Origin of the sequence: Streptomyces sp. NPDC088725 (assembly GCF_044751305.1) — a bacterium.
Classification (GTDB): domain Bacteria; phylum Actinomycetota; class Actinomycetes; order Streptomycetales; family Streptomycetaceae; genus Streptomyces.
On record NZ_JBIVLO010000004.1, the window covers coordinates 251,193 to 463,669 of the forward strand.

General features: G+C 69.3%; 183 protein-coding genes, 4 tRNA genes, 3 pseudogenes and 1 riboswitch (1 of these 191 only partly in view). Of the genes and pseudogenes, 85 read left to right on the top strand and 105 right to left on the bottom strand.

Going from position 1 to position 212,477, the window contains the following annotated elements:
• The 6 genes from ACIP6N_RS11330 to pdhA form a co-directional block, all read right to left on the bottom strand.
• Nucleotides 1-387, bottom strand: the 5' end (the start) of a protein-coding gene (locus ACIP6N_RS11330) for a potassium channel family protein (RefSeq protein WP_401814708.1). Its footprint begins 687 nt before the window's first position; 387 of the gene's 1,074 nt are visible here — the first part of the coding sequence; it begins with the start codon at nt 385-387; its stop codon lies beyond the left edge, outside the window.
• Nucleotides 384-1,916: a molybdopterin molybdotransferase MoeA gene (locus ACIP6N_RS11335; protein ID WP_401814709.1), complete on the bottom strand. Its 1,533-nt coding sequence runs from the start codon at nt 1,914-1,916 to the stop codon at nt 384-386. Before ACIP6N_RS11335 ends, ACIP6N_RS11330 begins: the two co-directional genes overlap by 4 nt.
• Nucleotides 1,913-2,755 carry an NTP transferase domain-containing protein gene (locus ACIP6N_RS11340; RefSeq protein WP_401814710.1) on the bottom strand — a complete coding sequence of 281 codons (843 nt, stop codon included), beginning with the start codon at nt 2,753-2,755 and terminating at the stop codon, nt 1,913-1,915. The genes ACIP6N_RS11335 and ACIP6N_RS11340 overlap by 4 nt, the downstream gene beginning before the upstream one ends.
• Nucleotides 2,756-2,899: 144 nt before the next feature.
• Nucleotides 2,900-4,342 carry a dihydrolipoamide acetyltransferase family protein gene (locus tag ACIP6N_RS11345; RefSeq protein ID WP_401814711.1) on the bottom strand — a complete coding sequence of 481 codons (1,443 nt, stop codon included), beginning with the start codon at nt 4,340-4,342 and terminating at the stop codon, nt 2,900-2,902.
• Nucleotides 4,342-5,346, bottom strand: a complete 1,005-nt coding sequence (locus ACIP6N_RS11350) for an alpha-ketoacid dehydrogenase subunit beta (RefSeq protein ID WP_401814712.1) — start codon at nt 5,344-5,346, stop codon at nt 4,342-4,344. The genes ACIP6N_RS11345 and ACIP6N_RS11350 overlap by 1 nt, the downstream gene beginning before the upstream one ends.
• Nucleotides 5,343-6,587 carry a pyruvate dehydrogenase (acetyl-transferring) E1 component subunit alpha gene (gene pdhA, locus ACIP6N_RS11355; RefSeq protein ID WP_401814713.1) on the bottom strand — a complete coding sequence of 415 codons (1,245 nt, stop codon included), beginning with the start codon at nt 6,585-6,587 and terminating at the stop codon, nt 5,343-5,345. The genes ACIP6N_RS11350 and pdhA overlap by 4 nt, the downstream gene beginning before the upstream one ends.
• A 178-nt stretch (nt 6,588-6,765) precedes the next feature.
• On the opposite strand from pdhA, the gene ACIP6N_RS11360 reads away from it, so the two are divergent.
• Nucleotides 6,766-7,338 carry an Lrp/AsnC family transcriptional regulator gene (locus ACIP6N_RS11360; RefSeq protein ID WP_401814715.1) on the top strand — a complete coding sequence of 191 codons (573 nt, stop codon included), beginning with the start codon at nt 6,766-6,768 and terminating at the stop codon, nt 7,336-7,338.
• A 52-nt stretch (nt 7,339-7,390) separates the two neighbouring features.
• Here ACIP6N_RS11360 and ACIP6N_RS11365 read toward each other — a convergent pair whose 3' ends face one another.
• Both ACIP6N_RS11365 and ACIP6N_RS11370 read right to left on the bottom strand, forming a co-directional pair.
• Nucleotides 7,391-8,026, bottom strand: coding sequence for a TetR/AcrR family transcriptional regulator (locus ACIP6N_RS11365; RefSeq protein WP_401814716.1), 636 nt, complete (start codon nt 8,024-8,026; stop codon nt 7,391-7,393).
• On the bottom strand, nt 8,023-9,546 hold the full coding sequence (locus tag ACIP6N_RS11370) for a 3-hydroxyacyl-CoA dehydrogenase (RefSeq protein ID WP_401814717.1): 1,524 nt from the start codon (nt 9,544-9,546) through the stop codon (nt 8,023-8,025). Before ACIP6N_RS11370 ends, ACIP6N_RS11365 begins: the two co-directional genes overlap by 4 nt.
• A 273-nt stretch (nt 9,547-9,819) precedes the next feature.
• Between ACIP6N_RS11370 and paaN the strand changes: the two genes are divergently transcribed.
• Entirely contained in the window at nt 9,820-11,562 is a 1,743-nt protein-coding gene (paaN, locus tag ACIP6N_RS11375; RefSeq protein ID WP_401815230.1) for a phenylacetic acid degradation protein PaaN, read from the top strand.
• Nucleotides 11,563-11,589: 27 nt separating this feature from the next.
• On the opposite strand, the gene ACIP6N_RS11380 is transcribed toward paaN, so the two are convergent.
• From ACIP6N_RS11380 to ACIP6N_RS11390, 3 genes are read right to left on the bottom strand one after another with little or no spacing between them, the layout of a single operon-like run.
• Nucleotides 11,590-12,333 carry a TrmH family RNA methyltransferase gene (locus tag ACIP6N_RS11380; protein ID WP_401814718.1) on the bottom strand — a complete coding sequence of 248 codons (744 nt, stop codon included), beginning with the start codon at nt 12,331-12,333 and terminating at the stop codon, nt 11,590-11,592.
• Entirely contained in the window at nt 12,330-13,571 is a 1,242-nt protein-coding gene (locus ACIP6N_RS11385; RefSeq protein WP_401814719.1) for an HTTM domain-containing protein, read from the bottom strand. The genes ACIP6N_RS11380 and ACIP6N_RS11385 overlap by 4 nt, the downstream gene beginning before the upstream one ends.
• Nucleotides 13,568-14,344 carry a DUF5819 family protein gene (locus ACIP6N_RS11390; protein WP_401814720.1) on the bottom strand — a complete coding sequence of 259 codons (777 nt, stop codon included), beginning with the start codon at nt 14,342-14,344 and terminating at the stop codon, nt 13,568-13,570. Before ACIP6N_RS11390 ends, ACIP6N_RS11385 begins: the two co-directional genes overlap by 4 nt.
• A 46-nt stretch (nt 14,345-14,390) precedes the next feature.
• On the opposite strand from ACIP6N_RS11390, the gene paaA reads away from it, so the two are divergent.
• The 5 genes from paaA to ACIP6N_RS11415 are packed head-to-tail and all read left to right on the top strand — an operon-like array spanning nt 14,391 to nt 17,939.
• On the top strand, nt 14,391-15,371 hold the full coding sequence (gene paaA / locus ACIP6N_RS11395; RefSeq protein WP_401814722.1) for a 1,2-phenylacetyl-CoA epoxidase subunit PaaA: 981 nt from the start codon (nt 14,391-14,393) through the stop codon (nt 15,369-15,371).
• Complete coding sequence (paaB, locus tag ACIP6N_RS11400; RefSeq protein ID WP_401814723.1) at nt 15,368-15,664, top strand: 1,2-phenylacetyl-CoA epoxidase subunit PaaB; 297 nt, start codon at nt 15,368-15,370, stop codon at nt 15,662-15,664. The genes paaA and paaB overlap by 4 nt, the downstream gene beginning before the upstream one ends.
• Entirely contained in the window at nt 15,661-16,362 is a 702-nt protein-coding gene (paaC, locus tag ACIP6N_RS11405) for a 1,2-phenylacetyl-CoA epoxidase subunit PaaC (RefSeq protein ID WP_401814724.1), read from the top strand. The genes paaB and paaC overlap by 4 nt, the downstream gene beginning before the upstream one ends.
• Entirely contained in the window at nt 16,356-16,868 is a 513-nt protein-coding gene (gene paaD, locus ACIP6N_RS11410) for a 1,2-phenylacetyl-CoA epoxidase subunit PaaD (protein ID WP_401814725.1), read from the top strand. The genes paaC and paaD overlap by 7 nt, the downstream gene beginning before the upstream one ends.
• A complete protein-coding gene (locus ACIP6N_RS11415; RefSeq protein ID WP_401814727.1) occupies nt 16,869-17,939 on the top strand; it encodes a 2Fe-2S iron-sulfur cluster-binding protein in 1,071 nt (356 codons plus the stop codon). It abuts the gene before it with no gap.
• A gap of 104 nt (nt 17,940-18,043) precedes the next feature.
• Here ACIP6N_RS11415 and ACIP6N_RS11420 read toward each other — a convergent pair whose 3' ends face one another.
• The 4 genes from ACIP6N_RS11420 to ACIP6N_RS11435 all read right to left on the bottom strand — a co-directional run bounded on the left by ACIP6N_RS11420 (nt 18,044) and on the right by ACIP6N_RS11435 (nt 21,847).
• On the bottom strand, nt 18,044-18,382 hold the full coding sequence (locus ACIP6N_RS11420; protein WP_401814728.1) for a rhodanese-like domain-containing protein: 339 nt from the start codon (nt 18,380-18,382) through the stop codon (nt 18,044-18,046).
• A 62-nt stretch (nt 18,383-18,444) separates the two neighbouring features.
• Nucleotides 18,445-19,518, bottom strand: coding sequence for a hypothetical protein (locus tag ACIP6N_RS11425; RefSeq protein ID WP_401814730.1), 1,074 nt, complete (start codon nt 19,516-19,518; stop codon nt 18,445-18,447).
• 49 nt (nt 19,519-19,567) lie between these two features.
• Nucleotides 19,568-21,061 carry a DUF2252 domain-containing protein gene (locus ACIP6N_RS11430; protein ID WP_401814731.1) on the bottom strand — a complete coding sequence of 498 codons (1,494 nt, stop codon included), beginning with the start codon at nt 21,059-21,061 and terminating at the stop codon, nt 19,568-19,570.
• 435 nt (nt 21,062-21,496) lie between these two features.
• Nucleotides 21,497-21,847, bottom strand: coding sequence for a winged helix-turn-helix transcriptional regulator (locus tag ACIP6N_RS11435; RefSeq protein ID WP_401814733.1), 351 nt, complete (start codon nt 21,845-21,847; stop codon nt 21,497-21,499).
• Between the two features lie 144 nt (nt 21,848-21,991).
• Between ACIP6N_RS11435 and ACIP6N_RS11440 the strand changes: the two genes are divergently transcribed.
• A complete protein-coding gene (locus tag ACIP6N_RS11440; RefSeq protein WP_401814734.1) occupies nt 21,992-22,612 on the top strand; it encodes an FMN-dependent NADH-azoreductase in 621 nt (206 codons plus the stop codon).
• Nucleotides 22,613-22,788: 176 nt separating this feature from the next.
• Here ACIP6N_RS11440 and ACIP6N_RS11445 read toward each other — a convergent pair.
• Nucleotides 22,789-22,875: transfer RNA gene (locus ACIP6N_RS11445), tRNA-Leu, on the bottom strand.
• Between the two features lie 336 nt (nt 22,876-23,211).
• Here ACIP6N_RS11445 and ACIP6N_RS11450 point away from each other — a divergent pair.
• The 6 genes from ACIP6N_RS11450 (at nt 23,212) to pknB (ending at nt 31,365) form a co-directional block, all read left to right on the top strand.
• Nucleotides 23,212-24,048, top strand: a complete 837-nt coding sequence (locus ACIP6N_RS11450) for an FhaA domain-containing protein (RefSeq protein ID WP_401814736.1) — start codon at nt 23,212-23,214, stop codon at nt 24,046-24,048.
• Nucleotides 24,049-24,058: 10 nt separating this feature from the next.
• Entirely contained in the window at nt 24,059-24,574 is a 516-nt protein-coding gene (locus ACIP6N_RS11455; protein WP_401814737.1) for an FHA domain-containing protein, read from the top strand.
• 126 nt (nt 24,575-24,700) lie between these two features.
• Nucleotides 24,701-26,278 carry a PP2C family protein-serine/threonine phosphatase gene (locus ACIP6N_RS11460; RefSeq protein ID WP_401814739.1) on the top strand — a complete coding sequence of 526 codons (1,578 nt, stop codon included), beginning with the start codon at nt 24,701-24,703 and terminating at the stop codon, nt 26,276-26,278.
• 36 nt (nt 26,279-26,314) lie between these two features.
• Nucleotides 26,315-27,727 (top strand): FtsW/RodA/SpoVE family cell cycle protein, encoded by a 1,413-nt coding sequence (locus ACIP6N_RS11465; protein ID WP_401814740.1) that lies wholly within the window; start codon nt 26,315-26,317, stop codon nt 27,725-27,727.
• Nucleotides 27,724-29,190, top strand: a complete 1,467-nt coding sequence (locus ACIP6N_RS11470) for a peptidoglycan D,D-transpeptidase FtsI family protein (protein WP_401814742.1) — start codon at nt 27,724-27,726, stop codon at nt 29,188-29,190. The genes ACIP6N_RS11465 and ACIP6N_RS11470 overlap by 4 nt, the downstream gene beginning before the upstream one ends.
• A gap of 168 nt (nt 29,191-29,358) precedes the next feature.
• Nucleotides 29,359-31,365: a Stk1 family PASTA domain-containing Ser/Thr kinase gene (pknB, locus tag ACIP6N_RS11475; protein ID WP_401814743.1), complete on the top strand. Its 2,007-nt coding sequence runs from the start codon at nt 29,359-29,361 to the stop codon at nt 31,363-31,365.
• Nucleotides 31,366-31,484: 119 nt separating this feature from the next.
• Here pknB and ACIP6N_RS11480 read toward each other — a convergent pair whose 3' ends face one another.
• The 5 genes from ACIP6N_RS11480 to ACIP6N_RS11500 all read right to left on the bottom strand — a co-directional run bounded on the left by ACIP6N_RS11480 (nt 31,485) and on the right by ACIP6N_RS11500 (nt 35,617).
• Nucleotides 31,485-32,252 (bottom strand): class E sortase, encoded by a 768-nt coding sequence (locus ACIP6N_RS11480; protein WP_401814745.1) that lies wholly within the window; start codon nt 32,250-32,252, stop codon nt 31,485-31,487.
• A 32-nt stretch (nt 32,253-32,284) separates the two neighbouring features.
• Nucleotides 32,285-33,772, bottom strand: coding sequence for a class E sortase (locus ACIP6N_RS11485; RefSeq protein WP_401814746.1), 1,488 nt, complete (start codon nt 33,770-33,772; stop codon nt 32,285-32,287).
• On the bottom strand, nt 33,769-34,407 hold the full coding sequence (locus ACIP6N_RS11490; protein ID WP_401814748.1) for an aminodeoxychorismate/anthranilate synthase component II: 639 nt from the start codon (nt 34,405-34,407) through the stop codon (nt 33,769-33,771). The genes ACIP6N_RS11485 and ACIP6N_RS11490 overlap by 4 nt, the downstream gene beginning before the upstream one ends.
• Nucleotides 34,404-34,586 (bottom strand): hypothetical protein, encoded by a 183-nt coding sequence (locus ACIP6N_RS11495; RefSeq protein WP_401814750.1) that lies wholly within the window; start codon nt 34,584-34,586, stop codon nt 34,404-34,406. The genes ACIP6N_RS11490 and ACIP6N_RS11495 overlap by 4 nt, the downstream gene beginning before the upstream one ends.
• Before the next feature lie 191 nt (nt 34,587-34,777).
• On the bottom strand, nt 34,778-35,617 hold the full coding sequence (locus ACIP6N_RS11500; protein WP_401814752.1) for a DUF881 domain-containing protein: 840 nt from the start codon (nt 35,615-35,617) through the stop codon (nt 34,778-34,780).
• A 141-nt stretch (nt 35,618-35,758) separates the two neighbouring features.
• Here ACIP6N_RS11500 and crgA point away from each other — a divergent pair, with 141 nt between their 5' ends.
• Complete coding sequence (gene crgA, locus ACIP6N_RS11505) at nt 35,759-36,016, top strand: cell division protein CrgA (protein ID WP_401814754.1); 258 nt, start codon at nt 35,759-35,761, stop codon at nt 36,014-36,016.
• A 436-nt stretch (nt 36,017-36,452) separates the two neighbouring features.
• Here the strand turns inward: crgA and ACIP6N_RS11510 are convergent, their stop codons facing one another.
• Nucleotides 36,453-37,358, bottom strand: a complete 906-nt coding sequence (locus ACIP6N_RS11510; RefSeq protein ID WP_401814755.1) for a rhomboid family intramembrane serine protease — start codon at nt 37,356-37,358, stop codon at nt 36,453-36,455.
• Between the two features lie 179 nt (nt 37,359-37,537).
• Nucleotides 37,538-38,065, bottom strand: a complete 528-nt coding sequence (locus ACIP6N_RS11515; protein WP_401814757.1) for a peptidylprolyl isomerase — start codon at nt 38,063-38,065, stop codon at nt 37,538-37,540.
• 361 nt (nt 38,066-38,426) lie between these two features.
• Between ACIP6N_RS11515 and ACIP6N_RS11520 the strand changes: the two genes are divergently transcribed.
• Nucleotides 38,427-39,107 (top strand): DUF5324 family protein, encoded by a 681-nt coding sequence (locus tag ACIP6N_RS11520; RefSeq protein WP_401815231.1) that lies wholly within the window; start codon nt 38,427-38,429, stop codon nt 39,105-39,107.
• Between the two features lie 49 nt (nt 39,108-39,156).
• Here ACIP6N_RS11520 and ACIP6N_RS11525 read toward each other — a convergent pair whose 3' ends face one another.
• On the bottom strand, nt 39,157-39,624 hold the full coding sequence (locus ACIP6N_RS11525) for a DUF6344 domain-containing protein (RefSeq protein WP_401814758.1): 468 nt from the start codon (nt 39,622-39,624) through the stop codon (nt 39,157-39,159).
• A gap of 257 nt (nt 39,625-39,881) precedes the next feature.
• Here ACIP6N_RS11525 and ACIP6N_RS11530 point away from each other — a divergent pair, with 257 nt between their 5' ends.
• The 3 genes from ACIP6N_RS11530 (at nt 39,882) to ACIP6N_RS11540 (ending at nt 42,692) form a co-directional block, all read left to right on the top strand.
• Nucleotides 39,882-40,337, top strand: a complete 456-nt coding sequence (locus tag ACIP6N_RS11530; protein ID WP_401814760.1) for a MerR family transcriptional regulator — start codon at nt 39,882-39,884, stop codon at nt 40,335-40,337.
• Nucleotides 40,338-40,351: 14 nt separating this feature from the next.
• Nucleotides 40,352-41,431, top strand: coding sequence for an NAD-dependent epimerase/dehydratase family protein (locus tag ACIP6N_RS11535; protein ID WP_401814762.1), 1,080 nt, complete (start codon nt 40,352-40,354; stop codon nt 41,429-41,431).
• Nucleotides 41,432-41,771: 340 nt separating this feature from the next.
• A complete protein-coding gene (locus ACIP6N_RS11540) occupies nt 41,772-42,692 on the top strand; it encodes a RimK family alpha-L-glutamate ligase (RefSeq protein ID WP_401814764.1) in 921 nt (306 codons plus the stop codon).
• Between the two features lie 738 nt (nt 42,693-43,430).
• On the opposite strand, the gene ACIP6N_RS11545 is transcribed toward ACIP6N_RS11540, so the two are convergent.
• Together ACIP6N_RS11545 and ACIP6N_RS11550 are read right to left on the bottom strand one after the other, a co-directional pair.
• On the bottom strand, nt 43,431-44,222 hold the full coding sequence (locus ACIP6N_RS11545; protein ID WP_401814766.1) for a hypothetical protein: 792 nt from the start codon (nt 44,220-44,222) through the stop codon (nt 43,431-43,433).
• 1,678 nt (nt 44,223-45,900) lie between these two features.
• The gene (locus tag ACIP6N_RS11550) at nt 45,901-46,380 is read right to left on the bottom strand and encodes a hypothetical protein (RefSeq protein ID WP_401814768.1); all 480 of its coding nucleotides are present in this window, start codon (nt 46,378-46,380) and stop codon (nt 45,901-45,903) included.
• Nucleotides 46,381-46,411: 31 nt separating this feature from the next.
• On the opposite strand from ACIP6N_RS11550, the gene ACIP6N_RS11555 reads away from it, so the two are divergent.
• Together ACIP6N_RS11555 and ACIP6N_RS11560 are read left to right on the top strand one after the other, a co-directional pair.
• Entirely contained in the window at nt 46,412-46,909 is a 498-nt protein-coding gene (locus tag ACIP6N_RS11555; RefSeq protein WP_401814770.1) for an RICIN domain-containing protein, read from the top strand.
• A 2,392-nt stretch (nt 46,910-49,301) separates the two neighbouring features.
• On the top strand, nt 49,302-50,036 hold the full coding sequence (locus ACIP6N_RS11560; RefSeq protein WP_401814771.1) for a hypothetical protein: 735 nt from the start codon (nt 49,302-49,304) through the stop codon (nt 50,034-50,036).
• Between the two features lie 223 nt (nt 50,037-50,259).
• Here the strand turns inward: ACIP6N_RS11560 and ACIP6N_RS11565 are convergent, their stop codons facing one another.
• From ACIP6N_RS11565 to ACIP6N_RS11580, 4 genes are all read right to left on the bottom strand, one after another.
• Nucleotides 50,260-53,271 carry an NHLP bacteriocin export ABC transporter permease/ATPase subunit gene (locus ACIP6N_RS11565; RefSeq protein ID WP_401814772.1) on the bottom strand — a complete coding sequence of 1,004 codons (3,012 nt, stop codon included), beginning with the start codon at nt 53,269-53,271 and terminating at the stop codon, nt 50,260-50,262.
• A 1-nt stretch (nt 53,272) separates the two neighbouring features.
• Nucleotides 53,273-55,393, bottom strand: a complete 2,121-nt coding sequence (locus tag ACIP6N_RS11570) for an NHLP family bacteriocin export ABC transporter peptidase/permease/ATPase subunit (protein ID WP_401814774.1) — start codon at nt 55,391-55,393, stop codon at nt 53,273-53,275.
• A gap of 206 nt (nt 55,394-55,599) precedes the next feature.
• Nucleotides 55,600-56,406 (bottom strand): HlyD family efflux transporter periplasmic adaptor subunit, encoded by an 807-nt coding sequence (locus ACIP6N_RS11575; RefSeq protein WP_401814776.1) that lies wholly within the window; start codon nt 56,404-56,406, stop codon nt 55,600-55,602.
• Between the two features lie 401 nt (nt 56,407-56,807).
• A tRNA-Ala gene (locus ACIP6N_RS11580) sits at nt 56,808-56,880 on the bottom strand.
• Between the two features lie 183 nt (nt 56,881-57,063).
• Between ACIP6N_RS11580 and ACIP6N_RS11585 the strand changes: the two genes are divergently transcribed.
• A complete protein-coding gene (locus ACIP6N_RS11585) occupies nt 57,064-57,615 on the top strand; it encodes a helix-turn-helix domain-containing protein (protein ID WP_401814778.1) in 552 nt (183 codons plus the stop codon).
• 30 nt (nt 57,616-57,645) lie between these two features.
• The gene (locus tag ACIP6N_RS11590) at nt 57,646-59,031 is read left to right on the top strand and encodes a serine/threonine-protein kinase (RefSeq protein ID WP_401814780.1); all 1,386 of its coding nucleotides are present in this window, start codon (nt 57,646-57,648) and stop codon (nt 59,029-59,031) included.
• A gap of 1 nt (nt 59,032) precedes the next feature.
• On the opposite strand, the gene ACIP6N_RS11595 is transcribed toward ACIP6N_RS11590, so the two are convergent.
• The 11 genes from ACIP6N_RS11595 to dnaA form a co-directional block, all read right to left on the bottom strand.
• Nucleotides 59,033-60,469, bottom strand: a complete 1,437-nt coding sequence (locus tag ACIP6N_RS11595; protein WP_401815233.1) for a hypothetical protein — start codon at nt 60,467-60,469, stop codon at nt 59,033-59,035.
• 967 nt (nt 60,470-61,436) lie between these two features.
• On the bottom strand, nt 61,437-61,571 hold the full coding sequence (locus tag ACIP6N_RS11600; RefSeq protein WP_401814782.1) for a DLW-39 family protein: 135 nt from the start codon (nt 61,569-61,571) through the stop codon (nt 61,437-61,439).
• A 190-nt stretch (nt 61,572-61,761) separates the two neighbouring features.
• Nucleotides 61,762-61,835: transfer RNA gene (locus tag ACIP6N_RS11605), tRNA-Ile, on the bottom strand.
• A gap of 57 nt (nt 61,836-61,892) precedes the next feature.
• On the bottom strand, nt 61,893-62,462 hold the full coding sequence (locus ACIP6N_RS11610) for a DUF3566 domain-containing protein (protein ID WP_401814783.1): 570 nt from the start codon (nt 62,460-62,462) through the stop codon (nt 61,893-61,895).
• Between the two features lie 87 nt (nt 62,463-62,549).
• Nucleotides 62,550-65,252, bottom strand: a complete 2,703-nt coding sequence (gene gyrA / locus ACIP6N_RS11615) for a DNA gyrase subunit A (protein ID WP_401814785.1) — start codon at nt 65,250-65,252, stop codon at nt 62,550-62,552.
• 51 nt (nt 65,253-65,303) lie between these two features.
• Complete coding sequence (gyrB, locus tag ACIP6N_RS11620; protein ID WP_401814786.1) at nt 65,304-67,382, bottom strand: DNA topoisomerase (ATP-hydrolyzing) subunit B; 2,079 nt, start codon at nt 67,380-67,382, stop codon at nt 65,304-65,306.
• Nucleotides 67,383-67,756: 374 nt separating this feature from the next.
• On the bottom strand, nt 67,757-68,365 hold the full coding sequence (locus tag ACIP6N_RS11625; RefSeq protein ID WP_401814788.1) for a DUF721 domain-containing protein: 609 nt from the start codon (nt 68,363-68,365) through the stop codon (nt 67,757-67,759).
• Entirely contained in the window at nt 68,362-69,543 is a 1,182-nt protein-coding gene (recF, locus tag ACIP6N_RS11630; protein WP_401814790.1) for a DNA replication/repair protein RecF, read from the bottom strand. The genes ACIP6N_RS11625 and recF overlap by 4 nt, the downstream gene beginning before the upstream one ends.
• Before the next feature lie 29 nt (nt 69,544-69,572).
• Nucleotides 69,573-70,469, bottom strand: a complete 897-nt coding sequence (gnd, locus tag ACIP6N_RS11635; protein ID WP_401814791.1) for a phosphogluconate dehydrogenase (NAD(+)-dependent, decarboxylating) — start codon at nt 70,467-70,469, stop codon at nt 69,573-69,575.
• Between the two features lie 78 nt (nt 70,470-70,547).
• Entirely contained in the window at nt 70,548-71,678 is a 1,131-nt protein-coding gene (gene dnaN, locus ACIP6N_RS11640) for a DNA polymerase III subunit beta (RefSeq protein ID WP_401814793.1), read from the bottom strand.
• An 840-nt stretch (nt 71,679-72,518) separates the two neighbouring features.
• Entirely contained in the window at nt 72,519-74,288 is a 1,770-nt protein-coding gene (dnaA, locus tag ACIP6N_RS11645; protein WP_401814795.1) for a chromosomal replication initiator protein DnaA, read from the bottom strand.
• A 362-nt stretch (nt 74,289-74,650) separates the two neighbouring features.
• Between dnaA and rpmH the strand changes: the two genes are divergently transcribed.
• The 9 genes from rpmH to ACIP6N_RS11690 all read left to right on the top strand — a co-directional run bounded on the left by rpmH (nt 74,651) and on the right by ACIP6N_RS11690 (nt 81,349).
• Nucleotides 74,651-74,788 (top strand): 50S ribosomal protein L34, encoded by a 138-nt coding sequence (gene rpmH, locus ACIP6N_RS11650; RefSeq protein WP_030354375.1) that lies wholly within the window; start codon nt 74,651-74,653, stop codon nt 74,786-74,788.
• Nucleotides 74,789-74,806: 18 nt separating this feature from the next.
• On the top strand, nt 74,807-75,178 hold the full coding sequence (gene rnpA, locus ACIP6N_RS11655; protein ID WP_401814796.1) for a ribonuclease P protein component: 372 nt from the start codon (nt 74,807-74,809) through the stop codon (nt 75,176-75,178).
• A complete protein-coding gene (yidD, locus tag ACIP6N_RS11660) occupies nt 75,175-75,534 on the top strand; it encodes a membrane protein insertion efficiency factor YidD (RefSeq protein ID WP_401814797.1) in 360 nt (119 codons plus the stop codon). Before rnpA ends, yidD begins: the two co-directional genes overlap by 4 nt.
• Before the next feature lie 3 nt (nt 75,535-75,537).
• Complete coding sequence (gene yidC / locus ACIP6N_RS11665) at nt 75,538-76,827, top strand: membrane protein insertase YidC (RefSeq protein ID WP_401814799.1); 1,290 nt, start codon at nt 75,538-75,540, stop codon at nt 76,825-76,827.
• A 14-nt stretch (nt 76,828-76,841) separates the two neighbouring features.
• Entirely contained in the window at nt 76,842-77,354 is a 513-nt protein-coding gene (locus ACIP6N_RS11670; protein ID WP_401814801.1) for a protein jag, read from the top strand.
• A gap of 105 nt (nt 77,355-77,459) precedes the next feature.
• Nucleotides 77,460-78,176, top strand: a complete 717-nt coding sequence (gene rsmG, locus ACIP6N_RS11675; protein ID WP_401814802.1) for a 16S rRNA (guanine(527)-N(7))-methyltransferase RsmG — start codon at nt 77,460-77,462, stop codon at nt 78,174-78,176.
• Between the two features lie 265 nt (nt 78,177-78,441).
• A complete protein-coding gene (locus ACIP6N_RS11680; protein ID WP_401814804.1) occupies nt 78,442-79,518 on the top strand; it encodes a ParA family protein in 1,077 nt (358 codons plus the stop codon).
• On the top strand, nt 79,515-80,609 hold the full coding sequence (locus tag ACIP6N_RS11685; RefSeq protein ID WP_401814805.1) for a ParB/RepB/Spo0J family partition protein: 1,095 nt from the start codon (nt 79,515-79,517) through the stop codon (nt 80,607-80,609). The genes ACIP6N_RS11680 and ACIP6N_RS11685 overlap by 4 nt, the downstream gene beginning before the upstream one ends.
• Before the next feature lie 122 nt (nt 80,610-80,731).
• Nucleotides 80,732-81,349 (top strand): GNAT family N-acetyltransferase, encoded by a 618-nt coding sequence (locus ACIP6N_RS11690; protein ID WP_401814807.1) that lies wholly within the window; start codon nt 80,732-80,734, stop codon nt 81,347-81,349.
• Between the two features lie 67 nt (nt 81,350-81,416).
• On the opposite strand, the gene trxA is transcribed toward ACIP6N_RS11690, so the two are convergent.
• From trxA to ACIP6N_RS11725, 7 genes are all read right to left on the bottom strand, one after another.
• Nucleotides 81,417-81,764, bottom strand: coding sequence for a thioredoxin (gene trxA / locus ACIP6N_RS11695; protein ID WP_401814809.1), 348 nt, complete (start codon nt 81,762-81,764; stop codon nt 81,417-81,419).
• A 43-nt stretch (nt 81,765-81,807) separates the two neighbouring features.
• Nucleotides 81,808-82,782, bottom strand: a complete 975-nt coding sequence (gene trxB / locus ACIP6N_RS11700) for a thioredoxin-disulfide reductase (protein ID WP_401814811.1) — start codon at nt 82,780-82,782, stop codon at nt 81,808-81,810.
• Between the two features lie 126 nt (nt 82,783-82,908).
• Entirely contained in the window at nt 82,909-83,859 is a 951-nt protein-coding gene (locus tag ACIP6N_RS11705) for an anti-sigma factor family protein (protein WP_401814812.1), read from the bottom strand.
• A complete protein-coding gene (sigM, locus tag ACIP6N_RS11710) occupies nt 83,856-84,560 on the bottom strand; it encodes an RNA polymerase sigma factor SigM (RefSeq protein WP_401814814.1) in 705 nt (234 codons plus the stop codon). Before sigM ends, ACIP6N_RS11705 begins: the two co-directional genes overlap by 4 nt.
• A 25-nt stretch (nt 84,561-84,585) precedes the next feature.
• On the bottom strand, nt 84,586-86,283 hold the full coding sequence (locus ACIP6N_RS11715; RefSeq protein ID WP_401814816.1) for a protein kinase family protein: 1,698 nt from the start codon (nt 86,281-86,283) through the stop codon (nt 84,586-84,588).
• 120 nt (nt 86,284-86,403) lie between these two features.
• Complete coding sequence (murJ, locus tag ACIP6N_RS11720) at nt 86,404-88,542, bottom strand: murein biosynthesis integral membrane protein MurJ (RefSeq protein ID WP_401814818.1); 2,139 nt, start codon at nt 88,540-88,542, stop codon at nt 86,404-86,406.
• Between the two features lie 45 nt (nt 88,543-88,587).
• Nucleotides 88,588-90,927 carry a DUF6049 family protein gene (locus ACIP6N_RS11725; RefSeq protein WP_401815234.1) on the bottom strand — a complete coding sequence of 780 codons (2,340 nt, stop codon included), beginning with the start codon at nt 90,925-90,927 and terminating at the stop codon, nt 88,588-88,590.
• Between the two features lie 210 nt (nt 90,928-91,137).
• On the opposite strand from ACIP6N_RS11725, the gene ACIP6N_RS11730 reads away from it, so the two are divergent.
• On the top strand, nt 91,138-92,580 hold the full coding sequence (locus tag ACIP6N_RS11730) for a CCA tRNA nucleotidyltransferase (protein WP_401814819.1): 1,443 nt from the start codon (nt 91,138-91,140) through the stop codon (nt 92,578-92,580).
• A 194-nt stretch (nt 92,581-92,774) separates the two neighbouring features.
• On the opposite strand, the gene ACIP6N_RS11735 is transcribed toward ACIP6N_RS11730, so the two are convergent.
• The 3 genes from ACIP6N_RS11735 to ACIP6N_RS11745 all read right to left on the bottom strand — a co-directional run bounded on the left by ACIP6N_RS11735 (nt 92,775) and on the right by ACIP6N_RS11745 (nt 95,982).
• On the bottom strand, nt 92,775-94,034 hold the full coding sequence (locus tag ACIP6N_RS11735) for an MFS transporter (RefSeq protein ID WP_401814821.1): 1,260 nt from the start codon (nt 94,032-94,034) through the stop codon (nt 92,775-92,777).
• Between the two features lie 95 nt (nt 94,035-94,129).
• Nucleotides 94,130-95,212 carry an inositol-3-phosphate synthase gene (locus ACIP6N_RS11740; RefSeq protein ID WP_401814822.1) on the bottom strand — a complete coding sequence of 361 codons (1,083 nt, stop codon included), beginning with the start codon at nt 95,210-95,212 and terminating at the stop codon, nt 94,130-94,132.
• Nucleotides 95,213-95,265: 53 nt separating this feature from the next.
• Entirely contained in the window at nt 95,266-95,982 is a 717-nt protein-coding gene (locus ACIP6N_RS11745) for a helix-turn-helix transcriptional regulator (protein ID WP_401814823.1), read from the bottom strand.
• 369 nt (nt 95,983-96,351) lie between these two features.
• Here ACIP6N_RS11745 and ACIP6N_RS11750 point away from each other — a divergent pair, with 369 nt between their 5' ends.
• Both ACIP6N_RS11750 and ACIP6N_RS11755 read left to right on the top strand, forming a co-directional pair.
• Nucleotides 96,352-99,033, top strand: a complete 2,682-nt coding sequence (locus ACIP6N_RS11750; protein WP_401814825.1) for a transglycosylase domain-containing protein — start codon at nt 96,352-96,354, stop codon at nt 99,031-99,033.
• A gap of 109 nt (nt 99,034-99,142) precedes the next feature.
• On the top strand, nt 99,143-100,651 hold the full coding sequence (locus ACIP6N_RS11755; RefSeq protein ID WP_401814827.1) for a glycosyltransferase family 87 protein: 1,509 nt from the start codon (nt 99,143-99,145) through the stop codon (nt 100,649-100,651).
• 123 nt (nt 100,652-100,774) lie between these two features.
• Here ACIP6N_RS11755 and ACIP6N_RS11760 read toward each other — a convergent pair whose 3' ends face one another.
• The 3 genes from ACIP6N_RS11760 to ACIP6N_RS11770 form a co-directional block, all read right to left on the bottom strand.
• Nucleotides 100,775-101,806, bottom strand: coding sequence for an alanine racemase (locus tag ACIP6N_RS11760; protein ID WP_401814829.1), 1,032 nt, complete (start codon nt 101,804-101,806; stop codon nt 100,775-100,777).
• 93 nt (nt 101,807-101,899) lie between these two features.
• A complete protein-coding gene (locus ACIP6N_RS11765; protein WP_401814831.1) occupies nt 101,900-103,018 on the bottom strand; it encodes a lipid II:glycine glycyltransferase FemX in 1,119 nt (372 codons plus the stop codon).
• Between the two features lie 111 nt (nt 103,019-103,129).
• A complete protein-coding gene (locus tag ACIP6N_RS11770) occupies nt 103,130-103,444 on the bottom strand; it encodes a hypothetical protein (RefSeq protein ID WP_401814832.1) in 315 nt (104 codons plus the stop codon).
• Nucleotides 103,445-103,728: 284 nt separating this feature from the next.
• Between ACIP6N_RS11770 and rpsF the strand changes: the two genes are divergently transcribed.
• From rpsF to rplI, 4 genes are all read left to right on the top strand, one after another.
• A complete protein-coding gene (gene rpsF, locus ACIP6N_RS11775) occupies nt 103,729-104,019 on the top strand; it encodes a 30S ribosomal protein S6 (RefSeq protein WP_401814834.1) in 291 nt (96 codons plus the stop codon).
• Nucleotides 104,020-104,093: 74 nt separating this feature from the next.
• Nucleotides 104,094-104,702 carry a single-stranded DNA-binding protein gene (locus ACIP6N_RS11780; protein WP_401814836.1) on the top strand — a complete coding sequence of 203 codons (609 nt, stop codon included), beginning with the start codon at nt 104,094-104,096 and terminating at the stop codon, nt 104,700-104,702.
• A gap of 43 nt (nt 104,703-104,745) precedes the next feature.
• A complete protein-coding gene (rpsR, locus tag ACIP6N_RS11785) occupies nt 104,746-104,982 on the top strand; it encodes a 30S ribosomal protein S18 (RefSeq protein ID WP_003967857.1) in 237 nt (78 codons plus the stop codon).
• Nucleotides 104,983-105,000: 18 nt separating this feature from the next.
• Entirely contained in the window at nt 105,001-105,447 is a 447-nt protein-coding gene (gene rplI, locus ACIP6N_RS11790) for a 50S ribosomal protein L9 (RefSeq protein ID WP_401814837.1), read from the top strand.
• A 158-nt stretch (nt 105,448-105,605) separates the two neighbouring features.
• Here the strand turns inward: rplI and ACIP6N_RS11795 are convergent, their stop codons facing one another.
• The gene (locus ACIP6N_RS11795) at nt 105,606-106,943 is read right to left on the bottom strand and encodes an MATE family efflux transporter (RefSeq protein WP_401814838.1); all 1,338 of its coding nucleotides are present in this window, start codon (nt 106,941-106,943) and stop codon (nt 105,606-105,608) included.
• Between the two features lie 442 nt (nt 106,944-107,385).
• Between ACIP6N_RS11795 and dnaB the strand changes: the two genes are divergently transcribed.
• Nucleotides 107,386-108,849: a replicative DNA helicase gene (gene dnaB, locus ACIP6N_RS11800; protein ID WP_401815235.1), complete on the top strand. Its 1,464-nt coding sequence runs from the start codon at nt 107,386-107,388 to the stop codon at nt 108,847-108,849.
• 318 nt (nt 108,850-109,167) lie between these two features.
• Nucleotides 109,168-109,368 (top strand): DUF1918 domain-containing protein, encoded by a 201-nt coding sequence (locus ACIP6N_RS11805; protein ID WP_401814839.1) that lies wholly within the window; start codon nt 109,168-109,170, stop codon nt 109,366-109,368.
• Nucleotides 109,369-109,815: 447 nt separating this feature from the next.
• On the opposite strand, the gene ACIP6N_RS11810 is transcribed toward ACIP6N_RS11805, so the two are convergent.
• On the bottom strand, nt 109,816-110,082 hold the full coding sequence (locus ACIP6N_RS11810; RefSeq protein WP_401814840.1) for a hypothetical protein: 267 nt from the start codon (nt 110,080-110,082) through the stop codon (nt 109,816-109,818).
• Between the two features lie 993 nt (nt 110,083-111,075).
• Here ACIP6N_RS11810 and ACIP6N_RS11815 point away from each other — a divergent pair.
• The 3 genes from ACIP6N_RS11815 to ACIP6N_RS11825 all read left to right on the top strand — a co-directional run bounded on the left by ACIP6N_RS11815 (nt 111,076) and on the right by ACIP6N_RS11825 (nt 113,131).
• Nucleotides 111,076-111,810: an alpha/beta hydrolase gene (locus ACIP6N_RS11815; protein ID WP_401814842.1), complete on the top strand. Its 735-nt coding sequence runs from the start codon at nt 111,076-111,078 to the stop codon at nt 111,808-111,810.
• Nucleotides 111,811-112,100: 290 nt separating this feature from the next.
• Nucleotides 112,101-112,397, top strand: coding sequence for a hypothetical protein (locus ACIP6N_RS11820; RefSeq protein WP_401814843.1), 297 nt, complete (start codon nt 112,101-112,103; stop codon nt 112,395-112,397).
• A gap of 77 nt (nt 112,398-112,474) precedes the next feature.
• Nucleotides 112,475-113,131 carry a M15 family metallopeptidase gene (locus ACIP6N_RS11825; protein WP_401814845.1) on the top strand — a complete coding sequence of 219 codons (657 nt, stop codon included), beginning with the start codon at nt 112,475-112,477 and terminating at the stop codon, nt 113,129-113,131.
• Here ACIP6N_RS11825 and def read toward each other — a convergent pair.
• Nucleotides 113,107-113,787 carry a peptide deformylase gene (gene def / locus ACIP6N_RS11830; protein ID WP_401814846.1) on the bottom strand — a complete coding sequence of 227 codons (681 nt, stop codon included), beginning with the start codon at nt 113,785-113,787 and terminating at the stop codon, nt 113,107-113,109. The two genes, ACIP6N_RS11825 and def, sit on opposite strands and share 25 nt — an antisense overlap.
• 119 nt (nt 113,788-113,906) lie before the next feature.
• Here def and ACIP6N_RS11835 point away from each other — a divergent pair, with 119 nt between their 5' ends.
• The gene (locus ACIP6N_RS11835; protein ID WP_401814848.1) at nt 113,907-114,485 is read left to right on the top strand and encodes a winged helix-turn-helix domain-containing protein; all 579 of its coding nucleotides are present in this window, start codon (nt 113,907-113,909) and stop codon (nt 114,483-114,485) included.
• Between the two features lie 84 nt (nt 114,486-114,569).
• Here the strand turns inward: ACIP6N_RS11835 and ACIP6N_RS11840 are convergent, their stop codons facing one another.
• Nucleotides 114,570-115,073 carry an FBP domain-containing protein gene (locus tag ACIP6N_RS11840; RefSeq protein ID WP_401814849.1) on the bottom strand — a complete coding sequence of 168 codons (504 nt, stop codon included), beginning with the start codon at nt 115,071-115,073 and terminating at the stop codon, nt 114,570-114,572.
• Nucleotides 115,074-115,160: 87 nt separating this feature from the next.
• Nucleotides 115,161-116,183 carry an aminoglycoside phosphotransferase family protein gene (locus ACIP6N_RS11845; protein WP_401814851.1) on the bottom strand — a complete coding sequence of 341 codons (1,023 nt, stop codon included), beginning with the start codon at nt 116,181-116,183 and terminating at the stop codon, nt 115,161-115,163.
• Nucleotides 116,184-116,351: 168 nt separating this feature from the next.
• On the opposite strand from ACIP6N_RS11845, the gene ACIP6N_RS11850 reads away from it, so the two are divergent.
• Nucleotides 116,352-117,734 (top strand): serine hydrolase domain-containing protein, encoded by a 1,383-nt coding sequence (locus ACIP6N_RS11850; RefSeq protein ID WP_401814853.1) that lies wholly within the window; start codon nt 116,352-116,354, stop codon nt 117,732-117,734.
• Nucleotides 117,735-117,819: 85 nt separating this feature from the next.
• Here ACIP6N_RS11850 and ACIP6N_RS11855 read toward each other — a convergent pair whose 3' ends face one another.
• The 3 genes from ACIP6N_RS11855 to ACIP6N_RS11865 all read right to left on the bottom strand — a co-directional run bounded on the left by ACIP6N_RS11855 (nt 117,820) and on the right by ACIP6N_RS11865 (nt 120,467).
• Nucleotides 117,820-119,019: a winged helix DNA-binding domain-containing protein gene (locus tag ACIP6N_RS11855; RefSeq protein ID WP_401814855.1), complete on the bottom strand. Its 1,200-nt coding sequence runs from the start codon at nt 119,017-119,019 to the stop codon at nt 117,820-117,822.
• Between the two features lie 13 nt (nt 119,020-119,032).
• Nucleotides 119,033-119,485 (bottom strand): GNAT family N-acetyltransferase, encoded by a 453-nt coding sequence (locus tag ACIP6N_RS11860; protein WP_401814857.1) that lies wholly within the window; start codon nt 119,483-119,485, stop codon nt 119,033-119,035.
• 127 nt (nt 119,486-119,612) lie between these two features.
• Nucleotides 119,613-120,467 (bottom strand): GNAT family N-acetyltransferase, encoded by an 855-nt coding sequence (locus ACIP6N_RS11865; protein WP_401814858.1) that lies wholly within the window; start codon nt 120,465-120,467, stop codon nt 119,613-119,615.
• A 161-nt stretch (nt 120,468-120,628) separates the two neighbouring features.
• Between ACIP6N_RS11865 and ACIP6N_RS11870 the strand changes: the two genes are divergently transcribed.
• Both ACIP6N_RS11870 and ACIP6N_RS11875 read left to right on the top strand, forming a co-directional pair.
• Nucleotides 120,629-121,264, top strand: a complete 636-nt coding sequence (locus ACIP6N_RS11870; protein WP_401814859.1) for an HAD family hydrolase — start codon at nt 120,629-120,631, stop codon at nt 121,262-121,264.
• A gap of 678 nt (nt 121,265-121,942) precedes the next feature.
• Nucleotides 121,943-123,634, top strand: a complete 1,692-nt coding sequence (locus tag ACIP6N_RS11875) for a globin domain-containing protein (RefSeq protein WP_401814860.1) — start codon at nt 121,943-121,945, stop codon at nt 123,632-123,634.
• A 45-nt stretch (nt 123,635-123,679) separates the two neighbouring features.
• Here ACIP6N_RS11875 and ACIP6N_RS11880 read toward each other — a convergent pair whose 3' ends face one another.
• From ACIP6N_RS11880 to ACIP6N_RS11895, 4 genes are all read right to left on the bottom strand, one after another.
• Complete coding sequence (locus tag ACIP6N_RS11880) at nt 123,680-124,159, bottom strand: NUDIX domain-containing protein (protein ID WP_401814862.1); 480 nt, start codon at nt 124,157-124,159, stop codon at nt 123,680-123,682.
• 69 nt (nt 124,160-124,228) lie between these two features.
• On the bottom strand, nt 124,229-125,122 hold the full coding sequence (locus ACIP6N_RS11885) for a LysR family transcriptional regulator (RefSeq protein ID WP_401814864.1): 894 nt from the start codon (nt 125,120-125,122) through the stop codon (nt 124,229-124,231).
• Between the two features lie 275 nt (nt 125,123-125,397).
• Nucleotides 125,398-126,516 (bottom strand): cystathionine gamma-lyase, encoded by a 1,119-nt coding sequence (locus tag ACIP6N_RS11890; protein ID WP_401814866.1) that lies wholly within the window; start codon nt 126,514-126,516, stop codon nt 125,398-125,400.
• Nucleotides 126,517-126,530: 14 nt separating this feature from the next.
• Nucleotides 126,531-126,914, bottom strand: a complete 384-nt coding sequence (locus ACIP6N_RS11895; protein WP_401814868.1) for a phage holin family protein — start codon at nt 126,912-126,914, stop codon at nt 126,531-126,533.
• Between the two features lie 15 nt (nt 126,915-126,929).
• Between ACIP6N_RS11895 and ACIP6N_RS11900 the strand changes: the two genes are divergently transcribed.
• From ACIP6N_RS11900 to ACIP6N_RS11915, 4 genes and pseudogenes are all read left to right on the top strand, one after another.
• Nucleotides 126,930-127,247: a cupin domain-containing protein gene (locus ACIP6N_RS11900; RefSeq protein WP_401814870.1), complete on the top strand. Its 318-nt coding sequence runs from the start codon at nt 126,930-126,932 to the stop codon at nt 127,245-127,247.
• A gap of 134 nt (nt 127,248-127,381) precedes the next feature.
• A complete protein-coding gene (locus ACIP6N_RS11905) occupies nt 127,382-127,591 on the top strand; it encodes a DUF5326 family protein (RefSeq protein WP_401814872.1) in 210 nt (69 codons plus the stop codon).
• Nucleotides 127,592-127,827: 236 nt separating this feature from the next.
• A pseudogene (locus ACIP6N_RS11910) lies at nt 127,828-128,046 on the top strand (helix-turn-helix domain-containing protein); the annotation flags it as partial.
• A 266-nt stretch (nt 128,047-128,312) separates the two neighbouring features.
• Nucleotides 128,313-128,747, top strand: a complete 435-nt coding sequence (locus ACIP6N_RS11915; protein WP_401814874.1) for an SsgA family sporulation/cell division regulator — start codon at nt 128,313-128,315, stop codon at nt 128,745-128,747.
• 156 nt (nt 128,748-128,903) lie between these two features.
• Here ACIP6N_RS11915 and ACIP6N_RS11920 read toward each other — a convergent pair whose 3' ends face one another.
• The gene (locus tag ACIP6N_RS11920) at nt 128,904-130,289 is read right to left on the bottom strand and encodes a YibE/F family protein (protein WP_401814876.1); all 1,386 of its coding nucleotides are present in this window, start codon (nt 130,287-130,289) and stop codon (nt 128,904-128,906) included.
• Nucleotides 130,290-130,360: 71 nt separating this feature from the next.
• Nucleotides 130,361-130,501, top strand: a riboswitch (TPP riboswitch).
• Between ACIP6N_RS11920 and thiC the strand changes: the two genes are divergently transcribed.
• A complete protein-coding gene (gene thiC / locus ACIP6N_RS11925; protein WP_401814877.1) occupies nt 130,494-132,296 on the top strand; it encodes a phosphomethylpyrimidine synthase ThiC in 1,803 nt (600 codons plus the stop codon). (Overlaps the previous riboswitch by 8 nt.)
• Here thiC and ACIP6N_RS11930 read toward each other — a convergent pair.
• The 4 genes from ACIP6N_RS11930 to ACIP6N_RS11945 form a co-directional block, all read right to left on the bottom strand.
• The gene (locus ACIP6N_RS11930; RefSeq protein WP_401814878.1) at nt 132,231-132,827 is read right to left on the bottom strand and encodes a hypothetical protein; all 597 of its coding nucleotides are present in this window, start codon (nt 132,825-132,827) and stop codon (nt 132,231-132,233) included. The two genes, thiC and ACIP6N_RS11930, sit on opposite strands and share 66 nt — an antisense overlap.
• 157 nt (nt 132,828-132,984) lie before the next feature.
• Nucleotides 132,985-133,164: a hypothetical protein gene (locus ACIP6N_RS11935; protein ID WP_401814880.1), complete on the bottom strand. Its 180-nt coding sequence runs from the start codon at nt 133,162-133,164 to the stop codon at nt 132,985-132,987.
• Nucleotides 133,165-133,316: 152 nt separating this feature from the next.
• Entirely contained in the window at nt 133,317-134,420 is a 1,104-nt protein-coding gene (locus ACIP6N_RS11940; protein WP_401814882.1) for a metallophosphoesterase, read from the bottom strand.
• Between the two features lie 245 nt (nt 134,421-134,665).
• Nucleotides 134,666-135,778: a LacI family DNA-binding transcriptional regulator gene (locus tag ACIP6N_RS11945; RefSeq protein ID WP_401814884.1), complete on the bottom strand. Its 1,113-nt coding sequence runs from the start codon at nt 135,776-135,778 to the stop codon at nt 134,666-134,668.
• Nucleotides 135,779-136,156: 378 nt separating this feature from the next.
• Between ACIP6N_RS11945 and hisC the strand changes: the two genes are divergently transcribed.
• The 5 genes from hisC (at nt 136,157) to ACIP6N_RS11970 (ending at nt 145,626) form a co-directional block, all read left to right on the top strand.
• Nucleotides 136,157-137,236 carry a histidinol-phosphate transaminase gene (gene hisC / locus ACIP6N_RS11950; protein WP_401814886.1) on the top strand — a complete coding sequence of 360 codons (1,080 nt, stop codon included), beginning with the start codon at nt 136,157-136,159 and terminating at the stop codon, nt 137,234-137,236.
• Between the two features lie 270 nt (nt 137,237-137,506).
• Nucleotides 137,507-139,015: a cytochrome ubiquinol oxidase subunit I gene (locus ACIP6N_RS11955; RefSeq protein ID WP_401814887.1), complete on the top strand. Its 1,509-nt coding sequence runs from the start codon at nt 137,507-137,509 to the stop codon at nt 139,013-139,015.
• A 51-nt stretch (nt 139,016-139,066) separates the two neighbouring features.
• Nucleotides 139,067-140,068 (top strand): cytochrome d ubiquinol oxidase subunit II, encoded by a 1,002-nt coding sequence (gene cydB, locus ACIP6N_RS11960; RefSeq protein WP_401814889.1) that lies wholly within the window; start codon nt 139,067-139,069, stop codon nt 140,066-140,068.
• 103 nt (nt 140,069-140,171) lie between these two features.
• Complete coding sequence (gene cydD / locus ACIP6N_RS11965) at nt 140,172-143,684, top strand: thiol reductant ABC exporter subunit CydD (protein ID WP_401814891.1); 3,513 nt, start codon at nt 140,172-140,174, stop codon at nt 143,682-143,684.
• Nucleotides 143,685-143,874: 190 nt separating this feature from the next.
• Nucleotides 143,875-145,626: a GAF domain-containing sensor histidine kinase gene (locus ACIP6N_RS11970; protein WP_401815237.1), complete on the top strand. Its 1,752-nt coding sequence runs from the start codon at nt 143,875-143,877 to the stop codon at nt 145,624-145,626.
• A gap of 97 nt (nt 145,627-145,723) precedes the next feature.
• On the opposite strand, the gene ACIP6N_RS11975 is transcribed toward ACIP6N_RS11970, so the two are convergent.
• The 5 genes from ACIP6N_RS11975 to ACIP6N_RS11995 all read right to left on the bottom strand — a co-directional run bounded on the left by ACIP6N_RS11975 (nt 145,724) and on the right by ACIP6N_RS11995 (nt 151,498).
• Complete coding sequence (locus ACIP6N_RS11975; protein ID WP_401814892.1) at nt 145,724-146,605, bottom strand: Cof-type HAD-IIB family hydrolase; 882 nt, start codon at nt 146,603-146,605, stop codon at nt 145,724-145,726.
• A gap of 86 nt (nt 146,606-146,691) precedes the next feature.
• Nucleotides 146,692-147,594, bottom strand: a complete 903-nt coding sequence (locus tag ACIP6N_RS11980; protein WP_401814894.1) for an LLM class flavin-dependent oxidoreductase — start codon at nt 147,592-147,594, stop codon at nt 146,692-146,694.
• A 336-nt stretch (nt 147,595-147,930) separates the two neighbouring features.
• Complete coding sequence (locus tag ACIP6N_RS11985) at nt 147,931-148,824, bottom strand: metal-dependent hydrolase (RefSeq protein ID WP_401814895.1); 894 nt, start codon at nt 148,822-148,824, stop codon at nt 147,931-147,933.
• Nucleotides 148,821-150,554: an SDR family oxidoreductase gene (locus ACIP6N_RS11990; protein ID WP_401815238.1), complete on the bottom strand. Its 1,734-nt coding sequence runs from the start codon at nt 150,552-150,554 to the stop codon at nt 148,821-148,823. Before ACIP6N_RS11990 ends, ACIP6N_RS11985 begins: the two co-directional genes overlap by 4 nt.
• A 101-nt stretch (nt 150,555-150,655) precedes the next feature.
• Complete coding sequence (locus tag ACIP6N_RS11995) at nt 150,656-151,498, bottom strand: M24 family metallopeptidase (protein ID WP_401814897.1); 843 nt, start codon at nt 151,496-151,498, stop codon at nt 150,656-150,658.
• A 224-nt stretch (nt 151,499-151,722) separates the two neighbouring features.
• Between ACIP6N_RS11995 and ACIP6N_RS12000 the strand changes: the two genes are divergently transcribed.
• The 5 genes from ACIP6N_RS12000 (at nt 151,723) to ACIP6N_RS12020 (ending at nt 156,335) form a co-directional block, all read left to right on the top strand.
• Complete coding sequence (locus ACIP6N_RS12000) at nt 151,723-152,787, top strand: ABC transporter ATP-binding protein (protein ID WP_401815239.1); 1,065 nt, start codon at nt 151,723-151,725, stop codon at nt 152,785-152,787.
• The gene (locus tag ACIP6N_RS12005) at nt 152,777-153,676 is read left to right on the top strand and encodes an ABC transporter permease (protein ID WP_401814898.1); all 900 of its coding nucleotides are present in this window, start codon (nt 152,777-152,779) and stop codon (nt 153,674-153,676) included. The genes ACIP6N_RS12000 and ACIP6N_RS12005 overlap by 11 nt, the downstream gene beginning before the upstream one ends.
• Nucleotides 153,673-154,584 (top strand): ABC transporter ATP-binding protein, encoded by a 912-nt coding sequence (locus ACIP6N_RS12010; protein ID WP_401814900.1) that lies wholly within the window; start codon nt 153,673-153,675, stop codon nt 154,582-154,584. The genes ACIP6N_RS12005 and ACIP6N_RS12010 overlap by 4 nt, the downstream gene beginning before the upstream one ends.
• Nucleotides 154,585-154,609: 25 nt before the next feature.
• On the top strand, nt 154,610-155,329 hold the full coding sequence (locus ACIP6N_RS12015; RefSeq protein WP_401814901.1) for an ABC transporter permease: 720 nt from the start codon (nt 154,610-154,612) through the stop codon (nt 155,327-155,329).
• A gap of 310 nt (nt 155,330-155,639) precedes the next feature.
• A complete protein-coding gene (locus ACIP6N_RS12020; RefSeq protein WP_401814903.1) occupies nt 155,640-156,335 on the top strand; it encodes a hypothetical protein in 696 nt (231 codons plus the stop codon).
• Between the two features lie 426 nt (nt 156,336-156,761).
• On the opposite strand, the gene ACIP6N_RS12025 is transcribed toward ACIP6N_RS12020, so the two are convergent.
• The 9 genes from ACIP6N_RS12025 to ACIP6N_RS12065 form a co-directional block, all read right to left on the bottom strand.
• A complete protein-coding gene (locus ACIP6N_RS12025) occupies nt 156,762-157,607 on the bottom strand; it encodes an HAD family hydrolase (protein ID WP_401814904.1) in 846 nt (281 codons plus the stop codon).
• Complete coding sequence (gene serS, locus ACIP6N_RS12030) at nt 157,604-158,881, bottom strand: serine--tRNA ligase (RefSeq protein ID WP_401814905.1); 1,278 nt, start codon at nt 158,879-158,881, stop codon at nt 157,604-157,606. Before serS (ACIP6N_RS12030) ends, ACIP6N_RS12025 begins: the two co-directional genes overlap by 4 nt.
• Nucleotides 158,882-159,435: 554 nt before the next feature.
• Nucleotides 159,436-160,371, bottom strand: a complete 936-nt coding sequence (gene pheA, locus ACIP6N_RS12035; protein WP_401814906.1) for a prephenate dehydratase — start codon at nt 160,369-160,371, stop codon at nt 159,436-159,438.
• 107 nt (nt 160,372-160,478) lie between these two features.
• Nucleotides 160,479-161,822 (bottom strand): iron uptake transporter deferrochelatase/peroxidase subunit, encoded by a 1,344-nt coding sequence (gene efeB, locus ACIP6N_RS12040; RefSeq protein WP_401814908.1) that lies wholly within the window; start codon nt 161,820-161,822, stop codon nt 160,479-160,481.
• Between the two features lie 6 nt (nt 161,823-161,828).
• Nucleotides 161,829-163,949 carry a copper resistance CopC/CopD family protein gene (locus ACIP6N_RS12045; RefSeq protein ID WP_401814909.1) on the bottom strand — a complete coding sequence of 707 codons (2,121 nt, stop codon included), beginning with the start codon at nt 163,947-163,949 and terminating at the stop codon, nt 161,829-161,831.
• A 14-nt stretch (nt 163,950-163,963) separates the two neighbouring features.
• Complete coding sequence (locus ACIP6N_RS12050; protein WP_401814910.1) at nt 163,964-164,458, bottom strand: copper chaperone PCu(A)C; 495 nt, start codon at nt 164,456-164,458, stop codon at nt 163,964-163,966.
• A complete protein-coding gene (locus ACIP6N_RS12055; RefSeq protein WP_401814911.1) occupies nt 164,455-165,114 on the bottom strand; it encodes an SCO family protein in 660 nt (219 codons plus the stop codon). Before ACIP6N_RS12055 ends, ACIP6N_RS12050 begins: the two co-directional genes overlap by 4 nt.
• A gap of 88 nt (nt 165,115-165,202) precedes the next feature.
• Entirely contained in the window at nt 165,203-165,961 is a 759-nt protein-coding gene (locus ACIP6N_RS12060) for a YcnI family protein (RefSeq protein ID WP_401815240.1), read from the bottom strand.
• Between the two features lie 216 nt (nt 165,962-166,177).
• Nucleotides 166,178-166,870: a hypothetical protein gene (locus ACIP6N_RS12065; protein ID WP_401814912.1), complete on the bottom strand. Its 693-nt coding sequence runs from the start codon at nt 166,868-166,870 to the stop codon at nt 166,178-166,180.
• A 192-nt stretch (nt 166,871-167,062) separates the two neighbouring features.
• On the opposite strand from ACIP6N_RS12065, the gene ACIP6N_RS12070 reads away from it, so the two are divergent.
• Complete coding sequence (locus tag ACIP6N_RS12070; RefSeq protein ID WP_401814914.1) at nt 167,063-167,653, top strand: ATP-binding protein; 591 nt, start codon at nt 167,063-167,065, stop codon at nt 167,651-167,653.
• A gap of 68 nt (nt 167,654-167,721) precedes the next feature.
• Here ACIP6N_RS12070 and ACIP6N_RS12075 read toward each other — a convergent pair whose 3' ends face one another.
• The gene (locus tag ACIP6N_RS12075) at nt 167,722-169,179 is read right to left on the bottom strand and encodes an aminopeptidase P family protein (protein WP_401814916.1); all 1,458 of its coding nucleotides are present in this window, start codon (nt 169,177-169,179) and stop codon (nt 167,722-167,724) included.
• A 97-nt stretch (nt 169,180-169,276) separates the two neighbouring features.
• Nucleotides 169,277-170,923, bottom strand: coding sequence for a PP2C family protein-serine/threonine phosphatase (locus ACIP6N_RS12080; protein WP_401814918.1), 1,647 nt, complete (start codon nt 170,921-170,923; stop codon nt 169,277-169,279).
• Nucleotides 170,924-171,457: 534 nt separating this feature from the next.
• Here ACIP6N_RS12080 and ACIP6N_RS12085 point away from each other — a divergent pair.
• Entirely contained in the window at nt 171,458-172,147 is a 690-nt protein-coding gene (locus ACIP6N_RS12085; RefSeq protein WP_401814920.1) for a bifunctional DNA primase/polymerase, read from the top strand.
• 257 nt (nt 172,148-172,404) lie between these two features.
• On the top strand, nt 172,405-173,004 hold the full coding sequence (locus tag ACIP6N_RS12090; RefSeq protein ID WP_401814921.1) for a hypothetical protein: 600 nt from the start codon (nt 172,405-172,407) through the stop codon (nt 173,002-173,004).
• Between the two features lie 487 nt (nt 173,005-173,491).
• On the opposite strand, the gene ACIP6N_RS12095 is transcribed toward ACIP6N_RS12090, so the two are convergent.
• The 3 genes from ACIP6N_RS12095 to ACIP6N_RS12105 all read right to left on the bottom strand — a co-directional run bounded on the left by ACIP6N_RS12095 (nt 173,492) and on the right by ACIP6N_RS12105 (nt 176,238).
• On the bottom strand, nt 173,492-174,457 hold the full coding sequence (locus ACIP6N_RS12095; RefSeq protein ID WP_401814923.1) for a DUF5926 family protein: 966 nt from the start codon (nt 174,455-174,457) through the stop codon (nt 173,492-173,494).
• 335 nt (nt 174,458-174,792) lie between these two features.
• Nucleotides 174,793-175,404 carry an ATP-binding protein gene (locus ACIP6N_RS12100; RefSeq protein ID WP_401814925.1) on the bottom strand — a complete coding sequence of 204 codons (612 nt, stop codon included), beginning with the start codon at nt 175,402-175,404 and terminating at the stop codon, nt 174,793-174,795.
• 102 nt (nt 175,405-175,506) lie between these two features.
• A complete protein-coding gene (locus ACIP6N_RS12105) occupies nt 175,507-176,238 on the bottom strand; it encodes a glycerophosphodiester phosphodiesterase family protein (RefSeq protein ID WP_401815241.1) in 732 nt (243 codons plus the stop codon).
• Between the two features lie 291 nt (nt 176,239-176,529).
• On the opposite strand from ACIP6N_RS12105, the gene ACIP6N_RS12110 reads away from it, so the two are divergent.
• Nucleotides 176,530-178,083: a S1C family serine protease gene (locus ACIP6N_RS12110; RefSeq protein ID WP_401814926.1), complete on the top strand. Its 1,554-nt coding sequence runs from the start codon at nt 176,530-176,532 to the stop codon at nt 178,081-178,083.
• A 662-nt stretch (nt 178,084-178,745) separates the two neighbouring features.
• Here ACIP6N_RS12110 and ACIP6N_RS12115 read toward each other — a convergent pair.
• Nucleotides 178,746-179,255 carry a hypothetical protein gene (locus tag ACIP6N_RS12115; RefSeq protein WP_401814928.1) on the bottom strand — a complete coding sequence of 170 codons (510 nt, stop codon included), beginning with the start codon at nt 179,253-179,255 and terminating at the stop codon, nt 178,746-178,748.
• Nucleotides 179,256-179,588: 333 nt separating this feature from the next.
• On the opposite strand from ACIP6N_RS12115, the gene ACIP6N_RS12120 reads away from it, so the two are divergent.
• The 4 genes from ACIP6N_RS12120 to ACIP6N_RS12135 all read left to right on the top strand — a co-directional run bounded on the left by ACIP6N_RS12120 (nt 179,589) and on the right by ACIP6N_RS12135 (nt 183,769).
• A tRNA-Ser gene (locus ACIP6N_RS12120) sits at nt 179,589-179,675 on the top strand.
• A gap of 493 nt (nt 179,676-180,168) precedes the next feature.
• Nucleotides 180,169-181,137 (top strand): MBL fold metallo-hydrolase, encoded by a 969-nt coding sequence (locus ACIP6N_RS12125; protein WP_401814930.1) that lies wholly within the window; start codon nt 180,169-180,171, stop codon nt 181,135-181,137.
• Between the two features lie 638 nt (nt 181,138-181,775).
• On the top strand, nt 181,776-182,144 hold the full coding sequence (locus ACIP6N_RS12130) for a nuclear transport factor 2 family protein (protein ID WP_401814932.1): 369 nt from the start codon (nt 181,776-181,778) through the stop codon (nt 182,142-182,144).
• Between the two features lie 110 nt (nt 182,145-182,254).
• The gene (locus ACIP6N_RS12135; RefSeq protein WP_401814934.1) at nt 182,255-183,769 is read left to right on the top strand and encodes an MmgE/PrpD family protein; all 1,515 of its coding nucleotides are present in this window, start codon (nt 182,255-182,257) and stop codon (nt 183,767-183,769) included.
• A 64-nt stretch (nt 183,770-183,833) separates the two neighbouring features.
• On the opposite strand, the gene ACIP6N_RS12140 is transcribed toward ACIP6N_RS12135, so the two are convergent.
• Nucleotides 183,834-184,583, bottom strand: a complete 750-nt coding sequence (locus ACIP6N_RS12140) for an HAD family hydrolase (protein ID WP_401814936.1) — start codon at nt 184,581-184,583, stop codon at nt 183,834-183,836.
• Nucleotides 184,570-186,000, bottom strand: a complete 1,431-nt coding sequence (locus ACIP6N_RS12145; RefSeq protein WP_401814938.1) for an acyl-CoA dehydrogenase family protein — start codon at nt 185,998-186,000, stop codon at nt 184,570-184,572. The genes ACIP6N_RS12140 and ACIP6N_RS12145 overlap by 14 nt, the downstream gene beginning before the upstream one ends.
• Nucleotides 186,001-186,021: 21 nt before the next feature.
• On the opposite strand from ACIP6N_RS12145, the gene ACIP6N_RS12150 reads away from it, so the two are divergent.
• Nucleotides 186,022-186,525 (top strand): TetR family transcriptional regulator, encoded by a 504-nt coding sequence (locus ACIP6N_RS12150; RefSeq protein WP_401814940.1) that lies wholly within the window; start codon nt 186,022-186,024, stop codon nt 186,523-186,525.
• On the opposite strand, the gene ACIP6N_RS12155 is transcribed toward ACIP6N_RS12150, so the two are convergent.
• Nucleotides 186,511-187,599, bottom strand: a complete 1,089-nt coding sequence (locus ACIP6N_RS12155) for a ScbA/BarX family gamma-butyrolactone biosynthesis protein (protein WP_401814941.1) — start codon at nt 187,597-187,599, stop codon at nt 186,511-186,513. The genes ACIP6N_RS12150 and ACIP6N_RS12155 overlap by 15 nt on opposite strands.
• Before the next feature lie 384 nt (nt 187,600-187,983).
• Here ACIP6N_RS12155 and ACIP6N_RS12160 point away from each other — a divergent pair, with 384 nt between their 5' ends.
• A complete protein-coding gene (locus ACIP6N_RS12160; protein WP_401814943.1) occupies nt 187,984-188,619 on the top strand; it encodes a ScbR family autoregulator-binding transcription factor in 636 nt (211 codons plus the stop codon).
• 58 nt (nt 188,620-188,677) lie between these two features.
• Here ACIP6N_RS12160 and ACIP6N_RS12165 read toward each other — a convergent pair whose 3' ends face one another.
• From ACIP6N_RS12165 to ACIP6N_RS12180, 4 genes are all read right to left on the bottom strand, one after another.
• Complete coding sequence (locus ACIP6N_RS12165) at nt 188,678-189,625, bottom strand: diacylglycerol/lipid kinase family protein (protein ID WP_401814944.1); 948 nt, start codon at nt 189,623-189,625, stop codon at nt 188,678-188,680.
• 347 nt (nt 189,626-189,972) lie between these two features.
• Nucleotides 189,973-190,977 (bottom strand): LLM class flavin-dependent oxidoreductase, encoded by a 1,005-nt coding sequence (locus ACIP6N_RS12170; protein WP_401814946.1) that lies wholly within the window; start codon nt 190,975-190,977, stop codon nt 189,973-189,975.
• A 76-nt stretch (nt 190,978-191,053) separates the two neighbouring features.
• Nucleotides 191,054-192,625 carry a fatty acid--CoA ligase gene (locus ACIP6N_RS12175; RefSeq protein WP_401814948.1) on the bottom strand — a complete coding sequence of 524 codons (1,572 nt, stop codon included), beginning with the start codon at nt 192,623-192,625 and terminating at the stop codon, nt 191,054-191,056.
• Nucleotides 192,626-192,781: 156 nt separating this feature from the next.
• Complete coding sequence (locus ACIP6N_RS12180; protein WP_401814949.1) at nt 192,782-193,102, bottom strand: acyl carrier protein; 321 nt, start codon at nt 193,100-193,102, stop codon at nt 192,782-192,784.
• 353 nt (nt 193,103-193,455) lie between these two features.
• On the opposite strand from ACIP6N_RS12180, the gene ACIP6N_RS12185 reads away from it, so the two are divergent.
• The 12 genes from ACIP6N_RS12185 to serS (ACIP6N_RS12240) all read left to right on the top strand — a co-directional run bounded on the left by ACIP6N_RS12185 (nt 193,456) and on the right by serS (ACIP6N_RS12240) (nt 205,791).
• Complete coding sequence (locus ACIP6N_RS12185) at nt 193,456-195,096, top strand: aldehyde dehydrogenase family protein (protein WP_401814951.1); 1,641 nt, start codon at nt 193,456-193,458, stop codon at nt 195,094-195,096.
• A 52-nt stretch (nt 195,097-195,148) separates the two neighbouring features.
• Nucleotides 195,149-196,285: an acyl-CoA dehydrogenase family protein gene (locus ACIP6N_RS12190; protein WP_401814952.1), complete on the top strand. Its 1,137-nt coding sequence runs from the start codon at nt 195,149-195,151 to the stop codon at nt 196,283-196,285.
• 54 nt (nt 196,286-196,339) lie between these two features.
• Nucleotides 196,340-197,608, top strand: coding sequence for an aspartate aminotransferase family protein (locus ACIP6N_RS12195; protein WP_401814954.1), 1,269 nt, complete (start codon nt 196,340-196,342; stop codon nt 197,606-197,608).
• Between the two features lies 1 nt (nt 197,609).
• Nucleotides 197,610-198,110 (top strand): type II toxin-antitoxin system RatA family toxin, encoded by a 501-nt coding sequence (locus tag ACIP6N_RS12200; RefSeq protein WP_401814956.1) that lies wholly within the window; start codon nt 197,610-197,612, stop codon nt 198,108-198,110.
• A gap of 2 nt (nt 198,111-198,112) precedes the next feature.
• Nucleotides 198,113-198,670: a hypothetical protein gene (locus ACIP6N_RS12205; protein ID WP_401814958.1), complete on the top strand. Its 558-nt coding sequence runs from the start codon at nt 198,113-198,115 to the stop codon at nt 198,668-198,670.
• Nucleotides 198,667-199,263, top strand: coding sequence for a flavin reductase family protein (locus ACIP6N_RS12210; protein WP_401814959.1), 597 nt, complete (start codon nt 198,667-198,669; stop codon nt 199,261-199,263). Before ACIP6N_RS12205 ends, ACIP6N_RS12210 begins: the two co-directional genes overlap by 4 nt.
• On the top strand, nt 199,260-200,273 hold the full coding sequence (locus ACIP6N_RS12215; RefSeq protein WP_401814961.1) for a VlmB-like protein: 1,014 nt from the start codon (nt 199,260-199,262) through the stop codon (nt 200,271-200,273). Before ACIP6N_RS12210 ends, ACIP6N_RS12215 begins: the two co-directional genes overlap by 4 nt.
• Nucleotides 200,270-201,283 (top strand): beta-ketoacyl-ACP synthase III, encoded by a 1,014-nt coding sequence (locus ACIP6N_RS12220; RefSeq protein WP_401814962.1) that lies wholly within the window; start codon nt 200,270-200,272, stop codon nt 201,281-201,283. Before ACIP6N_RS12215 ends, ACIP6N_RS12220 begins: the two co-directional genes overlap by 4 nt.
• Before the next feature lie 80 nt (nt 201,284-201,363).
• A complete protein-coding gene (locus ACIP6N_RS12225; RefSeq protein WP_401814964.1) occupies nt 201,364-201,594 on the top strand; it encodes an acyl carrier protein in 231 nt (76 codons plus the stop codon).
• Nucleotides 201,594-202,814, top strand: coding sequence for a beta-ketoacyl-[acyl-carrier-protein] synthase family protein (locus ACIP6N_RS12230; protein WP_401814966.1), 1,221 nt, complete (start codon nt 201,594-201,596; stop codon nt 202,812-202,814). The genes ACIP6N_RS12225 and ACIP6N_RS12230 overlap by 1 nt, the downstream gene beginning before the upstream one ends.
• 114 nt (nt 202,815-202,928) lie before the next feature.
• Complete coding sequence (locus ACIP6N_RS12235) at nt 202,929-204,515, top strand: APC family permease (RefSeq protein WP_401814968.1); 1,587 nt, start codon at nt 202,929-202,931, stop codon at nt 204,513-204,515.
• On the top strand, nt 204,499-205,791 hold the full coding sequence (gene serS / locus ACIP6N_RS12240) for a serine--tRNA ligase (RefSeq protein WP_401814969.1): 1,293 nt from the start codon (nt 204,499-204,501) through the stop codon (nt 205,789-205,791). Before ACIP6N_RS12235 ends, serS (ACIP6N_RS12240) begins: the two co-directional genes overlap by 17 nt.
• Nucleotides 205,792-205,878: 87 nt before the next feature.
• Here the strand turns inward: serS (ACIP6N_RS12240) and ACIP6N_RS12245 are convergent, their stop codons facing one another.
• From ACIP6N_RS12245 to ACIP6N_RS12275, 7 genes and pseudogenes are all read right to left on the bottom strand, one after another.
• On the bottom strand, nt 205,879-206,775 hold the full coding sequence (locus ACIP6N_RS12245; RefSeq protein WP_401814971.1) for a DUF1963 domain-containing protein: 897 nt from the start codon (nt 206,773-206,775) through the stop codon (nt 205,879-205,881).
• A gap of 120 nt (nt 206,776-206,895) precedes the next feature.
• Complete coding sequence (locus tag ACIP6N_RS12250) at nt 206,896-208,368, bottom strand: MFS transporter (protein ID WP_401814973.1); 1,473 nt, start codon at nt 208,366-208,368, stop codon at nt 206,896-206,898.
• Between the two features lie 210 nt (nt 208,369-208,578).
• A complete protein-coding gene (locus ACIP6N_RS12255) occupies nt 208,579-208,773 on the bottom strand; it encodes an acyl-CoA carboxylase subunit epsilon (RefSeq protein ID WP_401814975.1) in 195 nt (64 codons plus the stop codon).
• Complete coding sequence (locus tag ACIP6N_RS12260; RefSeq protein WP_401814977.1) at nt 208,770-210,314, bottom strand: acyl-CoA carboxylase subunit beta; 1,545 nt, start codon at nt 210,312-210,314, stop codon at nt 208,770-208,772. The genes ACIP6N_RS12255 and ACIP6N_RS12260 overlap by 4 nt, the downstream gene beginning before the upstream one ends.
• A 406-nt stretch (nt 210,315-210,720) precedes the next feature.
• Entirely contained in the window at nt 210,721-211,488 is a 768-nt protein-coding gene (locus ACIP6N_RS12265; protein WP_401814978.1) for a BTAD domain-containing putative transcriptional regulator, read from the bottom strand.
• Between the two features lie 729 nt (nt 211,489-212,217).
• Nucleotides 212,218-212,306: pseudogene (locus tag ACIP6N_RS12270) on the bottom strand.
• Nucleotides 212,307-212,335: 29 nt separating this feature from the next.
• Nucleotides 212,336-212,424 (bottom strand): annotated as a pseudogene (locus ACIP6N_RS12275).
• Between the last annotated feature and the right edge of the window lie 53 nt (nt 212,425-212,477).

Consider the following 212,477-nt stretch of genomic DNA (forward strand, 5'->3'; position numbering starts at 1 on the left):
GCGCGTGCGCTCCGTGAGCACTTCGAGCGTGGTACCGACCAGGATGATGAGGAAGAGCACCCGGAGCGGGGTCACCAGCAGGACGTTGACGAGCCGGGCGCCGTCGCTGTACGGGACGATGTCGCCGTAACCCGTGGTGGAGAGGGTGACCGTCGCGTAGTAGACGGAGTCGAGGAAGTCGACGGTGTTGTCGGAGTTGTCGTGGTACCCGCCCCGGTCGACCCAGACGATCAGCACCGTCAGGAACAGAACCATCAGCGCCATCACGAGACGCCTGGTGACCTGGATGAGCGGCCCGTTGACCTTGCGGCGCGGGAGCGTCACCCGGGCGGTGATCAGATGCTCGTCCGCGTTCCTGGCCATCGCGTCGTGGCCGGAAAGTTTCACGTGAAACACCCGCCGTCGACCGAGGCCGCCGCCCAGGGCAGCTCAAGAACTTCCAGCTCGGCACCGCGCCGCGCACCGCCGGGCGGCACGACCGCGAGCCCGTCGGCGGCGGCGATACCGCGGAGCATGGCGGGACCGCTGAAGTGCAGCGGTACGAGTCCGTCGTCCCGGTGGACGAAGGGCACGAGGCGGGTGTCGTACGGATGCCCGCCCACGTCCTCGCGTACGGACACGGGATACGGGCCCTCACCCGCCCGGCCCGCGAGCACGCGCAGCAAGGGCTCGGCGAGGGTCAGCAGGCCGGAGACCGCGGCGAGCGGATTGCCCGGCAACCCGACCAGATGGCGTCCCGAGGGCAGCCGGGCCAGCAGCATGGGATGACCGGGGCGTACGGCGACTCCGTCGACCAGCAGCTCGGCGCCCGCCTTGCTGAGCACCGGATGGACATGGTCGACGGGTCCACCGGCGGTACCGCCGGTGGTGATGACGAGTTCGGCCCTGGACTTGGTGACCGCGCGGTACAGGGCCTTCGCATCGTCGCCGATCCTGCGAGTGGCGATCACCTCGGCGCCGAGAGCGCGCAGCCACGGGGAGATCATCGGACCGAGAGCGTCGCGGATGAGCCCGTCGCGCGGGAGCCCCGACGTCAGCAGTTCGTCGCCGAGGACAAGGACCTCGACGCGCGGGCGCTCCACCGTGCACAGCTCGTCGTATCCGGCCGCGGCGGCGAGACCGAGGACCGCCGGGGTCACGAGCGCCCCGGCGGGCAGCAACTGCTCGCCCGAGCGGCACTCCTGACCGCGCGGCCTGATGTCCTGCCCCGGGATCAGCTCACGTCCTGCGTGCAGTTGGCCGCCGTCCACGCGCGCGTGCTCGCTGCGGATCACGGCGGTGGTGTCGGCCGGAACGCGGGCGCCGGTGGCGATCCGTACGGCCACACCGTCGAGCAGCGACTCGGCGTCGCCGTCCCCGGCGAGGATGCCGTCGCCGTCGTCCTGCCGGACGCTCCAGGGGCCAGGACCCGAGACCGCCCAGCCGTCCATGGCCGAGGTGTCGAAGGACGGGAGATCGGTCAGCGCGGACAGCGGCTCCGCGAGCGCCCGGCCCAGCGCCTGGTCGAGGGGCACCCGGTGGGCGCGCGCGGTGGTGACGGATCTGCCGGAGCGCACCGCGAGCGCGCGGGCCTCGGTCCAGGGCACGCCGGGGCGGTTGCCGGCGGGACGACCGGCGGCGGTACCGCTCGAGGACGGGCGGTTTCCGGCGGGGCTGCTCGCGGAGTGGCTCTGCGCGGGCTGCCCGGGCGCGGTCTGCCGGTTTCCAGAGGACCGGCGGCTTTCCGAGGACCGGCGGCTTTCCGAGGGCCGGTCTCCCGAGGGCCGGCTGCTTCCCGGGGAGTGCCGGCTTCCCGAGGGGTGCCCGCCGACCAGGGCGAGCGCGTCCTCGATCCCCTCGACCTCACGGACCTCCTCGGCCTCGCCGATCTCTCCGACGCCGCTGATCCCGTCGATCTCGTCATCCCAGCCCGTCATCCGGCGTCGGCCTCTTCGGCCCAGCGGAGGGCCAGTGCCTCGGCCTTGCGCGCGGCCTCGGCCACGGCCCGCGGACCGTCACCGCCGGCCTTGGCCGCCGCGTACCCGACCAGAAAGGTCGTCAGCGGCGCGGCCGGCCTGGCGACGCCGTGCGCGGCATCGCGGGCCAGATCGAGCAGAACGTCGGTGTCGACATCCAGCTCGATGCCGAGTTCGTCCTTGACTGCGGTGATCCATTCGTCCAGCACGGTTCCATGCTCTCTGATGCGGGCTCGGGCCATGGAGATGTCTTCCCAGGTGTCACAGTCGAAGGACGCGAGGGGATCGGCATCGACCCGGGCAAGGTCAAGTTCCTCTGACAGCAGGCGAAGTGGCAGCCCGGCGAGGCTGCCGTACTCGGTGGCGAGCAGCGCGATCTCGCGGCGCAGCGGCTCGGCGCGGTAGGCGGCGACCAGGGGCTGATCCCGTCCGTCCGCGTCGGTGAGCAGCGCGGCCTCCTTGCCGCCGGCGTCCAGCACCTCGACGAGCCGGCGCACTGTCGCCGGCCCCAGGAAGGGCAGATCGGCGGAGAGTACGACGACGGTGTCGGCGTCGACGCACCGTACGCCCGCGTCGAGCGCGGCCAGCGGCCCGCCGCCCGGCGGTTCCTCGCGCGTCCACCGCACGGGCCGTACGGTGGCCCGTCTGCCGCCCACGACGACGGTGCGGGCGGCCTCTTCGCAGGCCCCGAGGACTCGGTCGAGCAGGGCCCGGCCGCCGATCCGCAGCCCGGGCTTGTCGGCGCCGCCGAGCCGCTTGGCGGCGCCTCCGGCGAGCACGATGGCGTCATACGCGGTCATGGGTGAAGTATGGTCCGCCCGCTCCGGTTCACAGCAGGCGGTAGGCCCCTGTGTGACACCTGTGCCGCGTATGCCGGCACAGGTGCCGCGTAGGCCGCACCGCGCCGTCGGCCGGGACCGCCGGGCCCGGCGCCGGAGAGACGGTCACAGCGAGCGCAGCAGCACCGCCGGCTGTTCGACGCAGTCCGCCACATACCGCAGGAAGCCGCCCGCCGTACCGCCGTCGCAGACGCGGTGGTCGAAGGTGAGGGACAACTGGACGACCTGTCGCACGGCCAGCTCACCGCCGTGCACCCACGGCTTGGGGACGATCCTGCCGACCCCGAGCATCGCGGCTTCCGGGTGGTTGATGATCGGCGTGGAGCCGTCGACGCCGAACACGCCGTAGTTGTTGAGCGTGAACGTGCCTCCGGACAGGTCACCCGGCGTCAGCGTCCCGGACCTGCCCGCCTCCGTCAGCCGCGCGAACTCGGCGCTCAGCGATTCCGCCGAGCGCGCGTGCGCGTCCCGTACGACGGGGACGACGAGACCGCGTTCGGTCTGCGCCGCGAAGCCCAGATGGACGTCCGGGAGACGCACGATCTCCCTGGCCGCCGCGTCGACCGTGGAGTTCAGCTCCGGATGGCGGGCGAGCGCGGCCGTACAGATCCGCGCGAACAGGGCGAGGACCGAGATCTTCGGGCCCCCTGCCGCGTTCATCGCCGTACGGGCCGCCATCAGTTCCGTCGCGTCCGCGTCCACCCAGCAGGTGGCGTCCGGGATCTCGTGACGGCTGCGGGACAGCTTGTCGGCCACCGCGCCCCGCACGCCCTTCAGCGGCACCCGCACCGCCCCTGCCTGGACGGCCGTAGCTACGGAGGCCGGAGTCACGGGGGCCGCAGGCGGCGCGGGACACGGGGGAACGGCCACGGCCGGTGCCTTCTCCGCGCCTGGAGCGTTCCCTGCGCCTGGTGCCTTCTGCGCGCCCCGCCGGATCGCCAGCTCCACGTCCGAGCGCAGGATCAGGCCGTCGGGCCCCGAGCCGCACAGCGCCCGCAGATCGACGTCGTTCTCCCGGGCCAGCCGCCGTACCAGCGGCGAGACGACAGGAACCGGGCCCGCGGCGGCTGTGCCGTTCACCGCTCCGACAGCCGGCACCGAACGCGCCTGCGCGACGCGCACCGGCACGGGCCTGACCCGGCGCCTGCGCGCCACCGGCGCGCCCGTGCCGTACCCGACGAGCACATTGCCCGAACCGCTGCCGGAGGATCCCGCCGGACCGGCCGCGTCCTTCGACGGGACCGGGGCGGGAGCCGGGGCGTCCGCCTCCGGCGGTGAGTCCACCGGGGCCGTCGCGGCCGCCTCTCCCACCGCCACCGTGATCAGCGGCGCGCCGACCGGCAGCTCCGAGCCCTCGTCCCCGAACCGCGCCGTCACCACACCGCCGTAGGGACAGGGCACTTCGACCATCGCCTTGGCGGTCTCGACCTCGACCACGGGCTGATCGACGGCGACGACGTCGCCCACCGCCACCAGCCAGCGGACGATCTCCGCCTCGGTCAGCCCCTCGCCCAGATCGGGCAGCTTGAATTCGAGCACTTGGGCCATCAGCTCTCCGCCTCCCACTGGAGCCGCGCGACGGCGTCCAGCACCCGGTCCACTCCCGGCAGATGGTGCCTCTCCAGCATTGGAGGCGCATACGGAATATCGTATCCGGCGACTCTCAGCACCGGGGCTTCCAGATGGTGGAAGCATCGCTCGGTGATCCGGGCGGCGATCTCCCCGCCGGGACCGCCGAAACCGGAGGACTCGTGCACGACGAGCGCGCGCCCCGTACGCCGTACGGACGCGGCGACCGTCTCGTCGTCGAACGGCACCAGCGAGCGCAGATCCACGACCTCCAGATCCCAGCCCTCGGCCCGCGCCGCCTCCGCCGCCTCCAGACAGACCGGCACGGAGGGCCCGTACGTGATCAGCGTGGCGCTGCTGCCCCCGCGTCTGACGACGGCCCGGCCGATGGGCTCCACCGCCGCGGGCTCGTCCTGCGACCAGGGCGCCTTCGACCAGTAGAGCCGCTTCGGCTCCAGGAAGACCACCGGATCGTCGGAGGCGATCGAGGCCCGCAGCAGTCCGTAGGCATCCTCGACCGTCGAAGGCGTGACGACATGAAGCCCCGGCGTCGCCATGTAGTACGCCTCCGAGGAGTCGCTGTGGTGCTCGACTCCGCCGATGCCCCCTCCGTACGGCACACGCACGGTGATCGGCAGGGACACCGCGCCCCGGGTGCGGTTGCGCATCTTCGCCACATGGCTGATCAGCTGCTCGAACGACGGATAGGCGAAGGCGTCGAACTGCATCTCCACCACGGGCCGCAGCCCGTACATCGCCATGCCGACGGCCGCCCCGAGGATGCCCGCCTCCGCGAGCGGGGTGTCCGTACAGCGGTCGTCCCCGAACTCGGCCGCGAGTCCGTCGGTGATCCGGAAGACCCCGCCCAGGGTGCCCACGTCCTCGCCGAGGACATGCACCGAGGGGTCCTCGGCCATCGCGTCGTGCAGCGCGCGCTGCAGCGCCAGCGCCATTGTGGCGGGTTTCACCGCGACCGTGGTCATCGCGCCTCACCCGCGCCCTGATCAGTCGTCCTGTCCTGCCCGGGAGCCGTGTGCTGCGCGGATCTCTCGCCCTGCCCGGCTCCCGCGCCCTGCTCCGCCGCCGCGTCCAGCTCGGCCCGCAGCTGGGCCGCCTGCTCGTCGAGCTGAGTGGTCCGCTCCGCGTAGACATGCGCGAACAGTTCCATCGGATCGAGCACCGGATCCGCGTTCATCCGCTCGCGCAGCCGCGCGGCCATCGCCTCCGCGGCCTCCGCCGTCTTGCCGATGCCGTCCTCGTCGAGGAGGCCGCGCCCTGTCAGCTCGCGTTCGAGCAGCAGGACCGGGTCGTGCGCGCGCCACGCCTCGACCTCGGCGGAGTCGCGGTAACGCGTCGCGTCATCGGCGTTCGTGTGAGCCTCCATGCGGTACGTGACCGCCTCCACGAGAGTCGGGCCGCCGCCGCTCCTGGCCAGGGCCATGGCGTCGGCGAGGACCGCGTGCACCGCCGCCGCGTCGTTCCCGTCGACCAGCCGGCCCGGCATGCCGTAGCCGACGGCCTTGTGGGCCAGCGACGGCGCCGCGCTCTGCTTGGCGAGCGGTACGGAGATCGCGAAGCCGTTGTTCTGCACGAGGAAGACCACCGGGGCCTGCCACACGGCCGCGAAATTCAGCGCCTCGTGGAAATCGCCCTCGCTCGTGCCCCCGTCACCCACCAGGGCGAGCGCAACCACGTCGTCGCCCTTGAGCCGCGCCGCGTGCGCCAGCCCGACGGCGTGCGGCAGCTGGGTGGCGAGCGGCGTGGAGAGCGGGGCGACGCGATACTCGTACGGGTCGTAGCCGGTGTGCCAGTCACCGCGCAGCAGCGTCAGCACCTCGACGGGATCGAGTCCGCGCGCCACGGCCGCCAGCGAGTCGCGGTAGCTGGGAAAGAGCCAGTCCTGCTCCCGCAGGACCAGCGCGGCGGCCACCTCGCAGGCTTCCTGTCCCGTGCTCGACGGATATACCGCGAGCCTGCCCTGCCTGGTCAGGGCCGTCGCCTGAGTGTTGAACCTGCGTCCACTGACCAGCCCGGCGTAGAGCCTGAGCAGCAGCGCGGGGTCCGCGCCCGCCGCCGCGTCCGTACCGAGCACGCGGTACGGCCGGGCGTCGGGGAGCAGCGGCGCCGGATCGGTACGCGGCTGTGAGCCGGGGGGCCGGGCCGGGCCGTCCCCGCCTGTGGCGGCACCGGGCGGTTCCTGGACCGGCGTACTGATGTGCTGCACGCGTGCACCTCCTCGTGGGAGCGGGCAAGAGGAGAGTGCCGGGGGATGTGGCACGTCTCACCTACCGATTGTTCGGTCGAGGAGGCATTTTGGCTACACGCGCCCTCAGCCTGTGGACAAACGGTTCTCCACAGCCAAGGACAGACGCAGGTCGTCCATGCTAGAGAGGTGGGGAGACATGGGAGCTGAACAAATGGCCGAAGGAACTGATCACGCGGGCGGCCCGGGAGGCGAGCCGGCCGCTCCGGCATCCGTCCAGCCCGCCCGTGAGGCCACGGTCCCCCCGGCCAGGCCGCTGGACACCATCGACCGCGCCATCCTGCGCATGCTCCAGAAGGACGGCCGGGCCTCGATACGTTCCGTGGCCGAGCGCGTCCATGTCTCGCGGGCCAACGCGTACGCGCGGATCAACCGGCTGATCGACGACGGGGTGATACGCGGCTTCAGCGCGCGCGTGAACCACGAACGCGCGGGTCACGGCGCATCCGCCTACATCACTCTCAAGATCGTGCAGAACTCCTGGCGCACCGTGCGCGAGCAGTTGGAAGAGTTGCCGGGCGCCGCGCACATCGCGCTGGTCAGCGGTGACTTCGACGTGCTGCTGCTGGTGCACACGCCGGACAACAGAACCCTGCGCGAACTGGTCCTGACGAGGCTCCAGGCCATCCCCGAGGTGCTGTCCACCCAGACCCTGCTCGTGTTCGAGGAGACGGACCTGGATCCCGGCCCCGCCGCCCCGGAAGCCCGCTAGGGCGTGCTGGGAAAGTCCCGCCTGGCTCGCCCCGCCCTCCGGGCGGACGGCGCTACTTCCGCAACACGTCCTGGATCTCCGGTCCGGCGCCGGTGCGCAACCCGTCGAACGCTATCCGTACGACGGCGTCGGCGACCTGCTCCTGGTCGTAGCCGCCCGCCGCCTGCGGCCGGTACCACTCCACCAGCGAGTTGATCATGCCGAACAGCAGCCGCGTCGCCAGCCGTATGTCCACATCCGTCCGCAGGTCCCCGTCCGCGGCGGCCGCCTTGAGCAGATCGGCCACCCGCTGGTCGAACTCCCTGCGGCGCTCCATGGCCCAGCGCTCGGTCTGCGTATTGCCCCGTACGCGCAGCAGCAGCGTCACGTAGGGCAGCTCGGTCATCAGCACCTCGACGGTGCGGCGCGTCACGTACTCGACCCGCGCGACGGGACGGCCGTGTGTGGCGCCATCCTCTTCGAGGATGGCGAAGAGTCCGTCGAGCGCCCGGCTGACCGCGCGGCGCAGCAGTTCCTCCTTGCCCACCACATGGTGGTAGATCGAGGACTTGGAGATGCCGGCCGCCTTGGAAAGATGCTCCATGGACGTGCCGTCGTAGCCGCGCTCGTTGAAGACCTCCACGGCGACGCCGAGCAGCGTCTCCGGCGTATAGGTGTCGCGCTTGGGGCCTGCGTTGGAGGTGGTCATGAGCGGCCCTGCTTCGCTTCGAGGTCGGCGCGGCGCACCAGCGCCTGGGAGGGGGCGTAACGTCCGCCCGGGTACGCACCATCCAGTGTCGCAAGGAAGTCGGCCGCCCATCGCGCGCCCAGCAGATCGCACCACTCGCCGGGCCCGCCCGGGTAGTTCACACCGAGTTTCATGGCGGTGTCGGTGTCCTCCGCGCTCGCGACGCCACGGCTCACGGCGTCGAGGGCGAAGTCGATCAGCATGGCGACGGTACGGCCGACGATCATGCCCGGGATGTCCCCGATGACGCTGACCTGCTTGCCGAGCCTCTGGAAGAGGCCGATGGCCGCCCGAACGTCCGCCGGGTCGGCGTCCGCGCCCGGGGCGAGCGCGACGCGGGTGCAGGCGCGGTAGTCCAGGGAGAGGTCGAAGCGGATGTACGCCCCTGAGGGGTCGCCCGTGGCGGTCGTCCCGTCGGTGAGGCTGAGGCCGGTGCCGCCCGGCAGGCCGATGAAGCCGCCGGAGACGTACGGGGTGCGGTCGCGGATGACCTTGATGCCCGCCTCCTCGATCATCTCGCGCAGGACGGCCGCCGCACCGAGTCCGGCGTGCAGCCCCACGGCGTCCGGCGCGTCGCACGGCTCCGCGGTGTGCGGCTCGGGCGCCGCGGCTCCTTCGCCGTACGGAAACCATCCCCGGCCCGTTTTACGGCCGAGCCGGCCCGACTCCACCAGCCTGCGCTGCGCGAGCGAGGGCGTGAACTTCGGGTCCTGGAAGAAGGACTCCCGGACGGACCGCGTCACGGCCTCGTTGACGTCCTGGCCGATCAGATCGGTCAGCTCGAAGGGGCCCATCCGAAAGCCGCCGCACTCGCGCAGCACGGCGTCGATGGTGGCGGGCTCCGCGGCCCGCTCCTCGTACACCCGGAACGCCTCTGCGTAGAAGGGCCTGGCGACGCGGTTGACGACGAAGCCCGGCGTGTCCGCGCAGCGCACCGGGGTCTTGCCCCAGGCCAGCGCCGTGCCGTACGCGCGCTCCGCGGCCTCCTCGTCCGTGGCGAAACCGCTGACGACCTCCACGAGGGGCAGCAGCGGCGCCGGATTGAAGAAGTGCAGACCGACGAGCCGGCCGGGACGGCGCAACTCTCCGGCGACGGCTGTGACGGAGAGGGAGGAGGTGTTGGTGGCGAGCAGGCAGTCATCGGCGACGACATCCTCCAGCGCCGCGAACAGTTCGCGCTTCACGCTCAGCCGCTCGACGACGGCTTCGATCACGAGTGCCGCGTCGGCAAGTTCTGTGAGCTCTTCCGCCGTGTGCAGCCCGGCCAGCGCGGCCTCGCGCGTGGCTTTGTCGAGCCTGCCCTTCCCGACCAGCCGGTCCAGGCGTCCGGCGAGGGACGCGGCGGCCTCCTCGGCGCGGCCCGGCACGGCGTCGTAGAGGCGTACGGGATGCCCGGCGACCAGCGCCACCTGGGCGATGCCCTGGCCCATCGTGCCGGCGCCGACGACCGCGACGACGCGGGCGGGGTCGATTGCTGTCATGAACGCGATCCTCCCGTACGGCGTACGGCCGGGAGCGCAGGGGGCAGGTCCCGTACGAACGACAGGGGCGGCGAGTTCCCACGTGTCGAGTTGTCGCCGATCCCGTTCCGACCCCTTGTCCCGACCGATCGTTCGGTTACTCTAACTCTTGTCCGCCCGCTCATGGTCCCTGTTCCCGTCCCGCCCGGCTCGACGTTCCCGTACGCCGTACCCGCCCAGCTCGACCGGTTCCTCTTCCCGTACCTGCCCAGCTCGACAAGGAGTTGGTCCTTGATGGCCGCCCAGCTCAGCCCCCAGCAGCTCTCCGAGAAGCACAGGCCCACGCTCGACCAGGCTCTCGACGCGATCCGCACGCGCGCTTACTGGTCGCCGCATCCCGAGCATCCGAAGGCGTACGGCGATACCGCGCCCGCCGACGGGCTCGCCGCCTTCCAGGCCCTGCGCGGGACGCGCCTCGAGCTGGACCAGCCCGGCCTGGACGGCTGGACGGGCGGCGAGGTCTCGCCGTACGGCCCCGCGCTGGAGGTCGAGTACCCGCACACGGACATGGACGTCCTGCTGCCCGCCATGCGCGCGGGCATGGGCGCATGGCGGGCGGCCGGACCCGAGGCGCGCGCCCTGGTCTGTCTGGAGATCCTGTCGCGGATCAGTGCCCGCACCCACGAGTTCGCGCACGCGGTGATGCACACCAGCGGGCAGGCCTTCATGATGGCGTTCCAGGCGGGCGGTCCGCATGCCCAGGACCGCGGCCTCGAAGCCGTGGCGTACGCGTACGCGGAGCAGAGCCGTACGCCCTCGGCGGCCGACTGGTCCAAGCCGCAGGGCAAGCGGGACCCCCTTGAGCTGCGGAAGTCCTTCACGGCGGCGCCGCGCGGCATCTCGCTGCTGATCGGCTGCAACACCTTCCCGACGTGGAACGGATACCCGGGCCTGTTCGCGTCCCTGGCCACCGGCAACCCGGTCCTGGTCAAGCCGCATCCGCGCGCCGTACTGCCGCTGGCGCTGACGGTGCGGGTGGCTCGTGACGTACTCGCCGAGGCCGGCTTCGACCCGAATCTGGTCGCGCTGGCCGTGGAGCGGCCCGGTGAGGGCATCGCCAAGACCCTGGCCGTGCGGCCCGAGATCCGGATCATCGACTACACCGGGTCCACCGCCTTCGGCGACTGGCTGGAGACCCACGCGCACCAGGCGCAGGTCTACACGGAGAAGGCGGGGGTGAACACGGTCCTGGTCGACTCCACCGACGACTACAAGGGCATGCTGGCCAACCTCGCGTTCTCCCTGTCGCTGTACAGCGGCCAGATGTGCACCACCCCGCAGAATCTGCTCATCCCCCGGGACGGCATCGCCACGGACGCGGGAGAGAAGTCGTACGACGAGGTGGTCGCGGATCTCGCGGCCGCGGTGAGCGGCCTGCTCGGCGACGACACCCGGGCCAACGGACTGCTGGGCGCGCTGGTCAATCCCGATGTGAAGGCCCGGCTGGAAGCGGCGGCCGCGCTCGGGGACGTCGCGCTCGCCTCCCGCGAGATCGCCCACCCGGACTTCCCGGACGCCGTGGTCCGTACGCCGCTGATGGTGAAGGCGGACGGCTCCCGCAAGACCTGGGAGCGCGCGACCGAGGGCGGCACGAAGACCGGGGCGACGGGCGCGGCCGACGGCTCGGGCGGGGTGCCGTACCTCGCCGAGTGCTTCGGCCCGGTGTCCTTCGCGGTCGCGGTGGACTCCACGTCCGACGCGCTGGAGCTGCTGCGGCGCACCGTGCGCGACAAGGGCGCGATGACCGTCGGCGCGTACACGACGTCGAAGGAGACGGAGCGCGCGATCGAGGACGTCTGCCTCGAGGAGTCCGCGCCGCTCTCGCTGAATCTCACCGGCGGGGTGTACGTGAACCAGACGGCGGCCTTCTCGGACTTCCACGGCTCGGGAGGCAACCCGGCGGCGAACGCGGCCCTGTGCGATGCCGCGTTCGTGGCCAACCGGTTCAGGACCGTGGAGGTACGCCGCCCGGCGTGAGCGCTCAGGCGCCGCCGGCCGGGGTGATCAGGCGGCGGGCGGCGCCGGGATGTCCGCGTACCGCTGGATCCACGCGTGCATGGCGATCGCCGCGGCCGCTCCCGCGTTGATCGAGCGGGTCGAGCCGAACTGGGCGATCGAGCACACCATCGCGGCGTGCTCCCTGGCCTCCTCGGTCAGGCCCGGGCCCTCCTGCCCGAAGAGCAGCACGCAGCGGCGCGGCAGCTCGGTGCGCTCCAGCGGTACGGCGCCCGGGAGGTTGTCGATCCCGATGATCGGCAGTCCCTCGGCCGCGGCCCAGGCCGTCAGCTCCGCGGTATCGGGGTGGTGGCGCACATGCTGGTACCGGTCGGTGACCATCGCACCGCGCCGGTTCCAGCGCCGCCGCCCGACGATATGGATCTCCTTGGCGAGGAAGGCGTTGGCGGTTCTGACCACGGAGCCGATGTTGAAGTCGTGGCCCCAGTTCTCCACCGCCACGTGGAAGTCGTGACGCCGGGTGTCCAGGTCGGCGACGATCGCCTCACGCGTCCAGTACCGGTAACCGTCGACAACATTGCGCCGGTCGCCTGCGGCCAGCAGCTCGGGGTCGTACCGCTCGCCCTCGGGCCAGGGCCCGGGATGGGGACCTACGCCGATCTCGCCGCCGAAGCCGTCGTCGTACTGGCTCGGTTCCGATGCCGGTTCCCGCACCGGATCCTGGGCAGGTGCGCCGGTCCCGGCCTCGGTCGCCGCCCCGGTCCCGGTCCCGGCGGATGTCTCGCTGTTCACCCGATGAGCGTACGGGGCTCGTCGGCCCCGGCGGACCGCTGCTCCGGCAGCGCCCCGGCCCTGCCTGGGAGAAGCCGGTCGCGGCCCTTCCCGATCCAGCCGCCGAGCCGGCGCAGGAAGCTCGTCGGCAGGAACACGGCATCGGCGGCGATCATCGCCATCGAGAAGAACGGCAGGCCCAGTAGCACGGCGATCCCCAGGTGCTCCAGGATCATGGCGACCAGCAGGATGTTCTTGACTCGCCGGTTGAACAGTGTGAAGGGGAAGGCGACCTGCACGATGACCGTGCCGTAGGTCACCAGCATCACGATGACGCCGTTGGCCGCCAGGATGTCGGAGAGCGCGGGCCAGGGTGCGAAGTAGTCGAGCTTGAGCGGGTAGTACAGCGCGGTGCCGTCCGCCCAGCGCGAGCCCTGGATCTTGTACCAGCCCGCGGTGGCGTAGACGAAACAGACCTCGGCCATGATCACGGCGAGGCCGGCGTTGTGGACGAGGTTGGCGAGGATGTCCAGCAGGGCGCGCGGTTCGCCGCGCGGCGCGAAGCGGTTCGCCGTCCACCACAGCGCCTGACAGACCCACATCCCCCAGAACAGGATCAGCAGCCAGGCCGCGATCTGGACCCGGTCCGTCATCGACCCGATGAACAGCAGCGCGCCGAGAACGCCCCACAGGACGGGTCCGACGACATCCGTCCTGTCCACCTCTGCGGCTTCCCCAGACCCGGTCCCGGACGCTTCCGCGCCCGTCGTACGGTCCTTTGCGGCTACGCGCGCCGCCCGCCTGGCGTCCAGCGACCAGACCTGGCCGCAGCGCGTGAGGACCAGGTAGACCGCCATCAGATGGATGATGTTGTCGCCGCCGTCGCCCACGAAGATGCTGCGGTTCTGCAGCGACAGCACGCCGAACATGAAGACCACGGACATGGTGCGGGTGCGCCAGCCGAGCGCCAGCAGCGCGCTGGACAGGATGGCGACGGCGTACACGGTCTCGAACCACAGCGCGCTGTCGGACCACATCAGCCCGCTGAACGCGCCGTTGCCCGCGATCAGCTGCCGGGCCAGATCCCAGCTCCACGGCCCTTCGGGACCGTACAGCTCATGGCGGTTCGGCAGTTCCCGCACCAGGAAGAACAGCCAGGTGACGGCGAACCCGATCCGCACGACCGCGCTCTGGTACGGGCCGAGGACCGTGGAGCTGACGCGCCGGACGGCCCGTGCGGCCCGCCTGTCGAGGGTCACTGGCCCGCCTCCGTACGGCCGTTCCTGATGTCACCGGGAAGATCCCCGGCACTCACGGTCCACCACGGCAGCACCCGGTAGAAGGGCCGGGTGCTGACCTTCTCGTCGCTCCACGGAGGAGCCGGGACCGCGCTGGTGGATGACCTGACCTGGACGCGTTCCACCGGGCCGCCCAGCTCGTGGTCCGCCAGGCGCAGCATCACGACCCGGCGCATGTAGGCCTCGGAAAGCTGCCCGCGCAGGCCGACGGCGCGGCCCTTGCTGTCGTGGGAGCCGGTGAAGAAATCCCAGCCGCGGCGCAGTTCGTTCTGGTCGACGTGGCTGGGCAGCACGTTGCCCCGGACCGCTTCGCCGTCCTCGGCCGAGAGGTCGATCCAGTCGGTCGTCCGCCGCTTCCCGCCGGGGCCCGCGACCTCGGCCCTCACCTGCACGGCGATGTTCTGCTGAAGGGGATTGGGGGCGAACAGCTTCCAGTTCTGCTCGAACTCGGGAAGGACCCACTCGTTCACGGCCGCGCCGTGCTGCTTGGTGAGCGTGTTGGACGGGGCGACATGCAGGAACACCATGCCCAGGTGGACACAGGCCAGCAGCCCGACGACGGCCAGTCCGAGAGCGGCCACCACCTGGTACGGCAGGGAGAGACCGGCTATCCCGGCGCCGGGACGCGGGCCGGCCTCCGGGCCCTTGTCGTCGTACGGATCCATCCCGCCCCGATCAGTGCTCGTACCCCACAGAGTTATCCACAGGGTTGACACCCTACGGGCCCCGGCCACACCATTGAAGCCAACGAACCGAACGATCGGTCGGTAGGGGGCCAGGATGACGGCAGTGCCCGCGGGGACGGCTGTGGAGGCGGCGATGGAGACGGCAGAGGCGTATCAAACGGCTTTCGACACCGCCGTGGCCGCCGACGAGCGCATCGAGCCGCGCGACTGGATGCCGGAGGCCTACCGCGCCTCGCTGGTCCGCCAGATGGCCCAGCATGCCCACTCCGAGATCATCGGCATGCAGCCGGAGGCCAACTGGATCACGCGCGCGCCGTCGCTGCGGCGCAAGGCGATTCTGATGGCCAAGGTGCAGGACGAGGCGGGACACGGCCTGTATCTCTACAGCGCGGCCGAGACCCTGGGCACGGGCCGCGACGAACTGCTGGAGAAGCTGCACTCCGGCCGCCAGAAATACTCGTCGATCTTCAACTATCCGACGCTGACCTGGGCGGACGTCGGCGCGATCGGCTGGCTCGTGGACGGCGCCGCGATCACGAACCAAGTCCCGCTCTGCCGCTGCTCGTACGGGCCCTACGCGCGCGCGATGATCCGGATCTGCAAAGAGGAGTCCTTCCACCAGCGCCAGGGATACGAGCTGCTGCTCGCCCTGAGCAGGGGCACCCCGGCCCAGCACGAGATGGCGCAGGACGCGGTGAACCGCTGGTGGTGGCCGTCCCTGATGATGTTCGGCCCGCCGGACGACGAGTCGGCACATTCCGCGCAGTCCATGGTCTGGAAGATCAAGCGCCATTCCAACGACGACCTGCGGCAGCGCTTCGTCGACATATGCGTCCCGCAGGCCGAGGCGCTGGGCCTCGCTCTGCCCGATCCGGACCTCCGGTGGAACGAGGAGCGGGGGCGGCACGACTTCGGCGCGATCGACTGGGCGGAGTTCCGGGACGTGCTGAAGGGCAACGGCCCCTGCAACGAACAGCGGATCACCCAGCGCCGCCAGGCGCACGAAGAAGGCTCCTGGGTACGGGAAGCCGCCGCCGCCTACGCGGCGAAGCACTCCGGAAAGGCCGCGGCATGACCGACTCCGACTCCACCGACTGGCCGCTCTGGGAGGTGTTCGTGCGCTCCCGCCGCGGGCTCTCCCACACCCACGCGGGCAGCCTGCACGCCCCGGACGCGGAGATGGCCCTGCGCAATGCCCGCGATCTCTACACGCGGCGGAGCGAGGGCGTCTCGATCTGGGTGGTGCCCTCGTCCGGGATCACGGCCTCCTCGCCCGACGAGAAGGACCCGTTCTTCGCCCCGGCGGGCGACAAGCCGTACCGCCACCCGACGTTCTACGAGATCCCGGACGGGGTGAAGCACCTGTGAGCGCCGCACTCGCCCTGGGCGACGACGCGCTGGTGCTCTCCCACCGGCTGGGGGAGTGGGCGGGCCACGCCCCGGTGCTCGAAGAAGAGGTCGCCCTCGCCAACATCGCACTCGACCTGCTGGGACAGGCGCGCATCCTGTTCTCCCTCGTCGGGGACGAGGACGAGCTGGCCTATCTGCGCGAGGAGCGGGCTTTCCGCAATCTCCAGCTGGTGGAGCAGCCCAACGGCGACTTCGCGCACACCATCGCCCGCCAGCTCTACTTCTCGACTTACCAGCTGTTCCTGTACGAGCAACTCGCGGCCGGGAAAAGCGCGTTCGCCCCGCTGGCGGCCAAGGCCGTCAAGGAGGTCGCCTACCACCAGGACCACGCGGAGCACTGGACGCTGCGCCTCGGTGACGGCACGGCCGAGAGCCGTGCGCGGATGCGGCAGGGCTGCGCGGCCCTGTGGAAGTTCACCGGAGAGATGTTCCAGCCCGTCGAGGGCCTGGACGTCGACCACCAGGCGCTGGAAGCCCGCTGGCGGGACGCGATCGGGGAAGTGCTGGAGCGGGCCACTCTGACGGTGCCGGAGGGCCCGAGGTCCGGTGCCTGGGCGGCGGGCGCGGGCCGGCAGGGGCTGCATACGGAGCCGTTCGGCCGGATGCTCGCCGAGATGCAGCACCTGCACCGCAGCCACCCGGGGGCGACATGGTGAACCACGCGAGCGGCGCGCCCCCGACGGCGCTGGAGGGCGAGCTGCGGCGGCTCGCCGGCTCGGTACCCGATCCGGAGCTGCCGGTGGTGACGCTGGAGGAGCTGGGCGTGCTGCGTGCGGTCCAGTTGTCCGGCCCGGGAAAGGTCCGGGTGGAGCTGACCCCCACCTACACCGGCTGCCCGGCGATCGAGGCGATGGCCTCGGACATCGAGCACGTGCTGCACGACCACGGCATACCCGAGGTCTCGGTCGTCACGGTGCTGTCCCCCGCCTGGTCGACGGACGACATCAGCGCGGAAGGCCGGCGCAAGCTCGCGGAGTCCGGCATAGCCCCGCCCCGCCCGCACGGCACAGGGGGTCCGGTGCCGCTCTCGCTCTCCATCCGCTGCCCCCACTGCGGCTCGACCGACACCGAGCTGCTGAGCAGGTTCTCCTCCACCGCCTGCAAAGCGCTGCGCCGCTGCACAGCCTGCGGTGAACCGTTCGACCACTTCAAGGAGTTGTAGATGTTCCATCCGCTCCGGGTCAGCGAGGTCGAGCGGCTGACGGACGACGCGGTGGCCGTCACGTTCGCGGTGCCGCCCGAACTGCGCGAGACCTTCCGGCACATCCCGGGCCAGCATGTCGCCCTGCGCCGCAGCGTCGGCGGCCAGGAGATCCGGCGCACGTACTCGATCTGCGCGCCCGCTGTCCCCGACGGCGCGGATCCGGTACTGCGCGTGGGTATCCGGCTGGTCGAGGGAGGCGAGTTCTCGACGTACGCCTTCAAGGAACTGGCCGTGGGGGACACGGTCGAGGTCATGGAGCCGACCGGCCGCTTCGTGCTGAAGCCGCGCGCCGGGCGCTTCGCGGCGGTCGTCGGCGGCAGCGGGATCACGCCGGTGCTCTCGATCGCGGCCAGCCTGCTGGCGTACGAGCCGGACGCCCGGTTCTGTCTCGTCCGCAGTGACCGCACGGTGGCCTCGACGATGTTCCTGGAGGAGGTCGCCGACCTCAAAAACCGCTACCCCGACCGCTTCCAACTGGTCACCGTGGTCTCCAGGGAGGAACAGCAGTCAGGGCTGCCGTCCGGACGGCTCGACCAGGAGCGGCTGACCGGGCTGCTGCCCGCGCTCCTGCCGGTGACCGGGATCGACGGCTGGTTCCTGTGCGGGCCCCTGGGGCTGGTGACGGGCGCCGAGCGCGCGCTGCGCGGTCTCGGAGTGGCGCGTGCCCGGATCCACCAGGAGATCTTCCACGTGGACGACGTACCGGCAGGGGTCCTCTCGGCGGCGGCTACGGCGAAAGAGCGGGCGCCCTCCCGCAGCACGCTCACCGCGACTCTGGACGGCCGCTCGGGCAACTGGCCGGTCCAGGAAGGCGATTCGCTGCTGGAGACCGTGCTGCGCAGCCGTGCGGACGCGCCGTATGCCTGCAAGGGCGGGGTCTGTGGGACCTGCCGGGCCTTCCTGGTCTCGGGCGAGGTCCGGATGGACCGCAACTTCGCCCTCGAACCGGAAGAGACGGAAGCCGGATACGTCCTCGCCTGTCAGTCCCACCCCGCCACCGCCGAAGTGGAGCTGGACTTCGACCGCTGAGACGCCGCGAAACCGGCGGAGACCGCCGGCCAGGGTCCCCTCGGCCACTCAGCCGCCGCCCCTCAGCGGCCCAGCCTCAGCAGCGGGGCTTCAGCGGAGGAGTCTCAGAGGACGAACGCCGGGCTGTCGGTGTCCGTGACCATCGGACGCCCGGCGGCGTCCCAGGCGAGCATGCCGCCGTCGATGTTCACCGCTTCGACGCCCTGCCGCACGAGGAACTGGGTGACCTGCGCAGAGCGGCCACCGACCCGGCACATCACATACGCCGTCCGCCCGTCGGCCGCGTCCGTGACCTCCTCGAGGCGAGTGGTGAATTCACTCATCGGCACATGCAGCGCACCCTCGACATGACCGGCCGCCCACTCGTCGGACTCCCGGACATCCAGCACGAAACCATCGGCGGGAACCGCCGAGACGGCCACCGAGGGCAGAGCGAAACTCATGGGTGTTGCCTTCTCTCGTCGCAGAGCGATACGTCCGCAAATAAACCTACGTCCGCGAAAACCTACTGCACCAGCTTGGCCAATTCCGCCTCGCGCCCGGAGACCTCCGCGAGCAGCTGCTCGGCGATCTCCTCCAGCAGCCGGTCCGGGTCATCGGGCGCCATCTTCAGCATCGCGCCGATCGCGCTGTCCTCCAGCTCCCTGGCGACCAGCGTCAGCATCTCCTTGCGCTGCGACAGCCACTCCAGGCGGGCGTACAACTCCTCGCTCTCGCTCGCCCGGGACGCCACCGGGGCGGGCCCCGCCGCCCACTCCTCGGCCAGCTCCACCAGGAGCGGCACATCCCCGCGCCCGTACGCCGCGTTCACCCGCGTGATGAACTCCTCACGCCGCGCACGCTCCGGGTCGTCCTGCGCCAGATCCGGATGCGCCTTGCGCACCAGCTCGCGGTAGATCTTGCGCGCCTCGTCACTGGGCCGCACGCGCTTGGGCGGGCGCACGGGCTGACCGGTCAGCATCGCCGCCGCCTCGGCCGACAGCCCATCGGAATCGAGCCATTCGCTGAACAGCTCCTCGATGCCCGGCATCGGCTGCACCATGGCGCGGGCTTCCCTGGCCTTGCGCACGTCCTCGGGATCACCGGTGCGGGACGCCTTGGCCTCCGCGATCATCGCGTCCAGCTCGTCGAGACGTGAGTACATCGGGCCGAGCCGCTGGTGGTGCAGCCGGGAGAAGTTCTCCACCTCGACCCGGAATGTCTCCACCGCGATCTCGAACTCGATCAGCGCCTGCTCGGCCGCGCGCACGGCCTTCTCCAGCCGCGCCTCGGGACGCTGCGCCTCAGCCGAACCCGCGTTCACACCCGACCCCTCAGCCCCAGCCGATCCATCACCCTCGGCCGTCCCCTCACTCTCGGCCGCGCTCTCGCCTTCGGCGGTCACAGCGGTCTCCGGAGTCACAGAGGCTTCCGGAGTCACAGAGGCTTCCGAAGGCGCCTCGGTCCCCGCGGCCGTGGCACCTTCCGCCGGTTCTGCGGGGTCCGTGAGGCCTGTGGGGTGCGTCGCATCCGGCACGTCTGGCACGTCCTGCTCGTCGTCGTTACGGATCGTCGGCTCCCCGGGGGCGTCCTGCGTCACCCGCCCAGCGTACGGGCGATCACCGTCCCCCATCGAGTCACCCCGGGGCTCATACACCTGACTCGGCCGCTATCCGCCCGCTCCTGACCGCCGCCACCAGGTCCGCGTGGTCCGCTTCCGTACGGTCCGCGTACGCCACGGCGAAGGACGCGATCGCCACGTCCAGCTCCTCGTTCTTGCCGCAGTACCCGGCGATCAGCCGCGGGTCCACGCTGTGCGCGTGCGCCCTGGCCAGCAGCGCGCCCGTCATCCGGCCGTAGTCGTCCATCTGGTCGGCGGGCAGCGCCGAAGCGTCCACGCTCCCCTTCCGGTTCCTGAACTGCCGTACCTGATAGGGCCTTCCCCGCACCGTCGTCCAGCCGAGCAGGTTGTCGCTCAAAACCTGCATGCGCTTCTGGCCGAGCACCACCCTGCGGCCTTCGTGCACCGCCTCCGGCGCCTCGAACCCTACGGCGGCCAGATGGGGCAGCAGGACCGAGGGCCGCGCCTCCTTCACCTGAAGCACCAGCGGCTCACCCCGGTGGTCCAGCAGCAGCACCACATACGACCGTGTCCCCACACTGCCGGTGCCGACCACCCGGAACGCCACGTCATGGATCGCGTACCGCCCGAGCAGCGGCAGCCGGTCCTCGGAGAGGGTGCTCAGGTACTCCTCCAGGGAAGCCGCCACCGCGGCGGCCTCGTCGTCGGGCACCCGCCGCAGAACGGGCGGCGCGTCCACGAACCGCCGCTCGGCGTGCTTCCCGCCCGATCCGCCGGATCCGCCGTCGTGGGACATCACTTCCGTCGCCTTGGCCGCGAACCGCGCGCTCGTGTTCTTGCGCGCCTTCTCCGAGACCCGCTCCAGCGTGCCCATCAGATCCCGCGCGTCCGCGTGCGACACCAGCTCCTCGTCCGCGATCGCGTTCCACGCGTCCAGCGCGGGCAGCTTCGCCAGCAGTCGCATCGTGCGCCGGTACGCGCCCACCGCGTCACACGCGCCGCGCCGGCAGGTGTCCTCGTCCGCCCCCGCCTCCCGGCCCGCGAGCACCAGCGAGGTGGCCAGCCGCTTGACGTCCCACTCCCAGGGGCCGACAACGGTCTCGTCGAAGTCGTTCAGATCAATGACCAGCCGACCGCGCGCGTCTCCGTACAGGCCGAAATTCGCCGCATGCGCGTCCCCACATATCTGCGCGCCCACGCCGGAGACCGGGGTGCCTGTCAGGTCATGGGCCATCAGGCCGGCCGAGCCGCGCAGGAAGGCGAAGGGGCTCGCGGCCATCCGCCCCACCCGGATCGGCGCCAGCTCGGGCACCCGCCCGCGGCTCGACTCCTCGACGGCACGCACCGCATCCGGCCGCCCCGCCGCGAACACCACCCCGTCGTGCGAGGACCGCGGCACCTTCGCCCGCAGCGCCTTGCCCCGCGCCTTGGGCGGCCGCGCGCCGTCCGAGGCTCCGGGCACGCCCGAGACTCTGCGCGGGGCGAAACCCGGAACCTCCGGAATACGCCCGGATCCGGAAACCGTCCGCTCTCCCCGTACCACCGACTCGGCATCGCTCATGGCACGCCACCTCCCCCGCGCTCGACCGCTCGTCCGTATGTCCAACATCAACTACGCACGACGGTACCGCCGGTCCAGGACAGTCGCCTGCTCCTGTGGATAACTCCATGAGCAGGCACGAGACCTGTGCGAACCCTGTACCGGATCCGCCAGACCCGCCAGACCAAGCACCAGATCAAGCCAGATTCCGCGGGCCGTGCCGGACCCGCCAGATCGCGCCACACGCATCAGATCCAGCCAGATCCCGAGATCCGGCCAGATGCCGCCAGATCCCGCCAGCCCCACCGGAGAGCCGACAGCCCCAGGAGCCCGCGGATCCCGGCCCACAGCAGACCTTGACCCCCGACAGCCCCGGCTCCGACAGCCCCGGTTCCGACAGCCCCGGATCCAATACCCCCTGGGCTCAACAGCCCCGGCCCCGGAGAGCCCCCGACCTCAAGGACATTCCCCCGGCGCCACGCCCAGATAGGACTCCGCCCACATCGACAGCTCCTTCAGCGCGGGCTCCATCGCCGCTCCGGCCTCCGTCAGCCGATAGGAGACCCGCAGCGGCGGGCCCACATCGACCTCCCGCACGACCAGCCCCGCCGCCCCCAGCTCGGTCAGCCGGTCCGAGAGCATGCGCTCGCTGATGCCCGGAATCGCCCGTCGCAGCTCGGCGAAATGGACCGCGCGCTCCATGAGAACGGACACGATCAGCCCGGTCCAGCGCTTGCCGAGCAGCTCGAAGACGCGCGTGATCCCCACGTCTACCTGCTTGCACGCTTCCTCGCTGTGGTCCGCCATCTTCACAGCGTACTGGCTTCCCGGTCCGGGATGAAAAAAAGTAAGTGACTGTGTTATCTATAGGCACGAACGGAAGTTCCACTCGCTTCCTCCGCGCGAATCCCTTATGTGACTCCCCTCTTCGCCTTCCCCACTGGAGAACCCATGGCCACGCTGCTGCACATCGACTCCGCCCTCGTCCCGGACGAATCCGCCTCCGCCTCCCGCGCCGTCACGGCCGCGTTCGCGAAGTCCTGGCTGGAACAGCACCCCGAGGGCAAGATCGTCTACCGCGACCTCGCCGCCTCCCCGGTGCCGCACATCAACATCGCCGCCGTCGGCGCCGGCGCCGACGACCCGCTGCGCGCAGAGCTCGCCGCCGAGCTGGCCGAGGCGGACGCGGTGCTGATCGGCGCCCCCATGTACAACTTCACGATTGCCTCCACCCTCAAGGCGTGGCTCGACCAGGTGATCATCAACGGCTTCAACTCGGGTCCGGACAGCAAGGTGACCGACACCCCGTTCACGATCGTCGCCAGCCGCGGCGGCTCGTACGCGCCCGGCACCCCGCGCGAGAGCTTCGAGTTCGTCCAGAACTACCTGGAGAAGGTCCTCACGGGCATGCTGGGCATCACCGACATCGACTTCATCGTCCCTGAGCTGACCCTCGCCCACAGCGTGGAGACCATGAGCGAGCTGATCCCGCTCGCCGAGGCCTCCCGCGAGAAGGCCCACACGGACGCCGCCGAGAAGGCCAAGGCGCTCGCTGCCCGTTTCGTGGCGTGACGTCATAACGGCGCCCGGGTCGTCCCGGGCGCCGTTGCGCGCTCCCCCCGAAAGCCCCCTGAGAGACACCTCACACCCGGGGTGTCCGTCCCACCACAGCACCCCAACTCCGCCCTGTCGGCGGGCACAGCAAAACGGTCGCCATCGTGATTACGATGACGACCGTTTCGTCTTACTGGTGCGCGAGGGGGGAGTTGAACCCCCACGCCCTTTCGGGCACTGGAACCTGAATCCAGCGCGTCTGCCTATTCCGCCACCCGCGCATTGGGTGTGCCGTTCGGTGCTTCACCGGCTGATCCTCAACCTCTGACCTGCTGGTGTGCGCTCCTGGCGACATCGAGAACATTAGCACGCAGCTGGGGGTGCGTTCACCTCGCTTTGTTTGCCCGACCGGGCGGCGGAACAGGGAACGGACAGCGGTGGCCCCCACTCCTCCTTCTTGCACCCGGGGTGCGGGACACTGGCGGAAGGGCGCCTCTACCATCCGTGTGAGGGGGGACACTCATCTGCGGGGCAGACAAGGGGAACCACGGGTTTTCCCGGCGCGTGGATACGATCAGTAAGCAGTACCAGGACGGCAACGACGGAGGAGGTGCCTCATGGGAGTCCTGAAGAAGTTCGAGCAACGCCTCGAAGGTCTGGTCAACGGCACCTTCGCGAAGGTGTTCAAGTCCGAGGTCCAGCCGGTCGAGATCGCCGGCGCGCTCCAGAGGGAGTGCGACAACAACGCGACGATCTGGAACCGCGAGCGGACCGTCGTACCCAACGACTTCATCGTCGAGCTGAGTACGCCCGACTTCGAGCGGCTCAGTCCGTACTCCGGCCAGCTCGGCGACGAACTGTCCGGGCTTGTGCGCGACTACGCGAAGCAGCAGCGCTACACCTTCATGGGTCCCATCAAGGTGCACCTGGAGAAGGCCGACGACCTCGACACCGGTCTGTACCGGGTGCGCAGCCGCACCCTGGCGTCGAGTACGTCACAGCCGCAGGCGCCCGACCGCGCCCCCGGCCCTCCCCACCAGGGCGCCCCCGGCGGATACGGCTACCCGCCCGCCTCCGCGCCCCCCATGCCGGCCTCCCCGCCGCCCGGCAGCCCGCACCAGGGCTCCTCGGCCGGCAGGCCGCCGACCGGGTCCGGTGCGTCACAGCACGGCCAGGTACGGCGCTGGATCGAGATCAACGGCACCCGCCACCAGATCTCCCGCGCCACTCTCGTACTGGGCCGCAGCACCGACGCGGATGTCCGGATCGACGATCCGGGAGTATCGCGCCGACACTGCGAGATCCGGGCCGGAATGCCCTCGACGATCCAGGATCTCGGGTCCACCAACGGCATCGTGGTAGACGGACAGCACACCACCCGCGCTACGCTCCGCGACGGCTCGCGGATCGTCGTGGGCAACTCCACCATCATTTTCAGGCAAGCCGAAGGGTGAAGCGGGGGCAATGTCAGAGCTGACCCTGACGGTCATGCGGCTAGGTTTCCTAGCTGTTCTGTGGCTGTTCGTGATCGTGGCCGTCCAGGTCATCCGCAGCGATCTGTTCGGAACGCGCGTCACGCAGCGCGGTTCGCGCCGCAGCGGTGACTCCCGGCCGCCACAGGCACGCCAGGCCGCCGCGCCGCCGGCACAGCGGCAGCAGCAGGGGGGCGGCCGGCAGCGCCGCGGCGCCCCCACCAAGCTGGTCGTCTCCGAGGGCATCCTCACCGGCACCACGGTGGCGCTCCAGGGACAGACCATCACGCTCGGCCGGGCACACGATTCAACGATCGTGCTGGACGACGACTACGCGTCCAGCAGGCATGCCAGGATCTACCCGGACCGTGACGGCCAGTGGATCGTCGAGGATCTCGGGTCCACCAACGGCACATATCTGGACCGGACCCGACTCACCACCCCGACACCGATTCCGCTGGGCGCTCCGATCCGCATCGGCAAGACCGTCATCGAGCTGCGGAAGTAGTACGACAATGAGCGAGCGGAGCGAGCGCGCGACGGTCCCGACGGCGGACCCGAGCCAGCTCCCGACCGGAGGGTGGGCAGTGTGGCTCGAGACCGGCTGTACCCCGAGCCGACGGGTGAGGTGCGCATGAGTCTGTCTCTGCGCTTCGCCGCCGGATCGCACAAGGGCATGATCCGGGAGGGGAACGAGGACTCCGGTTACGCCGGACCCCGGCTGCTCGCGATCGCCGACGGCATGGGCGGCCAGGCAGCCGGTGAGGTCGCCTCCTCCGAGGTGATCTCCACCCTCGTCCAGCTCGACGACGACGTACCGGGCTCGGACATCCTCACCTCGCTCGGTACGGCCGTGCAGCGCGCCAACGACCAACTGCGCCTGATGGTCGAGGAGGACCCGCAGCTGGAGGGCATGGGCACCACGCTCACCGCCCTCCTGTGGACCGGTCAGCGCCTCGGTCTCGTCCATGTCGGCGACTCCCGCGCCTACCTGCTGCGCGACGGCGTACTGACGCAGATCACCCAGGACCACACCTGGGTGCAGCGCCTGGTCGACGAGGGCAGGATCACCGAGGAAGAGGCCACCACCCATCCGCAGCGCTCGCTGCTGATGCGTGCGCTCGGCAGCGGCGACCACGTGGAGCCCGATCTCTCCATCCGCGAAGTCCGCGCCGGCGACCGCTACTTGATCTGCTCGGACGGCCTCTCGGGCGTTGTCTCGCACCAGACGATGGAAGAGACCCTGGCGAGCTACCAGGGCCCTCAGGAGACCATCCAGGACCTCATTCAGCTCGCTCTGCGCGGCGGCGGCCCGGACAACATCACCTGCATCGTGGCCGACGTCCTCGACGCCGATGTCAACGACACCCTGTCCGGGCAGCTCAACGACACCCCGGTCGTCGTCGGAGCCGTCGCCGAGAACCAGCTGAACGCGGCCGAGAACGACCCCTCGATGCAGACGCCCGCGGGCCGCGCGGCCGGCCTCGGCCGCCCCGTGCCGCAGCAGGGGCCCGGCGGCTTCGGCCCGCCCGGCAGCGGCGACCACGAGGACTACGGCTCCCCGCAGGCCGAGACCGGTCTCGGGGAGTACACCGACGAGGACTTCATCAAGCCGCGGTCGGGGCACAAGTGGCTGAAGACGTCCTTCTACCTGGTGCTGGCGATGGCCGTCGTCGGCGGCGGCCTGTACGGCGGCTACCGCTGGACGCAGACCCAGTACTACGTCGGCTCCAGCGACCAGCACGTCGCGCTCTACCGGGGCATCAGCCAGGACCTGGGCTGGCTCTCGCTCTCGAAGGTCGAGAAGGACCACCCCGAGATCGAACTCAAGTACCTCCCCCCGTACCAGCGCAAGCAGGTGGAAGAGACCATCGCCGAGGGCAACCTCGGCAGCGCGCGCGTCAAGATCACCGAACTCGCCACCCAGGCCTCGGCCTGCCACAAGGACGAGCAGCGCCGCGAGGCCGACCGTGAGGCCGATGTGGCCGCCGGCGGCCAGACGGACAGCACGGCGAACACCACCACGGGCACCACCACGGGAGCCACCGCGGGCACCACCGGCGGTACGGCGAACGGCGCGACGGCCGGCAGCACCGGTACCGATCCCGCCGGCCCGATCACGACCACCAAGCCGAAAGCGTCGACTCCCACTCCGGGCCCCAGCCTGTCGGAGGAAGAGCAGAAGCTGGCCTCGAACTGCGTAAGGCAGTAGAAGCAGTAGCCGGCCGTAGGGGGCCTTTTCACCACCATGAGCGTTGTCACCAACACGACCACCATCGGCGCGATCGAAGCGCCGAGCCGGCGCAACACCGAGCTGGTCATGCTCGCCTTCGCCGTCGCCATCCCGGTGTTCGCCTACCTGAACGTGGGCCTCGCCCTCGACGGCACGGTGCCCACCGGCATGCTCGGCTACGGCCTCGGCATCGGCCTGCTCGCCGGCGTCGCCCACCTCGTGGTGCGCAAGTTCGCCCCGTACGCCGACCCGCTGCTGCTGCCGCTCGCCACGCTGCTCAACGGCCTCGGCCTCGTCATCATCTGGCGGCTCGACCAGTCACCCCGGCTGATGCAGCGCGCCAAGATGGCGTTCGGCGGCTTCAGCCCCGACGCGCCGAAGCAGCTGATGTACTCCGCGATCGGCATCGCGCTGTTCGTCGCCGTACTGCTGCTGCTGAAGGATCACCGGATCCTCCAGCGCTACACGTACATCTCCATGGCGGTGGCCCTGATCCTGCTGGTCCTCCCGATGTTCTTCCCCGCCGTCAACGGCGCGAAGATCTGGATCAGCCTCGGCCCGTTCACCATCCAGCCCGGTGAGTTCGCCAAGATCATCATCGCGATCTTCTTCTCCGGCTATCTGATGGTCAAACGAGACGCGCTGGCCCTGGCCAGCCGCCGCTTCATGGGCCTGTACCTGCCCCGCGGCCGTGACCTCGGCCCGATCCTCGTGGTCTGGGGCGTCTCGATCCTCATCCTGGTCTTCGAGACCGACCTCGGCACCTCGCTGCTGTTCTTCGGCGTCTTCATCGTGATGCTGTACGTCGCCACCGAACGCACCAGCTGGATCGTCTTCGGACTGCTCATGTCGGCGGGCGGAGCCGTCGGCGTCGCCACCTTCGAACCGCACGTCCAGGACCGCGTCACCGCCTGGATCGACCCCTTCGACTGCTACCAGACCGACGGTGCCTGCCAGCAGATCGGCGACGCCCTGCTGTCCTTCGGCTCGGGCGGCACCCTCGGCACCGGCCTCGGCCAGGGCAACTCCGACCTGATCGGCTTCGCCGCCAACTCCGACTTCGTCCTGTCCACCGTGGGCGAGGAGTTCGGCCTCGCCGGCACGATGGCGTTCCTGCTCCTGTACGGGCTGATCGTGGAGCGCGGCGTACGGACCGCCCTCGCCGCCCGCGACCCCTTCGGCAAGCTGCTCGCCATCGGCCTCTCCGGCGGTTTCGCCATCCAGGTCTTCGTGGTCGCGGGCGGTGTCATGGGCCTCATCCCGCTGACCGGTATGACGCTTCCCTTCGTCGCGTACGGCGGTTCCTCCGTGCTCGCCAACTGGGCCCTGATCGGCGTTCTGATCCGGATCAGCGACACCGCGCGCAGGCCCGCGCCCGCGCCAGCCCCGTCACCCGACGCCGAAATGACCCAGGTGGTCCGACCGTGAACAAGCCACTGCGCCGCATCGCGATCTTCTGCGGGCTGCTCGTCCTCGCCCTGCTGGTCCGGGACAACTGGCTCCAGTACGTACGCGCCGACGAGCTGAACACGCACAAGTTCAACCGCCGTGTCGAGATCGAGCGGTACAGCCACAAGCGCGGCAACATCATCGTCGACGGCAAGCCGATAACCGGCTCGGTGAAGACGGACGGCAGCGACTTCGTCTACAAGCGCACCTACACCGACGGCCCCATGTGGGCGCCCGTCACCGGGTTCGCCTCGCAGGCGTTCGGTGCCAACCAGATCGAGAGCATCGAGGACGGCATCCTCACCGGCAGCGACGACCGGCTCTTCTTCGACCGCACCATGTCGATGTTCACCGGCAAGGAGAAGCGGGGCGGTGACGTCGTCACCACTCTCAACGGTGCAGCCCAGAAGGCCGCCTTCGAAGGCCTCGGCAACAAGAAGGGCGCCGTGGCGGCCCTCGACCCGGCGACCGGCAAGATCCTCGCGCTCGCCTCCACGCCCAGCTACGACCCCACGTCGTTCGCGGGCAACAGCAACAAGGACACCAAGGCCTGGGTCGGCCTCGACAAGAAGAACGACAAAGACGACCCGATGCTCAACCGCGCGCTGCGCCAGACCTACCCGCCGGGCTCCACCTTCAAGGTGGTCACCTCGGCCGCCGCCCTGGAGCACGGCAAGGTCGCGAATCCCGACGAGAAGACCGACTCGCCGCTGCCGTACATCATGCCCGGCACGACGACCGAGCTGAAGAACGAGGGCAACCTCCCCTGCAAGGACGCCACGCTCCGCGAGGCGCTGCGTGTCTCCTGCAACAGCGTCTTCGGCAAGCTCGGCGCCGACCTCGGCAAGGACCAGATGCTGGAGACGGCGAAGAAGTTCGGCTTCAACGAGGAGCAGTTCGTTCCGGTGCGCGCCGAAGCGTCCCAGTTCCCCACCGAGGTCAACACCTCGCAGGTGGCGCTCTCCTCGATCGGTCAGTTCGACACCCGCGCGACCCCGCTCCAGATGGCCATGGTCGCCTCCGCCGTCGCCAATGACGGCAAGCTGATGAAGCCGTACATGGTCGACCAGCTGCGCGCGCCCAACCTGGACGTGCTCAACGAGACCGAGCCGGAGGAGCTGAGCCGGCCGCTGACCCCTGAGCACGCCCAGATGCTCCAGAGCATGATGGAGACGGTCGTCAAGGAAGGCACCGGAACCAGCGCGCAGATTCCCGGCGTCACCGTCGGCGGCAAGACGGGTACCGCCCAGCACGGCGAGAACAACGACCAGAACCCCTACGCGTGGTTCCTCTCGTACGCCAAGACGGACAACGGCTCCCCGGTCGCCGTCGCGGTCGTGGTCGAGGACAGCGACGCGCGCCGTGACGACATCTCCGGAGGCGGTCTCGCCGCCCCGATCGCCAAGGCCGTCATGAAGGCGGTCATCGACAGCAAGAAGTGACGCCGGTCACGGCTCACGTCCATATCTGCACATTGCGATACCGGTCGGATATCAGCTCGCCCGCTCGGGCCCGACGGATACGGCGCGCCCGGTAGCGTAGGCGCGAGCAGCACACCGCCGGACCACACACCGGTGCGGTCGGGACTGACGGAGAGGGCTGGAACAGTTATGGAAGAGCCGCGTCGCCTCGGCGGCCGGTACGAGCTGGGCTCGGTGCTCGGCCGTGGTGGCATGGCGGAGGTTTTCATCGCCCATGACACCCGGCTCGGCCGCACCGTCGCTGTGAAGACACTGCGGGCCGATCTCGCCCGCGACCCGTCCTTCCAGGCCCGGTTCCGCCGTGAGGCCCAGTCGGCCGCCTCGCTCAACCACCCGGCGATCGTCGCTGTCTACGACACCGGCGAGGACTACGTGGACGGGGTGTCCATCCCGTACATCGTGATGGAGTACGTCGACGGCTCGACGCTCAGAGAACTGCTGCACTCCGGGCGCAGACTGCTCCCCGAGCGCACGCTGGAGATGACCGTCGGCATCCTCCAGGCGCTGGAGTACTCGCACCGCGCCCAGATCGTCCACCGCGACATCAAGCCGGCCAACGTCATGCTGACGCGCACCGGCCAGGTCAAGGTCATGGACTTCGGCATCGCCCGCGCCATGGGCGACTCCGGGATGACGATGACGCAGACCTCCGCCGTCATAGGAACCGCCCAGTACCTCTCCCCGGAGCAGGCCAAGGGCGAACAGGTCGACGCGCGGTCCGACCTGTACTCCACCGGCTGTCTGCTCTACGAACTGCTCACCGTCCGTCCGCCCTTCGTCGGGGACTCCCCGGTCGCGGTCGCCTACCAGCACGTACGGGAAGAGCCGCAGCCGCCGAGCGTCTACGACCCCGAGATCACGCCCGAGATGGACGCGATCGTGCTGAAGGCCCTCGTCAAGGACCCGGACTACCGCTACCAGTCCGCGGACGAGATGCGCGCCGACATCGAGGCCTGTCTCGACGGCCAGCCCGTCGCGGCGGCCACCGCCGCCATGGGCTCGGTCGGCTACGGCGGCGGGTACGGCGGCCAGAACGACCAGTCGGCCGCCGCACACGGCCAGTCGGGCCCGGGCGCCCAGACGACGATGCTCCCGCCGATGAACGGGGACAACGGCGGTTACGGCGGGTACGACGACCGCCCCGACCGGCGCCGCGGCAAGAAGACCAGCAAGTCCAACACCTCGACCATCTTCCTGGTGGCCGGAGGTGTCGTGGTGCTGATCGGCGCGATACTGATCGGCAAATGGTTCACCAGCGGCGACGACGTCCAGCAGGTCCCGGTGCCGGCGCTCGTCGGCAAGACGCTGAAGGAAGCCGAGACCTCCGCGACCAACGCGGACATCAAGGTCGAACAGTCGGGGGCCGAGCGCTGTGATGTGCCCAAGGGCTCGATCTGCAGCCAGGACCCCGCGAGCGGCAGCATGAACGTGGGCGAGACCATCCGGGTCGTCGTGTCCGAGGGCGCTCCGACGGTCAAGATCCCGGACGTCACGGAGAAGGACGTGGAGCGGGCCGAGACCCTCCTCACCGACGAGGGTTTCCGCGTCAAGAAGGAAGACGTCGAGTCCGACGAGGACCCTGGGCGGGTCATCAGCCAGAAGCCCGAAGGCGGCTCGCAGGCCGAGAAGGGCTCGACCATCACGCTGCAGGTGGCGAAGACCAAGCAGATCCCGGTCCCGGACTTCACCAACGGCTCGACGACGATCGATGCCGCCAAGGCCCAGCTGGAACAGCTCGGCTTCAAGGTCACCCGCAACGACGTGGACTCCGACCAGCCCGCGAACATCGTCGTCAAGCAGAATCCGCCGGGCGGACAGCGGGCCGACAAGGGCAGCGAGATCACCCTTGACGTCTCCAAGGGCCCGCAGGAGCCGGAACAGGTCCAGGTCCCCGGTGGCATCAACGGCAAGCGGGTCGGCGAGGTCAGGGGCGCCATCGAGGGCGCGGGACTGACCGTAGCGTTCGCTCCGAACTCTCCGCAGGACGACAACGCGCTCATCATGAACGTCGCACCGGGCGAGGGCTCACAGGTCCCCAAGGGGTCCGCGGTCACCCTGATGACCGTGCCGGCCCCCGGCGGCGACAACGGCGGAGGCTTCTTCGGCGGCCCGAACGGCGGCCGCTCGCGCGGCTAGGACCTGTCTGACAGAGGCGGATGAAGCGACAGCCCCCGGGCCCTGAGAAGGGCACCGGGGGCTGTTCGTCTGCCGCGTCGTACGTCACGTGGCCTGTCGCGTCGTGTGCCGCGTACGGCTCAGCGGAGTTCCGGCGGGGGCGTGCGGTCCTTGTCGACCTTCTCCGTGCGGACGAGCTGCGCCCAGACCACGTAGCGGTAGTCCGACGTGTAGATCGGCGTGCACGTCGTGAGTGTCAGGTAGCGGCCCGGCTTGGTCCTGCCCGACTCCTCGGGGACCTGCTCCAGCACGTTCACGTTGTACTTCGACGTGCTCGGAAGCTCCTTGTAGACCTTGTAGACGTACCAGGTGTCCTTCGTCTCGAAGACGACCGGATCGCCCACCTTGACCTGGTGGATGTTGTGGAACTTCGCGCCATGGCCGTCGCGGTGCGCGGCCAGCGTGAAGTTGCCCTCCTTGTCCCAGGGCAGGGCCGACTTGACCGGCTTGGTGTAGTACCCGGCAACGCCCTCGTTGAGGATCTCGGCGGTGGTGCCCTTCTTGACCAGCACCTCGCCGTTCTTCATCGACGGGACGTGCAGGAAGCCGATGCCGTCCTTCGGGTCGTAGCGGGGAGGGCTGCTGGGCTTCGTGCCGCCGCCCGTACCGCCCGCCGCCCACTGGCGCCGTACGTCGTCGCCCTGCCTGGACGCCGAGCGGTCGGCGAGCACGTTCGTCCACCACAGCGAGTAGACGACGAAGAGGCCGAGCACCAGGCCCACGGTGATGAGCAGTTCACCGAAGACGCCGACCACCGCGGCGACCGGGCCGCGCCGGCCGCGTGCCGGTACCGGCCGCGACGGGGACGGTGTGCCGGTCTGTTCATCGTGCTCGGTCCTCGCTGACACCGCGCCCGTCCCCTGTCGCTGTGGTGATCCGCTCAGCCGACGAGAGCGTCGGGCATGCCCTTGCTGCGCGGCCGTTCGTCCACCATCTTGCCCCACACGATCAATCGATAGGTACTGGTGAATTCGGGGGTACACGTCGTAAGGGTGATGTAGCGGCCGGGCTTGGTGAATCCGGATTGCGGGGGCACCGGCTCGATCACGCTCACGTTCGAGGGGGGCGTCTGCGCCAGCGTGCTTGTCATGTCGTACGTGTAGTACGCGTCCTGCGTCTCGACGACGACCTCATCGCCCGGCTTCAGCTGGTTTATGTAGCGGAAAGGCTCGCCATGGGTGTTGCGGTGGCCGGCCACCGCGAAGTTGCCCTCCTTGTCGGAGGGCATCGCCGTCTTGAGGTTGCCCTCGGAGTAGTGACCGACCATGCCGTGGTCGAGGACCTTCCCCTTGCTGATGCCCTCGGCGATCGGGACGACCACGTCGAGCTTGGGGATGTGCATGATGGCGAAGCCCTGGCCCGGCTCGAAAGCGCCGGCCTGCTGGCCCTTCTCGTCCGATCCCTTGGACCAGTTGTCCTGGATCTTGTTCGTCTCCTTGTCGGCGTAGACGCCGGCGCTGACGTTCGTCCACCACAGCTGATAGGTGACGAACAGCAGCATCAGCACACCGAAGGTGATGAACAATTCGCCGACCGCGCGGCTGACGATGACTCCGGGACTGTCCTTGAGCGCGCGAGCGGCTGCCCGCGCCTCGACGCGGGAGAGCGGCTTCGCGGGCTCGGAGGCCTCCGCCGGGCCCTCCGCCCTGCCATCGGGTCCCCTGCGGGCCCGGCTGCCGCCCCTGGCGGCCGCTTTACGGCGCTCCGCGCGGCCTCCCGGGGTCGGAGCCTGGACGGGCGGCTCGGCGGCGGGCAGACCGGCCGTACGGAGCGCGATGGTCTCCTCGTACGGCACCGGCTCCGGAGCCCGGACCGGAACGGGCTCGGACACCGGCTCGGACACCGGCTCGGGCTGCGGCACGGGGACCGGCGCGGGCTCGCGCTCGGCCGACGGCTGCGGGTGATCGTGGTGCGCGTACGCGGCCGGATCGTACTGCGGGTACGGAACTGGACCGGGCTGCGGGTACGGAGCCGGATCGGGCTGCGGGTACGGAGCCGGCTGCGGCTGCGGGGGGACGTGCGGGAGCTGCTGATCCGGCGGGAACGGCCGCGGCGCGGTGGCCTGAGGCAGCGGAGGCTGCGGCTGCGGAGGCTGCGGCTGCGGAGGCACCTGGGGCAGCGGCGCCTGTGGTTCGACCGCGTACTGGTTGTAGTAGCCGTCCGACCACTCGGCGGCCGGGTCCTCGGTCTCCCACGCCGGCTGGACCGCCGGGGACGGCGCCGCGTATCCCGGGGCGGGCACGTCCGACCGCTGCCCCGGCAGCGGATCGTTCAGCGGGTCCGCGAGCCCGTCCGCGGTCGTCCCGAACGCGTGGGGGTCCTCGTACCCGCCGTACCCGGCTCCGTGTTCGGGACGGCGTTCCGTCACGCGACGGCCTTGCCCACCACCGGCGCGAGACCCGCCGCCCGGTCCACCGCGCCCGGATCACCGCACTGCGCGAGCCAGTTGGCCAGCATCAGGTGTCCGTACTCCGTGAGCACCGACTCCGGATGGAACTGCACGCCCTCGACGGCCAGTTCACGGTGGCGTACGCCCATGATGATGCCGTCCGCCGTCCGCGCCGTGACCTCGAGATCGGCGGGCAGGGCCGCGGGGTCGGCGGCGAGCGAGTGGTAGCGGGTCGCGGTGAAGGGGGAGGGCAGACCGGCGAAGACGCCCTTGCCCTCGTGCGTGACGGGCGACGTCTTGCCGTGCAGCAGCTCGGGGGCGCGGCCCACGACGCCTCCGTACGCCACCGCCATGGACTGCATGCCGAGGCAGACGCCGAAGACGGGGACGCCGGTCGCGGCGCAGTGCCGCACCATGTCGACGCAGATCCCTGCCTGTTCCGGCGTACCGGGCCCGGGAGAGAGCAGGACGCCGTCGAAGCCGTCCTGGGCGTGGGACGTCGCCACCTCGTCGTTGCGCAGCACCTCGCACTCGGCGCCGAGCTGGTAGAGGTACTGGACGAGGTTGAAGACGAAGCTGTCGTAGTTGTCCACGACAAGAATGCGCGCGCTCATCCGGCGGCCCCCGCTCCCGATTCGCCGTCGACGGTCACGTCGTTGAAGGGCAGCAACGGCTCCGCCCACGGGAAGACGTACTGGAACAGCACGTAGACGACCGCGAGCGCCAGGACGAGCGAAATGGCCGCCCGTACCCAGACGTTGCCCGGCAGATGCCGCCAGAACCAGCCGTACATGCTGTCCCTTTCCGTTCCCGTTCGCGGTACCGCGCCGGGGCGGCGGTACGGGACCAGACTAAAGGGCCGCAGGGACACATGGGCGGCTCATGGACAGGCTGCCTGACCGTTCGGGTTTGCTGTTCGTCACAGCGGGACCGCGGCCGGCCCCCGGCAGGAGGACCCCCGGCCGCGAGGGCCGCTCCGGACCGCTACGTGACCGGCGCCGCGTAGTGGAGATCCACCGTGCCCGTGTAGCCGGGAAGCGTCGTCTTCCCGTTCTCCTCGATCTTCCAGCCCAGCCCGTACGCCTTCACGTACAGCAGGTAGTTCTGGATCGAGGAGGAGGCGTCCAGAGCCTTGCGCAGCCTGCCCAGGTCACCGACAGCGGTGATCTTGTACGGCGGTGAGTAGACGCGGCCCTGGAGGATCAGGGTGTTGCCCACGCACCGTACGGCGCTGGTGGAGATCAGCCGCTGGTCCATGACCTTGATGCCCTGGGCACCGCCCTGCCACAGGGCGTTGACGACGGCCTGCAGATCCTGCTGGTGGATGACGAGGTCATTGGGCTGCGGCTCGGGGTATCCCGGATTGGCCGTCGCGTTCTGCGGGGCGTCGTTGAGGGTGACGGTCAGGGCCCGGCCCGTGAGCTTCTCGGTGCCCGCGGTCTTCTCCAGGGCGTGGAGCCTGGCGTCCTCGGCCCCGGTGGAACCCGCGTCCCGCCGGGCGAGGGTGTCGACGTCCTCGCGTACCGCCGCGGTGGATTCGTCCAGCTCGGCGTTCTTGCGGCTGCGTTCCTGGATCAGGTCGGAAAGCTTCAACAGGGAGCCGTCCGTACGCAGGTTGGTCCCCTTGGCCGTGTTGAAACTCGTGACGAAGATCAGCCCCGCGAGCGCGAAGACAGCGGCCGTGAGCAGCCGGACGGGCCGCCAGGACGGCCGGCGCACCGGAGCCTCGGCGGCTGCCTCTGCGAGTCCCTCTGCGGCGGCTTCCGGCGGGGCCTCCGAGGGCACCCGCGAAGCCCCTTGGGGAGAGTCGGCGAAATTGCTCAACGTACCCTTATCTCCTTAGGAGCCGCGGAAGCACTACGCTAACGGACGCCCGGGGGGTGGCAGCGTTCCCCCTGCTCCCCGCCCCCGCACCCCGTTCAGTTCCCTGCGCGGTAACGCAGCGCATCGACAGGAGAGTCCCTCGTGCCGAAGTCACGTATCCGCAAGAAGGCCGACTTCACGCCGCCTCCGGTGGCGAAGCAAGCGACCGCCATAAGGCTGGCCAACCGGAGCTGGGTGGCTCCCGTCATGCTCGCCATGTTCCTGATCGGCCTGGCCTGGATCGTGGTCTTCTACGTGACCGAGGGCGATCTTCCGCTGGATTCCTTCGGCAACTGGAACATCGTGGTCGGATTCGGCTTCATCGCCGCGGGCTTCGGCGTCTCCACTCAGTGGAAGTAGCCGGTCCGCCCCTCCGGCGTCAAGCTCTGCCCTGAGTTATCCACACCGTTGTCCACAAGCAGGGGAAAAGGTCAGACGATCTGTGGATAACCCCACGGGATGTTGACACCGGTGTGACTGCATCATCCGTTCCGACGGCACGGTCGCCCCTTGTCACTGCTGGTCAAACCCACATTGGCGACAAGGGGCACTGATGTTCCCCACATCGTGCACAAGATCCGGCACCCTCTGTGGAAAACGCGGCCCTGCCCGGTCGTTCTGTCGGATCACCGGCCATCGGATGATCAGACCATCGGGCCATCCGGATCAGATGCTCACCTCACCGCACACCTGCCGAACGTGCGCCGGACACGCCTCGGACGAGCGCCGGAACACGTGTCGGACAGGCACCGGACCGGACAGGAGCAGACACCGGACAGAGCACCCCTCAGGGCGCTCACCCGACGAGCGTCGATGTCCTGATCACGATCATCACCACGGTCAGCAGCAGCACCAGCCCGCCGGATCCGTACTGCACCAGGGCCCGGCGCTCGCGCGGCGCGTACACCATGCCGATACCGACGAGCGTGCCGGCGATCAGCCCGCCGACGTGCGCCTGCCAGGCGATGTTTCCCATGGTGAACGTGAAGATCAGGTTGATCACGAGCAGCGCGAGGACGGGGCGCATGTCGTAGTTGAGCTTGCGCACCACGACCGCGGTCGCGCCGAACAGCCCGAAGATCGCGCCGGAAGCGCCCAGCGTTGCCTGGAACTGGCTCGCGAGGAGATATGTGAGCGCGCCGCCCGCGAGACCCGAGATCAGATACAGCGCCAGATAGCGCGCCCGGCCGAGCGCCGCCTCCAGCGGCCCGCCGAGCATCCACAGGCTCAGCATGTTGAAGCCGATGTGCCACACCTGCTGGTGCAGGAACATGGACGTGACCAGCCGGTACCACTGGCCGTCCGCGACACCCAGGATGCCGCCGCGCCCGTCACCGGCGTACCCGATGAGGGCGAGGTCCTCGATCAGGCGGTCGCCCACCGCGCTGACGGCGATGAAGACGGCGATATTCAGGCCGATCAGGATCTTCGTGAGCAGCCGCGGGTCCGACGCGACCGCGCCGCCCGCGAGAGTGCGGGGCCGGCTCGCGGCAGGGGCGTGCCCCGTACCCGACCCCTGCCGTACGCACTCGGGGCAGTGGAAACCGACCGAGGCGTCGACCATGCAGTTGGGGCATATCGGCCGCTCGCAGCGGGTGCAGCGGATGCCCGTCTCGCGGTCGGGGTGCCGGTAGCAGCCGGGCAGCCCCTCGGCGACGACGGGCGGTTCCTGGCCTCCATGGCCTCCGGGCGGCTGGTCCATCGGTCCTCATCCATCGGTACGGGCGGTTCGGGCGGTTCGGTCCTGCTGTGCGCCGTGACGGCGGGGAGGCGCCACAGCGCGCACCGCCCCGCCCGTCCGGTATGTAACCACTACGGACGGGCGGGGCGGGATGGTTCCCGGGCGGGGATCCGGACCGGGATCCGGACCTTACGGAGCGGTCAGCGGGTTTCGACGACGACCGACTCGATCACGACGTCCCGCACCGGACGGTCGGTGCGCGGGTTGGTCTCGGCGCCGATGATCGCGTCCACGACCTTCTTTCCGGCCTCGTCGCTGACCTCACCGAAGATGGTGTGCTTGCGGGTCAGCCAGGAGGTCGGCGAGACGGTGATGAAGAACTGCGAGCCGTTGGTACCCGGTCCCGCGTTCGCCATGGCCAGCAGATAAGGCCTGTCGAAGGCGAGGTCGGGGTGGAACTCGTCCTCGAACTCGTACCCCGGGCCACCGGTGCCGTTGCCCAGCGGGTCGCCGCCCTGGATCATGAACCCGCTGATGACACGGTGGAAGACGGTGCCGTCGTACAGCTTTTCCGTGGTCTTCTTCCCGGTCGCGGGGTGGGTCCACTCGCGCTCCCCCTGGGCGAGTTCCACGAAGTTCTTGACCGTCTTCGGCGTGTGGTTCGGCAGGAGCCGGATCTCGATGTCGCCTTGGTTGGTCTTCAGGGTGGCGTAAAGCTGCTCGGCCACGATGCGCCTTCCGTAAGTCGTCTCTGACTCGCACGATCCTCGCACGGGCGGCGGCCCCCCTGTCCGGGGTGTGACCCGCAAAGACCGTTTCCGGCCGCCTTGCTCCGTTTTAGGGACAACTGATGCACGCATGTGTCAAAGCCGCTCGCGGTGGACACACGCAGAGGGCAAGAGACAGCGCGGCGAAGAGAGCACGGCGACGGGGAAAGTACGGCGGACAGCGGACCAGGACCGCCAACTCGCCGTTCGTGACCCGGATGCCCGTAACGCGTGCCGAGCCCGAACCGGGCAGGCATGATTTCAAAAAGGGTGGATAGGCGAAATACGGAACGCCACCGAGGAGGATGATCCTGTGACCCGCATGGAAAGCGTGCGCGCCGCTACCGGTTCGGCGAGGGAGAGCGTGCAGCACGCCGCGGAAGCGGTGGCACCTTACGCCGGAACGGCCAAGGAGCAGGCCGCTCAGTATGCCCACGAGGCGCGCGTGAGGCTCGCCCCGACGATGACAAGGGCCGCTCAGCAGGCCCGTGTTCAGTATGGCGCGTATGTAGCGCCCCATGTGCCCCCGAAAATCGACGAGGCAGCGCACCGCGCCGCCGTCCAGACGCGCAAGGCGGCCCGTCAGGCGACGGGCTACACGGTGCCGCGGGTCGAGCACGCGGTCGCTGTCGCACAGCCGGTGGCCGAGGAGGCAGCGGTGCGTTCCGCCGCCGCTCTGGCCGCCCTGCGCGGCGGGATCACGTCGAAGGACATCCAGGCACTGGTGCGCAAGCACGAGCGGCGGGCCAGGGCCGGCCGGGTCGCGAAGGGCCTCGCGCTCGCCGGTCTGCTGGCCGGTGGGGCTTTCGCCGCGTGGAAGTGGTGGGACAAGCAGGCGAATCCGGACTGGCTGGTGGAGCCGCCCGCCGCTACCGAGGTGTCCGAGGGAGGAGCGACACTGGCGTCCGTCGACGGCAGTCCGGACGCTCTCGATCCGCTCGATCCGGATGTGCGGGCGAAGCAGTCCGACGCGGACGCCTCGGACCGGGACGACCGCCCCTGACAGCAGGCCGTGGCATGAGGCGCCGGGACACCGCGGGGTTCCCGGCGCTTCATGCTGTGACAACTGCCGCCGTACCGGCCCTGTCCGCCGTACTTGCCGTACCGGCCCTGTCCGCCGCACCCGACTTCGCACCGGCGCCGGTCAGGGATTCGGCGAGCGCGTCAGCCGATACGTCGAGGGGTGAGTCGGCCGGAAGATGACGGACCGAGGGCGAGGAGCCGTGCGCCTCCGCGCGGATGCGTTGCTTGATCGTGGGCGGCAGTGACCGGCCGCGCGGAAGCTGCCGCGGTACGGCCAGCACGGGCGCGGCCTCCGCGACCCGCCTTCGCCCTGCGGGCTCCGCGCTCCCGTGATAGGCGGCGGGAGCCGGCGCGGGCTGATCGGCCGGCTGGTCCACCGGCTGCGGCACGGCGCTGCCGGCGGCCGCGGCGGGAGTGGTGAGCCCCAGGGAGGCGAGCACCGCGAAGAACGCGGTGATGAAGACGGTCCACAGTTTCTTGACCTTGATGGCGGCCATGACCCCTCGCTTTCGGGTTGAGCGATCTACATACCTTTCTCATGATGTGTACGCATCTCGAGAATCAACGGAACGACGCTGCCCGTACGCAGTTCTTCGGATGAACACCACTCTTACGGTCCAACCGGGCACCCCCGTGCCCCCTGACCGGCGGAACCGGGCGGACAAATCGAGGCCACGCAACAGCCTCGCGGTGCGGCACATCGCCCGATACGGAAGCTTGACCTCAAGCGCTTCAAGTATCGGAGGCTTCCCCCATGGCAGCAGTGACCGGAGAGCACGCAGCGGGTCTGACCGTTCAGGAGATGGCACGACGGTCGGGTTTCAGTGAGCCCACGCTGCGCTACTACGAGAAGATCGGGCTGCTGGGAGTGGTCGCCCGGGACGAGTCCAGTGGTCATCGACGGTACGGGCCGGCGACGGTGGCCCGCGTCGAGGCGCTGTCATGTCTGCGTTCGGCGGGGATGACGGTCAGCGGGATGCGCCGCTACCTGGACCTGCTTGCCCAGGGGAACTCCGCGGCGGCCGAGCAGCGGGATCTGTTCGCCGCCCAGGCGGAAAAGCTGGCCGCCGACGTCGAGCAGCTTCAGCTGCGCCTGACCTATCTGCGGCGAAAAGCAGACATGTGGGACGCCCGTGTCCGTGGGGACACCGCTGCCGAGAACCGCGCGGCCGTAGCGGTCACGCGCGTAATGGAAAAATTCTCCCACTGAAGGACTGAAGCAAGATGAGCACAGAAGATCTCGCCGTCTCGGCCTCCGAAAACGTGACGGTGCTGGTCACGGGTGGCACCGGCTTCGTCGGCGGCCACACCGTCGCCCGACTGCTGCGCGAGGGGTACCGGGCACGTGTGACGGTTCGGAAGCCCGGGCAGGAGGCCGATGTGCTCGCGGCGCTCCGCCAGGCCGGAGTCGATCCGGCGGACCGGCTCGAATTCGCCGTCGCCGACCTCAGCACCGACGGCGGCTGGGCGGACGCCATGGCCGGAATCAGCCACGTACTGCACCTCGCGTCACCCTTCCCGTTCACTCCGCCCGAGACGGAGGACGAGCTCATCCGGCCCGCCCGCGACGGGGCGCTGCGGGTCGTCTCCGCGGCCCGGAACGCCGGGGTTCCGCGGGTCGTGATGACGTCCTCCTATGCCGCGGTCGGGTACACGGTGAAACCCGGCAACAACTACTCCGAGGCGGACTGGACCGACCCGGACACCGAGGGCCTGCCCGCCTACCACAAGTCGAAGGTCCTCGCCGAGCGCGCGGCCTGGGACTACGTCCGCCACCACGGGGACATCGAGTTGGTGGTCATCAACCCCACGGGCATCTTCGGTCCCCCACTCAGCAACCGGCCCTCCGGTTCGGTCGGACTGGTCAGCGGCATGCTGACCGGCCAGATGCCTGTGGTGCCGATCATGCACTTCGGCGTCGTCGACGTACGTGACGTCGTGGACCTGCATCTGCGGGCCATGCTGCACCCGAAGGCGGCGGGCGAGCGGTTCATCGCTGTCAGCGGACCGTCGATCAGCCTGTTCGGCATGGCACGGATCCTGCGCGAGCACTTCCCCGCCGCGGCCGGCCTGCTTCCCTCCGCCGAAATGACCATCGACCAGGTGCGCGAGGCCGCGAAGACCGAGCCGGCCCTGCGGGACGCCGCGAGCCTGCACGGCCGGATTCCCGTCATCAGCAATAAGAAGGCGCGGTCGCTGCTGGGCTGGGAGCCTCGCGACGCCGGCGAGACGATCGTGGCGACCGCCGAGGGCCAGATCCGGCTGGGGCTGACTCTGCCCGAGAACGACAGTCTTCAGTCGTAACCGTCAAGGAGAAGTCGGCTTTCCGCGCGATGAGCCGAGGTTCCCGAGAGATCGATCCGGGGTTCGATTTTCATCGGATGCGTGGATTCCGGCGCGGTGCAGGAGCGATTCTCTGGATTCCGTGATTGACGTGATCGAAAAATACAGAGCGCCATATCCTTACGACGGAGCGTCGCGTGTTTCCCTGCCAACGCTTCACCGACGGATGCCCACGACACGTCCGCGGTGACGATCCGTAATGCTGCTGACAGACAGTGTCTGACCGGCCCCCGCGCTCAGCGGGAAACAATCGCAAGAAAGGTCACATATGGCGCATGAGGCGTTACGGTCACCTGCCGACGTGTGGTTACTCGTACGGGAGCGCCCGGTTCCGCTGCAAGGCGCCACCCGTGAACTGGCCCAGGCGCTCGCAACGCTTCACGGGCCGCGATTCGCCGTCTGTCACACCGACGAGTTCGTCCTCGGCGTCCGCGAGGGGCAGTTGATCCTGCGGACCCTGGGCGGCATGGACGTTCCCGCTCCGAAGGTCGTGTGTGTACGTCAGGTGCCCGGCTCGATGCGCCACGACCGCGAGGTGACCCTGCTGCGGCACCTGGAGCGCATGGGCTCGACGCTCATCAACCCGCTCGACGCGCAGCTCGTGTGCCGGAACAAGATCTGGCAGTCGCAGGAACTGGCCCTGGCCGGCCTGCCGGTGCCCGACACACTCTCGTACGCGACCGCGCCCCTGGAAGGCGTCGTACGCGCCCCCGGCCTCGACACACCGTGCGTGGTCAAATCGGTCAGCGGGCACAAGGGCAAGCAGGTGTTTCTCGCGCCCGACTCACATCTTCTGCGGGGTGTGGCGGGCGCCCTGGCACAGGAGACCCCGCATCTCTTCCAGGAATACGTGTCCCACTCGCACGGCCGGGACCTGCGCCTGATCGTGGTCGACGGCGAACCCGTGGCCGCCGCGGTGCGTACCTCCCGCAACGGCGGCCTCGTGTCGAACATCGGACAGGGAGGCGCCGCCACCCTGTGCCTGGGCCGGTATCCGGAGGCGGAGGAACTGGCCGTCCGGGCCGCCCGCGCCGTGGGACTCGCCATCGCCGGTGTGGATTTCCTTTTCGCCTCCGAGGACACGTTCACCATCTGTGAGGTCAATGCCGTCCCCGGCTGGCGCCCACAGATGACAACTGTGACTCCCGCGATCACCGACTGCGTCGGCCGCCACCTCAAAGCGTGGACGCGTGGGCCGAATCGGCCGGCCGAAGGAGCGTGAGCCCTGCCCCGGTCCGGTCGCGGCCGACCTTGTCGGAGTCCCACCCGCTCCCTGCGCGCCTCCAAGTACTCCCGATCGGAAGCCATGTCGAGGCCGCCGCGCCGTGAAGGAAACCGGCAGGTGTTCCGCAGGTGCGCCTAGGCCTCGGGACCTGGGGCGGCCGGGCGCTCCTGACTCGCCATCAGACCAACGAGTACGCGCTGCTCTGACCGAGGACAAGCAGGGCCCGTCCCGCAGTGGCCCCTTTACCGACCGCACGCGGTTGTCCCCGGCCGGGCCAGGAGCGCGGGGATGACCACGTCGACGGATGCCGTGGCGCCGATAGATGTCGACGGTCCTGGCCGGCTCGTCGGACGATGACGGGTACGACCTGGGAGCGGCTGGTTGCCCAGCTGATGACGATGGGCCTGTTGGCGCCGGCGGTGCCGGGAAGCGTGAACGACGTCAGAACGAGACCTGCGCGGGAGACCGATCGCTCAGCCTGCGCGTCACGTTTCAGCGGCAAGGCCGGTGCTCCGAATCCGACAGACGGTCGCAAAAGTTTCCTTTTCAGGGAAATGACCCACTCCTCCCAACAACTCCTTTGCCCCGCCGGTAAGTTGCCAGTCGATCATGCTTGCCAGTGGGAAGTGCCGGTGTTCTAATTTTGTAAGCAGCGAGGCGGACGCGTCTTCATTTGACGACCTTTGAGTGCAGCAGAGGTCGAGTCACACGAGTGAACTTTTACTTTCTTTTGGGCTACGATTCAAAGGACTCTTCGTGGAAAAGCCGAATCCGCTGGAGACACGGGAACTCACCGACGATGAGCTGAACTTGTTGTCCGCAGCCGGAGATCCCACGGCGCCGGACGAGTTCTTCGCCGCGCAGGAAGCCTTCCCGGAGGACGCTCCCGCCGCCGAATCGTACGTAGAGGCCCCCGCGTTCGAAACCTACGTCGAGCCCGACCCCGCGCCGGAGGAGTCCGCGCCGCCGGCCGAGGAAGCACCGGCCGAAGAACCGTCCACCGAAGAACCCCCGGCCGAGGGACCGCCCGCCGGCGAAGAACCCCCTGCCGAGGAAACACCGGCCGAAGAACCGTCCACCGAAGAACCCCCGGCCGAGGGACCGCCCGCCGGCGAAGAACCCCCTGCCGAGGAAACACCGGCCGAAGAACCCTCCGCCCAAGAACCCCCGGCCGAGGGACCGCCCGCCGGCGAAGAACCCCCTGCCGAGGAAACACCCGCCGAAGAACCCTCCGCCCAAGAACCCCCGGCCGAGGGACCGCCCGCCGGCGAAGAACCCCCTGCCGAGGAAACACCCGCCGAAGAACCGTCCACCGAAGAACCCCCGGCCGAGGGACCGCCCGCCGGCGAAGAACCCCCTGCCGAGGAAACACCCGCCGAAGAACCCTCCACCCAAGAACCCCCGGCCGAGGGACCGCCCGCCGGCGAAGAACCCCCTGCCGAAGAAACACCGGCCGAAGAACCCTCCACCCAAGAACCCCCGGCCGAAGAAGCACCCGCCGGCGAAGAACCCCCTGCCCAAGAACAACCAGCCGAAGAAACACCGGCCGACGAACCCATGCCGAGCGACTCTGACGACGCTGGACAGGGTGCAACGGAGCCCGGTGGTGACGAGTCGATGGCTGAGGGATCGGATTCGGGCGGGGAGTGATACCTGCCCTCCGAGGCCCGAGCCTGAGTCCTGGCTCGGGGCGAGCCGGGGCAGTAGCGGCCGGAGCGCTCATGTTTCCGTGAGAAGCGGGCCTGTGATTTCAGCAGACCCGCTTCCGGGAAGCCCTTGACGGGACCCTTTTCATCAAACGAGTCAAGTCGCGAGCCGGCTGGATCATGCTTCTGCCAAGCACCACCGGCTCGGTCATAAGAAGTTATGGGCGACAAGGACCCCTGGAGGTTTCCACTGGTGGCGAGCGTCTGTAGCGGGTGAGGGAAACGGCGTGGCCGAGGAGGGCAAGGCAGCAAGAACCTTTCTCTCGTATCGCACGGTAAGACGGCAATAGCCGAACAGCCGGGCGATCGACCGCTCGATCTCGCAGCGGCGCCTCCCGAGCTGCTCACCATGTTCGATTCCCGCGCGTTGGCGATCCGCGGGATCAAACACCGCCACGGAGCAGGGTGAGGCAGTCGGCGGAAAAGTACGCCTTGTCCGCGCGAGCCCTGGCCTGTCTCCGCCGGTTCGGTCCGCGCCTGGAGCGGACACTGGGTTTCGCCGGGATGAGCGGTTTGAACGCCTGTCAGGCAGCTCCGACCCGGACGCGCCAACGGCAAGCTGGAGGCCCTGAACGTCGGACAGGACCTGGGGTCGGCTGCTTTTCCTGCCGCGGTCAACCGGTTTCGGCCCGGTCAGCGCGTCCTCCCTTTCGCGCGGACAGAAGCCGCGTCAATGATCGCTGAGGTCCAGGCGGCGTCACTCCTCACCCCTGGCAACGAGTTCGGCCGGCACCGCACGGTGCAGTCGCCGCACAAGCCCGCTCGTCCACCACGGGCAGTGACCGTCCATGCTGTGTCTCTTGTCTGCGCCAGAACCGCCGGTCGGCGGCGATCCCGTCGATGATGAGCAGGACAGGACCGTCGAGCAGGGCAGCCGCCTTCCTCGATGCCTCACGGCTTCGCTCGCGGACGGGCTGTTCGAGCGTGGGCCCCGGGGCGGCCAGGCAGTCGGGGACTTCGATGATGCGCCGGTAAGCCGTGGTCGTGCCGGTGCCGAACCCGGCTGGCTGCGAGCTGGGCACGGGAATCCCGTTGCACAGGTGAGCAAGGGCGTGCGGGGGCGGCACGAAATACGACATCACCGAGCTTATTGCCGGGTCTTTCGTATTCCGGCAGAGTGACGCGTGCATGGGGCCTCCGACCTCAATCGCCTGGGCGCGTGACGAGCGCTCGGCATCGACTCCGGACGGGAAAGCGACATCCGTCGCCCGATAGAATTCCGGCGAAAGGGCGGGCTATATGCGTCGAGGATGCGGAAGCACCCTGACGGGTCCCTTTACCGACGTATTGCACATTCCAAAAATACCCAAAGCTTCACCATTTATATATTCCAGCCAAAAATGACCACAACGGGCAAAAAGCCTGATTGCCAAAGAACAGGAGGCCGACCATATGGGCACTTCGAGTGAAAACCCCTCGAAGCATCCGAAGGGAACCCCAACGGAAGGGGCGTCGGCGGGAACACCGTCCACCCCCGCTGAAACTCCCGCTGTCTGGGATCAGCCGCTGCCCTGGCAGAGCAACGGCGGTACTCCGAAGAGCCCGGTGACCGGGCAGAAGGCAGCACCTCCTGCTCCCGAATCCGGACCGAAGGACGCGACGGCGGCCCTCCCGGGCAGCCCTGCCACCGCTGCCGCCGCCACCGCTGCCTCCGCCTCCGCCTCCGCCACCCCTGCCTCCGCCACCACCCCTGCCTCCGCCTCCGCCTCCGCCTCCGCAGAGAACAGCAGCACGGAAGAGACCGGTCCGCCGACGAAGCGCCGGACTCTGTCGAAACCTGCGGTCTTGTCCTCGGCCGTCGTCGTCGGCGCGCTGATAGCCGGCCTCGCCCTCTGGGCCGGAAGCGGCGGAGAGAGTTCGGGCTCGACGGCCCAAGCCCTTCCTGCCGGAGCCGCCGCTGCGTCGGCGACCGCGGCGGGCGCCGCTCCCTCGATGACACCGAGCCCGGGGCACAGCAGTTCCTCACCGTCTCCGAGCACGTCGTCACCGACGGCCAGTCACACTCCAGTGATGCCCAGCCCGACCCCAACGACCTCGGCGAGTCCCACCAAGCCGCCGTCCCGTCCGGGCAAGGAGGCCGGTGCTCCTCCTAAGCCGACGACGAAAGCGCCCAGCCCCGAACCTTCGGGCAGAAACATCCGCAGTTTTGACAGTGGCCTCTGTCTCAGCGCCGGATCCGGCGCCGAGGGGCAGCGCCTTGTCGTTGACAGGTGCTCATCATCCAGCGCCTCCCAATCATGGGCTGCCTATGGGGACGGCACGCTGCGTGCGATGGGGAAGTGTGTGACGGCGGAGGGGTCGGACCGCGATGGAGCCGCGGTGCGGCTGTCATCCTGTGACGGACGTTCAGGGCAGCAGTTCAGCGTCAACGGCTCGTTCAGGCTGGCGAATGCCGATAAGTGCGTCCAGGCCTGGGACGAGAGCGAGACACCGGGATCACAGTTGGAAGTCGATCGGTGCAACGGAAGGGACAGCCAGAAGTGGCAGTTCGCTGACGTTCGCCACTGATGGTGGGCCGGCCGAGGGCGGACGGCGACGGCTCCGCCGGAGGCGCTCATCGCCGGTCGAGTGGAAGAACCACCGGCGGATCGCGGAGCACGCCGGACGCGTGAGGCCGGCCTCATTGCGGCTTCGCCTGCCTGCTGCCGGCCCGCCGCTCCGGCAGCGGCCTCCGCTTCGCTGTCCGCGCCGGCGCCCCGCCCGGACCGACCGCTCAACCGCGTTGCCCGACTCCCCTCTCTCCTGCCGTTTCATGCGATGGGATCATCGGACGGACCCGAGCGGGCGCCACAGTGAGCGCCGTACGGGGAAACCGAGATATGGGGGTGTCAGTCAGGTGACGGGCTCGATTCGTGCTCAGGCTCATGGCGGGGCGGCCTACGCTCTGGAGTCCCTTCGGATTGGCTTCTGCTGGCTGCTGCATCCTGCCGGTTCGGTCAATCACCAGTCGCTGGTGTTCGCAAACGGGCTTGCCCCGGACCCGGATTATCACTTGGTCGTGATCGACCTGCCCGAGGACATGGGACAGGAGGTCTGGGACGCGGTCCCCGATTCTCTGCCGCAAGGACCCGCCGGATTGCGGCTCGTCTTCGGTCGCACTCCACCGGGGGGTGCCGTTGCCTGCGGCAGACGACTGGCTGAGCGGCTGGGCCGGGTCGTGGTGGTGGCCGAGGGCCTGCCACAGCCCGCTGCGGGAGGCTCTCTGTTCATCGGCGCGGACAGAGGCCTGGGCTGGATGCGCTGCGAGCCCGGCAAGCCGGAGTGGCGCGAGTCGCGACGGTTTCCCCGGCCCACGTGGGACGCAGATGTCCGTGATCAGTCCTGGCCCGTGAGTGAGCACACGGTGGCCGAGCCGATACCGGGCGGCATGTGGCTCCGGTCCACCAACGAGACTTACGAAGCGAACACCTGCCGGGCCTTTCTCGCGGCACACCTGCCTGCCCCACGCGACACTCTCACCGTCGTGGTGGGTGCTCCGGGGGCGCCGCCGGTGCCACCCGTCGACATTGCCGCGCTGTGGAACTCGATCCCGCACACGCTCAGGCCCGCCGTCCGCTTTCTCCAGTACGGGCCGGTGCGGCAAACGAAGGCCCGGTCCTTCGGCGACATGCTGGCGCGGACACTGAGGTATCCGGCCCGGTTCCTCCTCGGCATGCCGGCCTCAACCGCGCGAACGGATCCCACGGCGGCGGAGCAGGTGTTCGTCATGCTGAAGGACGGACAGCTGGGACGGCGTCTTCTCGCCACGGAGTCCTTCGTCCTGCCACCGCACGACGCGGGTGGGCGAACGGGGCCCGCGCTCATCCACAACCATGCCTGGCCGGTTCTTCATCTGCCGGAAATCGGTCACCGCGTATACCGCTGCGCGGAGGGCGCGGTACTGGAAGTGGTCCGCTGCGGAATCTGGGTGAGACCGGAGGCGGAACCGGCCCACGCGGAGCACGTACGCTCCCTGCCGGCTGGTTCGCGCGGAGAGCTCATTCTCTTCGACGACCTCGATACGCCGCTCGCTCCCTACCTGCGGCATCTGGGCGCAAAGGTGGCGCAACTCCTGGAGCCGGCCGACCGTGAGGTCGCTCGCCTTGCCCCGGTGAGCGCGACAGGCGTCACCGCACCGGCCCCACCACCCGTACCGCCCAGGGCTGCGGGTGAACGAACGGAGCGCACCTCCGTACCGGACGCCGCCGCCCCCGCCCCCGCCTCAGACCCGGACCCGAACCTGGCCGTGCCCTTGGCGGACCCCGTTCCACAGCCCGCGGACGCGGAACCGGAGACCGGTAGTTCTCCGGAGCGGGAGACGGCTGTGCCGAAGCCGGCCACCGCTGAGGGGCAGCACGGCCGGGAGGTTCAGGTCGAGCCGGCGGTGGCTCACCCCGCCGGAAGCCCGGAACCCGTCGCACCAGCCCCCGCCGGGAAACCTGCGGCCGCTCCGAAGCCGAAGGCCACCGACGCGGTGCCCACCGCCGCCGCCGAACCCAGCACGACGAAATCACCCTCCAGTACCGACGCCCCGGCTCGCACACGAGCCGAGGCGCCCCCACAAACCCAGGCGCCCAAACGCGCCCCGGCTCGCACACAGGCCGAAGCACCCCCACAGACCCCTGCGCCCGAGCAAGCCCCCGTGTCCGAGCGCGCTTCTGCGCCTGAGCAAGCACCCGCCCCGGCCACCGCGCAGGCCCCTCCTGCCCGTGGGTCCGGGAAAACCCCTCCTGCTCCTACTCCCGAACAAGCCTCCCCTGCCCCTGCCCCTGCCCCTGCCTCTGAGCAAGCACCCGCCCCGGCTCCAGCCCCCGAAGCCGCGCCGACACCCGCCCCTGAAGCGAAGCCGTCCGAGTCGTCGTCGCGGGCATCCGCCGACGCGGACGGGAGCGACGCCCCCGCCGCCGGAAAACCGGCGCCCATGGCCACCAAGGCCAAGCGCACGCCGGTGCGACAGGGACAGGAGGCCGACCACGCCTGGCTGCGTGACGCGTACGGAGCGCAATGCACCAAGGCGGTCGCGGAAGTGTCTTCCCTGGTCAAGGGCGTTACCGGACGGGACGGAAAGCCGCTCTTCGCCGAGGCGGCGATCACCGACCTCGCTGCCGTGCGCATCTACCTGACGAAGCCGGGCCAGGACAGCGGCAATCGCTCCGATGCGGCCGAGACCCGGCGCCCGATGCTTCGGTGCGTGAGCGCAGGCCTGCGCTTGCTGCGTCCCCACCGCGGAGTGGTGACCCTCCGCTCCAAGCTCGGTCCCGAGGAGATCCAGTGGTACACGGACAAACAGCTGATCCTTGACAGGGGACTGTGTTCGGTCAGAGTCTCCGGCGGTCCTGCGGGGAAGGGAAACGTCGACTTCTTGATCTGGTCGGAGACCGCACGTCCGACGGGGCCCGTCGATCCCGAGCGACTCGGCCGGGCGCTCTTCCTCCCCGGCACCCGCTTCAAGACGCTGCGTGTCGATGCCGGTGAACGAAGCACCGTCCTGCTGCGGGAGTTCGCCTCCATTGAGGACGCGGCCGACCACGAGGCCGATCGCGCCGCGGTGTCGGCGCTGGACGAATTTCGCCGGACAGCCCCGGGCACGGCCACGGCCGGGGGAGAGGACTGGCTGGCCAGGCCTCCGGGGCTCGCCCCCACCAACCGCCTCTGAGACGGGCCACCGCACGCGGCCCGCGAGGCAACGAAGCCGCCGGCCGGGGCGATTCACCGCTCTTCCGCCGTCCGGGACCACGGAGGGTGCCGGCGCGGACCGGCCGGTGGCGTAGTCCATCAGCCGGGGCCGGCGTTCCCCGTCGTGACCCGGCCCATCGCGCAGCCGGTCGATCGGCGGGTGCCGAGCGTCTTCGGCGTACCCCGCAGCCTTGCCGCCGTGGTCAGCCGGCCTCCTCGGACGGCGCCGGGCCGTGCTCCGAAGCGGACGGGCGTGTCTTGGGGACGGTGGAGCGACGCGCGGGAGGGATGGCCCGGGCAGGAGCGGTCGGCTTCGTGAGCTTCACCACGGGATCCGCCAACTGCCTGCGGACCAGCGCGTGAAGGTGTCCGGTCTCCTTGGCGAGCAGCTTCGCCGGTGTCCCCTGTTCGACGATTTTCCCCTCGGACATGACGATGACCCGGTCGGCGTCCATGACCGTTGACAGGCGGTGGGCGATCACCAGGCGGCTGGCCTTGAGTTGGCGGGTGCTCTCGGTGACGACGCGCTGGGCCTCGTTGTCGAGCGCGCTGGTGGCTTCGTCGAAGTACAGGATGCGCGGTCGGCGTACGAGGGCCTGAGCGATCATCAGACGCTGTCGCTGCCCGCCGGAGATGGTGCCGCTGCCGCTGGAGACCACGGTGTGCAGTCCCATCGGCATGCGCTTGATGTCGTCGGCCAGACCGGCCATCTCGGCGGCCTCCCAGATCTCGTCCTGGGTGAAGGAGTCCGCACCGCGGATGCAGTCCAGGATCGTTCCGGTGAGCGGCTGGGCGTTCTGAAGGACGACTCCGCACTGACGGCGCACGGCCGCCTGGTCCAGAGACGCGAGGTCCTGCCCGTCGTAGAGCACTTTGCCGGAGAGCGGCTTCTCGAAGCCGATCAGCAGGCGGAGAAGAGTCGATTTTCCGCAGCCGCTGGGGCCGACGATCGCGACGAACTCGCCCGGGTCCACACGCAGCGACACGCCGGCGAGGGCGGGCGGGCCATCGGCGCGGTAGCGGAAGGAAAGGTTCTTCGTTTCGATGGCGCCGCTCAGCGGTCCGGGCTGCGTACTGCCGCCGGCCACCTCGGGCAGGACGTTCAGGATCCGGTTGACCTGCTCCACCATGGGCTGGACGGTGGTCGCCGACACGAGTGCCCCGGACAGCTGGGTGACCGCGCCCAGCAGCATCGTCACCGAGGTGTTGAAGGTCAGGAAGGCGCCGGCCGACATACTGCCGCGGGCCGGCCCGGCCAGCAGCATGTACATGATGAGCGAACAGAGCGGCAGGTAGACGCCGTTGACGACGGTGGTGAGGTTCATGATCCGCCCGGCGCGCTGGTGCAGCTGCCGGGAACGCGCGAAGTTCTTGGCCCAGGAGGCGAAGGCGAAGCTCTCGGCCGCCGCGACGCGCAGTTTGGGCAGCCCTCGCAGGGTCTGGAACGTCTGGTTGTTGAGCTTGTGGCCGATCGCGACCAGCTGACGCTGCGAGCGCAGTCCCCACAGCCCCAGGGCGAAGAAGACCGCTCCGATGAAGACCAGCATGGCGATCGCGGCGAGCGCCAGCGGCGCACTCAGCCAGAAGAGGAGCCCGATGTTGATCACTCCGATGGTGATCGCCTGGACGATCACCGCCCCGGTGCCGGACAGCACGCTCCGGATGGAACTGATGCTCATCGCCACGCCGGCCAGCTCACCGGTGGAGCGCTTGGCGAAGAAGCTGGTGGGCAGCCGTAGCAACCGGTCCCACACAGCGGGCTGCAGGTTGCTCTCGATACGTCCTTCCAGCCTCAGCACGGTGAGGCTCTGGAGCAGCATGAACGCGGCCGTGACGATGCTGCTCATCATGAGGGCGAGAGCGACCAGGACGATGAGATCCTTCTCGGCGTTCGGTACGTACACGCCCAGTACCTTGCCCGTGGCGATCGGTACCAGCGCGCCCAGACCGATCGTCATCAGCGCGCTGATGACGAGGTTGCGGAGGTCGAAGCGGGTGCCGCGGAAACTGAAACGCAACAGCCCCGACCTGGTCAGAGGCTCTTCGGGCAACGGCCGGTAGAACATGATTGCGCGCGGTGCGAGTTTCTTCGCCTGTTCCGGGCCGATGCGGGTACGCGTCTCCGCGACCGGGTCGACCTCTTCGTACCGGCCGCGCCGCCACAGCAGCGACACGGGTTGCCCGGACTCTTCCCGGTAGCCGACCAGCGGGCCGGCGTCCGCGCGCCACCACGGGCCGCTCAGCCTTACCTCGCGGGTACGGACCCGGGAGAAGAGAGCCAAGCGCTGCACCGGGCCGACGCGTTCGTCGAGTGCGACGCCACTGGGAGGTCTGGTGAGCGTGATCCCGGCCGCCTCGGCGACCTGGCGGCAGACCGCGAACGTACTGTCGTCGGTCTTTCCGGCCGAGGCGACGGGCTCCCGCCGACCGCTGTACTTGCCCCCGATGGAGGCCAGAAGCGTCTGGTCGGCGCGCGCCCGGACGGCTTCGCCCGCTCTGACGCTCGCAGCCGCTCGCTGTTCGTGGTTGTGCTCGGTCCGGTCGATCCAGCGGTCGATCGCAGAGAGCAGCCGGTACTGCCGGTTCACCATCCACTGCCACAGCGCCCCGTCGAGCAGAAGACCGGCTTCGGCTCCGCCCTTCCGCTCGGAGCCGTACTGCACGCTGCCGGGCGAGACCGGCATCCACTGGACCTGTTCGGCGAAGGCCGCGTTCTCCGTCGCGACGCTCTCGGTCGCAGTGGGGCCGTCCGTCAGGGCCGCGATCATGACGCCCATGCCAAGCACCGTGCCCTGCGCGAAGGCACGCTCCAGCGGCGCCGCCGTATCGTCGTCGTCTTCCTCGATGTCATACGTGAGGTCGTCGGTGAAGGCCTCGGAGCCGCTCGGCGAATTCAGCGGGATCCGCCGCATGCGGCAGTCCGCCGAGAGTCTGCCGAGCAGGGTGTGCCGCGGCCCGGTGACAGGCCCGAGCAGCAGGGACCCGGGATCGAGACGGCCGAGGAAATGCCAGGGGCCGTCCTGCGACGCGTCCACCGCGAAGAGGTCGAGAAAGCCGCTCACGACCAGCCAGAGCACCTCCGGCCCCTCGAGCGGCACCGTTCCGCTCCCGTCGGAACCCTGCACGGGGGTGCCGAGAGCGCCGAGCACGTCCGTCACGGAGTCACCGGCGCCCGGCCCCTGCTCGGCGGACCTGGGGGGAAGTACGGATGACACGTCAGCCCTCCTTGACCAGTTGTGCGTACCGGCCGCCCGCGGCGACGAGTTCGCGGTGACGGCCACGTTCGATGACTTCCCCGTGGTCGAGGACCACGATCTCGTCGCTGTCGCGTACCGTGCTCAGCCGGTGGGCGATCACGACGCACGCGCAGCCGCGCCGTCGCAGGTTGTCGATGATGATCTGCTCGGTTCCCGCGTCCAGGGCGCTCGTCACCTCGTCGAGCACCAGCACGTTGGGCCTCCGGACCAGGGCCCTGGCGATCTCGATCCGCTGGCGCTGACCGCCCGAGAAATTACGGCCGTCCTGCTCGACCCGGCTGTCAATGCCCTCGGAACCGCGGGCCATCACATCGTCGTACAGGGCCGCGTCACGCAGCGCGGTGACGACCGCCTCATCCGGAATCGACGGGTCCCACAGCGCCACGTTGTCGCGGACGGTGCCTTCGAAGAGGAAGACGTCCTGGTCGACGAAGGACACCGAGGCGGCGAGCGCACTGCGGGGGATGTCCTCGAGGAGCTTGCCGTCGATCCGGATCTCGCCCTCCCAGGGGGCGTACAGTCCGGAAATCAGCCGGGAGACGGTGGACTTGCCGCTGCCGGACCCTCCGACGAGCGCCACCTGCTGGCCCGGTCGGACCGACAGCGAGAAACCCTTGAGCAGCGGTTCGTCCAGACGGCTGTAGCCGAAGGTGACGTTCTTCAGGGTGACATGGCCCGTGAGCCTGCGCGTGACGTCGTCCGGCTCCTGGCGGGAGAAGAGGGGATCGGCGGGGAAACTCTCGACATCCTTGAGCCGGACCACGTCGGCGCCGAAATCCTGGACACGGCCCGCCACGCCGTTCAACCGGGTGACCGGCGCGGTGAAACGCGTGACCAGTGCCTGGAAGGCGACGAGCAAACCGATCGAGATCGCTCCGTCCACCGCCCGCAGCCCGCCGATCCACAGGATCAGCGCGCTGTTGAGCGTGGCGAGGGTCGGCGCGACGACGGCCAGAGCCGCGCTGGGCACACCGAGGCGCTGCTTGTCCTCCAGCGTGGCCGCGTGCTGTCCGGCCCAGCGGCTGAAGAAGCCGTCCTCACCGCCCGTGGCCTTGAGGGTTTCGATGAACTGAAGACCGGTGTAGGACGTGTTCGTGAGCCGTGCGTTGTCCGCGCGGAGCTTCTGGGTGTGCGTGGACCTCAGCCGGATCACGATTCTCATGGCCGCGACATTGAGCAGCGCTATCAGCACGCCCACGAAAGTCAGTTGAGGGTCGTACGTCCACAGAAGGACGGCGTACAGAGTGACGACCATCCCGTCCACCGCCGCCGCCGTGAGGTCGCGCGCCAGTGTCTCGGCCACCGCCTCGTTGGACTGGAGGCGGTGAGCCAGATCGGCGGGGCTGCGCTGCGTGAAGAACGTCACCGGCAGCTTGAGGAGATGACGCAGAAAGCGGGCGCTGGTGAGCGTGGACGAGATGACGCGCCCCCGGAGCAGGTGCGCTTGCTGCAAACCCGTCAACACCGCGGTGAGCACCACCATGACAGCCAGAGCCGGGAAGATCGTTCCCAGCAGAAAGGTCTGACCGCCCATGAGGAAGGAATCGATGTACATGTGGCTGAGCGCGGGCACCGCCGCGCCGACCGCGACGAGCAGCACACTGGAGATCAGCGCGGCGAGCAGGGTCCCCCTGGTCCCCCGCATCCGCTCCGGAACCGCCTTGAGCGCACTGGGCCGACTGCCCCCCGGACGAAAGGTGTCCGACGGCTCGAACAGCAGAACGATGCCGGTGTAGCTGGTGTCGAAGTCCTCGGCCGGGACGAAACGGCGCCCCCGCGCGGGGTCGTTGATGTACACACCCTGCTGACCGAACCGGCTCGCCATGCCCTCGTACACGACGAAGTGTCTGAACTCCCAGAAGAGAATGGCCGGCGCCCGTATCTCGGCGAGTGCCGCCGCCTCCATCTGCATGCCCTTGGCCTGCAGGTCGTATCGGCGCGCGGCCTTCAGCAGGTTGTTCGCCCGCGACCCGTCACGCGACACCCCGCAGACCAGGCGCAGTTCCTCCAGGGACACATGACGTCCGTGGTGTGCGAGCACCGAGGCCAGCGACGCGGGACCGCATTCCACCGCCTCCATCTGAAGGACCGTGGGCGTCCGGACGACGCGCTGTTTCGTCCTCTTCTCTCCCGGGGCCCACCGGGTCCCGCCCTTCGGCGCCCTGTGCCGTCCGCCGCCGGGTCCGGGCCCCGGCGGCCGCGCGGAGGATGAGAGCCGCTGGGCCGTCGGTGGAGTCGCCGATCCATTCGTCGGCGGAGTCGCCGGTGCGGAGCCGGTCCCTGTGGTCACGAGAGCAGCCAATCGATCGGGCGCTGTTCGGCAAGGTGGATGGTGGCGCTGATCAGTGTCATGGATTCGGGCGCGTGCCGCGGTCCGTCGGGGGAGGACCACACGTATCCCGAGGCGGTGTGTTTCGAACGGTCCAGCAGCACCATCACGGCCACCGGCTGCCCCTCCCGGGAGAAACGGTCGGCCAGCTGCGCGCTTCCCAGGAAACCGGCGATCCCCAGGCGCGTCTCGGTGGTCTGTCCGACCGTTTCCACCCGGCCGCTCAGCAGTCCGTGTTCCCCGGGTGACACGGACTGCACGGTGAGGTCCACCCGGTCCCCCCTCGACACGGTGGCGGCACTCTGCGACGACAGGTAGAGCACGGCCTTGAGAGGCGCGTCGGCACGATCCACCAACTCCAGGGACGCCACCTCCGTCCCCGGGGCGACCACAGCGCCGATCGCGGTGGCCAGCGTCGTCAGGCGGCCGGCCGCGACGCTCTTGACGACCTCGCTGCCTTTCGCGGTGCGCACCTTGACCACGGGGGCTTCCGCGGCCACCATCTGCCCTTCCTTGGCCACTACTTCGGTGACCTGACCGGCGACGGGGCTCTGCAGGACGTAACTGCCCTGCCCATGAGTGAGAACACCGGAGGTGTTGAGCGTCGGCGTCACGGAACCGGTCACCGCCCAGAGGAAAGCGGCGAGCACGACGAGCACGGTCACACTGAGAACCAGCAGTCCTTGAGGACGGACGAGACGTACTGGAAGGTCGATCTCATCTGATGACTGCAGTTTGGAAAGTGCCTGCTGGCGGAACTTCACGAGTGCTCTCCAGTCATTCGATCCGAACCAGCCCGACACCGGGATCGAGGTGTTTCATGATCCGATCTTCGTGGTGCGCAGGTCAATCTACGGGGTCGCTCATCACGGATTGTTCCAGCAATGGCCATCGTTTTTTTTAGCGTGCCCCCGTCCCGGCGGCGCTCCGTCCGCCTGCCACAAGGGCGAGATCCGGCCCGTCGCGGCACCCTGCGGAACTCCCGGCAGGGAGAGGCCTGGCGAGCGGGGAGAGCGGGCTCGCCATGAACCCGCGAACCGTCGGTGCACCGCGAGCAGGTGGAAGAGGAGCGGCTGGCAGGTCCGTGGTGACACGGTGTTGACATGACGAACACGAAGAGGCCCCCGGACCCGCGTTTCCGCAGGTCAGGGGGCCTCATTCGATGTGGAGCCTAGGAGAGTCGAACTCCTGACATCTGCCATGCAAAGACAGCGCTCTACCAACTGAGCTAAGGCCCCTTGACGGGTCGGCGTAGCTGAACCGCGGAGGCGGTTCGGCCAGTGCCGGAGACAACTCTACCGGGTGTTCCGCGCGATCTCGTAAAAGGACGAGGGCTCCCCGTCCACGACCACGCTCCGTAAGATGCCCAACAGGTTCGCAGCAGCGAAGCTGCCGGACGGGGAAGCGATGGGGAGACCGCGATGGACGCCACACAACAGGACTCGACCGCGAGAGCCAGAGAGCTGCAGCGAAGCTGGTACGGGGAGCCGCTGGGGGCGCTCTTCCGTCGTCTCATCGACGATCTGGGCCTGAACCAGGCCCGGCTGGCCGCGGTTCTCGGGCTGTCCGCGCCGATGCTGTCCCAGTTGATGAGCGGGCAGCGCGCGAAGATCGGCAATCCGGCCGTGGTGCAGCGGGTGCAGGCGTTGCAGGATCTGGCGAGGCAGGTGGCCGACGGCAGCGTCAGCGCCGCGGAGGCCACCGACCGGATGGACGAGATCAAGAAATCGCAGGGCGGCTCCGTCCTCACCGGCACCACGGGCCAGACGGCCAACGGTTCCGGAGCGCCGACCGTGCGCCGCGTCGTGCGGGAGATCCAGTCGCTGCTGCGGTCCGTCTCGGCGGCCGGCGACATCATCGACGCGGCCAACGCTCTCGCGCCGTCCCAGCCCGAACTGGCAGAGTTCCTAAGGGTGTACGGCGCGGGCCGCACCGCGGAAGCGGTCGCCCATTACGAGGCGCACCAGAGCTGAGCCGTACGACACAACGGGGGGCACGGCGCAATGGGTGAGGTCTTCGCGGGGCGGTACGAGCTGATCGACCCGATCGGGCGGGGCGGTGTCGGTGCCGTGTGGCGGGCCTGGGACCACCGGCGCCGCCGCTACGTGGCGGCGAAGGTCCTGCAGCAGAGCGACGCGCACACACTGCTGCGCTTCGTCAGGGAACAGGCGCTGAGGATCGATCATCCGCATGTCCTCGCCCCGGCCAGCTGGGCCGCGGACGACGACAAGGTCCTGTTCACCATGGATCTGGTGAGCGGCGGTTCGCTGGCGCATGTGATCGGCGACTACGGTCCGCTGCCGCCGCGTTTCGTGTGTGTCCTTCTCGACCAGCTGCTGTCCGGCCTCGCCGCCGTGCACGCCGAGGGGGTCATCCACCGCGACATCAAGCCCGCCAACATCCTCATGGAGGCGACCGGCACGGCGCGGCCGCACCTGCGGCTCTCCGACTTCGGCATCTCCATGCGGCAGGGCGAACCGCGCCTGACGGAGACCAACTACGTCGTGGGGACGCCCGGTTACTTCGCACCCGAGCAGATGATGGGCGCCGAGCCGGACTTCCCCGCCGACCTCTTCGCGGTCGGTCTGGTGGCTCTCTTCCTCCTCCAGGGCCAGAAGCCCGACGCCAGGGCCCTGGTCGAGTATTTCGCCGAGCACGGGACCCCAGGGGCGCCGCAAGGCATCCCTGAGCCGCTGTGGCAGGTCTTGGCGGGCCTGCTCCAGCCCGATCCGCACGCGCGGTTCCGTACGGCCACGGGGGCGCGCAAGGCCCTGACAGCGGCGGTGGAGCTGCTTCCTGAGCCGGGACCCGGCGACGAGACCGCCGAGACCGTCGAGGTCTTCGACCAAATCGGCCCGCTGCCCGCCGAGTTCGGCCCATCCGGTCCGCTCGCCGCCGAGCCGCAGCAGCCACAGCAGCCACAGCAATCGCAGCCGGAGCCGGAGCAACACCCCGGAACGCCTCTCTCCGCGCCCTCGTCCCCCCACGCGCCCACCCCGCCCGACTCCCCCGCCGTCTCACAGACCGGCAGCTTCCGTCTTCCCCCGCCGCCTCCGCCCTCCGACCGGCCGCAGCCCCAACTGCCCCAGCAGCAGCCGCAGTACCCCGCCCCCGTCGCTCCTCCCGCCTCCCCGCCCGACCTGGCCCAGGCGCAGACGGCAGGGGCTCGCCGCGAACACGTCCCCACTCGTCCGTATACCGCTCAAGACCACCCGGTTCTCCCCCTATCGGCCGCCTCGCACGCCTCGCATGCCACCCACGCTCCGCGCGCTCTTCATGCCGCCGCCAAACGACCGGGGCCGCCCCCGAAGGTGACCGTCCCGGTTCTGCTGATCGCGCTGGTCTGCTTCGCGGTGGGTATCTGGGCGCTGGCCCAGCCGTCCGGCTGAACTACCAGGCCGGCGGCGGCCCGTACCCCTGGCCCTGCCCGTACCCCTGGCCCTGCCCGTACTCCTGGCTCTGGACCTGGCCGTACCCCTGCCCCTGCCCAGGTACGTCCGGACCCCGGCCCGGTTCCCCGGCCGCGCGCCGCCGGGCCAGCAGCGTCCATACGCCGAGCCACGCCACGAGCACGGTCCCGGTGCCGATCCCGCCGGCCGCGATCAGCCGCATCGTGCCGCTCCTCGCCGCACCGGCGTCGCTCAGCCCGTCCGACGCCTCGCCCCTGTCGTCGCCGGACACGTCGAAGATGCCCGGGTCGTCCGCGTACCCGGGCCCGCTCTTCGCCTTGCCCTCGACGTTCACCTGGAGGGTCAGCCTGTACGGTTTCTCGCCGAACACCTCGCCCACCTTCGGGTTGAGGCTCACCCGCAGGTAGTACCAGCCGGCGAAACGCATGCTCCGCTCTCCGACGCTGAAGGAGAAGCGGTTCTCGTACGCCACCGGTGGCATCGGCGGGATCGACGTCGTCTTCTGCTTGCCGTCGTACAGAACGGAGTTGCCGCTGTCGACCAGGCCGAGCGCCGGGTTGTACAGCGCCAGGGAGAGCGCGCCGGGGACCAGTCCCGTTCCGTCGGAGCTGCTGCCCAGATCCGCGCTGGTGAAGAGCTGCTGTCCCCAGTCCACCGGCACCCGGTAGAAGAGGGATTCGCCGGGCTTGATCTCCGCCGACCACTCGCCCTCCGTGAGCCCCTTGGCGTCGTAGAAGCCGGCGCCGCCCGCGCGCGACCGCGGGTGGTCGGTGAGCGGCACGGGGGAAGCGCTCGGCCAGCTCTTCGGCGCCTCGGTGGGACCCTCCTTGAGGAGGCCGGGTTCCGAGACCTGACGCAGCTCCAGTTCCCACGGTCCCGGGTCCGACGCGGCCCCGCTGGTCCGCTCGACGACGACGTAGTAGGAGCCGGCCTCCTGGCAGGGAGCGAACTTGCCCTTGCCGCTCTCCCGGAAGGCATAGGCCGCGAGCGGCCGGGAGAACTGGCCCGCCGAGCCGAAGCGTTCGCTGTTGGAACCGCAGTCCCTACCGTCACGATTCTGCAGGGAAACCTCGATCCTGTCCGAGAAGCTCACCTTCGCACCCGGGGCCGGCACCGCCACCGCCGACACGTACTCGTTCGTCTCGGCGTCCAGGTCCACCCGGTAGAAGAGTGTGTCGCCGGGACCGATCGAGTCACGGTAGGCGGAACCGGCCCCGAGCCCCTTCGCGTCGCTCGTCGTCGCCGCGCCGCTGACCCGCGCCGCCCCGGGCTGGAAGGCGTACGGACCCGGCTCACCGGCCGCCCAGGACTGCCCGGGCAGCGCCGCCACCACGCACACCGCCGCCGCCCCGGCCAGCGCCGTCCTCGCCAACCTCCGGGCCCCGTAGAGCCGTTGGGATCCGCTCCGGGCCCTCATGCCGTCCGCCGTCACGCGCTCCCCCTTCACGCGCCGCCTGCTGACGCGCTTCCCCTCGTAGCTCCCGACGCCCCGCGCCGCACCCGTACGTACCCGAACCCAGCGACCAGAACGGCCGTGGCGGCCGCCGCCGTCGCCACGATCGCGTCGCCGGTCCATCCTGCCCCGGCGCTCCGGCCGCTGTCCGCACGGTCGCCCGAATAAGCAGCGCGCCCCTGCGAATCGGCCCGCCCGCCCTTGCCGCCGGCCACCGCCGAAAACCGGCCACCGGCCACCGCCGGGAACCGTACTGCGGCCCCATCCGTACCGGGGCCTCCACCCCGTACGTCAGCTCCGGCGGCCAACGCGCCGTGTCTGGAAGGGGTTTGCTCTCCGGCTCGACGACCAGGCCGGTACGTACCCGCCGCGCCGCATCTCCGGTCGCCGTCCTCGCTCGGGACGCGGCGAAGGCCGAAGCGAGCGGTGTCGCGCCCTCGTCGTCGGGCATCACAGGATCGCGCGGGCGGCGATCGCGCCGTCGGCCTGGCGTGGCAGGCCCTGCGCGGTTCCGCGGCGACAGACCGACGGGGGAGCCGCCCCACCGGACCGTACTGCCGCCACAGCGCCGGCCAGGGCTGCCGGACCGGACGGCAGCACCGGACGTACGAGCCGGGTTTCCGTACAGTCGGCCGGCTGACCGGCGCCGTGCACCGACGTCTCTCCGCCGCGCACCCGCGGCCACGCCGGAGAGACGTCGGACAGCGCGTCCGCCACGGTCCCGGCCGTGGACCGGGCGCCCTCCGCCCGTGTGCGGCCCGTGCGAGCGCCGTCCTCTCACCCCCACTGGATTTGCCTTAGCAAGGCAAGATTTTGCGTGAGTGAATTCAGGGAGGTCGCCGGAGGCGGTCCGCGCCGGCCCCACAGGCCCCCGAGCAGCACGAAACCCCGGCCGCTCGGCGGCCGGGGCTCGGTTCAGGACTGCTGCGACTCAGACACCCGAGCCTGCGGGCACGGAGTCGGTCGCCTCCGTCCACAGATCCTGCTCGGCGCGGTCCGCCTGGATCTGGCGGTACACGAGGAGCCCGCCGATGGCGGCCAGTGCGAGCAAGAGAAGCTTCTTCATCGCGCGACCTCGTCTTTCCTTGACGTAGTGGACTTCAGGCGCCCGACTATACACACCGGCCGATACCGATCCGGGTGCCTGCCCGCGCCCCGCAGACGCGTCAACTCGACCGTGTAAAGAGTTCCACCGCAGAAGTCCTCTCATGCCAAAGGCCCCTCAGTCACGGATGACTGAGGGGCCTTTTACGCGGTGGGGCTAACAGGATTTGAACCTGTGGCCTCATCCTTATCAGGGATGCGCTCTAACCAACTGAGCTATAGCCCCGCGCTGCCCCTGAAGATTAGCGCACTTCAGGGGCAGTACCAAAATCGATACCCGGTCCTACTCGTCCTCGGCCAGCGTGAGCTCAACGCCGCCCACAAAACCGGCCGAGAGGTTGTAGATGAAGGCACCCAGCGTCGCCAGCGCCGTCGCGAGCACCACGTCGATCACCGCGATGACCGAGGTGAAGATGAGCACCCTCGGCAGCGACAGGAACGACTGCAGATCGAAGCCATTGCTCTCGTTCGAGCCCGTGGCCTCACTGATCGTTCCGCCGACCGTCGAGAAGACGCCCATCGCGTCCATGACCATCCACAGCACCGACGCCGCGACGACCGTGCACACACCGAGCGCGATGGAGAGCAGGAAGCTGACCTTCATCACCGACCACGGATCGGCCTTCGCCACCCGCAGCCGCGCCTTGCGTGTACGCGGAGTGGTCCGCGCGCCCGTCCGCGGCCGGCGCACCGCGTCCGCCTGCTGCCCGGGACCGGCACCCGTGCCACGCGGCTGGCCCTGGCCGCCCTGCGTACCGCCCGGTGAGGGGTACGCCTGCGGCGGATGGTACGGCTGCGCGGAATCGGAGCCGTAGGTCTCGTACGGGGGCTGCTGCCCCCGGGTCTCCGTCATCCTTACCCCCTGGGAGTCCGTGGCAGGGCCACGTGCACCGTTCGCTCCGGAAGCGGCCGATCCGGCGCCCGTGGCTCCACTCACGCTCTACTCCTCGTGCTCGCCGACCGAAGGCTCCGTGCCCTCGGCGGCCCCGGCCGTATCGGCCTGTGCCGAAACGGCATCTGCCGCGACAGCGTCTTCGGTCCCCGGGTCTTCCGTCCCGTCGACCTCTTCAGCCTCACGGCCTGCCTCTGCGTTGCGGGCGATGCCGACGACGGCATCGCGCTTGCCCAGGTTGATCAGTTGGACGCCCATGGTGTCACGGCCCGTCTCCCTGACTTCGCTGACTCGCGTACGAATCACGCCACCGCCCAGGGTGATGGCCAGGATCTCATCGGTTTCCTCGGTCACCAGCGCGCCGACGAGGGAACCGCGGTCCTCCACGATCTTCGCAGCCTTGATACCGAGGCCACCACGGCCCTGGACGCGATACTCCCGGATGGGCGTCCGCTTCGCGTACCCGCCGTCCGTGGCCGTGAAGACGAACGTACCGGGCCGGACGACATTCATCGAGAGCAGTTCGTCACCCTCGCGGAAACTCATCCCCTTCACGCCGGATGTGGCACGGCCCATGGGCCGCAGCGACTCGTCCGTCGCCGTGAACCGGATCGACTGCGCCTTCCTGCTGATGAGGAGGAGGTCGTCCTCCGCGGACACCAGTTCGGCGCCGATCAGCTCGTCGTCCGCGCCCGTCTCCGTCTCCCGGAGGTTGATCGCGATGACGCCGCCCGAACGCGGTGAATCGTAGTCCTTGAGCGGGGTCTTCTTGACCAGCCCGGCCTTGGTGGCCAGCACCAGATAGGGCGCCGCCTCGTAATCACGGATCGCCAGGATCTCGGCGATCTGCTCGTCCGGCTGGAAGGCCAGCAGATTGGCCACATGCTGACCCCGCGCGTCCCGCCCGGCGTCCGGCAGTTCGTAGGCCTTCGCCCGGTAGACGCGGCCCTTGTTCGTGAAGAACAGCAGCCAGTGATGCGTCGTCGACACGAAGAAGTGGTCGACGATGTCGTCTTCCTTGAGCTTGGTGCCACGTACGCCCTTGCCGCCGCGCTTCTGCGAGCGGTAGTCGTCCGTCTTCGTACGCTTCACATAGCCGCCGCGCGAGATCGTGACGACGATGTCCTCCTCGGCGATCAGGTCCTCGATGGACATGTCACCGTCGAAGGGCACCAGCTTGGAGCGCCGGTCGTCGCCGAACTTCTCGACGATGACGGCCAGTTCCTCGCTGACGATCTGACGCTGCTTCTGCGGCGACGCCAGGATCGCCTGGTACTCGTCGATCTTCAGCTGGAGTTCGTCGTGCTCGGCGACGATCTTCTGCCGCTCCAGCGCCGCCAGCCTGCGCAGCTGCATCTCCAGGATCGCGTTCGCCTGGATCTCGTCGATCGACAGCAGCCCCATCAGGCCCGTACGCGCCACATCGACCGTGTCGCTGCGCCGGATCAGCGCGATGACCTCGTCGATCGCGTCCAGGGCCTTGAGCAGACCGCGCAGGATGTGCGCCCGCTCCTCGGCCTTGCGCAGCCGGAACTTCGTACGGCGGACGATGACCTCGATCTGGTGCGTCACCCAGTGCCGGATGAACGCGTCCAGCGACAGCGTGCGCGGCACGCCGTCGACCAGCGCCAGCATGTTCGCGCCGAAGTTGGTCTGCAGCTCGGTGTGCTTGTACAGGTTGTTCAGCACGACCTTGGCGACCGCGTCCCGCTTCAGGACGACCACGAGCCGCTGGCCCGTGCGCGAGGACGTCTCGTCGCGGACGTCCGCGATACCGCCGACCTTGCCGTCCTTGACCAGGTCGGCGATCTTCTGCGCGAGGTTGTCCGGGTTGGTCTGGTACGGCAGCTCCGTGACCACCAGGCACTGGCGGTTCTGGATCTCCTCGACCGCGACCACCGCGCGCATCGTGATCGAACCGCGGCCCGTGCGGTACGCGTCCTCGATGCCGCTGCGTCCCACGACCAGCGCGCCCGACGGGAAGTCCGGGCCCTTGATCCGCTCGATCAGCGCGTCGAGCAGCTCTTCCTGGCTCGCGTCAGGGTGCTCGAGCGCCCACTGCGCGCCGGCCGCGACCTCACGGAGGTTGTGCGGCGGGATGTTCGTGGCCATACCGACCGCGATACCGGCCGAACCGTTGATCAGCAGGTTCGGGAACCGGGCCGGCAGGACCGTCGGCTCCTGGTTGCGGCCGTCGTAGTTGTCCGTGAAATCGACGGTCTCCTCGTCGATGTCCCGGAGCATCTCCATCGACAGCGGCATCAGCTTGCACTCGGTGTACCGCATGGCGGCGGCCGGGTCGTTGCCGGGAGAGCCGAAGTTACCGTTGGAGTCCACCAGCGGCATCCGCATCGACCACGGCTGCGCGAGGCGGACCAGCGCGTCGTAGATCGAGGAGTCGCCGTGCGGGTGGTACGTACCCATGACGTCACCGACGACGCGGGCGCACTTGTAGAAGCCCTTCTCGGGCCGGTAACCGCCGTCGTACATCGCGTACAGGACACGGCGGTGTACGGGCTTCAGTCCGTCCCGTACGTCCGGCAGCGCGCGCGAGACGATGACGGACATCGCGTAGTCGAGATACGAGCGCTGCATCTCCGTTTCGAGCCCGACCGGCTCGACCCGCATCGCCAGCCCCTCCACCGCGGCGACCTCCTGCACGACGATGGGCGCCGCGGCGGAGTCGGGGGTGTCAGGACTGCCGGGTGAGTCGGGAGTCTCGGGGGTACCGGGGGTGTTCTCGTCGGCCATTGCTGGTCAGTGTTCCTTTCGGCCTTGTCGAATCCGTCAGCTGAGGCCGACTCAGATGTCGAGGAAGCGGACGTCCTTGGCATTGCGCTGGATGAACGAACGCCGCGCCTCGACGTCCTCCCCCATCAGCACCGAGAACAGATCATCGGCCTGGGCCGCGTCGTCCAGGGTGACCTGGCCGAGCACCCGGTGGTCGACGTCCATCGTGGTGATCCGCAGTTCCTCGGCGTTCATCTCGCCGAGGCCCTTGAAGCGCTGGATCGAGTCCTCGCGGATCCGCTTGCCGTTCTGCTTGCCCAGCTCGATCAGGGCATCGCGCTCCCGGTCGGAGTACGCGTACTCGAAGTCGTCCCTGCCCCACTTGATCTTGTACAGCGGCGGGCGCGACAGGTAGACGTGCCCGGCCTCGACCAGCGGCCGCATGAAGCGGAACAGGAACGTCAGCAGCAGGGTGTTGATGTGCTGGCCGTCGACGTCGGCGTCCGCCATCAGGATGATCTTGTGATAGCGGAGCTTCTCGATGTCGAAGTCCTCGTGCACACCGGTGCCGAACGCCGAGATCAGCGCCTGGACCTCGGTGTTCTGGAGGATCTTGTCGATCCGTGCCTTCTCGACGTTCAGGATCTTGCCGCGGATCGGCAGGATGGCCTGGTACATCGGGTTACGGCCCGACTTCGCGGAACCACCGGCCGAGTCACCCTCGACGATGAAGATCTCGCACTTGGACGGGTCGTTCGACTGGCAGTCGCTCAGCTTGCCCGGCAGGGACGCGCTCTCCAGCAGGCCCTTGCGACGGGTCAGGTCACGCGCCTTACGGGCCGCGACCCGGGCCGTGGCGGCCTGGATCGCCTTGCGGATGATGTCCGCGGCCTCGTTCGGATGCCGGTCGAACCAGTCCGTCAGGTGCTCGTGCACGATCTTCTGCACGAAGGTCTTCGCCTCGGTGTTGCCGAGCTTCGTCTTCGTCTGACCCTCGAACTGCGGCTCGCCCAGCTTCACCGAGATGATCGCCGTCAGACCCTCGCGGATGTCCTCGCCCGCCAGGTTGTCGTCCTTCTCGCGCAGGAACTTCTTCTCGCGCGCGTAGCGGTTGACCAGACCGGTCATCGCCGCGCGGAAGCCCTCCTCGTGCGTACCGCCCTCATGCGTGTGGATCGTGTTCGCGAAGGAGTACACGCCCTCGCTGTACTGCGTGTTCCACTGCATCGCGATCTCGACCGAGAGCATCCGCTCCTTGTCCTCGGCCTCGATGTCGATGACCGTCGGATGGATCAGCTCGCCCTTGCGGGAGTTGAGGTACTTCACGAAGTCGACGATGCCGCCCTCGTAGAAATACGTGACCGTCCTGACCTGCTCGGCCTCCGGCACCTCAGGCGTGTCCGTGCCCGCGACATCCGCGCCCGCGACAGCCTTCGCCGACTCGCGCTCGTCGGTCAGCGTCAGGGTCAGGCCCTTGTTGAGGAACGCCATCTCCTGGAAACGCCGGGACAGCGTCTCGAAGGAGTAGACCGTCGTCTCGAAGATGTCCGCGTCGGCCCAGAACGTGACCGTCGTCCCGGACTCGGCCGTCTCCTCGTTGCGGGCCAGGGGCGCCGTCGGCACACCGAGCTTGTAGTCCTGCGTCCAGCGGTGGCCGTCGCGCTTGACGTCGACCGCGACCTTGGACGACAGCGCGTTCACGACGGAGACACCCACGCCGTGCAGACCGCCGGAGACGGCGTACCCGCCGCCGCCGAACTTGCCGCCCGCGTGCAGCACCGTGAGGACGACCTCGACGGCCGGCTTGCCCTCGGACGGGACGATGTCCACCGGGATACCGCGGCCGTTGTCGATCACGCGTACGCCGCCGTCCGCGAGGATCGTGACGTCGATGGTGTCCGCGTGCCCGGCCAGGGCCTCGTCGACGGAGTTGTCGACGACCTCGTAGACGAGGTGATGCAGACCACGCTCACCGGTCGACCCGATGTACATACCGGGCCGCTTGCGGACCGCGTCCAGGCCCTCGAGCACGGTGATCGCGCTCGCGTCGTACGAGGCGGTCACCTCGCCGTGCCCACCAGGGGCAGCGGACGGATTCTTCTCATTGGGGTTGCCGGAATCGGCCACGAAGCGCCCTTTCTGGCACAGCACAGGCCGTTCTCCGGCTCGCGGGAGCGGCTGCGTCGTTCGGCATGCGTCAGCATCTGATGACGGTTCCCGCAAGCAGAGCGGGATTTGACACCAGTCTACCGGTAGCGCCGACCCGAATGGGGGTTTGCCGGTACCTGAGTCCGCATGTGCCGCCCTGAATGAGCGGCTACCGACTCCCCATATCGGGGAAGGGGCTCCAAGAGGCTCACACGGGCATTGAGCGCTTCGGCCTGTCAACCTCCCGCTACGGTGAGGGACGCCTCACTCTTCACCCCTGTCCGCTCAGGGCACGGCGGTCCACGGCAGGCCTCGCACAGGCCCCCGGGGCAGCGGCCCGGACGAAGCGCGCCCGGGTCAAGGCAGGCACGGCCCGGTCAGCCGTACGTGTCTCCCGGCCCCTTGCTGCCCGGTGCCCGCAGCCGCCCGTACCGCTGCGGCGGACCGCTCGGACCGAGGACTTTGAGCAGCCGTACGGTGCCGTGGCCCAGGTCCTCGTTCAGCCGGGCCACCAGACTCGGCGCCAGCAGCCGCAGCTGGGTCGCCCACGCCGTCGAATCGCACTGCACCGTCAGCACACGCTCGTCGTTGCTCTCGTCGTACTTCGTGGGTACGCAGTGCTTCGCCACGTCGTCACCGACGATCTGGGGCCAGCGGCCCATCACCCCGCCCACGGCGGCCGGGGCCTCCCAGCCGCGTTCCGTGATCAGCCGGTTGATGGCCGCGCCGAGCGGCAGCGGATCGCGGCCGTCGGCACGCGCCCCGGAGCGCAGCCCGCCGCCCCGCCTGGCCTGCTTCTTCTGCTGCGCGGCGTCACCACGTGCCCGCGCCTGCTCCTTCGCCGCGCGCAGCGCGACCCGGGCGAGATCGACGCCGGACGACTGGGGCGCTTCGGGGGGCGCGGGCGTCCCGTCCGACGCCTCCGGCAGCTCGGGGCCGGGGCTGCCGGGCCTCCGCCGGCCGCTGCCGCTCGCGTTGCCGCTCATACCCGCTCCACGACGCCGTCGGCCACCATGAAGCGCGCCCCCGCGAGCACGCCGGGCACGTCGTCGTCCACCGCCGCCGTCACCAGCACCTGCTCGCCGTGGACCACCAGCTCCGCCAGACGCTCGCGGCGCCGGGCGTCCAGCTCGGCGAACACGTCGTCGAGGACCAGCACCGGCTCATTGCCCTCGGACCTCAGCAGGTCGTACGAGGCGAGGCGCAGCGCCAGCGCGTACGACCAGGACTCGCCATGGCTCGCGTACCCCTTCGCCGGCAGCTGTCCCAGCTTCAGCACCAGGTCGTCGCGGTGCGGGCCGACGAGCGTCACGCCCCGCTCGACCTCCTGCTTGCGCACCTCGGCCAGCGCGGCCATCAGCTGCGCGTACAGCTCGTCACGGCTGTGCGCGATCTCGGCGCCGACCGCGCCGCCGGCGTTTCCGGCACGTGCGGTGTTTCCCGCGTTTCCGGCGTTTTCGGCGGAGGAACGGTACTCCAGCGTGACGGGCCCGCCGCCGGGCGCCAGTTGCTCGTACGCCTTGTCCGTCAGCGGCTGGAGCGACGCGATCAGATCGCCCCGCTGCGCCAGCAGCTCCGCGCCCACCCGCGCCAGGTGCTGGTCCCACACGTCCAGCGTCGAGAGGTCCATGCCGCGGCCGCCGTGCCGTCGCGCCATCGCGGCCGATTTCAGGAGCGTATTGCGCTGTTTGAGGACGCGGTCGTAGTCGGACCGCACCCCGGCCATCCGCGGCGAACGCGCCGTGATCAGCTCGTCCAGAAAACGCCGCCGCTCACCCGGATCGCCCTTCACCAGCGCCAGGTCCTCCGGCGCGAAGAGCACGGTCCGTACGATTCCCAGCACGTCGCGCGGCTTGACCTGCGAAGACCGGTTGATACGGGCCCGGTTCGCCCGGCCGGGGTTCAGCTCGAGCTCGACCAGCTGGGAGCGCTCGCCCTGGGTGACGGCGGCCCTGATCACCGCGCGTTCCGCGCCCATCCGCACCAGCGGCGCGTCGGACGAGACCCGGTGGCTGGCGAGGGACGCCAGATAGCCGACCGCCTCGACCAGATTGGTCTTCCCCTGCCCGTTCGCCCCCACGAACGCGGTGACGCCCGGATCGAGCGGAACCTCGACCCGGGCGTACGACCGGAAGTCGGCCAGCGACAGATGCGTGACGTGCATGGATGTGCGCCGGCCTCCCGGATGCGGAGTTACTTCTCGGACTTCTTGGGCTCGCTCGCCGCGACGGCGTGACCGCCGAACTGGTTACGCAGCGCGGCGATCATCTTCATCTGCGGCGAGTCGTCCTGCCGGGACGCGAAGCGCGCGAACAGCGAAGCGGTGATCGCGGGCAGCGGTACGGCGTGGTCGATGGCCGCCTCGACTGTCCAGCGGCCCTCGCCGGAGTCCTCGGCGTAGCCCCGCAGCTGCTCCAGGTGCTCGTCCTCGTCCAGGGCGTTGACCGCGAGGTCCAGCAGCCAGGAACGGATGACCGTGCCCTCCTGCCACGAGCGGAAGACCTCACGGACGTCGGTGACGGAGCCGACCTTCTCCAGCAGCTCCCAGCCCTCGGCGTACGCCTGCATCATGGCGTACTCGATACCGTTGTGAACCATCTTGGCGAAGTGGCCGGCGCCGACCTTGCCCGCGTGAACGGCGCCGAGGTCACCCTCGGGCTTGAGCGCGTCGAAGATGGGCTGCACCTTGGCGACGTTCTCCGGCGTGCCGCCGTACATCAGCGCGTAGCCGTTCTTCAGGCCCCAGACGCCACCGGAGACACCGCAGTCGACGAAGCCGATGCCCTTGATGCCCAGCTCGACCGCGTGCTTCTCGTCGTCCGTCCAGCGGGAGTTGCCGCCGTCGACCACGACGTCACCGGGGGACAGCAGCCCCGCCAGCTCGTCGATCGTGGCCTGCGTCGCCGCACCGGCCGGGACCATGACCCAGATCACGCGCGGGCCCTTGAGCTTGTCGACAAGCTCCTTGAGGCTGTGGACGTCCGCGATGTCCTGGTTGCGGTCGTATCCGATGACGGTGTGGCCTGCGTGGCGAATGCGCTCGCGCATGTTGCCACCCATCTTGCCGAGACCGACGAGACCGAGCTCCATCAGTGGTTCCTTAAGCGTCGAGGCGATTTTGTACCTACGCCCGAGATTACGCCGGGGCGCCCCTTCTCACCTGTGGGGTCAGCCGCTCAGCCGTACAGGCATGATCAGGTACTTGTAGGCGTCGTCCGCCTCCGCCGTGACGTCGGGCTTGCCGCTGAGCAGCGCCGGCTTCGTGGAGGTCGTGAAGGACAGCTGCGCCACGGGGGAGTCGATCGCGCTCAGACCGTCCAGGAGGAAGGTCGGGTTGAAGGCGATCGAGATGTCGTCGCCCTCCAGCTGCGCGTCGACCCGCTCCACAGCCTGTGCGTCGTCGCTGGAACCGGCCTCGAGGATCAGGACGCCCTGCTCGAAGCTGAGCCGCACGGGGGTGTTGCGCTCGGCGACCAGCGCGACGCGCTTGACGGCCTCGACAAACGGCGGGGTCTCGATGACCGCGACCGAGTTGAACTCGGTCGGGAAGAGCGTCCGGTACTTCGGCAGGTCGCCTTCGAGCAGCCGCGTGGTCGTCCGGCGCCCCGCGCCCTCGAAACCGATGAGCCCCTCACCGGCACCGGAGCCGGAAAGCGCCAGAGTGACGGTGTCACCGCTGGTCAGAGCCTTGGCGGTGTCCAGCAGCGTCTTGGCGGGCACCAGCGCGACCGCGGAGATGTCCGCGGCTTCCGGCTTCCACAGGAACTCGCGGACGGCGAAGCGGTAACGGTCGGTCGAGGCCAGGGTGACCGTGTCGCCCTCGATCTCGATCCGTACGCCGGTGAGCACGGGAAGCGTGTCGTCTCGCCCGGCCGCGATCGCCACCTGGGCGGCGGCGGAGGCGAAGACCTCACCGGGGACGGTGCCGGTCGCCGTCGGCATCTGGGGCAGTGCCGGGTACTCGTCCACGGGAAGCGTGTGGAGCGTGAACCGGGAGGAGCCGCAGACCACGGTCGCCCGTACACCGTCGGTGGAAATCTCCACGGGACGGTTGGGCAGCGAGCGGCAGATGTCGGCCAGCAGTCGTCCTGAGACGAGGACCGTGCCCTCTTCCTCGACCTCGGCGTCGACGGCGACCCGTGCGGAGACCTCGTAGTCGAAGCTGGAGAAGCTGAGCTTGCCCTCCTCCGTCTTCAGCAGAAGGCCCGCAAGGACAGGCGCCGGCGGGCGGGCAGGGAGGCTGCGGGCCACCCAGGCCACCGCCTCCGCGAGTACATCGCGCTCCACCCGGATCTTCACCGGAACCGCCTCCTGCTGTTGCTGTCTCGCCCTGCTGGCCTTCGTCGTCGGCTGTGATGCCGGGGACCAGTCTGACCTACGGCACCGACACTCGGTGCTGCTGCGGGTCAAGTCGCTTCGACAGCTCGGGAGGGCTCCGGGCCCAAGTTGTGCACAGCCCCCACTTCGAAGCAGACCCCTCGATAACTATGAGTGGGAGTAGTAGTAGGCCTTGTGGAAACGGTGGATAACGCCATCTGCGCAGGTCAAGGCCGTTTTTTTGTCCACCGGGCCTGTGGGTCCGGCCGTGGACAACCAGCCGCTTCTGTGGACGGCGAAAAGTTCTGCACAACCGATGCACAGGACAGGGGTACTTCTCCCCAGGGCTGTCCCCAGCTTTACCCCGGTTCCCCACAGCCCAATCCGGCTCCTTGGTGTGATGCCTTTCACTCGACCCGGTGATCCGGGGTGTCCCGTTGCCGAACAGTGGACAGTGATGTGGACAGCTTGTGGGCAACGCGCCTCGCCCTGTGGGCCGCCGGTGGACAACGAGGGCGAAGCCCTGTGGATAAAATTTCCGTCCACAGACTGTGGATCATCGGCGCACACAATTCCACAGGGTCCTGACCAGCGGTGATGTGGTTCTCGCTGGTGCCGCTGTGGACGCATCCTGAACAACTTCCCTGTCCCCAGGCTGTGGACGACCGAACGGCTCGTTTTCTGTGGAGAAGCCCGCCGGGACGGCCCGTATTCGAACAGCGGTGATGAGGGTACGACGAAGGGCGCCCGGGATCTCGGTCCCTGGCGCCCTTCGTCCGGCCTCAACGGGCTGCCCCGGCCTGCCGGTCGGGACAGCCGGGGTCAGCCGTTCTTGATGCGGTTGGTGAGTTCGGTGACCTGGTTGTAGATGGAACGCCGCTCGGCCATCAGCGCGCGGATCTTCCGGTCCGCGTGCATCACCGTCGTATGGTCACGGCCGCCGAACTGCGCCCCGATCTTGGGCAGCGAGAGGTCGGTCAGCTCACGGCAGAGGTACATCGCGATCTGCCGCGCGGTCACCAGCACCCGGCTCCGCGACGAGCCGCAGAGGTCTTCCACCGTCAGGCCGAAGTAGTCGGCGGTCGCCGCCATGATCGCGGCCGCGGTGATCTCCGGAGCCGCGTCCTCGCCGCCCGGGATCAGATCCTTGAGGACGATCTCCGTCAGACCGAGGTCGACCGGCTGCCGGTTGAGCGAAGCGAACGCCGTCACCCGGATCAGCGCGCCCTCCAGCTCACGGATGTTCCGCGAGATCCGGGACGCGATGAACTCCAGCACCTCGGGGGGCGCGTTCAACTGCTCCTGTACCGCCTTCTTGCGCAGGATCGCGATACGCGTCTCCAGCTCGGGCGGCTGTACGTCGGTCGTCAGACCCCACTCGAAGCGGTTGCGCAGCCGGTCCTCGAGGGTGATCAGCTGCTTGGGCGGCCGGTCGGAGGACAGCACGATCTGCTTGTTCGCGTTGTGGAGCGTGTTGAAGGTGTGGAAGAACTCCTCCTGCGTCGACTCCTTGCTCGCCAGGAACTGGATGTCGTCGACCAGGAGGATGTCGACATCGCGGTAACGCTTGCGGAAGGTGTCGCCCTTGCCGTCCCGGATCGAGTTGATGAACTCGTTGGTGAATTCCTCGGAGCTGACGTATCGCACCCGGGTGCCGGGGTACAGGCTGCGCGCGTAGTGCCCGATGGCATGGAGCAGGTGGGTCTTGCCGAGCCCGGACTCCCCGTAGATGAAGAGGGGGTTGTACGCCTTGGCCGGCGCCTCCGCGACCGCGACCGCCGCCGCGTGCGCGAACCGGTTGGACGCCCCGATGACAAAGGTGTCGAAGAGGTACTTCGGATTGAGCCGTGCGTGCGGCTCGCCGGGCCCGGGGGCCGGGGCGGGCTGAGCGCCCAGCGGCCCGGGCGCTCCGCGGTGCCGGCCCCCGGGGTGACCGCCGTCGTGGCGCGCCGCCTGCGGGTCCTGCAGATCGTGCCGCTCGGGGCGCTGCTGCTCGTACTGCGGGCGCTCGGGCCCCTGCGGCTGGCGGTAGTCGTGCTGCGGCTGCTGGGGGCGCGCGGTGGCGTACGGATCGCGGTCCTGGTATCCGCCGGATCGGGGCTGCTGCCAGGAAAGGTCCTCCTGGGTACGAGGCCAGGCGCCGGGGTCCGGCCGCTGCTGCAGGTAGTCCGGATACGCGGGACGGACCGAGGGCATCCCGTCGTCGGACGGGTGGTGCCCGTAACTGTCGTATTTATCACTCTGCCGCTGCTCGTCGTGGGACGGGCCCTGGTAGCGGTGCTGCTGGGGAATGGGCGGCGCCGGCGGCGTGGGCTCGCCCGAGGAGTCGTCGACCGTGATGGCGATCCGGATGGGCCGGCCGCACTCATGGCTCAGGGTCTCGCTGATCAGCGGGGCGAGACGCCCTTCGAGGACCCGCTTGCCCCATTCATTGGGGACGGCGAGCAGCGCCGTGTCGGCGACCAGGGCCAGCGGCTGGCAGCGCTCGATCCACTGTTTGTCCTTCGGCTCGATGCCCTGCTGGCCCTCCCTGAGGAGCTGCTCCAGCACGCGTGGCCACACTGCGGCAAGATCGGCAGGAACATCAGCCACAGGGCACGCTCTCTCGCAGGTCCCACGAATGTGTGCTTCTCGGGACGGGGTGGGAAGACCGGCAGGAAATGAAGCCGGAGTTCAGCCAAGGTAGTCAGGCCGACCCGCGTGGTTCAAGTTGTTGTCCACAGCCTGTGCACAATGGGGGCAGGCGACTGACTGGTTTGACCGGATGGCGTAGTCGCGCGTACCGTGACCAGGTCGAGTTGTCGATGGCTGCTGCCGCCTGCCTCCGATGGGCAAAGATCACGATCTGTGGTTGTGAAGCGGTGCACTCGGGCGTAAACGCGAGGGCTACTCGTGGGCGCACGGTGACAGCCAGGCGATTTACACGCCACTACCCACTTTTCTGGAGCCCCCGAGTGAGCAAGCGCACCTTCCAGCCGAACAACCGTCGTCGTGCCAAGACCCACGGGTTCCGCCTGCGCATGCGCACCCGCGCCGGCCGTGCCATCCTCGCCACCCGCCGTGGCAAGGGTCGCGCCCGTCTGTCCGCCTGATCGTCTACAGGTCATGACGTGCTGCCTACCGAGCATCGGCTGAGGCGGCGCGAGGACTTCGCGACCGCGGTACGCCGGGGACGCCGGGCCGGTCGCCCGCTTCTCGTCGTCCATCTACGCAGCGGTCCAACGGACCCGCACGTACCGGGGGGGAATACTCCCCCGACGCGTGCGGGTTTCGTCGTGAGCAAGGCTGTGGGCGCGGCAGTCGTACGCACCCGGGTGAAGCGGAAACTTCGCCATCTCATACGCGAACGACTGTCCGTGCTGCCCCCCGGTAGCCTGGTTGTCGTACGGGCGCTCCCCGGTTCGGGTGACGCCGAATACGCACATCTGGCCCGAGACCTGGATGCCGCTCTCCAGCGGCTGCTGGGAGGGGGCGCGCGATGAAGTACCCGCTGCTGGCTCTCATCAAGCTGTACCAGTGGACGATCAGTCCCTTGCTGGGACCCGTCTGCAGGTACTACCCGTCGTGTTCGCACTACGGGTACACGGCCATCGACCGGCATGGCGCGGTGAAGGGAACGGCCCTCACCGCCTGGCGGATCCTGCGGTGCAACCCGTGGTCCCCGGGTGGCGTGGATTACGTTCCGCCGCGTAAACGGCCGCGTTGGCACGAACTGCTGCGCAACGCGTGGCGCGGAAGCAAGGGCGGACACTCCGCCGTCGGCGCGCCTTCCGGGGGATCGGTCCCCGAAACCCCCAGTCCGGCCGCAGAGACCTCGCCCAAAGCTCAAGGAGCCTGATTAGTGGACACGATTGCCAGCATCTTCAGTTTCATCACCACGCCTGTTTCGTGGGTCATCGTTCAGTTCCACGCGTTGTATGGAGCGATTTTCGGTGCCGATACAGGCTTGGCCTGGGGACTGTCCATCGTGTCCCTGGTGGTACTGATCCGGATCTGTCTGGTCCCGCTTTTTGTGAAGCAGATCAAGTCGACCCGGAACATGCAAGTGCTCCAGCCCAAGATGAAGGCGATTCAGGAGCGCTACAAAAACGACAAGCAGCGCCAGTCCGAAGAGATGATGAAGCTGTACAAGGAGACGGGTACGAACCCGCTCTCCTCGTGTCTTCCCATCCTGGCGCAGTCACCGTTCTTCTTCGCCCTGTATCACGTGCTCTCGGCCATCGCGAGCGGCAAGACCATCGGGGTCATCAACCAGTCGCTGCTCGACAGCGCGCGTCAGGCGCACATCTTTGGCGCACCCCTCGCGGTGAAGTTCACGGACGGCGCCGACAAGGTGGCGTCCCTGGGCGCCTCGCAGACGAACGTGCGCATCGTCACCGCCATCATGATCATTCTGATGTCGGCGTCGCAGTTCTACACCCAGCGCCAGCTGATGACGAAGAACGTCGACCTCTCGGTCAAGACGCCGTACATGAACCAGCAGAAGATGCTGATGTACATCTTCCCGGTGATCTTCATGGTGATGGGTATCAACTTCCCCGTCGGCGTGCTCGTCTACTGGCTGACCACCAACGTGTGGACCATGGGCCAGCAGATGTACGTGATCAACCAGAACCCGACGCCCGGCTCCAAGGCTCAGGCGGCGTTCCTGGACCGTCTGCTGAAGAGCGCCGTCGCTCACGGCGAACTGCGGTCCAGGCGTAAGCGCAACATGGTCAAGGCGATCGTCGCCAAGGGCCCCGACCGCAACGACGTGGAGCGCAAGTTCATCGGCAGCCTCGCCAAGGCGGGCATGGCCGCGCAGTCCGACGGTTCGGTGATCAAGAGCGACACCATCGCCGTCGAGGCGGAGGCCGGCGCCGCGGCGAGGCGGCAGCAGCCGAAGCGCCAGACGAAGTCGAAGCGACAGGCCGCCGTCACCACCCAGTCGGGTGCGGCAGCAAAGACCGTGGAGACGGGCGCCACCAAGACCGCCGACGACGCGGCCGACAAGCCCTCGCTGAAGAAGGACGAGCCGCAGGCCACCCGGGCCAAGGCGTCGTCGAACAAGCCTGTCGCCGGTGCCGCACGCCAAGCCAAGTCGGGGCAGCGCAAGGGCCAGCAGCGGCCCAAGCACCCGTCCAAGAAGTAAAAAGGAGTCCATCCGTGACGGAAGGCACCATCTCCGAGGCCACCGAGGGAGGCGACACCCTTTCCCGCCTGGAGCAGGAAGGGGAGATCGCCGCGGACTACCTCGAAGGTCTGCTCGACATCGCCGATCTCGACGGTGACATCGACATGGACGTCGAGGCCGACCGGGCCGCGGTCTCGATCATCAGCGACTCGGACGGCCGGGATCTGCAGAAGCTCGTGGGACGCGACGGTGAGGTGCTTGAGGCGCTTCAGGAGCTGACCAGGCTCGCCGTGCACCGGGAGACCGGTGATCGCAGCCGCCTGATGCTGGACATCGGGGGTTTCCGGGCGAAGAAGCGCACCGAGCTCGCAGAGCTGGGCGCGAAGGCGGCGGACGAGGTGAAGAGCACCGGTGAGCCGGTGAAGCTGAACCCGATGACGCCCTTCGAGCGGAAAGTCGTCCATGACGCCGTCGCGGCCGCCGGGCTGCGGAGCGAGTCCGAGGGCGAAGAACCGCAGCGCTTCGTCGTGGTGCTTCCGGCCTGACCGGCCTCCCGTTTTTTCGGCCCCGTCTGTTCGCAGGCGGGGCCGAACTCTGTCAGCCCGATAGTCAGCCACCAGTTGGTGGTTCGGTATGGAAGGACGGTTCCCGTGACGGAGGAAGCAGAGCTTTCCCCAGCGCCGGAAGAGGCTCGGACGGTTTTCGGCGAGTTCTTCCCGGAGGCTGTGCGCTACGCGGAGCTGCTGGCCGACGCCGGGGTCAAGCGCGGTCTGATCGGTCCGCGTGAGGTCCCACGTCTGTGGGAGCGGCATCTGCTGAACTGCGCCGTACTCTCCGAGGTCGTACCCGAAGACGTCATGGTGTGCGATGTGGGGTCGGGTGCGGGGCTGCCGGGAATCCCGTTGGCGCTCGTACGGCCCGACCTGAAGATCACGCTGCTGGAGCCCCTGCTGCGGCGGACGAACTTCCTGCAGGAAGTGGTCGAACTGCTGGGCCTGGACCATGTGACGGTGGTGCGTGGGCGGGCCGAGGAAGTCCTCGGTACGTTGCAGCCGGTCCATGTGGTGACAGCGCGCGCGGTGGCTCCGCTGGACCGCCTGGCGGGCTGGGGAGTGCCCTTGCTCCGTCCCTACGGGGAGATGCTGGCGCTGAAGGGCGACACAGCCGAGGAGGAGATCAAGGGCGCTCGCGCGGCTCTCGGCAAGCTCGGTGTGGTGGACACGTCGGTGCTGCATGTCGGCGAGGGCATCGTCGATCCGCTGGCCACGGTGGTGCGGGTGGAGGTCGGCGAGAGCCCCGGCGGGGTACGGTTCGCGACGAAGCGGGCCAAGGCGGCCAGGGCCGGACGTGTGAAGCGCCGCCGCTGAGCCGTACAGTCCGTAGTGTTTATCAGTGATGCTCCATACAAGCAGCCATACCTATGCATCGCGGAGTGTCGTGACGATCTGACCCTGTGGCCCGTGCACTGTGTTTCACGTGAAACGTAGCTCAGTGCTGCAGGGCATCATCGGCCGCGGCCGCGCGGCTGCCACACCGCGCGGCCGAAAGCCCCCCAATAGAGGGACGAGGTTGTCCACAGATGTGGATTCCTCCACAGAACCAAGGGCCTCGCTGGTTCACGACCCCGAAAGCATGGCAGGCTCTGTTCATTGCGAGTCTGAAGTCGAGGAGAGTGAATCCTTGCGGTCCGACGCCAACATCGCGGGACCGATGACCGACCCGGTCCCCGGTCCCCGCAACGAGTCGGCGGGGGAGGATGTTTCACGTGAAACACCGCCCCCGATGGACGACACCCCCATTGGCCGTGCTGCCCAGCTGGCCGTGGAAGCACTGGGCCGCGCCGGCGAGGGGCTGCCTCGCCCGGAGCAGACGCGTGTCATGGTCGTTGCCAATCAGAAGGGTGGCGTAGGAAAGACCACTACGACGGTCAACCTCGCCGCCTCGCTCGCGCTCCACGGTGCGCGGGTGTTGGTGATCGACCTGGATCCACAGGGCAACGCCTCCACGGCGCTCGGGATTGACCACCACGCCGAAGTCCCCTCGATCTACGACGTCCTGGTGGAGAGCCAGCCCCTCTCAGAGGTGGTTCAGCCTGTCTCGGACGTCGAAGGTCTCTTCTGTGCCCCCGCCACCATCGATCTCGCCGGTGCGGAGATCGAGTTGGTGTCACTCGTGGCACGGGAGAGCAGACTCCAGCGAGCGATCGAGGCATACGAGCAGCCGCTGGACTACATCCTGATCGACTGTCCGCCGTCGCTCGGCCTGCTGACCGTCAACGCGATGGTCGCCGGCGCAGAGGTGCTGATCCCCATTCAGTGCGAGTACTACGCGCTGGAGGGTCTGGGACAGCTGCTGCGCAACGTCGACCTGGTGCGCGGGCATCTCAACCCCACGCTCCATGTATCGACGATTCTGCTCACTATGTACGACGGCAGGACGCGCCTTGCCTCGCAGGTGGCGGAGGAGGTGCGGAGCCACTTCGGCAAGGAGGTGCTGCGGACGAGCATCCCTCGTTCCGTGCGTATCTCGGAGGCGCCGAGCTACGGACAGACGGTGTTGACCTATGATCCGGGTTCCAGCGGATCGCTCTCGTATCTCGAAGCCGCCCGCGAGATCGCCCTGCGAGGGGCGGGGGTGCACTATGACGCCCAGAATGCCCATGCGGGCATCCAGAACACTCAGCAGAATGTGTCGGAGGGGATCCAGTGAGCGAGCGACGTAGAGGGCTGGGGCGTGGGCTCGGTGCGCTGATTCCTGCCGCTCCGCAGGAGAAGCAGGTGCCGTCTCCCGGAGAGGCTTCTTCGGGTGCGGCATCCGTGCTGACCGCGGAGCGCGGGGTCGCGGCGGCGAAGGTGACCTCGCTGCCGCAGGCGCCGAAGGTGCCGGATGCCGAAAAGACGCCGCCGGAGCCCGAGGCCACCCCGGAGCCTGAGAAGGCTTCCGGGGCGTATTTCGCGGAGCTGCCGATCGACTCGATCACGCCGAACCCGCGTCAGCCGCGCGAGGTGTTCGATGACGATGCTCTGGCGGAACTGGTCACCTCCATCAAGGAAGTGGGTCTTCTCCAGCCGGTCATCGTCCGGCAGGCGGGCCCGGAGCGCTTTGAGCTGATCATGGGTGAGCGGCGCTGGAGGGCCTGCCGGGAGGCGGGCCTGGAGCGCATCCCGGCGATCGTCCGTGCCACGGATGACGAGAAGCTGCTGCTCGACGCGCTGCTGGAGAACCTGCACCGTGCTCAGCTGAACCCGCTGGAAGAGGCAGCCGCCTACGACCAGTTGCTCAAGGACTTCAACTGCACGCACGACCAGCTCGCCGATCGGATCGGACGCTCCCGGCCGCAGGTTTCCAACACCCTGCGCCTGCTGCGGTTGTCTCTGCCCGTCCAGCGCAGGGTCGCTGCCGGTGTGCTCTCGGCCGGTCACGCGAGGGCGCTTCTCTCGGTGGACGACTCCGACGAGCAGGACCGGCTGGCACATCGCATCGTGGCCGAGGGGCTTTCGGTGCGTGCGGTCGAAGAGATCGTGACCCTGATGGGTTCCCGTTCTCAGAGCACGCCCAAGGCGAAGGGACCGCGCGCCGGTGCCCGTCTGTCTCCGGTGTTGTCCGATCTCGCGTCGCGTCTCTCGGACCGCTTCGAGACGCGGGTGAAGGTCGACCTGGGACAGAAGAAGGGGAAGATCGTCGTCGAGTTCGCGTCGATCGACGACCTCGACCGCATTCTCACCGCGCTCGCCCCCGGCGAAGGACGAGTCATGGACTCGAGCCTGTCGGAGGACGGCGAGGAGGACGAAGAGAGCTGAGCCCCCTGCGCGACCACGTCGCGCGAGGTGAAAGAGCGGTCCGTGTTCCAGGCTTACCGGAACACGGACCGCTCTTTTCTGTCTCTCGGTGTGCAGGCGGCCTTTGCGGATACGATGCGTTCATGGGCCGCCGCTTGGTACCGCTCACCTTGGACAACCTCCCGGATCTGCCTGCGCGGTGCCGTGGGTGTGTCTTCTGGGAGCTTGATCCGGTCAGTGGGGAAGCTGCGGTCAGGGCCGGCAGGCCGTCAGTGGAGAAGGAAGCCTGGATCTCTGCCGTTCTCCTTGAATGGGGATCCTGCGGCCGCGTGGTGTACGTGGACGATGTGCCGGTTGGCTTTGTGATGTACGCGCCGCCGGCGTATGTGCCGCGCTCCACCGCCTTTCCGACCAGCCCGGTCTCTCCGGACGCCGTGCAGTTGATGACGGCCTGGATCATGCCGGCATACCAGGGGCAGGGGCTCGGACGGGTGATGGTGCAGACCGTGGCCAAGGACCTGCTGCGGCGAGAGTTCAAAGCCATCGAAGCCTTCGGCGATGCCCGCTGGAAAGAACCGGCGTGTGTGCTGCCCGCCGATCATCTGCTGGCGGTGGGCTTCAAGACCGTGCGACCGCATCCGAGGTATCCGCGTCTGCGGCTTGAGCTGCGGACCACGCTCTCCTGGAAAGAAGACGTGGAGCTGGCGCTGGACCGGCTGCTGGGAGCGGTGAAGAAGGACCCGGTGCTGCGGCCGCTGTGAAGCAGAAACGGTCCCGTCCCCCAGCTGGGGGACGGGACCGTTTCACGTGAAACATTGAGCTTGGGCGTCAGGCCTTGGTGGCTTCCTCGCCGATGAAGCTCTCCAGGTCGCGTACGAGCGCGGCCTTCGGCTTGGCACCGACGATGGTCTTGGCAACCTCGCCGTTCTGGTAGACGTTCAGCGTCGGGATGGACATGACGCCGTACTTGGCTGCGGTGGCCGGGTTCTCGTCGATGTTGAGCTTGACGATCTGGATCTTGTCGCCGTGCTCGGCCGCGATGGCCTCGAGGGACGGCGCGATCTGACGGCACGGCCCGCACCAGGCGGCCCAGAAGTCCACCAGCACAGGCTTGTCGGCCTTGAGAACGTCTTCTTCGAACGAAGCGTCGGTCACATGCTTCAGGTCGCCGGCCACGGCGGCCTCCTTAATTTCGTGGGGTGTGCGATCGGTAGGGAACTCAGACTCCGGCGGTCTTCTCCGGCTCAGCGGCCTTCTCGCTGTCGCTGAGCGCCGCGAGGTAGCGCTCGGCGTCCAGGGCGGCGGAGCATCCTGTGCCCGCAGCGGTGATCGCCTGACGGTAGGTGTGGTCGACGACGTCACCGGCGCCGAAGACACCGGCCAGGTTGGTCCGAGTAGACGGAGCGGCGACGGTCAGGTACCCCTCGCCGTCCAGGTCGAGCTGGCCCTTGAACAGCTCGGTCCGCGGGTCGTGTCCGACTGCGATGAACAGTCCGGTCACGGCGAGCGCGGAGGTCTCGCCTGTCGTGGTGTTGCGCAGCGTCAGGCTGGAGAGCTTGTGATCGCCGTGGATCTCAGCGACCTCGCTGTCCCAGGCGAACTTGATCTTCGGGTCGGCGAAGGCACGGTCCTGCATGGCCTTGGAGGCCCGCAGGGTGTCCCGGCGGTGGACGATCGTGACGGACTTGGCGAACCGCGAGAGGAACGTGGCTTCCTCCATCGCGGTGTCGCCACCACCGATCACGGCGATGTCCTGGTCCTTGAAGAAGAAGCCGTCACAGGTGGCACACCAGGAGACCCCTCGACCGGAGAGCGCGTCCTCGTTGGGCAGCCCGAGCTTGCGGTGCTGCGACCCGGTGGTGACAATCACGGCCTTGGCGCGGTGCACGGTGCCGGCCGTGTCGGTGACCGTCTTGATGTCACCGGTGAGGCCGACCGAGACGACATCGTCCGGAACCAGCTCCGCGCCGAAGCGCTCCGCCTGTGCCCGCATGTTGTCCATCAGATCGGGGCCCATGATGCCGTCGCTGAAGCCCGGGAAGTTCTCCACATCGGTGGTGTTCATCAGCGCACCACCGGCGGTGACGGCGCCCTCGAAGACCAGCGGCTTCAGCGACGCGCGCGCGGTGTACAGCGCGGCCGTGTAGCCGGCGGGCCCGGAGCCGATGATGATCACATTACGGACGTCGCTCACGGGTTTCTTCCTCGTCTCTGAAGACTGCCTACTGCCTGTGGGAGCCGGGTCTACGACTCCCACCCCACGCAACGGATCCTACGGGGCTTACATTCCCGGGATACCCCTGCGGCGCGACGAGCATCGTCAGCGACGGGGGTAGGAATGCGTCAGCAGGACCTTCCCCTTGGTGGCCGAGGCCGTGTCGACGCAGGTCGCGTCGATCACGTACGCCTGCACCTGGGTGCTGTCGGCGGGGTCCGGGAAGACAACGAGGTATGCGCCACTGCCCTGGAAAGTACCGCGCTCGACGGCCAGGGCGGCTTCCGTGCGGCCGGTCCCCTGCTGGATGCAGCCGGGCACCGCGGGTACGGGCTGGAGCAGGGTGTTCGGCCGGCTCCGGTCAGCGGTGGCGGAGCCGCCCGGCTTGGGCGGCTCCGGTGTCATGGCCGCCGGCCCGGAGGCCAGGAGTGCGTCCACACTGGCCTGGAGGCGGTCCCCAGCGAATTCCTGACCGCCGTCCCTTCCGGAAGGTGTCCGGGCGCCGGCCGCAGCGCTTGCCGCGCTGTCGCTGGATGTCTGCCCCATCGAGTGGAGCAGGAGAATGCTGACACCGATGGCCGCTGCTCCGAAGACCGTCCCGAGGACGACAGCGCGACGGTTGCGACGCCGCACAGTACGGTCGCGACCGGGGCCGGTGGCTGCCCTGGGACGCCCGGCGGGACGGTCGATGCGTGCAGGTTCGGTCGGGGTGGGTTCCGCCGAGGCACCCGTAGCCGGGCCGGTCGACGTCTCAGACGTGGCCGACGTTTCACGTGAAACATCAACGGCGTCGGCGGAGATCACGCCCTGAAGCGCCTCGGCGGCCAGAGCCGCGTCGATCCGTTCTGCCACATCTGCCGGCATCGGAACCGGTGCGGGCAGCTCACCGAGCAACCCCTTGATCTCTTCCAGTGAGTCATGCACGTCGGCGCAGAGCGAGCAGCCTTCGAGATGCCGCCTTATGCCGATGGCGCGGGACGGTGAGAGGAGACCTTCCGTGAGGTCGGCGATCTCAGAAACGTCCGGGTGCTGAGCCGTGTCGGCTGCCGATGTCATGCACTCCCACCTCCGCCCTTCACTTCAGCGGGATCGCTTGTTCCCGCATTCCTCTGTTCCGATACCGCTGGGACGGACGTCCCCGCCGGTCGGTTCCTTCCGGCACGGGGGAAGGCGCTGTCGCCGGGACTCCCGCGCAGATGGGTGAGCATGGGCAGAAGTCTGGCCCGGCCGCGCGCACAGCGGCTCTTCACGGTTCCGGCGGGGACGCCGAGCACGCGAGCGGCTTCGGCGACGGGATACCCCTGCATGTCCACGAGGATGAGAGCCGCGCGTTGCTCGACGGGCAGCTTGGCCAGCGCCTTCATCAGCTCGCGGTGCAGATCCTGACGCTCGGCGGGCGCTTCGGCGGATTCGTGAGGCTCGAGAAGCTGTTCCATCCGCTCGGTGTCGTCCGTGGGAGCGGTCTTGCGGGACGACGCCTTGCGCACGCGGTCGAGACAGGCGTTGACGGTGATCCGGTGCAGCCAGGTGGTCACGGCGGACTGGCCGCGGAAGGTGTGGGCGGCGCGGAAGGCGGAGACCAGGGCGTCCTGGACGGCATCGGCCGCCTCCTCGCGGTCTCCCAGTGTGCGCACCGCGACCGCCCAGAGCCGGTCGCGGTGCCGCCGCACGATCTCGCCGAAGGCCTCTGGGTCGCCGGCGACATGCGCGGCCAGGAGGTCCTGATCGCTTATGTCACGGGGTGCGGCGTCGTCCAACGGTGAGCACTCTCCCCTGGTCGCGTCAGCCGGTGACGCTGATCTCCGAGACCTTGCCCCGGAAGTTGCCCGGGCTGATCTGCGGCAACTTGGTCAGCCAGACCAGAACGTACCGCGCCTGGACCGGCTTGCCGGGCTTGAGGACGACTTTCTCACCGGATCCTTCGGCAACCTTCTTGAAACCGTCCAGGGTGGTCGGCTCCGTCGTGGTGTCCGCGGACGCCGCTCGCAGCTCCACCGAGGTGTTGCCGCCGAGGAACGAGACGTTCACCGTGCCGACCGGCTGGCTCTTCCCGAGATCCAGCACGATGCCCGCGCCCGACTTCAGGTTCCCGAAGTTCGGCGTGGAGGAGTAGCGGACGGTCTGCCAGAACGTGGACGGGTCGCCGTCGTAGCTGTTCTGTATCTCGTCGGGATTCTCGACCCCGTTGCCTTCCGGGTCGAAGTCACGGGCGCCGGTGATGGTGAGCGGCTTACCGGATCCGAGGAGCTTGTCCGTGTCCTCTTTGGTCGTCTGGGTGTTGGAGGGATCCGTCGGCTTCTCCTTGGGCTCCAGGAGACGGTCGGCCACCTGCCAGCTGCCCAGCCCGAGGGCGGTGATGAGGAGAGCGGCGACGAGCCACTTCAGGGTCGTGCCCGTACGGCTCTGAAGCGGCGGCGGGGGCACGGGCGGGGCAGCGACAGCCGCTCCGGGACCGGCCTGCGTCCGCCCGTACGTACCTTGCTGGTACGTGGTGCGCTGGTAGTCGGGCGGCGCGGTGAACGTGGGCTCCGGCGGCCGGACACGTGGCATCTCGGCGATGGCCTTGGCCAGTTCGTCGGGGGTGGTGCAGGGTGGTTCCTGGCGCGAAGCCGTGGCGCCGTCATTGATCAGAGCCCGCATGGCGAGTTCGGACAGACCCCGGTGGACTCCGGCGCGCACCTGGTCGGGGGCGATGAGACCCACCCCCTTGGGAAGCCCGGAGAGGCCGTAGGCATCGGTCTCGTACGGCCAGCGCTGGGTCAGCGCGGCGTACAGCAGAGCACCGATCGCCTCGGTGTCGGTGCGCTGGGGCCGTTCGGCGCGGATGCCGCGCAGCGCGGCGTTCACAGCGAGGCCGCGGATGCGGTACTGGCCGCTCGAGGTCCGCAGCACCGCGCCCGGGGTCAGCCTGAGATGCGCGAGACCTTCCCGGTGAGCGGCTGCCATGGCCTGGGAGACCTGGCTGACGAGCTGGTAGGCGTCGTGCGCCTCCATCGGCCCGGCAGAGAACAGCGCGGTGAGTTCGACGGCGTCAGGCAGCCATTCATGGACGACGTAGACGAGGTCGTCCTCCTCGACGGCGTCCAGCACCTGCACGAAGCGCGGGTCGCCGAGGAGCGCGGCGGATCTTGCGGCCGCCAGCACAGAACGGGCTCGCGGGTGGTCGGCGGGCAGCAAATGCACGCCGACGGCGCGGCGCAGCTTCTCGTCGACCGCACGCCAACTGCTGAAGCCGTCCAGACGGGTGACACACTCCTCCAGGCGGTAGCGCCTGGCGAGCTTGTGCCCGCTGTGCAGCTCGGGCGTCGCGCCTGCCGGCTCCTCGCTCAGCTGCTCGCTGCCCCTCTCCGGTGCGGACTCTTTCTCGGTGCCCTGGGCTTTCGCCACCCCGTCGGTCGTGGCCTTGTCCGCCTTGGCGGTCAGCGGCTTGTCGCCGCTGTTGTCGGCCACGTCGACGGCAGCCGTGCTACGTTCCGCCACCGTCGCTCCTGCCTCCCCATCCGTTGCGCACTATCCAACAGCCAAGCCAATTGTGCCCACAGTCCGGCACTATGCACGACACGCGGCAACCGCCGATGGTTGTGCCAGGCCGCTTGCCCGCTACCTCCCGAGGCGACCGCGCACCATGCCGACCATCGCGTTGATCTCCTCGATTCGCATCTTCTTCGCAGCGACGTAGAAGACGGCCAGCAGGACGATGCCGCCGCCGACCAGTGCCGCCAGTGAGCCGACGGCACCGTTGCCCACCGCGCCCAGTACGACGTAGGCGACTCCGCCGGCGGCGATGGCCGCCGGGACGGACGCCAGGCAGAGACGTGCGTACGTACGCATGACACGGCCGCCGTCCAGATCGCCGCCCAGCCGGTTCTTGAGCCTGCGCCAGGCGATCCCGACGCCGACGGCGTAGGCGAGACCGTACGAGGCGGCCATGCCGACGACGGCCCAGTGGGCGGGCAGCGCCACGTAGGCGATGGCGGAGGCGCCAGCGTTGACCGCAGCGACGATGACCGTGTTGTAGAAGGGGGTCCGGGTGTCCTCATAGGCGTAGAAGCCACGCAGCACGACGTACTGCACGGAGTACGGAATAAGGCCGAGGCCGAACGCCATCAGGATGAAGCCCATGGACCGCGCGGAGTCCAGGCCGCTCGACGAGAACATCAGGGTCGACATCGGGACACCGAGCGCCAGGAACGCGAAAGCGATCGGGACGATCGCGACTGCGGAGTTGCGCAGGCCCTGGGAGATGTCGTCGCGCACCGCGCCCGGGTCATTGTCGCTGGCGGCACGTGAGATACGCGGCAGCAGGGCGGCCATGACGGAGACGGTGATGATGGCCTGCGGCATGCCCCAGATCAGCTGGGCGTTGCTGTACGCCAGGATGCCGGCGCCGTCCTCGCCCGAGGCCTTGCCCGCGGCGGTGGCGAGCTGGGTGACGACCAGGACGCCCGCCTGGTTGGCGAGGACGAACAGGACGGTCCACTTGGCCAGCTTGACCGTCTTGCCGAGACCGTGGCCCTTCCAGTCGAACCGCGGACGGAACCGGAAACCGGTCTCACGCAGGTAGGGGATCATCGCGAGGGCCTGGACGGTGAGGCCGAGCAGGGTGCCCACGCCGAGCAGCCGTACGCCGTCCGGCGGGATCGTCTTGACCGTCATGCCGGAGTCCGCCGCGGTGCCGTACACCCAGATGAACAGGCCGAACGTGGTGATCATGACGACGTTGTTGAGGACCGGGGTCCACATCATCGCGCCGAACTTGCCGCGCGCGTTCAGGATCTGGCCCATGACCACGTGCACACCCATGAAGAAGATCGTGGGCAGGCAGTAGCGGGCGAAGGTGACCGCGACGTTGTTGGCGGCCGGGTCGTCGGCGATCGGCACCGACATCAGACGGATCAGCAGCGGCGCGGCGAAGACCACCACCGCCGTGATGGCGCCGAGCGCCACCATGACCAGCGTCAGCAGCCGGTTGGCGTAGGCCACGCCACCGTCCGCGTCGTTCTTCATCGACCGCACGAGCTGCGGTACGAAGACGGAGTTGAGGCCACCGCCGACGGTGAGGATGTAGATCATCGTCGGCAGGGTGTACGCCACGGTGAAGGAGTCACCGAGCAGCGCGGCGCCCAGGGCCGCGGTGATCACCAGGCTCCGCACGAAGCCCGTCAGCCGGGACACCAGCGTGCCGGCGGCCATCAGCGCACTCGACTTGAGCAGACCGCCGGCCTTGCCACCGGACTTCTTGGCCGGCGGCGGCGTCTGGACCGGGGCGGGCTCGGGCGCGGTGCGCACCTGCCCCGCGCGCTGCTGGTCGCGGTAGAGATGCGCGAACGCGTCCGTCGGCGGGGCCTGCGTACCGGCCCCCGAGGCCGGCTCGCCGATCCCCGTGAACTGCACGGTCCCCGCGTCGTCCCCGAACGGCAGACTGCCGGAGGGCCCCTCGGGCTCCGCCGGCGTGGTCTCGGCCCAGACAAGGGGATCAGGGGTGTACTGCTGCGCGGGCTGCTGCTGGTACAGCTGTGCCGTCTCCTGCTGGGCGCTGGAGGGCGGCGGGTGCGCGGCGCGGTCGTAGAGCGCGTCGGTCACCGGATCCTGTGTGGAGCGGTCCTGTGCCCAGTAGGGATCCTGGTTGTAGGAGTCCTGGAGATACGGATCCTGGGAGGCCGGCGGCGGAGGCGGAACCTGACCTGCCGGATCGCCGCCCGCGCCCTGTCCGCGGTCACCGTCGTACGGCGCGTTCATGGTTACCCCACCTCATCGTCCCCGGCCGACCGGCCGTGGCGTCGCTCAACGGTCCACTTTCTCACCCGTGCCCGACGCGTCCGTGCTTTCCGGTCCGGTGTCCGGTGTCGGGTCACTCGGCTGCTCGGGATCGGTGTCCTCCGCGGCCGGCGTGCTTTCTGTGTCCTGGGTGTCGGCGTCGTCCGCGGTGTCCTGGGACCCCGCGGCGGCCTTACGGGCTGCTGCCCGCTTGCGCTGGCTGTACATCTTGACCCCGGCGAGGACGAGGAGCAGTACCCCGCCGGCGATGACGAGCATCACGGTGGGGGTGATCTCGGAGACCTTCACCGTGAACTGCATGGCGTTGCCGTACGGCTTGCCGTCGACTGTGTAGAGCTGGGCGGTCACCTGAACCGGGCCGTTGGCGTTGCCCGCGCCGGTGAACTTCACCGACTGGCTGTGCCCGCCGTCGATCTTGACCGGCTCCTCGGTGACCACGTGGTCACCGTCGATCCTGAGACGGTTCGGCTGCTCGGACGTGAGGCGCAGCACCAGATTCTCCACGCCCTGAACCAGCTGGTTCTGGACGGTCACGGGGATCGTCGCGCTGCGTCCCGACAGGGTGAGCGCGGACTTCTGGATGAGCTGCACCTCTGCGGTCAGACCCGAGAGGTAGTTCTGCACTCCGAAGCGGTACTGGTCGCCGCCCGCGTGGTCCTCGCGCCAGGGCGTCGACATCGTCCGGTAGATCGCGTTGGCGAAGGGGGCTTCGACCCGGTCGGGCGCGCTGAGGATGGCCTTGAAGCTGTCCAGCTGGTCCTGCGTGGCCTTTATGTCCTGGAACGCGTCGGTCGACAGCTCCTGGCCTCGGAGCTTCTTCGGGTAACGGGAGGAGCTGGGGACCCTGGTGTTCGCGTGGTCGTCCGGCGCGGCCGCGGCGGCGGCCACCAGGTCGGAGGGCTGCGACCAGCGTTCGGGGTCCAGGGAGTGCAGGGCGCGCGCCATCGTCTGCGCCTGTGCGGCGGTCGGCATCCGCTGAGGAGCGACGACGATGCTGCGCTGCTTCGACGGCTGCTGAAGGGTCAGGGCCAGCGACTGGGCGAGGAACTTCTGCACCGCGAGGGTCGAGGCGCCGGCCGCCGTCAGATCGCCCTGGAAGGCGGTCGAGAGCCGGGAGTCGGCGACGACCGCGGTCGTCCCGCCGCCGATGGGCCGGGCGGCGGTGGGGGTGTACGGCAGGTTGTCCTGCAGGCTGTCGCTGCGGGTGATCACCTTGTGCGCACCCGCCGAGGTGGCGACGTCGACGATGGAGGGGTCGATCGCGCCGTCCAGCGGCCAGGCGAAATCGGTGGTCGGATCGACGTGAAGGATGGTGGCGACGGTGGTCTTCGCCACTTCGGTGGCCGGCTGGAGGTGGCTGAGGGAGCCGGAGACGTTCTTGCCCCGGTGAGCCAGCGAGGCCAGGTCCGGGTCGGCGAACGGCAGCGCGACGACCTTGCGGCCGTTCACGGCCTTCTCCAAGGCGTCGAGCCACTGATTGGCCACTGCCTGGTACTGGCCGGGGACGGTGGTGTCCCCGCTCCTGACGCGGTAGTTCCGGGTCATCGCGTCGACCGTCGACAGCAGATCTGGATCGATGACCCAGGTCACGGGAAGCTGGGCGCCGAGCGAGACCATCTGCTCCAAGCGGCCGCCCGTGGCGAGTTCCTTGGCCAGATCCTCATTCGCGAAGACCGGGGTCTGCTGCTCGTCGGAGCCGGTCTCCGCGGTGAGATGCGTCGAGGTGATCAGCGGCCAGAGGTAGGTGAACTGCGTCTTCTTCTCCGTGGCCTCGGGCTGCCAGGGGAGGAAGGTGCGCTGGACGCCCAGCACGCGTTCGTACGGTGAGTCGGACGTCTCGCCGGTCAGGGACACCCCGAGCTGATAGACGCCCTCGTCGCTGAGCCCCAGCTCGCTCACAGGGACGGCGAGGGAGAAGTCGTACGGAATGCCCGAGGCCAGCTTCGGCAGAGTGACCTTGTACTTGCCGCCGACCGGCGGCACATCGGCCGACGCGACGGCGGAGTGCGCGGCGGCGTCATCGATGGCGGTCCTGCCGGACAGCGGTGGTCCCACCCGGACATCGACCTGGGCGTCGCTGACCGTGCGCTTGCCCTTGTTGGTCACCGTGCCGGAGATCGTGAGTGTGTCGCCCTTCACCGGTGCGCTGGGCGACAGCGTGTTGAGCGCCACATCGACCGCGGGCGAGCCACCGGCCGATTCCGCGGCGTGTGCGGCCGGAACAGCCGCACCGGTCGCCAGGAGACCGGCGAGAAGCGGCGCTCCCGCGATCAGAGTGGCGGCACGCCGCACCCATCGGCGGGCAGGAGAATGACCCATCCCCTGGAAGTCTGCCGCCTCGACCACGCGCCCGCCCATCCCTGTCACCGTCGATTGCCGTTGAGGTTGTCCATTGTCGCGTCCAGGCATGGTAACGATGTGCGCTGTGGCGAAGTGCTGGGGTCCGCCCTCCATGATCGGAAGAATCTCATGGGCCGCGGGAATCCGGCGCATCGGAGGCCGTCCGTCTCGAAACCGGGCGGCTCGTACGGGCCGGGACACGTAACCTTTTCTGTTGTGCCGAACGCCAACGAAGACAATTCCAGCGCCCTGAGTCAGGTGCAGCGCCGTGCGGTCAGTGAACTGCTGCGGGTGTCCCCCGTCGCCGACGACCTGGCACGCCGTTTCCAGGAGGCCGGCTTCAGCCTCGCCCTGGTCGGCGGGTCGGTCAGGGACGCTCTCCTGGGCCGGCTCGGCAACGACCTGGACTTCACCACCGACGCGCGCCCCGAGGACGTCCTGAAGATCGTCCGCCCGTGGGCGGACGCCGTGTGGGAGGTCGGCATCGCCTTCGGCACGGTCGGCTGTCAGAAGGACGGCTACCTGATCGAGGTGACGACATACCGCTCCGAGGCGTACGACAGGACATCACGCAAGCCGGAGGTGTCCTACGGGGACTCCATCGAGGAAGACCTCGTCCGCCGGGATTTCACCGTGAACGCGATGGCCGTCGCACTCCCGCAGAAGGAGTTCATCGATCCGCACGGCGGTCTGGCGGACCTTTCCGCGCAGGTGCTGCGCACGCCGGGAACCGCGGAGGACTCCTTCTCCGACGATCCGCTGCGCATGCTCCGGGCCGCGCGCTTCGCCGCGCAGCTGGACTTCGAGGTGGCCCCGGACGTCGTGGCGGCGATGACGGAGATGTCGGACCGCATCGAAATTGTCTCGGCCGAGCGGGTGCGTGACGAGCTGAACAAGCTTCTGCTGTCGAGGTACCCCCGCAAGGGCCTGGCGCTCCTCGTCGACACGGGTCTCGCGGGGCGGGTGCTCCCCGAGCTGCCGTCACTGCGCCTGGAGAGCGACGAGCACCACCGGCACAAGGACGTCTACGAACACTCCCTGACCGTCCTGGAGCAGGCCATCGACCTCGAGGAGGACGGGCCGGACCTGGTGCTGCGGCTGGCGGCTCTGCTGCACGACATCGGCAAGCCCAGGACACGGCGCTTCGAGAAGGACGGCGGGGTCTCCTTCCACCACCACGAAGTGGTCGGCGCGAAGATGACCAAGAAGCGGATGACCGCGCTCAAGTACTCCAACGACCTGGTCAAGGACGTGTCCCGGCTCGTGGAGCTGCATCTGCGCTTCCACGGCTACGGGGCGGGCGAGTGGACCGACTCGGCCGTACGGCGCTACGTACGGGACGCGGGGCCGCTGCTGGGGCGGCTGCACAAACTGACCCGCTCGGACTGCACCACCCGGAACAAGCGCAAGGCGAATGCCCTGTCACGGGCGTACGACGGCCTGGAGGCGCGTATCGCCGAGTTGCAGGAGCAGGAACAGCTGGACTCGATCAGACCCGATCTGGACGGCAACGAGATCATGGAGATTCTGGGGATCGGTCCGGGGCCGGTGATCGGCGCGGCGTACACATTCCTGCTGGAGCTGCGGCTGGAGAACGGGCCGATGGAGCGTGACGAGGCGGTCTCGGCGCTCAAGGACTGGTGGGCCACGCAGGGCTGACAGTGGGCAGTGCTGAACCGAGAGCGGGGGGGTCATGTTTCACGTGAAACATGACCCCCCGTCGTGCCTGAGCGGCCGAATGCCTGCCCGCCCGAGCGCCGGGCCGCTTGAGTGCCTGGCCATCCATGATGTCTCCGTGCGACGTCTCTGTGCGACGCCTCCGTGCGATGTTTCACGTGAAACATCGCACCGGATCAGCCGGCTCGCCTCCACCGGGTTACCGCCACGGCCACGCCCGCGTAGAGCACGGCAACCGTCACCACGAGCGGCGCCGACCGGCCGTCCGGCGGCAGCATCAGGGCGGCGATCGCAGCCGCGCCGACGAAAGCGACATTGAACAGTACGTCGTAGAGGGAGAAGACCCGGCCGCGGTACGCGTCGTCCACGCCCGTCTGCACCACCGTGTCCGTGGCGATCTTCGCGCCCTGGGTCACCAGCCCGAGGGCGAACGCGGCTATGAGGGTGGGTACGGGCAGGAACGGCAGTCCCAGAGCAGGTACGAGGACGGTCGCGGCCCCGGCGCACGCCGCCATCCATCCGTACGGCCCGAGCTTTCCAGCCGCCCAGGGGGTGAGGACGGCTGCCAGGAAGAAGCCCGCGCCGGACACGCCGACCGCGAGACCGAGCAGGGCGAGGCCCGCGGAGTCGTGCCGTGTCCAGGCGTATCGGCAGAGCATCAGCACCATCACTGTCAGCGCCCCGTAGCAGAAGCGCATCACCGTCATGGCGGCCAGCGCACGCGCGGCGGACCGTCGCTCCGCGAGATGCCGCAGTCCGCCGGTCAGTCCGCGCAGCGTGGAGGCCAGGGCCGCCGACAGCCGCGGCTGGACCATCGACGGGTCGGGCCCCAGGAGCCCGCGTGCCATCCGGAGCGAGGCCAGTGCGGCGCAGAGGTAGAGCACGGCGCCCAGCAGCACCACGGCGGCATCGGAGTCCGACAGTCCCAGCCGTACGACAAAGGCGAGGCCGCCGCCGGCGGTCGCCGCGAGAGTTCCCGCCGTCGGCGAGAGGGAGTTCGCGAGGACCAGCTGTTCGGTGTCGGCGACATGCGGCAGAGCGGCGGAGAGCCCCGCGAGGACGAACCGGTTGACGGCCGTCACGGACAGCGCGGAGACATAGAAGAGCCAGTCGGGCACGGTGGCCAGGATCAGCAGCGCCGTGCAGCTCGCCAGCAGGGCCCGCAGCAGATTTCCGTACAGGAAGACCTGGCGCCGCTGCCAGCGGTCGAGCAGGACGCCCGCGAACGGCCCGACCAGCGAATACGGCAGCAGCAGTACGGCCATCGCCGAGGCGATCGCGCCGGGGGAGGTCTGTTTCTCGGGTGAGAAGACGACGTGCGTCGCGAGCGCGACCTGAAAGACGCCGTCGGCCGCCTGGGAGAGCAGACGGACGGCCAGCAGGCGGCGGAAGTCGCTGAGGCGCAGAAGGACGGACAGGTCGCGTACGACGGGCATGGGGGCCAGCGTCACATACGGGCCGGACGGAGAAAGGGGAAGGGTCCCCGACGGACTGTCCGGGGACCCTTCTTACTGCGCGATGGGGCGTGGCCTCAGCCGTCGACCTCGCCGCGGATGAACTTCTCGACGTTGTCGCGGGCCTCGTCGTCGAAGTACTGCACCGGCGGGGACTTCATGAAGTACGAGGACGCGGAGAGGATGGGGCCGCCGATACCGCGGTCCTTGGCGATCTTCGCGGCACGCACGGCGTCGATGATGACACCCGCGGAGTTCGGGGAGTCCCAGACCTCGAGCTTGTACTCCAGGTTCAGCGGGACGTCGCCGAACGCGCGGCCCTCGAGGCGGACGTACGCCCACTTGCGGTCGTCGAGCCACGCGACGTAGTCCGACGGGCCGATGTGGACGTTGTCGGAGCCCAGGTCGCGGTCGCGGATCTGCGAGGTGACCGCCTGCGTCTTGGAGATCTTCTTGGACTCAAGGCGGTCGCGCTCGAGCATGTTCTTGAAGTCCATGTTGCCGCCGACGTTCAGCTGCATCGTGCGGTCCAGGACGACGCCCCGGTCCTCGAAGAGCTTCGCCATGACACGGTGCGTGATGGTGGCGCCGACCTGGGACTTGATGTCGTCGCCGACGATCGGGACGCCCGCCTCGGTGAACTTGTCCGCCCACTCCTTCGTACCGGCGATGAAGACCGGGAGGGCGTTGACGAAGGCGACCTTGGCGTCGATGGCGCACTGCGCGTAGTACTTCGCAGCGTCCTCGGAACCGACGGGCAGGTAGCAGACGAGGACGTCGACCTGCTTGTCCCTGAGGGTCTGGACGATGTCCGCCGGCGCCTCCGGGGACTCCTCGATCGTCTCGCGGTAGTACTTGCCCAGACCGTCGAGGGTGTGGCCGCGCTGGACGGTGACGCCGCTGTTCGGCACGTCGCAGATCTTGATGGTGTTGTTCTCGCTGGCGCCGATGGCGTCCGCGAGGTCCAGGCCGACCTTCTTCGCGTCCACGTCGAAGGCGGCCACGAACTCGATGTCCCGGACGTGGTAATCACCGAACTGGACGTGCATCAGACCCGGTACCTTGCCCGCCGGGTCGGCGTCCTTGTAGTACTCGACGCCCTGGACCAGCGAGGCGGCGCAGTTGCCCACGCCGACGATGGCTACGCGAACCGAACCCATTCCGGTTGCTCCCTGTGTGATCTGAGTGTTGAGCCCCTGCGAAGCGCAGGACCTCACTTGGCGGTGTCTTCGGACGGATCCGGCGGGACCGGGCGTCCCGGGAGCGAACCCCCGGTGGACGCGGTGTCCCGGGGCCGGGGCAGGCCGTCCGTTTCTCCAGTTGTTCCGTTGTGCTCAGCGGGGTTCTCCGGGTCCGGCCTTCGCCGGTCCCGTCCCGCCCGCTCGCTCTCGATGAGCTCGTTCAGCCAGCGCACCTCGCGCTCCACGGACTCCATGCCGTGCCGCTGCAGCTCAAGCGTGTAGTCGTCCAAGCGCTCACGGGTACGGGCCAGGGAGGCGCGCATCTTCTCCAGACGCTCCTCCAGCCGGCTGCGACGGCCCTCCAGCACGCGCATCCGTACCTCACGCTCCGTCTGCCCGAAGAAGGCGAAGCGAGCAGCGAAGTGCTCGTCCTCCCAGGCGTCAGGACCGGTGTGCGAGAGCAGTTCTTCGAAGTGCTCCTTACCGTCCCCGGTCAAGCGGTAGACGATCTTGGCGCGCCGTCCCGCGAGCGAAGCGGCCAGCGCTTCCTCCGAGGCATTGCCCGGTTCCTCGATCAACCAGCCGTTGCCGACCAGCGTCTTGAGGCAGGGGTAAAGCGTCCCGTAGCTGAAGGCCCGGAAGATCCCAAGCGAGGTGTTGAGCCGTTTCCGCAGCTCATAGCCGTGCATGGGAGATTCGCGGAGCAGACCGAGGACAGCGAACTCAAGGATTCCCGAGCGTCTGCTCATCCTTCGCCTCCTCCGCCGTCCGGGACTCTTATGTCGTGCTGATGTATCGACTCGATACATCAGCACGATAGAGGGGAGTTGTGGTTGGGACAAGTGGGGGCAGGGTGAACGGCGTCACATCGGTGATTCTCAGAAAGTAACTTGCCTGATTTGGGGTGAACTTCACTCTAGGTAGGTTTTGACCGTGCGTAGTCTGTGCGGCATGCAGACCACCGGGAACCTGGAGCCGGCAGCGAGCGTCAAGACTGTCGGCTTACCGGATGTAAGCCGGACGAGCCCCAGACCGGGCCGAGCCGCTTTCGTTTCGGGGGGACCGGAACCCACCTGCCGCTTCCAGGCGCAAGCGCCTGCCCGAGGAGTAGTCGTTCGATGAGCGAGCACCGTCGCAAACCGCCACAGCAGCCGGGCGGCGGACGTGCCGCGGCCAGGCGTGCAGCACAGCAGCCAGCAGGCCGCCGCGCGGCCCCTTCCCGAGGAGCCGATTCGGCTTCAACCCCTGGTTCGCACGAAGAGGAACCCGCCTACGGCGGACGTGCCGCGGCCAGACGTGCCGCCCAGCGCGGGGGCCGCCGCGGAGGCGGTGGCCATGACGGGCCGGACCGCAGTCGCGGTGGGCCGCCGGGCAAGAAGCGGATGATCGACTATCCGCGCCACGACAAGTACAGCTGGCGGCGCTGGATGCCGTCCTGGAAGCTGGCCAGCGGGATCTGTATCGCGTTCATCGGCTCGGTCATGGCCGCCAGCACCATCGCGTACGCCCTCGTCGAGGTGCCGAACGAGAACGAGCTGTCCCAGGCGCAGAACAACGTCTTCTACTGGGACGACGACACCCCGATGGTCTCCACCGGTGGTGAGGTCAACCGGCAGATCGTCGGCATCGGCGAGATCCCGATGGCGATGCAGCAAGCGGTCGTCTCCGCCGAGAACAAGTCGTTCTACACGGACTCGGGTATCGACCCGATGGGCATCGCGCGCGCCGTCGTCAACATGGCCAAGGGCGGTAACACCCAGGGTGGTTCCACCATCACCCAGCAGTACGTGAAGAACACCTATCTGAGCCAGGATCAGACCATCAGCCGTAAGGCCAAGGAGATGTTCATCTCCATCAAGGTCGGCACGCAGTTGGACAAGAAGGAGATCCTGGCGGGCTACCTGAACACCTCGTACTACGGACGCGGTGCCTACGGGATCCAGGCCGCTGCCCGTACGTACTACGGCAAGAACGCCGCGGATCTGAGTCCGAGCCAGTGCGCGTTCCTCGCCGCGCTGCTGAAGGGCGCCACGTACTACGACCCCGCGGGCTCGACGGAGATCGACGCGAAGGCCACCCCGCAGGCCAACACCACGCGGGCCAAGATCCGCTGGAACGACATCCTGACGGCGATGGCCGCGAACACGGACATTCCGGCCGCTCAGCGTGCGGAGTACGCAAAGGCGAAGACCGGCGGATTCCCCATGCCCGACGGGCTGAAGAAGAACGCCCAGCTGGGCGGGCAGGTCGGTTACCTGGTGGACCTCGCCAAGGCGTACTTCATCAACAACAACGATCAGGGCATCAAGGCGGAAGACCTCTCCAAGGGCGGCTACGAGATCCACACGACCTTCAACAAGAAGAAGGTCGAGAAGCTGAAAAACGCCGTCGACAAGGTCTACAAGGAGAACATCGACCCCAAGAAGCGCCCGGAGACCGACAAGTACGTCCAGTTCGGCGGCGCGTCCGTCGAGCCGAGCGGAAAGATCGTCGCGATCTACGGTGGCCAGGACGCCACCAAGCACTTCACGAACAACGCCGACACGACGGGTGCGCAGGTCGGATCGACCTTCAAGCCGTTCGTGCTGGCCGCGGCGATGCGGGACGGCGTACGGGACCCCAAGGGGCCGGAGGAGCAGGGTAAGGACCAGCGCACGCTCGTCTCTCCGGACAAGAGCCGCTACAGCGGCAAGAACAAGCTGAAGATCAAGAAATACGACGGCTCGATCTGGACCAACGAGGAAGGGAAGGAGTGGCTGCAGACCAACGACGGCGGGGACAACAGGGGTCCCATCGACCTGCGTGAGGCCATGCAGTTCTCCGTCAACTCCCCGTTCGTCCAGCTGGGCATGGACATCGGTATTCCTCAGGTGAGGCAGTCGGCCATCGACGCCGGTCTGCTGGAGGGTTCCCTCTCCAAGTCCAACGTGCCGTCGTTCTCAATCGGCATCTCCGACCCGAGCGCGATCCGTATGGCCGGCGCCTACGCCACGTTCGCCGCCAGCGGCAAGCAGCGTGATCCGTACTCGGTCAAGGCTGTCGAGCACGGTGGCGAGACCGTCTACCAGCACAAGGAGAAGACGAAGATCGCGTACACGGAGGACGTCGCGGACAACGTCACCGATGTGCTGCAGACCGTCGTCAAGAAGGGCACCGGCACGAACGCGGCGCTTCCCGGGCGGCAGGTCGCGGGCAAGACCGGTACCACCGACGGGAACAAGTCGGCCTGGTTCGTGGGCTACACCCCGCAGCTGTCGACCGCGATCGACATGTTCCGGGTGGACGACAGCGCGGACGTCAAGAAATTCCTCGAGATGTACGGGACCGGCGGCCAGGAGTCGATCCATGGTGCCTCGTTCCCCTCCGAGATCTTCCACGACTACATGATGGAAGCGCTCAAGGGACAGCCGAGCGTGCCGTTCCCGAAGCCCGAGCCCATCGGTGAGGCCGTGTACGGCGGCGGCGCCCAGAGCCCGACCCCGACGCCCACGGAAACGCCGTCCGAGACGCCTTCGGAGACGCCTTCGGAGACGCCGTCCGAGACGCCGTCCGAGACGGCGCCTTCCCCGTCCGAGACCTGTGGGAAGTTCTTCGGGTGCGGCGACGGCGGCGCGGATCAGGGCGGTGCCAACGGCGGCGACGCGGGTGCCGACGGCGGTGTCACCGACCCCGCGACACCGCCGGGAGGCGAGAACGGCGGCGGGCAGAACGGCGGCCAGCCAGGTGGCCAGAACGCCGGACAGACCGGCGGTCAGGACAACGGAGGAGGCGGGGGCATCTTCGGAGGCCCGGGGGGCTGAGCCCCCACCGCCACGAGGGTCACGAGGGCCGTCGCGTCCGTGACGTACACACGCTGTACGTCACGGTGCGGCGGCCCTCGCCGCGTCCGCGTACGGCAGGATGTTCAGCATGCCGAGCCCAGAAGAGACAACCGCGCACCAGGCCACGCCGGCCGAACCGCCGTCGGCCGTACCGCCCACCCGGCGGGACCGCGTCGCGGCGGCCGGCAGCGAGCTGATCGGCGGTCCTGTCGGACGCTGGGCCTGGTCCGGCAGCAACTGGCTCACGCCCGTACGGGTCGTCGCACTGGTGGCGCTCGGGATGTTTGCGCTGGGCATGGCGCAGAAGATGCCCTGTTACGACTGGGCCTGGTTCCGGGGCGCCAGCTCCCAGTACACCCACGCCTGCTACTCGGACATTCCGCATCTCTTCGAAGGCCGCGGTTTCGCCGCGAACCTCGTGCCGTACTTCGACCGCCTGCCCGGTGACATGAACTACCTGGAGTACCCCGTCCTGACGGGCGTCTTCATGGAGGTCGCCTCCTGGCTCACGCCCGGCGGATCGATGCAGTACCGCGAGCAGATGTACTGGATGGTCAACGCGGGCATGCTCATGATCTGCGCGGCGGTCATCGCGGTCTGCACCGCCCGCACCCACCGCCGCCGCCCCTGGGACGCCCTGCTGGTCGCTCTCGCCCCCGCCTTCGCGCTCACCGCCACCATCAACTGGGACCTGCTGGCCGTGGCCCTCACCGCCGCGGCGATGCTGATGTGGTCGCGTGGCAGGGCCCTCGCCTTCGGTGTCCTGATCGGACTCGCGACGGCGGCCAAGCTCTACCCCGTCCTGTTGCTCGGCCCGCTGCTCGTGCTGTGCTGGCGCGCCGGAAAGTTCCGGGCGTACGGGGTGGCGCTGCTCGGCGCGGCCGGTGCCTGGCTGGTGGTGAACCTGCCGGTGATGCTGCTCGCGCCCCAGGGGTGGGAGAAGTTCTACACCTTCAGCCAGGAGCGCGGAATCGACTTCGGCTCCTTCTGGCTGATCATCACGCAGCGCACCGGCAGGTCCCTGGACGTCAGCAGCGTCAACGCGTACGCCATGCTGCTGATGGTCCTGGCCTGCGCGGGTATCGGCGTGCTGGCCCTGATGGCGCCGCGCAGGCCGCGCTTCGCACAGCTCGCCCTGCTCGTGGTCGCCGCGTTCATCCTCACCAACAAGGTCTATTCACCGCAGTACGTACTGTGGCTGATCCCGCTGGCCGCGCTCGCCAGGCCGCGCTGGCGCGACTTCCTGATCTGGCAGGCCTGCGAGGTCGTGTACTACCTGGGCATCTGGATGTACCTCGCCTACACGACGAGCGGCGAGGCCCACAAGGGACTGCCGGCCGAGGGGTACCAGCTCGCCATCGCCGTGCACCTGCTGGGAACGCTGTACCTGTGCGCCCTGGTCGTACGGGACATCCTGATGCCGGAGCGGGACAGCGTGAGGGCCGACGGCTCCGACGACCCGTCGGGAGGGGTGCTGGACGGGGCACAGGACGTGTTCGTGTTCGGACAGGCCGCCGCCGGCGCACAGCAGCAGCCGGCCAGGGCGGTCGAGGGACCGCGGGTCGAGTGGGGGATGAGGCCGCCGGGAGCCGCCTGAGGGGCCGAGTGGCCTTCTGAGGGGGCTGAGCGGCCTTCTGAGGCTCTTTCGCGGCGCGATTGGCCCGAAGCCCGGCCCCGGCTCCCCGCACGTCCGGGGAGCCGGTGAGGGACCACCGACAGCTCAGCGGTCGACGAGGCGGTCGAACTGGGTGGTGGTGTGCCGCAGGAGGGCCACCAGCTCGTCGCCGACCTTCGGCTCCTCGGCGTCCGAGGGCACGAACAGGATCGACACCTGCATGTGCGGCGGCTCGGCGAACCACCGCTGCTTGCCGGACCAGAAGAACGGCGAGAGGTTGCGGTTGACGGTGGCCAGCCCGGCCCGGGCGACGCCCTTGGCCCGCGGCATCACACCGTGCAGGGCCTTCGGCGCCTCCAGTCCCACTCCGTGGGACGTGCCCCCGGCGACGACCACCAGCCAGCCGTCGGAAGCGGCCTTCTGCTGGCGGTAACCGAACCGGTCCCCCTTGACGACGCTCGTGACGTCCAGGACAGAGCCGCGGTACTCGGTCGCGTCGTGGTCCCCCAGCCAGAGCCGGGTGCCGATCCGGGCGCGGAAGTTGGTCTGCGGGAACTGCTGCCGCAGCCGGGCCAGTTCCTCGGCGCGCAGATGGCTGACGAACATGGTGTGCAGCGGCAGACGGGCCGCGCGCAGCCGGTCCATCCAGGCGATGACCTCCTCGACCGCGTCGGAGCCGTCCGTACGGTCGAGGGGCAGATGCAGGGCGAAGCCCTCCAGGCGTACGTCCTCGATGGCCGCGTGCAGCTGGCCGAGTTCTTCCTCCTTGACGCCGTGGCGCTTCATGGAGGACATGCACTCGATCACGACACGGGCGCCCACCAGGGCGTACACGCCGTCGACCGACGAGACGGAACGCACCACCCGGTCGGGCAGCGGCACCGGCTCCTCGCCCCGGCGGAAGGGCGTGAGGACGAGGAGGTCGCCGCTGAACCAGTCCTTGATCCGCGCCGCTTCGTAGATGGTGCCGACGGCGAGCATGTCGGAGCCGAAGCGGGTGGTCTCGTCGGCGAGCCGTTCATGGCCGAAGCCGTAGCCGTTGCCCTTGCAGACCGGGACGAGCCCCGGGAACTGCTCGATGACCGACTTCTGGTGAGCCCGCCAGCGCGCGGTGTCGACGTACAGGGAGAGCGCCATGCCGGTCCGGGACCTTTCTCGTGGCTGCGATGTAGAAAAGGTATGAATGGTCTTGGGATCCTTGACGGCCTTACGGGAAGTCACGCCTGCTCATTATCGGCGCGACATATACATGTCGAGCGCCTTGTGGAGCAGCTTGTTGAGGGGGAAGTCCCACTCGCCGATGTATTCGACGGCCTCTCCACCGGTGCCCACCTTGAACTGGATCAGTCCGAAAAGGTGATCGGTCTCGTCCAGAGAGTCCGAGATACCGCGCAGGTCGTAGACCGTCGCACCCATCGCATAGGCGTCCCGCAGCATCCGCCACTGCATCGCGTTCGAGGGCCTGACCTCGCGCTTGTGGTTCGCGGATGCGCCGTACGAGTACCAGACGTGGCCTCCGACGATCAGCATGGTGGCCGCCGCGACGTTCTCACCCTCGTGACGGGCGAAGTAGAGCCGCATGCGGTTGGGGTCCTCGGTGTTGAGGACGGTCCACATACGCTGGAAGTACGACAGCGGGCGCGGACGGAAGTGATCGCGCTCCGCGGTGATCTCGTACAGCCGCTGCCATTCCTCAAGATCTTGATAACCGCCCTGGACGACATCGACGCCGGCCTTTTCGGCCTTCTTGATGTTGCGCCGCCACAGCTGGTTGAAGCCCTTGAGGACATCGTCCAGCGAGCGATTCGCCAGCGGCACCTGGAAGACATAGCGCGGCTGTACGTCGCCGAAACCGGCACCGCCGTCCTCGCCCTGCTGCCAGCCCATCTTGCGCAGCCGGTCGGACACCTCGAACGCGCGGGGCTCGATGTGCGACGCCTCGACGTCACGCAGCCGCTTCACGTCCGGATCCTGGATGCCGGACTTGATGGCGGCCGAATTCCAGCGGCGGATGACGACCGGCGGCCCCATCTTCACGGAGAAGGCGCCCTGATGCTTCAGGTGGGCGAGCATCGGCTGGAGCCAGTCCTCCAGGTGGGGCGCGTACCAGTTGATGACCGGGCCCTCGGGAAGGTAGGCGAGGTACCGCTTGATCTTGGGCAGCTGTCGGTACAGCACGAGACCGGCGCCGACCAACTGGCCGTTCTCGTCGAACCATCCCAGGTTCTCAGAACGCCACTCGGTCTTCACATCAGCCCATGCCGGGACCTGGCAATGACTCGCCGCGGGCAGGCTCTGGATGTACGCCAGATGCTGCTCTCTGCTGATGGTCCTCAGGGTCAGGCTCATGCGGGGCGCTCCTCGGCAGGTGTGTCCCCATCGATACAGGGGCTCCGGCTCTCGCGCCGAAGCCTACTGCGCCTGTGGAGCGCCCCTCTGACCGTGTGCCAGAGCGACCGGTCAGCCGATGACCCCGCCGAACGGACCACCATGGGCCAGACCGATGAAGAAGCCCACCGCGCAAGCTCCCAGACCGATGATGATCAGGAACCGTTCGCGGGTCGTAATGGAGATGTAGTGGCCGAAACCGCCGGTGAAGATCCCCACGAGCCCGGCCCATGAGCTGAGCAGATGCAGATTGTTGAAGAACGCCGCCACCACGGCGAGAGCGCCGAGCAGCAGGGTCACCACCACCAGGGAGTCCTGGAGGGGATGGACCTTGCCGTCGGTGGCGAAGAGTGAGCCGGTCTGGTGCGGTCGCATTGCCTGTGCCATCTGGCACCTCCTGGCTTGCTGGAAGGCGGCGCTTCGTAGCGCCGCGCACACCCGATGTGTACAGAGTGCGTCCGACAGCGGCCGGATTTCAACCGGAAGCCGGTGTGCGGGTAGTCTGTACCGTCTGCACCGGTGTCTGCCCAGGCCTGTTCTCAGGCCGCCGATCACGATCCCAGGCTCGTCGAGCCGGATTGTCAGTGGCGGCCGATACCGTTGCTTACGCATCACGACCCTCCTGCCACGGAACGACCGTGGCCGCTGAGTCCAAAGGAGGTGGGTTTCACATGCGTCACTACGAAATGATGGTCATCCTCGACCCGGATCTCGAGGAGCGAGCAGTCTCCCCGCTGATCGAGAACTTCCTCTCCGTCGTCCGCGAGGGCAACGGAAAGGTCGAGAAGGTCGACACCTGGGGCCGTCGTCGTCTCTCCTACGAGATCAACAAGAAGCCCGAGGGCATCTACTCGGTCATCGATCTGCAGGCTGAGCCCGCGATCGTCAAGGAGCTCGACCGACAGATGAACCTGAACGAGTCGGTCCTCCGGACCAAGGTCCTTCGTCCCGAGACCCACTGAGCGTCTAGCTCAGGGCTCATCGGGTTCGAGTAGCAGCAAGCAGCCAGAAGCAATCCCCGCCGAGAGGTTCACCCATGGCAGGCGAGACCGTCATCACGGTCGTCGGCAATCTCGTCGACGACCCCGAGCTGCGCTTCACCCCGTCCGGTGCGGCGGTCGCGAAGTTCCGCGTCGCGTCCACTCCCCGCATTTTCGACCGTCAGACCAATGAGTGGAAGGACGGCGACGGCCTGTTCCTGACCTGCTCGGTCTGGCGCCAAGCGGCGGAGAATGTCGCCGAGTCGCTCCAGCGGGGCATGCGCGTCGTCGTCCAGGGCCGGCTGAAGCAGCGGTCCTACGACGACCGCGAGGGCGTCAAGCGCACGGTCTACGAGCTGGACGTCGAAGAAGTCGGCCCCAGCCTCAAGAACGCCACGGCCAAGGTCACGAAGACCACCGGTCGCGGCGGTCAGGGCGGCCAGGGTGGCTACGGCGGTGGCGGCGGCCAGCAGGGTGGCGGTGGCTGGGGCGGCGGCTCCGGCGGTGGCCAGCAGGGCGGCGGCGGAGCACCCGCCGACGACCCGTGGGCCAGCAGCGCACCGGCAGGCGGCAGCCAGCCGCAGGGCGGCGGGGGCAACGGGGGCGGCTGGGGCGGAAGCTCCGGCGGCTCCGGCGGCGGCTACTCGGACGAGCCTCCCTTCTAGGGCGGGCTCGCACCCCACTTCTTGATCACACAGGAGAGACACCATGGCGAAGCCGCCTGTGCGCAAGCCTAAGAAAAAGGTCTGCGCGTTCTGCAAGGACAAGACCCAGTACGTGGACTACAAGGACACGAACATGCTGCGGAAGTTCATTTCCGACCGCGGCAAGATCCGTGCCCGCCGCGTCACCGGCAACTGCACGCAGCACCAGCGTGACGTCGCCACGGCTGTGAAGAACAGCCGTGAGATGGCGCTGCTGCCCTACACGTCCACCGCGCGATAAGGAAAGGGTGACCACATCATGAAGATCATCCTTACCCACGAGGTCTCCGGCCTCGGTGCCGCGGGCGACGTCGTAGACGTCAAGGACGGCTACGCTCGCAACTACCTGGTCCCGCGCGGTTTCGCGATCCGCTGGACCAAGGGCGGCGAGAAGGACGTGGCGCAGATCCGCCGCGCCCGCAAGATCCACGAGATCGCCACCATCGAGCAGGCCAACGAGATCAAGGCCCGCCTCGAAGGCGTGAAGGTGCGTCTGGCCGTTCGCTCCGGCGACGCCGGCCGTCTCTTCGGCTCCGTCACCCCGGCCGACCTCGCTTCGGCGATCAAGTCCGCCGGTGGTCCGGACGTCGACAAGCGCCGCATCGAGCTCGGTTCGCCGATCAAGACCCTGGGCGCGCACCAGGTGTCCGTGCGTCTGCACCCCGAGGTCGCCGCGAAGCTCGGCATCGAGGTCATCGCCGCGTAAGCGCTGTGCTCGACAGAGCATGGAGAGGGCCGCATCCCGTCAGGGATGCGGCCCTCTCGCTGTTCTCCGGCTCGCATGAGTCCATGCGGTTTGTTTGCGCGTTTCCCGGCTACACGCGAGTTCCATGTTTCACGTGAAACATGACGCTATGCCGGGCTTCAGCGTGTGGCACCCGTGACCAGCCAGCGACCGGATGAGGTCCGCAGCCAGAGCGTAAGCATGCGGATCACCATCATCAGCCCCATCGCCCACCACAGGGCGGTCAATCCGCCGCCCAGCGTCGGGATGAACAGAGCGACGGGTGCGAAGACCGCGAGCGTGACGAGCATCGCCCCGGCGAGGTAGCGGCCGTCCCCGGCACCCATGAGGACGCCGTCCAGGATGAAGACGATCCCCGATATCGGCTGAGAGACGGCAACCACGAGCAGCGCCGGCAGCAGGGTGTCCCGTACGACCTGGTCACCAGTGAACAGCGGAATGAACAGCGGGCGTGCGAGCACGGTCAGAGCGCCGAGCAGCACCCCGGCCATGACTCCCCACTGCACCATGCGGCGGCAGGCCTCCTGGGCGCCCTTCGTATCGCCTGCCCCGAGATAACGGCCGATGATCGCCTGGCCCGCGATGGCGATGGCATCGAGCGCGAAGGCCATCAGGCTCCAGAGAGACAGGATGATCTGGTGCGCGGCGATATCGGCATCGCCGAGACGTGCCGCGACGGCCGTGGCGATCATGAGAACCGCGCGCAGGGACAGCGTACGGATCAGCAGCGGCACGCCGGCCTGTGCGCTGGCCCGTATCCCGGCGGCGTCGGGGCGGAGTGAGGCGCCGTGCCGGCGGGCTCCCCGTACGACGACCACCAGGTAGACGACGGCCATCGCGCACTGGGCGATCACCGTGCCCCAGGCGGAACCGGCGATGCCGAGCCCGGCGCCGTAGACAAGCGCGACGTTCAGCACCGCGTTGGCGCCGAAACCGCCGATGGCGACGTACAGCGGTGTCCTGGTGTCCTGAAGGCCGCGCAGCACTCCCGTCGCGGCCAGGACGACAAGCATGGCCGGGATGCCGAGGCTGGAGATCCGCAGATACGTGACGGCGTACGGAGCCGCCGTGTCCGACGCGCCGAACAGGCCGATCAGCCAGGGCGCGGCGGGCAGCGTGACGGCGATGACGGCGGCGCCGAGGAGCAGCGCGAGCCAGATGCCGTCCATGCCCTGCCGGATGGCGGCCTGGAGGTCACCTGAGCCGACCCGTCTGGCGACGGCCGCGGTTGTGGCGTAGGCGAGGAAGACGAAGATGCTCACCGCAGTGGTGAGCAGGGCTGCCGCGATGCCGAGGCCGGCGAGTTGCCGGGTGCCCAGATGTCCGACGATCGCGCTGTCGACCATCACGAAGAGCGGCTCGGCGACCAGCGCGCCGAAGGCGGGAACGGCGAGCGCGACGATCTCGCGGTCGTGCCGTCGTCGGCCGGGTTTGCGAGCGGCGGGAGCCTGTGTCATGCACTCAATCTAATCTTCCACAGGTAAGAGATGCAATGGGTATCCAGTCCTTACCCGTATCTACAGGGAGTGTGCTTTTGTGTGCCGTTTGTTCTGATCTTGGTCCGGTCGGGAAAGTTTTTCTTCCCCACAGCCGGTGGACGAGAAAAGACCAGGTCAGATGGGTTACGGCAAGAAGGCTATGACTTTGTCCACAGTGCTGTCCCCCGGTCCGTGCACAGGTTCCCAGGGGTTCTCCACAGCATATGGTCCTTCGTCCACATGGCCTGTGGATAACCAGATTGGCTGACGGTGCCGACGGGCCTAACGTGAGCGGGCGTCCGACGCGCTGGAACCGGAGTCAGCCCTCTCGTTTTGTCAGTGTCGTGCCGTAGAAAGAGTGGCACGGCGAGGTCCGCAAAGCGGACATGAGGAGGTGGCCGCGGTGAGCATTCCCGAGCCATTGGACGATCCCTGGACCGATGCCGGTCCCAGTGACCGTCTGCCTGTCTCCCGGCAGCGCCGTGGTGAGGGCAAAGGCCGCGAGGAGCAGCACGAGCGCGGCCGTGATGACGGCGCGTGGGACGGCGGCGGTGCGCCGGGCTTCGAGCGGGTGCCCCCGCAGGACCTCGACGCGGAGCAGTCGGTCCTCGGCGGCATGCTGCTGTCCAAAGACGCCATCGCCGACGTCGTGGAGATCATCAAGGGCCACGACTTCTACCGTCCTGCCCACGAGACGGTCTTCACCGCGATTCTCGACCTCTACGCCAAGGGCGAGCCGGCCGACCCGATCACGGTGGCGGCCGAGCTGGTCAGGCGGGGTGAGATCACCCGCGTCGGCGGAGCCTCTTACCTGCACACGCTCGTCCAGTCGGTGCCGACGGCCGCGAACGCGTCGTACTACGCGGAGATCGTCCACGAGCGCGCGGTGCTGCGGCGGCTGGTGGAGGCCGGTACGAAGATCACGCAGATGGGATACGCGGCGGACGGCGACGTCGACGAGATCGTCAACTCCGCCCAGGCCGAGATCTACGCCGTCACCGAACAGCGCACGAGCGAGGACTACCTGCCGCTCGGCGACATCATGGAGGGCGCGCTCGACGAGATCGAGGCCATCGGCTCCCGCAGCGGAGAGATGACCGGGGTGCCGACCGGCTTCACGGACTTCGACTCGCTGACAAACGGTCTGCATCCCGGCCAGATGATCGTCATCGCGGCCCGTCCCGCCATGGGTAAGTCGACCCTCGCCCTGGACTTCGCCCGGGCCGCTTCCATCAAGAACAACCTGCCCAGCGTGATCTTCTCCCTCGAAATGGGGCGCAACGAGATCGCCATGCGTCTGCTTTCGGCAGAGGCGAGGGTGGCGCTGCACCACATGCGCTCGGGCACGATGACGGACGAGGACTGGACGCGCCTGGCCCGCCGCATGCCGGACGTCTCGCAGGCGCCGCTGTACATCGACGATTCGCCGAACCTGTCGATGATGGAGATCCGGGCGAAGTGCCGTCGCCTGAAGCAGCGCAACGACCTCCGGCTGGTGGTCATCGACTACCTCCAGCTGATGCAGTCCGGCGGTTCGAAGCGCGCGGAGAGCCGCCAGCAGGAGGTTTCCGACATGTCGCGAAACCTCAAGCTGCTGGCGAAGGAACTGGGGCTGCCGGTTATCGCGCTGTCACAGCTGAACCGTGGTCCCGAGCAGCGTACGGACAAGAAGCCCATGGTCTCCGACCTGCGTGAATCAGGCTCCATCGAGCAGGACGCGGACATGGTGATCCTGCTGCACCGCGAGGACGCGTACGAAAAAGAGTCCCCCCGCGCGGGCGAAGCCGACCTGATCGTGGCCAAGCACCGTAACGGCCCGACGGCAACGATCACGGTGGCCTTCCAGGGGCACTACTCCCGCTTCGTGGACATGGCCCAGACCTGAGCGGAATCTTCTGCTGAGTCTCACGATGCTTCGCGGATCAGCCGCTTGCGGTTCGCGGCCTACCCGAGCATGCGGACGCGATCATGCGACCGTCTTGGCGGCGCCGGCATGCCGGCGCCGGAAGCGGTGGCCCGGAGTGTGACGGCCTGGCGAGCGATGACAAGTGCGGAGCGAGGTGTTCGGTGCGGTGCCGTACTTCCGGGCGGAACCGCAGCGACTCTGTCGTCGCGGCCTTTCACAGCTGCGCGATCGATGTGTGATTGAGTCATCACAGCCGGTTGTCGGCCAGTCTGTTGCCCAGCGAGAGGAGTCGGTGAGATGCAGGCCAGTGCGGGAGATCGCCTCGTGGTTCACGGGCGCACGGTCGGTCAGCATGACCATGTGGTCGAGATCGTGGAGGTGCTGGGCCCGGAGGGCGCGCCCCCTTACCGCGTACGGGCCGAGGACGGACACGAGACGATCATGAGCCCCGGTCCTGACTGCGTCGTCGATCACCGCAAGGCCACCGGCCGGTCCTGAGCCCTTCTCGCCACGCCACCGGCCTGCTGGCCATGCCGCCGACCTGATCACCGGACGCCATTGCTGTTCCGGTTGTCCGTCGTAAGACCCCGCGCGCGGTCCGGGGATGGGCGAGGCGTATCCAGCTGTTCGGCTCCTGGAGAGCCGGGCCGTTCAGGCACCGGTGTCTGCGTCTACTCGAGGCGAGGCCCCCAAGGTCTCTCCCGAGGACGTCGTGGAGCTGCCGGGCGAGCGCGGCCTGGACTGCGGTGAGCCGGCCACAGGCCCGCGCTGCGAACCCGTCATGGGGTTCGCAGCGATCAGTCCGCGTTCGAGCCCGGCGAGCACGCTGAGCATGACGCCCGGCCGGGAGAACCCGACCGGGCGCATGCGCGACCTGCTCACTCACCTCGTGTTGCATCGGGCCCGTCAGTTCGCGTCCCCCGGGCCCCGCGGTGCGTGCGCTGTCTAGCCGCAGGCGTCGTCGTACTTGACCTGGCGGGAGCTGCCGATCGTTCCGTACCAATCGACGCAGGAGCCGGCCCCGTAGACGTAGATGGGCCCCGCATAGGTCTTGTACTGGCCCGCGTCATAGCTCCACGTGGACGAGCCGCTCTTCTTGACCCCCGTGTCCATGTAGACCGCCGACCCCGAGCTGTTCCGGACAGTGACCACGCAGTTGTAGCCCGTGGAGGAGTTGTACGTGAGATACACGTTCCCGCCGGTAACGGGCATCGTCTTCCTCACGGTGTACCCCGAACCACAGCCGTTGTTGTACGCGGTTGGGGTCACCACTCCGGTGTCACTCGCGACAGCGGTGTTGTGAGTACCCCGAACCGCCGGCTGCGCCGCGCTCCCGGCGCCGTGAGAGGGCGGCGGGGCCGCCACGGCCGTCGCCGTGAATATCGTTCCGACTGCGGCGACGGCCGCTGCCGCCGCCAAGACATAGGACTTCATGGACAAGTTCCCCCCGTTGCGGTTGATCGCGTCTGGCGACTCTCCGGCGTGGCCTTCGTGACGCCACTTCCCATCGCCCGTTGCTACCTGCCTCTTCAGTATGCGAAGAATGGTGAACTTGAGGAGCGAACGCTTGGATAGTCGCCGGTGCAGCTGCAAATGTCCGTTAGGGAAGCCTGTGGAGCCCTTTACGTCATCGCCTGCGAGAAGAGACACAGGTGGGGGTCTATGCCCCGTCGGGCACATCCCCGACGGGGCGTCACACTGCCTGGCGTATTCGCGCGGGTCGCCCCGAGTGCGGCTCCAGCTCGATCCCCATGCCCCTCCTTTTCCATTCCCAAGATCCGAGACCCGCCGAAAGCCATGCCCGCGCGGCGAGCAGATCAGCCGCGGTGGCTTCGTTGACGAAAACCGACAGCACCTGCACAGGAGAGGGGGAGCCGTCGGCGGCGCGTTGTGGTCGGCGTTCGTGAGAAATAACAGCGCCCCCAGCGCGCCCCGCCGTCTCCGGGCCTCACCTCGGGAAGCTGTGACGAGAACGTGAGTAGCTCTGCGCGGTGTTCAGACTCGTGGCCTCCGGCCACAAAGGCCGTACGAGAACCCGCTTGTCGGACCACGGCGACCACTGCTAAATTCCCGGAAGCCGTGTGACAGAACGAGGAGGTGGTACCCGTGAACGCAGTATCGACATGGGTGCTCCCCTCCGGGGTCACGGTCGGGCGATAGATCGTCCGGGAGCGCCTTTCCAGAGCACTCCCGAAAGGCACGACCGTGCAATTCACTTCCGAACAGCGTCTCGACGACGGCGTCCTCGAGCGCGAATTCACCCTCGGCGAGATCCCCGGCATCCTGTGGACGCCCGGATCCGCCTCCGCACAGGCCCCTCTGATCCTGGTCGGCCACCCCGGCGGACTGAGCAAGATGCGCTCCCGGCTGGCGGGCCGGGCCCGGCACTACGCGGCGCGGTACGGCTTCGCCGCAGCCACCATCGAGCTGCCCGGTAGCGGCGAACGGCCCCGTTTGGCCGCCGTCGAGCAGGCCCGCACCGACCTGCGGAGGGCGATGGTGGCCGGCCAACCGGTTGGCGACGAGATCGTCGATGCCCTCGTCCTCCCGTTGGTCGAAAAGGCGGTCCCGGAATGGCAGACCACCCTGGACACCCTCCTTGCGCTGCCCGAGATCGGCGGCCCGGTCGGGTATGAGGGGGGAGTGATCTCCATCGGCATCCGGCTGGCGGCAGTCGAGCCGCGCATCGCGGCCGCCAATCTGTTCGCCGGGAGTTTCGTGCCCGCCGCCATGTACGAAGAGGCCCGCCAGGTCACCATTCCGCTGCAGGTCCTGCTGCAGTGGGACGACGAAGGGAACGACCGGCAGGCGGCCCTGGACCTGTTCGACGCCTTCGGCTCCAAGGAGAAGACCCTGCACGCCAATGTCGGCGGTCATGCCGGCGTCCCGCAGTTCGAGATCGACGCCGGAGCCCGGTTCTTCGCCCGCCATCTGAGCTAGGCCCTGTCCGGACCCAGCCGCCGACCGGTCTTGCCGTCAGGCCGGCAGCAGACGGCAAGCGGCGTAGGCCGGGATGGTGTTCTTCAAGGACAGGTCCGGCTCTCCTCGGCTCTCCGCGGTGCGGGCCCCTGTCAACTCGACAGGGGCCCGCACCGCCCGAAGCCATGAACTGTTCGATTTCGGCAGAGCTTCGAGTGCTGTCCGATCTCGTGTTGCCCCGGGGCCGGCTGCTGCCGAGTTCGGGCTCGTCCTGGATACGGTCCTGACCAGCGGCATGTCAGCATGGACAGGTGACGACATGGATGCGCTGCTACTGGGACGAGGAGGACGTCTGGTTCTACTTCGAAGTCGACGGCGAAGGCTGGGTGACCCGGCAGGTGGAACTCCAAGGGCCGGAGCGGACTCCGGTCGCAGCGGCCTCCCTTGATGAGCCCGACGACAGGTTCGGTTTCACATCGGAGGCGCCTGTCTCGGAGTGGGAAGGCCACGACCCCGGACAACTGCCCTCCGACACGTTCGAGGAAGTCTGGGGAGCTGCCCGTCGGCAGATCGCGGCTCGACTGTCACGACTTCAGGAGCAGACCTGAGGAAGGCGGACCGCTCTCCCGGCGCTATGTGATCAGAAGTCGGCCACGAAGACGCGGACCCGCGAGATCATCGCGCCATGACTGAAATCGTCTTGATGTCCGACCCCAAGGTCGCGGCTGTCTCTGTTCAGGAGTGTGGTGAGCGGCTGGTGGATGTGCGCCGAGGCTGCTCACTGCTGGTCGATGAGCGGAAATGGCAGGACTCCGCCGGTGCGTTCGCTCATCTGCGAGAAGGAGTGCTCGACCGACTCCTCCAAGCCCAGGCACAGCTGCCTCAGGGCATACAGCTGCTGTTCGTCGAGGGATATCGTCCGCCGTCCCTCCAGCGTCGTTATTTCGATGGATACGCGGCCCAACTGCGTGCTGAGCATCCGGAGTGGGCTGCGGAGCAGGTCCGCTCGGCAGCCAGTCGCTACGTGTCCCCGCCCGAGATCGCACCGCACAGTGCCGGGGCGGCTGTTGATGTGTCACTCGCTGATGGCGACGGGCTTGAGCTCGACATGGGCACTCGTATGAACGCGACTCCGGAGGAGAGCGCGGGCGCCTGTTACACGCAGGCCGACAACATCAGCGACGAGGCTCGCACCCACCGGGACATCCTGGGCACCGCGCTCACCGCCGCCGGCTTGGTCAACTACCCCACAGAGTGGTGGCACTGGTCATACGGCGACCGTTACTGGGCCCTGAGAACGGGAGCGGCGACCGCCCACTACGGGCCCCGGGAAATCGACTGACCCAGGCCGGCTGCCTTGATCGCGCGTTGGGCGAAGACCTCCTCACGGCGGTCTGCCATCTGCCGCAGCGCGTCTCTGCGATCCCGTGTGGAGAGCCGATCGAGATATGTGTGACCGATGAGGTGGTCGGTCTCGTGCTGCAGGCACCGGGCGAAGTAGCCCGTCCCCTCGATGACGAGAGGGGCACCCTCTTTGTCGAACCCGCGGACGACTGCGTGATCGGTGCGGGAAACCACCTCGCCGGCACCGGGCACGGACAGGCAGCCCTCTAAGTCGTCGAGGAGCCGGCGGTTCTCCGGATGGGGGAGGTCCACTACCGGGTTGACGATGTGGCCGACATGGCGGACCCCGGAGTCATCCGGGCAGTCGTACACGAACAGCCGGAGACCGACGTTCACCTGGTTGGCAGCCAGGCCGGCACCGTCGGCCACGTACATCGTCACGAACATGTCGTCGATCAGGGCCGACAGCTCGGGAGAGCCGAACTCGGTCACCTCCTGGCATGGGCGGCCCAGAATCTCCTCGCCCACCACCGTGACCCGGCGCACCGAACCCCGCGCCACCTCCGGTGGCAGAGCTGGGTAGGACTCTACGGGGCGGCCCTGCACATGGACGTGTCGGCCAACGGGACGGGACCGCTCGTCACGAACAGGCATCGCTGTCTCCCCCTTGTGTTTCTGCGCACGCCACACATGCCGCGAACATCTACTGCGGCCTGATGTTTTCAAGCGAGGCCCGCTTGTCAGGCGTTTTGCAAAGTAGCAGACTTTGCAAAGTGACCGAAGATGACCTCAACACCAGGCGTGACCCAACGGGCAGCAGTGGCGACGAACTGCGCGAGCATGAGGTCCGTACCGCTCTGCTCGCGCTGCTTGCCGAAGTCGGCACCGCCACGGCGACCGAAGCCGCCTCCAGGCTGGGTCACAGCTCTGGACTCTGCTCATTCCACCTGCGACAGCTAGCACGCCACGGATACATCGAGGAAGCCCCCCACCGCGGTGGCCGCGCACGCCCCTGGCGCCTGAGGCAGCGCAATCCCGCTGCCGACGCGTCCGCGGAGGAGCAGTTCGGTGACTTGGCCCGAGGGCTGGAGGATGAGAGCTGGCAGCGGTGGCTGGCCCAGCGAGACCAGGCACCGGCCGAGTGGCGACATGACGAAGCCTTCAGCTCCGTCGCCTATCTGACACCCGAGGAGATGAGCCGGGTCGCGGACACGGTCCGACGGGCGCTTGCGCCCTACCAGGATCGCGAACAACGCCCCCTCGCCCGGCCCGGCAACGCTCGACCCGTGGCCCTCATCACCCGGCTGTTTCCCCTGCTTCCCCATGCAACGGACGACGCGGACCGGGATTGAGCAGATGCCGGGCTCGCGGTCGCTCGGGGAAACCTCCTGGAGACGGCAGCCGTCTCTGTCGGGCGGAGGGCGAAGGACGCGGGCTTACGGTTCGGTGACCTTGGCCGCGAAGGCGTTCAGGTTGGTCCACATGCGGGTGAGACGTTCGTCCAGGGTGAGGGATTCCTCGTACATGCCGGTACGTAGCTTCGGCTGGCGCTTGCCGCGTACGTACAGGGAGCAGGCGAGGTCCGCGCAGATGTAGATGCCGACCGAGTTGCCCTCGCGGCCGCGGGCGCCGGCCAAGGGGGCGGCCAGCAAGGAGACGCCGGAGGAGGCGTGGCCCGTCAGGCAGATCTGGCACAGGCTCGACTTCACCGCGCTGGTCCGGCGCACGGCGGGGACGCGCAGAGAGATCCCCAGCGGACCCTGCGCTCGCGGCAGCACGAGATGTGCCCGTAGCGGGGCGCCCGGGTCGACCCAACCCAGGAAGTCCAGTTCCTCCCAGGACAGTTCTGCGAAGTCGAGGGGCAGCCGCAGCCGCGCCGCCTCGCCCTTGGTGCTGTTCACGAAGGAGGAGCGGATCTGTTTCTCACTGAGTGGTTCCACGGTTATCGACCTTATGCCCGCGCCGGAACGTCCCGCATCGCAATATGCGCACGATGCGGGACGTTCCGCGGCGAGCACGGCTGCTGGTCAGAGCAGCGGCTCTGCGGACAGTTCGCGCAGCCACCTGAGGCTTTCGGCTCCGCTCGCCGCGTTCGCGCTCTCGGAGGCTCCGGGGAAAAGGCGGCACCAGGAGCAGGCCCGGCCGATCGTCGCGAGTCTGCACGCGAGACTCACCGCGCGCCGCAGCTCCGGGGCCGTCAGACCGCTGCTGGTCCATGGCTCCAGGTAGGCGTCCCGTAACCGTGGCAGCACTCCCGGTCCGAACCGTTCGCGGGCCGCTCGGGCGGGAACCAGCAGGCTGCAGAAAGGATGTGTGACGGCAGCGTCGCCCCAGTCGAAGAATGTGAGCCGACCCGGTCGGGGCGCGAAAAGCTGCCCGTCGTGCAGGTCGGAGTGATCGAGCGCGTCCGCGATACCCATGCCGGCGAGTTCAGCGCACCAATCCACGAGCCGGGGACGCAACTCGCGTAACTGCTCCACGTCGGCACTCTCCAGCGTGCCGTTGCTCTGAACGATCCGGTCGAAGACCTCGGGGAGCGCGGCCGTGTGCGCTTTGGGGACGCCGAGCGATTCGACCTCTTCGGTGTGTGACATCAGGGTGCGTTGCATGTCGGCGTACCGGCTCAGCGGTTCCTCCCACGCGTACGGGTCGGCGGGGCCTTGATCCAGTACGTCGCGGAAAAGCGGTCCACCGTCCGGCAGCAGCGACCAGCCGCGGTCGCGGTCGACGGCCAGTGGCTTCAGTACGTGTTCCGGGACCCAGCGGCTCAACGCCTCCGTCAGCGTCGCCTCGAAGGAGCTGGCCGGCGGGTTGGCCTTGAACCACACGGCTTCCTTGTCCCCGACGGACAGCCGCACCAGCACGGACCACGGGCGCAGGCGCACCTTCCGCGGCCCTGTCTCGCGCAGGCCGTGAGCGGACAGCTCGCGCCGAGTCCACCCGAGGGCGCTTTCGCGCCAGGGTTCCCGCTCCCACGGTGTCACCGCCTCCGGATACCGACCGCGTCCACCGCGTCCCACATTTCGCTTCCCATCGCGACATCTCACCATCAGGTGCGCTCGGCCGCCGGTGATTTTTGGCCGTTGGCCGGTGGAGGGCCTCTGGGATGCTCGGACCGGCAGACGCTGCGTCCCGGCACATCCAGGTAGCCCGTTGACGGTGAGCGATGTCCGCGTGAAGAGGTCGACTCGGCAGGGTCGTGCGGGTAGATCAGGATCATGACCTCATCTGTAGAAGATCTACTGCCCGAGACTCAACGCGCCCTCCTCCATCGCATCGCCCGTGCCCAGTCCGAGGGGCGCGCGCCCTCGCTCGTCGCGGCGGTGGCGCGTGAGGGGCGGGTGGTGTGGGCGGGTGCGCGCGGCGAAACGGACGGGCAGGCGCCCGATGCCGGCACTCAGTACCGCATCGGGTCGATCACCAAGCCGTTCACTGCGGTTCTGGTGTTGCGGCTGCGGGATGAAGGGTTGCTCGATCTCAACGATCCGCTGGAGAAACACCTCCCGGGCACCGGCGTGGGCGACGTGACCATCGCTCAGTTGCTGGGCCACCACGCGGGCCTGGGGGCAGAGAGCCCCGCGCCCTGGTGGGAGCGGACACCTGGGTCGATGCGCCCCGGGTTGGCCGACGTTCTCGGCGAGCGGCCCGTTCTGCACCCGGCCGGGCGTACGCACCACTACTCCAACCCCGGCTACACGCTGCTCGGTTCGCTGGTGGAGGCGGTGCGTGGCGCGTCCTGGGCGGAGGTGTTGCGCCGGGAGATCCTTGAGCCGCTGAACATGGACCGTACGAGCGTCCAGCCAGCCGCCCCGCACGTCAGCGGCTGGGCCGTGCACCCCTGGGCCGATGTGATGCTGCCCGAGCCCGCCGTGGATCTCGGGCTGATGGCCCCGGCCGGGCAGCTCTGGTCGACCGCCACCGACCTCTGTCGGTTCGCCGGCTTCCTCGCCCAGGGCGACGAGAGGGTGCTGAGCGCTCAGTCGGTCGAGGAGATGCGAAGGCCGTCCGGGCCCCCGCAGGTAGAGGACTGGGACGGCGGATACGGACTGGGCGTGCAGCTTGCTCGTCGGCGCGACCGGACTCTGGTCGGGCATGGAGGCTCGCTGCCGGGCTTTGTCGCCGGCCTGTGGGTGAGCGTGGCGGAGGGCGTGGCCGCGGTGGCGCTGGCCAACGCCACCTCAGGACCTGCTACGTCGACCGTGGCCGCTGACCTTGTCGGCATCGTGGCGGATGCCGAGCCGCGCATCCCTGAGCCGTGGCGGCCCCTGCCCGCGTGCGATCAGCCACTGCTGGAGCTGACCGGTCCCTGGTACTGGGGCACGTACTCCTACGGGCTGAAGCTGACGGCGGACCGCGGTGTGGAGCTGCAACCGCTGCGTGGCACCGGGCGTGGTTCGCGTTTCGCCGCCCAGACGGACGGCAGTTGGACGGGCCTCGACGGGTACTACGCGGGCGAGTCCTTGCGCGTGGTGCGTCGGGAGGACGGTTCCGTGGACCATCTCGACCTCGGTTCCTTCGTCTTCACCCGGGAGCCGTACGACCCCGGGGCGGATGTGCCCGGCGGTGTGGACGGGGGAGGGTGGCGCGGCCTGCCCGGATGATCGGGGCTGGATGTTTCACGTGAAACATCCAGCCCCGGTGACTCTGGTCGCATGTTTCACGTGAAACATGCACGGCCCGGATCGGCTACGCCGTCAGTTCCCGCTCCAGTGGCGTACGGAAGCGAGGAGTGATCCGGGCCGTGCCCACCCAGGAGGACAGCCGTGCCGCCTCCACCTCGATGGCGGTCATGGCCTCCCGGCCGGGGTCGGTCAGCAGACGCCAGACGATCTCGCCGTCCGCTCGCTGCGCCCAGCCCCCGACGATCACGCCGTTCCACCACACAGTCGGACCGATGTTTCCCGATCGGTCGAAGAGGGCGGGACGGTGGCCTGCGTCGAGATGGAAGTCGCGGTCTGCCCAGCCCATGGCGCTGGGATCGAGGCCGGGCAGCAGAGCCGCCCACGGTTCTACGGGCGTTTCCGGCGCGGTATCGCCAGGCAGCACGAACCCGGTGCTGGTGCCGGTGCCGGTGCCGGTGCCGGAGCTGGTGCCGGTGTCGAGTGACACCTGCTCCGCGCCGATGTCGGCCAGCGCCCTGCGCGTGGCGGTGAGGGTCCATCCCGTCCACCACTTCAGATCGGCTTCCGTGGCGGGCCCGTACGCCAGCAGCCAGCGGCGGGCCAGCTCGGCGCGTGCTTCGGCGGGTGAGCCGGCCGGCCGGAGCGCGGAGGCGGTCCAGCGGAACTGGCTGGAGGTCCAGGAGCCGCGTGGCCGGTCCCTGCGGATGCGCCCCTCAGCTGCGAGCACCCTGAGGACCCTGCTGGCGACGCCCTGGACGGCCTCCGACTTCGTGCCGGGGAAGACGGTGATCTTTGTGCGCAGGGCGGCTACGGCGGCGGACAGTTCGCCTCCGGTGGCGGTTCCGTGCGCGGCGAGGGCGGTCAGGATCGCCGCCTCGGTCTCGGCGAGCCAGCGTTCGTCCAGCTCGCCGGACGACTCCGTCAGATGCTTCAACAGTCTCTTGCGTTCCTTGGCGGCGATGGCGCGCGCTGTCGAAGCGTGCACCTGCGGAGCCAGCTCCGACGAGACGGCGAAGAGGGTGTTGCGCATGGAGAGCAGCCGTACGAGCGACACCTCTTCGTACAGGGCGTGCTCCACCGCCGACACGCTCGCGTCGGTGAGCCGGGCACACACGGACAGGAAGACGGTCGCCGCGTCGGTGGCGTGAAGAGCGACCACCGCGTCGGCGACCGCGACCGGATCCTGCGCGCGTACCGAGGGAGCCAGCAGATGTCTGCGGCCGAGCCGGAGGCGCCGCTGTTCGTCGCCGATGTGCCGCGCCATACGGTCCTCCGGATCAGAGCTGGAGCTTGAATCCCACGTGAGAGGCGGTGAAGCCGAGCCGCTCGTAGAAACGGTGAGCATCGGTACGGCTCGCGTCGGACGTCAACTGCACCAGCTGACAGCCCTGTTGCCGGGACTCCTCGACCGCCCACCGGATGAAGCGGGTGCCGAGGCCGCTGCCGCGCTCGTCCGCATGGACACGTACGGCTTCGATGACCGACCGGGTGGCGCCGCGCCGGGACAGTCCCGGGATGATCGTGAGCTGGAGGGTTCCGACGACCCGGCCCTCCCGTACGGCGACGACCACCCGCTGGTTGGGATCGTGGGCCAGCCGCTCGTACGCCGCGAGGTACGGGGCGAGGTCGTCGGAGGACTCGCGCCGCGCCCCCAGCGGATCGTCAGCGAGCAGATCCACGATGGCGGGAATGTCGTCAAGGGTGGCCGGGCGTATCGCCAAATCCGTCATGATCGGCAGCGTACGCCGCGAGGTGTCGCCTCGGTCTGGTAGTCGGCACAGTGTCGGAGGACTGCGTTCGAGCAGCGTTGAGACATGCGGGAGCACACGAGTTCATACGGGGAACGGGGCCGTACGGTCAGCCCGTCGCCAGGCTCAGTGGGGCGAACCGGCGAGTCCAGTCACCCGGGAGGTCAGGAACGCGGTTCGTCATGACCGTGCTGACGGTGACCGGTTCAAGGCCGCGTTCCTTCATCCAGGCCAGCAGTTCTCCGTGGCGCGTGTCGACGGTGGTTCGAAGCGGTCGGCCGGCACCTTCGGCCAGCTTGCTGATCAGGGCTTTCGCCGTCGAGGTGTCCCGGGCGATCACGGGGCCGGACACATCGGCCGACAGAGCGGACCAGGCGGCCGCGTACCCGGTGAGGCCCGAGTCGTCCTCGGCGACCAGCAGCCTGTCGGAGAAGGCGGGAAGGCGGGTGATCATCTGGACGCGGTCCGCCCCGAAGGCCTCGCCGTCCAAGCGCGCGAGGTCCATCAGATCGGCGGCGACAGCGGGCCTGATCCTCGCCCCTGGCGCACTGCCGGCGCTCCGGAAATGCCCTTGGACTGTCTCGGCGCTGCCGATCTCGACGAAACCGAGCTGTTCGTAGAGCGGTTGGCCGAACTGGGTGGCGTACAAGGTGAGCGGGGTGGAGCCGGTTGTCGACAGCACATGCGTCATCAGTCGGCGTCCGATCCCCTGCCGTGCGAACCGCTGCGCGACGAGCATCATGCCGACGGCCGCGAGCGCCGGGCCGTACGAGGTGACCACGCAGGTGGCGGCCAGCCCATCGCCGTCCGGGGCGTCGATTCCATACGCTGTGCCCGCCGCCAGCAGCAGGTTCCATCGGCGCTCTTCGCGCGCCCAGCCGCGGTCCTCGCAGAGGTTGGCACACCACGCGAGATCGCCAAGGGTCAGGTGACGGACGGGGAACGCGGAGAGCGGCGTCGACATGGAGAGCAGGTTGTCGAAGCGGCGATCGTCCGTCCACCTCTTTACAGAGACGAGCGCCGTCCGTTCGCGAAAAACGAGCGCCGTCCGAGAGCGTGCCGGGCCGGAACCGGCAGGTTCTTGGTTTCACGTGAAACCAGCAGGAAGGACGCTAGCCTCGGTGTATGGCGACCAGACTCCATCTTTTCGATCTCGACGGCACGTTGATCCGTGGCTCGGCGGCTGCCGTCGAGATCTCACGGCAGTTGGGGCTCGGCGCAGAGATAGCCGAGCTGGAACGCGAATTCCTGGCACGCAGGCTGTCGCCCGACGAGTTCGCCGTCCGCGCAAGGGAGTTGTGGGCACATCTGACAGAGGCTCAGGTGGCAGCTGCCTTCGAGGGGGCGCCGTGGATGACGGGAATTCGCGAGGTCTGGGCGGACATCCGGGAGCAGGGGAATTACTGCGCCGTCATCTCTCTGTCGCCCGATTTCTTCGTACGTCGGCTGCTGGACTGGGGCGCGCACGCCGCCCATGGCTCTCGCTGGCCCGTTCTGCCCTTCACCGAACCCATCGACCCGACGGGGCTCCTCAACGCGGCCGCGAAGGTGAAGATCGCGGACCAGCTGTGTGCGGAGTTCGGGATGAGTCTGGACGACTGTGTCGCCTACGGTGATTCGATGTCCGATGCGGAGATCTTCGCATCGGTGCCCAGAGCGGTAGCGGTGAACGCGGATCACCATCTGTCAGGACTTGCCACACATACGTATGCGGGGGGCGATTTGCGTGGCGCCTACGAATTGGTACGTCCCCGGCGGTAATTTGGTGCGTCTCCTGCGGTAATACGGCGACCCGGGGGTACGTGCAGGACGCGGCCGGGAGCGGGCACGTGACCAACGCACCCTAACGGGAAAGCAATCGGTGATGCCCGGACTTCGTACTCTCCGCCCCACCCGCTGACGCGGCCTGTCATGCTGCTGCGACAGGAACTGCGGGCAATGTCACACTCCTCCTGCGACTGTTCGAAACGGACGTGCGGCGGAGGTTAATGTGGGCAGCCAGCAGTCCTAGTCGGAGTGGGGAATAGCTAGCGTATTCCGGGCCAGCGGAAGTGCGCAGACGACCGAAAGATGTTCGAGGCGAGGCACACCATGGACGCTCCGACCACCACGTCGGCCGACAAAGGCACTTCCGGAAGCAGCGGAGGGGGCGGCTGGTTCAGCCCCCGCCGGAGCCCGAGCAGCGAGAACCGAACCGAGTCCTCTGTGACCGGCGGGGCTGCGGGCAGCTCCCAGGACCGAATACCCACACCGATCCGCTCGCTGGCCTCGATCCGCCCTGTGGGCTCCGGGACCGCCCGCCCCGCTCCACACCCGCAGGAGACCCCCGAGGGCCCTGTAGGACACGGTGGACGGGGCGAGACGAATCACTGGGAGCCGGCTCCGGCTCCAGCACCGGTGGACGACGTCCCCGACGCCTTCAGACCTCGTAACAGGGGGATGCAGGACGGCGAGGGGCCCGGCACGCATCCGCCGGTCCACGAGGCCGCCGCGACGATGCCTGCCGCACAGGCTCCGCCACGTCACCGGGCACCGGCCCCCCTGCCGCCCGAGACGTTCCAGCAGGAGACGTCCCCGCAGGAGGCGTTCCGGCCCGAGATGCCGCCGGAACGCCCCGCGTGGGAGAACCGACCGGAGCAGGCCGAGCGGCTGGACCTCCCGGAGGCGGACTCCGTACGCCCGGCCCCGGAACCCCAGCCGGAGGCGGCCCAGGAGGCTCCTTCTGCCCCGCAGCCGACCGTGTCGCGGTCCGCTGCCCTGCCTCCCGAAGTCCCCTTCCCGAGTCCCTCCGCTGACGTCCCGGCCGACTTCCCGAGCCCGTCTGCTGAGGCCCAGGACGGCCCGGCTGCCTCCGAGGTCCCGGCCGCGCCCGCAGCGCCGCCCGGCCCCGTAGCCGCGTCCGCTGCCCCCGCCGCGTCCCAGATTCCGCCCGAGACGGCGGCCGCGGCGGCCACCGCGACGGCGGCTCCGATCGTGCCCGATCGTGAGGCCTCCCCCGACGCGATCCTCATCCGCCGCACGCTCGGGGAGATCGCGCCCTTCGCCGACCAGGTCACCGCGTACTTCTACGCGCTCCTCTTCGTCCGCCACCCCGAGCTGCGCGGCCTGTTCCCCGCCGCCATGGACACCCAGCGGGACCGCCTGCTCAAAGCGCTGCTCACCGCCGCCGAGCACATGGACGACCCCGCCGTTCTCACCGACTACCTGCGCCATCTGGGCCGGGGGCACCGTAAGTACGGTGCCCAGTCCACGCACTACCCTGCCGTCGGCGAGGCCCTGATCGGCGCGCTGACCCGCTACGCCCTCACCACCTGGAGCGACGAGACCGAGGACGCCTGGGTCAGGACGTACACCACCATCTCGCAGATCATGATCGACGCGGCGGCCGAGAACGAGCGGCACGCGCCCGCCTGGTGGAACGCCGAAGTGGTCTCGCACGAGATGCGGACCTCCGACATCGCCGTCATCACCGTCCGTCCCGACCAGCCGTATCCCTTCCTCGCGGGGCAGTACACCAGCCTGGAGACGCCCTGGTGGCCGCGGGTGTGGCGGCATTACTCGTTCGCCTCCGCGCCGCGCGCAGACGGCCTGCTCGCGTTCCACGTCAAGGCGGTCCCGGTCGGCTGGGTCTCCAATGCCCTGGTCCACCACGCCCGTCCCGGCGATGTCCTCAGACTCGGTCCCCCGGCGGGCTCGATGACCGTCGACCACAGCACCGACAGCGGGCTGCTCTGCCTCGGCGGAGGCACCGGCATAGCGCCGATCAAGGCGCTCATCGAAGATGTCGCCAAGCACGGTCACCGGCGGCCGGTCGAGGTCTTCTACGGCGCGCGCCATGATCACGACCTGTACGACATCGAGACGATGCTCCAGCTCGAGAGCGCTCACCCCTGGCTCGCGGTACGGCCGGTGATCGCCGAGGGCTCCGGTCAGGGATACGGGCCCAAGGGCCCGCTGCCCGAGGCGGTCGTGCGGGACTACGGCCCGTGGCACGAATTCGACGCGTACCTGTCGGGCCCGCCCGGGATGGTCCGCAGCGGCATAAGCGCGCTCCAGGGAGCCGGGATCCCCTTCGACCGGATCCGCCACGACTCCCTCGACGCTCTGGTGGCCGGCCCCGACGGCGCCTGAGGCCCGTCAGCGCGGCGGAGAAGCCGCACCGAGCAGAGGCAGGGATCATCCCAGGTCGGGGGCGTGCATCGCGCGCACGCCCTCGATATTGCCGTCCAGGTAGTGCCGGAGCGACAGCGGTACGAGATGGACGGCGGCGATCCCGACCCGGCTGAACGGCACCCGGACGATCTCGTACTCCCCGCAGGGCTCTTCCATTTCGGGGCCGTGCCGCAGGGAGGCGTCCATGGACTCCAGCCGGCAGACGAAGAAATGCTGCACCTTGACGCCTGTCACCCCGCCGTCCGCGATGTGCTCCACGGTGTCGACGAAGCACGGCACCACATCGATGATCTTGGCGCCCAGCTCCTCGTCCACCTCCCGGTGGAGCGCGTCGACGACGGTGGCGTCCTCCGGCTCGACGCCCCCACCGGGCGTCACCCAGTAGGGATCCACGCCGGGTTTGGTGCGCTTGATGAGGATCAGGGCGTCGCCGTCGAGCAGGATGGCGCGTGCGGTGCGCTTGACCACGGGACGTTCGGTCATGGGAAGAGGTTCGCCCGCCACGCCCCATCTGAAACTCCTGAGCCCCCGGCCGTTACCGGTCCGACGCGTCTACCAGTCCACCGCGGCGCGCAGCAGCCACTCGTGCGCGCGGGCCAGCGGCGGCAGGGTCAGGGTGCCGGTGCGTACGAGAAGGAAGTAGGTGCGCAGCGGGGGTACGGGCGGGTCGAGCAGCGCGACCACCTCCCCGCGCTCCAGAGCGCCCTCGCAGAGGTAGCGCGGAAGTACGGCGAGGCCCGCGCCGGCCGCCGCGCACTCCAGGACGGCCCGCAGGTCGGGCGCTATGACCATCGCGGCGGCCGCGGGCCGGGAATCGAAGACGGCCGCCCAGTAGCGGGAGACGAGCGGCAGTGATTCGTGCACTTCCACCACTGGCAGCTGCTCCAGCACCACGTGTCCCTCGCGCAGCACGGCATGGCCCAGCCGGGCCGCCCAGCGGGGCGCCGCGACAAGGACATGCTCCTCGTCGCAGAGCGGAGTCGAGGTGAGCAGCCCGCCGCGCGGGCGGGCGGTGGCGATGGCGAGGTCGTGGTGTCCGGCCGCCAGCCCCTCCAGGATCTCCTCGGTGTCGGCGAGGAACGCCGTGCGCACCGCCAGACCCTCGGAGGTCAGCGGGGTCAGTGCGGGCAGTGCCCGCAGCGAGGTGAACTCCGGAGGGCCGGCCAGATGGAGCGTGCGTACGCCGGACTCCTCGTCGAGGCCGGTCTCCGCGATCTCGACCAGTGCGTCGAGATGAGGCGCGGCCCGGTGCGCCAGTTCGTCGCCGATGGTCGTGGGCGTGACGCCCCGCGCCTGGCGCAGGAACAGCGGTCGGCCGAGCTGCCGTTCCAGCGTTCTGATCTGCCCGGTGACGGCGGGCTGGGAGAGCCCGAGCAGCGAGGCGGCGCGGGTGAAGGAGCCGGCCCTGTGCACGGCGACGAAGGTCCGCAGCAGGGCCAGATCCATGTACCGCTCTCCTGTCTCGAACCGTCCCGGCCACGCCCACCGACCGCCCATCTATAAGTAAGTCGATAGGCCGCTGTCGCTACTGTGATTGGACACTGACGCAGAGTCAACTAGCCTAGTCCGGGTGGTTCTTCGCGCACGGAACCTCAGGACGGTCCGAGCCACGAGGGGGGAGGCTCGGACCGTCCGTCCTTTCGCGGTCAGTTCGCTGCGGCGTTCCGGCCCGAAACGCCCGGTCGCCGGAGGTCTCGGGCCGATCCGGCAATCGACCGGACTTACGCGGCCTCGTCCAGCGCGCGCAGCACGTCCGCGATCAGGTCCTCGGGGTCTTCCGCTCCGACGGAGAAGCGGACGAAGCCTTCCGGTACGGCGTCGCCGCCCCAGCGGCCGCGCCGCTCGGCGGTGGACCGTACGCTGCCGAAGCTCGTCGCCTCTTCCACCAGGCTCAGGCCTTCGAGGAACCGCTCGGCGGTGTCCTTGTCGGGCAGGACGAACGAGACGACGGAGCCGAAACGCCGCATCTGGCGCGAGGCGATCGGGAACGAGGGGTCGTCGGGCAGGCCGGGGTAGCGCAGGCCGGTCACGTCGGTGCGCTCCTTCAGCGCCTGCGCCAGCAGCAGGGCGCTCGCGCACTGCCGTTCGGAGCGGAGCTGAAGGGTGGCCAGCGAGCGGTGGGCGAGCCAGGCTTCCATCGGGCCCGGGATCGCTCCGACGACCTTGCGCCAGCGCCGTACACCCGCGGCCAGTTCCGGGTCGGCGCAGGTCACATGGCCGAGCAGGATGTCGCCGTGACCGGTCATGCCCTTTGTGTCGCTGGCCACGGAGAAGTCCGCGCCCAGTTCGAGCGGGCGCTGGCCGAGCGGGGTGGCGAGGGTGTTGTCGACGGCGACGAGCGCGCCCCGGGCGTGCGCCTCCGCGACCAGCCGCCGTACGTCACAGACGTCGAGGCCGGGGTTGGAGGGCGTCTCTATCCACAGCAGCTTGGCGCCGTCCAGGACGCGCAGCTGGCTGTCGCCGCCGGTGGGCGCGGTCCGCACCTCGATGCCGTAGGTCTCCAGGCGTTCCCGGAGCAGCGGCAGGGCCTGGTAGCCGTCGTCCGGCAGAACCACGGCGTCGCCGGCGCGCAGCTGGGAGAAGGCCACCGCGGAGATCGCGGCCATCCCGGATGCGAAGGTGATGGTTTCCACCGCCTCCCCGGGCGCTTCCAGTTCGCTGATGGCGCGTTCCAGATGGGTCCAGGTCGGGTTCTCGTCCCGCCCATAGGTGTACGGGCCCGTCGGCTCGCCCGGCAGGTGGAAGTGCGCGGCGAAAACCGGCCCCGGCAGGGTCGGCTCGTGCTTCACGGGTTCGGGAAGTCCGGCCCGTACCGCCCGGGTGCCGTCTCCGATACTCATGCTGTCTCCGATGTTCATGACGTCTCCCCGTCGGGGAGCGCGAGGTGCAGGGCCCACGCGACGACCGAGATGATCAGGCCGCCGAGCACAGCCGTCCAGAAGCCTTCGACGTGGAAGCTGAGGTCCAGCGTGTCCGCGAGCGATGAGGTCAGCAGCAGCATCAGGGCGTTGACCACGAGGGTGATCAGCCCGAGCGTGAGGATGAACAACGGCAGCGTCAGCAGCTTCACCAGCGGCTTGACGATGAAGTTCACCAGGCCGAAGACGAGGGCGACGAGTACCAGAGTAAGGACTTTTCCGCCGATGTCGTCCCCGGTCAGGGTGATGTCAGGGAGCAGCCAGGCCGCCACCGCCAGCGCCGCCGCGTTGGCCGTCGCCTTGACGAGGAAATTCTTCATGTGTCTGATCGTGGCATGAAGGCATTCAGACTTGATGAGCTGGAAGCGGAACGCGCCGCCAACGACGGCGCGTATCTGCAGTTCGTGCGTGAGCGCAACATGTCCGTGGGGTTGTACGCGCTGGACGCGGGCGAGACGGACCCCCAGCAGCCGCACCAGCAGGACGAGGTGTACCTCGTCGTGAGCGGGCGGGCGTCGATCACGGTCGGTATGGAGACCACGCAGGTCGCCCGGGGAAGCGTCGTCTACGTCCCGGCCGGGGTGGCGCACAAATTCCACCACATCACGGAGGCCCTGCGTGTGATGGTCGTCTTTTCGCCGCCCGAGGGCTGACGGACCCCTCAGACCGGTCTCAGGGTCGGATCAGGGAAGAGCCCGGGATGCGGGACCTCCGATTCCCTTCCCGGCCCTCTAGCATCGAACATGTCAGGCAGTTTGTGAGTACTGGGTGAAGTGAGGTCAGGACGATGGCGGCACGGGAGATATTCGCGGGGATGCCCTGGTGGGTGAAGTGGATCGCGGTACCGGTGATCGCCATCGTCGTGTTCGGCGGTCTGATCGCCAGCGTGGTCGGGTTCCTGATCGGGCTGCTCTTCAAGGTGCTGCTCTTCGTGGCGATCGTCGGCGGACTGATCTACGTCGTCCGGATGTTCATGTCGTCCTCGCGAGGGGACTGACGGGGCGCGCGCGTGGCTCGTCCTCCCGCGGCGACCGGCAGGACCGGCGGCGGCCCGGCCGTTAGCCCGCGCGAGGGAAAGGCGAAGGGGAAACCATCCAGGCGGTCGGCCTGCCCCTAAAGTGGCCCCGCGGGCGGGCTCTCGCCCGTAAGCCCGCCTGGGGGTGACCTTTGGCCACAGTGACAAGAACCGCCGTCCCTACCCTCATCGGATCGGTGCAACGAGCCCTGCGACTCATGGAGTCCGCGGGGGCACACCCGGACGGGGCTCCCGCGAAGCAGCTCGCCCGTGAGGCCGGGCTTCCGCTGCCCACCGCGTATCACCTGCTGCGCACACTGACACACGAGGGCTATCTGCGCCGGGAGAACGGCGTCTTCGTGCTCGGTGACGCCGTGCAGAGGCTGGCGCGGGCCGAGGCTCTGCAGAATCGTCGCAGCAAGATCGTTGATCCGATCGGTCAGTGACGGCCGGATCCCCCGCAGTGGACCTGGCCATTTCTGTGCCGCTTCGGCACCGCTTCCCTGCCGCTCCATCAGGGGAGAAGGCTGCCTGGAGGAGCGGATGGTTACGCAGAGAGACCAATCCCGCTTCTGACCTAGTCAACCCTCTCTATCAGTATCTGAAAAATTACTCCTTGTGATCTGCTAGCGCTTACAGGACGATTGCGTCAAGAGTTTTCAGGGGATGATTCCCAGCCTTATCTACTCCGGAGTGGTGCACGATGCGCGAGTCCGTCCAAGCCGAGGTCCTGATGAGTTTCCTCGTCTCCGAGGAACTCTCGTTCCGGATTCCGGTGGAGCTCCACTACGAGACGGGGGATCCGTACGCGGTGCGGATGACCTTCCATCTGCCCGGCGATGCCCCGGTCACCTGGACCTTCGGCCGTGAGCTGCTGCTCGACGGCATCAACACCCCCAGTGGGGACGGTGATGTGCACATCGCGCCGACCGAGCCGGAGAATCTGTCGGATGTTCATATCCGGCTGCAGGTCGGCGAGGACCACGCGCTTTTCAGGGTGAGCGCTCCGCCGCTGGTCGCTTTCCTGGACCGCACGGACCGACTGGTCCCGCTCGGCCAGGAACGCACGCTCGGTGACTTCGAGGGGAGCCTGGAGGACGCGCTCGGCCGGATCCTCGCCGAGGAGAACGCCGGCTGACCGAACCGCGGACCGGCGCCGCAGGGGCCGGGCGGGCGGGCCGGCCGCATCGGGCCCGCCGTAAGGAGCCGGGCAGGCGGGCCCGCCGTAAGGGGCCGGGTGAGGCGGGCCGGGCCCGGCGGGCCGCGGCGCGGGCGGGCCGGGCCGCTGCGTGAGCTATTTCTTGCGGCGCCGGCCCCCGCCGCCCCGCCCGCGCTGCGGCGCGCTCTGCTCCGGTACGGAGTACCCCGCGGGCAGCTCCGGTGTGCCCGTGGACGGGCCTGGCGCGCTCGTCCACGGCTTCGCCGCGCCCGCCCGGTCCGCGGACACGACCAGCGCCGCCAGTGCCGTCGTCACGGGCACTGCGGCGACCAGGCCGATCGAGCCCACCAGGGTCCGTACGATCTCCTCCGCCACCAGCTCGCTGTTGGCCACGGTGACGACGCTCGACTCCGCGACCGAGAAGAGCAGCAGGAGCGGCAGCGCCGCGCCCGCGTACGCGAGGACCAGCGTGTTGACCACCGAGGCGATGTGGTCTCTGCCGATCCGGATGCCTGCCCGGTACAACCCGCGCGGGCCCATCGTCGGGTCGGCCTGATGCAGCTCCCAGACCGCCGAGGTCTGGGTCACCGTCACATCGTCGAGCACACCGAGCGAACCGATGATGACGCCAGCCAGCAGCAGACCGCTCATGTCGATGTGGGGGTAGAGCCCGTGGATCAGGCCGGTGCTGTCGTCGGTGTTGCCGGTCAGGCTCGCCCAGCCGATGAAGACCGATCCGAGCAGCCCGATCAGCAGCAGTGAGATCAGCGTGCCGAGGACCGCGACCGACGTACGGGCCGTCAGCCCGTGGCACATGTAGAGCGCGATCAGCATGATCGCGCTCGATCCGACCACCGCCACGATCAGCGGATTCGAGCCCTGGAGTATCGCCGGAAGAATGAACAGCGTCAGCACGGCGAACGAGACGGCGAGCGCGATCAGTGCCATCACACCGCGGAGCCGTCCCACCGCGACCACGACCAGCGCGAAGATCCCGGCCAGCAGGGTCATCGGGACCTTACGGTCCATATCCGTCACGGAGTACTGGAGATCGTGCGGCGCGTCCGGTGCGTATGCCACCACAACGCCTTGTTTCACGTGAAACTGCCGCGGTGCGTCCGGCTGGACCACCTCGACGAACTTCCGTCCCTTGTCCTTGCCGCTCGTGACCTCGATCGTGGCCTTCTCGCACTCCCCGGTCTGTGCCCGCTGCGCCTCGCGTCCCTGCGGGGTCGAGGTGTCGCCCGTCGACGGGACCTGAGCGGCATTCATGTCCTTGCAGTCCACCTGGACGATCTGCACCACGCGGCCCTGCTCGGTCTGCCGGTCGAAGCCGACACCGGTGCGTTCGTGGGCGGGAGCGCCGCCCGGCCAGAGGATGGCGAGTCCGACGACCACGGCGGCCGTGAACGGAATCAGGACCGCTGCGATCACCTTGCGGAGGTGTCGGGAAACCGGCGCGGCGGGCCCGTGGCTGTGCGTGTGGGCGCCCGGTTCGTGGGTCTGCTGGGGTGAGGTCACCGCCAGATCATCGCAAGAACGGGAGGGGCCCTCTGTTCAGCGCGCCCGGCCGGGCGTTAGCGTGGTGACGCCTTTGCACACGCGGGAGCTCGGAGCACCGGGCTGAGAGGGCGCTGACCGAGTGGTCCCGGGAGACTCCGGACCCCACGCTGCGCCGACCGCTGAACCTGTTACCGGGTAATGCCGGCGTAGGGAGTAGGTCTCATGACCGTTCAGGACGCACGCACGCCTGCCTCGAACCAGGCAGAAAAGTCCATCGGCTGGCACAAGGGATACGTCGAGGGCTCACGCCCGGACCTTCTTGTGCCGGTCCGTCAAGTGCACCTCACCAACGGCGAGGACGTGACGCTGTACGACACGTCAGGGCCGTACACCGACCCCGCTGTCGAGACCGACGTACGCCGTGGTCTCGCACCGCTGCGGGAGAACTGGATCACCGGGCGCGGCGACACCGAGGAGTACGCGGGCCGGCCCGTCCGCCCCGAGGACGACGGCCTCAAGCACACCGCACCGCGCGGCGGACTGCGCAACCTCGACGCCGTCTTCCCCGGCAGGCCACGCCAGCCGCGCCGGGGCCGTGACGGCCGGGCCGTCACGCAGCTCGCGTACGCGCGGCGCGGGGACATCACGCCGGAGATGGAGTTCGTCGCGATCCGGGAGAACGTCGCCCCCGAGATCGTCCGCGACGAAATCGCAGCGGGTCGCGCCGTACTGCCGGCCAACGTCAACCACCCGGAGATCGAGCCGATGATCATCGGCAAGCGGTTCCTGGTGAAGGTCAACGCCAACATCGGCAACTCCGCGGTCACCTCGTCCATCGAGGAGGAGGTGGACAAGATGACCTGGGCCACCCGGTGGGGCGCGGACACGGTCATGGACCTCTCCACCGGCCGCAATATCCACACCACCCGCGAGTGGGTACTGCGGAACTCCCCCGTCCCCATCGGCACCGTCCCGCTCTATCAGGCGCTGGAGAAGGTCGATGGCAAGGCCGAGGAGCTGACCTGGGAGATCTACAAGGACACGGTGATCGAACAGGCCGAGCAGGGCGTCGACTACATGACCGTCCACGCGGGAGTGCTGCTGCGGTACGTACCGCTGACGGCCCGCCGCAAGACCGGCATCGTCTCGCGCGGCGGCTCGATCATGGCGGCCTGGTGCCTCGCGCATCACCGGGAGTCGTTCCTGTACGAGAACTTCGAGGAGCTGTGCGACATCCTCGCCGCGTACGACGTGACGTACTCCCTCGGTGACGGTCTGCGGCCCGGCTCCATCGCCGACGCGAACGACGAGGCGCAGTTCGCCGAGCTGCGCACCCTGGGCGAACTCAACGCGGTCGCCAAGCGGCACCACGTACAGACGATGATCGAGGGTCCGGGACATGTCCCGATGCACAAGATCAAGGAGAACATCGACCTTCAGCAGGAGATCTGCGAGGAGGCGCCGTTCTACACGCTGGGCCCGCTGACGACCGATGTGGCTCCCGCGTACGACCACATCACCTCGGGCATCGGCGCGGCCATGATCGCGTGGTGGGGCACGGCGATGCTCTGCTACGTCACGCCCAAGGAGCACCTGGGCCTGCCGGACCGCGACGACGTGAAGACCGGCGTCATCACCTACAAGATCGCGGCGCATGCGGCGGACCTGGCCAAGGGCCATCCGGGGGCGCGGGAATGGGACGACGCGCTTTCGGACGCGCGGTTCGAATTCCGCTGGGAGGACCAGTTCAACCTGGCCCTGGACCCGGACACGGCGCGTCAGTTCCACGACGAGACGCTTCCGGCGGAGCCGGCCAAGACCGCGCATTTCTGCTCGATGTGCGGTCCCAAGTTCTGCTCGATGAAGATCAGCAGGAGCATCACCGAGCAGTTTGCCCCTGATCTGGTCCCCTCAGCCTCTGCCTCGGACGAGGAGATCGCGGCCGGGATGCTGGAGAAGTCAAAGGAGTTCGCGGCGAGCGGGAACCGCGTGTACCTGCCGCTCGCGGACCGATCGGACGACTGAGCCGCCTGAACCGCGGCGGCCTGAAAGTGCGTCGCGCCGACTCGTCCGCTTGCTCGGGCCCGTGTTCGGGGCCGCCGTGGCCGGGGCTGGAGAAGCCCGGTCCGCGGTGGCCCCGGCGGCGCCTGGGGCGGAGCCGTCGGCCGGGCTGGAGAAGTCCGGGCGGCTGTAGCCGATCGTGGGAGTTGCGGGGCAGCCCGGCGGCGGGGGCACGTCAGGCCCAGGCGCGGCGGTCCGCAGGAACGGCTCGATGCCACACGCCAGCAGTGCGTCGCGCCATGCCTCCCGCGCCACCGCCAGCTCGGCGGGCGGCTCCTCGTCCGGCGCTTCGGTCCGGAGGTGCGTGGAGGCATTGCGCAGGGCCGCGATGAGCGGTCCGACGGCGGCGGCAGGCAGGTCGATCACGGTGACGGCGCCGGAGAACCGGCCGACGGCGAAGGCGGGTGGTGAACCGAGCGCCTTGAGGAGATGGCCGACGAGCAGGTAAATCACTGCCGCTGCGCCCGTGAGTACCGGGACGAGGACCGCGATCATCGCGGCCGGCCCGGCGCCTCTCCGGGCCCCGTCGCCCAGAGGAGAGGCCTGGGGGAAGCACGTACCGAACGCGCGGGAGACGGTTCCCCGCGCTCCTCGCACAGCTTCGCGTAGTGCTCGTACTCGGCGGCGGCCGTCGTGATCGATGCTCTGGCGGTCAGGGCCCTGGTGCGCAGGTGTGCTGTGCTGAGCCGCTGTCCGGGCCGGTCAGGATCAGGACGTTCGTGTGCGTGGCGCAGCGCCTCGTCGAGGCCTGCTCGAAGTGGCGCAGTGCCTCGTCGAGGACCCGCTCGAAACAGGCGCGGTCCTCGCCGGTCAGGTGCGGAGCGCCGTTCATCGCATCCCCCGATGCTCCGGAGGGCCGGATTGCCCCCGTGGAACGGTCCGTTGGCAGAGACGGAGGAAAGCTTGTCACGGATGATCCGAAAGCAAAGCTGTTCCGGCATCGCGCGACAGAGGGTTTCCGGAAATCCCCTGCCCACCTCGATTTCAGTTGTGCAGGGGGAGTTGGACCACCAGCAGTTTTCCTTCCATGGTCACGCCGCCGTCCATGGCGATGGCAAGTCCGTCCGCATATACATGCGGCCCTTCCACGACAGGACTTCGCTCCTCGTCGTCGGAAGAGTCTTCGGTGCCGACTTCCCCGAGCAGATAGGGAATAGGGCTGTGGCCGTGGACGATGCGTGTTCCGCCGTACTGGGAAAGCAGTTCCTGAACGGCCTGCGGGCCTTCGTCGCGGAAGGCGAAACGTTTGGTGAGTTTGCGGAACAGTTCCCAGCACTCATCGACATCATTGCGGGTGAGGATCTGGTGAACGGTGTCATTCACGTCCTCGATGCTGGACCCGTAATCGAGATAGGCCGTCGTGTCGGAATGCATCAGCAGATGCCCGTCCTCCTCGACCACCGCGTCCAGCCGGGACATCCACTGGAGATGGACGTCCTGGAGGCGTTCCATGTCGTGCCGCTGCCCGCCGTTGAGCAGCCACGCGGCCTGGAAGGTGGCGGTTCCCGCGCCGGAGTTGACGGGCGTGTCGGCGAACCGCTTGGCACCGAGGAGCAGCAACTCGTGATTGCCCATGAGGGCCTTGCAGTAGCCGCCGGCTGCCGCCGCCTCGGCGGACAGGCGCATGACGAGGTCGATGACACCGACGCCGTCGGGGCCGCGGTCGGTGAAATCGCCGAGGAACCAGAGCCTCGCGGTGCCCGCGGCCCAGTTGCCCCCGGTGTCGATCAGGCCCTGTTCCGCGAGGGCGGCGAGCAGTTCGTCGAGGTAGCCGTGCACGTCGCCGACGACGAAGAGCGGGCCGAGACCGTCCGGTGAGGGCGTGTCAGCGGCCGCGACCCGTACCTGGACGGTGTCGCCCCTGTTGATGACCGGCAGATCGCGCACGGTGGGTGTGTAGCCCTCCGGCAGCTCGTCCTCCGGTACGGCGTTGCCGGGATGCACCGACGCGGCGGCGCCCGGCGGGGCGTCCGGTCCGGTCGGCGCGAACTCGTCTGACTGCACGGGCACCAGTGCGTACGGCGGTACGCGGAAGTCGCGCAACGTCGCCGTACGCACCGCGAGTCCCTGGCCGGCCCCCTGTGTCATCGACCCCTCCACCACCGTCGCGCCGCCGTACACCTCCCGGCCCGGCCCGGCCTGGTGGGGGTGAGCCCACCGGAGGTCGGGAGAGGTCCGCAGTGTCGTGCGCCCATCATAGGAATGCGGCCCGTCCTGTGTGACGCACCAGGGGCGATGAATCCGCTCCCTCTCTCCGATCACCGGCTGTTTTCCTACCGATCGTCCCCATTGTGAAAGGTCTGGACTTTCGCCCCGGTCTCCGTCCGGAGCCGTCAGTCTCCGGCGGGGGACCGGGGAGGGCTGACCGTGGTGCGGTGCGGACGCCGTTGGGACGACGTCCTGATGATGAGTTCGGTCGGTATCACCTGTTCGAGCGGAGCGCCGGTATCGATGCCCTCGATGGCGTCGATGAGGAGCTGGATGACGGCGGTGCCGATGCGGCGCGGCTTGAGCGAGAGCGTGGTGATGGGCGGTTCGGTGGCCGCGTACACGGTGGACTCGCTGCAGCAGACCAGCAGCAGGTCGTCCGGTACGCGCAGGCCGTAGCGCCGGGCGGCGGCGAGCAGATCGGTCCCGTTGGGGTCGAAGAGGCCGTAGACGGCGTCGGGCCTGTCGGGGCGCGCGAGCAGCCGGTCGGCCGCCACGGCTCCGGCGCACGGGTCGTGGGCGGGGTAGGACTCGTAGACCGGGTCCTGGCCGACGCGCTCGCACCAGTGCAGATAGGCGGTGGTGGACAGGCGGGTGTAGGTGTCGGTGGTGGTGCCGGTGAGCAGACCGATCCGGCGGGCGCCGGCGGCGGCGAGATGGTCGAGCAGATCGAGGACGGCCGCCTCGTGGTCGTTGTCGACCCAGGCGGTGACGGGGAGGGTGCCCGCGGGGCGTCCGTCGGAGACGACGGGCAGGCCCTGGCGGACGAGTTCGGTGACGACCGGATCGTGGTCGGAGGGGTCGATGACGACGGTGCCGTCGAGGGCGACGTTCGACCAGACGTCATGGCGGGAGGTGGCGGGAAGGATGACGAGGGCGTAGCCGCGGGCCAGCGCCGCGGAGGTCGCCGCCCTGGCCATCTCGGCGAAGTAGGCGAATTCGGTGAAGGTGAAAGGTTCATCCCCGTACGTCGTCACGGTCAGGCCGATGAGGCCCGATTTGCCGGTACGGAGGGTTCTGGCGGCGGCGGACGGCCGGTAACCCAGCCGTTCTGCGACCTCTCGGACGTGGCGTCGGGTGGCGTCGGGTAAGCGGCCCTTGCCGTTGAGCGCGTCCGAGACAGTCGTGATGGAGACACCGGCTGCGGCGGCTACGTCCCGGATGCCCGCCCGACCCTGCCGGCTTCCCCGGCGGGTCGTGCCCGTCCGGCTCACCTGGTGTTTCCCTGCTGCTGTCATGGCGAGCCGATAGTAGGGCGCAGGCGGGCGGTTGGGCCGGTCGCATATTCACCCGGTAACAGGCACGTTTCTGCAAGATCGAAAACGACCGATGGCTACGGAAGGAGAGGGAGAGACGGCCTCTGACGCTCGACTTCCATGTGTGGAGCGGCATGGACCTGTCGAAGGGCCCATGTCTCGAAGAGGTCTCAACTCACCTCTACGAGGGACGCGCGCCACGGCGCGCGCCACCAGCGCGCACCACAGAGACGAGCGCCCCCCTCTCCCCGTCACCCTCTCCGTCTCTCTCTGCGACCGTCATTCGCAGCGACCGCGAATCCTCATAAGGTGAGCAGCATTGACGGTGTACGAATCCATGACTGGCCAGGAGGACCTGCGGTGAGTGAGACGAGCCCCAAGCTGCGAGCCGAGCTGGACGGCGTGCCCCTGTACAAGCCCGGCAAGCCCGCGGGGTCCGACGGGCCGGCGGCGTACAAGCTGTCCTCCAACGAGAACCCCTATCCGCCGCTGCCCGGCGTGATGGAGCGGGCGATCGAGGCCGCGGGCACCTTCAACCGGTACCCGGACATGGCATGTACCGGACTGATGGAGGAACTCGCCAACCGATTCGCTGTGCCCGTGTCGCACCTGGCGACCGGAACCGGGTCCGTCGGCGTGGCGCAGCAGCTGCTGCAGGCCACCTCCGGCCCCGGTGACGAGGTCGTCTACGCCTGGCGGTCCTTCGAGGCGTACCCGATCATCACGCAGATCTCCGGCGCGACATCCATACAGGTGCCGCTGACTACCGGTGAGGTGCACGACCTGGACGCGATGGCCGGCGCGGTCACCGAGCGGACCAGGATGATCATCGTCTGCAACCCCAACAATCCGACCGGCACGGTCGTGCGCAGGGCCGAGCTGGAGCGGTTCCTGGACCGGGTGCCGAACGATGTGCTGGTGGTGCTCGACGAGGCGTACTGCGAGTTCATCCGGGACGCCGAGGTGCCGGACGGCGTCGACATCTACCGTGAGCGCCCGAACGTGGCCGTGCTGCGCACCTTCTCCAAGGCGTACGGTCTGGCCGGGCTGCGGGTCGGTTTCGCGATCGCCCATGAGCCGGTGGCCGCCGCGCTGCGCAAGACCGCGGTCCCGTTCGGCGTCAGCCAGATCGCCCAGGACGCGGCCGTCGCCTCGCTGCGGGCCGAGGACGAACTGCTGGGGCGGGTCGGCGCGCTGGTCGGTGAGCGCGAGCGGGTTCACGGGGCGCTGGTCGGCCAGGGCTGGACCGTCCCGGAGACGCAGGCGAACTTCGTCTGGCTGCGGCTCGGAGAGCGCACGCTCGACTTCGCGGCCGCGTGTGAGCGGGCCGGTGTGGTGGTAAGGCCCTTCGCCGGCGAAGGCGTACGCGTCACGATCGGTGAGTACGAGGCCAACGATCTCTTCCTGCGGACCGCGGAGGGTTTCCGCAAGGAGCTGTAGGCCTCGCTGGGGTCGCGGCCCTTCGCCCTGCCATGGATGCTGCCAGGGTCGCGCTCCCTGTGCCCTGCCCCGGATGTCCGGGACGCCCCTGACCAGTGCGGTCCGGGGCGTTTTGCGCTGGAGGGACCCCCCGTCTTACGAACCGAAGAGGTGTGCGACATAATGCCTTGTGAATGTGAACGCATTCACAAGCGTGCCCGGTTCCCGCCGCTACGTCCGGGACGAAACGGGCGAGCAGCGCTGCACCACGGCGATGTAAGGAGAGACGACGTGGACCTCGCTCTGGCGCCGGAGACCCTGGCGCGATGGCAGTTCGGCATCACCACCGTCTATCACTTCCTCTTCGTGCCCCTGACGATCTCGCTGGCGGCGCTCACCGCCGGACTGGAGACCGCGTGGGTCCGTACCGGGAATCCGAAATACCTCAGGGCCACCAAGTTCTGGGGCAAGCTCTTTCTGATCAACATAGCGATGGGGGTCGTCACCGGTATCGTGCAGGAGTTCCAGTTCGGCATGAACTGGTCCGACTACTCGCGATTCGTCGGTGACGTATTCGGCGCTCCTCTCGCCTTCGAGGCGCTGATCGCGTTCTTCTTCGAATCGACGTTCATCGGATTGTGGATCTTCGGCTGGGACAAGTTGCCGAAGAAGATCCATCTGGCCTGTATCTGGATGGTCTCGATCGGCACGATTCTCTCCGCGTACTTCATCCTGGCGGCCAATTCCTGGATGCAGCACCCGATCGGTTACCGGCTCAACGAGAAGTCGGGACGGGCCGAACTCACCGATTTCTGGGCGGTGCTGACACAGAAGACCGCTCTCACCCAGTTCTTCCACACGATCACGGCCGCCTTCCTTGTCGGTGGCGCGTTCATGGTCGGAATAGCGGCCTTCCATCTGGCCCGCAAGAGGCACATACCGGTGATGCGCATGTCGCTGCGCCTCGGCCTGATCACGGTCGTCGTCGCGGGGCTGCTCACCTCCATCAGCGGCGACCGTCTCGGCAAGGTCATGTACGAGCAGCAGCCGATGAAAATGGCCGCGGCCGAGGCACTGTGGGACGGCCAGGCGCCCGCGCCGTTCTCCGTGTTCGCGTACGGAGACGTCGACAAGGGGCACAACACCGTCGAGCTGGAGATCCCCGGGGTGCTGTCCTTCCTCGCCCACGACGACTTCAGCTCGTTCGTCCCCGGGATCAACGACGTCAACAAGGCCGAGCAGCAGAAGTACGGTCCCGGCGACTACCGGCCCAACATCCCCGTCGCCTACTGGGGGTTCCGCTGGATGATCGGCTTCGGCATGGCGTCCTTCTCGCTCGGGCTGCTCGGGCTGTGGCTGACGCGGAAGCGGTTCCTGCTGCCGCCGGCGCTGCGCACCCGCGAGGACGAGGTGCCGAATCTGGTGCTCTTCCGGCGGAAGGCGCTGCGTCCGGGGCTCGCCAAGTGGTACTGGATCACGTCTCTCTGGACGATGCTGTTCCCGCTGATCGCCAGCTCGTGGGGCTGGATCTTCACCGAGACGGGACGTCAGCCCTGGGTCGTGTACGGGGTGCTGCGCACGTCCGACGCGGTCTCGCCCGGCGTCTCCCAGGGTGAGGTGCTCACGTCGCTGATCGTCTTCACCCTGCTGTACGCGGTTCTCGCGGTGGTCGAGGTCCGCCTGCTCGTGAAGTACATCAAGGCCGGACCGCCCGAACTCACGGACGACGACCTGAACCCGCCCACCCGGATCGGCGGCGACCAGACGGACACCGACCGCCCGATGGCCTTCTCGTACTGAGGACTTGAGGAGCTGGTGCCCCTCGGGCACTGGGAAGTAGGAGCAGAAGCTATGGAACTCCACGACGTCTGGTTCGTCCTGATAGCCGTTCTCTGGACCGGTTACTTCTTTCTCGAAGGGTTCGACTTCGGGATCGGCATTCTGACCAAACTGCTCGCCCGCGATCGCGACGAGCGGCGGGTCCTGATCAACACGATCGGGCCCGTCTGGGACGGCAACGAGGTCTGGCTGCTGAGCGCGGCCGGAGCGACCTTCGCCGCCTTCCCCGACTGGTACGCCACCCTTTTCTCCGGGTTCTACCTGCCGCTGCTGCTCATCCTGGTCTGCCTGATCGTGCGCGGTGTCGCGTTCGAGTACCGGGCGAAGCGGCCGGAGGAGCGCTGGCAGCGCAACTGGGAACACGCGATCTTCTGGACCTCGCTGGTCCCGGCCCTGCTCTGGGGCATCGCCTTCGGCAACATCGTGCGCGGCGTGAAGATCGACGCGCGGATGGAGTACGTCGGGACCCTCGGGGACCTGTTCAACCCGTACGCGATCCTCGGTGGTCTGGTGACGCTGAGCCTCTTCACCTTCCACGGCACGGTGTTCGCCGCGCTGAAGACCGTGGGGGACATCCGGACACGGGCCAGGAAGCTGGCGCTCGTCCTGGGCGCGGGCGCCGCCGTGGTGGCACTGGGCTTCCTGATCTGGACGCAGGCGAACAGCGGTGACGGCACGAGCCTGATCACGTTGATCGTCGCGATGACGGCGCTGGCCGTGGCGGTCGGGGCCATCGCGGCAGGGCACGAGGGGTGGTCGTTCGCGCTGTCCGGGGTGGCGATCGTGGCGGTGGTCGCGACGCTCTTCCTGACGCTGTTCCCGAACGTCATGCCGTCCTCGCTGAACGGGGCATGGAACCTCACGGTCACCAACGCCTCGTCGTCCCCGTACACCCTGAAGATCATGACCTGGTGCGCGGCCGTCGCCACGCCGGTCGTGCTGCTCTACCAGGGTTGGACGTACTGGGTGTTCCGCAAGCGGATCGGTACGCAGCACATCGCCGACGCGCACTGACCCGTGTCGAGGTGACTGACATGTTTCGAGGTGTGCTGACGCGCGGGGTATCCCGGCGCTCTGCGCCTTTTCACCACGCACCGACCGAGGACGGGTGTTTCACGTGAAACCAATCGACCCGCGACTGATCCGGTACGCCCGTGCCACCCGGTTCTTCCTGATGGCCGTGGTGGTCCTCGGAGCGGCCGGTGCGGTGCTGGTCATCGCTCAGGCGATGCTGATCGCCGACGTGGTGGTGGGGGCGTTCCAGCGCGGACACGACGGTTCCGAGCTGAGTACTCCCCTGCTGCTGCTCGGTGCGGTCGCCGTCGGGCGCGCTCTGGTCTCCTGGCTCACCGAGCTGGCCGCCCACCGGGCGAGCGCCGCGGTCAAGTCCGAGCTGCGGGGGCGGTTGCTGGCCCGGGCCGCTCTGCTGGGGCCGGGGTGGCTGAGCGGGCAGCGCACCGGGTCACTGGTGGCGCTCGCCACGCGTGGCGTGGACGCTCTGGACGACTACTTCGCGCGCTACCTGCCGCAGCTCGGGCTCGCGGTGGTGGTGCCGGTGGCGGTCCTGGCGCGGATCGTCACCGAGGACTGGGTCTCGGCGGCGGTCATCGTGGTGACCCTGCCACTGATTCCGCTGTTCATGATCCTCATCGGCTGGGCCACCCGGACCAGGATGGACCGTCAGTGGCGCCTGCTCTCCCGGCTGTCGGGGCATTTCCTCGACGTGGTCGCCGGACTGCCCACCCTCAAGGTCTTCGGCCGCGCCAAGGCGCAGGCCGAGTCGATCCGGACGATCACCTCGGAGTACCGGCAGGCGACGCTGCGTACCCTGCGGATCGCCTTCCTGTCGTCCTTCGCGCTGGAGCTGCTGTCGACGCTGTCGGTGGCGCTGGTCGCGGTCGGTATCGGGCTGCGGCTCGTCCACGGCGATCTCGACCTGTACACGGGTCTGGTGGTGCTCGTCCTCGCCCCCGAGGCGTATCTGCCGATCCGGCAGGTGGGCGCCCAGTATCACGCGGCGGCCGAGGGCCTTTCGGCCGCCGAGGAGATCTTCGCGGTGCTGGAGACCGAGCCGCCGGCCGGTGGCACCGGGGAGGTGCCGGGCTCGCCACGGCTGGAGCTGGCCGGGGTGACGGTCCGCCGTCCGGGACGTACGGAACCCTCGCTGGACGCGGCCACGCTGACTGTCGAGCCGGGGGAGACGGTGGCGATCGTCGGACCGAGCGGTGTCGGGAAGACCACGCTGCTCGATGTCGTGCTGGGGTTCGCCCTGCCTGACGAGGGCCGCGTACGGGTCGGCGGACGTGACCTGTCGGCCCTGGACCTGGACCGCTGGCGCGAGCGGATCGCGTGGGTGCCGCAGCGGCCGTACCTCTTCGCGGGAACGATCGCCGAGAACGTACGGCTCGCCAGGCCCGGCGCGGACGACGCGGCGGTGGAGGACGCGCTGCGGGACGCGGGGGCACACGACTTCGTGGCGGCGCTCCCGGAAGGTGCCAACACTGTGCTCGGCGAGGACGGTTCCGGGCTCTCGGCGGGTCAGCGCCAACGGCTCGCGCTGGCCAGGGCGTTCCTCGCCGACCGGCCGCTGCTGCTGCTCGACGAGCCGACGGCGGCGCTCGACGGCGAGACGGAGGCGGGCATCGTCGACGCGGTCGGGCGGCTGGCCGCGGGCAGGACGGTCCTGCTGGTCGTTCACCGGCCGGCGCTGCTGGCGGTCGCGGACCGGGTGATCACCCTGGTGGCGAAGCCGGCCGTGGCGTCGGCAGCGCCGGCGCGGGTTCCGGCCGCGCGTGTGTCCCCGGAGCGCGTCGCCTCCAGGGAACCGGAACCGTCTTCCGGGACTGCCAGGGAGCCTGTGACCTCCGGGGCGTCCGGTGAACCCAGGCATCCGCTCGCGCGGGTGCGGGCCGCCGCAGGGCCGCTGCGGGGGCGCTTCGTCCTGGCGCTGGTGCTGGGCGCTCTCGCCCTCGGCTCCGCCGTCGGCCTCATGGCGGTCTCCGGCTGGCTCATCTCCCGTGCGTCCCAGCATCCTCCGGTCCTGTATCTGATGGTCGCGGTGACGGCGACCCGCGCCTTCGGTATCGGGCGGGCCGTCTTCCGGTACGGAGAACGGCTGGTGTCCCACGACGCCGTGTTCCGGATGCTCGCCGACCTCAGGGTCTCGGTGTACCGGCGGCTCGAACGCGTCGCGCCCGCCGGGCTCCGCAGGGCCAGGCGGGGCGACCTGCTGTCACGGCTCGTCGCCGATGTGGACGCGCTCCAGGACTACTGGCTGCGCTGGCTGCTGCCGGCCGGCGCCGCCGTGCTCGTCGGAGCGGGCGCGGCCGGCTTCACGGCCGTGCTGCTGCCCGAGGCCGGCGCCGTACTGGCGGTGGGGCTGCTCGTGGCCGGCGTCGGCGTACCGCTGGTGACCGGCGCCCGCACCCGGCGCGCGGAGCGGCGGCTCGCACCGGCGCGCGGCCTGCTGGCGGTCGGCGTGGTGGATCTGCTCAGGGGCACCGCCGAACTGACCGTCGCGGGAGCGCTCAAGAACCGGCTGCGGCAGGTGCGCGAGGCCGACAGGACGCTGACCGCCATCGCCTCGCGCGGCGCCACCGCGACCGCGCTCGGCGCCGGGCTCTCCGCCCTGGTCTGCGGGCTCACGGTGACGGCCGCGGCGGTCGTGGGGGTGCAGGCCGTACGGGAGGGCCGGCTCGCGGGAGTCGAGCTGGCAGTCGTCGTCCTGACCCCGCTCGCCGCGTTCGAGGCCGTCACCGGACTGCCGTCGGCCGTGCAGTACCGGCAGCGGGCCAGGCGCGGCGCGGAGCGGGTGTACGAGGTGCTGGACGCGCCCGTCCCCGTACAGGAACCGCAGGCACCTGCCGCCGCTCCCGTATCGCCGTTCCCGCTGGAGGTACGGGGTCTCTCGGCGCGGTACGCGGGGCAGCGGCGGGACGCGCTCAGCGGTTTCGACCTGACCCTGACCGCCGGCAAGCGGGTCGCTGTCGTCGGGCCTTCCGGCTCGGGCAAGACCACCCTCGCGCAGGTGCTGCTGCGCTTCCTGGGCGCGCGGGAGGGCGACTGCCTGCTCGGGGGCACGGACATGGCGACGCTCGACGGTGACACGGTCCGGCGCTTCGTGGGGCTGTGCGCGCAGGACGCACACCTCTTCGACAGCTCCGTACGGGAAAACCTCAGGCTTGCCCGTACGGACGCGACGGAGGACGACCTGCGCGACGCCTTGCGCAGGGCCCGGCTGCTCGACTGGGCCGACCGGTTGCCGCACGGTCTCGACACCCTCGTCGGCGAGCACGGCGCTCAGCTCTCCGGAGGCCAGCGGCAGCGGCTCGCGCTGGCACGGGCGCTGCTCGCCGACTTCCCCGTTCTGGTGCTGGACGAGCCGGCCGAGCACCTGGACCTGGCGACGGCCGACGCGCTGACCGCCGACCTGCTGACGGCCACGGAAGGACGTACGACGCTGCTGATCACCCACCGGCTCCAGGGGCTCGACACGGTGGACGAGGTGATCGTGCTGGACGGAGGCAGGCCCGTACAGCGCGGTGGGTATGCCGAGCTGGCCGCCGAGGAGGGGCCGCTGCGGCGGATGCTGGAGCGCGAGCGGGCGGGTGACCTGCTGGGCCGCCGGTGACCTCGCGGCTGCTGATCCGGCAGCCGTTGACCCCTGCGGTTGCCGATCCCGCAGCCGGCGACCCGGCGCACGATCGGGTGTGGGCGGCCTGCTTCACCTGGCCGACTTTCCCTTGTAAATAGGACTAACTACGCTCAAGTGCATGAAAGCGTCCGAGTCACCCGAGTCCACGGGCCCGGAGCAACCGGATCTGGCGAATCCAGATCCGGTAGAAACGGCCCTGGAGGAGACGGACCCGCTCGAAGCCGCCGCGAGCGCGGCCCGCAATCTCCAGGGCCAGTCCACCGAACTCACCGCGCGCGTACCGCAGCTGCTCGAAGCGCTGCGTTCCGTCGGCATGGGGCTGGAGCTGCACACCACCCTCGACCGGATCTGCGAGACGGCGGCCCAGCTCACCGATGCCCGGTTCGCCGCGATCGGCGTGGTGGACGAGACGGGTGACGGCCTCTCCGACTTCGTGACGTACGGAGCCGACACGGCCACGACCCGGCTGATCGAGGCGCTGTCGGGGAGAAGCGCCGAGGACCTGCCCGGAGCGGGTGAAGGGGTGCCCGGAGGGCCGGCCCGCCACTCGGAACCGTTCGGGCTCGCCGATCTGATGGCGGATCCGCGCTCCGCCGGCCCGCCGCTCGGTCATGCGGCGACCCGGTCGTTCCTCGGTGTCCCCATCCGTGTCCACGGCGCGATCTTCGGCAACCTCTACCTGGCTGAGAAGGGTGACGGCGGGGCGTTCAACGACCAGGACCTGCACATGGTGCGCGTGCTGGCCACCGAAGCCGGGATCGCCATCGGCCATGCCCGGCTGTACGAGGCGGCCAGGCAGCGTGAACGGTGGATCGACGGCTCGGTCGCCGTCACCACGGCCCTGCTCTCCAGCTGGGGCGCCGACGACGCCCTGTCGGTCGTCGCGGAACAGGCCAGCAGGCTCGCGGACTCGGACGCCGGGATCGTCATGCTGCCCAGCGCGGACGGCGGCCTGGAGATCGTCACGGTCTCCGGCGACAACCGTTCGGCCCAGCTCGGCGTCATCGTCCCGGCCGAGAGCCCCATCGTGCGTGCCGTACTCGCGGGCGAATCCGTCTTCGTGGACGACTGCCTCACCGACTCACGCATGATCACCAAGCTGGCGGAAGGCTTCGGGCCCTGCATGCTGCTGCCGCTGCACAGCGACGGCCGGGTACTCGGCGCACTGGTCACGCCTCGGCTGCGCGGCAGGCGCCGCTTCAGCGAGACGGAACGCATCCTCGCCACCCAGTTCGCCTCCCAGGCCGCGCTGGCGCTGATGATGGCCGAGGCGCAGCGCGACCGGGAGCGGCTGGCGGTCCTCGAGGACCGCGACCGGATCGCCCGTGACCTCCATGACCTGGTCATCCAACGGCTGTTCGCCGCCGGCATGATGCTGGAGGGCGCCCAGCGCGGACCGGTCACGAGCGAGACGCACGAGGGCATCGGCAAGGCCGTGGACGAGCTGGACGTCACCATCCAGGAGATCCGCACGGCCATCTTCGCGCTTCAGCAAGGCCCGGCCGAGGCGCCGTCGGCGCTGCGGACCCGCGTCCTGCGGGAGATCAAGATGGCGGCAGTGCCGCTGGGCTTCACGCCGTCCCACCGCTTCGCCGGCCCGGTCGACTCCGCCGTCGGCGAGCTGACCGGGAAGAACGTGATCGCCGCGCTGCGGGAGGCGTTGTCCAACGCGTTCCGGCACGCGCACGCCACCCGTATCGAGGTCGTCGTGGACGCCGGGGCGCGGCTGGCGGACGGCCGGGACGCGGTCCGGGTGACCGTCGCCGACGACGGCGTGGGCATCCCGGAGGGCGGCCGGCGCAGCGGGCTGCGCAACCTCAGGCGGCGGGCCGAGTCGCTGGGCGGATCGAGCACGAGCGAACCGGGCATCGGACCGGACGGCGGCGGTACGACCGTAGTGTGGGAGGCCCCGCTGTAGCGCGGTGGCACCGCTGTGGAGCGGCAGCCCTGCCGTTCGGTGGCACCGCTGTCCGGTGGCCTCGCGGTAGCCCGGTGTTGGGTTCGCGGAGGTCTGTCTACAGTCGCGCCAGGATCTGTTCGATGATCACCGCGACGCCGTCCTCGTTGTTGGTGACGGTACGGCCGGACGCGGCGGCCAGCACATCGGGATGGGCGTTGCCCATCGCGTACGACGTCCCGGCCCAGGACAGCATTTCCAGGTCGTTCGGCATGTCGCCGAAGGCGACGACCTCGTCGGACGAGATGCCGCGTTCGGCGCAGCAGAGCGCGAGCGTGCTCGCCTTGCTGACGCCCAGGCCGCTGACTTCGAGCAGTGCGCTCGGGCTGGAACGGGTGAACTCGGCGCGATCGCCCGCCACCGTACGGGCCAGCGTGAGGAAACCGTCCGGGGTGAGGTCCGGGTGGTACGCGAGCAGCTTCACGACGGGGGCGCCGGATTCACCGGGGGCGCTCGCCGCGGTCGGGTCGGTGGTCGCGTCCGCGTCGTCCTGGAGCAGTTCCTCGGCGGTGTCGATGGTCGCGCCCGGGTCCAGGTCGAAGCGCGGATAGCCGGGCTCGTAGCTGATGCCTGTGGTCAGCTCGACGGCGAAGGTCGTGCCGGGGGCGGCGTCGCGCAGCGCCTGTACGACGTCACGGGCCGCGTCACGCGGCAGAGGACGGACCCTGACGACCTTGCCGCCGTCGTGCAGGTCGGCGACCACGGCGCCGTTGGCGCAGATGGCGAGGCCGTGGCCGTGCACGTGCGCGCTGACGACGTCCATCCAGCGTGGCGGGCGTCCGGTGACGAAGAAGACCTCGACGCCGGCCTTCTCCGCGTTGGCCAGCGCGGCGATCGTACGAGCCGAGACGACCTTGTCGTCGGGCAGCAGCGTGCCGTCCAGGTCCGTGGCGATCAGCCGGGGCCTGGCGGGAAGCGGAGACGCGTCAGTGGAGGTCACCGCGCCATTCTCGCGTACGGGAGCGCACGGGCGTGCGGAGGGGCGCACGTCTGAGAACGCACGCCCCTCCGCCCGGCCCGGCTCACTCAGCTCAGCTGGGCAAGGGCCTCGGTGGCGATCTGCTCGAACACCTTCTCGTCGGCGGCGAAGTCCGAGTCCGGGATCGGGGCGTGGATCACGATCTCCGTGATGCCGAGCGCGAAGTGAGCACCGGCGAAGTCGACGAACGCGTCCAGGGACTCCATCGGGCGTGCGCGGTCCGGCGTGAAACCGGTGAGCAGGACTTTGTCCAGCTCTTCCGGGTCCCGGCCGGCCTGCGCGCAGGCGGCGGCGAGCCGGTCGATCTGTCCGCGGACGGCGTCCCTCGACTGCTCTGGCGTACCGGCCTCGAACAGCTTGGGATCGCCCGTCGTCACCCAGGCCTGACCGTGCTCGGCGGCGAGCTTCAGCCCGCGCGGTCCCGTCGCCGCGACCGCGAACGGGATACGGGGGCGCTGCACGCAGCCCGGGATGTTGCGTGCCTCGTCGGCGGAGTAGAGCGCGCCGCGCTGAGTGACCGAGGGCTCGGTCAGCAGCCGGTCCAGGAGGGGGACGAACTCGGCGAAGTGGTCCGCGCGCTCCCGCGGCGTCCATGGTTCCTGGCCCAGCGCCGTGGCGTCGAAGCCGTTGCCGCCCGCGCCGATCCCGAGCGTGATCCGACCGTTGGACACATCGTCCAGCGTGATCAGGTCCTTGGCGAGGGTCACGGGGTGCCGGAAATTGGGCGAGGTCACCAGGGTGCCGAGGCGGAGGCGGTCGGTGGCCGCCGCTGCCGCCGTGAGCGTGGGGACCGCGCCGAACCAGGGGCCGTCGCGGAAGGTACGCCAGGACAGGTGGTCGTAGGTGTACGCGGTGTGGAAACCGAGCCGTTCGGCCCGTTGCCACTCGTCGCGGCCGCCGTCGGACCAGCGGCGGACGGGAAGAATCACGGTACTCAGACGCATGGCCACGACCCTACGCGGCGGCTCGTCCGCCCCGCACGCCCTCCGGCTGCCGGTGGCAGTTCATCGGGTATTCGGTTATTCAGCCCTCCGGTCGTTCCAGTCATCGGATCAGCGGCTCGGGGGTGGACGTGCGGTGCCAATGGATGTGAATCAGTAGTGGCCGAGAGGTTTAGTCCACAGCCAACTCGCTTTATCCACAGTAAATCTGACAGCTCTGTGGACAACTGGCGCTCGTTCTGACCCATTTGGTCAATATGGCCATTTTGGTTGTGGATTGATGTGCGGGAGCCCAAGGCCCTTGCCTGGGAGGCCCGTTCTGTCGCCCCGGCTCCGAGCACCCCCTCATCTCCTTGCCAGATACTCCACGGCCCTGTGCGGCGAACCTTCCTGTGAGGGGTGGTACGACCGGCGGAAGTAGCGGGGTATCGCCGCTCCGAGCCGACCCCACGTAGGCAACAGCCCTTTCCGTACGGCCAAGTTGTGCGCACGCACTGAGTAGCGCGCCCGGCCCGCGAGTTGAGGATCGTGCCGGATCAGGAAGGCGGCGCCCCAGATCCACATCCACAGCATCACCGGCGCGGCGACCGCCATGGTCCCGATCCGGCGGGCGTACCTCCGCAGCCCGGTTCCTCCGCAGTGCTGGTACATGTCGTAGGCCACGGAGCGGTGTTCGACCTCTTCCGCGCCGTGCCAGCGCAGCAGATCGAGCATGACCTCGTCGGCCCCCGCCGCGTCCAGCGCGTCCGCGTGGAGTATCCAGTCGCCGAGCACCGCGGTGAACTGCTCGATCGCGGCGACGAACGCCAGCCGGTAGGACAGCCACCACCCGGACGGTATCGGTGCCCACCACGGCGGCCGGTCGCCGAGCAGCCGCTCGAAGAGAAAGTCGATGTGCCGGGTGTACGGTCCGGTGTCCAGCCGCTGATCTGCCAGATGGTTCAGGACATACGAGTGCTGCACGCCGTGCGTGGCCTCCTGGCCCATGAAGCCCTTGACGTCCGACAGCAGTTCCGGGTCCGTGATCAGCGGCAGCCCCTCCTTGAAGACCCTGACGAACCAGCGCTCGCCCGCGGGCAGCAGCAGATGCAGCACATTGATGACATGGGTGGCGGTGGGTTCGTCCGGGATCCAGTGCAGCGGCGTCCCGCGCCAGTCGAACGACACCTGACGCGGCACGATGCGGCCGCGCCGCGACGCCCGGCGCTCTTCCCCTCCGCCGGCTTCCACGGGTCTCACAGCGGCGGCTCCACCCTGGCGAGCGCGCGTCGTGTCCTGGGAGCGATGTGGGAGAGCAGACGGGCGCCGCGCGCCTCCGGGGTGACCGGCACGACGGCCTCGTCGCGCACCACCGCGCGCAGTACGGCGTCGGCGACCTTCTCCGGCGGGTAGTCGCGCAGGCCGTACAGCCGGGACGCCTTCCTTCTGCGTCGCTGCTCCTCCGCCGGGGAGACGCCGGTGAAGCGCGCGGTGGTGGTGATGCCGGTGTTGATGAAGCCGGGGCAGATCGCGGAGACCCCGATGCCCTGCCCGGCCAGCTCCGCCCGCAGGCATTCGCTGAGCATCAGCACGGCCGCCTTGGACGTGCTGTACGCGGGCAGCGCCCGGGAAGGCTGATAGGCGGCGGCGGAAGCGGTGTTGACGATATGGCCGCCCTGGCCACGGGCCGCCATCTGCGCGCCGAAGAGCCGGCAGCCGTGGATGACCCCCCACAGGTTGACGTCCAGGACCTTCTTCCAGTCCTCGGCCGTGGTGTCGAGGAAGGCTCCTGACAGCCCGATTCCGGCGTTGTTGACCAGGACGTCGACCACGCCGTATCCGGTGGCCACCTTCTCCGCCAGTTTCTCCATCGCCGCGCCGTCGCCGACATCGGCCACCTCGCCCCATGCCTCGGGCGCACCGAGCAGCCGGGCCAGTTCAGCGGTCTTCGCCGCCCCTTCCGCGTCCAGGTCGACCGCCACGATCCTGGCGCCCGCCTCGGCGAACGCGAGGGCCGTCGCCCGGCCGATCCCGCCTGCCGCGCCGGTGACCAGCACGAGCTGTCCGCCGAAGCGGTCGGCATACCGGCCGCTCGCGCGAACAGCCGCCTCCGCGGCCGCGCTCCCGCCTTCCTGGGCGGTGACGAAGTCGCCTATCCAGGAAGCCAGTTGGTCGGGACGGGTGCGGGGAATCCAGTGCTTTGCGGGCAGTGTGCGCCGGGTCAGCCGCGGAACCCACTGCTCCAGGTCGTCGTACAACCGCTCCGACAGGTACGCGTCGCCGGTCGGAGTGATCAACTGGACCGGAGCGTGCGCGTGGGCGTCCGTACGCGGCCCGCGCATCCGGGCGCGGACGTTGTCACGGTAGAGCCAGGCGCCGTGCGCCGCGTCGCGGGGCAGGGAGGTCGTCGGATACCCGCTGCCGTGGACCTTCTCCAGCCGCCGCAGGATCCCGGGCCACCGCCTGCCGAGCGGCCCGCGCCAGGCCAACTCCGGCAGCACGGGCGTGTGCAGCAGATAGATGTACCAGGACTTGGCTCCCTGGCCCAGCAGTTGGCCGACCGCCCGCGGAGTCGGCCGGGCCGTCCGCCGTCTGATCCAGTGGCCCATATGGTCCAGGGACGGCCCCGACATCGAGGTGAACGAGGCGATACGGCCCTCGGTCCGCGCCACGGTGACGAACTCCCACGACTGGACGGAACCCCAGTCGTGACCGACCAGATGCACAGGCCGGTCCGGGCTCACCGCGTCGGCCACCGCCAGGAAGTCGTCCGTCAGCTTCTCCAGCGTGAAGCCGCCGCGCAGCGGGACCGGCGCCGTCGAACCACCGTGCCCCCGCACGTCGTACAGGACCACATGGAAGCGCTCGGCGAGCCGCCCCGCCACCTCGGACCAGACCTCTTTGCTGTCGGGGTAGCCGTGCACGAGCACGACCGTCGGCCGCGTCACGTCGCCCAACTCCGCCACGCACAGCTCGATCCCGCCCGTCAGGACCCGGCGCTCCCGCGCGCCGCTGAGCCCCGTGCCGGCGCCTACGCCGCTGTCCGTACCGCCTTCCGCCCGGCCTTCCGTGCCGCCGTTCGTGTCCGTACTCACGCGGCCTCCTTCCAGCGCCGCACATGCGGCAGATCGTCATCGAGCCAGTACGCGCTCTGCTCGGGATCCCTGGAGTCGGTGACCACCAGGATCTCCTCGAACTTCGCGCCTGCACCCCGGAATCCGAGGTGGGGTTCGACCGCCCAGAGCCCCGGCGCCGGCGGATGGTCGGAGAAGCTGTACGGGCTCCACAGCGGCGACCACCCTTCCCGGTGGCCGCGCAGGGCGTCGCTCGCCAGGCCCTTGAGCGCCTGGGTGCCGAAACCGAGCACATGAGGCGACCAGCGGCGCTCCTTCACCCGGTCGATCGTGTGCGCGACGAGGCCGAAGGGATACGCGCGGTGCCGGTTGGCATACCCCTGGACAGCCATCAGCCGGTCCACGTCCTCGTAGATCTCGCGCAGCGGGCGCCGTTCGCGCACCTCCCGCAGAATCAACTCGCGATGGGCCTCCAGATCGGCGATCAGCCTGTTCTGCACGGGATGGGGTCCCAGGCTGCCCGAATAGCCCACGTCAGCCGTGAAACCGCGGTGCACCGGCGCCAGATCGAGGATGAAGGGCATTCCCTCCTCCAGCCGGCGGCCGGTGGGAAAGAACTGCGTCGGTATGCGGAAACCCGCGAACGCCGTGCGGTCCCCGAACCACGCGAAAGGCAGATGGAACCAGTCCCGTACGCCCCGGGCACGCAGCCACTCGCGCTGCATCCGCGCCGCCCCGCGCTCCGTCACCCCCGGCCTCAGCCGGGCGGCGACAGCCTCCGCGCAGGCGTACGCGAGGCGCTGCACATCCCTGAAACCCCGCAGTTCCGCGGCCACTTCGGGCCTCACCGCAGACGTCATGCACCCCGCCCCGTCCCGTGTTCGTGTGCGGACCGTATCCGTCACGTGACTCAAGATCCTGACACCCACGAATGTGACAACGCCCGGTGATGGAGTCAAGGGACCGATCTTGCCTGTGGACAACTCCTTCCCCCTACGGGTCCCTACGTCTCCAGGGGGACGCCGATACAGCCGTCAGGTCTGACGCCCTCCGGCACGGACGCGGCTACCGTCGGACCGTGACTGTGATCGCGACAGAAAGCCTGAGCAAACGGTTCCCGCGGGTGACCGCGCTCGACCGGCTCTCCCTGGACATCGGGCCCGGCGTGACCGGCCTGGTGGGCTCCAACGGGGCCGGCAAATCCACCATGATCAAAATACTGCTGGGTCTGTCCCCCGCCACGGAAGGCCGGGCCGAGGTCCTCGGGCTCGACGTCGCCACCAGCGGCGCCGCCATCCGGGAGCGCGTGGGGTACATGCCCGAGCACGACTGCCTGCCGCCCGACGTCTCGGCCACCGAGTTCGTCGTCCATATGGCGCGGATGTCCGGCCTTCCCCCGTCCGCCGCCCGTGAGCGCACCGCCGACACCCTGCGCCATGTCGGTCTCTACGAGGAGCGGTACCGTCCCATGGGCGGCTACTCCACGGGTATGAAGCAGCGCGTCAAGCTCGCGCAGGCTCTGGTCCACGACCCTCAACTCGTCCTTCTGGACGAGCCGACCAACGGTCTCGACCCGGTCGGCCGCGACGAGATGCTCGGTCTGATCCGGCGCGTCCACACCGACTTCGGCATCTCCGTCCTGGTCACCTCACATCTTCTGGGCGAGCTGGAACGCACCTGTGACCACGTCGTCGTCATCGACGGCGGGAAGCTGCTCCGGTCGAGTTCGACCAGCGACTTCACCCAGATGACCACGACCCTCGCGGTCGAGGTCACCGACTCCGACACCCACCCCGACGGCACCGGCGCGCTGCGTGACGCCCTCGCAGCGGCCGGCGTCGACCTCCTCGCGAGCACCGAGGAAGGGCTGCCGGGCGCGGGCCACGTCCTGCTGGTCGAGGCCGAGGGGGAGCAGACGAACGACCTCGTGCGCGACACCGTGGCCGGCCTCGGCCTCGGGCTCGTACGGATGGAACAGCGCCGCCACCACATCGCGGAAGTCTTCCGGCCCCAACAGGCGCAACAGCCCCAACTGGCCCAGCAAGTCCCACAGGCCCACGTGATCGGGCAGACCGGCGGCCCGGCCTCCGACGACGCCGCAGACGCGGCGTACGCACCGAAGAAGGGAGGCGGCAGCGATGAGCGCTGACCAGGCGACGCACCCGGACACGAGCCAGATCCACAACATCGGATACCGCGACTACGAAGGCCCGCGGCTCGGCCGCGGTTACGCCCGCCGCTCCCTCTACGCACAGTCGCTGCGCGGCGCGTACGGACTCGGCCGCTCGGCCAGGTCCAAGATCCTGCCGATGCTCCTCTTCGCCGTGATGTGCGTGCCCGCCGCGCTCATCGTCGCGATCGCCGTCGCGACCAAGAGCACCGAACTGTCCGTCGCCTACACGCGCTACGCCGTCGTCACCCAGGCCGTCATCGGCCTCTACCTCGCCGCGCAGGCTCCGCAGTCCGTCTCGGTCGATCTGCGCTACAAGACCGTGCCGCTCTACTTCTCCCGCCCGATCGAGCGCACCGACTACGTGCTGGCCAAGTACGGGGCGATGGTCTCCGCCCTGTTCATCCTGACCGCCGCGCCGCTCGTCGTCCTCTACGTGGGCGCGCTGCTGGCCAAGATGGACTTCGCCCACCAGAGCGCCGGGTTCGGGCAGGGCCTGGTCTCGGTGGCCGTGCTCTCCCTCCTCTTCGGCGGCCTCGGCCTGGTGGTGGCCGCGCTCACCCCGCGCCGCGGCTTCGGTGTCGCCGCCGTGATCGCGACGCTGACCATCACGTACGGCGCGGTCTCCACCGTCCAGGCGATCGCCTGGCAGAGCGACGCGGGCAGTGCCGTCACCTTGCTCGGCCTCTTCTCGCCGATCACGCTCATCGACGGCCTGCAAACCGCCTTCCTGGGCGCCGGCTCCTCCTTCCCCGGAGGGGAAGGCCCCTCGGCCGGCTTCGGCGTGGTCTATCTGCTGGTCATCCTCGCGCTCATCCTCGGCTCGTACGCCGTCCTCATGAGGCGTTACCGGAAGGTCGGACTGTGACCACGATCAACATCGACCACACCTCACGCTGGTTCGGCAACGTGGTTGCCGTCAACGACATCACGATGACCATAGGACCGGGTGTCACCGGCCTCCTCGGCCCCAACGGCGCGGGCAAGTCGACCCTCATCAACATGATGGGCGGCTTCCTCAGCCCCTCCACCGGCACGGTCACGCTCGACGGGAAGCAGATCTGGCGCGACGAGTCCGCGTACCGGCAGATCGGCATCGTGCCCGAGCGGGAGGGGATGTACGACTTCCTCACCGGCCTCGACTTCGTCGTCGCCAACGCCGAACTGCACGGCCTCGGCGCGAAGGAGGCCCGTACGGCGCTCGCCACGGTCGAGATGGAGTACGCGGCCGACCGCAAGATCGCGACGTACAGCAAGGGCATGCGGCAGCGCGTGAAGATGGCGTCCGCGCTGGTCCACGATCCTTCGGTGCTGCTCCTTGACGAGCCGTTCAACGGCATGGACCCGCGCCAGCGGATGCAGCTGATGGATCTGCTGCGGCGGATGGGAGCCGACGGCAGGACCGTGCTGTTCTCCTCCCACATCCTGGAGGAGGTCGAACAACTCGCCTCGCACATCGAGGTGATCGTGGCGGGACGGCACGCCGCGAGCGGCGACTTCCGTAAGATCCGCCGGCTGATGACCGACCGGCCGCACCGTTATCTCGTCCGGTCGAGCGACGACCGCGCGCTTGCCGCCGCACTGATCGCCGACCCGTCGACGGCCGGTATCGAGGTGGACGTGACCGAAGGCGCGCTGCGCGTCCAGGCGGTCGACTTCGGACGCTTCACCCAACTGCTGCCGCGGGTGGCCCGTGAGCACTCCATCCGGCTGCTCACGGTCTCGCCGTCGGACGAATCCCTCGAGTCGGTCTTCTCCTATCTCGTAGCGGCCTGAGCGGCCTGAAAGGAGCTGTGACGTCATGTACAACCCCACAGTCGCCCGGCTCACCTACCGGGGTCTGCTCGGCAGGCGCAGGGCCGCGATCCTCTTCGTCCTGCCCGCGCTGCTGATCGTCATCGCGGCGGCCGTCCGCGCGCTGAACGGTGCGGACGACCAGGTCGCCTCGGACGTACTCGGCGGCTTCGCCCTCGCCACGATGGTGCCGCTGATCGGCGTCATCGCGGGCACGGGCGCGATCGGGCCCGAGATCGACGACGGCTCCATCGTGTATCTGCTGTCCAAACCGGTGAAGCGGCCGACGATCATCCTGACCAAGCTGTTCGTGGCGGTCGGCGTGACCATGGCCTTCTCCGCGGTCCCCACGTTCATCGCCGGATACGTCCTGAACGGCAACGGCCAGCAGATCGCGGTGGCTTACACGGTCGCGGCGCTCGTCGCCTCGATCGCCTACAGCGCGCTCTTCCTACTGCTGGGGACGGTCAGCCGCCACGCGGTGGTCATCGGACTGGTCTACGCGCTGGTCTGGGAAGCACTCTTCGGCAGCCTGGTCCCGGGCGCGCGCACGCTCAGCGTCCAGCAGTGGTCGCTCGCTCTGGCCCAGAAGATCAGCGGCGAGGGTTTCATCAGCTCGGACGTGGGGCTGCCGGTGGCGGTCGTCCTGCTGGTGGCGGTGACGGGTCTCGCGACTTGGTACGCGGGCCAGAAGCTGCGGACGCTGACGCTCGCGGGCGGGGAGTGAGCGACGGCGCACAACGAGCGCGGGTGTGCGGTGAGCGCGAGTTCTCACGGGGATCTCGCCACGCGCACCGGGAAACCCCTGCCGGGTAGGTGGGGGTTTCTGCGCAACCGTACGCTTATCGGTTCGTTGTTCACTGAGCGTGGAGGCAACTGGAGTTTGTGACGTCGAGAGTTCGTGAATCTGGGGATTGCCGGTACGGGATCGAAAGTCCTGCCGGTCATTGAGTGAGCAGCCACCGTGAGCCGACCTCCGCCCCTGAAGCCCGGGGACAGGGCCGTCAGTCACTGGTTCACGAACGAAAGGCATGCTCATGCCACCAGAAGGTGCCCTGCTTGAATCGCGCTTGATGCGCGACAGCGTCATGGGGCGGGTCGACATGCTCGACAAGGTCAAGATCCTTGCCATGCTTCCGGACGGTATTCACGTTCGCACAGAGGATCTTGCCGGGTACTTCGAAGTATCCACAGCCGTCATCAGGCAGCTGACCGCACGCCATCGTGCCGAACTCACTGAGAATGGGATGCGCGTACTGCGAGGCTCTGACCTGCGACGCTTTCATAGTGACATGGTGTCACTATGGAGCGGGGGCCAGGGGGAGGGTTATCCACAGGCGGCCACCCAGCTCACCCTCTACCCCCGCCGCTCGGTGCTCAACATCGCGATGCTTCTTCGCGACAGCGACATCGCCCGGTGCGTCCGTACGTACCTCCTCGACGCCGAGGAGGGCTGGCGTGAGGGGTACGCGTCTCTCGATCGGCGCGTCACCAGGATCGAGGTCTGCCTCGCGGGCGTCGGGACCGCGCTCCAGGAGCTGGGCCCCGTGCTCAACCGGATGTCACTGCGGCTCGACAACCTGGACCGGCGGCTCGACGCCACCAACCAGGTCGTGGCCGCCATCAGCAACCGGCTGTGTGACATGTCCGACGACATCAGCCGTCTGGACGCGCGGGTGGACGATGTCGTCCGTCAGCTGAAGGATCTGCGCCGCGGCCGCAAGCGCCGCTGATTCGCCGGTCCTCGTCACGGAACCCGTGCCCGTCCGCGGCACCACAGCGGGCGGGCACGGGCCGACCGGCCCGTAGCGGATATTCAGTGGCGGCCAACAGCCTTCCCGGGCAGAGTAGTTGAGGCCGGGGAGGTCGGGCGCACCACAGAACCGGGAGTGGAACGCGACGGTGGCGGGGGATGCGGGTCCGTCGGGTTCCCAACAGGGCGGCAGCACCAGGCGGGCACCGGAGTAACCATCACACTCCGCGCAGCCGCCGGAGCGCTGCCCGGGGGGCGGCCGCTTCGAGCGCGCATTCGCGCGAGGCCGCCCCTTCCCGAGGACCGGCGCCCCTTCCCGAGAGCCGGCGCCTCTTTGCGAAGACCGGCGCCCCTCCCGGAACAGGTCTGACGCCTCCACCGATCAGCCTGCGCCGGGAACGTCGGCTCAGCCCTGGAGCAGCTTCTCCAGTACCACCGCGATGCCGTCGTCGTCGTGCGACGCCGTGATCTCGTCCGCGACGGCCTTCAGCTCCTCGTGCGCGTTCGCCATCGCCACGCCGTGCCGTGCCCAGCCGAACATCGGAATGTCGTTCGGCATGTCACCGAACGCGATCGTGTCCGCCTTCGTGACGCCGAGCCGGCGCGCGGCCAGTGACAGGCCCGTCGCCTTGGTCAGTCCCAGCGGCAGAAGCTCCACGATGCCCGGGCCCGCCATCACCACGTCCACCAGACCGCCGACCGTCGCCCGCGCCGCCCGCGTAAGGGCGTCGTCGTCCAGATCGGGGTGCTGGACGTACACCTTGTTCAGCGGCGACGCCCACATCTGCTCAGGGTCGTCGACGGACACCGAGGCCAGCGGCCCGTCGTGCGTCCGGTACCCCGGGCCGACGAGCACCGCGCCGTCCAGGCCGTCCTGGCTCACGGCCAGGGACAGCGGGCCGACATCCGCCTCGATCTTGGAGAGCGCCAGCCGCGCCAGCGGCCGGTCCAGCGTCACCGATGTCAGCAGCCGGTGCTCACCCGCGTGATAGACCTGCGCGCCCTGGCCGCAGACCGCGAGGCCGTCGTACTCCAGGTCGTCCAATATGTACCGGGTCCACGGCACCGCACGCCCGGTGACGATGATGTGCGCGGCGCCCGCCGCGGTGACCGCGGCGAGCGCTTCGCGTGTACGTACCGAGATCGTGCCGTCGCCGCGCAGCAGCGTGCCGTCGAGGTCCGTCGCGACGAGCTTGTACGGGAACGACGCCCCCGGCGCGGGGGCGTCGGCGGCCGCAGAAGCAGGGCTCACTTGGCGATCGGCTCCAATACCTCACGGCCTCCGAGGTACGGCCGCAGCACCTCGGGCACCCACACGGAACCATCGGCCTGCTGGTGGTTCTCCAGCAGCGCCACGATCGTGCGCGGTACGGCGCACAGCGTGCCGTTCAGCGTCGACAGCGGCTTGACCTGCTTGCCCTCCCGCATCCGTACGGAGAGCCTGCGCGCCTGGAAGCCGTCGCAGTTGGACGCGGAGGTCAGCTCGCGGTACTTGCCCTGCGTGGGGATCCACGCCTCGCAGTCGAACTTGCGCGAGGCGGAGGCGCCCAGATCGCCGGTGGCCACGTCAATGACCTGGAAGGGCAGCCCGAGGCCGGTCAGCCACTGCTTCTCCCAGTCCAGCAGCCGCTGGTGCTCCGACGCGGCGTCCTCGGGGTCGACGTACGAGAACATCTCGACCTTGTCGAACTGGTGTACGCGGAAGATGCCCCGGGTGTCCTTGCCGTACGTACCCGCCTCGCGGCGGAAGCACGGCGAGAAGCCCGCGTAGCGCAGGGGCAGCTTGTCGGCGTCGATGATCTCGTCCATGTGGTACGCGGCGAGCGGTACCTCGGACGTGCCGACCAGGTAGTAGTCGTCCTTCTCCAGGTGGTACACGTTCTCCGCGGCCTGGCCGAGGAAGCCCGTGCCCTCCATGGCGCGCGGGCGGACCAGCGCGGGGGTGAGCATCGGGATGAATCCGGCCGCGCCGGCCTGGGCGATCGCCGCGTTGACGAGCGCGAGCTCCAGCAGGGCGCCGACACCGGTCAGGTAGTAGAAACGCGAGCCCGACACCTTGGCGCCGCGCTCCACGTCGATGGCGCCGAGCGCTTCGCCCAGCTCCAGGTGGTCCTTCGGCTCGAAGCCCTCCGCCGCGAAGTCACGGATCGTGCCGTGCGTCTCCAGGACGACGAAGTCCTCCTCGCCGCCGACGGGGACGTCGGGGTGGACGACATTGCCGAGCTGGAGGAGCAGCTGCTTGGCCTGTTCGTCGGCGTCGTGCTGCTCGGCGTCGGCCGCCTTGACGTCGGCCTTGAGCTGCTCGGCCTTCTTCAGCAGCTCGGACCTCTCCTCGGGAGAGGCCTTGGGGATCAGCTTGCCGAGCGATTTCTGCTCGGAGCGGAGTGCGTCGAAACGGAGACCGGACGACCTGCGCCGCTCGTCGGCGGAGAGCAGGGCGTCGACAAGGCTGACGTCCTCTCCACGGGCGCGCTGGGAGGCGCGAACACGGTCGGGGTCCTCACGGAGCAGGCGAAGGTCAATCACCCCACCAGGCTACCGGTGCCCACCGACACCACCCCACCCGATATCGACAGGCGTGTCCCTTTGTCCCAATTGCTGCATTTGTGGAATGTGTCGGAATATCCCGGACGTGCCGTCCGGTGTTCGTCAATAAGAGAGATTCAATTCCCTGGAACGAAGTATTCGAGGATGCTCCCTTGACTCACTTCCCTTGCGGGGAAGGGGACTTGACCTCCTGGTTGTCCACAGGGGTGTGGCAAACCCTTGAGTTATCCACAGGCTGTGCGGGGTGTCTGTGGATCACGGAACTGATCGTTTCCGGGCCCTCTCGTGCGGCGGGCAATTCCCTGCTCAAACCGACTCCACGCGCTCATTTGGGTGGGAATTCCTCGCCCTAACGAGTTGATCACGAGAATCGGGGTGACGGGAGAGGTCTCGGCGTCCCTGTGGATGAAAGGGGGTGACTGGACCGATATGTCGACTGTGTCGGCTTACGTTGTCGACTTGTCCCCAGGCGCGGATCCAGCCTGTGGATAACTCGGCGCTACATCCACAGGCACATGGCCGTCACAAGATCGTCAGGCGCGGCCGTCCTGGCTGCGTGCCAGCCAGTCCGCGGCGTCGATGAACGACGCGTCGGAAGTCCCGGCCCGCAGCTCCCGTACGTCCGGGACGGACACCCCCGCCCGCGGGTACGAACCGAGGAACCGCACCTTGGGGCAGATGCGCTTCAGACCCATCAGCGCCTCGCCCACCCGGCGGTCCGAGATATGGCCCTCCGCGTCCACGGCGAAGCAGTAATTACCGATGCCCTCGCCGGTCGGCCGCGACTGGATGAGCATCAGGTTCACCCCGCGCACCGCGAATTCCTGGAGCAGTTCGAGCAGCGCGCCCGGCCGGTCGTCGCCCATCCAGATGACCACCGACGTCTTGTCCGCGCCGGTCGGCGCGGCGGGCCTGGCGGGCCTGCCCACGAGGACGAAGCGCGTCTCCGCGTTCTGGGCGTCGTGGATCTCGGTGACCAGCGGCTCCAGACCGTACGTCGCCGCCGCGAACTCACCCGCGAAGGCGGCGTCGTACCGTCCCTCCTGCACCAGCCGCGCCCCGTCCGCGTTCGACGCGGCCGACTCCCACAGGGCCTCGGGCAGATGAGCGCGCAGCCAGTTCCGCACCTGCGGCTGCGCGACCGGATGGCCGGTGACCGTCTTCACCTCGGAGAGCTTCGTCCCCGGCCGTACGAGCAGGGCGAAGGCGATCGGCAGCAGCACCTCGCGGTAGATCATCAGCGGCTCGCCGGAGGCCAGCTCGTCGAGGGTCGCGGTGACCCCGCCCTCCACCGAGTTCTCGATCGGTACGAGCGCCGCCGCGGCCTCTCCGTTCCGTACGGCGTCGAGCGCCGCCGGTACGGACACCATCGGGACGAGTTCCCGGGTGGCGGCCTCCGGGAGCGTACGGAGGGCGGCCTCGGTGAAGGTGCCCTCGGGGCCGAGATAGGTGTAGCGCGTCGCCGACATACCGTCACCCTAATAGGCCGACGGAGTGGACGGCTCCACGGCTGTCGGCGCACTGCGGGCGGTACCACGCGTGTTCGAGGCCGTGTTTTCCCGGCCCGCACCCGCGGTCAGGACTCCAGGAGCCGCTGTCCCACGTACTCGCCCGGCCGGGCGCCGCCCGGCACCGCGAACAGCCCGCTCGCTTCGTGCCGGACGAACGGCGACAGCGCGTCCCCCCGGTCGAGCTTGCGCTGCACCGGTACGAACCCCTTGAGCGGATCGGCCTGCCAGCAGATGAAGAGCAGTCCCGCGTCCGGTGTCCCGTCGGGCCTGATGCCGTCGTGGAAGGAGAAGGGGCGGCGCAGCATCGCGGCCCCGCCGTTGGCGTCCGGTGCGGAGATCCTGGCGTGCGCGTTGGCGGCGATGACGGGACGGCCGTCCGGGCCCGTCCTGTCGAGGTCGAGCGCGGTGGTCTCGGTGCCGCCGGTGAGCGGGGCGCCGTCCGCCTTGCGACGGCCGATGACCTGCTCCTGCCGCGGGACCGAAAGCTGCTCCCAGTCGTCGAGGAGCATGCGGATGCGGCGTACGACGGCGTAGGAACCGCCCGCCATCCAGGCCAGGGAGTCGTCTGCCGGGGAAACCCCGCCGGCCGGGGAGGCCGGGACGAAGATCGTTCGTTCGAAGTTGGGAGCGGAGGGCTTCGGGTTGCCGGTGCCGTCGACCTGACCCATCAGATTGCGGCCGGTCATGGGATGCGGAGTGGCGCCCGGCGTGCGGTTGAAGCCGTTCATCTGCCAGCGCACCCGGGCGGCGGCGCCCGCGTCCTTCTGGAGGGTGCGCAGCGCGTGGAAGGCCACGAGCGCGTCGTCTGCGCCGATCTGGATCCAGAGGTCGCCGTTGCTGCGGCTCGCGTCGAGGTGGTCGGAGGAGAAGGCGGGCAGCGGGTCGAGAGCGGCGGGGCGGCGGTCCGCCAGGCCCGTACGGTCGAAGAAGGTGCGGCCGAAACCGAAGGTGACGGTGAGAGAAGAAGGACCCGCGCCGAGGGCGACACCGGTGTCATGACCACCGGCCGGGCCCGCGGCTCCCGCGGCCGGTTCACCGGACGTCATCGCCCGGGCGGAGGCCGACCAGCGGCGCAGCAGCGCGGCGGCCTCCTTCCGTCCCGCATCGGGTGCCAGGTCGAAGGCGACGAGATGACCGCAGGCCTGCTGCGGGGTGGTGATGCCGGCCTGATGAGTCCCGTGGAAGGGGACGGAGCCCGTGCCGATCGTGGTCAGCGGTGCCGGTTCCTCCGGGCGCGTGGCGGCGTACGCGCCGGCTCCGCCGGTGGCTCCGAGGGCCAGGCCGGCCGCGCCGACGGCCCCCGCCGTGCCGAGCAGCCGGCGCCGGGAGAGGGCGCCGGGGGCCTGCGCGCCACGGGGGTCGCCGCTGTCGCGCCGTGCGGCGGGTTCTTGCCGGGTCGTCTCGCTCACGGTGGGTCAGCCGATCTTCACGTTCTTCTCGACGGTCGTCTGGTCGATGTCCGAGGTCCGTACGGTCACCTGGAGCAGCCAGTCGCCGGGCATCGGGATCTGTATGCCGTCCGCGCTCCAGTGTCCGGGAGCGAAGCGCTCGGGGACGATGGGCAGCGGGCCGATCTTCTGTGACTTGAGGGTAAAGGCGGCCTTCACCTCAGGCACGTCGAGCGGCTTGCCGTCGGGTCCGTTGACATAGAGGTGCATCAGGTTGGCGCCCGTGCGGGCGGGATCGAGAGCGAGTTCGACGGTGCCCTTGCCGTTCCGGCCGCCGGTGTCGAAGGGCAGGGTGAGGTTGACCGGACCGGCGGACGCGGGGGCCGACGCTGCCGGAACGCCGGGCCGTTTCGCTTCCTGCCCGGCGGTACGGCCCGGTTCTGTGGCGGTCAGCACGGTTGTGACGGCGAGGAGTACGACGGCGACCCCGGCCTCCGCGAGCACGGAGCGGCGCAGTCCGGAGCGGACGGGATCGGCGTTCCTGATCCGCTTCTGGCGTGTGGTCGCCAATGCGGCTTGCTGCCGGGCGAGCTGGGTAGCTCTTACAGTGCCACCGGCCGAGCCCCCCGATCCGGCCGTCGCCGCAGCAGTCGCGGCCACGGTTCCGGTTCCCCTCACGGTCTCCGACGATGTCTCGGAGTCCCCTCCAGCTTCGGCCGCCGCCCGCGCGACCGGTTCAGCGTGCTCGACCGGCCCGGTCTGCTCGACCGGCCCGGTCCGCTCAGCCGGTTCGAGCCGCTCCACCGGTTCGGCGTGCTCGTCCTGCTCGCTGCGCGCGACGTGACCGATCGACTCGTCGCGCCCGCCCGCCGGCCCGAGCCGCGCCGTCCACTTCCGGGAGAACCACGCCAGTGCGACCAGTACCGCGACAAGACCGACCTTGACCAGCAGGAGCTGCCCATATGACGTATCCACGAGCGCCGACCACGACCCGACCTGCCGCCAGGACTGGTAGGTCCCCGTCGCGGCGAGTACGCAGACGCTGACAAAAGCGGTGCGCGAGAAGCGCCGTACCGCCGCGCTGTCGATGAAAGGAGTCCGGTGGAGAGCGACGAGCAGAGCTGCCAGTCCGCCGAGCCAGGTGGCCGCGGCGAGCAGGTGCAGGACGTCCACCGGCATGGCGAGTCCGGTCTGGATCCCGGTCGAGGCGTGTTCGGACAGCGCCCAGGTCGCGGCTATCCCGGCCGCGACGACGGTGCCGCCCATGACGAGGCCGAAGGTGAGGTCCTTCTTCTCCCTGCTCTCTTTCTCGTCGGCCTCTTTCTCGTCCTGCGCTGTCTCGCGCTTGGCGAACGCGCCGAAGAGGACGGCGACGAAGAGTGCGGCCGCGCCCAGGAGGAGCAGCCGGGAGATCAGAGTGGCCCCCTCCTTCGTCCCCAGGACGTCCTGGAGTCCAGCGAGGTCGAAGGCGTCGGTCAGTCTGCCCGAGCCGGTGTACGGCGAGCGAAGGAGGAGCAGTACGAGAGTGGCGCCGGTGAGGGTGACCCATCCCTGGACGACGAGGCGCTGCAGGGGGCGGGCGGACGCGCCGCGCTGCCAGCAGCCGAGGATGAAGGCGGCTCCGCCGACGAGCAGGATGAACCCCGCGTAGGAGGCGTAGCGCGCGACGCCGTAGAGGAGGCCGACGATTCCGCCGCCGACCTGCTCGTCGGGCAGCGCCGCGGTGGTCTCGGAGGGTGCGCCGATGGAGAAGGTGAAGGCGCCGGAGACCGGATGGCTGTCCTCGGACACGGCCTGCCAGGCGACGGTGTAGGTGCCGTCGGGCAGCCCCGCGTGCAGGGAGACGCCGTAGCGGGCGGAGCCTCCGCTGCTCAGGTCGCGGATCGTGGCGGTGTCCGCGCGCTTGTTGGCGGGGTCGAGTACGCGGATCGAGTTGTCGCCCAGGGCGACCTTTTCGGAGAAAGTGAGAGTGATGTCCTTGGGCGCGGTGGCGACCACCGCCCCGTCTTCGGGGGTGCTCCCGGTCAGCGCGGCGTGCGCCGACGCCGTGCCGGACAGCACGGTGAAGACGGTGCCGAGGAGCACCGCGGTGATGAGCAGTAGCCGCACGAGAGGTGCGGGTCCGAAGCGCGGGGCGGTGTCCGACATGGCGTATCAGTCCCTCACTGCTGGGCCGGGTTGTAGGTGGTCTCCTTCACGGGAAGCTCGACCTTGAGCAGGCCGGTCTTCTCGAAGTGCAGTTCGATGCTGACCTTCTGGCCCTGTTCGGGCCGCCGGGTGAGTTTCGCGAACATGATGTGGCTGCCGCCGCGCCGGAGATCGAGCGTGCCGCCCGCGGGGACGGCGAAGGACTTCACCTCCGTCATCCGCTGGTTCTCGGTCCGGTGGATCGTGATGCTGTCCGAGAGATCGCTGGTGACGGAGGTGAGCCGGTCGGCGGCGCCGCCGCTGTTGGTGACGACGAGGAAGCCGGCCGCGAGGTCGCTGACGGGCTGCGGCATGAAGGCGCCGCTGACCTTCAGCTTCGGGACGCCAGGAACGGAAGCGGAAACGGAATGGGAGGTGGAGGCGGAGCCGGACGAGTCCGAGGAGCAGCCGGCCAGCGCCGACCCGGCCGCGAGGCTCAGGGCCAGAGCGAGGGCGGCGCGCCGGTTCACGGGTTCTCCCCCTTGATGATCTTCGGCAGGTCCTTGGCGTAGTCGTCGGCGCTGGTGTCGTCGTTGTAGAGGACGTACCCGGCGTCGGTCTTCGGTGAGAACGCGATGACCTGCGCGCCGTGCATGGACAGGACGGTGCCGTCCTTCTGCTTCTCGGGCGCCTCGATGGCGATGCCGAGCTTGCGGGCACCGGCCTGGATGTCGGTGAAGTCGCCGGTGAGTCCGGTGAAGGAGGGGTCGCCCGCGGCGGGCAGCCACTTGGCGAGTTCGGCGGAGGTGTCCCGCTCGGGATCGGTGGTGATGAAGACGACCTGGAGCTGGTCCTGTTCGGCCTTGGTGAGCGACTTCCTGGCGATGGCGAGGTTGCTCATCGTCAGCGGGCAGACATCGGGGCAGTTCGTGTAGCCGAAGTAGATGAGCGTCGGTTTGCCCTTGGTCGCCTCGCGGAGGTCGTACGTCGCCCCCTTCGTGTCCTTGAGGACGAGGTCCGGCTTCTCGAAGGGCTGGTCGAGCACGGTCGCCGGCTTCTGCTGCCCCTGGGTGGAGACATCGGCGACCGGCTTCGAGGAGCTGTCGTCGCTGTCGCTTCCACAGGCGGACAGGGTGAGCACGGCGGCGATCGCGAGGGCGGCGGCCGGCACGAGGTTCTTGCGCATGAGGAGTTTCCTGGTGGTGGAGTACGGGGCGCCCGCGGCGCGCGGGGCAGGGTCGGCCCAGCCTCGCGCGCCGCGGGCGCGTGGTGCGTCAGGCGGTGCGGCGCCGTCCTGCGAGGACGCCGTAGGCCACCCCGGCGACGCCGACGACGATGCCGATGATGCCAAGAACACGGGCCGTGGCGTCGGTGGAGTCGCCGCTGTCGGATGAGGACGAGGCGGTGGTGGTCTTCGTTTCGTCGCTCTTCTCCGCGCCGTTCCCGGCGGCGCCCGGGGCGGTGGAGCCGTGGGCCGCGCCGCCCTCGTCCGCCGCGGGTGCGGTGAGCTTCAGGACGGGCGCCGGGTTCTCGGGCTCCGCCGCGCCTTCCTTGGCCTCTTCGATCCAGCGGACGACTTCCTTGTTGTCGTACGTCTGGATGGCCTTGAACACCAGCTGGTCGGTGTCCTCGGGGAGCGGGCTGACGGAGAGGGGGAACATCTGGAACTGGCCCGGCGTGATCTTGCTGTCGCCGGTCGCGGTCCAGGTGACCTTGGAGACGGCCTCGTCGACCGGGCTGCCGTGCAGCTCGATCGGCTTGGCGAGCTTGGTCTTGACGATGTCGGTCTTCCAGCCGGGCACGGCCTGCGCGGAGACGTACGCCAGGGGGTGGTCGGCGGGAAGATTCACCTCGACCTTGATGGTGGAGGCGTTGTCACGCTCGTTGGGCACCTTGAAGTCGATGACGGCCGAGCCGCCCTGGGCGGCCTCGCCCAGCGGCTGCACGCTGACGTGTGCGGAAGCGGGGCCCGCGAGCAGCAGAAGGGCGGACGCGGCGACGGCCCCGGCGACGGAGACACGGGCCACGTTCATGGCGTTCGCGGCGGGGAACTTCACGGCGGGGAACTTCACGGCTGGGAACACAGAACACTCCACGGTGTGGTCGCGGCCTCAACAGAGGCTGCGGCGAGGGACGGTGATGTGGAACGGTGAGAACGGATCGCGGTACAGCTCGATCGCAGCGCCGTCGCGCCGATGTGCGACGGCATGGCGGCAGCGCCCCCATCCGTGCGGGGCGAGGACGGCGCGTCAGGCTGCGAGAGCGTGGGCGGCCGGAGGGCCGCGCCTGATCACCGTGTGCTGGAGTGTCTTCCCGGCGGACGCCGGGGGAGGGCCGTACGAGGTGCGGGGCGCGCGGCGGTCCGGCGCGGGTACGCCGGGCAGTCCGCCGAGCAGGGCGCGTACGAGCGTGAGCGCGGCCCGCAGCGCGCGCAGTTGCGCGCTGTCGGTGATCTCACCGATGCCGTGCGCGGACAGCCGGACGAGCCGGACCAGAGCGAGATCGCCGCGGTGCAGCAGCCAGCCGGTCGCGAGAGCGGCCAGCAGGTGCCCCAGCACCATGGGCAGGCTGGGCAGCATCCCGGCCGCGGCCAGGTCACTCGAACCCGGCGCCGGGGCGGGCCCCATGTTCATCCGGTGATGGTGGACGCCGACGGTCATCGGCATCGCCATGCGCTGCTGTCCGAGGCCGAACAGTGTGTGCAGCGCGGCCTGTCCGCCGGTGAGCCCGGCGGCGACGGCGAGGGCCGAGCGCGGCCGCCCGGCGAGCGGAACCGCCACCGCGAACATCCCCAGGAGGCCGAGGAGCAGACTCCACCAGGGGACGGGCGCGCAGGCCGCCAGTACGTGTCCCGTCGCGGACAACACGACACAGACCGCGGTGAACACCGCGGCCCTCAGCAGCCGCGGGGCGGCTCCGGCGCGTGCGACTGGGTCAGTCATGGCGGGCTCATCATCGCACTGCGGACCCGGCCGCCACAGGGCAGGTCCGGAAGATCAGCAAGTGTCCCTTACCTTGCCGTGCGCCGTATTCGCGTCGGCCAAACGAGGGCCGTCATGGGAACCGCGTGCTTACGCCTTGCCCTCAAGGGCAATACGTATCGGTATGTCGAGCCGAAGTCAGGAGGCTGGAACATGAGCATCTGGTGGTCTCTGCACTTGCGGCGCGAAGCCGCGAGCGTTCCGCTCGCCCGGCGTCTTCTGGTCGGCGCCATGGAAACCGCGGGTGTCGACCCGGACGTTTCCTTCGACCTGTCACTCGCCCTCACCGAAGCCTGCGCCAACGCCGTCGAGCACGGCGGGGAGACGAAGGCGGGGGAGAAGCCCGGGGGCTACCGGGTCACCGCGTATCTGGACGGCGAGAAGTGCCGTATCGAAGTGGCGGACTCCGGCCCCGGATTCCCCAGACGGGTGGTGCGGCGCACTCCCGCACCGGCCCCCCTCGCCGCACCGGCGTCCGCCCCCGCACCGGCCCCCGCAGCGGCACTGGCGTCCGCCGCCGCACCCGGACCCGCTCCGGCCGCAGGACCCGCCGCCGCACCCGGACCCGTCACCGCAGTCGCCCCCGTGCTCCCCGCCGTCACCGCCGAGAACGGCCGGGGCCTGTGCCTGATCGAGCAGTTGGCCGATCATGTGCACTTCCGTGACCGCCCCGGACGCGGTGTGGTGGTCAGCTTCGACAAGATCCTGAAATGGCGGGAGGACGCCCTGCTCGGAGCCCTCTGAGCCCGAGCGGAACGCCCTCCGGACGCGTACGTGCGCGTACGACCACGTATGCGCACGTACGCGTACGACTACCCCTTGAGCGCCGCCATCCAGGCCTCGACCTCATCGGCCTGCCGGGGCAGCCCGGCCGACAGGTTCCGGTTGCCGTCCTCCGTGACGAGGATGTCGTCCTCGATCCGGACGCCGATGCCGCGGTACTCCTCGGGCACGGTCAGGTCGTCGGCCTGGAAGTAGAGTCCCGGCTCGACGGTGAGGCACATCCCGGGCTCCAGCGTGCCGTCCACGTACGCCTCCCGGCGCGCGGCCGCGCAGTCGTGCACGTCCAGACCGAGCATGTGGCCGGTGCCGTGGAGGGTCCAGCGGCGCTGGAGTCCCAGTTCGAGGACCCGCTCCACCGGTCCCTCCACGAGGCCCCACTCGACCAGCCTCTCGGCGAGGACACGCTGGGAGGCGTCGTGGAAGTCGCGGTACTTGGCGCCGGGCCGCACAGCCGCGATGCCGGCCTCCTGCGACTCGTACACCGCGTCGTAGATCTTCCGCTGGATCTCGTTGTAGCGGCCGTTGACCGGCAGCGTCCGCGTGACGTCCGCGGTGTAGAGGGTGTGGGTCTCCACACCGGCGTCCAGGAGCAGCAGGTCGCCGGAGCGTACGTCGCCGTCGTTGCGCACCCAGTGCAGGGTCGTCGCGTGCGGGCCCGCGGCGCAGATCGAGCCGTAGCCGATGTCATTGCCCTCGACGCGGGCGCGCAGGAAGAACGTGCCCTCGATCCAGCGCTCGCTGGTCGCCTCGGCCTTGTCGAGGACCTTCACGACGTCCTCGAAGCCGCGGACGGTCGAGTCGACGGCCTTCTGCAGCTCACCGATCTCGAAGGCGTCCTTCACGGCGCGCGCCTCGGACAGGTAGACGCGCAGTTCCTCGTCGCGCTCGGCGGTGACCTTGTCGGTCAGCGCGGCCTCGATGCCGGCGTCGTGTCCGCGGACGGCACGGACGGCGCCCGTGGCCTCCGTGAGGGCGGCGGGCAGCTCACGTACGTCCTCGGCCGGGATACCGAGCAGCTGCTCGGCCTCGGTCAGCGAGTGCCGCCGGCCGACCCACAGCTCGCCCTGGCCGTCGAGCCAGAACTCGCCGTTCTCCCGGTTGGAGCGCGGCAGCAGATAGACCGTCGCCTTGTGCCCGCCGTTCTCCGGCTCCAGGACGAGGACGCCGTCCTGCGTCTGGTCGCCGGTGAGGTAGGCGTACTCGGTCGAGGCGCGGAAGGCGTACTCCGTGTCGTTCGACCGGGTCTTGAGATTGCCGGCCGGGATCACCAGACGCTCGCCGGGGAACCGCGCGGAGAGGGCGGCGCGGCGCGCGGCGGTCTCCGCGGCCTGGGCGATCGGCTCCAGGCCGTGCAACTCGGTATCGGCCCAGCCGGACTGCATGTTCTCCGCGAGTTCGTCCGACACGCCCGGATACAGTCCGTTCTTCCGCTGCTTGATCGGCTCTTCTTCCGATTCCGCGCTCTCGGGGGTGAGCTCCTCAGCCACGTCTTCTTCTCCTCGCGTACGACACTGAACCGTCCGTCCATCGTATGTGCGAGGGCAAGACCGTCCAGGCCGTGCGGTCCTGGACCAGTGTGAGGAATCAGTCGAAACGGACGGCGAGCAGCACGATGTCGTCCTCCGGGGCCGCCGCTGTGCCGGGTGTCCCGGCTGCCCCGTACCGGCCGCGGCTCTCCGGCAGCACGGTCCGCAGTACGTGGTCGGCGATCGCGTCCGGATCGTGCCGCAGCGCCCTCGGTACGCCCGCCGCCGCCGCGTGCAGCCGCGCGAAGGCCCGGTCCATGGAATCGCCGGTACGCCTCAGCAGCCCGTCGGTGTACAGCAGCACCGTTTCTCCGGGTTCGGTCTCGACCTCCACACTCGGTGCCTCCCAGCACGTGAGCATCCCGAGCGGCGCGGACAGGGACGTCTCGATGAACTCCGTGCGCCGGTCCCCGACGAGGAGCGGCGGCGCGTGCCCGGCACCGGCCAGCAGGATCCTGCGCCTGGCGGGTTCCGCGTACGCGAACAGCGCGGTGGCCGTACGCGCCGGTTCCGTCAGCCGCAGCAGCAGCTCCAGGTCGGACAGTACGGCGACGGGGTCCTCGCCCTCCATCACGGCGTACGCGCGCAGGGACGCGCGCAGCCGTCCCATCGCCGCCACGGCGCAAGGGCCCGAGTCGTTCACCGAGCCGACGGAGAGGCCCAGGGCGCCCTCGGGCAGGGGCAGCGCGTCGTACCAGTCGCCGCCGCCTCCCGGCCCCGTGTGGTGGCGCGCGGTGAGCCGGACTCCGGGGACGAGGGGCAGCCGGCCGGGCAGCAACTCCGCGGAGAGGGTGGCGACCCGGGTGCGGGCCCGTTCCAGTTCGAGCAGGCGGGCGAGGTGGTCGGCCGCGTAGCGCGCGTACAGACCCGCCAGATGGCGCTGGCGCTCCGCGGGCTCGGCGGGTTCGTCGTACAGCCAGACGGCGGCGCCGAGCTTCCCGGAGATTCCGGCGGTAAGTGTGCCGGGCGCAGGGGCGCCGGTCGCGGGGGCGTCCGCGTTGGGGGCGTCCGCGGTGAGCGGTACCGCGTAGCTGGCGCCGTAGCCGAGCCGGGCGGCGACCTCGCGCTGGCGGGGGTCCAGGGACGTGCCGTCGACGAGGTCCGGTTCGACCACACCGATGTCGGCCACCGGCTGTGTACCGGTCCCGGTGGAGTCCTCGGAGCCGATCCCGGTGCCCGACCCTCCTGAGGAGGCTCCCGAGGCGCCCTCCAGGAGCCTTCCGTAGGAGGTGACGCGGCGCGGAACCGTCTCCAGATGGCCGAGATCCGAGTGGGTGAGCCCGAGGGCGAGCGTGCGGGACGTGCTGAGACCGTCGGCCGGTTCGAGGATGACCAGCCCCCGGCGGGCGCCGACCAGCGCGGCTCCGGCGCGCAGCAGTTCGTTGAGCGCGTCGTCCAGGCAGCAGGTTCTGGCCAGGCGCTCCGTCAGCTCGTGGAGGGCGGTGAGATCGGAGACCCAGCCGGCGAGCCGGTCCTGAATCAGCAGGCCGGGCGGGGCGGCGAGATCGTGGAAGGGCGTGGGAGTGTGCGCGGGGGCAGGAACTGACGGATTGATTCCAGCCACTTTCGGCACGTTCGGAGCGGTCATGGCAGCCGACTTTCCGACGGGTGCGTTTCGCTCAATAGCATCGCAAACCCCTAGGTGATTCTGCGCGGCTATCAATGCATCCACATGTACACGCACAACAGGCGTAATGTCCAGCATTGTCCTGGTGGGCTGCCGGATGTCTGCGCGTCGATGAACGTGGCCGGAAAATCGCCCCCTCGCCAGGTTTTGCGATCGACTGAGTGCGATCAAGCAGCAGATCCTCCGGGGTCCGTGTTCACGCGCGGCCCGGGCGGAGCGTCATTCCGAACGTGATGGGTACGTAAACGGTGACGGACAGGGGCGGTTGCGACGCCCCCGGAACCTGGCGGCGGGTCCAGGCGTCTTAACCGCCGTATGCCGCGCCCCGTCCCCGGAGTGGCGCGGAAAGCACAGCGGGACAGCACAGGACAGCAAGCGCCACGCGCACGGCACCCTTTGCCGCGCGTCCAGGGAAGACGGTCCGCGCTCGACCCGGTACGGCGTGAATCGCCGCAGGTCAGAACGGTCCGTCGGGCCCCGAGCAGGGGCGGCGCGGCGTCGAACGTACGCACAGAACGTACGCACAGCGAAGTCATACGCACAGCGAAGTAATACACACATGGTGTCAACGTCATGTGGACCTCGGCGTTCAACGGAAAGGAACGAGCGCTCATGCGCGAGATCCCCGGAAGGCGACGCAGGCTCGGATTCCTCGGGCGCGAGGAGAGGCCGGCCCCGCATCTCGATGCGGCGCTCACCTGCGCCACCGAGTGGAGATGGCCCGTACTGCCGGGTGCCGGGCTGATCGCCGCCGACGGGCGCGCGACGCACGGTCATGGCTGCGCCTGTCCTGACCCCGAGTGCGCCGTGCCAGGCGCGCACCCGTTCGACCCCGGGCTGCTGGCGGCGAGTACCGACGAGCGGATGGTGCGCTGGTGGTGGACGAACCGCCCGACGGCTCCCCTCGTCCTGGCCACCGGAGGCGGCGCTCCGTGCGCGGTGAGCCTGCCGGCCGTCGCCGGTGCGCGGGCGCTGGCGGAGCTGGACGAGCTGGGGATGCGGCTCGGGCCCGTCATCGCGACGCCCACGCGCTGGTCGCTGCTGGTGGCTCCGTACACCCTCGAACAGCTCGGCGAGCTGCTGTACGCGAAGGACTGGGTGCCCAGTTCGCTGCGCTTCCACGGGGAGGGCGGCTATCTGATGCTGCCGCCGTCCGAGGCGGTCGGCGGGCAGGTCCGCTGGGAGCGCGCGCCGCTGGCCGGCTCCGCCAGGCCGTGGCTGCCGAGCGTGGAGGCGGTCGTGGACGCGCTCGTCGAGGCGAGCACCGGCGCACCGGACGGCGGCAGCCGGCTCGCTTACTGAGGCGGGCCGTCGCGTACCGAGGCGGAGCCGGTGCGGCTTGAGACCGGCGCGTCGGTCCCGCTTGACGCGCTTCAGGCTGCTCGGCGCGCGTTGAGGCCGCGCCGGTGCGGGTGCCGTGGACGTCTGTCACTCGTACGGGTGTGAGGCGAGCGGCGTTGTACGGGGAAAGGGCGCGCGGGGCACCGCGCGCCCTCGTTCCGCCGATATCTTCGGGCGACCGAAAGCGACATCCCCGGCAGTGGCAGATGGGCCCCACCATGAACCTCCGCATGATCGGGCTCGCGGCGGTGGTGGCCTCCACCGCGCTGCTGCCGCTGGCCGCCTCGGCAGGACCACCCGTACCCGGATCACCGGCGGGCCCGGTCGCGCTGCTCACGGACGACCTCTCCGGCGGTCCGGCGGATTCCGCGCCGGAGCGGGACTCGGACACGGCTACGGAGGCGGTCCCGGCGCCGCCTTCGCGGCCCGCTCCGGACGGCGGGGGAGCGGCGTCGCGCAAGACCGAGCTGTGCGGTCCGGACGTCACCTCCCGGGACGGGGTCGAGGCGCAGACCTGCGTACTGGCCGAGGGACACGAGACCTGGGCGCGTACGTACTACCGCAACGCGACGGGCACCGAACTGCTCGCCGCCCTGAGCCTGATGGGCCCCGGCGGGCGGACCGTGCAGACACACTGCGCGGTCGGAGCGGGTGGCGAACCGGCCACCTGCGAGACACGGCGGGAACCGTCCCGGGGAGCATCCGCGCGGTACCTGGCGGTGGCGGAGTTCGCGGGTGCGGCCGACGGCGGGGAAGGGGAGGCGGCCGGGCCTCTGCTGCTGCGGTCGGGAAGCGGTCCGGAAACAGTCGGTGAGTGACGTCGTCAACGACTCCGCGAATGGCCGGGAAAGCGACGCGGAACCCAACTCCGGAGGCCCTGCGGACCGTTGAAGGACCGGGGCGTACGCGCAAACGCAGACGCCCGGTCGCTGGCGACGGGGGATGCACCAGCGACCGGGCTTCTAGAACCGTAACAAGAGATCGGCGGTTAGCAAATTCGATCCGACGGATTCGGACAGAGAATGGCTTGCCGATACGGCGGTGTCCGGGGCGATGTGACGGGTTCCACGCCACGGCGGCCGGACCGCGGGCAGCAACTGGTGCTGCGGCACGGCGCAGGTCCGGCGCGCCGGGCCGTGGTCCGTCGGAGAGACCGTCGTGAGTCGCTGTCCTGAGTCACTGCCCTGGCCGGCGCCCCGAGTCACTGTCCTGAGGTGCCGTCCGGAGCCGGTCCGGTGCTCCGAGCCGTCGCCCCGAGCACCGTCTCCGGCCCTGTCTTCGCGTCCGGTCCTGTCTTCGTGACCGTCAGCTGAGCGTCACCTGGCGGTTGGTGAGTCCGCCCCGCGCCCTGCGTTCCTCGGCGGTCAGCGGCGCGTCGGTGGCGAGCGCCGCGGCCAGCCGCCCGGCGAACTCCGCCGCGGGCTTCTCGCAGTCCTCCGCGGTCATCGAGGTCGGCAGGTCCCAGACCGGCACGGTCAGTCCGTGTGCGCGGAAAGAGCCCACGAGCCGTGTTCCATCGCCAAGTCCCGACGTACCCGCGGCGTGCAGCCGCGCGAGAGCGTCGAGCAGCTTCTCCTCGGGGTGCGGCATGACCCAGCGCAGGTGGTTCTTCTCCGGCGTCTCGCACCAGTACGCGGCGTCCGAGCCGGTGAGCAGCACGGTCGGAATCGCGGCCTCGTTGGCGCGCTCCAGCGAGGCGGTGACCTCGGTCGTCGCGTTCGCCGCGTCGGGCACCCAGAACTCGAAGCCCGAGTGGACGACCGGCGTGAAGGTGGCCTCGGGGTCGAGGAGGTCCTGCAGCCTCGGTCCGTCGGCGGGCACGCGCTGCGCGGCCACCGGGTTGCCGGGCTCCGCGGTCAGCGCGCGGAGCAGGGTGTCCGCGAGATCCCGGCTGAGATCGCCGGACGAGGTGTCGTTCTGGAGCGCGAGCAGCACGGTGCCGTCTTCACGGCGCAGCGCGGGCCAGGCCATCGGGAGGACGGTCGCCAGCGTCACGGAGGGCACGCCCTCGGGCAGACCGTCCTTGAGGGTCAGTTCGGCGGTCGCGGCGGGCACCAGCTCGCGCAGCGCGATCCAGTCGCACTCACCGGCCAGGCCCTCGAAGGGGCGCTGGACCAGCTCCGTCACGGCGTGGGCCGCGGCCCGGCCGTGACAGGCCTTGTAACGGCGGCCGGAACCGCACGGGCAGGGCTCACGAGCCCCGACCACCGGGACGGGACCGTCCTTGGGCTGAGCCTGCGCGGCCTTCGTCTGGGGGCGCTTCTTGGCCATGGTTGGCTTTCTCCCGGTAGCGGCGGTGCGGTACGGGCGCGAGCCTAACCCTTGGCGGTCCCGCCGACCGTACGAGCGGCCGCTCAGCGCTCACACGAACGGGCGATCCATCGCGCACGCGTTCGTACGTTCTTGTTCGGTACGCCTCTGTTCGGGGCGGCTCCGGGCGCGGTACACGCCTGCGGAGGCGGAATCCCGGGGCACGGTCTGCGGTTCCGCACGCGGACCGCCGGGTAGCGGTGCGCGGCTCCGGACGTACGACGCTGTACGTACGAAACCCACCGTCGCGACGACTGTCGGGCGCCGGCTGGCGAACGCCAAGCGTCGGTCGCCGGTCAGCCCACGTCGTCGAAGGCGTCCAGCAGATCGAGGCCGCCGATCCTCGGGACGTCCGGCACCCCCGGACGGGAGACGCGCAGGCCGAAATCGTCGCGCCGGCGTCCTTCCTTGACGAGCGCCCACACGGTGACCTCACCGGACGCGCTGTCCCGTACGCCCCATTCCTGGGCGAGAGCGGTGATGATGTTGAGCCCGCGGCCGCCACGCGCGGTGACCGAAGGGGTGGCCGGCACGGGGCGCGTCGGGCCTCCGCCGTCCGTCACCTCGACCATCAGGCGGCCCGCCTTGTCGACACGCCACGCGGCGCGTATGTCGCCGTCTCCGATATCGGCGCGTCCGAGCGGCCTGCCGTGCCGCCAGGCGTTGCTGAGCAGTTCCGAAAGAATCAATACGCCGTCGTCGACGACCGCGTCCGACACCCCGCTGCGGATCAATTGCTCACGCATGCGATGTCTGGCCTGACCCACACCGGCGGGCCCATGCGTTACGGCCATGCTCGACGACGCGGGCACTTCCTGTACCACCATCAACGTCACCCCCGATACCTCCTTCGTCCCACGCCACGGTGTGAATGCCCCATTGGCCTGGACCGGAAACCGGCCACACATGAACCATTGACGCACTCATGACGAACCCATACGGAACGAATGCGCCGGTGCACACCCCGTGACGCGTGCGGTGCCTGAACGCGTCGTGGAGGCGGAACGATCTCAGGCAAGCCGTCCCAGCTGGGACAACACCTGTTTGGGGCGGTTGGTGATGATTGCCTCTACGCCGATACGGACACAGAGTTCGACATCTTCCGGCTCGTTCACCGTCCAGACATGGACACGGTGGCCCGCTCGGTGCAGCCGGGCCACGTACTCGGGGTGATTGCGTACGATCCGGATCCCGGGCCCCGCGATCCTTGCCCCGGCCGGCAGTCGTCCGTCGCGCAGCCGCGGTGAGAGGAACTGCATCAGGTAGACGGTCGGCAGCTGGGGCGCGGCGTGCGCGATGCGGCTGAGCGAACGGGCCGAGAAGCTCATGACCCGGACGGACGACCGGCCGTCCGCCGGTTGTGGAGCCATCAGGCCGAAGCGCTTCAGCAGGTGCAGCAGCCGTTCCTCCACCTGCCCGGCCCAGCGGGTCGGGTGCTTGGTCTCGATGGCCAGCTGGATGGGGCGCCCGGCGTCCGCGACGAGTTCGAGCAGGCGCTCCAGCGTCAGTACGGAGGTGAGTCCGTGGTCCCGCCAGTCCGGGCTCTCCTCGCTGTCCTTCCAGGAGCCGAAGTCGAGCGTGGCGAGATCGGCGAGTTCCAGGGCGGAAACGGCGCCGCGTCCGTTGGAGGTGCGATTGACGCGCCGGTCGTGGACGCAGACGAGATGGCCGTCGGCGGTGAGCCGGACATCGCATTCCAGCGCGTCGGCGCCGTCCTCGATGGCCTTGGTATAGGCGGCCATCGTGTGTTCGGGAGCGTCCTCCGAGGCTCCGCGGTGGGCGACGACCTGAATGCTGTGCTGCCGTGCTTGAGTCACGGCGTCATGGTGTCATCGCGACGGGGTAGGGAGTGAACGAAGGGGCGCCTGGCCGGTCGGCTCCGGGTGCGTTCTTTTTGTCCGGAATAAAGGATGGCGGGAAGACGCACAGGTCCTGCTTACAGTGGCCTGACGTGCTGTGGGAAAAGCTGTCCGCAGATACTTGCAGAGCGGAACCTTTGCCGACGACTGACGTGGAACCGAGGAGAAAGAGCTGTGAGCACCGAGAACGAGGGCACTGCGGCCCCCGCCGCCCAGGCCGTACCTCCCGTACCGGATGCCGCTCCTGTGGGCACGCCCGCCTCCGCTCCGAGAGACGCCGCGTACGAGCCCGGCGCGGCTCAGGGTCAGGCTCCGGCGTCCGGACAGGCTCCGACGTCACCTGCAGGGCCGCCCCAGGGGCCTTCCGATGGATCTTCCCAGGGGCCGGCGTACGGCTCGCCGGACCGTGAGCCGACGGGAAGCCCGGCGGGCGCACCGGCGGCACCTCCGGCAGAACCGCCCACGCATGCCTCGGGCGCCGGATGGCCGCCGCCCCCGCCCGTGTACCCCTCCTACGGAGGAGGCGGTGGCAATGGCGGCGAAGGCGGCGGTCACGGCTGGGGCACGCCGGAGCCCGCGCACCACGCCCCCCGCAAGCGGCCGGGCGGGCTGATCGCCGCGGTGATCATCGGCGCGCTGGTCGCGGGCGGCATCGGCGGCGGCATCGGCTACTGGGCCGCCGAGAGCAACAACGGCGGTTCGGGTTCCACGACCATCTCGGCCGGAGAGATCCCGCAGAACGTCAAGCGCGACGCGAGCACGGTCGCCGGAGTGGCCGCCAGGTCACTGCCGAGCGTGGTCACGATCCAGGCCGAGAGCGGCGACGGCGAAGGCGGTACGGGCACCGGCTTTATTTACGACAAGCAGGGCCATATCCTCACGAACAACCACGTGGTGGCCTCCGCGGCCAACGGCGGCGATCTGACCGCGACCTTCTCCAACGGCAAGAAGTACGACGCCGAGGTGGTCGGCCGCGCCGAGGGCTACGACGTGGCAGTGGTGAAGCTGAAGAACGCCCCGGCGGGCCTGACCCCGCTGGCCCTGGGCAACTCGGACCAGGTCGCGGTCGGCGACTCGACCATCGCGATCGGCGCGCCGTTCGGCCTCTCCAACACCGTCACCACCGGCATCATCAGCGCCAAGAACCGCCCGGTCGCCTCGGGTGACGGCGGCAGCAGCAGCAACTCGTACATGAGCGCCCTGCAGACCGACGCCTCCATCAACCCCGGCAACTCGGGCGGCCCGCTGCTCGACTCCCGCGGCGCGGTCATCGGCATCAACTCGGCGATCCAGTCCACGGGCAGCGCCGGCATGGGCCAGGCGCAGGCGGGCTCGATCGGCCTGGGCTTCGCCATCCCGATCAACCAGGCGAAGAACGTGGCCCAGCAGCTGATCAAGACCGGCACCCCGGTCTACCCGGTCATCGGCGCCACGGTCACGATGGCGGACACCCCCCAGGGCGCCGCGAGCGGCGCGGGCGCCACGATCGCCCCGGAGGGCGAGGGCAACACCCCGTCGGTCACCCCGAACGGCCCCGCGGCGAGCGCGGGACTGAAGGCGGGCGACGTGATCACCAAGTTCAACGACACCCCGATCGACAGCGGCCCCACCCTGATCGGCGAAATCTGGACCCACAAGCCGGGCGACAAGGTCACCCTGACGTACAAGCGCGACGGCAAGGAGTCGACGGTCCAGGTAACCCTGGGCTCCCGCAAGGGCGACAGCTGACCTGCCGGAGAGCAGCCGGCGCAAGAGGCTGAGGCGGGACCCCGGTTGAACGCCGGGGTCCCGCCTCAGCTTTTTGGCGTGGTGGGCTTGCTGATGCGGGACCTGTCCGTGTGGCTCCGGGGCGGGAAGAGGTCAGCAGCGGACTCATAATCCGTCGGTGTGCGGGAGCCGCCCCGTAGAGGCCGTCCACGGGGCGACCCGAGGAGAGGGCCGCCATGTGGTGGTCGACACCGTGCGCAACGCGCACACCCCCGGACGGCCGTGCGGATGGTCGGGACCCGGTGCCGGGTTGTCCTCGTCGGCTGCACGGGGCAGTCCGCCGCTTTGGACGTACTGGACGTCGTCGTCCGGGAGACCGAGATCAGGAGTTCTGTGGGAGCGACCCTCGCCGACGCCCACACGGTCATGCGGATGGCTGGGGGCAGGACTCATTGGCGGGCACGTCGGAGCGAGTATCCCCTGGGACAGGTCAACAAGGCATTGGCCCGCCGGGCCGACGGAAACGTCACCGGGCGTCTGGTCGTCGTCCCCTGATGAGACAGGGACGCGTCTCTCTGTGGGCCGACGACCGCACCGACCCGCGAAGTTGAACGGCAGGCGCAGAACAAGCGAGGGAAGCCGCCTGCCAAGGTCTACGGGTCACGGATCCGCCAACCTCGGCCTCACAGTTTGCCGACGACGACGCCGCGCCAGGTCCAGCCCGCGCCCAAGACGGCTTCCTGCAGAGGGTTCTTCAGATCAGAACTGTCGACGCTGAACGTCTCGGTCGCGAGGCCGCCGTCTTCGCCCTCGCCGAGCGCCCAGCGCTTCGAGGTCGTCCGCACCTGGCCACGTTGGGCCTCGGCCACCATCGCCAGCCTGGGGGTGTCGCCGACCCACGTGACCTCGTACTGCTGGTCAAGAGAGCGGACTTCGTTCTTCTCCGGGACCAGGCGCATACGGATCTGGAACACTCGGCGCACCCGGGTGCGGATGAAGAATGTCTGCCAGGCCGGCTCAAGGATGCGCCACTCAGCCACTACGTCAGCGCCCTCCTCGTGGCTGTCCCGGACGACGTACGGGACGTCAGGGCGGTTGAGGCCGAGCAAAGCCGCGTGGATCTCAGCGGCGGATCGCGGGGCGATACCGTCGGCGGGGCGCCTGGTTCCGGTCAGCTTGTCGAAGAGTCCCATGAACTCAACCTACGAGGAACCGGTTTGCGGGTGGCAGGTCTGCCGCCTCCCCGCGACGCCGTGAGGCCGCGCCGCGTCGGTGTCCGGGCAGGCTGTGCACGGACGCAGCGGGACTGCTGCTGCCAACGGCTCGCGGCGAAGACGGGGGACCTCGGTCGGAGAGGAGCCGGAGTACACCTGCGGACAGCCAGGCCGGCGGGCCCTGGCTACCCTGGACATCGTCCCGCCTAACGGCCCGTTTCGGACCCTACGGGCCGGGGACGGACCAACGGCCACCAGGACGGGCTGCGCCCGGTAGGCTGTAGCCGCCTCGTCGCTGGTCGGCGGGGCAGAGGTGGGTTGCCCGAGCGGCCTAAGGGAACGGTCTTGAAAACCGTCGTGGCAGCGATGTCACCGTGGGTTCAAATCCCACACCCACCGCAGCAGGTCAGCGTAGTTGCTGGTCAGAAGGGGTGCTCCTCAGTGAGGGGCACCCCTTCAGCCTTTGACGTGTCTCACGCTGTCCCGCCTGCGGGTCACTGGGGATCAGAGTTCGTCCCCCAGACGTCCCCCAGGGCCAGGAAGCCCCGTGGACCGATCGAGCCGGGTAATCCCGCCCGGCCCAGGGCCAGTTGTACCCCTGAGTCACGACCTTTTCTACGGTTGCAAGCGCCGGCTGCCTCCGCTTGGGCGGCTCTGCTGTGCCCTGCGCTCCTGGTTCGGCCCGTGCCGCGCACGGGGCTCCCGCGTGCGCCTGCATCGGGATGGGCGGGTGCCGGTGCCTCCGTCGCTGTGAACGCAAGGCAGAACACCTCCTCGCCTTCGTCGGCACAGCCGCAGCCCTCGTCTGGCGCCGTTCGCTCGACCGGCGCATCTATGCGAAGCGTGCGAGGATATTTCTGCCGACTTGCTCCGAGAGAACGGCGGAGGGCTTATGAACGGGATACCTGAGATCGCGCCCACTGGGACAACGGCCGAATACCTTGAGCCGTCGGCCACACAAGCGCTTCCCGTCGGCGCGAAGGTCGATCACATCTTCCGCAGGAACATCGAGCAGCCATATGTTCTCCAGCGGCTGACCGAGCGGGTGTGGTGGGTCTCCGCCCGTAACTACACCACGCTGATCTACGTGGGACCGGACTCGGTATTCGTCCTCGACCCGCTCGACAACTGCTACGACAGAATCGTCGCGGCCGTGCGAGAGATCACGGACAAGCCGATCGGGGCCATTCTCTACAGCCATTTCCACGTGGACCACATCGGAGACGCCGGGCGGTTCGTCGAGCACGATGCCGACATCCGGATCATCGCGAGCGCGAAAACGGCGGCCAAGCTCGATGCGGCGCGCAGCGTCCTTCCCCGCCCCAATCAGGTCATCGACTGGCCGCGCGGCTCCTTCAACTACGAGGGGCTTCATGTCGAGCTGTACGGCTTCGAGTGGGCGGCTCACACAGAGGATCACGCCGCGTGGCTGCTGCCGGAGGAGCGCATCCTCCACTCGCCCGACCTCGTGAATCCGGACGAGCCGCCCTTCTGGCGCTTCGCGGCGAACGAACGCTTCCTGTTCACCGAGGACAATCTCCGGGAAGTGACCCAATTCGACTGGGACTTCTTCTGCGGTGGCCACGGAAATGTCGGGTCCCGAGCCGACATCGAATTCCAGCTCGCGTTCATCGCCGAACTGAAGCAGGCCTGCGTGGAGGAGATCGCCAAGATTCCCCGCGCTGATTTCGCGCGGCCCGAGCGGGGTTCTCACACCGCGTGGCTCGCGGATTATCTCGCGGCGGTCGGCGAGGCCGCCACCGCACGGCTCCGCCCCACCTACGGCGGCACGTACGGATTCGAGGTGGCGACCCGGTCCAACGCTGAGATGATCGCCTTCGATTTTCTCCAGTACCGGTAATAGATCCGATTTCCGCGGGGCCTGCATCCGATAACCGGGTGCAGGCCCCGCGGGTCGCCCGGCCTCGGCTCGGAGAACCGGCCCGTGTCCGCCCGGATCGGGAGCGCGCTTCCGGTGCTGATTCCGGTCCGCTCATGGACCAGCCGGTGAGCTTCCCCGTCATGGGCCCCAGCGCGGCGCCCGTGGGGAGACCGCGTCCCGCCACGGGCGACCCGCACGCCTGGGATGGGAAGTCGTCTCGTGACAGCGTCCCGGGCCGCGGTCGCCCGGTTCGCCGTCCCACAACACGCGCTGACCCTGGGCGCCGGTCGTAGCCACGCCGCCAAGTGCCTTTCACGCAGGGGAAAAGGCATGCCCGGTGGAGCGCGTAAGGCACCTGTGTAAGTGGTCGAGTGGCAGTGCCCGGGCTGTGGCCGGTGGGGTCAGTACACCTGTTTGGGCTGCTTGTTACGTGTCAGAGGGGCGTCAGCAGTGGTGGGCACAGTGGTGTTGTCGCCCGGCGGCGCGTTGGCGTCCATGGCGGCGGCGCCGGAACAGGACGTCGTGGACGTCTTGGACGTCCTGGACGGCGGCGCTGGAACGGCACACTCCCCACAGCGGCGGCACGGCCGCGTGTACAGGACCGAAAGGGATTACCCATGAGCGACCTTGCCCACATCGTCACGCAGTACCTCGACATCTGGAACGAGGCGGACGCGGACAAGCGTGCTGCGGCCATTGCCGATCTGTTCACCGCGGACGCCCCCTACATCGATCCGCTGGCCGCGGTGGCCGGGCACGACGGGGTTGCCGCCGTGATCACCGCCGCGCGCGAGCAGTTCGCCGGGCTGTCCTTCGAGCTGCTCGGGGACGTCGACGCCCACCGCAACCTGGCGCGCTTCCGCTGGGGTCTGGTGACCGCGCCGGGCACCGAGCCCATCGCCATCGGGTTCGACGTCATCGTCACCGGTGAGGGCAGCCGTATCGAGGGCGTCTACGGCTTCCTCGACAAGGTCCCGTCCGCCTGACCGGGCGTCCACGCATCCCTCCACGGCGCTGACGGGCCGGAGGCGGCCGGGCGCAGCGCGCCATCCAGCCTCCGGCTCCTGTCCGTATCCAACGAAGGGGTTGTCCTTTCATGACGTCGGTCTCGAGTGACGGCATGGTCCATACGTCTCCCGCCTCCGGCACCCCGCTGGAGGAACTGGCCCGCTGGGCAGCGGAGTTGCGCCCGCAGGACATACCCGGCCGGGTGCTCGATCTCGCAGCCAGCCAGGTCCTGTCCCAACTCGCCTCCATCCGAGCCGGCTTGGCTCATCCGCTGGGACGGAGGCTGGTTGCCGCCTTCGGTCATCCCCTGCAGCGCGATCCGCGTACGGCGGCCAGTGTGCTCGCGGCCCTGGGATCGTGGCTCAACCTTGACGACACGGCGTATGCCGGTCATCTGTCGAACTCCACGGTCGCCGTGCCTCTCGCCTTCGCCCACGCGCGGCAGTTGGACGGGGTGTCCCTGCTGACCGCGGTGGTGGCGGCGAACGAGTGCGCCGCCCGTATCACCGCGTCGGCGACCCTGGGGCCGCTCCGGGGGCAGAGCGCCGTGCACACGCATCTCGCCGGAGCGGTGGCGGGACGTCTGCACTGTGATCAGGCCTCCTCGGAGCTGTGGGAAGACTCTCTCGGTCTTGCCTTCTCCATGCCCAACTGGCCTCTGATGCGCGGCTTCCTGGCCAGTGACGCGCGGCTGCTGAACGCCTTCACGCCGGTGCGTACCGCCATGGACGCGTGCGACGCCGCGGTCGCGGGGCTGCGGGGCGCGCCCGACATCCTTGACCATCCGGACGGCTTCCTCGCCCGGTTCGCGACGGTCCCGTTGCCGCAGGCCGTGGCGAAGGGGCTGGGTGAGCGCTGGCACACCGACACGCTGTCGTTCAAGATGCACCCCGGAGGACCGGGCATCGACGCCGCGGTCGACTGCGCGGCCGAGATACACGCGGAGTTGGGGCCGCTGCGCCCGGAGGACGTGGCGGAGGTCGTTGTCGAGGCCTCGCTGTACACGCTGTTCGCCGGCCGGTACGCCAGCAGCTATGTGGACGGGCCCGGTTCGCCGCTCGGCGCGCTCGTGCTGGACGTGCCGTATCCGGTGGCCACCGCGCTGCTGACCGGTGAGTTCAGCGTGGACGACTTCACCTCGCCGCGCGTGGACGATCCGCGGCGCTGGGAGTTGACCCAGCGGATCCGGCTGGTGCACGACACCGAGATGACACGCCAGTTGTTCCGCTCCGAGGCCCCCTTCGGTGAGGCCGTACGGGAAGCGGGAGTCCGGGCCGTCCCCTGGCTGAAGAGTTTCGGCGGCGACGAACTCGTCGAACTGGTGGGAACGTTCGAGGAGGGCGACCGGGACTTCACCCGTGCGACCAAGGCGACCGGTTCCCGGGTGAGCGTCCGGCTGAAGGACGGACGTGTGGTGACCCGCTCCCGTCTCATCCCGGTGGGTGCCGCGGGTCCGGAGACCCGGTCACGGCACGCCGAGATGATGCGGGCCAAGTTCCTGGCCGTCGGCGGACCCGAGAGCGTCGCGGACAGCGCGTCCGGCCTGCCGTACATGACGCCTCCGGAGGTGCGTCGCTGGATCGAGTCCGCCCTGCTCGACTGAACCGGGCCGCACGAGCCGCGCGGCCCGGTCCGTCGCCTGGGGCGAATTCCGTTCCGGTCCCGTCCTACGAAGCCGAAAGACTCCGAGGAGCGGTACCCGGCGAGGGCTCCGCTTTCAGGGAATCACCGAGGAGAGAACCACCGAGGAGAGAACCACCGACGAGAGAGTCGCCGAGGAGAGAGTCACCCGCCAATGAGTCACCGACAACGACCGGGTGCCCGACTTCGAGGAGCATCGGCAGGTCGGAGGCGTGGTCTCCGTAAGCGAAACAATCCGCGGGATCGACATCCGGACGGCTCGCCAGGAGCCGGCGTATCTGCCGGGCCTTTTCCGCACCGATCATCGGCTCGCCGATGATTTCACCCGTCCATGTCCCGCCGCACCGTTCCAGAACCGCGCACAATACGTGGGCGGCTCCCACCGCCTCGGCGATGAGGTGCAGCAGAGGAGGAAAAGAGCCGGATACGAGTGACACGGCGGCGCCGGCCTCACGGTGCGCCCGCAGATCGCGGAGGGTGGTGTCCACGAAGAAATCAGGTGCGGTGCCGCGTTCGTCGAACCAGCGGCGGGCCCACGCGGTGGTTTCCGCCACGGGAGTTCCGCGCCAGAGCCTGTGATACGCGCGATTAGCCTTCTCCCGCGGCAGCCCCGCTGCGATGCGTGCGGTCAGGTCCGCCGTCCAGGCCTCGGCCCGGCGCGCGCCGGCCGGTCCGTCCCTGCCTTCGTGGTAGTAGCGGAGGAAGTCGAAGGGGCTCTTGCACCGGATCAGGGTTTCGTCGACATCGGTGAACACCAGGCGTTCAGGCAGGGACACGGGATGTCTCCGATGCGGAAATGCCCGGCGCGGAATGAAGCTGTGCGGGAGAAGAGTCGCGCAACCCGGAAAAGATGGAGTCGGCGTAGATCAATGCGGCCGGCTCGGACCTCAGCACTGCATGGTCGGCGATGGTGTTGATATCGCGCCAGCAGCGCTCCAACACGTCTGAATTTTCATGGATATGAACACCGCCGGTACGGAAGAGCCTGTCGACGCTCTTGACCAGCAAGTCGATCGCGGTCGTGGCCACGTAGCTGTTTCGGGCGACATCCTGTTCGGTCCAATTCCCGGTGTCCACCCGCCGGGCCGCGTCTTCCAGCAGGAGCCGCGCGGCATCCAGGTCGGTGGTCGAGCGGGCCAGCGTACGGTGCAGCGAGCGGTCCGCGCCTTGGCTGTGGCTCCGTTGGGCGGCGTGCTTCGCCCAACGCGACCACGTGTCAAGGGCGTTGCGGGCCGCTCCGAGAGCAGGAGCGCAGAAAATCAGCCCGCCGACGAGCTGGGAGGGTACGGTATGGCACTTCTGCCGGCCGAAGCCGGGCGCACCGGCCATCAGTTCGGCGACCGGGAACGCGCGGTGGCGGGGCACCTGGGCTCCGGTGACCACCACCGTGTGACTGCCGGTGCCGCGCAGCCCCAGACTCCGCCACGATTCGAGGACCGCGAAATCGGCGCGCGGCACGGCGTACAGCCGCGGTCCCGCATCCCTCTCCTCAGCGCCCCGCGCGCTGAGGAGTGCCCAGTCCGCGTGGTCGACACCGCTGACACAGTGCCACTCGCCGCTGAGCGTCCAGCCGTCCGGCGCCGGACGTGCCTCCCCGGCCGGTCTGATCGCAGTCGCGATCAGCACATCCGGGGTGCGGCCCCACAGGTCGTCCTGTCCCCGGGCGGGCAGGTAGGCGGCGAAGCGGCCGTGCGCGGCGAACAGCGCGCCGCACCAGCCCGCGGAGGCGCACCCCTCTCCCACGGTGGCCGCGGTCGCCAACAGCCCGCCGAACGTGCCCTCTTCACCGCCCCAGCGGCGGGGAACGAAGTGGCGCGCCAGGCCGGCGCCGGTCAGCTGCCCGACCGTCTCCCGCGACAGCCGTCTCGCGCTCTCCGCCGCGGACGCGTGCGCGGCTGCGGTCCGTACCGTGACCGGCAAGCGGGCCGCTGCGGTGCCGGATGAGCCCGAACCACCCTCCGTGAGTGTGGGATTCACGCGCGAGGCAGCGTCGAATGATGGTCTGTGCATAGACTTCTCTCCTGGTAAAGCGTGAGTGATTTTTTGGGAGCTCATATAATTCGTTCTGGAACGCTTTATTGCGGATGACGTCATCGAGCCGAAAGCCAGGAGGTCCACATCGTGCCGAAGCAGGCTCGGGCCTTTCGCACGTACGACCGTGTTCTTTATGCCGCTGCGCACGAGTTCGCCCATTACGGATACGCCGGGGCCAACATGCAGCGCATCGCAGACAAGGTGGGGTTGACCAAAGGGGCGCTCTACGGACATTTCGCCACGAAAGAAGACTTGGCGGCGGTGTTCGCCGAGCGGCTCTCCAAGGTGACCGCCACGCTGTCCACCGTCGACAGCGAGCCGGTCGGCCGGCCCTTCCAGGAGCTGCGTGAGCTGTTGATGACCGCGGCCACCGTGTTTCAGGAGGACGACATCACGCATGCGGCCTTCCGGCTGGCGGCCGAGGAGGCAAGCGCGACGGATACGCAGATTCCGCTGATGGCGGGGATGCGGGAGTCGGTGTGGCACCTGGTGAACCGGCTGCAACAGGAGGAGCAGTGGGCTTCCCCGGTGACGACGGCGCACTTGACCGATCTGATCGTGGCGGCCTTCTTCGGTACCTACTGGACCAGTTCGGCCGAGGATCGGAATGAGCTGATCCGCCGGACGGACAACCTCTGGGAGATGCTGAGCGGGGCGCTCATGCGGGGGTCAGCGGAATGCTGAGGTCCCGGCCGTGCCGCGTGCGGCGGTCTCGTCCTGGCCGGCGGGGTCCGCGGGGTTCCAGGTCAGCTCGGCCGCGGCGATCGGCCGGCCCTGCTGGAGGGCGGTGATCCGCATGCGCCGCTGCCCGCTCGACGCGTCGTGCGTCCGTTCCTCGCAGGCGAGGTCGATGGGCTGGTGGAGTTCCCCGAAGGCCAGGCAGTCCACGGTCGCGCCGGTCAGCGCGTACGCCTGGCCGGTGCCCGCGCCGGATGCCTCGTGCGCCATGAGGTGGCCGAGCTGCCGGAATCCCTCCAGCATGGCCATCATCGGTACGTGGTCGGTGGGGTGGTCGAACAGTACGGCGTGGCCGCGGTCGAGCCGCAGCCGCCAGGGGCTGTGCGGAGTGGGCTCCTGGAGCACGCAGTCCCGGCGTCTGAGCCTTCCCACCCGTTCCGGAGACGCGATCACCGGGTTCGGCGGTGTGATCACCGGGCTCGGCGTGAGTGCCCTGTCCGGCGCGATGGCAGCGTCCGGCGGCGTGTTCAGCACATGTGTGAGTCCGTGGTTCGCCGCCGGCGGTGCCTGGGCGCCGGTCGCGGGTCTCGCGCGCAGTAAACGGTATCTTCGCTCGTCGAGCACGAGCGAGCGCACCTGGCCCGTGGCGAACGGCCGGCCGTCGGCGGTGAAGGTCACGTCCAGCCGGGCGAGGGCGCGGTTCGGCCGCTTGTCCTCCCACGTCCAGTCGATCTCCAGTACGACGGTGAGCGGAGCGGGGCCGACGCGCAGCGCTTCGAGGTCCGTGATGTCGAACGTCACCCCGTATCCGACGAAGTGACTGCCGAGCGCGATGCCCAGGTGCGAGTGGGAGACGTACAGCAGGGACTGCCGAATGGTTTCCGCCAACAGGAGCGGATCGCTGAATCCGTTGCTGTCGGGATGGTAGAGCGCGTGGTCGCGCGGCCACTGCGCGGCGACGGCGAAGAGGGTGTCATTCAGGCGAAGACCGTCGGTGACGAACACCTCGGCCACGGAGTTGCGGTGGACGAGCGAGCGGGGAACAGGTTGGAGGAAGGCCAGCTCAGCGGGGGTGCTCACTGCTGAGGCCGTCCCATCCCGGTGATCATTGACTGACGCGACCGATACCAGGGACATCGTTTCTCCCGACTGGCATACGAGTGACTGGGACACGTAGTTCGTCATGGCGATTCGGGTAATATACCTGCGTGAAGGTATGAAGGAACCGGCGTGTTTCCGCCACGTGTGGATGACCAACAAGCCACGCACGGAGGCCGGTTCGCCGGACGGACGACGCCGGGCATTCACCTCACGCCCCGTACCTGGGAGAATGGTCTTCGGTAGGAACAGGGGAGGGACGCACGGACGACGTGGCCGAAACGGCTCCTCCTGAGCCGGCATCGTCCGAGGTCCGGTTCCGCGACTCCCGCGAAGGGCACCACTCGAGGAACGGTTGAGCACGATATGAACAGGCCGAACTCTTCCACGACACCTCGGGTCCGTACGGCCGGTGAGACGTCGGACCCCAAGCAGGAGCGTGCGATCCGCACACGCGGCGCCATCCTCGTGGCCGCGGCCGAACTCTTCGCGGAGCACGGATTCCCCGACGTCACGATCAAGAACGTCGCGGACCGGGCCGAGTTGACCAAGGGCGCGATCTACTTCCACTTCGCCAACAAGGAAGCGCTGGCCGTGGCCGTCACCGACCACTTCTACCGGCGGCTCGGTGCTGTCGTGCGGGCGGCGCACGAAGGCAACGAGGCGTCACCCGCGGTCGTCAGGGACTTGTTCCTCCAGGTGGCGACCGCGTTCCGCGACGACCTCATCGTCCAGGCAGGCACCCGGCTGCAGCTGGAGCGCTCCTACATCAAGGCGCCGCTGCCCACCCCCTATACGGAGTTCACCGAACTCATCAGCGAACTCCTCACCGAATGCCGGGATTCCGGCACACTGCCGGAGACCGTGGACCCCGCGGCGCTCGCCCGCGTCCTGCGCTCGGCTCTGTTCGGCGCGCAGCACATCTCCTGGGTCTCCGAAGGGCGTTCGGACATCGTCGAGAGGGTCCAGGAGATCACCGAGGCTCTCCTGCCGGCGACCTGACGGGCCCGGTAGCGGCGGGGCGACCGGTTGACGCCGCCCTGCCGCGTCCGGCCCCGGCTCACTCCACCGGCGCCCAGGCGGTCAGAGCGCCGGGCATGACCTCGAACGTCGCGCGCGGGCCGATGCCGTGCTGGTAGTCGCCGTCGTGCTCCAGGGGGAGCCGGCGGCCGTCGGTACGCTCGACGACGATCCGCCGGCCACGTGCGTAGACGGTGGCCGGATGCGTCATGTGCGCGGCGTTCAGGGTCAGTCCGGGTACGTCGACGGCGGCCACGCCGTCACCGATCACGCAGATGTCGAGCAGTCCGTCGTCCAGCAGGGACTGCGGCAGGACGAGGTACTGGCCGCCGCGGTAACGCCCGCCGCCCACATTGGCGAGGACGGTGGGCCCCTCGTGCACCACCCGTCCGTCGACCGTGACCCGGCCGGGGTACGGCTCATAGGCGCGGGCGGTCTCGGCGAAGGCCCGTGCGTACCGGGCCAGTCCGGTCTCCGGGAGGGTCGCGGCGGTGATGAGGGCATCGGCGATAACGCCGGTGCACGCGCCGAGAAAGACCGGCTGCCCCGTCTCGGCCAGCCGGGCCAGGTCCAGTTGGGCCCGCCGCACACTGCCGCCGGGGCCGGAGTCGGCGAGCACCGCCTTCAGCGCCTCGGGCCACGGGCGTTCGCCCCACACCATTTTGTAGCCGGAGTTGCCGGTGCCGCCGGGTACGGCGAAGAAGACGGCGTCGCCGCCGGCCCCGGCCAGGGACCGCACGACTTCCTGGACGGTGCCGTCGCCGCCGATGGCGACGACCAGGTCGGGCGGGAGGGGCCGGGCGAGGGCCCGGCGTACGGCGTGGGTGGCGTCGCCGGGGCCCGTGGTGGAGTGGACCTCGGTGTGCGACAGATAGGCGGCGCACAACGTCTGCACGTCGTGGACCAGTTGGGCGCTGTGACTGCCCGATGCCTCATTGGCGATGATGAACGCCCTTGTCGGGGACGTGGCGTTGACGTGGTCGGCCATGTCGGTCCTCCTTCTTCGGCGGCGGGTGTACGAGGGGGCACGCCAGGGGGTGCGGCCGGCGGCGCCCCGGCCGGTGCCGCCACACCGGTCGAGGGCCCACCGTGCCCGGCGTTGCTGGTGGTTCGTCGCAGGAGATGGAGAGACGGAGGACGGAAAGGCCACGGCCCGGTACGTGTCGGCCCGAGGTGCGAAGGCCGGTCGGCCGGGCCGTGGTCAGCGCGCGCGGCGGACGACGGCTCCGCCGCCCGCGTGCGGCGGCGGGAACTGCCGTACGGGCGCCCCGGGCGCCGGTTCCACCGGACGGAGCCAGCTACCCGCACCGGACGTGAACCGGCCCGGGGCCGTGCTCACGACGGAGCGTTCGCCACGGTGATCTCGCGGCCGATCGCGCGTACCGCAGGCACCAGCACCTCGGCGATTTCTTTGAGTTGGGGTTCCGGGTCGAGTGATCCGACCCGCAGGACGACGTGGCGCGCGCCGGCCCGTACGTACGCGCCGAGCCATTCGGCGCAGCTCTCGGCGTCGCCGAACGCGTACGCCTGGATGGTGGACATCTGCTCCAGGGTCCGGCCGTAGTAGTGGCTGATGTAGTGCTCCAGTTCGGCCCTGGCCGCCGCCCGGTCCCGGTTGACGGTGACGGTCGCGTAGAGCCCCGGGGTCACCGCGTTCGCGTCCCGGCCTGCCTCGACGGCGAGTTCGGCGATGCGGCGGCGGGCCCGTCCGTAGGCGTCGGCGGACGGCAGGAAGGGCAGCCACCCGTCGTACTGCCGGGCGACCCGGGCCAGCACCTTCGGGGTGTCGCTGCCCGCGAGCCACAGGGGCGGGCCGCCCGCCGTGACCGGGCGGGGCAGCCGGTCGAGATCGGTGACCTGCCAGTGGCGCCCGTCGAAGTCCTTGGGCGCGTCCGCCTGCCAGGCGGTACGCCACAGGGCGGCGATCTCGTCCAGGCGACCCGCCCGTCCGGCGAACGAAGCGCCGACGGAGGCGAATTCGGCCTCGGTCTCCGGCATCGGGAATCCCGAGCCCAGGCCGAGGACGAGTCGTCCCGATGCCACGTGGTCGAGGCTGGTGACCATGTTGGCGCCGATCAGCGGGTGCCGCAGCGCCGGGGTCAGAGCCGCGGTACCCACGGTCATCGTGCTCGTCGCCGCGGCGGCCGCGGAGAGGACGACGAGCGGGTCCAGACGCGGCCGGGCGGTGAGCGAGTCACCTGCCCACAGCGAGTCGAAGCCCAGCGACTCCGCCTGCCGCGCGAACTCGATCAGGGGCGCTGCCGCGAAGGTGCCGGTGATGGCCTGTTCGCGGGTGGGCAGCAGGACTCCCACCTTCAGTGGCTCGGCCGGCGAGGACATGGCTGTCTCCGTTCGTGAAGGGAAGCGTGAGGGGGAAAGCGGGGGCGGGCAGGTGCGCGGGAGGAGCAGGGTGGTCTCAGCCGGTTTCCTGCAACCGCTCCCGGACCGTGCGCCGCAGGATCTTCCCCGAGGGGTTGCGCGGCAGGGCCTCGACGATGTGGAAGTCCGTGGGGATCTTGTAGTCGGCGAGCCGGCCGCGCAGCGAGAGCACCAGCTCCCGCGGTGTGACGGTGGCTCCGGGACGCAGCACGACACAGGCGTGCACCGCCTCGCCCCAGCGGGCGTCGGGCAGGCCCACCACGGCCGCGTCGGCCACCGCCGGGTGGCTGTCCAACTCCTTTTCCACCTCGGCCGGATAGATGTTCTGGCCGGCGACGATGATGGTGTCGTTCATGCGGTCGCAGAGGTAGACGTAGCCGGCCTCGTCGAGGTAACCGGCGTCCCCCATGTGCAGCCACTCGCCGACCACCGTGCGGGCCGTCGCCTCGGGGAGGTTCCAGTAGCCGAGCATGCGGGAGGGTGTCCGTATGCAGATCTGTCCGATCTGGCCCGGCGGCAGCTCCTCGCCGTCCCGGCCGATCACCTTGACCTCGTTGCCGGGGCAGGGCCGGCCCACCGAGCGCAGCCGGCCGACGCCCGGCTGGTGGTCCTCGGGCGGCAGGCACACCGCGACGCTGCCGGTCTCGGTGCTCGCGTAGATCTGGGCGAACTCGCAGCCGAACACGTCCAGGCACTCCTGGAGTTGGCGTTCCGAGATGGGCGCGGCTCCGTAGGCGATCTTGCGGAGTGACGCGAACGCCTCGGGTCCCGCCTCCCGTTCGGCCATGAGCATCTGGAGCATGGCCGGCGCCGTGAAGGTGATGGTGACGCGGCGGTCGCGGATCAGCCGGACGGCCTCCTGCGGGATGAACTGCGGCATCACGACGTTCACGGCTCCGGCGACGAAGCCGTGCATGAACCAGCCGATGCCCGCGATGCCCAGGCCCGGCAGGGAGATGAGGCTGACGTCATCAGGACGCCAGTCGATCCAGTCCTGGCCGTGCTCGCGCATCGCGGCCGGCAGGGTGAAGAAGCTGCGGTGGGCCAGGACCGCTCCCTTGGGCAGTCCGGTGGTGCCGCTCGTGTAGATCTGCACGACCGCGTCGTCAGGACCGGTCACCGGGGGAAGATCGCTGTCGGGCAGGTCCGCGTACCACTTCCGCATCCAGGCGCCGCGGTCCGTTTCGCCCGCCTCACCCGGTCCGTCGAGCCGGACGACGCTCCTCAGTCCGGGCAGGTGCTGCCTGACCCCTTCGACCGTGGCGCTGAACTCCTCGTCGGCGAAGACCAGGACGGCGCCGGAGTCGCGCAGGATGTGGTCCACCTCGGTCGGTGTCAGGCGCCAGTTGACCGGTACGGTCACCGCGCCGACCTTGGCCCCCGCGAGGATCGCCAGGTAGTAGTACTCGGATTCGCGTCCGAGGAACGCGATGCGGTCGCCCGGCCGTACGCCTGCCGCGCGCAGCGCGTGGGCCGCCCGGTTGCTCTCGCGGTGCAGGTGCCCGTACGTCGTGATCCGGCCCTCGCAGACGACCGCGGGGCGGTCGGCGCGGTCGCGGGCATGGAGCCGCGCGCTGTGGGGCAGCGTCCACGCTTGGGTCTCTTCCACTGTTCGTCTCCGTCTCGTGGGAAGTGCTCGTCGGGAGCGCGGGGCTGTCCGGCGGCGCGGTGACCGGGCCGTCCGGCGGCGCGGTGACCGGGCCGTCCGGCGGCGCGATGACCGGATGCGACCGTCGGCGCCGTCTCGTCTTCGTGGAGCGCGCGGTCAGTGCGCGGTGTCCACCGCGGGACGGTCGGAGAGCGCGTCGGTGAGGTAGCTGACGAGCCGGTCCACGGTGGGCTCGTTGAACAGCACGTTCGCGTTGATCGCGAGGTCGAACCGGTCCTCCAGGGTCGCCCGGATCTCGGTCAGCCGCAGCGAGGTGAGACCGAGGTCGAAATAGCTCGTGTCGACCGGGAGATCATCGTCCTCCGTCATGAGGAGGACGGTCTTGAATTCGCGGAGAACAATGACCTCGACTTCCTCGTATATTTCGTGGCGCGGCAGTTCCCGCAGAGCGCGGAGCGTGGATTCTTCGGAAGGCATGGCGAAGCCCCATCGGGAGAAGACCGGCGTAATGGTTTGCACAGAACATCGAAACGTCGGGAGCTGACATCCCGCTGAGGCCCTGCTGACGCGGAGTCCATCCGCAGGTCACGGCCGTGACCGTGCCGGCCACCAGGCGCTGCCGCCTTCCGCCGGTCCCTGGATCAGCCCGGTGTCAGGGGCGGGTCAGATAAGGCGGCCACCATCGCAACGATCGACATCGAGTTCGCTGGTTCACCGCCATGCGCATGCGTCCCGTTTATCAGCACACGCACCGGGACGGAACCATTTCGCAGTCCCCCTCGGAAAGGCTGACAATGCCTCGCGGCGTAATTCAGGAGCAGATTGCCTCGGTGCGTTCCGACGCGGCCGGCACCGCCGGCGGTACCGAGCCACCGAAGCGGTTCAAGAGCTACGACCTTCTCATCGGAGGCGAGGACGTCGCGGGTGACGGCTGGGTCTACACCGTCAGCGGCCGGTCCCTGCTGGAGGACGTCTTCACCAGCGTGAGCCTCAAGCGCACGCTCGAACAGAACCCGGAGTCGGAGGAGGCGGCCAGTCACCCGTACGTCATCGGCCGCTGCGCCGTCGCCGACGACAAGGCCATCGACCTCGCCACCCAGGCGGCGGCCGAGGCGGCGCCGCTGTGGGCCGCCGTGCCGCTGGAGGACCGGATGCGGCTCGGCACCCGCTTCCGTGAGGAACTCCTCGCGCACGAGGACGAGTTCCTGGACATGCTGGTCGCCGAGTCCCACCCGGTGAAGCTGGCGCGGTGGGAGCTGAGCTGCCTGCTTCAGGTCTACGCGCCCGGCAGCCTGCGCTGGTACACGAAGCAGATGCGCGTCGAGAAGCAGTACGGCGACCGCTCGCTGATCCTGCACCGCCAGCCCGACGGTGTGGTGGGCTTCAACCCGCCGCAGAACGCGCCGGCGCCGAGCGCCGCGCTCGCGGTCCTCGCCATGATGGCCGGCAACGCGGTCGTCGTACGCGCCCCCCGCAGCATCGCGCTGAGCACCATGTGGCTCCTGCGGGACATCGTGATGCCGCTCCTGGAGGAGATCGGCGCGCCGCCCGGCGTCCTCAACGCCGTCTGCTCCAACCCCAAGCAGACGCTGGACCGCTGGGTGGCGGACCCGCTGATGGACGACATCTTCTACATCGGCGGCAGCCAGGAGGGCCTGCGCTTCGAGCAGAGCTGCATCGCCAGCGGCACGAAGCCCATCCTGGAACTGGCGGGCAACGACGGCATCGTGGTCTGGTCGGACGCCGACGTGAAGTGGGCGGCGGAGGCCATCACGGAGTCCTTCTACGGTTCCGGACAGATCTGCATGGTGCCCAACTACGTGCTGGTGCACCCGGACATCGCGGACGCGCTCGTCGCCGAAGTGCGTGAGCAGGTCAAGGCCATCAAGCCGGGCTACCCGGAAGAAGAGGACGTCCTGCTCTCGCCGGTCCGCCGCAGCGAACGCTTCTTCCGGCTGCTGAGCCAGGCGCTCGACAACGGCGCCGAGCTGGTGACCGGAGGCAACCGGACCGAACTGGACGGCACGGTGTCGGAGACGGGCGTCTTCCTCCAGCCCACTGTCCTCAAGGTGACCGGACTCGAACACGCCCGCACCTTCGACGTGGTCCGCGAGGAGACGTTCTTCCCCCTCATCCCGATCATCGTGCCGGAGGCCGCGGACGACGAGGAACTCCTCGAGTCGTTCCTCCAGTTCGTCAACTCCAACCAGTACGGCCTGCGCAACTCCCTGTGGTCGCGCTCCGACAAGGTGGTCGACACCTTCGTGCGGCGGGTGGTCAACGGCGGCCTGCTGAAGATCAACGACTCGCACATCGGCTTCCTGCCGTACCTCCCCAGCCACGGCGGCACCGGGCTGACCGGCGGCGCGTTCGGCGAGGCCAACTACCCGATGCTCAAGACCTCGCACGTCCAGGGCGTCTCCATCGCCCACGGGGTCAGCCCCTACCAGGCGGTCTTCGGCGACGCCTGATCCGGCGTCCCCCGCCCCTGTCACCGCCCACTGTCACCTCGGAGGTATTCCGTTGCGTTCCCTCGACGTCGCACAGGCCGTGTGCGAGCGGTACCACCCCGGTCTGCTGAAGCGGCTGGCGGACGTGCCGCAGGCCGACCGCGAAAAGCCCGGCAGCCCGGTGGTGGAGCTGTTCCGCACCCACGGCGGTGCCGGCCTGCTCGTTCCCACCGAGTACGGCGGCCACGGCGCGGACCCGCTGGACGCGCTGCGCGTGCAGCAGGCGCTGGGCGCGGTCTCGCCGTCGCTCGCCGCCGCCGTGACCATGCACCACTTCACCGTCGCCATGCTGTACGCGCTCACCCGCCGCGCCGACCGGCTGACCGCCGCCCAGACCGAGGTGCTCCGGCGCGTCGTACCGGACCAGCAGATCCTGGCGTCGGGCTGGGCCGAGGGCAGGACCCAGCAGAACATCCTCGCCCCGGCGGTCACGGCCCGCCCGGTCGACGGCGGCTTCCGGCTGTCGGGGTCGAAGAAACCGTGCAGCCTCTCGGCGTCGATGAGCCTGCTGACGGCCAGCATCGCGGTCCACGGCGACACCGGTGAACCGGAGCTGGCGCTGGCCCTGGTGCCGGCCTCGGCGCCCGGCCTGAGCGTCCACCCCTTCTGGGGCAATGACCTGCTGGCCGGCGCCGAGAGCGACGAGGTGCGTCTTGAGGACGTCTTCGTCCCGGAGGAGATGGTGGTCAGGGCCGGGGCCGACGACCCGAACCGGCTGGACGACCTCCAGACGGCCGGCTTCGTCTGGTTCGAGACGCTGATCAGCGCCGGTTACGCGGGCGCCGCGGCCTCCCTCGTCGCGCAGGCCGTCGACCGTGAACGCGGCTCCGTCCACGAACGGGCCTCCCTGGCCGTCGAGATGGAGGCTGCTCTCCAGCTCCTGGAGAGCGCCGCCCCCGTCCTCGGCGCCGAGCCCGGTGACGACGCGGTGGCCCGCAGCCTGGTCGCCCGCTACACCGTCCAGGACACGCTGCCCCGCGTCGCCGCGCGCGCCCTGGAACTCCTCGGCGGCCTGGACTTCATCACCTCGCCCCACAACGCGGCGACGGCGGCGGCCGTCAGGGCGCTCGCCTTCCACCCGCCCGCGCGGGCCGCCGCCGCCGAGCCGCTGCTGCGCTACTTCGACGGAGCCGCGCTGAACCTGGCCTGACGCCACCTCCCCCCTCGACCTGCTTGGAGTGAGAAAGCCGTGACCGTAATGAACATGCCGGCAGCCGATACCGAGGAGGACATCCTCGGGCTGTACCGGGCCCACCTGAGCAAGGGCAGAGCCACCCTCGCCGAACTGTTCGGCAGCCACATGGAGACCTCCTCGGAGGGGGCCTGGCTCACCACCAGCGACGGCGAGCGCTTCCTCAACGCCGGTGGCTACGGCGTCTTCATCATGGGCGCCAGGCACCCGCTGGTGATGGAGGAGGTCGAACGCCAGCTCCGTACGCACCCGACCGCCACCCGCATCCTGCTGGAGCCCACGGTGGCCCGCGCCGCCGAGGCGCTGGTGTCGGTGCTGCCTCCCGCGCTGGACCGCGTCCACTTCTCCCTGTCCGGCGCGGAAGCGGTCGAGACCGGTCTGAAGCTGGCACGCGCGGGCGGGTTCCGGCGCACGATCTCCATGACGGGCGGCTACCACGGCAAGACCCTCGGCGCGCTGTCCGCCACCGCCAAGGAGGTCTACCAGCGGCCCTTCCGGCCCCTGGTCCCCGACTTCCTGCACCTGCCGTTCGGCGACGCGGACGCGCTGGAGGCGGAGCTCTCCGCCCATCCCGGCGAGGTCTGCGTGATCGTCGAACCGATCCAGGGCGAGGGCGGTGTCATCATCCCGCCGGAGGGCTACCTGAAGCGGGTGGAGGAACTGGTCCGCGCCCACGGCGGGTTCCTGATCCTTGACGAGGTGCAGTCCGGGTTCGGCCGCCTCGGCACCTGGTGGGGCGCGGACATCGACGGAGTCGTGCCCGACGTCCTGCTGACGGGCAAGGCCCTCGGCGGCGGTGTCCTGCCGGTCTCGGCCGCGATCGCCACCCGCAAGGCGTTCCGGCCCTTCGACAAGGACCCGTACGTCCACACCTCGACGTTCTCCGGTCAGCCGGTGCTGATGGCGGCGGTGCAGGGCGCCATCCGCGCGATGCGGGAAGAGGACCTGGTCGCCAAGTCGGCGAAGCTCGGGGCCGAACTGCTGCCCCGGATCGCCGAGATCGCCCACCGCAACATCCCCGAACTCGTCGTGGACGTACGCGGGCGCGGCCTGCTCATCGGCGTCGAGCTCGTCGAGGCCGGTCTCGCCGGCGAACTGCTCATCGAGCTGTTCAACCACGGCGTGGTGGCGAACCACTCCATGAACGGCAGCGCGGTGGTGCGCTTCACGCCGCCCGCCATTCTCACGGACAACGACGTGGCGTTCCTCCTCAACTCATTCGATCTGGCCACGCAAGCCCTGATCAAGGGCGCGGCCACTATGCCCGAAGGCGGTAACTGACGTGAGAAACGTCGAACTGCGCGCTCTCGTACCCGGTCAGAGCCCCGGCACGGTCTTCGACGCCGTACGCCGCTGGGAGCGCTACCCGGAGCTGGCGCCGCACGTCAACTCCACGACGGTGCACTCGACCCTGCCCGCCACGGTCGGCTCCTCCAGCTGGGAGCTGCACTTCCGCAGCGGCCTGCTGCGCTGGACCGAGGAGGACGTCTTCGACGTCGAAGGGACCGTCATCCGCTTCGAGCAGACCGAAGGGGACTTCGACACCTTCTCCGGCAGCTGGACCATGACCGCGCAGGGCGACGACGTACGGGTCGCCTTCGACGCCGACTTCGACTTCGGCATCCCGAGCCTGGAGGGGATCCTCGACCCGATCGCCGAGCGGGTCATCAAGGAGACCGTCGCCTGGGCCGTTACCGGGCTGTTCCCGGGCGCCGAGATCTACGGCGCCGCGGCGCCCGCCCCTGCCGCCGCCGCTGAGCCGACCGTTCCCCTCAGGAGCTGATCATGGATCAGGCAAACCCCTTCGAAAGCCCGAGGACCTACTCGCTGCACCGCGCCGAGTACCTGGTCGCCCTCGCCGTCACCACCGGCCTGCTCATCGCCCACATCGGCGAGGTGCGCTGGATCCCCGCGGTCGCGCTGTTCCTCTACATCGACCTCATCGGCTACATCCCGGGCGCCATCGCCTTCCGGCGCAGCGGCGGCCGGCCCATCTCCAAGACCTACTACGTCCTCTACAACGTGATGCACAGCCTCATCACGCAGGGCGCGGTGGCGGCGCTCTGGTGCCTGGTGGCGGGGCCCGAGTGGGCGCTGCTGGTGCTGCCGTTCCATCTCTTCGGTGACCGCGGCCTGTTCGGCAACTTCCTGAAGTCCTTCGCCCTGCCGTTCGAACCCGTGGCGCAGCCCGGTTACCTGCGGCTCCTGGACGACCTGGGCCTGGCCCACCCGAAGCCGGTCGGCCACGCCGCCGACCCGGTGCCGGTCGGGCACATCCCGGCCGCGGCCCGTGCCCGTACGGCCGGGACCCCGTCGACCGCTCAGCGCGAGGCCGCGCGATGAACGTACGCACGGCTCCTCCGAACGAATCCCCGGCGCCCACCGCCCCCTCCCCGGAGGCCCAGCGGCCGGTACGCCAGAACCCCGCGGAGTCCCGCCAGGCGCTGTACCACCTCGCGGCCCCGGTGTCCGTACTCACCGTCAGCCACGAGGGCCGGCTGCACGGCACCACCGCGAGCACGGTGACCCTCATCTCCCGCAACCCGCTGCTGGTGGGCGTGTGCCTGCGCACCGGGTCGTCCTTCGCGCGGCTCGCGGACGCGGAGGGCCGGTTCGTCGTCAACGTCCTCGGCGGCCAGCAGGCCGACTTGGCGCGGTGGTTCGCCGACAGCAGCCGTCCGGACGGCAACGGCCAGTTCGCGGGCACCGAGTGGGCCCCCGACCCGTACGCGGGCGCCCCGCTGCTGGCCGGCGCCCTCGCGCACTACGTGTGCCGGGTGCACGGCACGACGTCGCTGGGCGACAGCGAAATCCTCCTCGGCCGGGTGGTGCGAGCCACCGCCGGCGAGGGCCCGCCGCTGCTCAGTTACACCGGCGGACTGTTCACCGGCGCGCTGCGTCCCGCCCTCACTTCCAAGGAGACAACGGCATCATGAACGCTCATGTGGCGCCCGAGGCCGGCTGGGACACCGCTCCCGGTCTGCTGGACGGCGCGAAGGAACTGACCCTGGGCCCGGAAGAGTGCGACCTGGCCTACTGGTTCACGTCCGTGGCGCAGGGCACGCTCCGCGACCGGGGCGTGACGGGACACCACGTCGACGCCACCGTGCCGGACTTCCTCAAGCGCAACGGCCCGCTGCGTGACGCGCTGGTCCTCGAATTCGGCTTCCGCAGTCTGTCCGAGGACATCGCGACCCGGCTGCTCGGGCACTACGTCTCCCTCGCACCCGGCGTGCCGGAGCTGGAGTTCTACGCCACGCAGCTCATCGACGAGGCACGGCACGCCCGCGTCTTCCGCAACCACCTGGTGGAGCTGGGCCAGCCCGCCGGCACCCTGGTGCGCGACATCGACGAGATGGCGGCCGACTACCGGGCCCGGGTGCTGGAACCGGTCGTGGAGTACACCCTCGACATCGTCCGCGACCAGGCCGACTTCCCGGGCGCCGTCGCGGTGTTCGCCATCGTCATCGAAGGGGTGCTCGCCCCGGCCGCCGAGCTGAGCGAGCGCAAGTGGACCCCGCTGTCCCCCGCCACCGGGGAGATCTCGCGCGGTACCGCGATCGACGAGATCCGCCACCTCACGGTCGCCAGCACCATCCTGCGCAACCACGTCGCCCGGGTGCCCGAGTACCGCCCGCGGCTGCTGGAGATCCTGCGTGCCGGGGTGCGGCTGTGGGACGAGGTGCCCGACCGGGAGTTCGTCATCCACCGCGAGGAGCTGTTCCAGAAGGGCATGGCCGAGCAGGCCGACCTCATCGGCGACTACGAACTGTGGCCGGGCGTACGGATGCTGGACACCACGCCCGACCAGCGCTACGACATGGCCGAGCAGTGGACCGACGAGATGGCCGAGGCGCGGATGGCGTACATGGGGCTGCCGGTCGAGGTCCTGGCCTCTACCGCTGACTCCGGCTCTGAAGCGGCTTCGGGGGAGGGCGTCCGGTGAGCCCACGGCCCGGACCGTCCGCCGTGGTCGCGGGGATCGGCTCGTACGTGCCTCCGAACGTCGTCACCAACGACGATCTCGCCGACCGGATGGACACCTCGGACGAGTGGATACGGTCCAGGACCGGCATCGCCGGCCGGCACGTCATCTCGCCCGGCACGGCCACCTCCGATCTGGCGGTGGAGGCCGGGTGGCGGGCGATCAAGTCGGCGGACGACGACCGGGTGGACGCGGTGGTGCTGGCCACCACCACGCCCGACCAGCTCTGCCCGGCCACCGGGCCGCAGATCGCCGCCCGTCTCGGCCTCGGCCACGTGCCCGCCTTCGACGTGTCGGCCGTCTGCTCCGGCTTCCTCTACGGGCTGGCCACCGCGTCCGGTCTGATCGCTGCGGGCGTCGCCGGACGGGTCCTGCTGCTCGGGGCCGACGCGTTCACCACGATCATCAACCCCACCGACCGTTCCACCGCGGTGATCTTCGCCGACGGCGCGGGCGCGGTGGTCCTGCGGGCCGGCGAGCCCGACGAGCCCGGGGCGATCGGGCCCCAGATCCTCGGCAGCGACGGCGAGTTGAGCGGTCTGATCGAGGTGCCGGCCGGCGGTTCCCGGCAGCGGTCCTCGGGGGTGCCCGCCGCACCGGGCGAGGAGTACTTCCGCATGGCGGGACGGGACATCTACCGCCACGCGGTGGGCCGGATGGTCGCCTCGTCGGAGGACGCCGTACGGGCGCGGGGCTGGCGGATGGAGGACGTCGACCGCTTCGGCGCCCACCAGGCCAACGCCCGCATCCTGACGGCGGTGTCCGAACGGCTCGGCCTGCCCGAGGAGCGGTGCCTGTCCAACATCGAGCGCGTCGGCAACACCGGCGCCGCCTCGATCCCGCTGCTGCTGTCCGAGGCGGCCGCCGGCGGGAGTCTGCTGCCGGGCCACCGGTTGCTGCTCACCGCCTTCGGCGGCGGGCTCTCCTGGGGGGCCACCACGCTGGTCTGGCCCGAGGTCCGGTCCGTCTGACCGCGCGCTCCCACGCGGACACGCTTCGCCGCACGTTCCCGTACCACGTTCGACTCACCACCCACGAAAGGCGATTCGCCATGCTCGAACAGCTGAAGGAAATCCTCTCCAACAAGCTCAAGGTCTCGCAGGAGGCCATCACTCCGGAGGCGACCCGCGAGGACATCGAGCTGGACTCGCTGGCCGTGGTGGAGCTCTCGCTGCTGCTGAAGTCCGAACTGGACCTCGACATCAGCGACGACGAGCTGCTGGAAGCCGAGACCGTGGGTGACATGGTGCGGCTCATGGAAGAGCGGAGCGCGAAGGTCTGATGGCCGGTACCGATATCGCCGTCACCGGCCTGGGGCTGGTCACACCCGGCGGAGTCGGTGTCGAGGCGAGCTGGGCGAGCGTGTGCGGGGGCCGGTCCCCCGCCTCGCTCGACCCCGCTCTCCAGGACAACCCGGTACGCATCTCGTGCCGGGTACCCGACTTCGACCCCGAGCACCTGCTCGGCGCCCGCCGGACACACCGCCTGGACCGGTTCGTACAGTTCGCCCTCGTCGCGGCCCACGAGGCCGTCGCCGACGCCCGCCTCGACCCGCGGACGTGGGACGGGGCCCGGGTCGGCGTGGTCCTCGGCTGCGCCGACGGCGGCCCCGGCACGGTCGAGCAGCAGCACCACGTCCTGCGCGAGCAGGGCGCGGGACGGGTCTCGCCGCTGCTGCTCCCGATGCAGCTGCCCAACATGCTCGCCGGGCAGACCGCCATCGAGTTCGGCGCGACGGGCCCCAACCTGGTGGTCGCCACCGCCTGCGCCTCGGGCGCCACCGCCATCGGCACGGCCCGGGACCTGCTGCTCCTCGACCGGTGCGACATCGTCCTGGCCGGCGGCAGCGAAGCCATGATCACGCCCCTCGTGATGGCCGGGTTCGCCCAGATGGGAGCCCTGTCCAAGCGCGAGGACGATCCGGCCACCGCCTCGCGGCCCTTCGACGAGGACCGCGACGGCTTCGTCGCGGGCGAGGGCGCCGGCATCCTCGTCATGGAGCGCGTGGCGGACGCCAGGGCCCGCGGCGCACGGGTCCGCGGCCGGGTGACCGGCTACGGGACCAGCGCCGACGCCCACCACATGACGTCCCCGCATCCGGACGGCCTCGGCGTCGAGGCGGCCGTACGGTCCGCTCTCGCGGACGCGGACACCGGCCCGGACGAGGTGCAGCACGTCAACGCGCACGGCACCTCGACTCCGCTCAACGACCTCTCCGAGGCGCGCATGGTGAGCCGGACGCTCGGCGGCAGTCCGCTGGTCACCTCGACCAAGGGCGTCACCGGCCACATGCTCGGCGCGGCCGGCGCGGTGGAGGCGGCGTTCACGGTGCTCAGCATCGAACGCGGGCTGGTGCCCCCGACCGCCAACCTGTCCGTCCCCGACCCGCGCATCGACATCAAACTGGCGCAGACCCTCACGTCCCTGCCCATCGACGTGGCCCTGAGCAACTCCCTGGGATTCGGCGGGCAGAACGCCGTACTCGCCTTCGCGCACGCCTGACCGGGCAGCCGGCTCCTTCCCCCGGCCCGCCCTGCCCGTTCGGCCATGCGCCGCCTCGTACCGCCATGCGTCACCCGTTCCGCCCCGACCCGCCCCTCTCGCCCTGGAGTCACGATGCCCGACCACGGTTCACCTCCACCGCAGGCGACCCCCTCGCCCGCCCGGTCCCAGGGCGGCGCGCCCGCCGGGAGACGCCTGGAGACGCGTCACATCCTCTTCCTCATCGTCGCCGCCGCCGCGCCGCTGTCGGCCATGGTCGGCACGGTCCCGCTCGCCTTCGCCTTCGGCAACGGGGCGGGCGTGCCCGCGGCCTTCCTCTTCGCCGGTGTGACCCTGCTCTGCTTCTCGATCGGGTACGCGGTCAGCGCCCGGCGTACCGGCGGATCCGGCGGCTTCTACGCCTCGGCGGCGCAGGGCCTCGGCCGCCCGCCCGCGGTGGCGGCCGGCTACCTCGCGCTGCTCGCGTACAACTGCGCCACCATCGGACTCGCGGGCGCGCTCGGGTACTTCACCCAGCTCGTGCTCGCGCAGCACGGCGTCGACGTGCCCTGGGAGCTGTGCGCGGCGGTCGGCATCGGGCTCGTCGCGCTGCTCGGCTACCGCGAGATCGCGGTCAGCGCCCGGGTGCTCGCCGCGCTGATGCTCGGCGAGATCGGCATCCTGCTCGTCCTGGACCTGGCCATCCTGGTCCGCCACGGCGCGTCCGCACTGCCCGCCGCCTCCTTCTCCCCGCATGTCGCGACCGGACCGGGCGCGGGCGTCGGGCTGATGTTCGCGTTCGTCTCCTTCATCGGCTTCGAGTCGGCCTCGCTGTACGGGAAGGAGGCCAGGGACCCCCGGCGGAGCGTCCCGCGCGCGACGTACGGCGCGGTCGTCCTGATCTCCGGGTTCTACGCCGTGACGAGCTGGCTCGCGGTCGGCGCGGTGGGCACCGGCCGGCTGCGGGAGGTGGCCGGCAAGGAGATGGGCGACCTCTTCTTCAACCTCGGCGACCAGTACCTCGGCACCGTCGGCAGCACCCTGCTCCAAGTGCTGCTGTGCACCAGCCTGTTCGCGGCGACGCTCGCGCTGCACAGCGCGGCCAACCGGTACGCGCACGTGCTGGCCGCCGACGGTCTGCTGCCGGCCCCGCTGGCCGCCGAGCACCCGCGGTTCCGTTCCCCGCACCGGGCCAGCCTGGTGCAGACGGTGCTGACGGTGATCGTGGTCGCCGGGTTCGCGCTCGCGCACCTGGACCCGTACGCCTCCCTGACCACCAGCATGCTGGGCCTCGGCACGCTGGGCATCGTGGCGCTCCAGGCGATCGCCGCGCTGTCCGTACTCGGACCTCGGCTGCGCCGGGGCGCGGGCGGCGGGCACTGGGTGCGCGAGGTGGTCGCGCCGCTGCTGGGCTTCGCGGGACTCGTCGCCTCGGTGTGGCTGGTGGTCGGCAACTTCTCGATGCTGACCGGCGCCACGTCCGGCCCGGTCGCCCAACTGCCCTGGCTGCTGGTGGTGGTGGGCGTGTTCGGTCTCGGTTACGCGGCCTGGCTGCGCTCGGCCCACCGCGACCGCTACGACCGGCTGGCCGCCACGCACGTAGCGGCCGACGACGACGCGCGGCGGGCGGACTCGTCCCTGACCGTCACCGTGTCGCAGCCCGCCGTGGCTCCTGTTCTCTCCGACCCCGCCTCCGAGGAGCGCCATGCACGATCCGCGTGAGTTGACCGAAGAGGGTTCCGAGGCGGTACGGCGGCTGGCCCGGCGCCGATTCGCCTTCGACCAGGAGGCGTTCACCGCCGCGTACCGGCGCAGGGCCGCCTCGCAGACCGAGGTCACCCGGCTGCGGACCGAGGCCAACGAGGCCGCGCGGGCCCGCAAGAAGGCCGGCGGACCGCCGACGGAGCAGGAGAAGGAGACCGCCCGTGATCTGCGGGCCGCCACACAGCGGGCCGAGGCCGCCGCCCGTTCGGCCGAGCAGGAATTCGAGGCCCTGGCCCTCGGTATCCCCAACTTCCCGCTGGACGGCGTGCCGGACGGTGCCTCGGAGAAGGAGGCGGTGGAGGTCCGCCGAGGCGGGCCCCCGATCACCCCGACCGGATTCGAACCGCGCCACCATGCCGATATCGGCGAGGACCTGGGGGTGCTGGACAGCAAGGCGGCCGCCAGGCTGTCCGGCGCGCGCTTCAGCCTCAGCCGCGGTCCCGGCGCGCGCCTGGAGCGGGCCCTGACGGACTTCTTCCTCGACCTGCACACGCGGGAGCACGGCTACACCGAGTACGCGGTGCCGTACCTGGTCAACCGGGAGACCATGACCGGGACCGGGCAACTGCCCAAGTTCGAGGAGGACTTGTTCGCGACGACGGTCGGCGACCGGGAACTCTTCCTCATCCCGACCGCCGAGGTGCCGCTGACCAACATGGTGGCAGGCCAGACGCTCGACGCCCGCGATCTGCCGTACGCCTTCACCGCGCGGACGCCCTGCTTCCGCGCGGAGGCGGGCGCGTACGGCCGGGACACGCGCGGAGTGCTGCGGCTGCACCAGTTCGAGAAGGTGGAGCTGGTTCGCGTCTGCGCCCCCGAGGACGCGCAGGCCCAGCTCGAACTCATGGTGGGCCAGGTGGAGGAGTGTCTGCGGCGGCTCGAACTGAGCTACCGCGTCGTGCTGTTGCCCGCGGGAGACCTGGGCTTCTCGGCCCGGATGACGTACGACATCGAGGTGTGGCTGCCCGGGGGGGACGCCTTCCGCGAGATCTCGTCCGTCTCCGACTGCGGCACCTTCCAGGCCCGCCGCGCGGGCATCAGGCACCGCACGGCGGACGGCCGCAAGGGACCGGCGGCCACGCTCAACGGTTCGGCGCTGCCCGTCGGCCGCACGGTCGCCGCGCTGCTGGAACAGGGCCTCCAGGCGGACGGCTCCGTCGTCCTGCCGGCCGCGCTCGTCCCGTACACCGGCTTCCGGCGCCTGCTCCCGGGCGGTGGTACGGCCGAGGACTGACGGCGGCAGCGGACGGCACCGCGCGGCAGCCGGTTCACACCGGACGGCCGTGCGGTGCCGCCGTGCGACGGGCCGTGGCCGGGGGCTCTACGAGCAGTCGGAGTGAGAGGCGAAGGGCCGGTCGGGGCAGTGGAGGCAAACGAAGAGATAGATGCCGCCCATGTCGCCGAGCGTCAGCCCCGGGGGACTCTGGATCCGGGAACGGTCCTCGAACGGGAGGTCCCAGATCGTGCCGCTGTCGGGCGTGTCCTCCACGGGCAGCCAGGTGCGCCACGACTCCCCGTCGAACTCGGCGCTGTTGACCGTGAGCAGGTGATCCATGCGCCGTCCGCAGCCCGCGCAGTCGGGCCAGCAGGGATCCTGCGTCCAGGTCGGGTACCCGCCGGCCTTGACACCGTCGGCCACCGCCAGATGGGACCAGTACGACCAGCCGGTCTCCTCCTCCACCTGAGCGAACCGTTCTTCAAGTGCTTCGGCGACGTCGTCCGGCAGATCCCAGCTCGGGTACTCGCTGACCCGTTCCGGGTGCAGCACGCAGGGGTCGGGCAGGTAGTCCTCATCGGCACCCTCGGGCCGGGGCGGCACGGCGAGTTCCCCGTCGAACGCGGTGCTGTCCCGCCAGTACAGCTCGGGCCGGGGGACGTAGCCGGCCTCGTGGTCGAAGGGGCACCACAGAACCTGCAGGACATCGGTACCGGCCGGGAAGGGCAGCTCGGGCACATCGCCGGCGAACAGCTGCAGGACGGGAACCAGTGGCACGGCGCCGCTGCCCGGCGGAGGAGCGCAGCCGATGCCCGGGTGGTCGTCGTCGCAGTGCGGCCACGCCACCGAGCGCGACCACAGCAGGGGCCCGCCCAGCGAACTGTCCCGCACCCCGGGATTCCCGGCCCGCGGATGCAACCGGACGGTGTCCCGGCGGTAGGCGGCGACCTCCGGAAACAACGCCTCCACGTCGAGCGGGAGCGGCGGGGTGGTACGAACCATCGCGGGGACTCCTGACGCGCGGAACCGTGTGCCACGGCGAACACCGCGGTGCCGGAAGCGTATGGGCCGCCTCTGACAACGGCCGGTCAGGTGGCCGGGCGGACCTCTCCGTCCCCGCGCTCAGACCGTGGCCGGCGGTTCGGCCTTCTCCCGGGGCATGAACTGTACGAGCGCGGCCACCACGATCTGGATCGCGGCCAGGACCGTCAGGCAGAGGCTGAACGCGTCCGTGATCGTCGTGCTGCGCAGGTGGTCGCCCGCCGTCTGGAAGTAGATTCCGCCGATGACGGCCGTACCGATGGTGACGCCCACTTCTTGCGCTGTGGTCAGCACACCGGCCGCGGCGGCCGCGTGGGTCGCGTCGACGGGGGCCAGGATCATGGAGGACAGGGGCGCCATGACCATTCCCATGCCGAAACCGGCCACCAGGAGGGGCACGATCAGCCGGTCGACAGGGCCGGTGACGCCGATGCCGGGGACGAGCAGGGACATCGCTCCGTAGCCGACCGCCACCAAGAGCGCGCCGACCGCCGGGACCTGGTGGCCGACTTTCGCGACGAGCCTGCCCGCCGTGCTGCTCGCGAGGAAGAACCCGGCGCCCATCGGCAGGTACAGCAGACCGGAGCCGAAGGGTGACATCCCGCGTCCCTGCTGGAGGTAGAGGGACAGCACGAGGAAGCACGAGCCCATGGTCGCGTAGTAGAAGACCATGCCCAATGAGCCCACGGTGAAGGCACGTTCGCGGAAGAGCGAGGTGTGGACGAGGGGCGCCCTGGTGCCTCGCGTGCTGCGCCGGTGCTGCTGCCAGGCGAAGAGGGCCAGAATGGGGACGGCCGCGATGAGCAGCAGGACCGACCAGAGCGGCCAGCCCAGCTCGCGTCCCTCGGTGAGCGGCAGCACGACCGCCAGCAGGCCGGTCATGGCGAGGAGCGTGCCGAGGGCGTCAAGGCCCTTGCGCCGACCGCCGCGTGACTCCGGTACGAGCCGGGGGACGAGCGCGACCGCGATCAGCCCGATGGGCACGTTGACGAGGAAGATCGTGCGCCAGCCCAGCCCGCCCGGGTTCGCCACGATCAGTGTGCCGCCGATCAACTGCCCGAACACGGCCGCGACTCCGATGGTCAGTCCGTAGACGTTGAACGCCACGGCACGGAATCTGCCCTCGTAGACGGCTCCGAGCAGAGCCAGTACCTGGGGAGTCACCAGGGAGGCCGCCACGCCCTGGAAGACGCGGGCCGCGACGAGTTGGCCGGGGCTCTGCGCCAGTCCCGCGCACGCCGAGGCCAGCGTGAACAGCGCGAGTCCGACCACGAACAGCCGTCGCCGGCCGTACAGGTCGCCCATCCGGCCGGAGGTGATCATCAGCGTGGCCAGGGGAAGCCCGTAACCGGCGAGGACGAACTGGATGGCGACGGAGCTCGCGTGCAGGCTCTCGCGGATGTCCGGCACCGCCACATTGACGATGAAGAAGTCGAGCACGGTGATGAACGTGCCCAAGGACACGAGGATCAGCGGCCCCCACCCGGGCCGGGCGGCCGCCGGTCCCGCTTCCGTCGCCGCGCGGGGCTGGGCGGTCGTCTCCTCGGTGGTCATGCGTGTGCCTCCGTCGTCGTACGGCTGTTCCCGCGCGACGAGAGGCGGGAAGTCGGTTTTCGCCGGACGCGCATTTCACTGTTCTCGGCGGAACGGCCGCGCCGGGAGTGCGAGGTGAACTTACGCGACCAGAAGCGCGGTGTCAGGGACTCTGACACCGCGCAGTGGTTTTCGATCGGTCCGGCCTTCCGGCGCCGGCGGGCTACCGGATCACCGGCGCCAGCTGTGCGCGCCGTCGAAGGTGTCCGGCTGCCAGGAGCACCGGAGGCCGGGCGGTGTCTGCGGCGGAGCGGCCGAGGGAGCGACCCCCTTCAGTAACAAGGCCACCACAGCGGCCAGTTCGTCGTGTGTCGGGTGTCCGCGTTCGACGCGGATGTCCAGGTCGGGCATCAAGACCTCACTCACTGGGGTGGGTTGCCGTGCTTGCGGGACGGGCGTTCCGCGTGCTTGCCGCGCAGCATGTCCAGCGCGCCGATGAGGACGTGGCGCGTCTCGGAGGGGTCGATGACGTCGTCGACCAGTCCGCGTTCCGCGGCGTAGTAGGGGTGGATCAGCTCGGCGCGGTACGCCTTGACCATCTCGGCGCGCTTGGTTTCGGGATCGTCCGCCTCGGCGATCTCCCGGCGGAAGATGACGTTGGCGGCCCCTTCGGCGCCCATGACCGCGATCTCGTTGGTGGGCCAGGCGTACGTCAGATCGGCGCCGATGGACTGCGAGTCCATGACGATGTAGGCGCCGCCGTACGCCTTGCGCAGCACCAGCGAGATCCGCGGCACGGTGGCGGCGCAGTACGCGTAGAGCAGTTTCGCGCCGTGCCGGATGATGCCGCCGTGCTCCTGGTCGACGCCGGGCAGGAACCCGGGGACGTCCAGCAGCGTGACGATGGGGATGCTGAAGGCGTCGCAGAACTGGACGAAGCGTGCGGCCTTCTCCGAGGCGCTGATGTCGAGGACCCCGGCCAGCGACTGCGGCTGGTTGGCGACGATGCCCACGACGTTCCCGCCCATCCGGGTCAGGGCGCAGATGATGTTCGGCGCCCACTGTTCGTGGACCTCCAGGTACTCGCCGTCGTCGACGATCTCCGCGATCACCGCGCGCATGTCGTACGGGCGGTTGCCGTCCACCGGTACGTGTTCGAGCAGGGTCTCGCAGCGGCGGTCGACGGGGTCGTCGCACGCGACGGCGGGCGCGGACTGCCGGTTGTTCTGCGGGAGCATCGACAGGAGGAAGCGGACCTCGGCGAGGCAGGTCTCCTCGTCGGCATAGGCGAAGTGGGCCACCCCGGAGGTCGAGGCGTGCACATCGGCTCCGCCCAGGCCGTTCTGGCTGATCGTCTCGCCGGTCACGGCCCGCACGACGTCCGGTCCCGTGATGAACATCTGCGAGGTGTCCCGCACCATGAACACGAAGTCCGTGAGCGCCGGGCTGTAGGCGGCGCCGCCGGCGCACGGCCCCAGCATCACGCTGATCTGCGGAATCACGCCGGAGGCGCGGGAGTTGCGCAGGAAGATGCCGCCGTAGCCCGCGAGGGCGGTGACGCCCTCCTGGATCCGGGCGCCCGCACCGTCGTTGAGGGACACGAGGGGCGCCCCGGCCTTCAGGGCCATGTCCATGATCTTGTGGATCTTCGTCGCGTGCGCCTCGCCCAGCGCCCCGCCGAAGATGCGGAAGTCGTGCGCGTAGAGGAACACCGTACGGCCCTCCACGGTGCCCCAGCCGGTGATGACACCGTCGGTGTACGGCCTGCGCGCCTCCAGGCCGAAGCCGGTCGCGCGGTGCCGCCGCAGTGGTTCGACCTCGTGGAACGAGTCTTCGTCGAGCAGCAGGTCGATCCGTTCGCGCGCGGTGAGTTTTCCTTTGGAGCGCTGCGCGGCGGTGGCTCGTTCACTGGGTCCGGCCAGCACCTGCTTGCGTATGTGGGACAGCTCCTCGATCCGGGCTCTCATCTCTCCCCCTTACCAGTTGGGACGGCAGTGTGGTGACGAACACGAGACGCGACGCGGCGGTGGTGCGGGCGTGTCGGACGCGGGCTGCTGCCGGGCCTGTCGGTACGCGCCCGGGGACGCGTTCGGTATACGGCCCGGCGCGCGCCGTGCTCGGGAAAGCGGGCCGTGCGTACCCTGCCGGCGATCGTGACGACCCGCGCTGACCGGGCACTGACGCGGACCGCCTGAGGATGGACGGTGTACGGGACCGCCGATCGGGCACGCGGAATCTGCGGGTGCCGGACCTGTGGGTACGCGAAGCCGGCGGCGCGCGGAAAGCACACCACCGGCGAACGGCCACGCCCTGGGCACGGATCAGCCGGGCCACGGCCGAACCGCGTTCGGAATGACGGCACTTCGCCGTGGTTCAGACCGGCTGGAGAGCCCAGGAGGAAGAGACGGCGTCCAGATGCGGGTTGTGGGAGAGGATCGCGTGCTCCAGGCGCTGCAACGCGGGGGAGGGTTCGATGCCCAGCTCGTCCGACAGGTTCTGCCACACGAGACGGTAGAAGTTCAGGGCGTCGGCCTGACGTCCTGAACGGTAGAGCGCGATCATCAACTGTTCGCAGAATCGTTCACGGAGTGGATAGCTGCTGTAGGCGTCGCGAAGCTCGGCGAGGATGGTCGCATGCCGGCCGAGCCGCAACTCGGCGTCGAAGCGCAGCTCCATGGCCCTCAGCCGGTGCTCTTCGTAGCGGACACTGGCCAGTTGGCAGAGAGTGCCCCCGGTGAAACCGCCGAAGACGGGCCCCCGCCACATGGACAGGGCATCTCCCAGCAGCGCGGCGGTGCCGGCCGGATCGGACGTCGCCGCGCTCTCGGCCCGGCGGACCGCCTTGACGAACTCGACCGCGTCCAGCTCGCCTTCACGTACGGCGAGGCGGTAACCGGACGGATGCATCGTCAGACGCTGACACGGTACGTCGGGCTCCAGTCTTTTCAGTTTCCGCCGGAGGCGGCTGATATGGGCCTGTAACGCGTTCGCCTGGTTGTCAGGAACCGACTCACCCCACATCTCCTCAATGAGGCTGTCACCGGATATCGAATGGCCTTCGTTGACGAGCAAGCTCTGGATGAGGGTGCGCTGCAGGTCGCCGGAGATCTCGTCGGGACCTGACACGGTGTTGATCTCCAAGGCTCCCAAAATGGAGAAACTGAGCACGTCATTACCCCTTGGCTTTTCATAGCTGTGGAGTGCCGTCCGTCAGTGTCAGCTGTTGTGATCCCGTCCGTCCGTCATGGGGACGAGCGGGTCCACCGGTGCGTGCGGCTGGGCCCTGTCGGTGGCGTGGAGGCGGCCTTACGGAACCTCCGGCTGGATTCTGACACAGAATTATACCTTTGGGAAGGTATCTTGTGGCCCGCCGAATATGCCACACGTCAAGCCTGGAACGTGAGAAGGAGCAGGTCAGAGGGGTGCCGAAAGATGACGGACATGGCAGAGCGGCCGATGCCGTGGTCTCCCGCGGTGCATGGCTCGGGTTCGAGAACCCGGAAAGTGCATGCCCACGGCGAAGGGCGGTCGAACGTTAAAACGAATCCTTTGCCGGTGCTGGGGACTCTCTGGGGGATGCGTGGGGCGTGTGGTGATCGCGGTGCCCCTGTCAGCGGATGGTGGTGTTGGGGCCAGACGGCGCTGAGTTGAGCGCCCGTGGCGCCGGAGTTGACCTTGAGAGAACGGGAGTTGACCTTGAGGGAAACCAGGTCGGCGCGCCGGCTCGACCGAAGGCCGACGCGTGCACAGGGGAATGGCGCTACCTGTCGGCATTGGCGTCGACATGATGAATGTGGGTCGCGCACTGTCATTCCGCACGACACAGCGGACGCGCATGAAATCGCACGTCCGCTGTCGCTGATGCCGTTGCGGAGAGGGCAGGATTCGAACCTGCGTGGGCTGTTGGGCCCGACTTGGCTTGCGCCTGGTCCCCGATGAGCCGCTCCGGGCACCTCTCCTTTTTCCGGCCTGGTTTCCCGGGCCGTTGCGGAGAGGGCAGGATTCGAACCTGCGTGGGCTGTTGGGCCCGACTTGGCTTGCGCCTGGTCCCCGATGAGCCGCTCCGGGCACCTCTCCTTTTTCCGGCCTGGTTTCCCGGGCCGTTGCGGAGAGGGCAGGATTCGAACCTG

What these genes read in the sequence shown, in the direction of transcription:
- ACIP6N_RS11335 (WP_401814709.1), bottom strand. Translation starts at nt 1,916, where the DNA reads ATGACGGGCTGGGATGACGAGATCGACGGGATCAGCGGCGTCGGAGAG.
- ACIP6N_RS11340 (WP_401814710.1), bottom strand. Translation starts at nt 2,755, where the DNA reads ATGACCGCGTATGACGCCATCGTGCTCGCCGGAGGCGCCGCCAAGCGG.
- ACIP6N_RS11345 (WP_401814711.1), bottom strand. Translation starts at nt 4,342, where the DNA reads ATGGCCCAAGTGCTCGAATTCAAGCTGCCCGATCTGGGCGAGGGGCTG.
- ACIP6N_RS11350 (WP_401814712.1), bottom strand. Translation starts at nt 5,346, where the DNA reads ATGACCACGGTCGCGGTGAAACCCGCCACAATGGCGCTGGCGCTGCAG.
- ACIP6N_RS11360 (WP_401814715.1), top strand. Translation starts at nt 6,766, where the DNA reads ATGGGAGCTGAACAAATGGCCGAAGGAACTGATCACGCGGGCGGCCCG.
- ACIP6N_RS11365 (WP_401814716.1), bottom strand. Translation starts at nt 8,026, where the DNA reads ATGACCACCTCCAACGCAGGCCCCAAGCGCGACACCTATACGCCGGAG.
- ACIP6N_RS11370 (WP_401814717.1), bottom strand. Translation starts at nt 9,546, where the DNA reads ATGACAGCAATCGACCCCGCCCGCGTCGTCGCGGTCGTCGGCGCCGGC.
- paaN (WP_401815230.1), top strand. Translation starts at nt 9,820, where the DNA reads ATGGCCGCCCAGCTCAGCCCCCAGCAGCTCTCCGAGAAGCACAGGCCC.
- paaA (WP_401814722.1), top strand. Translation starts at nt 14,391, where the DNA reads ATGACGGCAGTGCCCGCGGGGACGGCTGTGGAGGCGGCGATGGAGACG.
- paaB (WP_401814723.1), top strand. Translation starts at nt 15,368, where the DNA reads ATGACCGACTCCGACTCCACCGACTGGCCGCTCTGGGAGGTGTTCGTG.
- paaD (WP_401814725.1), top strand. Translation starts at nt 16,356, where the DNA reads ATGGTGAACCACGCGAGCGGCGCGCCCCCGACGGCGCTGGAGGGCGAG.
- ACIP6N_RS11415 (WP_401814727.1), top strand. Translation starts at nt 16,869, where the DNA reads ATGTTCCATCCGCTCCGGGTCAGCGAGGTCGAGCGGCTGACGGACGAC.
- ACIP6N_RS11420 (WP_401814728.1), bottom strand. Translation starts at nt 18,382, where the DNA reads ATGAGTTTCGCTCTGCCCTCGGTGGCCGTCTCGGCGGTTCCCGCCGAT.
- ACIP6N_RS11430 (WP_401814731.1), bottom strand. Translation starts at nt 21,061, where the DNA reads ATGAGCGATGCCGAGTCGGTGGTACGGGGAGAGCGGACGGTTTCCGGA.
- ACIP6N_RS11435 (WP_401814733.1), bottom strand. Translation starts at nt 21,847, where the DNA reads ATGGCGGACCACAGCGAGGAAGCGTGCAAGCAGGTAGACGTGGGGATC.
- ACIP6N_RS11440 (WP_401814734.1), top strand. Translation starts at nt 21,992, where the DNA reads ATGGCCACGCTGCTGCACATCGACTCCGCCCTCGTCCCGGACGAATCC.
- ACIP6N_RS11450 (WP_401814736.1), top strand. Translation starts at nt 23,212, where the DNA reads ATGGGAGTCCTGAAGAAGTTCGAGCAACGCCTCGAAGGTCTGGTCAAC.
- ACIP6N_RS11455 (WP_401814737.1), top strand. Translation starts at nt 24,059, where the DNA reads ATGTCAGAGCTGACCCTGACGGTCATGCGGCTAGGTTTCCTAGCTGTT.
- ACIP6N_RS11460 (WP_401814739.1), top strand. Translation starts at nt 24,701, where the DNA reads ATGAGTCTGTCTCTGCGCTTCGCCGCCGGATCGCACAAGGGCATGATC.
- ACIP6N_RS11465 (WP_401814740.1), top strand. Translation starts at nt 26,315, where the DNA reads ATGAGCGTTGTCACCAACACGACCACCATCGGCGCGATCGAAGCGCCG.
- pknB (WP_401814743.1), top strand. Translation starts at nt 29,359, where the DNA reads ATGGAAGAGCCGCGTCGCCTCGGCGGCCGGTACGAGCTGGGCTCGGTG.
- ACIP6N_RS11490 (WP_401814748.1), bottom strand. Translation starts at nt 34,407, where the DNA reads ATGAGCGCGCGCATTCTTGTCGTGGACAACTACGACAGCTTCGTCTTC.
- ACIP6N_RS11495 (WP_401814750.1), bottom strand. Translation starts at nt 34,586, where the DNA reads ATGTACGGCTGGTTCTGGCGGCATCTGCCGGGCAACGTCTGGGTACGG.
- ACIP6N_RS11510 (WP_401814755.1), bottom strand. Translation starts at nt 37,358, where the DNA reads ATGGACCAGCCGCCCGGAGGCCATGGAGGCCAGGAACCGCCCGTCGTC.
- ACIP6N_RS11520 (WP_401815231.1), top strand. Translation starts at nt 38,427, where the DNA reads ATGGAAAGCGTGCGCGCCGCTACCGGTTCGGCGAGGGAGAGCGTGCAG.
- ACIP6N_RS11525 (WP_401814758.1), bottom strand. Translation starts at nt 39,624, where the DNA reads ATGGCCGCCATCAAGGTCAAGAAACTGTGGACCGTCTTCATCACCGCG.
- ACIP6N_RS11530 (WP_401814760.1), top strand. Translation starts at nt 39,882, where the DNA reads ATGGCAGCAGTGACCGGAGAGCACGCAGCGGGTCTGACCGTTCAGGAG.
- ACIP6N_RS11535 (WP_401814762.1), top strand. Translation starts at nt 40,352, where the DNA reads ATGAGCACAGAAGATCTCGCCGTCTCGGCCTCCGAAAACGTGACGGTG.
- ACIP6N_RS11555 (WP_401814770.1), top strand. Translation starts at nt 46,412, where the DNA reads ATGCCCAGCCCGACCCCAACGACCTCGGCGAGTCCCACCAAGCCGCCG.
- ACIP6N_RS11560 (WP_401814771.1), top strand. Translation starts at nt 49,302, where the DNA reads ATGGCCACCAAGGCCAAGCGCACGCCGGTGCGACAGGGACAGGAGGCC.
- ACIP6N_RS11570 (WP_401814774.1), bottom strand. Translation starts at nt 55,393, where the DNA reads ATGGAGGCGGTGGAATGCGGTCCCGCGTCGCTGGCCTCGGTGCTCGCA.
- ACIP6N_RS11585 (WP_401814778.1), top strand. Translation starts at nt 57,064, where the DNA reads ATGGACGCCACACAACAGGACTCGACCGCGAGAGCCAGAGAGCTGCAG.
- ACIP6N_RS11590 (WP_401814780.1), top strand. Translation starts at nt 57,646, where the DNA reads ATGGGTGAGGTCTTCGCGGGGCGGTACGAGCTGATCGACCCGATCGGG.
- ACIP6N_RS11595 (WP_401815233.1), bottom strand. Translation starts at nt 60,469, where the DNA reads ATGAGGGCCCGGAGCGGATCCCAACGGCTCTACGGGGCCCGGAGGTTG.
- ACIP6N_RS11600 (WP_401814782.1), bottom strand. Translation starts at nt 61,571, where the DNA reads ATGAAGAAGCTTCTCTTGCTCGCACTGGCCGCCATCGGCGGGCTCCTC.
- ACIP6N_RS11610 (WP_401814783.1), bottom strand. Translation starts at nt 62,462, where the DNA reads ATGACGGAGACCCGGGGGCAGCAGCCCCCGTACGAGACCTACGGCTCC.
- gyrA (WP_401814785.1), bottom strand. Translation starts at nt 65,252, where the DNA reads ATGGCCGACGAGAACACCCCCGGTACCCCCGAGACTCCCGACTCACCC.
- ACIP6N_RS11625 (WP_401814788.1), bottom strand. Translation starts at nt 68,365, where the DNA reads ATGAGCGGCAACGCGAGCGGCAGCGGCCGGCGGAGGCCCGGCAGCCCC.
- recF (WP_401814790.1), bottom strand. Translation starts at nt 69,543, where the DNA reads ATGCACGTCACGCATCTGTCGCTGGCCGACTTCCGGTCGTACGCCCGG.
- gnd (WP_401814791.1), bottom strand. Translation starts at nt 70,469, where the DNA reads ATGGAGCTCGGTCTCGTCGGTCTCGGCAAGATGGGTGGCAACATGCGC.
- yidD (WP_401814797.1), top strand. Translation starts at nt 75,175, where the DNA reads ATGAAGTACCCGCTGCTGGCTCTCATCAAGCTGTACCAGTGGACGATC.
- ACIP6N_RS11680 (WP_401814804.1), top strand. Translation starts at nt 78,442, where the DNA reads ATGGCAGGCTCTGTTCATTGCGAGTCTGAAGTCGAGGAGAGTGAATCC.
- ACIP6N_RS11690 (WP_401814807.1), top strand. Translation starts at nt 80,732, where the DNA reads ATGGGCCGCCGCTTGGTACCGCTCACCTTGGACAACCTCCCGGATCTG.
- ACIP6N_RS11705 (WP_401814812.1), bottom strand. Translation starts at nt 83,859, where the DNA reads ATGACATCGGCAGCCGACACGGCTCAGCACCCGGACGTTTCTGAGATC.
- murJ (WP_401814818.1), bottom strand. Translation starts at nt 88,542, where the DNA reads ATGAACGCGCCGTACGACGGTGACCGCGGACAGGGCGCGGGCGGCGAT.
- ACIP6N_RS11735 (WP_401814821.1), bottom strand. Translation starts at nt 94,034, where the DNA reads ATGCCCGTCGTACGCGACCTGTCCGTCCTTCTGCGCCTCAGCGACTTC.
- ACIP6N_RS11740 (WP_401814822.1), bottom strand. Translation starts at nt 95,212, where the DNA reads ATGGGTTCGGTTCGCGTAGCCATCGTCGGCGTGGGCAACTGCGCCGCC.
- ACIP6N_RS11745 (WP_401814823.1), bottom strand. Translation starts at nt 95,982, where the DNA reads ATGAGCAGACGCTCGGGAATCCTTGAGTTCGCTGTCCTCGGTCTGCTC.
- ACIP6N_RS11750 (WP_401814825.1), top strand. Translation starts at nt 96,352, where the DNA reads ATGAGCGAGCACCGTCGCAAACCGCCACAGCAGCCGGGCGGCGGACGT.
- ACIP6N_RS11755 (WP_401814827.1), top strand. Translation starts at nt 99,143, where the DNA reads ATGCCGAGCCCAGAAGAGACAACCGCGCACCAGGCCACGCCGGCCGAA.
- ACIP6N_RS11760 (WP_401814829.1), bottom strand. Translation starts at nt 101,806, where the DNA reads ATGGCGCTCTCCCTGTACGTCGACACCGCGCGCTGGCGGGCTCACCAG.
- ACIP6N_RS11765 (WP_401814831.1), bottom strand. Translation starts at nt 103,018, where the DNA reads ATGAGCCTGACCCTGAGGACCATCAGCAGAGAGCAGCATCTGGCGTAC.
- ACIP6N_RS11770 (WP_401814832.1), bottom strand. Translation starts at nt 103,444, where the DNA reads ATGGCACAGGCAATGCGACCGCACCAGACCGGCTCACTCTTCGCCACC.
- rpsF (WP_401814834.1), top strand. Translation starts at nt 103,729, where the DNA reads ATGCGTCACTACGAAATGATGGTCATCCTCGACCCGGATCTCGAGGAG.
- ACIP6N_RS11780 (WP_401814836.1), top strand. Translation starts at nt 104,094, where the DNA reads ATGGCAGGCGAGACCGTCATCACGGTCGTCGGCAATCTCGTCGACGAC.
- rpsR (WP_003967857.1), top strand. Translation starts at nt 104,746, where the DNA reads ATGGCGAAGCCGCCTGTGCGCAAGCCTAAGAAAAAGGTCTGCGCGTTC.
- rplI (WP_401814837.1), top strand. Translation starts at nt 105,001, where the DNA reads ATGAAGATCATCCTTACCCACGAGGTCTCCGGCCTCGGTGCCGCGGGC.
- ACIP6N_RS11795 (WP_401814838.1), bottom strand. Translation starts at nt 106,943, where the DNA reads ATGACACAGGCTCCCGCCGCTCGCAAACCCGGCCGACGACGGCACGAC.
- ACIP6N_RS11805 (WP_401814839.1), top strand. Translation starts at nt 109,168, where the DNA reads ATGCAGGCCAGTGCGGGAGATCGCCTCGTGGTTCACGGGCGCACGGTC.
- ACIP6N_RS11810 (WP_401814840.1), bottom strand. Translation starts at nt 110,082, where the DNA reads ATGCCCGTTACCGGCGGGAACGTGTATCTCACGTACAACTCCTCCACG.
- ACIP6N_RS11825 (WP_401814845.1), top strand. Translation starts at nt 112,475, where the DNA reads ATGACTGAAATCGTCTTGATGTCCGACCCCAAGGTCGCGGCTGTCTCT.
- def (WP_401814846.1), bottom strand. Translation starts at nt 113,787, where the DNA reads ATGCCTGTTCGTGACGAGCGGTCCCGTCCCGTTGGCCGACACGTCCAT.
- ACIP6N_RS11845 (WP_401814851.1), bottom strand. Translation starts at nt 116,183, where the DNA reads ATGGTGAGATGTCGCGATGGGAAGCGAAATGTGGGACGCGGTGGACGC.
- ACIP6N_RS11850 (WP_401814853.1), top strand. Translation starts at nt 116,352, where the DNA reads ATGACCTCATCTGTAGAAGATCTACTGCCCGAGACTCAACGCGCCCTC.
- ACIP6N_RS11855 (WP_401814855.1), bottom strand. Translation starts at nt 119,019, where the DNA reads ATGGCGCGGCACATCGGCGACGAACAGCGGCGCCTCCGGCTCGGCCGC.
- ACIP6N_RS11860 (WP_401814857.1), bottom strand. Translation starts at nt 119,485, where the DNA reads ATGACGGATTTGGCGATACGCCCGGCCACCCTTGACGACATTCCCGCC.
- ACIP6N_RS11865 (WP_401814858.1), bottom strand. Translation starts at nt 120,467, where the DNA reads ATGTCGACGCCGCTCTCCGCGTTCCCCGTCCGTCACCTGACCCTTGGC.
- ACIP6N_RS11870 (WP_401814859.1), top strand. Translation starts at nt 120,629, where the DNA reads ATGGCGACCAGACTCCATCTTTTCGATCTCGACGGCACGTTGATCCGT.
- ACIP6N_RS11875 (WP_401814860.1), top strand. Translation starts at nt 121,943, where the DNA reads ATGCAGGACGGCGAGGGGCCCGGCACGCATCCGCCGGTCCACGAGGCC.
- ACIP6N_RS11880 (WP_401814862.1), bottom strand. Translation starts at nt 124,159, where the DNA reads ATGACCGAACGTCCCGTGGTCAAGCGCACCGCACGCGCCATCCTGCTC.
- ACIP6N_RS11885 (WP_401814864.1), bottom strand. Translation starts at nt 125,122, where the DNA reads ATGGATCTGGCCCTGCTGCGGACCTTCGTCGCCGTGCACAGGGCCGGC.
- ACIP6N_RS11890 (WP_401814866.1), bottom strand. Translation starts at nt 126,516, where the DNA reads ATGAGTATCGGAGACGGCACCCGGGCGGTACGGGCCGGACTTCCCGAA.
- ACIP6N_RS11895 (WP_401814868.1), bottom strand. Translation starts at nt 126,914, where the DNA reads ATGAAGAATTTCCTCGTCAAGGCGACGGCCAACGCGGCGGCGCTGGCG.
- ACIP6N_RS11900 (WP_401814870.1), top strand. Translation starts at nt 126,930, where the DNA reads ATGAAGGCATTCAGACTTGATGAGCTGGAAGCGGAACGCGCCGCCAAC.
- ACIP6N_RS11905 (WP_401814872.1), top strand. Translation starts at nt 127,382, where the DNA reads ATGGCGGCACGGGAGATATTCGCGGGGATGCCCTGGTGGGTGAAGTGG.
- ACIP6N_RS11915 (WP_401814874.1), top strand. Translation starts at nt 128,313, where the DNA reads ATGCGCGAGTCCGTCCAAGCCGAGGTCCTGATGAGTTTCCTCGTCTCC.
- thiC (WP_401814877.1), top strand. Translation starts at nt 130,494, where the DNA reads ATGACCGTTCAGGACGCACGCACGCCTGCCTCGAACCAGGCAGAAAAG.
- ACIP6N_RS11930 (WP_401814878.1), bottom strand. Translation starts at nt 132,827, where the DNA reads ATGATCGCGGTCCTCGTCCCGGTACTCACGGGCGCAGCGGCAGTGATT.
- ACIP6N_RS11935 (WP_401814880.1), bottom strand. Translation starts at nt 133,164, where the DNA reads ATGAACGGCGCTCCGCACCTGACCGGCGAGGACCGCGCCTGTTTCGAG.
- ACIP6N_RS11940 (WP_401814882.1), bottom strand. Translation starts at nt 134,420, where the DNA reads ATGACACAGGGGGCCGGCCAGGGACTCGCGGTGCGTACGGCGACGTTG.
- ACIP6N_RS11945 (WP_401814884.1), bottom strand. Translation starts at nt 135,778, where the DNA reads ATGACAGCAGCAGGGAAACACCAGGTGAGCCGGACGGGCACGACCCGC.
- cydB (WP_401814889.1), top strand. Translation starts at nt 139,067, where the DNA reads ATGGAACTCCACGACGTCTGGTTCGTCCTGATAGCCGTTCTCTGGACC.
- ACIP6N_RS11995 (WP_401814897.1), bottom strand. Translation starts at nt 151,498, where the DNA reads ATGACGTCTGCGGTGAGGCCCGAAGTGGCCGCGGAACTGCGGGGTTTC.
- ACIP6N_RS12005 (WP_401814898.1), top strand. Translation starts at nt 152,777, where the DNA reads ATGAGCGCTGACCAGGCGACGCACCCGGACACGAGCCAGATCCACAAC.
- ACIP6N_RS12015 (WP_401814901.1), top strand. Translation starts at nt 154,610, where the DNA reads ATGTACAACCCCACAGTCGCCCGGCTCACCTACCGGGGTCTGCTCGGC.
- ACIP6N_RS12020 (WP_401814903.1), top strand. Translation starts at nt 155,640, where the DNA reads ATGCCACCAGAAGGTGCCCTGCTTGAATCGCGCTTGATGCGCGACAGC.
- pheA (WP_401814906.1), bottom strand. Translation starts at nt 160,371, where the DNA reads ATGTCGGCGACGCGCTACACCTATCTCGGCCCCGAGGGCACCTTCACC.
- ACIP6N_RS12045 (WP_401814909.1), bottom strand. Translation starts at nt 163,949, where the DNA reads ATGTCGGACACCGCCCCGCGCTTCGGACCCGCACCTCTCGTGCGGCTA.
- ACIP6N_RS12055 (WP_401814911.1), bottom strand. Translation starts at nt 165,114, where the DNA reads ATGCGCAAGAACCTCGTGCCGGCCGCCGCCCTCGCGATCGCCGCCGTG.
- ACIP6N_RS12060 (WP_401815240.1), bottom strand. Translation starts at nt 165,961, where the DNA reads ATGAACGTGGCCCGTGTCTCCGTCGCCGGGGCCGTCGCCGCGTCCGCC.
- ACIP6N_RS12065 (WP_401814912.1), bottom strand. Translation starts at nt 166,870, where the DNA reads ATGACTGACCCAGTCGCACGCGCCGGAGCCGCCCCGCGGCTGCTGAGG.
- ACIP6N_RS12070 (WP_401814914.1), top strand. Translation starts at nt 167,063, where the DNA reads ATGAGCATCTGGTGGTCTCTGCACTTGCGGCGCGAAGCCGCGAGCGTT.
- ACIP6N_RS12080 (WP_401814918.1), bottom strand. Translation starts at nt 170,923, where the DNA reads ATGCTGGACATTACGCCTGTTGTGCGTGTACATGTGGATGCATTGATA.
- ACIP6N_RS12085 (WP_401814920.1), top strand. Translation starts at nt 171,458, where the DNA reads ATGCGCGAGATCCCCGGAAGGCGACGCAGGCTCGGATTCCTCGGGCGC.
- ACIP6N_RS12090 (WP_401814921.1), top strand. Translation starts at nt 172,405, where the DNA reads ATGAACCTCCGCATGATCGGGCTCGCGGCGGTGGTGGCCTCCACCGCG.
- ACIP6N_RS12095 (WP_401814923.1), bottom strand. Translation starts at nt 174,457, where the DNA reads ATGGCCAAGAAGCGCCCCCAGACGAAGGCCGCGCAGGCTCAGCCCAAG.
- ACIP6N_RS12100 (WP_401814925.1), bottom strand. Translation starts at nt 175,404, where the DNA reads ATGTGTGGCCGGTTTCCGGTCCAGGCCAATGGGGCATTCACACCGTGG.
- ACIP6N_RS12105 (WP_401815241.1), bottom strand. Translation starts at nt 176,238, where the DNA reads ATGGCCGCCTATACCAAGGCCATCGAGGACGGCGCCGACGCGCTGGAA.
- ACIP6N_RS12115 (WP_401814928.1), bottom strand. Translation starts at nt 179,255, where the DNA reads ATGGGACTCTTCGACAAGCTGACCGGAACCAGGCGCCCCGCCGACGGT.
- ACIP6N_RS12125 (WP_401814930.1), top strand. Translation starts at nt 180,169, where the DNA reads ATGAACGGGATACCTGAGATCGCGCCCACTGGGACAACGGCCGAATAC.
- ACIP6N_RS12130 (WP_401814932.1), top strand. Translation starts at nt 181,776, where the DNA reads ATGAGCGACCTTGCCCACATCGTCACGCAGTACCTCGACATCTGGAAC.
- ACIP6N_RS12135 (WP_401814934.1), top strand. Translation starts at nt 182,255, where the DNA reads ATGACGTCGGTCTCGAGTGACGGCATGGTCCATACGTCTCCCGCCTCC.
- ACIP6N_RS12145 (WP_401814938.1), bottom strand. Translation starts at nt 186,000, where the DNA reads ATGGGCGAACTCGTGCGCAGCGGCATAAAGAACACGGTCGTACGTGCG.
- ACIP6N_RS12150 (WP_401814940.1), top strand. Translation starts at nt 186,022, where the DNA reads ATGCAGCGCATCGCAGACAAGGTGGGGTTGACCAAAGGGGCGCTCTAC.
- ACIP6N_RS12160 (WP_401814943.1), top strand. Translation starts at nt 187,984, where the DNA reads ATGAACAGGCCGAACTCTTCCACGACACCTCGGGTCCGTACGGCCGGT.
- ACIP6N_RS12165 (WP_401814944.1), bottom strand. Translation starts at nt 189,625, where the DNA reads ATGGCCGACCACGTCAACGCCACGTCCCCGACAAGGGCGTTCATCATC.
- ACIP6N_RS12170 (WP_401814946.1), bottom strand. Translation starts at nt 190,977, where the DNA reads ATGTCCTCGCCGGCCGAGCCACTGAAGGTGGGAGTCCTGCTGCCCACC.
- ACIP6N_RS12180 (WP_401814949.1), bottom strand. Translation starts at nt 193,102, where the DNA reads ATGCCTTCCGAAGAATCCACGCTCCGCGCTCTGCGGGAACTGCCGCGC.
- ACIP6N_RS12195 (WP_401814954.1), top strand. Translation starts at nt 196,340, where the DNA reads ATGCCGGCAGCCGATACCGAGGAGGACATCCTCGGGCTGTACCGGGCC.
- ACIP6N_RS12205 (WP_401814958.1), top strand. Translation starts at nt 198,113, where the DNA reads ATGGATCAGGCAAACCCCTTCGAAAGCCCGAGGACCTACTCGCTGCAC.
- ACIP6N_RS12210 (WP_401814959.1), top strand. Translation starts at nt 198,667, where the DNA reads ATGAACGTACGCACGGCTCCTCCGAACGAATCCCCGGCGCCCACCGCC.
- ACIP6N_RS12215 (WP_401814961.1), top strand. Translation starts at nt 199,260, where the DNA reads ATGAACGCTCATGTGGCGCCCGAGGCCGGCTGGGACACCGCTCCCGGT.
- ACIP6N_RS12225 (WP_401814964.1), top strand. Translation starts at nt 201,364, where the DNA reads ATGCTCGAACAGCTGAAGGAAATCCTCTCCAACAAGCTCAAGGTCTCG.
- ACIP6N_RS12230 (WP_401814966.1), top strand. Translation starts at nt 201,594, where the DNA reads ATGGCCGGTACCGATATCGCCGTCACCGGCCTGGGGCTGGTCACACCC.
- ACIP6N_RS12235 (WP_401814968.1), top strand. Translation starts at nt 202,929, where the DNA reads ATGCCCGACCACGGTTCACCTCCACCGCAGGCGACCCCCTCGCCCGCC.
- serS (WP_401814969.1), top strand. Translation starts at nt 204,499, where the DNA reads ATGCACGATCCGCGTGAGTTGACCGAAGAGGGTTCCGAGGCGGTACGG.
- ACIP6N_RS12245 (WP_401814971.1), bottom strand. Translation starts at nt 206,775, where the DNA reads ATGGTTCGTACCACCCCGCCGCTCCCGCTCGACGTGGAGGCGTTGTTT.
- ACIP6N_RS12250 (WP_401814973.1), bottom strand. Translation starts at nt 208,368, where the DNA reads ATGACCACCGAGGAGACGACCGCCCAGCCCCGCGCGGCGACGGAAGCG.
- ACIP6N_RS12260 (WP_401814977.1), bottom strand. Translation starts at nt 210,314, where the DNA reads ATGAGAGCCCGGATCGAGGAGCTGTCCCACATACGCAAGCAGGTGCTG.